Annotated in this window: 198 protein-coding genes and 2 pseudogenes (2 of these 200 cut by a window edge); 87 read left to right on the forward strand and 113 right to left on the reverse strand. The window is 44.1% G+C overall.

What is annotated here, in order from left to right; genetic code table 11:
• Both VEJY3_RS20040 and VEJY3_RS20045 read left to right on the forward strand, forming a co-directional pair.
• Positions 1-441 carry the end of an EAL domain-containing protein gene (locus tag VEJY3_RS20040; RefSeq protein ID WP_014234245.1) on the forward strand. The gene continues 1,482 nt to the left of window position 1, outside the view, so the window shows 441 of its 1,923 coding nt (coding positions 1,483-1,923); the start codon falls outside the window, past its left edge; it ends in the stop codon at positions 439-441.
• A 123-nt stretch (positions 442-564) separates the two neighbouring features.
• A complete protein-coding gene (locus VEJY3_RS20045; protein ID WP_014234246.1) occupies positions 565-2,220 on the forward strand; it encodes an ABC-ATPase domain-containing protein in 1,656 nt (551 codons plus the stop codon).
• A gap of 43 nt (positions 2,221-2,263) precedes the next feature.
• Here VEJY3_RS20045 and VEJY3_RS20050 read toward each other — a convergent pair whose 3' ends face one another.
• Entirely contained in the window at positions 2,264-2,923 is a 660-nt protein-coding gene (locus VEJY3_RS20050) for a DNA-J related domain-containing protein (protein WP_014234247.1), read from the reverse strand.
• 33 nt (positions 2,924-2,956) lie between these two features.
• On the reverse strand, positions 2,957-3,796 hold the full coding sequence (locus tag VEJY3_RS20055) for an isopenicillin N synthase family oxygenase (protein WP_014234248.1): 840 nt from the start codon (positions 3,794-3,796) through the stop codon (positions 2,957-2,959).
• A gap of 260 nt (positions 3,797-4,056) precedes the next feature.
• Here VEJY3_RS20055 and VEJY3_RS20060 point away from each other — a divergent pair, with 260 nt between their 5' ends.
• A complete protein-coding gene (locus VEJY3_RS20060; RefSeq protein WP_014234249.1) occupies positions 4,057-4,653 on the forward strand; it encodes a DUF2238 domain-containing protein in 597 nt (198 codons plus the stop codon).
• On the opposite strand, the gene cutA is transcribed toward VEJY3_RS20060, so the two are convergent.
• The 5 genes from cutA to VEJY3_RS20085 all read right to left on the reverse strand — a co-directional run bounded on the left by cutA (position 4,615) and on the right by VEJY3_RS20085 (position 7,667).
• Entirely contained in the window at positions 4,615-4,947 is a 333-nt protein-coding gene (gene cutA / locus VEJY3_RS20065) for a divalent-cation tolerance protein CutA (protein ID WP_014234250.1), read from the reverse strand. The two genes, VEJY3_RS20060 and cutA, sit on opposite strands and share 39 nt — an antisense overlap.
• 10 nt (positions 4,948-4,957) lie before the next feature.
• Positions 4,958-5,209, reverse strand: a complete 252-nt coding sequence (locus VEJY3_RS20070; RefSeq protein ID WP_014234251.1) for a hypothetical protein — start codon at positions 5,207-5,209, stop codon at positions 4,958-4,960.
• A 6-nt stretch (positions 5,210-5,215) separates the two neighbouring features.
• Positions 5,216-6,913: an SgrR family transcriptional regulator gene (locus tag VEJY3_RS20075; RefSeq protein ID WP_014234252.1), complete on the reverse strand. Its 1,698-nt coding sequence runs from the start codon at positions 6,911-6,913 to the stop codon at positions 5,216-5,218.
• A gap of 79 nt (positions 6,914-6,992) precedes the next feature.
• On the reverse strand, positions 6,993-7,226 hold the full coding sequence (locus VEJY3_RS20080) for a DUF3389 domain-containing protein (RefSeq protein ID WP_014234253.1): 234 nt from the start codon (positions 7,224-7,226) through the stop codon (positions 6,993-6,995).
• A gap of 12 nt (positions 7,227-7,238) precedes the next feature.
• On the reverse strand, positions 7,239-7,667 hold the full coding sequence (locus VEJY3_RS20085; RefSeq protein WP_014234254.1) for a hotdog fold thioesterase: 429 nt from the start codon (positions 7,665-7,667) through the stop codon (positions 7,239-7,241).
• A gap of 170 nt (positions 7,668-7,837) precedes the next feature.
• On the opposite strand from VEJY3_RS20085, the gene VEJY3_RS20090 reads away from it, so the two are divergent.
• Positions 7,838-8,626 carry a M48 family metallopeptidase gene (locus tag VEJY3_RS20090; RefSeq protein WP_014234255.1) on the forward strand — a complete coding sequence of 263 codons (789 nt, stop codon included), beginning with the start codon at positions 7,838-7,840 and terminating at the stop codon, positions 8,624-8,626.
• Positions 8,627-8,704: 78 nt separating this feature from the next.
• On the opposite strand, the gene VEJY3_RS20095 is transcribed toward VEJY3_RS20090, so the two are convergent.
• Entirely contained in the window at positions 8,705-9,733 is a 1,029-nt protein-coding gene (locus VEJY3_RS20095) for a site-2 protease family protein (RefSeq protein ID WP_020334904.1), read from the reverse strand.
• A gap of 414 nt (positions 9,734-10,147) precedes the next feature.
• Between VEJY3_RS20095 and VEJY3_RS20100 the strand changes: the two genes are divergently transcribed.
• From VEJY3_RS20100 to VEJY3_RS20110, 3 genes are all read left to right on the forward strand, one after another.
• A complete protein-coding gene (locus tag VEJY3_RS20100; protein ID WP_014234257.1) occupies positions 10,148-11,389 on the forward strand; it encodes an outer membrane protein transport protein in 1,242 nt (413 codons plus the stop codon).
• A 21-nt stretch (positions 11,390-11,410) separates the two neighbouring features.
• Complete coding sequence (locus VEJY3_RS20105) at positions 11,411-13,819, forward strand: VolA/Pla-1 family phospholipase (protein WP_014234258.1); 2,409 nt, start codon at positions 11,411-11,413, stop codon at positions 13,817-13,819.
• Positions 13,820-14,115: 296 nt separating this feature from the next.
• On the forward strand, positions 14,116-14,673 hold the full coding sequence (locus VEJY3_RS20110) for a PhnA domain-containing protein (protein WP_014234259.1): 558 nt from the start codon (positions 14,116-14,118) through the stop codon (positions 14,671-14,673).
• A gap of 158 nt (positions 14,674-14,831) precedes the next feature.
• Here the strand turns inward: VEJY3_RS20110 and VEJY3_RS20115 are convergent, their stop codons facing one another.
• From VEJY3_RS20115 to VEJY3_RS20130, 3 genes are all read right to left on the reverse strand, one after another.
• A complete protein-coding gene (locus VEJY3_RS20115; RefSeq protein ID WP_014234260.1) occupies positions 14,832-15,023 on the reverse strand; it encodes a hypothetical protein in 192 nt (63 codons plus the stop codon).
• Between the two features lie 277 nt (positions 15,024-15,300).
• On the reverse strand, positions 15,301-16,320 hold the full coding sequence (locus tag VEJY3_RS20120; protein ID WP_014234261.1) for a TerC/Alx family metal homeostasis membrane protein: 1,020 nt from the start codon (positions 16,318-16,320) through the stop codon (positions 15,301-15,303).
• A 523-nt stretch (positions 16,321-16,843) separates the two neighbouring features.
• The gene (locus VEJY3_RS20130) at positions 16,844-18,586 is read right to left on the reverse strand and encodes a bifunctional UDP-sugar hydrolase/5'-nucleotidase (protein ID WP_014234262.1); all 1,743 of its coding nucleotides are present in this window, start codon (positions 18,584-18,586) and stop codon (positions 16,844-16,846) included.
• 258 nt (positions 18,587-18,844) lie between these two features.
• Between VEJY3_RS20130 and VEJY3_RS20135 the strand changes: the two genes are divergently transcribed.
• On the forward strand, positions 18,845-20,479 hold the full coding sequence (locus tag VEJY3_RS20135) for an ATP-dependent endonuclease (RefSeq protein ID WP_014234263.1): 1,635 nt from the start codon (positions 18,845-18,847) through the stop codon (positions 20,477-20,479).
• A gap of 128 nt (positions 20,480-20,607) precedes the next feature.
• Here VEJY3_RS20135 and VEJY3_RS20140 read toward each other — a convergent pair whose 3' ends face one another.
• Together VEJY3_RS20140 and VEJY3_RS20145 are read right to left on the reverse strand one after the other, a co-directional pair.
• Positions 20,608-21,093, reverse strand: coding sequence for a DUF1097 domain-containing protein (locus VEJY3_RS20140; RefSeq protein WP_014234264.1), 486 nt, complete (start codon positions 21,091-21,093; stop codon positions 20,608-20,610).
• Positions 21,094-21,319: 226 nt separating this feature from the next.
• Complete coding sequence (locus tag VEJY3_RS20145; protein ID WP_014234265.1) at positions 21,320-22,225, reverse strand: LysR substrate-binding domain-containing protein; 906 nt, start codon at positions 22,223-22,225, stop codon at positions 21,320-21,322.
• Positions 22,226-22,482: 257 nt separating this feature from the next.
• Here VEJY3_RS20145 and focA point away from each other — a divergent pair, with 257 nt between their 5' ends.
• Positions 22,483-23,934, forward strand: a complete 1,452-nt coding sequence (focA, locus tag VEJY3_RS20150) for a formate transporter FocA (RefSeq protein ID WP_014234266.1) — start codon at positions 22,483-22,485, stop codon at positions 23,932-23,934.
• An 89-nt stretch (positions 23,935-24,023) separates the two neighbouring features.
• Here focA and VEJY3_RS20155 read toward each other — a convergent pair whose 3' ends face one another.
• The 3 genes from VEJY3_RS20155 to VEJY3_RS20165 form a co-directional block, all read right to left on the reverse strand.
• On the reverse strand, positions 24,024-24,593 hold the full coding sequence (locus tag VEJY3_RS20155) for a YceI family protein (RefSeq protein ID WP_014234267.1): 570 nt from the start codon (positions 24,591-24,593) through the stop codon (positions 24,024-24,026).
• Positions 24,590-25,129 carry a cytochrome b gene (locus VEJY3_RS20160; protein WP_014234268.1) on the reverse strand — a complete coding sequence of 180 codons (540 nt, stop codon included), beginning with the start codon at positions 25,127-25,129 and terminating at the stop codon, positions 24,590-24,592. The genes VEJY3_RS20155 and VEJY3_RS20160 overlap by 4 nt, the downstream gene beginning before the upstream one ends.
• Before the next feature lie 169 nt (positions 25,130-25,298).
• Complete coding sequence (locus VEJY3_RS20165; RefSeq protein WP_014234269.1) at positions 25,299-25,541, reverse strand: DUF2164 domain-containing protein; 243 nt, start codon at positions 25,539-25,541, stop codon at positions 25,299-25,301.
• A 206-nt stretch (positions 25,542-25,747) separates the two neighbouring features.
• On the opposite strand from VEJY3_RS20165, the gene VEJY3_RS20170 reads away from it, so the two are divergent.
• Positions 25,748-26,380 carry a hypothetical protein gene (locus tag VEJY3_RS20170; RefSeq protein ID WP_014234270.1) on the forward strand — a complete coding sequence of 211 codons (633 nt, stop codon included), beginning with the start codon at positions 25,748-25,750 and terminating at the stop codon, positions 26,378-26,380.
• A 180-nt stretch (positions 26,381-26,560) separates the two neighbouring features.
• On the forward strand, positions 26,561-27,349 hold the full coding sequence (locus tag VEJY3_RS20175; protein ID WP_014234271.1) for an EAL domain-containing protein: 789 nt from the start codon (positions 26,561-26,563) through the stop codon (positions 27,347-27,349).
• 87 nt (positions 27,350-27,436) lie between these two features.
• On the opposite strand, the gene VEJY3_RS20180 is transcribed toward VEJY3_RS20175, so the two are convergent.
• Both VEJY3_RS20180 and VEJY3_RS20185 read right to left on the reverse strand, forming a co-directional pair.
• Positions 27,437-28,690: a DEAD/DEAH box helicase gene (locus tag VEJY3_RS20180; RefSeq protein WP_014234272.1), complete on the reverse strand. Its 1,254-nt coding sequence runs from the start codon at positions 28,688-28,690 to the stop codon at positions 27,437-27,439.
• A gap of 67 nt (positions 28,691-28,757) precedes the next feature.
• On the reverse strand, positions 28,758-29,354 hold the full coding sequence (locus VEJY3_RS20185; protein ID WP_014234273.1) for an ACP phosphodiesterase: 597 nt from the start codon (positions 29,352-29,354) through the stop codon (positions 28,758-28,760).
• 550 nt (positions 29,355-29,904) lie between these two features.
• Between VEJY3_RS20185 and VEJY3_RS20190 the strand changes: the two genes are divergently transcribed.
• Positions 29,905-31,335, forward strand: a complete 1,431-nt coding sequence (locus tag VEJY3_RS20190) for a methyl-accepting chemotaxis protein (RefSeq protein ID WP_014234275.1) — start codon at positions 29,905-29,907, stop codon at positions 31,333-31,335.
• A gap of 458 nt (positions 31,336-31,793) precedes the next feature.
• On the opposite strand, the gene VEJY3_RS20195 is transcribed toward VEJY3_RS20190, so the two are convergent.
• Positions 31,794-32,462 (reverse strand): HAD-IA family hydrolase, encoded by a 669-nt coding sequence (locus VEJY3_RS20195; RefSeq protein WP_014234276.1) that lies wholly within the window; start codon positions 32,460-32,462, stop codon positions 31,794-31,796.
• Between the two features lie 356 nt (positions 32,463-32,818).
• Positions 32,819-33,328 carry a hypothetical protein gene (locus VEJY3_RS20200; RefSeq protein WP_014234277.1) on the reverse strand — a complete coding sequence of 170 codons (510 nt, stop codon included), beginning with the start codon at positions 33,326-33,328 and terminating at the stop codon, positions 32,819-32,821.
• Positions 33,329-33,588: 260 nt separating this feature from the next.
• Here VEJY3_RS20200 and VEJY3_RS20205 point away from each other — a divergent pair, with 260 nt between their 5' ends.
• The 4 genes from VEJY3_RS20205 to glgC all read left to right on the forward strand — a co-directional run bounded on the left by VEJY3_RS20205 (position 33,589) and on the right by glgC (position 39,041).
• Complete coding sequence (locus VEJY3_RS20205; RefSeq protein ID WP_014234278.1) at positions 33,589-34,062, forward strand: CreA family protein; 474 nt, start codon at positions 33,589-33,591, stop codon at positions 34,060-34,062.
• A 130-nt stretch (positions 34,063-34,192) separates the two neighbouring features.
• The gene (locus VEJY3_RS20210; RefSeq protein ID WP_014234279.1) at positions 34,193-35,497 is read left to right on the forward strand and encodes an inosine/guanosine kinase; all 1,305 of its coding nucleotides are present in this window, start codon (positions 34,193-34,195) and stop codon (positions 35,495-35,497) included.
• A gap of 221 nt (positions 35,498-35,718) precedes the next feature.
• Positions 35,719-37,467, forward strand: a complete 1,749-nt coding sequence (locus VEJY3_RS20215) for a formate--tetrahydrofolate ligase (RefSeq protein ID WP_014234280.1) — start codon at positions 35,719-35,721, stop codon at positions 37,465-37,467.
• Positions 37,468-37,826: 359 nt separating this feature from the next.
• Complete coding sequence (gene glgC, locus VEJY3_RS20220) at positions 37,827-39,041, forward strand: glucose-1-phosphate adenylyltransferase (protein ID WP_014234281.1); 1,215 nt, start codon at positions 37,827-37,829, stop codon at positions 39,039-39,041.
• Between the two features lie 79 nt (positions 39,042-39,120).
• Here glgC and VEJY3_RS20225 read toward each other — a convergent pair whose 3' ends face one another.
• Together VEJY3_RS20225 and VEJY3_RS20230 are read right to left on the reverse strand one after the other, a co-directional pair.
• Positions 39,121-42,288, reverse strand: a complete 3,168-nt coding sequence (locus VEJY3_RS20225) for a chitinase C-terminal domain-containing protein (protein WP_014234282.1) — start codon at positions 42,286-42,288, stop codon at positions 39,121-39,123.
• A 276-nt stretch (positions 42,289-42,564) separates the two neighbouring features.
• The gene (locus VEJY3_RS20230; RefSeq protein WP_014234283.1) at positions 42,565-43,446 is read right to left on the reverse strand and encodes an AraC family transcriptional regulator; all 882 of its coding nucleotides are present in this window, start codon (positions 43,444-43,446) and stop codon (positions 42,565-42,567) included.
• A 206-nt stretch (positions 43,447-43,652) separates the two neighbouring features.
• Here VEJY3_RS20230 and VEJY3_RS20235 point away from each other — a divergent pair, with 206 nt between their 5' ends.
• The 6 genes from VEJY3_RS20235 (at position 43,653) to VEJY3_RS20260 (ending at position 49,242) form a co-directional block, all read left to right on the forward strand.
• Positions 43,653-44,801 (forward strand): iron-containing alcohol dehydrogenase, encoded by a 1,149-nt coding sequence (locus VEJY3_RS20235; protein WP_014234284.1) that lies wholly within the window; start codon positions 43,653-43,655, stop codon positions 44,799-44,801.
• 293 nt (positions 44,802-45,094) lie between these two features.
• Entirely contained in the window at positions 45,095-45,754 is a 660-nt protein-coding gene (locus tag VEJY3_RS20240; RefSeq protein ID WP_014234285.1) for a lysoplasmalogenase, read from the forward strand.
• A 131-nt stretch (positions 45,755-45,885) separates the two neighbouring features.
• Entirely contained in the window at positions 45,886-46,620 is a 735-nt protein-coding gene (locus VEJY3_RS20245; RefSeq protein WP_014234286.1) for an amino acid ABC transporter ATP-binding protein, read from the forward strand.
• Complete coding sequence (locus VEJY3_RS20250; protein WP_014234287.1) at positions 46,620-47,417, forward strand: amino acid ABC transporter permease; 798 nt, start codon at positions 46,620-46,622, stop codon at positions 47,415-47,417. Before VEJY3_RS20245 ends, VEJY3_RS20250 begins: the two co-directional genes overlap by 1 nt.
• Positions 47,418-47,426: 9 nt before the next feature.
• A complete protein-coding gene (locus tag VEJY3_RS20255) occupies positions 47,427-48,245 on the forward strand; it encodes a transporter substrate-binding domain-containing protein (RefSeq protein ID WP_014234288.1) in 819 nt (272 codons plus the stop codon).
• Between the two features lie 76 nt (positions 48,246-48,321).
• Positions 48,322-49,242 carry an amino acid ABC transporter permease gene (locus tag VEJY3_RS20260; RefSeq protein ID WP_014234289.1) on the forward strand — a complete coding sequence of 307 codons (921 nt, stop codon included), beginning with the start codon at positions 48,322-48,324 and terminating at the stop codon, positions 49,240-49,242.
• A 64-nt stretch (positions 49,243-49,306) separates the two neighbouring features.
• On the opposite strand, the gene VEJY3_RS20265 is transcribed toward VEJY3_RS20260, so the two are convergent.
• Positions 49,307-49,828: an RNA-binding S4 domain-containing protein gene (locus tag VEJY3_RS20265; protein WP_014234290.1), complete on the reverse strand. Its 522-nt coding sequence runs from the start codon at positions 49,826-49,828 to the stop codon at positions 49,307-49,309.
• 192 nt (positions 49,829-50,020) lie between these two features.
• On the opposite strand from VEJY3_RS20265, the gene VEJY3_RS20270 reads away from it, so the two are divergent.
• A complete protein-coding gene (locus VEJY3_RS20270) occupies positions 50,021-50,974 on the forward strand; it encodes an endonuclease/exonuclease/phosphatase family protein (protein ID WP_014234291.1) in 954 nt (317 codons plus the stop codon).
• 17 nt (positions 50,975-50,991) lie between these two features.
• Here VEJY3_RS20270 and cra read toward each other — a convergent pair whose 3' ends face one another.
• Positions 50,992-51,972, reverse strand: coding sequence for a catabolite repressor/activator (cra, locus tag VEJY3_RS20275; RefSeq protein WP_014234292.1), 981 nt, complete (start codon positions 51,970-51,972; stop codon positions 50,992-50,994).
• Between the two features lie 377 nt (positions 51,973-52,349).
• Between cra and fruB the strand changes: the two genes are divergently transcribed.
• The 3 genes from fruB to fruA are packed head-to-tail and all read left to right on the forward strand — an operon-like array spanning position 52,350 to position 56,220.
• Positions 52,350-53,483 carry a fused PTS fructose transporter subunit IIA/HPr protein gene (fruB, locus tag VEJY3_RS20280; protein ID WP_014234293.1) on the forward strand — a complete coding sequence of 378 codons (1,134 nt, stop codon included), beginning with the start codon at positions 52,350-52,352 and terminating at the stop codon, positions 53,481-53,483.
• 9 nt (positions 53,484-53,492) lie between these two features.
• Positions 53,493-54,467: a 1-phosphofructokinase gene (gene pfkB / locus VEJY3_RS20285; protein WP_014234294.1), complete on the forward strand. Its 975-nt coding sequence runs from the start codon at positions 53,493-53,495 to the stop codon at positions 54,465-54,467.
• Between the two features lie 19 nt (positions 54,468-54,486).
• Complete coding sequence (fruA, locus tag VEJY3_RS20290) at positions 54,487-56,220, forward strand: PTS fructose transporter subunit IIBC (protein ID WP_014234295.1); 1,734 nt, start codon at positions 54,487-54,489, stop codon at positions 56,218-56,220.
• A 146-nt stretch (positions 56,221-56,366) separates the two neighbouring features.
• On the opposite strand, the gene VEJY3_RS20295 is transcribed toward fruA, so the two are convergent.
• The 3 genes from VEJY3_RS20295 to VEJY3_RS20305 are packed head-to-tail and all read right to left on the reverse strand — an operon-like array spanning position 56,367 to position 61,560.
• On the reverse strand, positions 56,367-59,426 hold the full coding sequence (locus tag VEJY3_RS20295; protein ID WP_014234296.1) for an efflux RND transporter permease subunit: 3,060 nt from the start codon (positions 59,424-59,426) through the stop codon (positions 56,367-56,369).
• Entirely contained in the window at positions 59,426-60,487 is a 1,062-nt protein-coding gene (locus tag VEJY3_RS20300) for an efflux RND transporter periplasmic adaptor subunit (RefSeq protein WP_014234297.1), read from the reverse strand. The genes VEJY3_RS20295 and VEJY3_RS20300 overlap by 1 nt, the downstream gene beginning before the upstream one ends.
• Positions 60,487-61,560 carry an efflux RND transporter periplasmic adaptor subunit gene (locus VEJY3_RS20305; protein ID WP_014234298.1) on the reverse strand — a complete coding sequence of 358 codons (1,074 nt, stop codon included), beginning with the start codon at positions 61,558-61,560 and terminating at the stop codon, positions 60,487-60,489. The genes VEJY3_RS20300 and VEJY3_RS20305 overlap by 1 nt, the downstream gene beginning before the upstream one ends.
• A 159-nt stretch (positions 61,561-61,719) precedes the next feature.
• Here VEJY3_RS20305 and VEJY3_RS20310 point away from each other — a divergent pair, with 159 nt between their 5' ends.
• The gene (locus tag VEJY3_RS20310) at positions 61,720-62,445 is read left to right on the forward strand and encodes a TetR/AcrR family transcriptional regulator (RefSeq protein WP_014234299.1); all 726 of its coding nucleotides are present in this window, start codon (positions 61,720-61,722) and stop codon (positions 62,443-62,445) included.
• Between the two features lie 115 nt (positions 62,446-62,560).
• Here the strand turns inward: VEJY3_RS20310 and gcvT are convergent, their stop codons facing one another.
• Both gcvT and VEJY3_RS20320 read right to left on the reverse strand, forming a co-directional pair.
• A complete protein-coding gene (gene gcvT, locus VEJY3_RS20315) occupies positions 62,561-63,679 on the reverse strand; it encodes a glycine cleavage system aminomethyltransferase GcvT (protein ID WP_014234300.1) in 1,119 nt (372 codons plus the stop codon).
• A 263-nt stretch (positions 63,680-63,942) separates the two neighbouring features.
• Positions 63,943-64,566, reverse strand: coding sequence for a helix-turn-helix domain-containing protein (locus tag VEJY3_RS20320; protein ID WP_014234301.1), 624 nt, complete (start codon positions 64,564-64,566; stop codon positions 63,943-63,945).
• A 391-nt stretch (positions 64,567-64,957) separates the two neighbouring features.
• Here VEJY3_RS20320 and VEJY3_RS20325 point away from each other — a divergent pair, with 391 nt between their 5' ends.
• The 6 genes from VEJY3_RS20325 (at position 64,958) to VEJY3_RS20350 (ending at position 71,110) form a co-directional block, all read left to right on the forward strand.
• Positions 64,958-66,253 carry a serine hydroxymethyltransferase gene (locus VEJY3_RS20325; protein ID WP_014234302.1) on the forward strand — a complete coding sequence of 432 codons (1,296 nt, stop codon included), beginning with the start codon at positions 64,958-64,960 and terminating at the stop codon, positions 66,251-66,253.
• Between the two features lie 36 nt (positions 66,254-66,289).
• Positions 66,290-66,670 (forward strand): glycine cleavage system protein GcvH, encoded by a 381-nt coding sequence (gcvH, locus tag VEJY3_RS20330; RefSeq protein ID WP_014234303.1) that lies wholly within the window; start codon positions 66,290-66,292, stop codon positions 66,668-66,670.
• 112 nt (positions 66,671-66,782) lie between these two features.
• Positions 66,783-69,647, forward strand: a complete 2,865-nt coding sequence (gene gcvP, locus VEJY3_RS20335; protein WP_014234304.1) for an aminomethyl-transferring glycine dehydrogenase — start codon at positions 66,783-66,785, stop codon at positions 69,645-69,647.
• 364 nt (positions 69,648-70,011) lie between these two features.
• Positions 70,012-70,515, forward strand: coding sequence for a hypothetical protein (locus VEJY3_RS20340; RefSeq protein ID WP_014234305.1), 504 nt, complete (start codon positions 70,012-70,014; stop codon positions 70,513-70,515).
• A gap of 30 nt (positions 70,516-70,545) precedes the next feature.
• Positions 70,546-70,893 (forward strand): Hpt domain-containing protein, encoded by a 348-nt coding sequence (locus tag VEJY3_RS20345; protein WP_014234306.1) that lies wholly within the window; start codon positions 70,546-70,548, stop codon positions 70,891-70,893.
• Positions 70,894-70,918: 25 nt separating this feature from the next.
• On the forward strand, positions 70,919-71,110 hold the full coding sequence (locus tag VEJY3_RS20350) for a hypothetical protein (RefSeq protein WP_014234307.1): 192 nt from the start codon (positions 70,919-70,921) through the stop codon (positions 71,108-71,110).
• 168 nt (positions 71,111-71,278) lie between these two features.
• On the opposite strand, the gene VEJY3_RS20355 is transcribed toward VEJY3_RS20350, so the two are convergent.
• A complete protein-coding gene (locus VEJY3_RS20355) occupies positions 71,279-71,542 on the reverse strand; it encodes a hypothetical protein (protein WP_014234308.1) in 264 nt (87 codons plus the stop codon).
• A gap of 241 nt (positions 71,543-71,783) precedes the next feature.
• Positions 71,784-72,398, reverse strand: coding sequence for a glutathione S-transferase (locus VEJY3_RS20360; protein ID WP_014234309.1), 615 nt, complete (start codon positions 72,396-72,398; stop codon positions 71,784-71,786).
• 142 nt (positions 72,399-72,540) lie between these two features.
• Here VEJY3_RS20360 and VEJY3_RS20365 point away from each other — a divergent pair, with 142 nt between their 5' ends.
• Together VEJY3_RS20365 and VEJY3_RS20370 are read left to right on the forward strand one after the other, a co-directional pair.
• Positions 72,541-73,116 carry a TetR/AcrR family transcriptional regulator gene (locus VEJY3_RS20365; protein ID WP_014234310.1) on the forward strand — a complete coding sequence of 192 codons (576 nt, stop codon included), beginning with the start codon at positions 72,541-72,543 and terminating at the stop codon, positions 73,114-73,116.
• A 1-nt stretch (position 73,117) separates the two neighbouring features.
• A complete protein-coding gene (locus tag VEJY3_RS20370; protein WP_014234311.1) occupies positions 73,118-73,528 on the forward strand; it encodes a PPC domain-containing DNA-binding protein in 411 nt (136 codons plus the stop codon).
• 95 nt (positions 73,529-73,623) lie between these two features.
• Here VEJY3_RS20370 and VEJY3_RS24500 read toward each other — a convergent pair whose 3' ends face one another.
• Both VEJY3_RS24500 and VEJY3_RS20380 read right to left on the reverse strand, forming a co-directional pair.
• Positions 73,624-74,367, reverse strand: coding sequence for a peptidoglycan-binding protein (locus tag VEJY3_RS24500; protein WP_014234312.1), 744 nt, complete (start codon positions 74,365-74,367; stop codon positions 73,624-73,626).
• A 411-nt stretch (positions 74,368-74,778) separates the two neighbouring features.
• Positions 74,779-76,350 carry a DUF2235 domain-containing protein gene (locus VEJY3_RS20380; RefSeq protein WP_014234313.1) on the reverse strand — a complete coding sequence of 524 codons (1,572 nt, stop codon included), beginning with the start codon at positions 76,348-76,350 and terminating at the stop codon, positions 74,779-74,781.
• 455 nt (positions 76,351-76,805) lie between these two features.
• On the opposite strand from VEJY3_RS20380, the gene VEJY3_RS20385 reads away from it, so the two are divergent.
• The gene (locus VEJY3_RS20385) at positions 76,806-77,804 is read left to right on the forward strand and encodes a branched-chain amino acid aminotransferase (protein WP_014234314.1); all 999 of its coding nucleotides are present in this window, start codon (positions 76,806-76,808) and stop codon (positions 77,802-77,804) included.
• Between the two features lie 99 nt (positions 77,805-77,903).
• Here VEJY3_RS20385 and VEJY3_RS20390 read toward each other — a convergent pair whose 3' ends face one another.
• Positions 77,904-78,857: a glycosyl transferase family protein gene (locus tag VEJY3_RS20390; RefSeq protein ID WP_014234315.1), complete on the reverse strand. Its 954-nt coding sequence runs from the start codon at positions 78,855-78,857 to the stop codon at positions 77,904-77,906.
• Positions 78,858-79,675: 818 nt separating this feature from the next.
• Here VEJY3_RS20390 and VEJY3_RS20395 point away from each other — a divergent pair.
• Complete coding sequence (locus tag VEJY3_RS20395) at positions 79,676-80,929, forward strand: aromatic amino acid transport family protein (RefSeq protein WP_014234316.1); 1,254 nt, start codon at positions 79,676-79,678, stop codon at positions 80,927-80,929.
• A gap of 442 nt (positions 80,930-81,371) precedes the next feature.
• Here the strand turns inward: VEJY3_RS20395 and VEJY3_RS20400 are convergent, their stop codons facing one another.
• Positions 81,372-82,301, reverse strand: coding sequence for an SRPBCC family protein (locus VEJY3_RS20400; protein WP_014234318.1), 930 nt, complete (start codon positions 82,299-82,301; stop codon positions 81,372-81,374).
• Positions 82,302-82,459: 158 nt separating this feature from the next.
• Between VEJY3_RS20400 and VEJY3_RS20405 the strand changes: the two genes are divergently transcribed.
• A complete protein-coding gene (locus tag VEJY3_RS20405; protein ID WP_014234319.1) occupies positions 82,460-82,744 on the forward strand; it encodes a hypothetical protein in 285 nt (94 codons plus the stop codon).
• A gap of 66 nt (positions 82,745-82,810) precedes the next feature.
• On the opposite strand, the gene VEJY3_RS20410 is transcribed toward VEJY3_RS20405, so the two are convergent.
• Positions 82,811-83,863, reverse strand: a complete 1,053-nt coding sequence (locus VEJY3_RS20410) for a hypothetical protein (RefSeq protein WP_014234320.1) — start codon at positions 83,861-83,863, stop codon at positions 82,811-82,813.
• A gap of 382 nt (positions 83,864-84,245) precedes the next feature.
• On the opposite strand from VEJY3_RS20410, the gene VEJY3_RS20415 reads away from it, so the two are divergent.
• Complete coding sequence (locus VEJY3_RS20415) at positions 84,246-84,707, forward strand: hypothetical protein (protein ID WP_014234321.1); 462 nt, start codon at positions 84,246-84,248, stop codon at positions 84,705-84,707.
• Between the two features lie 89 nt (positions 84,708-84,796).
• Positions 84,797-85,270, forward strand: coding sequence for a copper chaperone PCu(A)C (locus VEJY3_RS20420; RefSeq protein ID WP_014234322.1), 474 nt, complete (start codon positions 84,797-84,799; stop codon positions 85,268-85,270).
• A gap of 65 nt (positions 85,271-85,335) precedes the next feature.
• Here VEJY3_RS20420 and yegD read toward each other — a convergent pair whose 3' ends face one another.
• The 3 genes from yegD to VEJY3_RS20435 all read right to left on the reverse strand — a co-directional run bounded on the left by yegD (position 85,336) and on the right by VEJY3_RS20435 (position 87,815).
• Positions 85,336-86,688: a molecular chaperone gene (gene yegD / locus VEJY3_RS20425; protein WP_014234323.1), complete on the reverse strand. Its 1,353-nt coding sequence runs from the start codon at positions 86,686-86,688 to the stop codon at positions 85,336-85,338.
• Positions 86,689-86,760: 72 nt separating this feature from the next.
• Positions 86,761-87,387 (reverse strand): hypothetical protein, encoded by a 627-nt coding sequence (locus tag VEJY3_RS20430; protein ID WP_014234324.1) that lies wholly within the window; start codon positions 87,385-87,387, stop codon positions 86,761-86,763.
• Positions 87,388-87,494: 107 nt separating this feature from the next.
• A complete protein-coding gene (locus tag VEJY3_RS20435; protein ID WP_014234325.1) occupies positions 87,495-87,815 on the reverse strand; it encodes a DOPA 4,5-dioxygenase family protein in 321 nt (106 codons plus the stop codon).
• A gap of 669 nt (positions 87,816-88,484) precedes the next feature.
• On the opposite strand from VEJY3_RS20435, the gene pdhA (VEJY3_RS20440) reads away from it, so the two are divergent.
• The 5 genes from pdhA (VEJY3_RS20440) (at position 88,485) to VEJY3_RS20460 (ending at position 96,486) form a co-directional block, all read left to right on the forward strand.
• On the forward strand, positions 88,485-89,579 hold the full coding sequence (gene pdhA / locus VEJY3_RS20440; protein WP_014234326.1) for a pyruvate dehydrogenase (acetyl-transferring) E1 component subunit alpha: 1,095 nt from the start codon (positions 88,485-88,487) through the stop codon (positions 89,577-89,579).
• Positions 89,572-90,555 (forward strand): alpha-ketoacid dehydrogenase subunit beta, encoded by a 984-nt coding sequence (locus VEJY3_RS20445; protein ID WP_014234327.1) that lies wholly within the window; start codon positions 89,572-89,574, stop codon positions 90,553-90,555. The genes pdhA (VEJY3_RS20440) and VEJY3_RS20445 overlap by 8 nt, the downstream gene beginning before the upstream one ends.
• Complete coding sequence (locus VEJY3_RS20450) at positions 90,552-91,700, forward strand: dihydrolipoamide acetyltransferase family protein (protein ID WP_014234328.1); 1,149 nt, start codon at positions 90,552-90,554, stop codon at positions 91,698-91,700. Before VEJY3_RS20445 ends, VEJY3_RS20450 begins: the two co-directional genes overlap by 4 nt.
• Before the next feature lie 202 nt (positions 91,701-91,902).
• On the forward strand, positions 91,903-93,564 hold the full coding sequence (locus tag VEJY3_RS20455; RefSeq protein ID WP_014234329.1) for an electron transfer flavoprotein-ubiquinone oxidoreductase: 1,662 nt from the start codon (positions 91,903-91,905) through the stop codon (positions 93,562-93,564).
• 93 nt (positions 93,565-93,657) lie between these two features.
• A complete protein-coding gene (locus VEJY3_RS20460) occupies positions 93,658-96,486 on the forward strand; it encodes an AMP-binding protein (protein ID WP_014234330.1) in 2,829 nt (942 codons plus the stop codon).
• Positions 96,487-96,578: 92 nt separating this feature from the next.
• Here the strand turns inward: VEJY3_RS20460 and VEJY3_RS20465 are convergent, their stop codons facing one another.
• Entirely contained in the window at positions 96,579-97,358 is a 780-nt protein-coding gene (locus VEJY3_RS20465; protein WP_014234331.1) for a DeoR/GlpR family DNA-binding transcription regulator, read from the reverse strand.
• 330 nt (positions 97,359-97,688) lie between these two features.
• Here VEJY3_RS20465 and VEJY3_RS20470 point away from each other — a divergent pair, with 330 nt between their 5' ends.
• Both VEJY3_RS20470 and VEJY3_RS20475 read left to right on the forward strand, forming a co-directional pair.
• Positions 97,689-98,732 carry an oxidoreductase gene (locus tag VEJY3_RS20470; RefSeq protein WP_014234332.1) on the forward strand — a complete coding sequence of 348 codons (1,044 nt, stop codon included), beginning with the start codon at positions 97,689-97,691 and terminating at the stop codon, positions 98,730-98,732.
• A 10-nt stretch (positions 98,733-98,742) separates the two neighbouring features.
• Positions 98,743-99,216, forward strand: coding sequence for a heme-degrading domain-containing protein (locus tag VEJY3_RS20475; protein WP_014234333.1), 474 nt, complete (start codon positions 98,743-98,745; stop codon positions 99,214-99,216).
• A 63-nt stretch (positions 99,217-99,279) separates the two neighbouring features.
• Here VEJY3_RS20475 and VEJY3_RS20480 read toward each other — a convergent pair whose 3' ends face one another.
• Positions 99,280-100,242 carry a tetratricopeptide repeat protein gene (locus VEJY3_RS20480; protein ID WP_014234334.1) on the reverse strand — a complete coding sequence of 321 codons (963 nt, stop codon included), beginning with the start codon at positions 100,240-100,242 and terminating at the stop codon, positions 99,280-99,282.
• A gap of 4 nt (positions 100,243-100,246) precedes the next feature.
• Positions 100,247-100,936, reverse strand: a complete 690-nt coding sequence (locus VEJY3_RS20485; protein WP_014234335.1) for a phage tail protein — start codon at positions 100,934-100,936, stop codon at positions 100,247-100,249.
• A gap of 304 nt (positions 100,937-101,240) precedes the next feature.
• Between VEJY3_RS20485 and acsA the strand changes: the two genes are divergently transcribed.
• From acsA to ppsA, 5 genes are all read left to right on the forward strand, one after another.
• Positions 101,241-102,977 (forward strand): acetate--CoA ligase, encoded by a 1,737-nt coding sequence (acsA, locus tag VEJY3_RS20490; protein ID WP_014234336.1) that lies wholly within the window; start codon positions 101,241-101,243, stop codon positions 102,975-102,977.
• Positions 102,974-104,980: a pyruvate dehydrogenase (acetyl-transferring) E1 component subunit alpha gene (gene pdhA, locus VEJY3_RS25070; RefSeq protein WP_014234337.1), complete on the forward strand. Its 2,007-nt coding sequence runs from the start codon at positions 102,974-102,976 to the stop codon at positions 104,978-104,980. The genes acsA and pdhA (VEJY3_RS25070) overlap by 4 nt, the downstream gene beginning before the upstream one ends.
• 13 nt (positions 104,981-104,993) lie before the next feature.
• Complete coding sequence (locus VEJY3_RS20500; protein WP_014234338.1) at positions 104,994-106,301, forward strand: dihydrolipoamide acetyltransferase family protein; 1,308 nt, start codon at positions 104,994-104,996, stop codon at positions 106,299-106,301.
• On the forward strand, positions 106,298-106,543 hold the full coding sequence (locus tag VEJY3_RS20505) for an acyl carrier protein (RefSeq protein ID WP_014234339.1): 246 nt from the start codon (positions 106,298-106,300) through the stop codon (positions 106,541-106,543). Before VEJY3_RS20500 ends, VEJY3_RS20505 begins: the two co-directional genes overlap by 4 nt.
• 62 nt (positions 106,544-106,605) lie before the next feature.
• The gene (gene ppsA, locus VEJY3_RS20510; RefSeq protein WP_014234340.1) at positions 106,606-109,020 is read left to right on the forward strand and encodes a phosphoenolpyruvate synthase; all 2,415 of its coding nucleotides are present in this window, start codon (positions 106,606-106,608) and stop codon (positions 109,018-109,020) included.
• Between the two features lie 17 nt (positions 109,021-109,037).
• Here the strand turns inward: ppsA and VEJY3_RS20515 are convergent, their stop codons facing one another.
• Genes VEJY3_RS20515 through fdhF form a run of 3 tightly spaced genes read right to left on the reverse strand, consistent with a single transcriptional unit; the run spans position 109,038 to position 113,093 of the window.
• Complete coding sequence (locus VEJY3_RS20515; protein WP_081469389.1) at positions 109,038-109,862, reverse strand: FAD-binding oxidoreductase; 825 nt, start codon at positions 109,860-109,862, stop codon at positions 109,038-109,040.
• Positions 109,852-110,904 (reverse strand): 4Fe-4S dicluster domain-containing protein, encoded by a 1,053-nt coding sequence (locus tag VEJY3_RS20520; protein WP_014234342.1) that lies wholly within the window; start codon positions 110,902-110,904, stop codon positions 109,852-109,854. The genes VEJY3_RS20515 and VEJY3_RS20520 overlap by 11 nt, the downstream gene beginning before the upstream one ends.
• Positions 110,901-113,093 carry a formate dehydrogenase subunit alpha gene (fdhF, locus tag VEJY3_RS20525; RefSeq protein ID WP_014234343.1) on the reverse strand — a complete coding sequence of 731 codons (2,193 nt, stop codon included), beginning with the start codon at positions 113,091-113,093 and terminating at the stop codon, positions 110,901-110,903. The genes VEJY3_RS20520 and fdhF overlap by 4 nt, the downstream gene beginning before the upstream one ends.
• 260 nt (positions 113,094-113,353) lie before the next feature.
• Between fdhF and VEJY3_RS20530 the strand changes: the two genes are divergently transcribed.
• Positions 113,354-116,071, forward strand: a complete 2,718-nt coding sequence (locus VEJY3_RS20530) for a cation-transporting P-type ATPase (protein WP_014234344.1) — start codon at positions 113,354-113,356, stop codon at positions 116,069-116,071.
• Here VEJY3_RS20530 and VEJY3_RS20535 read toward each other — a convergent pair.
• Complete coding sequence (locus tag VEJY3_RS20535; RefSeq protein ID WP_014234345.1) at positions 116,064-116,636, reverse strand: protocatechuate 3,4-dioxygenase; 573 nt, start codon at positions 116,634-116,636, stop codon at positions 116,064-116,066. The genes VEJY3_RS20530 and VEJY3_RS20535 overlap by 8 nt on opposite strands.
• 352 nt (positions 116,637-116,988) lie before the next feature.
• Between VEJY3_RS20535 and VEJY3_RS20540 the strand changes: the two genes are divergently transcribed.
• Complete coding sequence (locus VEJY3_RS20540) at positions 116,989-118,779, forward strand: S8 family serine peptidase (RefSeq protein WP_014234346.1); 1,791 nt, start codon at positions 116,989-116,991, stop codon at positions 118,777-118,779.
• A gap of 977 nt (positions 118,780-119,756) precedes the next feature.
• Entirely contained in the window at positions 119,757-121,268 is a 1,512-nt protein-coding gene (locus VEJY3_RS20545; protein WP_237708183.1) for a sigma-54-dependent Fis family transcriptional regulator, read from the forward strand.
• A 137-nt stretch (positions 121,269-121,405) separates the two neighbouring features.
• Here the strand turns inward: VEJY3_RS20545 and VEJY3_RS20550 are convergent, their stop codons facing one another.
• The 5 genes from VEJY3_RS20550 to VEJY3_RS20570 form a co-directional block, all read right to left on the reverse strand.
• Complete coding sequence (locus VEJY3_RS20550; protein WP_148263148.1) at positions 121,406-123,535, reverse strand: 3-hydroxybutyrate oligomer hydrolase family protein; 2,130 nt, start codon at positions 123,533-123,535, stop codon at positions 121,406-121,408.
• A gap of 881 nt (positions 123,536-124,416) precedes the next feature.
• Entirely contained in the window at positions 124,417-125,499 is a 1,083-nt protein-coding gene (locus tag VEJY3_RS20555; protein ID WP_014234351.1) for a membrane protein, read from the reverse strand.
• A gap of 942 nt (positions 125,500-126,441) precedes the next feature.
• Positions 126,442-130,218, reverse strand: a complete 3,777-nt coding sequence (locus VEJY3_RS20560) for a S8 family serine peptidase (protein ID WP_014234352.1) — start codon at positions 130,216-130,218, stop codon at positions 126,442-126,444.
• A gap of 1,311 nt (positions 130,219-131,529) precedes the next feature.
• Complete coding sequence (locus VEJY3_RS20565; protein WP_014234353.1) at positions 131,530-132,123, reverse strand: cysteine dioxygenase; 594 nt, start codon at positions 132,121-132,123, stop codon at positions 131,530-131,532.
• Positions 132,124-132,243: 120 nt separating this feature from the next.
• Positions 132,244-132,714 carry a nucleoside deaminase gene (locus VEJY3_RS20570; protein WP_014234354.1) on the reverse strand — a complete coding sequence of 157 codons (471 nt, stop codon included), beginning with the start codon at positions 132,712-132,714 and terminating at the stop codon, positions 132,244-132,246.
• Between the two features lie 143 nt (positions 132,715-132,857).
• Between VEJY3_RS20570 and VEJY3_RS20575 the strand changes: the two genes are divergently transcribed.
• Both VEJY3_RS20575 and thpR read left to right on the forward strand, forming a co-directional pair.
• Positions 132,858-133,748 (forward strand): LysR family transcriptional regulator, encoded by an 891-nt coding sequence (locus VEJY3_RS20575; RefSeq protein ID WP_014234355.1) that lies wholly within the window; start codon positions 132,858-132,860, stop codon positions 133,746-133,748.
• Positions 133,749-133,783: 35 nt separating this feature from the next.
• Complete coding sequence (gene thpR, locus VEJY3_RS20580) at positions 133,784-134,314, forward strand: RNA 2',3'-cyclic phosphodiesterase (protein ID WP_014234356.1); 531 nt, start codon at positions 133,784-133,786, stop codon at positions 134,312-134,314.
• Positions 134,315-134,398: 84 nt separating this feature from the next.
• Here the strand turns inward: thpR and VEJY3_RS20585 are convergent, their stop codons facing one another.
• The 6 genes from VEJY3_RS20585 to VEJY3_RS20610 form a co-directional block, all read right to left on the reverse strand.
• The gene (locus VEJY3_RS20585) at positions 134,399-135,826 is read right to left on the reverse strand and encodes a sodium:alanine symporter family protein (RefSeq protein ID WP_014234357.1); all 1,428 of its coding nucleotides are present in this window, start codon (positions 135,824-135,826) and stop codon (positions 134,399-134,401) included.
• A 314-nt stretch (positions 135,827-136,140) separates the two neighbouring features.
• Positions 136,141-136,809: an arginine ABC transporter permease ArtM gene (gene artM, locus VEJY3_RS20590; protein ID WP_014234358.1), complete on the reverse strand. Its 669-nt coding sequence runs from the start codon at positions 136,807-136,809 to the stop codon at positions 136,141-136,143.
• The gene (gene artQ, locus VEJY3_RS20595) at positions 136,806-137,495 is read right to left on the reverse strand and encodes an arginine ABC transporter permease ArtQ (protein ID WP_014234359.1); all 690 of its coding nucleotides are present in this window, start codon (positions 137,493-137,495) and stop codon (positions 136,806-136,808) included. Before artQ ends, artM begins: the two co-directional genes overlap by 4 nt.
• Before the next feature lies 1 nt (position 137,496).
• Positions 137,497-138,228 (reverse strand): lysine/arginine/ornithine ABC transporter substrate-binding protein, encoded by a 732-nt coding sequence (locus tag VEJY3_RS20600; protein ID WP_014234360.1) that lies wholly within the window; start codon positions 138,226-138,228, stop codon positions 137,497-137,499.
• A 100-nt stretch (positions 138,229-138,328) separates the two neighbouring features.
• Entirely contained in the window at positions 138,329-139,057 is a 729-nt protein-coding gene (artP, locus tag VEJY3_RS20605) for an arginine ABC transporter ATP-binding protein ArtP (RefSeq protein WP_014234361.1), read from the reverse strand.
• Between the two features lie 410 nt (positions 139,058-139,467).
• Positions 139,468-140,853: an FAD-binding oxidoreductase gene (locus VEJY3_RS20610; RefSeq protein WP_014234362.1), complete on the reverse strand. Its 1,386-nt coding sequence runs from the start codon at positions 140,851-140,853 to the stop codon at positions 139,468-139,470.
• A 730-nt stretch (positions 140,854-141,583) separates the two neighbouring features.
• On the opposite strand from VEJY3_RS20610, the gene VEJY3_RS20615 reads away from it, so the two are divergent.
• Positions 141,584-143,098 (forward strand): vanadium-dependent haloperoxidase, encoded by a 1,515-nt coding sequence (locus tag VEJY3_RS20615; RefSeq protein WP_014234363.1) that lies wholly within the window; start codon positions 141,584-141,586, stop codon positions 143,096-143,098.
• Between the two features lie 485 nt (positions 143,099-143,583).
• The gene (katG, locus tag VEJY3_RS20620; protein ID WP_014234364.1) at positions 143,584-145,758 is read left to right on the forward strand and encodes a catalase/peroxidase HPI; all 2,175 of its coding nucleotides are present in this window, start codon (positions 143,584-143,586) and stop codon (positions 145,756-145,758) included.
• Positions 145,759-145,849: 91 nt separating this feature from the next.
• On the opposite strand, the gene VEJY3_RS20625 is transcribed toward katG, so the two are convergent.
• The 4 genes from VEJY3_RS20625 to VEJY3_RS20640 form a co-directional block, all read right to left on the reverse strand.
• The gene (locus VEJY3_RS20625; protein ID WP_014234365.1) at positions 145,850-146,500 is read right to left on the reverse strand and encodes a hypothetical protein; all 651 of its coding nucleotides are present in this window, start codon (positions 146,498-146,500) and stop codon (positions 145,850-145,852) included.
• Between the two features lie 11 nt (positions 146,501-146,511).
• Positions 146,512-147,513, reverse strand: coding sequence for a 5'/3'-nucleotidase SurE (locus VEJY3_RS20630; protein ID WP_041170485.1), 1,002 nt, complete (start codon positions 147,511-147,513; stop codon positions 146,512-146,514).
• A gap of 164 nt (positions 147,514-147,677) precedes the next feature.
• Positions 147,678-148,799: a hypothetical protein gene (locus VEJY3_RS20635; protein ID WP_014234367.1), complete on the reverse strand. Its 1,122-nt coding sequence runs from the start codon at positions 148,797-148,799 to the stop codon at positions 147,678-147,680.
• The gene (locus VEJY3_RS20640) at positions 148,799-149,623 is read right to left on the reverse strand and encodes a hypothetical protein (protein WP_014234368.1); all 825 of its coding nucleotides are present in this window, start codon (positions 149,621-149,623) and stop codon (positions 148,799-148,801) included. Before VEJY3_RS20640 ends, VEJY3_RS20635 begins: the two co-directional genes overlap by 1 nt.
• Before the next feature lie 322 nt (positions 149,624-149,945).
• On the opposite strand from VEJY3_RS20640, the gene VEJY3_RS20645 reads away from it, so the two are divergent.
• Both VEJY3_RS20645 and VEJY3_RS20650 read left to right on the forward strand, forming a co-directional pair.
• Positions 149,946-150,854 carry a homocysteine S-methyltransferase family protein gene (locus tag VEJY3_RS20645; protein WP_014234369.1) on the forward strand — a complete coding sequence of 303 codons (909 nt, stop codon included), beginning with the start codon at positions 149,946-149,948 and terminating at the stop codon, positions 150,852-150,854.
• Positions 150,855-150,861: 7 nt separating this feature from the next.
• Complete coding sequence (locus VEJY3_RS20650; RefSeq protein ID WP_014234370.1) at positions 150,862-152,193, forward strand: basic amino acid/polyamine antiporter; 1,332 nt, start codon at positions 150,862-150,864, stop codon at positions 152,191-152,193.
• Positions 152,194-152,291: 98 nt separating this feature from the next.
• Here VEJY3_RS20650 and VEJY3_RS20655 read toward each other — a convergent pair whose 3' ends face one another.
• Positions 152,292-152,897 carry a TetR/AcrR family transcriptional regulator gene (locus tag VEJY3_RS20655; RefSeq protein WP_014234371.1) on the reverse strand — a complete coding sequence of 202 codons (606 nt, stop codon included), beginning with the start codon at positions 152,895-152,897 and terminating at the stop codon, positions 152,292-152,294.
• Between the two features lie 165 nt (positions 152,898-153,062).
• Here VEJY3_RS20655 and VEJY3_RS20660 point away from each other — a divergent pair, with 165 nt between their 5' ends.
• Positions 153,063-154,106, forward strand: coding sequence for an alkene reductase (locus VEJY3_RS20660; protein WP_014234372.1), 1,044 nt, complete (start codon positions 153,063-153,065; stop codon positions 154,104-154,106).
• Between the two features lie 112 nt (positions 154,107-154,218).
• Here the strand turns inward: VEJY3_RS20660 and cyoE are convergent, their stop codons facing one another.
• From cyoE to VEJY3_RS20720, 12 genes are all read right to left on the reverse strand, one after another.
• Complete coding sequence (cyoE, locus tag VEJY3_RS20665; RefSeq protein WP_202796689.1) at positions 154,219-155,133, reverse strand: heme o synthase; 915 nt, start codon at positions 155,131-155,133, stop codon at positions 154,219-154,221.
• Positions 155,094-155,405: a cytochrome o ubiquinol oxidase subunit IV gene (gene cyoD, locus VEJY3_RS20670; protein WP_014234374.1), complete on the reverse strand. Its 312-nt coding sequence runs from the start codon at positions 155,403-155,405 to the stop codon at positions 155,094-155,096. Before cyoD ends, cyoE begins: the two co-directional genes overlap by 40 nt.
• Positions 155,405-156,007, reverse strand: a complete 603-nt coding sequence (gene cyoC, locus VEJY3_RS20675; RefSeq protein ID WP_014234375.1) for a cytochrome o ubiquinol oxidase subunit III — start codon at positions 156,005-156,007, stop codon at positions 155,405-155,407. Before cyoC ends, cyoD begins: the two co-directional genes overlap by 1 nt.
• The gene (gene cyoB / locus VEJY3_RS20680; protein ID WP_014234376.1) at positions 155,997-158,033 is read right to left on the reverse strand and encodes a cytochrome o ubiquinol oxidase subunit I; all 2,037 of its coding nucleotides are present in this window, start codon (positions 158,031-158,033) and stop codon (positions 155,997-155,999) included. The genes cyoC and cyoB overlap by 11 nt, the downstream gene beginning before the upstream one ends.
• Positions 158,034-158,038: 5 nt before the next feature.
• Positions 158,039-158,920, reverse strand: coding sequence for a ubiquinol oxidase subunit II (cyoA, locus tag VEJY3_RS20685; protein WP_024372973.1), 882 nt, complete (start codon positions 158,918-158,920; stop codon positions 158,039-158,041).
• Positions 158,921-159,504: 584 nt separating this feature from the next.
• On the reverse strand, positions 159,505-160,263 hold the full coding sequence (locus tag VEJY3_RS20690; protein ID WP_014234378.1) for an SDR family oxidoreductase: 759 nt from the start codon (positions 160,261-160,263) through the stop codon (positions 159,505-159,507).
• 198 nt (positions 160,264-160,461) lie between these two features.
• Positions 160,462-161,364, reverse strand: coding sequence for a 3-hydroxyisobutyrate dehydrogenase (gene mmsB / locus VEJY3_RS20695; protein ID WP_014234379.1), 903 nt, complete (start codon positions 161,362-161,364; stop codon positions 160,462-160,464).
• A gap of 29 nt (positions 161,365-161,393) precedes the next feature.
• Positions 161,394-162,539 (reverse strand): enoyl-CoA hydratase/isomerase family protein, encoded by a 1,146-nt coding sequence (locus tag VEJY3_RS20700; RefSeq protein WP_014234380.1) that lies wholly within the window; start codon positions 162,537-162,539, stop codon positions 161,394-161,396.
• 8 nt (positions 162,540-162,547) lie between these two features.
• The gene (locus VEJY3_RS20705) at positions 162,548-163,333 is read right to left on the reverse strand and encodes an enoyl-CoA hydratase (RefSeq protein WP_014234381.1); all 786 of its coding nucleotides are present in this window, start codon (positions 163,331-163,333) and stop codon (positions 162,548-162,550) included.
• 40 nt (positions 163,334-163,373) lie between these two features.
• On the reverse strand, positions 163,374-164,528 hold the full coding sequence (locus tag VEJY3_RS20710) for an acyl-CoA dehydrogenase family protein (RefSeq protein WP_014234382.1): 1,155 nt from the start codon (positions 164,526-164,528) through the stop codon (positions 163,374-163,376).
• Positions 164,529-164,548: 20 nt separating this feature from the next.
• A complete protein-coding gene (locus VEJY3_RS20715; RefSeq protein ID WP_014234383.1) occupies positions 164,549-166,042 on the reverse strand; it encodes a CoA-acylating methylmalonate-semialdehyde dehydrogenase in 1,494 nt (497 codons plus the stop codon).
• A gap of 32 nt (positions 166,043-166,074) precedes the next feature.
• On the reverse strand, positions 166,075-167,286 hold the full coding sequence (locus VEJY3_RS20720; protein ID WP_014234384.1) for a thiolase family protein: 1,212 nt from the start codon (positions 167,284-167,286) through the stop codon (positions 166,075-166,077).
• Positions 167,287-167,556: 270 nt separating this feature from the next.
• Here VEJY3_RS20720 and VEJY3_RS20725 point away from each other — a divergent pair, with 270 nt between their 5' ends.
• The 5 genes from VEJY3_RS20725 to VEJY3_RS20745 are packed head-to-tail and all read left to right on the forward strand — an operon-like array spanning position 167,557 to position 172,575.
• Positions 167,557-167,946 carry a MerR family DNA-binding transcriptional regulator gene (locus VEJY3_RS20725; protein WP_014234385.1) on the forward strand — a complete coding sequence of 130 codons (390 nt, stop codon included), beginning with the start codon at positions 167,557-167,559 and terminating at the stop codon, positions 167,944-167,946.
• A gap of 27 nt (positions 167,947-167,973) precedes the next feature.
• Positions 167,974-169,143, forward strand: a complete 1,170-nt coding sequence (locus tag VEJY3_RS20730; protein WP_014234386.1) for an isovaleryl-CoA dehydrogenase — start codon at positions 167,974-167,976, stop codon at positions 169,141-169,143.
• A 25-nt stretch (positions 169,144-169,168) separates the two neighbouring features.
• Positions 169,169-170,773, forward strand: a complete 1,605-nt coding sequence (locus VEJY3_RS20735) for a carboxyl transferase domain-containing protein (RefSeq protein ID WP_014234387.1) — start codon at positions 169,169-169,171, stop codon at positions 170,771-170,773.
• A gap of 57 nt (positions 170,774-170,830) precedes the next feature.
• Positions 170,831-171,676, forward strand: coding sequence for an enoyl-CoA hydratase-related protein (locus VEJY3_RS20740; protein WP_014234388.1), 846 nt, complete (start codon positions 170,831-170,833; stop codon positions 171,674-171,676).
• Positions 171,673-172,575: a hydroxymethylglutaryl-CoA lyase gene (locus tag VEJY3_RS20745; RefSeq protein ID WP_014234389.1), complete on the forward strand. Its 903-nt coding sequence runs from the start codon at positions 171,673-171,675 to the stop codon at positions 172,573-172,575. The genes VEJY3_RS20740 and VEJY3_RS20745 overlap by 4 nt, the downstream gene beginning before the upstream one ends.
• A 29-nt stretch (positions 172,576-172,604) precedes the next feature.
• On the opposite strand, the gene VEJY3_RS20750 is transcribed toward VEJY3_RS20745, so the two are convergent.
• From VEJY3_RS20750 to VEJY3_RS20760, 3 genes are all read right to left on the reverse strand, one after another.
• Entirely contained in the window at positions 172,605-173,150 is a 546-nt protein-coding gene (locus VEJY3_RS20750; RefSeq protein ID WP_014234390.1) for a DUF2301 domain-containing membrane protein, read from the reverse strand.
• A gap of 37 nt (positions 173,151-173,187) precedes the next feature.
• Positions 173,188-174,066, reverse strand: a complete 879-nt coding sequence (locus tag VEJY3_RS20755; protein WP_014234391.1) for a DMT family transporter — start codon at positions 174,064-174,066, stop codon at positions 173,188-173,190.
• Positions 174,067-174,312: 246 nt separating this feature from the next.
• On the reverse strand, positions 174,313-175,626 hold the full coding sequence (locus VEJY3_RS20760) for a PAS domain-containing methyl-accepting chemotaxis protein (RefSeq protein WP_014234392.1): 1,314 nt from the start codon (positions 175,624-175,626) through the stop codon (positions 174,313-174,315).
• A gap of 739 nt (positions 175,627-176,365) precedes the next feature.
• On the opposite strand from VEJY3_RS20760, the gene VEJY3_RS20765 reads away from it, so the two are divergent.
• The 4 genes from VEJY3_RS20765 to VEJY3_RS20780 all read left to right on the forward strand — a co-directional run bounded on the left by VEJY3_RS20765 (position 176,366) and on the right by VEJY3_RS20780 (position 179,039).
• On the forward strand, positions 176,366-176,950 hold the full coding sequence (locus tag VEJY3_RS20765; RefSeq protein WP_014234393.1) for an NAD(P)H-dependent oxidoreductase: 585 nt from the start codon (positions 176,366-176,368) through the stop codon (positions 176,948-176,950).
• A 95-nt stretch (positions 176,951-177,045) separates the two neighbouring features.
• Entirely contained in the window at positions 177,046-177,525 is a 480-nt protein-coding gene (locus VEJY3_RS20770; RefSeq protein ID WP_014234394.1) for a carboxymuconolactone decarboxylase family protein, read from the forward strand.
• A gap of 78 nt (positions 177,526-177,603) precedes the next feature.
• The gene (locus tag VEJY3_RS20775; protein ID WP_014234395.1) at positions 177,604-178,260 is read left to right on the forward strand and encodes a DsbA family oxidoreductase; all 657 of its coding nucleotides are present in this window, start codon (positions 177,604-177,606) and stop codon (positions 178,258-178,260) included.
• Between the two features lie 239 nt (positions 178,261-178,499).
• Complete coding sequence (locus VEJY3_RS20780; protein ID WP_014234396.1) at positions 178,500-179,039, forward strand: redoxin domain-containing protein; 540 nt, start codon at positions 178,500-178,502, stop codon at positions 179,037-179,039.
• Positions 179,040-179,119: 80 nt separating this feature from the next.
• Here the strand turns inward: VEJY3_RS20780 and VEJY3_RS20785 are convergent, their stop codons facing one another.
• Positions 179,120-179,485 (reverse strand): helix-turn-helix domain-containing protein, encoded by a 366-nt coding sequence (locus VEJY3_RS20785; RefSeq protein ID WP_014234397.1) that lies wholly within the window; start codon positions 179,483-179,485, stop codon positions 179,120-179,122.
• 115 nt (positions 179,486-179,600) lie between these two features.
• Positions 179,601-179,753, reverse strand: a complete 153-nt coding sequence (locus VEJY3_RS25745) for a hypothetical protein (RefSeq protein ID WP_014234398.1) — start codon at positions 179,751-179,753, stop codon at positions 179,601-179,603.
• 427 nt (positions 179,754-180,180) lie between these two features.
• On the opposite strand from VEJY3_RS25745, the gene VEJY3_RS20790 reads away from it, so the two are divergent.
• Complete coding sequence (locus VEJY3_RS20790; RefSeq protein WP_014234399.1) at positions 180,181-181,494, forward strand: HipA domain-containing protein; 1,314 nt, start codon at positions 180,181-180,183, stop codon at positions 181,492-181,494.
• A 240-nt stretch (positions 181,495-181,734) separates the two neighbouring features.
• On the opposite strand, the gene VEJY3_RS20795 is transcribed toward VEJY3_RS20790, so the two are convergent.
• From VEJY3_RS20795 to VEJY3_RS20805, 3 genes are all read right to left on the reverse strand, one after another.
• Positions 181,735-181,923, reverse strand: a complete 189-nt coding sequence (locus tag VEJY3_RS20795; protein WP_014234400.1) for a hypothetical protein — start codon at positions 181,921-181,923, stop codon at positions 181,735-181,737.
• Positions 181,924-182,155: 232 nt separating this feature from the next.
• On the reverse strand, positions 182,156-182,782 hold the full coding sequence (locus VEJY3_RS20800) for a LysE family translocator (RefSeq protein WP_014234401.1): 627 nt from the start codon (positions 182,780-182,782) through the stop codon (positions 182,156-182,158).
• A gap of 88 nt (positions 182,783-182,870) precedes the next feature.
• Positions 182,871-183,581 (reverse strand): type 1 glutamine amidotransferase, encoded by a 711-nt coding sequence (locus VEJY3_RS20805; protein WP_014234402.1) that lies wholly within the window; start codon positions 183,579-183,581, stop codon positions 182,871-182,873.
• Positions 183,582-183,693: 112 nt separating this feature from the next.
• On the opposite strand from VEJY3_RS20805, the gene VEJY3_RS20810 reads away from it, so the two are divergent.
• Complete coding sequence (locus tag VEJY3_RS20810; protein WP_014234403.1) at positions 183,694-184,464, forward strand: AraC family transcriptional regulator; 771 nt, start codon at positions 183,694-183,696, stop codon at positions 184,462-184,464.
• Positions 184,465-184,898: 434 nt separating this feature from the next.
• Here VEJY3_RS20810 and VEJY3_RS20815 read toward each other — a convergent pair whose 3' ends face one another.
• The 12 genes from VEJY3_RS20815 to VEJY3_RS20865 all read right to left on the reverse strand — a co-directional run bounded on the left by VEJY3_RS20815 (position 184,899) and on the right by VEJY3_RS20865 (position 196,321).
• Entirely contained in the window at positions 184,899-186,263 is a 1,365-nt protein-coding gene (locus VEJY3_RS20815; protein ID WP_014234404.1) for a TrkH family potassium uptake protein, read from the reverse strand.
• 1 nt (position 186,264) lies between these two features.
• Complete coding sequence (locus VEJY3_RS20820; RefSeq protein ID WP_014234405.1) at positions 186,265-186,918, reverse strand: TrkA family potassium uptake protein; 654 nt, start codon at positions 186,916-186,918, stop codon at positions 186,265-186,267.
• 13 nt (positions 186,919-186,931) lie between these two features.
• Positions 186,932-188,392: a TrkH family potassium uptake protein gene (locus VEJY3_RS20825; protein ID WP_014234406.1), complete on the reverse strand. Its 1,461-nt coding sequence runs from the start codon at positions 188,390-188,392 to the stop codon at positions 186,932-186,934.
• Positions 188,385-189,083: a response regulator gene (locus VEJY3_RS20830; RefSeq protein ID WP_014234407.1), complete on the reverse strand. Its 699-nt coding sequence runs from the start codon at positions 189,081-189,083 to the stop codon at positions 188,385-188,387. Before VEJY3_RS20830 ends, VEJY3_RS20825 begins: the two co-directional genes overlap by 8 nt.
• Positions 189,083-190,108 (reverse strand): ATP-binding protein, encoded by a 1,026-nt coding sequence (locus VEJY3_RS20835; protein WP_041170486.1) that lies wholly within the window; start codon positions 190,106-190,108, stop codon positions 189,083-189,085. The genes VEJY3_RS20830 and VEJY3_RS20835 overlap by 1 nt, the downstream gene beginning before the upstream one ends.
• A gap of 163 nt (positions 190,109-190,271) precedes the next feature.
• On the reverse strand, positions 190,272-191,111 hold the full coding sequence (locus tag VEJY3_RS20840) for a mechanosensitive ion channel family protein (protein WP_014234409.1): 840 nt from the start codon (positions 191,109-191,111) through the stop codon (positions 190,272-190,274).
• Positions 191,112-191,113: 2 nt separating this feature from the next.
• A complete protein-coding gene (locus tag VEJY3_RS20845; RefSeq protein ID WP_014234410.1) occupies positions 191,114-192,121 on the reverse strand; it encodes an FAD:protein FMN transferase in 1,008 nt (335 codons plus the stop codon).
• Positions 192,121-193,089: a calcium/sodium antiporter gene (locus VEJY3_RS20850; protein WP_014234411.1), complete on the reverse strand. Its 969-nt coding sequence runs from the start codon at positions 193,087-193,089 to the stop codon at positions 192,121-192,123. The genes VEJY3_RS20845 and VEJY3_RS20850 overlap by 1 nt, the downstream gene beginning before the upstream one ends.
• Positions 193,090-193,101: 12 nt before the next feature.
• Entirely contained in the window at positions 193,102-193,278 is a 177-nt protein-coding gene (locus VEJY3_RS26215; protein ID WP_374953219.1) for an undecaprenyl-diphosphate phosphatase, read from the reverse strand.
• Positions 193,279-193,280: 2 nt separating this feature from the next.
• Positions 193,281-193,622, reverse strand: a complete 342-nt coding sequence (locus VEJY3_RS20855; RefSeq protein WP_374953220.1) for an undecaprenyl-diphosphate phosphatase — start codon at positions 193,620-193,622, stop codon at positions 193,281-193,283.
• A gap of 666 nt (positions 193,623-194,288) precedes the next feature.
• Positions 194,289-194,456: a hypothetical protein gene (locus VEJY3_RS26025; protein ID WP_237708184.1), complete on the reverse strand. Its 168-nt coding sequence runs from the start codon at positions 194,454-194,456 to the stop codon at positions 194,289-194,291.
• A 296-nt stretch (positions 194,457-194,752) separates the two neighbouring features.
• The gene (locus VEJY3_RS20865) at positions 194,753-196,321 is read right to left on the reverse strand and encodes an ATP-binding cassette domain-containing protein (protein WP_014234414.1); all 1,569 of its coding nucleotides are present in this window, start codon (positions 196,319-196,321) and stop codon (positions 194,753-194,755) included.
• Between the two features lie 319 nt (positions 196,322-196,640).
• Between VEJY3_RS20865 and VEJY3_RS20870 the strand changes: the two genes are divergently transcribed.
• On the forward strand, positions 196,641-196,955 hold the full coding sequence (locus VEJY3_RS20870) for a hypothetical protein (RefSeq protein WP_014234415.1): 315 nt from the start codon (positions 196,641-196,643) through the stop codon (positions 196,953-196,955).
• Positions 196,956-197,162: 207 nt separating this feature from the next.
• On the opposite strand, the gene VEJY3_RS20875 is transcribed toward VEJY3_RS20870, so the two are convergent.
• The 4 genes from VEJY3_RS20875 to VEJY3_RS20895 form a co-directional block, all read right to left on the reverse strand.
• Entirely contained in the window at positions 197,163-197,996 is an 834-nt protein-coding gene (locus tag VEJY3_RS20875) for a class I SAM-dependent methyltransferase (protein ID WP_014234416.1), read from the reverse strand.
• Positions 197,997-198,155: 159 nt separating this feature from the next.
• Positions 198,156-198,929, reverse strand: coding sequence for an AraC family transcriptional regulator (locus tag VEJY3_RS20880; protein ID WP_014234417.1), 774 nt, complete (start codon positions 198,927-198,929; stop codon positions 198,156-198,158).
• 321 nt (positions 198,930-199,250) lie between these two features.
• Positions 199,251-199,883, reverse strand: coding sequence for a class I SAM-dependent methyltransferase (locus tag VEJY3_RS20885; protein WP_014234418.1), 633 nt, complete (start codon positions 199,881-199,883; stop codon positions 199,251-199,253).
• A 401-nt stretch (positions 199,884-200,284) separates the two neighbouring features.
• Positions 200,285-200,830 (reverse strand): GNAT family N-acetyltransferase, encoded by a 546-nt coding sequence (locus VEJY3_RS20895; protein WP_014234420.1) that lies wholly within the window; start codon positions 200,828-200,830, stop codon positions 200,285-200,287.
• A gap of 227 nt (positions 200,831-201,057) precedes the next feature.
• Between VEJY3_RS20895 and VEJY3_RS20900 the strand changes: the two genes are divergently transcribed.
• Complete coding sequence (locus VEJY3_RS20900; RefSeq protein WP_014234421.1) at positions 201,058-202,101, forward strand: IS110 family transposase; 1,044 nt, start codon at positions 201,058-201,060, stop codon at positions 202,099-202,101.
• A gap of 469 nt (positions 202,102-202,570) precedes the next feature.
• Here VEJY3_RS20900 and VEJY3_RS20905 read toward each other — a convergent pair whose 3' ends face one another.
• From VEJY3_RS20905 to VEJY3_RS20925, 5 genes are all read right to left on the reverse strand, one after another.
• Positions 202,571-203,005, reverse strand: a complete 435-nt coding sequence (locus VEJY3_RS20905; protein WP_014234422.1) for a GNAT family N-acetyltransferase — start codon at positions 203,003-203,005, stop codon at positions 202,571-202,573.
• Positions 203,006-203,642: 637 nt separating this feature from the next.
• Entirely contained in the window at positions 203,643-205,529 is a 1,887-nt protein-coding gene (locus VEJY3_RS20910) for a methyl-accepting chemotaxis protein (protein WP_014234423.1), read from the reverse strand.
• 194 nt (positions 205,530-205,723) lie between these two features.
• Positions 205,724-205,915, reverse strand: a complete 192-nt coding sequence (locus VEJY3_RS20915; RefSeq protein ID WP_014234424.1) for a hypothetical protein — start codon at positions 205,913-205,915, stop codon at positions 205,724-205,726.
• Positions 205,916-205,972: 57 nt separating this feature from the next.
• The gene (locus tag VEJY3_RS20920) at positions 205,973-206,245 is read right to left on the reverse strand and encodes a hypothetical protein (protein WP_014234425.1); all 273 of its coding nucleotides are present in this window, start codon (positions 206,243-206,245) and stop codon (positions 205,973-205,975) included.
• Positions 206,246-206,264: 19 nt separating this feature from the next.
• A complete protein-coding gene (locus tag VEJY3_RS20925) occupies positions 206,265-206,648 on the reverse strand; it encodes a hypothetical protein (RefSeq protein ID WP_014234426.1) in 384 nt (127 codons plus the stop codon).
• Positions 206,649-206,834: 186 nt separating this feature from the next.
• Here VEJY3_RS20925 and VEJY3_RS20930 point away from each other — a divergent pair, with 186 nt between their 5' ends.
• The 10 genes and pseudogenes from VEJY3_RS20930 (at position 206,835) to VEJY3_RS20980 (ending at position 219,749) form a co-directional block, all read left to right on the forward strand.
• Positions 206,835-207,263: a hypothetical protein gene (locus VEJY3_RS20930; protein ID WP_014234427.1), complete on the forward strand. Its 429-nt coding sequence runs from the start codon at positions 206,835-206,837 to the stop codon at positions 207,261-207,263.
• Positions 207,264-208,209: 946 nt separating this feature from the next.
• Positions 208,210-210,645, forward strand: coding sequence for a DEAD/DEAH box helicase family protein (locus tag VEJY3_RS20935; RefSeq protein WP_014234428.1), 2,436 nt, complete (start codon positions 208,210-208,212; stop codon positions 210,643-210,645).
• Positions 210,646-210,665: 20 nt separating this feature from the next.
• On the forward strand, positions 210,666-211,169 hold the full coding sequence (locus tag VEJY3_RS20940; RefSeq protein WP_014234429.1) for a hypothetical protein: 504 nt from the start codon (positions 210,666-210,668) through the stop codon (positions 211,167-211,169).
• A gap of 159 nt (positions 211,170-211,328) precedes the next feature.
• A complete protein-coding gene (locus VEJY3_RS20945; RefSeq protein WP_014234430.1) occupies positions 211,329-211,748 on the forward strand; it encodes a hypothetical protein in 420 nt (139 codons plus the stop codon).
• A 466-nt stretch (positions 211,749-212,214) separates the two neighbouring features.
• Entirely contained in the window at positions 212,215-213,726 is a 1,512-nt protein-coding gene (locus VEJY3_RS20950) for a bifunctional diguanylate cyclase/phosphodiesterase (protein WP_041170412.1), read from the forward strand.
• Between the two features lie 285 nt (positions 213,727-214,011).
• Positions 214,012-215,037, forward strand: coding sequence for a tetratricopeptide repeat protein (locus VEJY3_RS20955; protein ID WP_014234432.1), 1,026 nt, complete (start codon positions 214,012-214,014; stop codon positions 215,035-215,037).
• A gap of 713 nt (positions 215,038-215,750) precedes the next feature.
• Positions 215,751-216,143 carry a hypothetical protein gene (locus VEJY3_RS20960; protein ID WP_014234433.1) on the forward strand — a complete coding sequence of 131 codons (393 nt, stop codon included), beginning with the start codon at positions 215,751-215,753 and terminating at the stop codon, positions 216,141-216,143.
• A gap of 370 nt (positions 216,144-216,513) precedes the next feature.
• Positions 216,514-218,046, forward strand: a pseudogene (istA, locus tag VEJY3_RS20970) (IS21 family transposase).
• Positions 218,047-218,057: 11 nt separating this feature from the next.
• Positions 218,058-218,798 carry an IS21-like element ISVch3 family helper ATPase IstB gene (gene istB, locus VEJY3_RS20975; protein WP_011988345.1) on the forward strand — a complete coding sequence of 247 codons (741 nt, stop codon included), beginning with the start codon at positions 218,058-218,060 and terminating at the stop codon, positions 218,796-218,798.
• A 459-nt stretch (positions 218,799-219,257) separates the two neighbouring features.
• The gene (locus tag VEJY3_RS20980) at positions 219,258-219,749 is read left to right on the forward strand and encodes a DUF4350 domain-containing protein (protein ID WP_014234434.1); all 492 of its coding nucleotides are present in this window, start codon (positions 219,258-219,260) and stop codon (positions 219,747-219,749) included.
• Between the two features lie 107 nt (positions 219,750-219,856).
• Here VEJY3_RS20980 and VEJY3_RS20985 read toward each other — a convergent pair whose 3' ends face one another.
• The 4 genes and pseudogenes from VEJY3_RS20985 to VEJY3_RS21000 all read right to left on the reverse strand — a co-directional run bounded on the left by VEJY3_RS20985 (position 219,857) and on the right by VEJY3_RS21000 (position 223,264).
• Entirely contained in the window at positions 219,857-220,813 is a 957-nt protein-coding gene (locus tag VEJY3_RS20985; RefSeq protein ID WP_014234435.1) for a sensor domain-containing diguanylate cyclase, read from the reverse strand.
• A 326-nt stretch (positions 220,814-221,139) separates the two neighbouring features.
• Positions 221,140-222,018 carry a universal stress protein gene (locus VEJY3_RS20990; protein WP_014234436.1) on the reverse strand — a complete coding sequence of 293 codons (879 nt, stop codon included), beginning with the start codon at positions 222,016-222,018 and terminating at the stop codon, positions 221,140-221,142.
• Positions 222,019-222,415: 397 nt separating this feature from the next.
• A pseudogene (locus VEJY3_RS26030) lies at positions 222,416-222,733 on the reverse strand (transposase); the annotation flags it as partial.
• Between the two features lie 126 nt (positions 222,734-222,859).
• Complete coding sequence (locus VEJY3_RS21000; RefSeq protein ID WP_014234438.1) at positions 222,860-223,264, reverse strand: H-NS family nucleoid-associated regulatory protein; 405 nt, start codon at positions 223,262-223,264, stop codon at positions 222,860-222,862.
• Between the two features lie 606 nt (positions 223,265-223,870).
• Between VEJY3_RS21000 and VEJY3_RS21005 the strand changes: the two genes are divergently transcribed.
• Positions 223,871-224,794, forward strand: coding sequence for a sensor domain-containing diguanylate cyclase (locus VEJY3_RS21005; RefSeq protein ID WP_014234439.1), 924 nt, complete (start codon positions 223,871-223,873; stop codon positions 224,792-224,794).
• Positions 224,795-225,216: 422 nt separating this feature from the next.
• Here VEJY3_RS21005 and VEJY3_RS21015 read toward each other — a convergent pair whose 3' ends face one another.
• The 4 genes from VEJY3_RS21015 to VEJY3_RS21030 all read right to left on the reverse strand — a co-directional run bounded on the left by VEJY3_RS21015 (position 225,217) and on the right by VEJY3_RS21030 (position 228,544).
• The gene (locus VEJY3_RS21015; protein ID WP_014234440.1) at positions 225,217-225,723 is read right to left on the reverse strand and encodes a hypothetical protein; all 507 of its coding nucleotides are present in this window, start codon (positions 225,721-225,723) and stop codon (positions 225,217-225,219) included.
• A gap of 26 nt (positions 225,724-225,749) precedes the next feature.
• Positions 225,750-226,385: a hypothetical protein gene (locus tag VEJY3_RS21020; RefSeq protein ID WP_014234441.1), complete on the reverse strand. Its 636-nt coding sequence runs from the start codon at positions 226,383-226,385 to the stop codon at positions 225,750-225,752.
• Between the two features lie 563 nt (positions 226,386-226,948).
• On the reverse strand, positions 226,949-227,332 hold the full coding sequence (locus tag VEJY3_RS21025; RefSeq protein WP_014234442.1) for a VOC family protein: 384 nt from the start codon (positions 227,330-227,332) through the stop codon (positions 226,949-226,951).
• A 285-nt stretch (positions 227,333-227,617) separates the two neighbouring features.
• Positions 227,618-228,544, reverse strand: coding sequence for a LysR substrate-binding domain-containing protein (locus VEJY3_RS21030; RefSeq protein WP_014234443.1), 927 nt, complete (start codon positions 228,542-228,544; stop codon positions 227,618-227,620).
• 154 nt (positions 228,545-228,698) lie between these two features.
• On the opposite strand from VEJY3_RS21030, the gene VEJY3_RS21035 reads away from it, so the two are divergent.
• Positions 228,699-229,502 (forward strand): alpha/beta fold hydrolase, encoded by an 804-nt coding sequence (locus VEJY3_RS21035; protein ID WP_014234444.1) that lies wholly within the window; start codon positions 228,699-228,701, stop codon positions 229,500-229,502.
• Positions 229,503-229,880: 378 nt separating this feature from the next.
• Here VEJY3_RS21035 and VEJY3_RS21040 read toward each other — a convergent pair whose 3' ends face one another.
• Together VEJY3_RS21040 and VEJY3_RS21045 are read right to left on the reverse strand one after the other, a co-directional pair.
• Positions 229,881-230,507 carry a LysE/ArgO family amino acid transporter gene (locus VEJY3_RS21040; RefSeq protein WP_014234445.1) on the reverse strand — a complete coding sequence of 209 codons (627 nt, stop codon included), beginning with the start codon at positions 230,505-230,507 and terminating at the stop codon, positions 229,881-229,883.
• A gap of 13 nt (positions 230,508-230,520) precedes the next feature.
• On the reverse strand, positions 230,521-230,686 hold the end of the coding sequence (locus VEJY3_RS21045) for a B3/4 domain-containing protein (RefSeq protein WP_014234446.1). The gene runs 527 nt beyond the window's last position; only the last 166 of its 693 coding nucleotides appear in the window; its start codon lies beyond the right edge, outside the window; its stop codon occupies positions 230,521-230,523.

A 230,686-nucleotide genomic window follows, 5' to 3' on the forward strand; every position in this document is an offset into this window, starting at 1 on the left:
GAATTGGAAGTCACTGAAAGTGCCTTAATCGCCGATGAAACACTTGCGGTGACGACACTCAATAAACTTCATCAGCTTGGCGTGACATTGTCACTTGATGACTTTGGCACCGGATTTGCCTCATTTAGTTATCTGAAGAAGTACCCATTTGATGCCATAAAAGTTGATAAAAGCTTTGTACAGCAAATGGATAAATCAGAAAACGACCGAGCAATTATTCGCTCCATTATCCACATTGTCAAAAAGCTTGAGCTTCACGTCGTCGTGGAAGGTGTTGAGTCTACAAGCCAGGAGCAGTTTTTAATTGAAGAAGGCTGCGACGTAGTACAAGGGTTTCTCTATGGTAAACCCATGCCCTGTAATGAATTTGAGCAAGGCCTACTCAGTCAGCATCCATTAGATGAGCGGCCCACCTATTCGTCCGAGTTTGCGCCTAAATAATTTCGCTATGGATTTTCCAGTTTAGCGGTCAGTCTTACCGGTATATTGCCGTATTCTGCTTTACTCTATAGTCGGTGATTCCTATAATCGCCGCCCGCTTCTAATAAAAAGGCCAATATTTTCATGGATCAGTTAACTGCCACGCTTAAGAAAATTGAAAAGCAGAACTACCGTGCTTACCAGCAAATCAAAGGTCAATATGACTTTACTGATTTCACTTTGTTTATCGACCACATTCAAGGTGACCCTTATGCTTCTGCTTCTCGCTTGCGTGCAACTCGCGAATGGTCTCTAACTGGTCTTGAGTGGTTAAGAAATGAATCCGCGGCGTTCCAGCGAGCTGCACGAGATTTTATCGCTCGCAGTTTTGACCTTTTTGCCAAGCAAGAAAACTCCGTGTCCATTGCTTTGAACGGCCAAACGGTACTCGACAATACTGCCGTTCTGTTTACTGAAGAAGGTATTGAACTGCGTTTTCGAGTGAATCTTCCAGCTGAAGGCCGCTCAGTACTTGGTAAGAAGGCCAATAACATTCTGACTTTCCACTTACCTAAATTTATTAGACGTGCAACGCTCGAACGTGAGCTAGATAAAGATGCGCTGATAAAGCATTGTCAGGTTGTGGAAGATCAAGATGCGCTTAGAGAACAATTGGAAGCCAATAATTTAGTTGCATTCGTTGCAAATGGAAGTGTTCTTCCACGCGTAGCTGGTAACTGTGACTTACCGATGAAAGATGCCGTCGAATTTAAGGCTCCGGAATCGCTACAGGTGACTCTGCATGCTCCAAACAAAGGTTATATTACCGGTTTAGGTATCCCAAAAGGCATCTCGCTCATTGTTGGTGGCGGTTTTCATGGTAAATCGACCTTACTGAATGCTATTGAACGTTCTATTTACGATCACATTCCAGAAGATGGTCGTGAGTATGTTGTCACTGACAATAAATCAATGAAGATTCGAGCTGAAGATGGACGCTGTGTTCATCACTTAAATCTGTCGAACTACATTAATCATCTACCAATGGGTAAAGATACCGCTGATTTTGCGACCCAAGATGCTTCAGGTTCAACATCTCAAGCCGCATGGCTGCAAGAGTCCATCGAAGCGGGAGCAACCTCTCTGCTTATCGATGAAGATACCTCGGCAACAAACTTTATGATTCGTGACGAGCGCATGCAGGCATTAGTGGCGAAAGGCGATGAGCCGATTACACCACTGGTCGATCGCATCGGACAACTCAGAGATGAGCTCGATATTTCCACGATCATCGTAATGGGTGGTTCTGGTGATTATCTGGATGTGGCGGATACCGTTATTCAGATGCACGACTACCAAGCGGTCGATGTGACTGAGAAAGCGAAACAGGTCATCGCTCAGCACCCAACTCAGCGTCATAACGAATCGGAAGAAGCATTGAAAACGTTCCGTCCACGAGCGTTAAACCGTGTGGCGTTAATGAATATCCTGACCGATGGTAAGTTCCGCGTGAATGCCAAGGGCAAAGATTCACTTCGCTTCGGTAAGGAATTTACCGATTTAAGTGCTCTGGAACAGTTGGAATCCGCTGACGAAGTGAACACGATTGGTTGGCTGTGGTTCCAGTTGGCACAACTTCCAGGCTGGTGTGACAATCCAGCGAAAGAAATCGAAGAGATGTTATCTGCAGAATGGCATGCATCGTTACCAAAACAAGGTGACTTAGCTAAGCCTCGCACACTGGATGTGATGGCAGCATTAAACCGTATGCGTAAATCTCAATTCAAGCCGTCACACTAACCGACGACATCGCAAATATAAAGGCAGCCGATTTGTGCTGCCTTTATTTCTTGTCTCGAAGGACGTTCCACGCCTTACATAACATTCTAAAACGGTCAGCGTCACCACCTTCACAGTCAGGATGCCAACGAAAAGCCAGTTTACGCCAACGTTTTCGGACCTCTTCCTGCGTTGCCGAACTTTCTAACTCAAACAGTGCCAGCGCCTTGGACTTATCCATATCACTGGTAGAATGCCCGCCGATGTAGCGTTGATAAGTTTGCCAAAATTCTTTGAGTAGGCCGCGAACTTCGCTCTCACTTGCTTCAAAATGAGTCCAACTAAGGTAATACTCGCGCAAAGGATCGAGATGATCAATCGCGTTAAGTGACGAGTCTGCCGCCCCTTCAAGGGTAATATCCATTGCATCGACACAAAGCCATTGTTCCGGATATAAATGTTCTTGAAGCAGATATAACGCGTTCATGATAAGGAAGTTTCTTTTAAACAAGTCCTTATCTGGGGATGGGTCAAACTGGTGAATATATCCAAGTTCACTTAGCTGACTGGCTAAAGTGTGTACTTTCCAACCTGAAGGGTGTTCTCTAAGGATCTCTAATATGGGCCACAGCAACGGATTATCTATCTCACCGTGTTGATTTATCTCGCTTTGTAATGCCAATTTTCCTTCCTTAAAAGTAGAAACAAAAAAGGCCGATAGCATCAAGCCACCAGCCTTAGTCGTCAACGATTAGGTTTAAATTACACCAAGTTCGCGTAAGCGTTCCATCAGGTAACTATGCGCAGTGTAACGCTCTGAAAGTACCACATCTGGTTTCGGGTGTAAGAACAGCGGTAATGAAATACGCGATTTATCCTGACGTCCACCCGTTGGGTTGATAACGCGATGCGTTGTTGATGGGAAGTATCCACCTGATGCTTCTTGAAGCATGTCACCGATATTGATGATCAAGTTACCGAAGTCACATGGTACATCGATCCACTCACCTTCTTTGCTCTTAACCTGTAGACCCGGCTCGTTTGCAGCTGGCAATACAGTAAGTAGGTTGATGTCTTCATGCGCAGCAGCGCGGATCGCGCCCGGCTCTTCTTCACCAGTCATCGGTGGGTAATGTAGAACTCGAAGCAATGTTTTTTGGCTGTTGTTGATCATTTCTGACAGCGCGATTGAAAACCTTTCCTGAACTTCTTCAGGTGCATACTGCTCAACCCAACCCAAAAGTTCTTGAGCAAAAGCATCCGCACGCTGGTAATACTCCAGAATCTCGGCTTTCAGCTGCTCAGGGATCTGACCCCAAGGGTAAACATGAAAATATTCTTTAATATCTTTTACTGAATGCCCTTTCGCTACTTCAGAAACAGAAGGCGGGAAGTAACCATCTTGTGTATCAACGTTAAAGTGAAAATCATTTTTTTGTTCAGAGCTAAAAAAAGCCTGCCAGTTATTGTAAATTGATTCCACCAACTCTTGAGGAATAGGATGGTTCTTTAACACGCCAAACCCAGTTTCGCGTAGAGATGCAACGAACTGTTGAGCAGCATCATCAGCAAGGTAATCGACAGTTTCCAGTTTCATGACTTTACTTCTTTTTTATTTGGTTGAGTCACGGATTCTATGTACGGACATGTTGTAAATCAAACTTTAATGAAATGTGCACGCGCAAACGCTTCAATGTTGCGCGGTCTGTACATTATCCAACAGTTATCGTTATCAATATCACTGAAAACAAACAATTGCACAGCGTTCAATTAAATGTAATTATGACATCGATAAGTTGAGCAGTACTCATTTCGTTTAACTTGTCGTAAAAAACCAAGTGAAGGATCGAATAACTTATGAAAAGCACTTCTACACTGTTGGGACTAACGATTATTTATGCCGTCGTGTTTCTGTTTTCAGCATTGGAGCCCAACTCACGGGCGGTTTGGTTTGCCGAAATTTTTCCGGCAATTGGTATCCTGATTGCGATTTGGATTATTTCAAATCGATATCAATTTAGTAACACTGCCTATGTATTGATGTTTATCTGGCTGTGCCTGCATACTGTCGGAGCAAAATATACGTTCGCTGAAGTTCCGTTTGACTGGTTTAACAATTTGATTGGATCAGAAAGAAACAATTTTGATCGGGTCGCGCACTTCTCGATCGGTTTGTACGCCTACCCGATCGCAGAATATTTGATATATAAAAAGAAGCTCAATGTTAAGTTTTCTTGTTGGTTTGCCTTGTTTGCCATTATGTCTTTAGCAGCAGGCTATGAAATCATTGAGTGGTGGTACGCCGCTATTGCTGGTGGCGATGAAGGCATTGCCTTTCTGGGTTCACAAGGTGATATATGGGATGCCCAGAAAGACATTCTATGTGACACGGTCGGTGCTATCGTCGCGTTAATTCTAATGTCGGCTCAACGTCGACTCACGAAGCCACTCTAAGTACGGATTAAAACCATCAACAATGGGAACTTGTACGATTTGAGCCACTTCATACTCGTGCAAGTTCTCAATTTTTTCTTCGACCAGCTCGTACAACTCACGCCGAGTTTTAATCACTAACAGCCATTCCGTATCGTTACAAATTTCGCCTTTCCAGACATAATGACTCTCAATAGGCATCGTTTGAATACATGCAGCGAGCTTCGCTTCTAACAGACCTTTTATTATTTGATCCCGGTTCTGTTCATTCGCTGTAGTACTTAGCACTATGCAGTAATCATGCTCTGTGGTCATTTTGAACTCCCTACTTCATTGTCACTTTACCACCAATCATTTTATATGCCGGCGTGCCTCTTACCAATGTATCTCTAGCAAACTCTTGTTGGCAGCCAGGGCAAATACATGGTGTTTGTGTAAAATCCTCTACGATACGCTCTTTAAAACATTTTACTAAAGCGCCTTTTCCACCTTTACGGTATTTAAACAGCTGAGCTTTGCATTTTGCGCAATAAATATCGACGGTTTTCGTCGGTTGTTTTTTATTCGGTTTTGCCATCGTTAATTATAAATTATTGGGTATGTGCGGTTTTACCCATACGTTACTAAAATCAAACCAGCCCAAAGCGTTACATTTCGCATTTTGTAATGCGCCGCTGTGGTCCTTATTCACACCCAGCCAGCAATGGAACATCGGAACCACCTGATGACTTTTGACTAGCTGCTTACCGAGTTCACGAGCGGGAAATTCCGCATAGACGCCTGCACGCCATTGATCTACGAGCGCCGCCCAATCGGCAAAGTCGTAACTGGAGCTAAACGTCTCAATGTCACTGTAGTCCAGCAGCCAACCAGCGAGCGCATCATCTCGATTCGTAGCGATACCCATCGCTTTAATCCAAATATCTACTGCGTTTGGCTCCGGCGGTTGGCTATCATATCGAATGAACTCAACCTCGACAGCATGCGGTTTCAAGAGGCTCTTAATCGCTTTAGCAATGACGGGAAACATCGGGTGTTTCTTTTGGTATGCAACTGAAATAACTTTACCTTGCTGAGGTACAGCACCAGCTTGTGTTGGCCTTAAATCAATCCAGCCCGGCTTTATCCCAAAAGCTTGTAACACACCAAGCTCTATGACTTTATCTTGTGGTACATGAGCATATATTTGATGGCTGTTTAACACCTGACTAAAGAACTCGGCCCATCTTGGGTCTTTGGCTATGCCAGTATTCTTGTTGAGTAAGAGAAATGTACAGCCAGGATCCAGCTCGACCTCATCGGTTGAAGCATGCTTGTCCATCTGAGGCTTGGATAAGCTTGGGTAAACCATTGATGAATAAGCTTCGTCAATTACCCACACCTCGACCTGATCCAATAAAGGTCTTAAGCCGAAATATCCATCGAACGCCGTTAAAATAAGGCGTTTATCATCGTTCACTTTGACCTGAAAAGGACCTGTTCCTATCGGTTTTCTATCAAACCCTTCTGAACGTTGTGCCTGAGGTAACAGAATTTTTGCGTGAGATTCACTTAATGCAAGAGGCAGGTAACGGTCTGGACGTACAAGCTCTATATCAACCGTCCAAGGCAAAGGTGATGAGACTTTCGAGATATGCGAAAACAGGTTTAAGCCACTTAGTGCACGAACGCTTTCCAAAACACAATCCGTTGTGAGAAGTTCACCGTTGTGGAATCGTACTCCTCGGCGTAAATAAAAACGCCAGTGTGTATCACTTAACGACTCCCAAGTATGAGCTAAGTCGGGTTTAAGCTGTTCATTTTCATCCAGCCGAGTCAGGCCACTAAAAACTTGTCTTGCGATATGTTGTTCTGAGCGACGCATTGGCTTTTGTGGATTCAGCATCGCCAGTGGACGGTAATAAGGTAAACGGATAACCTGCTCACCTTGGCGGTGCTGAAGTCCCAAATAACCTTGAATGACCTGAGTGAGTCTGGTCGCGTCGTTATCTAACGCCTCCAATGCCTGGCCAATTTTTCCTTCATCCAGATAGCGTCTTGCCAGATTTTCACTTACATCGCTACGACTGCGTTTGAATACCAGCTTAGAGAGCTTTCCTCGACCCGCGGCTGGGTGCCACTCAATCCAACCCTCTTCTTCTAGTTTATTGAGAACAATGCGAGCATTACGACGCGTACAAAACAGCGCTTCAGTAATATCTTCGAGCTGAACTTCTGTATCGTTTCCAGAGAATTTTTCAAATAGTGTTTCAAACTGAACACGTAGGCGCGGACTACTCATAAAGAGGAAAATCTTGTTTAGATGTCAATAAACCAAGTTTCCTCATTTTTATGAAAAAGTGCAAATTTTGATGGGTAATTTATTGAATATCTATACCAATTTCTTTTGAAATCAGAATGAGTTGCTCCTCGTTATCGAGTTTTATCGACCACTTACACTCCGCACCATGACACAACACCACGTTTGCACCGCTTCCGAGAAGTTGAATGGCATCCGTCTGAGCCTGTAGTGTTACCATGGAAGCACCGGATAACTTAATAACGATTTCACGTTGTGTCGCGATGATTTTACCCAGTGAGAATTCAATGACCATCTTAGTCTAGACTCACTTCGATTTTTGCTGTTTCACAGCGATAGTCAAACGACTGGTACAGACTAAGCGATCACGCTCATCGGTAATATTGATCTGCCAAACCTGAGTTGAGACGCCCAAATGCAATGGCTTTGCTGTACCGATAACGTATCCACTGCGCATCGCTCTAACATGGTTGGCATTGATGTCTAAGCCAACACAATAGCTTCCTTCACCCACACAGAAGTTGGCTGCAACCGAACCCAGCGTTTCCGCTAGTACAACAGAAGCGCCTCCATGCAGCAGCCCTAACGGTTGATGCGTAATACTACACACTGGCATGGTTGCGCTAACGGAGTCGTCGGTGAATTCGGTATATTCAATTTGTAAATGCTCCATCATAGTGTTTTTTGACGTTGCATTAAGTATCTCTACACTGATTGGCTTTTTCCAAATGCTCATTTTATGGTCTTATTTTTAAAGTGTTGGTAACTATGGATTAGGAATTGCCTAGCATAGTCTCTATTACGTCTCTACTTCAAGGCATAACTACAACGGCAAGATGCTCTTTTATACTCGATAATTACGTATATACTGTTGATCGAAATAGAAATAAATATGTGGAACCAAATATGAAGGTATGGATTAAAGCTTCTGCTCTTTTGGCCGTCGCAGGTTTAACAGCTTGTAGTGCATCTCCTACTGGTCGTAATCAGCTTCTGATGTTTTCTGATCAAGAGATGTCCTCTCTCGGGGCGAAATCTTTCGACCAAATGAAGAAAGACATCCCAATCAGTAAAGATAAAAAGATGAACGCTTACGTTCAATGTGTTGCTAAACACGTAACAGATGTCATTCCCTCGCAACCAGGGTTCCAAAGCTGGGAGGTTGTTGTATTTGACAGTAAACAGGTCAACGCCTTTGCTCTGCCTGGCGGAAAAATTGGTGTGTATACGGGTTTGCTTGGCGTTGCCAAAAACCAGGATCAGCTGGCAACGGTCATTGGTCACGAAGTCGCGCACGTTCTTGCAGACCACAGTAATGAACGCCTATCTCAAAGCCAGTTAGCAAACACGGGGTTATCGCTTGCTAACGTTGTTATTGGCGCTTCAGAATATAAGCAATATCAAGAAATGACGATGGCAGCATTAGGTGCTGGTGTCCAATACGGTGTGATTTTACCATACGGAAGAACTCAGGAATCCGAAGCCGACATTGTTGGCCTCGATTACATGGCAAAAGCGGGTTTCGATCCAAACCAGAGCATCGATCTATGGAAAAATATGAGTGCAGCATCTGGTGGTGCTCAGCCGCCTGAATTTTTCTCCACTCACCCTTCGCACAGCACGCGTATTAAAGAGCTACAAGCGACAATAAGAAAGCTACCTAATTACAACGTTAAAGCGCCGAAGTGTGGTTAAGTCCCATTTAGAAAACGACGCGTGAAGAAACTTAAAAAGCTCCATTTTGGAGCTTTTTTAACATTCGGAGTTAGGGGTTTAAGTGCCTAAAATCTGCATCGGTAAACTGAGTAAGCTATCTCCCAGGCTCGCGAAATACCAAATAATAGCCACGAAACCACCAACGGATACGACATACCAGGCAAAAGAAAACAATTGCCCATAACGTGTTAGTGGCAATAAATGACTGTGGTGACGGGTTCGCCATTCCATGACCACTTCCAGCATCCCCATGATCAATAAAAAGCCAAGTAGCGTTAAACCAAGTGAGTAACTCAGTACGATACCAAGTATCGCGGTGATTACGCTGCCCGCTAACCCAACCCAGGTATTCATGGAGAAGGTTATGCTCTTCAACACATGCCCGCCGTCTAAAGGCAAAATTGGTAATAAATTGAATAGGTTTAGCAATGCGTTAAATACGGCGAGACCAGCAAACGTTATCTCACCAGTTACCCAATACAGAAGAGTAAAAACAATACTCAATACCAAACCAAAAAACGGTCCCATAATGGAGATAACCACATCTTGCCAGCGAGTGTTGATTTTTTCATCACTTAACGCAAGCCCACCCAGAAATGGAATCAGGTAAATACCCTTGGTTTTCATACCAAAGTACTTCATCGCTTTAATGTGCCCCCATTCGTGAAACACAAGGCAGGCAATCAGTGCGAGGGCAAACTCGATTGAGAACAACCAAGAGTATGCGGCCAAACTAGCGGAAGCTAATGCCACTTTAATGACTTTGGCACTTTTTAAGGCTTTCATACCTAACGATACGATACCAATTAGGCTTAAGCGCTTTTCACTTGGAGGGGCGACTTGTGGTGTCTGACGTTCAATATCTTTCTCATTTCGAGAACCACTAGTCACTAGAGTGTCATTCATTTTGACGTGATATGACAAACTGAAAGGCTGCCACTGAACTGCACAATCTAGCTCACACTGCAATACCTCTTCACCAGCCATAAGTTTAAACTGATGTGAGCTTCGCTCAGACTCGTTCTCACTGGCATCAATCTGAGAGACTAGTGTGTTGTCCCAATACAACTGCTGCCAGCCCGCCATTGATCCTTCCAATCTGAGTGATCGGCCTAAAAATTCAATATGTAGTAATTCCAACGTGCTCTAGCCTAATGACCTAAAAATTCAAAATACCAAGTTTATCAGAGGTTATATGGCTTTCATAAAGCCTAATTGCCAGCCTTTTGAACGCTTTTTATCCATTAGTGTTACGAAATAATTCTGGTCTAACCATTCGTATAAAAAATACAAAGACAATACATAAGCTTACCTACCAACGTTTGACCTATGCATCAAATTTAAAAAACAAATTCACCTCAATCTTTGACAATTAATTAAACATACGTTTAACATTGCATTTACATTGTGAACATAATTCATAACAAACAATGGCCTCATCACTACACAACAATTAAAAGGACTACGGTCTAGCTTAAAGACACCCCAGGAGGGTCAAGGATGAACAAGAAGCGCTGCTCTCTGCTTACAATTTCGATATTGTTTGCGTGTAATGCCCAATCAGCGGGTTTTCAGGTTGTTGAACATTCAGCATCTGGTCTTGGTCGAGCATTTTCAGGCGAAGCCGCTGTCGCAGACAATGCCAGTGTTCTGGCACGAAACCCGGCAGCCATGACACTTTTCGAACAAGCTCAGTTTTCAGGCGCTATAAGCGTGATTGATCCTGAAATAAACATTTATGACACTTTTTATGATGAACACTCTGATGACATAGCACCTTTGGCCGCAGTTCCTGCTGCTTACTATGTCAGTCCTATCAACGATAAGTTTGCTTGGGGCATCGGCATGTTTACAACGTACGGTGTTGCAACGGAGTATCCAACGGATATTTCTGCGGGCGATCTGGCAGGTAACACATCGCTAATGTCGGTCAGCATAAATCCAAACCTTGCATATCGTATCAATGATGCATTTAGTGTTGCTGGCGGCGTGAGTCTGGTTTATGCCGAAGCTGAGTTAACACGACATAAAGGTTCACTAGCACCATTGTTTGGACCAGGAAGCCAAAAGTCTGACAAATTGATCAGCATGGAAGATGAGACGTTTGCCTGGGGTTGGAACCTTGGAGCCCTGTATGAAGTGGATAAGAACAACCGTTTTGGTATCGGCTACCGTTCACAAGTTGACCTTGATTTCGAAGAAGGTGAATTCCGTAGTTACGACTCTGGTATCGCAACCGCAGCCAAAGTCGACGGACGTATAAAGATCACGCTTCCTTCTATCTTTGAGCTATCGGGCTTTCACCAAGTCAATGACCAATGGGCGTTTCACTACAGCTGGATGCTAACCAACTGGAGTCAATTTACTGAACTACGAGCGACCAGTGACCAATGTAACAACGGCGTGTGTTTCTCCAAACAAGAAAAATACGATGATAACAACCGTTATTCAGTTGGTGCTACTTACACGCTGAACCCTAGCTGGACATTCCGTGCGGGTGTTGCATACGACGAGCAGGCTGGTAAGCCAACATTGAGCATCCCAGATACGGATCGCTACTGGTATAGCACTGGTTTAACTTACGCGTGGAACGACAACCTGTCTTTTGATGCTGGTTTCACTTTAGTGCAGAGTGAAGACAGTTCTTTCAAAGAAACTAACGCATCTGGCCAAGAGCTGACATTCGATTCTGACGGTATGGCTTACATCAGTTCAGTACAAATGAATTACACCTTCAACTAGTAGGTTTAACGGAGTAAACCAATGAAACATACTTTTAAATTATCTCTGCTTTGTTCTGCCATCCTACTTGCTGGTTGTGGTGACGAGTCTGCCAGTCGAGGCACCTCGGAACAAATAGGATTTGAACCTGCTGTTCAGGCATTACTTGATCGCCAGACATCAATTCAATTTACCCTTCAAGGTGCGAATGCAGTGGTTCCTGCCCCATCCTACCTACTGATGGATTCGACCGATGGCACTTTAGGGTTGCCGACCGAAGGCGATGACGCATTAACCAATCCAAGAGCCTCGATGAACACTATGGATGGTTGGTCTACATCAATGCCTATCGTATTAAACTTCGACGGTGATGGATTTGCTACAGGTATGGTGACGTCGGGTGTAAAAGTCATCAAAATCAATACGCGCCTGACTGATTGGGATGGCACCAGCAATCCGATCGAAGAAGTTCTGACACTCGGCACAGATTATGTTGTCCAAACCAATGGTAATTCACTCTATATCCAGTTTATGGATGCGCTGGACGAATCGAGCGAGTACATTTTTGCTGTAACGCAAGACATAACTGATGTTAATGGCGACCCGATCGGTACGTCTTCGAACTACGCTATCGCCAAAAGCAAGGAAGTCGTGTACGAAACCGGTGACTTAGCTTCTGTTCAAGCAGTGACAACGGCAGTTGAAGGTATCTTCGGCTTAGCAAGTGTTAGCCCTGATGATATTGTCTACTCATCTTGGTTTAGCACGCAATCTGTGGGTGATACTCTAGCCGCAGTGAAAGGCGTGACGGCAACAGGCTTCGCTACTGGCGTGAACACGCTGAATAACGTGTATAAAGCAGATTCAAATGATAATTCCGTTGATCTCGCGGCCGCTTATACCATGACGTTTGGTACGACCGAGGATTTTGTAACGGCTCTTGATAATGACCAGGATTTCAATCAATACGTTAGTGACCTAGACGCAGCTAAGACGGCGATAAAAGGCCTCTACAACGCTTCTGGCGCTAGCGTGAATGTGACTCAAGGCTCGGTAAAACTCCCTTACTACCTTGAGAAAGGTGCAGATTGGAACATGCAGCCAATGGTTTCTGCAATGCCAAGCCTTGCAAAACTTAGCGCTGCTCTCGCCGATCCAAACGAGCAAGCGAATATGGTTCAGCAGCTTTCTACCGGTGTTTTCGCAGAGAACCCTGTGGATGTAACGAAGCTGGCAAGTGATCCGACGGAACAGCTTAAGCTGGTTGGTTCTACCCTGTATCTGAGCGACGGTAGCCAATTAGACAGTGAACGTATTATTACGCGTTATTCTCCTGTTCCTGCAGTTAAGTCTGTTGAAGATGTAGAGTTTCTTCTATTCACACCGCAGTCAGGTGTTGCAACAGACGTTGTGGTTTATCAACACGGCATCACGTCATCAAAAGAAACTGCCTATGCGTTTGCCTACAACATGGTTAAAGCAGGCGTTGCCGTTATTGCTATCGACTTGCCTATGCATGGCACACGTAGCCTTGATGAACAACGCTCGGCGAATGCGAACGTTCTAGCTTATCTGAACCTGTCGAACTTAGCGGTAGCTCGTGACAATTTACGTCAAAGTGTACTGGACGTTCTGGGCCTTCGTGCAAGCTTGGTCGTATCGGCACAAGGTGGTCTTTTAGCAACTGGGCCTCTTCAGGGTTTCAACCCAATGGCTGGCTCGCAAGTTAAGATGTTGGGTCATTCGCTAGGCGGTATCGTTGGTACATCTGCGGTTGCAGCAGCCAATAATTCTCTAGGTAGCCCAACGGCAGATGCGCTCTATTCGTTTAGCGCGGCTTCTATCCAGAACTCAGGTGGTCAAATTGGTAACTTGCTACTGGGCTCGGCAAACTTCGGGCCTCAGATAAAGCATAATCTGGCTTACGCTGCTTCAACGGGCTACATGTCATTTGCTGATGCACAATGTACCGAATTAGATGCAAAAGCCTGTTATGAGACCTTTGAAGGTCTGGCCACTGCAGCGCAGCTAACTGAATTAGGCTCTGGCTTCTCTCAGTTCATCTACGCTGCTCAGACAACGCTCGATACTGTTGACCCATTCACTAACGCTAGTGATTTGATGTCTTCAGGTACGCTATCAACACCATTCTTTATGACACAAACTGAGGGTGATTCAGTAGTTCCGAATAGCGTTAACAACGCACTATTCGCAGGTACAGAACCACTGGCCAAGAAACTAGGCTTAAAGAAGGTTAATAGTTCAGACCCAGCAGTCTCAGCAACGGCGAGCTTCGTTCAGTTCAACTCGACAGCGACACACAGTACGTTTGCATCACCAAGTGGTACTTTGGCTGACCTCGATCACTACATCGAAATGCAAACCGAGAACACCGATTTCCTAATGGATAATGTGTTAACGGGTGTTTCTAACACGTCAGTTCTGAAATAAACATCAGATATAAAATCTAAGACTGAAACCCTAAGTCCTATTGTTATGCCCTCAATAGTTGATCTTCAATTATTGGGGGCATTTGCATGGCAGGAGCGCAAAAAGATTCATGCCTGTTTATAGTTACAATGAGCTTTTATATTCCGACATCAATTTTATTACCAAATGTTTTACATATTTACATTAATCAAGTTGCAATATTGTAAAAACCAAACCTAAATTCCCTAACACCCTTTTATTTATCAGGATAAAGTGGATAATACCGCCACAAAATAACATTACTAAGGTGAGTCCTTATGTCTATCGAATCTACTTTGCTTGCACGCTGCGAGTCAAAATGTGAACTATGTTCTTCTGAATCTCCATTAACTGCTTACGCTGTTCCACCACACGGTAACGTAACAGTTGATACCGCTATTATGGTTTGTGACAAATGTCTAAGCGAGATCGAAGAACCTAAAGACATTAACCACTGGCGTTGTCTAAATGACAGCATGTGGAGCCAAGTGCCAGCAGTACAAGTTACTGCATGGCGCCAACTGACTCGCCTAAACACTGAAAGCTGGGCTCAAGATGCTCTTGACATGATGTACATGGAAGAAGAGCAAATGAACTGGGCCATGAAGGGTATGTCTGCTGATGATAAAACGGTTGACTGTAACGGCACTGAACTTAAAAAAGGTGACGATGTAACAGTAATTAAAGATCTACCAGTTAAAGGCACAAACCAAGTAATCAAACAAGGTACGGTTATCCGTGGTATCAGTCTTGGCGACGATCCAAAATTGGTTTCTGGTAAGGCAAACGGTGGTCAGTCTATGTATGTGATCGCAGAGTTCTGTCGTAAGAAGTAATAGACGTTACTTTTATCTAAAAACAGGGTTCCAGTCGGAGCCCTGTTTTTGTTTCAGCTCGCTATATGGAGTGGCTAGTCATACCGCCTTGTGGTGACCCTGAAATAGATACAAAAAAGCCAGCGATTAAGCTGGCTTTGTTCATTACTGTCTTCAGATTAACGATACATACCGATGTCTTTCTGAATATGAGCTGACAAATCTTCCGCGTAGTAACCACGTGGTGTTGAGTTATCTACAAAAAGAATGTCTAGTAAGTGTGCAATCAATCCTTTGAAGTTGACCGAGTAGGTCTTCTTATCCATAGAGGTTGGTAAAGCTACATTTGTCATTTGCATTGCTTGTGCCATGATTGCCTCTCTTTAAAGCAGTAATAGGTTTTGTTGGGTGTATAATAGTCACATCGTTTCAGTTTAAAAAGTGACAAAAACTACCCTTTCGAATTACTTTTTCTAATAAAACAAACCCATAACAAACACTGGATATACTAATACTCGCCAGACGAATATTTATTCAATATAGCCCAATAATGCTTGAATAACTTTAAGTTACCTCATTTTTCAACCCGATTTAGCAACATTTTATTAACCAGATAATATTCAATATCAAATTAACACACCAAACACGTCAATATTTTTGATTAGTAATATTAACTCTGGATACTGCATCTTCTTTGTTCTTATAAACCGAAGCGACTACGGCCGAGGTCATCACCAAGATTAGGAATGTGAGAGACCAAATCGTCGGTATTTCATAGTCCGTACCAACCAAAAGCATTTTCACACCAATAAACATCATGATCACAGACAAAGCTGGCTTCAAGTAAACGAACTTATCTAACATTGCTTGTAATACAAAATACAATGAGCGAAGCCCAAGTAACGCAAATACGTTCGCTGCAAGCACCAAGAAGGGTTCACGTGTGACTGCAAAAATCGCGGGAATTGAGTCCAATGCGAACATCACATCCATTACCGCGATCACCGCTACGACGATGAACATCGGTGTCGCCAACCACTTACCCGCCTGCTTCACTATCATGTGGTTATTGTGGTAACCATCAGTTACTGGAATGAGTTTACGGATAAACTTCTCCGGATACGGGTTAACCTCTTCGTTTTCACCACTCCCTTGCGCGAGTTTAATACCGGTCCAAATCAGAAATGCCGCGAATAAGTACAATACCCAGTGATATTGAGCCAATAGCTGCGCCCCGACAGCAATCATGACGGCACGAAGTAACAGAGCACCAATCACACCCCAAAGCAGTGCTCTCGGTCGCAAATGTTCAGGCACGTTGTACTGAGCAAAAATGATTGCGAAAACAAACAGGTTATCAACACTGAGTGATTTCTCCAGCAGATACCCGGTAAGGAACGAAACTGCCGCTTTTGTATTGGTATAGTGGCTATGAGGCGCATAAAAATCCCAGAAAAGGTAGATAGAACCCGCAAACACAAAGGCCAACAAAAACCAAAAGATGCTCCAAGCAATGGCTTTTTTCATCGACACAACGCCACCGCGCGTTTGGTAAATATCAAGCGCGACTAAAACGAGTGTAACTAGCCCGAAAACGGCATACATATTGAGAGATTCTTGAAGCAGAACCGATTGACTAACTTGGGTGGTATTTTCAATAAGAGACATGATTCCTCCTACGCGGAAGAACCACTGGTTTGGTGACCTTCCGCATACAATATAAACCAACAGCCACATGAATCATGTGTCTGCCAATTGTTGAATGCGTTGGTCTCGTTGAAGTGCCAAATTAAATGAATCAATGACACCTTTACTTACCGGATAAGCATACGCTTAACGAGATGACGATAAGTAAACTTGCGCTAACTACTCCCCAAACGGGGCCATCATACGCCTGTCATTTTAATTTTCCAACAAAGAATAGCTATCGATAAGGCAGAGATACTTTATGACATTCAAAGCATTACATTAATGAATGTGATGCCCATAAAAAAGGGAGCACGACTGTGCTCCCTTTTCTTAATATTTTGCTCAGCTCAATATCCCATCACAGGCATAAAATGTGCTAGTAATGACCAAGCGGCAACCCAAGCAACAACTACCGCAACATCACTCCAGTCTTTATTCCACATCCGTTTTACCTTCACCCCATTTATCATGGAAAGATAAGCAAGATGGGTACCCAAAATGGCTAACTACGCTGCTGAGTATAGAATTTGTGATTTTGGTTCAAGCAGTTAGGGTCGTCAGTGAGCAGTTCAATGAAACAATCCGCCATAGACAGATTGCTGACACTTCCCTCACCTTCCATATCCAATAGGGCTTCGTAACCTTCTTTGCCTTTCATTGTATATGCCGATGAGGTACCACGATACCAAACCTCATCTTGTACGTTGATCCAGCGATTCTCGTTGAAGATCTCTAATACGGTAATGCGTTTCCCTTTGGGAAGATGGGCTTTGTACTCAAAGTTCAGGTTGTATGTGTACGGATAACTACCAGATCCGGTGCCTTCGACACCATTGTTCAACGCGTTATTAATTGCGCCTTCTAAAGCTCGGCGAATCACTCTTCCCTGCACGTTATAAAAACCAATAGGAACGGCAAATGGCAATAAACGTCCGGCAACATCGGCAATCGTAAGTTTGCCCGGGTTGAGTGACGTTCTTACGCCACCAGCGTTGTGAATGGCGAACTGAATTTCATGTCCACGTTGATTTAAGCTGTGCAAGAATGAATGCGCCACCGCGGAAGCGAGTTCGCTACCGCCAAATTCATCAGGGATACGTACGTGACGTTTTTTATTTTCGACATTCGCGATAACCTGAGATTGAAGTGCGCGTACGCGTGGTATGTACTTGTCCGTTAAAATCGCCTGCGTCTCAGGGTGTTTTTTACATACGACAACATTTGGCTGACCATGAATAAAGTCACACGCTGTTTCAAATACGCCCTGGTCCAGTTGTTGGTTGAGTGAAGAATCCCAAAATATACGACGGCCAAGTAAAAGCTCATTTTGACCATTTAGCATCGTCGCTCTGCCATCTTCATCAAACTCGAGTACACAGTGTCCAATCGTCAGTGCATGGAAACCAGCTTGAACCACATACGTCCCGTTAACGTTCACCCCGTATTGGTCGTCTTTACCTAAGCCTATCGATGAGAAATCGCCTTGCAGACGATGACTATGGCCCCCAACGATGATCCCAATGCCGTCCACCTGTTCTGCGAGTTCTAAGTCACCTTCGTAACCCAGATGGCTAAGCAATATGATGTTTTTTATTCCAGCCGCGTGAATTTGCTCGACCGTCGCTTTAGCTGTATCAATCGCTGCCACGAAAGGTGTATCTGCGTCGGGATTCGCAATATCACTCATTTTATCGATCGACAGACCAAAAATGGCCACTGGTACGCCATCAAACTCTTTCACCATATATTGCGCGCTTTGAGTTTGATGCTGATAACTCAGCACATTGCCACAATCACTCACTCGATGAGTTTTAGAAACTGATTCGTTGGACAGATCCCAGTTACCAGCAAGTAATGGAAAATTGGTACGCTGACAGAACTGCGCTACGGGTTCATTACCCATATCCAATTCATGGTTGCCTAATGCCATCGCGTCGATTTGTAGCGCGTTTAGCAGGTCAGCATTGGCTTTGCCTTTAAATAAAGAAAAGTACAGAGTGCCCTGAAAGCAATCACCGGCATGTAAAAATAACATTCCGTGCCCTTGGCGTTTCGCATCATCGCGGAGTTGTTCAACGCGTGTAGCAATGCGTGAAAAACCACCAGCACTCACGTAAGGCTCTAGCGTAACTTCTTTGTTGATTTGTAATTTTAGCTGTAATGACGTTGGCTCAAAGTAGGAATGAGTGTCATTGATGTGTGCCAGTTTTATTCTTACTGGCTTATGATTTTTATTCATTTTCATCTTCTCTCTTTTCATTCCTTATAATAATAAGGAGTGGATCATGACAGAATCATGAATTTTATGAAACAGCGAATTTCCATTTCATTTTTCCGTGACCCTGCATAGGTGAACTCACATTTCATAAACGTATCGATCCACTTCCTATGCAGGCTCTCGTAAATTTGTGAACTGAGCTTATAGCAACATTCAAGAATTACTATATGCTTAGAGACAGCAAGATAATTCTCTATAATTCAAATAATTGCGAGGAGGATTGAGATGAGACTAGAACGCATCGAAATCTCCGGGTTTAGAGGCATCAAACGCCTTTCACTCTCTTTTGATGAACTCACCACGCTCATTGGTGAGAATACATGGGGTAAGTCTTCATTACTTGATGCCCTATCCATTGCACTACCAACAGACGGGAATCTATATGAGTTTGACCTGAAAGATTTTCACGTTGATTATTCTATCTCCCACCCTCAATCTCAGCATATCGAGATTATTCTTTGCTTTAAAGCACAAGATAGGCAAGAGGTAAAAGCGGGCCGTTACCGTAGGATTAAGCCTGCTTGGTGTACAAAAGACAATGGAGAGCATGTAATCTACTACAGAATCAGTGGCTCTCGTGTCGATCATGACATCACGACTCAGTATACGTTTCTCGATAATGAAGGGAAAACAATAAAGATCCATCATTCTGAAAAACTTGCTATTGAATTAATGACGCTACATCCTGTCATTCGCTTAAGAGACTCTCGTCGTTTCCCTCACCCATCTCATATCAACGGGGACAATAGAAATTCGCGGATTGAAAAGCGCATCGACAACACTTGTAGACGACTATTAGCCATGCCAGGTCAAGTCAATAAAGGGGAAATTCGCAGTAGCCTTTCTTCTATGCAAACGTTGATCGATCACTATTTCGCGTTCCGAAGTACCAGCAGAGGGAACCCAAGGAAGCCTAGAGACGGCCTGTTTTATAATAGCCACCCTTCCGATAAGGGCCTGAGCCAATATTTAAAAGAAACTAACGATAAGCAGAGTCGCTTGCTTCTAATGGGCTTGCTTAACACGTACCTGCAAGCGAAAGGGCCAACCGAGCTAAGGCGTTGTGCACGGCCAATCTTAATCATTGAAGATCCTGAAGGTCGCTTACACCCTACTCATTTAGCGAGAGCTTGGTCCTTGCTTCAACTACTGCCGATGCAAAAAATTCTGACCACTAACAGTGGGAGTTTGCTCGGTTCCGTTCCGCTTTATTCGATACGGCGTCTGTACCGCCTGTCTGATCGCACCATCGCGAAGAGCCTTAATCCATCTAAATTTGGGCGAGATGAACTAAGGCGTATTGGTTTCCACATACGCTTTCACCGAGCAGGTGCGCTTTTTGCTCGTTGCTGGTTGTTAGTGGAAGGTGAAACCGAAGTCTGGCTTTTTAATGAGTTAGCGCGTCAATGTGGTTATGATTTAGCGGCGGAAGGTGTTCAGATAGTCGAGTTTGCTCAGTCTGGCTTGCGTTCAATAATTAAAGTCGCAAAAGAGTTTGGTATTGACTGGCACGTAGTAACCGACGGCGATGCCGCTGGTAAAAAGTACGCTCATACGGTTCGTTCACAATTAGAGCATGATCAGGAGCGCCACCGTTTAACCGAGTTGCCTGATCGAGATATTGAGCATTTCCTTTACAACCATGGTTTTGAAGTTTTCTTTAAAGACATGATAAAGGTTCCTCACGATCATCAAATTCCCGCGAAAAAAGTGGTCAACCGAGTGCTAAAAAAACATGCCAAGCCTGATTTAGCCCTAGCGATTGTTTCGCATTGTGAAGAGAACGGCGTGGAATGTATCCCTGTTCTATTACGCTGGACCCTAAAACGTATCGTTACTATGGCAAGTGGAAATACTTAGGGCGAAAAAAGTAAAAAAAAAGCACACTATTAAAGTGTGCTTGTATCAAATATCAATAACTTTGATGAATAGCATTGAGAAGAAAAGTACTCTCAGTGCTCAGTGGATACCAATTAGATCGGGGGTCACTACTGCACTTGCTCTGCGAGCGAAGAAGTTGAAGTAGTATTTGATTTCGAGTGTAACCAAAGACCAGTCGCTTTCATTAGATAACCAAATACACCACCTAATACCAGCGACGGTACAACAAGTTGCCAGTTACCATCCGCTGCAAAGGTTGCACATGAGCCGATAAATGTACCAGGAATGTAAGCTAACCAAGCTTGCTTAGCTTGAATACACATAAAGAAAGCCACAATTGCCGTTATTACGTAGCCCAGAATTTCTAACCCTACGTAGGTTGAACCATAGATAATGACCATAGCCCAGAACACGCCGGTTAAATTTGTAATAAGGCTGGTTGCCAATCCTTTCAGGCCACTTGTCGGGGAGGCAAAGTAACTAGTACAACCTAAAAACCCCGCCCAGGATAGTAGGCCTAAAGAGATAGCTATCCATCCCCAAACGCCGGACAAAATCCCAGTAGTAATAGAAATCGCTAATAGTGTCGTCATGGTATTCGTACCTGCTTAGCTAGTATCAGACCCTTCTGGTTTGATAACTGGCGTTAAACATTGAAATCAAGAACCGATACTAGAAGTATTCCCTCAGCTTATCGGTGATTTTGATCACAAATAACTCACTTTTGTTTCATTTATTGCAATATAAATTTGACGTAAACGATAAATCAACAGATTTAGTAAATAACAAATACCGTCATTTATGCGATATTGCCAAGTGCTATAGAATCGTCGGCTTGCCTTTCATCATGCGTAAGCCCTCGCGCTTAATGCAGTCTACTAATGGGTTTTCTGCCATATCCGCTCGCCAGATGAATGAAAGCGTGCGCTCCATTTTGAGCTCTGGAACATCTAAGGCAACCAGCAGACCAGCTTGGATATACCGCTCGACATCCAAATAAGGTAAGCAGGTTAAGTACTGACCATTAGCCACTAAGCTACGAAGTACTGGCACATGTTCGTATTCACGCCAAACATCAAGATCCTCGATAAGTTTACTGATCGAACTATCGAAGGTTTTGCGTGTACCAGAACCATCTTCACGCAATACCCACTTTGCTTGTTCTAACTGGGCTAAACTTACGGTTTGGCGCTTGGCAAAAGGATGATGTGAAGCCGCGACAACCGTCAGATGGTCGCGACACCAGACTTCCTGGTGCAAACGGTTGTCATCGCAACGGCCTTCAATGATTCCCAAGTCGTACTTGTAATCCAATACGCCTTCAAGGACGCTTCTGGTACTTTTCACATTCAACGAGATACGCATCTCAGGAAAGTCATTATCAATAATACTGATAAGATCAGGGACTAGGTGTTCTGCAGGCGTTTGACTCGCACAAATGCGAACCTCCCCACTCAACAAATGTTGCTCATAAAAGCCCATTTCAATCTGTAAAGCATCTTGCAGCAAGCGTTTTGCTTTTGGCCTCAGCCACACTCCCCAATGGGTTAACGCCATTTGCTTGCCCTGCCTTTCAAATAATGGCCGACCAAGCATTTTTTCCAATTGTGAGAGCGACATACTTGTCGCCGATTGTGTTAGAGCCAGCTTGTCTGCAGCCTGGCTTACACTTCCAGAATCGGCAACTGCATTAAAAACCGCTAATTGCTTTAGTGAATAGCGCAATGTGTCCTCCTTTACGAGCGAGTATTCCCATACCCTCACCTGATTAAAAACATAAGCAACGGCATTCATTTTACTCATCTTAGATTAGTTATCAATTGAATTGATGTGAACCTTAAACAATATCAATTTTCCCTGTCGGAATTTTCCTATTAGCCTGATTGTGCGGTTCAGGAATACCGCTGTTCTAAATACAAAAACAATAGTTATGAGTTTATAAATTAAGGAGTTTTTATGGCATCAAAAACTAAGGAGTCAGTATGGCGGTGATCAACTCTGACAATCACCAGTATTTTTCTCCGAAAGAAATGATGGCTGAAGCAGAGAAGTTTGCACTGAGCAAAGCCCAAAAAACGAGCTCGATGACACTCAGTCTTGCCGCAATGGCTGGCGCATTTATCGGTTTGGCATTCTTGTTCTATATCACCGTGACAACGGGTAGCGCAGGTGCAGGTTGGGGATTGAGTCGTCTTGCAGGCGGAATAGCTTTCAGTATGGGTTTGATCCTGATCGTTATCTGTGGAGGCGAACTGTTCACTAGCTCAGTGCTCTCAAGCATATCCTGGGCGAACAAGCAGATATCTTTTGGAAAAATGCTATCAATTTGGGGCAAGGTCTATGTGGGTAACTTTATTGGAGCAATGCTGTTGCTCGCACTGGTTACAGCGGCAGGATTATACCAAATGGACAGCGGTCAATGGGGATTGAATGCGCTTAACATCGCACAGCACAAACTGCATCACACGTTAGTTCAGGCGTTTGCACTCGGTATTCTATGTAACCTTTTGGTGTGTCTAGCAATCTGGCTAACCTTTAGTTCTGCAAATGCGATGACAAAAGCGGCAATGACGATTTTACCTGTCGCTATGTTCGTAAGCAGTGGCTTCGAGCACTGTGTCGCCAATATGTTCATGGTCCCGCTTGGCATTGTTATCGCTAATTTTGCGCCAGAGTCGTTCTGGCTGTCTGTCGGCGTTCCTGCATCCCAATACGCAGACCTCAATGTGTTTCACTTTGTCACTGCAAACTTAATCCCGGTAACACTAGGAAATATAGTAGGCGGCGCTGTATTAGTTGGCTTATCAAACTGGTGTATTTTCCGTCGACCTGAGCTAAAAGCCGCCAACATTCAAACCATCACTAAAACAACACCACTCATGTCAGTTAAGGAATCCAACATGAAAAATAGCTCTTTTGTTAAGGACATTATGAACCCTGCTCCAGTGACTATCAGCGCAGAAACTCCGGTAGTCTCAGCACTTGATACCTTACTTGATCATCACTTAACCAGCGCCCCTGTCGTTGATGTTCATAATCGTTTAGTGGGCTTCCTGTCGGCGCACGATATTATGGTCGATCTTTGGTGCGAGGATTACATTCCGGTTAACGGTCAGAAAGTGGTTGATTTGATGAGCCGTGACATTGTCGCTATTGATGCTGGTGACCGTTTAGTCGATGTGGTGGAGTTTATGTGTATCGACAAAGAAAAGCTCTTCCCTACAAGTAATATGGGCATTGCAACACGCTTAACTTCTCTTTCTTTGGAAGAGCGTGCCAAGAGTATGAACGTCAGTAAACCGCAAGTGCTTCCGGTATTAGAGAATGGACTCTTAGTCGGCGTAGTAACACGTGTCGAAATACTGAACGCATTACGTACCGTTTACGGTGAGCGTTTGAATCTAGTAGAACAAAACGAATTAGAAACCGCATAACAAAAAAACACTAACTTTAGTTAGTTGGCACTAAAAAAGCGCTCTTCGTTTGAAGAGCGCTTTAATATTATTATACGAGTGGCAATGAATTACTTCTTAACGCCTTCGATATGAAGTTCCATATCCACATAGCTAGAAGAACCCATTACAGGGATATCAAAATCTGCTAGCTCTAGACGAGTAGTACCAACGAAACCAGCACGCTCACCACCCCATGGGTCGTTACCTGCGCCAACGAATTCCGCTTCAATAGTGATAGGCTTGGTTACACCGTGAAGTGTCAAATCACCAGTTACATCAAGTTTGCCGTCGCCTTTATCCGTTACTTTTGTACTAGTAAACGTTGCTTGACCAAATTTACCTGCATCGATGAAATCACCGCTACGGATGTGCTTATCACGCTCCGCATGGTTTGAATCCAGACTTGTGGTATCAACAACAACATTCACTTTAGCGTCAGCAACGTTGTTCTCATCAAAAGAAAAGTCACCAGAAAATGTATTAAAACGACCTTTGATGAAGCTGTAACCCAAGTGACTTACTTTGAAGTTAATCGAAGCGTGAGCCCCTTTCGTATCAATAACGTAGTCTGCTGCTTGCGCACCAAACGGAAGTGCCATAGCGATCGCTAATCCTGTAGCAAATAGTGACTTTTTCATTTTGAAGCTCCTAACATTTTTCTTAATGTGTTGTCTTTATCGATAAAGTGATGTTTAAGTGCAGCAACGGCATGTAAACCAGCAATTAGGACGATAGCCCAAGCTGCGTAAAAGTGAATTTCACCCGCCAAATCAGATTGATTTGGGAACAACTCGCCTGCGCCAGGTACGGTAAACCACTCGAATACTTCGATACCTCGACCATCCGAGGTTGAAATCAGGTAACCCGTTACGAAAATGGTAATAAGTAACAAATACATCGCACCATGCGCTAACTTAGCTGCGATGATTTCATGGTTTTTGCCTTCTGGCTTAGGAGATGCGGTAATGTGCTTCCAAACGAATCGGAATAACGTAACTATCGCAAGCAAGATACCAATAGAACGATGGTAATGAGGTGCGGTACGATACCACTCGCTGTAGTAACTCAAATCGACCATCCATAAGCCGACCGCAAATAAGCCAACAATAACGATGGCTGATAACCAGTGCATCGCGCGGGTCAGAAGGTTGTAGTTTTTTACGGATGTATCCATCTCAATTCCCAAGAATTTTCTGTGTTGATATTGAATAAGAAACAACACATTAACCGATTTACTTTATATGAAACAGATTATTTACCATTATTTACATCTAGCCAATTACAGCACATCTACCAACCTGTTCGAATTTTTTGAATAAGTTAAATGTAAGAATTCATGAATTTTAGAGTTTTACTTCCTGTTCTATCTCATAAAGTTCGTCGGAAACTTCTAGCATACGGCGCTCGAATAAGGCTTTAGCATCTTCAACTCCTTTGTTGTAGTACACTGCCCCAAGCTTTTCAGTGATAAAATCAATGAGAAATTCACAATCAAACTGACCGATTTCAATACTTAGTTCGTCTTCCATATAATCTTGAATCGCCGTTGATAATGTCTCTTTTTGTGTTCTGTCTAATTTAATCATTTACTGCTCTCTAAATTTCATCGTCCAATTATCGACCTCACGACAACCTACTCTATCCAACAATCACTAGGACTATCTAAGATATTGATGGATAGAATTCCTAATTTTGATGTTTAGATCAAGAAGTTGCCGATTCAACTTAGTCTATGCTAAAAAGACTATGCTAATTTTTGCTAATCGTTTTTATAACCGTTAAGGGATTTTCTTTGCTACTCGACTTAGTAATACAAAGTGTTAATGATTTTCAGGAAGACTGCCTCAAGATCTGCGAAAAGCACTACCCTGCGGTTCACAACCAAGGGATGAGTGAACATCATTTAGGTCTCGCGTTTTCAAGGCGGATGGAGCATACACTTCGTCACTTTGGCCACAGCAGTGTCATTAAATCACTTGAAGTACTTAATGCTCCCGACCTTCCCCACCATTACCGCATTACTTCAGAGATCGGCACGGTATGGGTTTTGAGTTATCACATGGTCAGTGCGGGTAAACCTTGTCGCGAAAAAATGCTTGCTTCGATAACCGAGTGGCAAAGTGAATATGGCTACGCGTTACAGCCCAACGATTTACTATTCCTGGTTTGTGATCACTGGATAAGTAGAAGTAAAACTAGCAGGGAGCTACTGCATTGGTGGATGGGTGAGTTACCAGACCCAATAAATGAATATACTGAACAAGGTATTACTTTATACACCAGTGAGTCGCAGCTTACGCAATCGCTCAATTCTCGCTTTGATATCAACCCATGCTATATCAAGTTTGGCCACCCATTACGCCGATCAAACAAACAGCAACTTGTTCGAAAATATCTCCAGCTTTACGCCGTATTGCAGTGGTAGCTTAAAGATGGGAATACGTACCTTATCAATCTATCTATACATTTGTTTGATACCGCTCGATAAATCTTATTAACACTAACTAACTAGCTTGCCTCATCAGGTCGCGCGCGCTTAGATTCTTATAATCAATGAAGCTTGATGTACTCGCATCGATGATAAGCATTAATTTAGGTTGTAATAATGATGAGTATCTCGCAGCTTACTTGCTGCATTTCTAAACAGGCAGATGGACAGTACATCGCAAAATATCAAAATTTAACACTGAAAAGCGTATTTCAACCCATTTATCAAAAGGATCATTCTATTGTTGGTCTGGAATCACTGGTAAGAATCACCGACATTGACGGCTCGATGATCCGCCCGGACTATTTTTTCCAGTCAGAAAGCATTCCGGTTTCAGACCAATTTAATGTCGAACGTTTAAGTCGCTTAATACACATAAAGAACTTTGGGCAATCGCGCTACCAACATAAGAAGCTCTTCCTCAATGTGCTTCCTAAAGCAGCAGAAATGATGTTACAGGACATGTCATACTGTCAGGCGCTCAAGCAGACCATCAGTCAATCTCATCTGAAAACAGAGCAGATTGTGCTGGAGTTAATCGAGTTGGATGCGAACGATGAATCCTGTTTTTATCAATCAACGCAAGAACTCAGCAAGTGCGGCTTTAAGCTTGCGATAGACGATTATGGGGTTAATGCATCGACAATAGAGCGAGTTGAATCTGTTCAACCTTACATCATTAAGATGGACCGTTCATTACTGGTTAAATACGAACATGGCGACCTGTCGTCACTGACAAGTGCGCTTTTATTGGCAAAAAACTTACGCGCGAAAACCGTTATCGAAGGAATTGAAACCGAGCATCAACTTAATTTAATGAAGAAACTCGGCTTCGATATGTATCAAGGTTATTACCTTGCACTTCCAGAAACGTTATCCGTTTATGATCAAGCGAAAACAGCCTAGTTCATTTGATATTTACCAAATGAACCAATTACTTAAGTTTATCAACGAATCTAAGTCATCAATAAACTTAACCCACCAAAAACTAAGTTATCGACGGTTTTTACCACGATTTTTATGGATAGCTAACTTGGCTTTAAGTTTTCGTTTTTCTGCCGAGCGACTTTTACGGCCACCACCACCGTGACGTTCAGGCTCGACCTCTTCGATTAAACTAGGTTCAAAACCCGCCAGCCATTCTTGTGGCAATCGCTGATCCAGTAAGTTTTCAATCGCATGCAACAGATACTCTTCGTCTCGGCTCATTAAGGATACGGCAAGTCCAGAATTACCCGCTCGTCCTGTACGACCAATACGGTGTACGTAATCTTCAGCTTTAAACGGCATATCAAAGTTAATTACTTGCTCTAGTTCCTGAATATCAAGCCCTCGGGCTGCAACATCAGTCGCAATCAATGCACGTACTTTACCCTGTTTAAATTCATCCAATGCGCGTTGACGAGCGCCTTGTGATTTATCACCATTAATCGACACTGCTTTTATGCCATCTAGCTTTAACTCTTTCGCCAGTTCGTCACTACCCTGTTTTGTTTTGGTAAACACCAGCACTTGTTGCCAGTTTTTTGAACCAATTAAATAGGCGAGTAATTCACGTTTACGCTTCTTGTCGACGGGATAAACGATCTGTGTAACCGTTTCAGCGGTCGTGTTTGGTGGAGTAACTTCAATTTCAACTGGAGAATCCATCAGCTTATAAGCAATGGTTTTAATGCGCTTTTCAAACGTTGCGGAAAATAGCATGATCTGTTTTTCATCTGGCAAGCGGCGTAAGATTCGTTGCAAATCAGGCCAAAATCCCATATCTAACATACGATCGGCTTCATCGAGTACAAGCGTATTCGTCTTTGAGATGTTTACATTGCCGTTAAACAAATGATCCAACAAGCGTCCAGGGGTCGCAATCAGAATGTCCGCGCCATCCTCAAGCTTTTTCTTCTGAACACCAATACTGGTACCACCGTACACACAAACAATGCGTAATGCCGTCTGCGACGCATACTGAGACAAACTTTCGAAGACTTGTTGAGCGAGTTCACGCGTAGGTACCAAAATTAGAGCTTTTGGCGTTCCGTTCAGTTTTTCTTGCTGTACGCTTTGAATAATAGGCAGTCCAAACGCAGCCGTTTTACCAGTACCCGTTTGTGCAGCAGCGAGCAGGTTTTTTCCTTCCAGAACATGGGGAATCGACTTTTCTTGCACCGGTGTTGGAGTCACGATGTTTAATGTGCTCAGAGTTTCCACCAGATTTTGTTCAATGCCAAGGTCAGCAAAATTAACGGACATGATAAACCTCATAATTTTTGGAGCGCAGAGTTTACCAGAGCACTCCAGACCATACTACCTTTACACTCTATGCATTGATTAATTGCTGGTGGAACTCAAAGGCTTGTCGAAGTACATCGCGGTATAGAAGCGGAAATTTAGCCTCTAAGGTCTCATATTGTTCATCTAATACCGCGAAAGTAGTCGTCAGATCTGACATTCTAGGACTTCTTTGGGACATACGATGCAGAGCAAATTCTATATTTTCTAAATCCTGATAGGACTGGAGCCATCCACCCGTCCACATCCTGCTATGCAGAACAAGAAAACGCTCTGGCAATTGCTCGCCAACGTCTCTGTCAACGCGCTGGTAGGCAGCATTTACAAATTTATCCAGAGAATGGTGGTGAAACGCAGACCACTGTTTAGCTAAACAGTGATCCCAAAACATATCAAGAGCAATGGGAGCGAAGCGTCGCGAAACACCAGTAAAGTGAGGCTTGCACGCTTCAACGATAGGATGATGGTCTGTTATGCGATCGACAAACCGATGGAGTTTGATGCCATTCGAAATATCAGTTTGATACTGTTTGCTTGGATCCCCTTTCACGAAGTCTCCAAGCAAATTCCCCATTAAATGGCTGTTACAGTGATCTGCGATGTGTAGATGGGCAAGAAAGTTCATTAGACGCCATATTGCCGTTAGGCTTGATGTAACATGAACTTAGTATAACGTCTTGAGCACTACGTTGATAATTAAGTGACACTCTACTCAGATTCGTTTTCTGAGCCAAAGTAATCCGACAAGATGATGCCAATTTCCATTGCATCTAGTAGCTCTAGGTTCTCATCGTTTTGGTATTGGTCGCTCATTGTGACCTCCTTTGTTTTAATTTGAAGCGTACTTGCTTCTTCCTACTGACAATCTATGTCAGTGAATCCTTTTTATAATCTTTATATGACACATTCATGACAGCGAAAAGTAAAGATTTAATTTCCTATGAGCAACATCAAAGGTAATCGTTTGCATATCGGTAAGGTCTCAGCTCACTGCTTGTTTTTAACGGACAAATGACTCAAAGCCAATGACCAGTGCCGCTCAACATTTTGACATGTGTCACATATAATTAAATTAACGTTATAGATATTACATTTTTTAATGATTTGGGTCTCATGTTTTTCTCAACACTGACGATAACGAGATGAAATACCTTATATCTCAAACGGAGTGTTAAATGAGAGAAGTTGAGTTTAGAACTATAGATCGACTCTTTATTAAGATGTCTATAAATGACAAAGTCTGGGTTATCTTCCTACTGTTTCTGCTGGCTCTAACTTCGGTTGCAGGGAGCCGTTACTACAACGAAATCAACCAGTTTGAACATCAAGCAATCATTTCTGCACAGGCGAAACTTTCGGGGATCATCGACGCAAAACCAAGCAATATCTATCAAGTCGATGGCATCACAGAAGCAAATAGCCAACAGCAGAGTCTGTTCATAGACGGGGCTATCACTGTTTATTCACACACTGACAACGGGGAAGTGATTAAATTAACCGAAGATAGAAGTACAGAATATCAACAAGTTAAGTCTAATGCCCTAACCTCGCTGCTGCTTAGCTTTATTTGGGTTCTACCATTTGCCTTGTTTTGTTACTGGGTTGCCACTTTCATCGGAGGTGCACTTTGGGTGCTTTACACTACGACTCAAAAAATTGGTGAAGGTGATCTGACGTCTCGCTTAGGCTTTCATCCGGGCCGAGACGAATTTGGTACCATTGGTTGCGCACTCGACAAATCAATGGATACTCTAACGGAGCTAGTCAATAGTGTTAAAAATAACGCGTACACGTTAAGTGAAACGTCTTCAGCTTTCGAAAAAGACATGCAATTGAGCGAAACTCAGATATCTCATCAGTATCAAACGCTCGATTCTGTCGCGACCGCGATGGAAGAAATGACGGCTTCTGCAAAAGAAGTTTCAAGTATTTCGCAACAAGCGACCTCACAATCCGATCAGGATGCGCACAAAATTGAACAAAGTCGTGGCCGCGTACAAAATGTTATTGGTGAGATAGAAACTTTATCTTCTTTCATTGAGCAAGCAGCGAATTCTGTTACCCATTTAAATGAGAACACAACGCAAATTAATGAGGTAATCACAACCATTAATGCGATTTCTGAACAAACTAATCTACTTGCGCTTAATGCAGCCATCGAAGCCGCTCGAGCGGGTGAACAGGGCCGTGGTTTTGCCGTTGTCGCGGATGAAGTACGCACACTAGCCAGCCGCACGCAGCAAGCTACTGTAGAGATTCAGGCAATGATTGAGAAGCTGCATACTGAAAGCCAAAACATCGCATCTATCACTGAACGTACAGTTAAGCAGGCGCGAACCAGTAGCCATCTAATTGATGAAATTGGTCATGACATTGCTTCAATTGCTGATTCAGCGCGTTCATTAATGGACATGAGTATCCAAATTTCTACATCAGCAGAAGAGCAAAGTGCTGTCGCCAACGACATTGCATCGGAGCTCACAGACATTCGCTCACAATCCAGCACGATTAGAGAAGTGGCGCAACAGTCAACTATTGGGGTTGCGAATTTAACCAAAGCGTCTGTTGATTTGGGAGAGGTACTTCTTCGTTATCGTACCAAGTAATAATGACTGGGCTCCTAAAAAGAGCCCAGTGTGTTTATCTGGCTTATTTTCATTTCGATTTTGTTAACCCAACATTTACAAACTGTCGACCTAATTGAAATATTTGAAGTGAATCGAAAGTTCAATTAGTACCTGATGAAAGAATGTTCATCAAGATTGTGTTCCGCTATGCTTGAACATGTAGATTCCATTTGCTGCTGGAAAAACAATATGAATAATTACAAAGATACAAACAATAACGAAAACGAAAACCTTACCTGTCCACTATGCCAATGCGATGAATATTTAATTTCTGCGGATGGCGAAAAGTTCACTTGCGCGGCTTGCGGTTTTCATACGAAAAGCTTTTCTTCAATCCAATGTTTACATCAAACGCCTTACTTACAATCCAAAGTTAAACACATCCACAGCTTAAGTCGCATATGTCACTAACTACTGGTTTGATTACGATGTATGTCTTATATAGAGCAGCCTAACAACTGCTCTTTTAATTCATCAAAATGCTGAATTTTTATTACGCGTTCGTCGTCGACACGGTTAATGTCTTCACCATTAAATAGATGCACTGTTTTGATACCAGCATTTATTCCAGCTTCTACACCTTTAGGCGTGTCATCTATATAGAGACAATCGCTGGGTAAAAATCCCATATTCATTGCTGAGTACATCAGCAAATCAGGCTCAGGCTTCCAGCTATTTGCATCGAACGCGGAAAACACTTTGCCTTTAAAAGAATCCAGTAACCCTGTCAGTTCCAGAGCATATTCTATTTTGTCTTTCGGACCATTAGATGCGACGCAATATTCAATGTTATGCGAATCAAAAAAGCTCAGCAGTTGTTTGGCACCATCCATAGGTTGTAAGTGTCGGACGAAAAGCTTATGTAGTTCCTGGCGATATTCGGGTTCGAGTACGTCAATCGGCACATTAATATTCATTAACGCTTTGGTATCTCTTAAAATGTCGGCGAGTTTGCCACCTTTGAAGTGAGACACGCATTCATCGATAGTGAGTTCAGCACCGTACTGGTTGAATACATGAACTAAAGCCTGACAACACAAACGCTCACTATCGACCAGTGTTCCATCACAATCAAAAATCACGCACTTAACATTATTAATTGCCATTACCTTCCCCCAAACACGTTAAAAATATTGCTGAGCTTATTTTGTTTTGTAGAACAATAATATTTGAGTTTAGGATTGTTTAAACGATGAACTCTGCATTTCGCAAAAATGAATTCGAAGAATTATCTTTTTTTAAATCAAGATCACCGATTTCTAGCTAGTTACCGTTAAAAGTGTGAACTTTTTAATAGGATGTTCGATATATTGCGAGAGCCAATGACCAGAGCTGTAGAAAAGGGGACAAATGTTCGAACGCAGCAGCACGTATAACGTTAGAATTTGGACGCTTGATTGCAAAGTTTCTTCATTTATTAAAGGGTTAGTGATGCTGCGTTATAGAGATGGTGATGAAAGTGTTAGCGCTCGATAATTACTGTTTCACAAAGTTTTGCTTCGTTATCTAATCGCTTCGCTAGATCAGACTCAAATTGGCTTTTCTCTATTACATCAGAAACAGCGACATCTGAAATGAGTGTATTGCCTTCAAAATGGCTAGTGATAGCAGCGCCAATAGGACTTCCGTCTTTAAAACCGACATACAGTTCAAAATCTGGTGTCAAAATGATTTGAGTCAGGTATTCAACCACCATGTCTTTATCGTATTGCTTATCCCAGCGCTGCGATTGAAGAAGTGAAAACATAATGGTCAATCGATGGAAATCTACGAGAAAGATATCGTCAGTTTTGCACTCCGCCTCGCCGGCCAACAACGAGTCTTTATCAACGATTTGGTATTGTTGCTGTTTTAGCGTTTGAAAGTAGATGTCTCGCCCTTTCAAACTTTCGGGTGTAGGAAACTCGACTTCGACCAGATCATGCAGCCACGCGTTCTTGCGTTCTATGCTGGCTAACTGTATTTCATTCATTTACATACCTTAACAATCACAGGCTACAAAGTAGTAGCAAGTCAAAAGCGAAAGCAAATTGCGTCTTGTACCGACAACAAAATCCGTGTGGGATACCTCTGAACTTAAAAGTCGTATCGCGTAGCTTCGTTTTGAGGCTGTACCTTAGCATGAAGCCTATAACAAACCTAGCTAAAGTCCTGAGGTAACGCCAAATTTTGTTTTACTCGCTAACGTCTGATAGATTAAATCCACAAACTTTTCTCATGAAGGCCAAAATAATGAAAAAACGCATACTTGCTTTAAGCTTACTAACCCTGCTTGCCGGCTGTGGTAGTGATGAAGTTGGTGATGTATCACTGGGCATGTTTACTATGAAAGACATCAAACTCAATACGCTTGTCGATCCCGAAGTACCGGGGGTGACTTGTCACGTTGCCAGTATTGAAGCGGATTTCAGTCTTGCTGACCCAAGTGATAGCTCTATCTCTTGTCGCCAAACCGGTGAAATCACACCTGAAATGCTAGCCAGGATTGATAAGAGTAAATCTGGCGATGTCGTCTTTAAGAAGTCAAAGAGTATCTTCTTTAAGTCGATGAAGATTCGACGCATTTATGACCCAGAAAATCAAACGCTGATGTACCTTTCATACTCTACAAAGGAGACGTCAGGGAGCTTCAAACACAGTCTATCAACTGTGCCACTCTGGGGAACAAAAGCTTACGTCGAGCCGACACAAGCAAAAACCAATTAATACCTCCTCAATTATCCTTCGAAAGCCCACCATAATGTGTTGGTGGGCAAGTTTTCTTGCAACAAAACCAGTTTAATTTCATTTTTATGTGATACAATCCCGCCTCTTTTTTTCTCACTCAAGAACAAGCATGAAGTTTCCTGGCCAGCGTAAATCTAAACACTACTTTCCAACTCACGCTCGTGATCCAATCGTTAACCAAATTCGACAAACACCAAAGTTATATCGTCCAACGATTGTCGGTGTAGGCCAAACCATCGTCGATATCGAAGCGCGTGTAGACGATGCGTTTTTAGAGAAGTACAACTTAAGTAAAGGCCACTCTCTCGTTCTTGAAGAGAACAAAGCCGATGCTCTGTACGAAGAGCTGGTTGAACAAGGCCTGATTACGCACCAATATCCTGGAGATACCATTGGTAATACGCTGCACAACTACTCAGTACTTGCAGACAGTAAATCAGTGCTATTGGGTGTCATGTCTAGAAACATTCAAGTAGGTTCATTTGCATACCGATACCTATGTAAGACTTCTTCTCGCATGAACCTTAATCATCTACAAACAGTAGATGGCCCTATTGGTCGTTGCTACACCCTTATTTCTCAAGATGGCGAGCGTACCTTTGCGATAAACGAAGGGCACATGAACCAACTTCTACCAGAAAGTATCCCAGAAGAAGTATTCAGCAAAGCATCCGCTTTGGTCGTCTCTTCTTATCTAATGCGTGGCAAAAAAGAAGATCCAATGCCACAAGCGGTACAGAAAGCGATCGATTTTGCTAAAAAGCACGATGTTCCGGTTGTACTTACTTTAGGGACGAAATACGTGATCGAAGGCAACGCTGAATGGTGGCAGGAATACATTCGTGAGAATGTATCTGTAGTTGCTATGAATGAAGAAGAAGGCGCGGCTCTAACTGGATTAACCGATCCACTAGCAGCAGCCGACAAAACGCTTGATTGGGTCGACCTAGTTCTGTGCACCGCAGGTCCAAATGGATTGTACATGGCGGGCTACACTGACGAAACAGTGAAGCGTGAAACCACGCATGACATTTTGGAAAGCAGCATTGGTGAATTCAATCAATACGAATTTAGCCGAGCAATGCGCAAATCTGACTGTAAAAATGCGATGAAAGTGTACTCTCACATTGGCCCATACTTAGGCGGACCTCTGGAAATTAAGAATACCAATGGTGCTGGCGATGCAGCACTTTCCGCACTTCTGCATGATATGGCAGCAAACTCATTCCACCAGAAAGAAGTGCCAGGTTCAGAAAAGCACGAAGTACGCTGCTTAACATACTCTTCGCTTTCCCAAATTTGTAAATACGCAAACCGAGTGAGCTATGAAGTATTAACACAGCACTCTCCTCGCCTGTCTCGCGCACTTCCTGAACGCGAAGACAGTTTAGAAGAGGCATACTGGGATCGCTAATAGCCTGATTTTCAGTGTAAAAATTCACTTAGGTCACCTTTTGGTGGCCTTTTTGTTTTGATCTAGAGCAGTGTTTGGTTGTTTTTGCTAATATGCACCGCAAAGATTCGCATTAAATTCTTTACAGTTGGTTTTTTACCAGTATTATTCTCGCGCAAACGATTGCGTAACAGCAATGCCTTCGCTTTATGCACTACGGTTTAGTCACTTTGGGAGCATCCATGCAGTCCGACATTGAAATTTGCCGAAACACCCCTCTATCCTCAATCGATACTATTGCCGCGAATGCAGGTTTACAGCCTGATGAATATGATACGCACGGCAAACACAAAGCCAAAGTTCATCCAAGATGTTTAAACCGTCTCAAAGAAAACAAAGACGGTAAATTAGTATTAGTCACGGCCATAACACCAACGCCACTCGGCGAAGGTAAGACGGTCACAACTATCGGCCTTGCACAAGGGTTAGCAAAGTTAAACCAATCCGTTATAGCCTGCATCAGACAGCCTTCAATGGGACCAGTATTTGGAATCAAAGGTGGTGCGGCCGGCGGTGGTTATTCTCAAGTCGCACCGATGGAAGAGTTAAACTTACATTTAACTGGCGATATTCACGCCGTTACCGCTGCTCATAACCTTGCATCAGCCGCGCTAGATGCTCGTCTATACCACGAGCAACGTGAAGGCTACGATGCATTTGAAGCTCGTACTGGTTTAAAAGCGTTAAAAATAGATGTCGACAGTATCACGTGGAAGCGCGTAATGGATCATAATGATCGCGCACTACGCATGGTAAAAATTGGTCTAAACGAGCCAGGTAAAACCATTAATGGCATCGAAAGAAGCGAAGGTTTCGACATTTCTGCCGCATCAGAACTCATGGCAATCATTGCACTCGCCAAAGATTTAGCAGACCTGCGTAAACGAATAGGACGAATTGTTGTTGCTTATGATTTAGATGGCCATCCGGTGACGACTGAAGACCTTCAAGTCGCGGGAGCTATGGCAGTAACGTTGAAAGAAGCCATTGCGCCTACACTAATGCAGACTTTAGAAGGTGTCCCTACTCTTATTCACGCTGGTCCCTTTGCGAATATTGCTCACGGCAACTCTTCTATCATCGCTGATGAAATTGCACTAAAACTTTCTAGTTACACTGTAACTGAAGCCGGTTTTGGCTCGGATATGGGGCTGGAGAAAGCATGCAATATTAAAGCAGCAGCCTCAAACCACGCTCCTGATTGTGTGGTGATTGTTGCCACCTTACGTGGCCTAAAAGCGAATTCGGGGCATTATGATCTTCGTCCGGGTGCTGCTATTCCTGAATCGATATTTAACCCTGACAAGCCAGCGCTAGAAGCCGGATTTGAAAACCTGAAGTGGCATATCAATAACGTTAAGAAATACGGCCTTCCTGCCGTTGTCGCGATCAACCAGTTTCCGCAAGACTGCGAACAGGAACTCTCAGTACTGCGTCAGAAAATTCGTGACTATGACCCAAGTGTCAATGTGGCCATCAGTACCGCTTTTTCAAACGGTGGTGAAGGTACTGTAGAGCTCGCTCAATTTGTGGTAGAAGCATGTAATACTCAAACGGATTTCCGCCCGCTTTATACAAAAGAACAAAAGCTGGAAGAAAAATTAATGTCGGTTTGTGAAGCTGGGTATGGCGCGTCAAATGTCGAATTGAGTGATCTGAGCATTTCACAGCTTAAGAGGTTTGAAGCTTTAGGTTTTAATGACCTCGCAGTGTGTATTGCAAAAACACCACTTTCTATCACTACCGACTCCAGCGTCAAAGGGGCTCCGCGTGGATTTACGGTTCCAATACGTGAATTACGTTTATGCGCTGGCGCAGGGTTCATTTATGCACTATCAGGCAGTGTGATGACGATGCCAGGGCTTCCGGACAAACCTGCTTTTATGAACTTGGATTTAGATGAGGAAGGCAACATTATTGGTTTGTCATAACAACACTACGTCCTGTCATTTAAATTAAACTTCATTATAGAGAGCGTATATCGCTCTCTATCTCGTTGTTTCGGCATTACTTTACATTGTAAATTCTTCATACTTATAAACACTCTTTCCAGCGCATCAATATGGTGCATGCCATTTTCACCCTTCCCTAAAATAGGGCATTATTTGTCTGTGTTTAAATTAATCTTATTGATTTATAAAAATTTATTCTATGGCTCGATTCTTGTACTAAAGTTGCATTAGAACATAAACACACTAATACCTGTCATTCAAAATGCCGTTTGCTTGGAACCACCTCTCCCCGGTTCAGCACTATTTTGGGTCATGTATTACAAGGGAAAGGGAACATTATGCAAGACGCACTCGCCGTAATTTTAGCTGGAGGTGTGGGCTCCAGACTTAGCCCACTGACTGATGACCGTGCCAAGCCGGCTGTACCATTTGGTGGTAAATATCGCATCATCGACTTCACTCTAACTAACTGTCTAAATTCAGGTTTAAGAAAAATCTTAGTCCTAACACAATACAAGTCTCATTCGCTACAGAAGCACCTTCGTGATGGCTGGTCGATCTTTAACCCAGAGCTTGGTGAATACATCACCGCCGTCCCTCCTCAAATGCGCAAAGGTGGTGCATGGTATGAAGGTACCGCAGACGCCATCTATCACAACTTGTGGTTGTTGTCCCGAAATGATGCAAAATACGTCGTTGTATTATCTGGCGACCACATCTACCGAATGGATTACGCGGCCATGCTGGAAGAGCACAAAGAGAAAGGCGCTAAACTTACCGTCGCGTGTATGGATGTACCAGTAGAAGAAGCGACGGCGTTTGGCGTGATTGGTACTGCGGAAAATGGGCTGGTTAAGTCCTTTGTAGAAAAACCATCAAATCCGCCTACTCTGCCTGAAGATCCCTCTAAGAGTCTTGCGTCCATGGGCATTTACATTTTTGATATGGACGTACTTAAAGAAGCGCTTCGCGAAGATGCAAATAATGAAAACTCAAGCCATGACTTTGGTAAAGACATCATTCCGAAATTAATTGATTCAGAATCGGTATACGCTTACAAGTTTTGCGGCAGCAAAGGACGTGTTGATAAGGACTGCTACTGGCGAGATGTTGGTACGATTGACTCGTTCTTTGAAGCCAATATGGACTTATTAGAACCCGTTCCCCCAATGAATTTATACCAGTCGAACTGGGCCATTCGTACTTATGAGCCTCAATTTCCACCAGCACGAACCGTATCATCCGCAACAGGTAACGAAGGCATTTTCATCAACTCTATCATTGCCAATGGTGTGGTGAATTCTGGAGGCTCAGTACAGCACTCCATTATTTCCTCCAACGTTCGCATAAAAGACAGCGCGACCGTCGTAGACAGCATTCTATTTGATGATGTTGAAGTTGGTGAAGGTTGCCAGCTAGTTAACTGCATCATCGACAAGCACGTTCGAATCCCACCGAACACTCAAATTGGACTAAATAAAGTAGAAGACGCTAAAAGGTTCCGAATTTCAGAGAAAGGGATTGTTGTTGTTCCTGAAAGTTATACGTTTTAATTCAACGACTCTTTCTGCTTAATCAAAAAAAGCGCACGATTGATATCGTGCGCTTTTGTGTTAGTGGTCAGATAAAATCTTAGATATTACATACCGTAGACCAGCTACCATCACTACCCGGCACAGAAGACGTCCACCAGTTTGCTTGGTATACCACACCGTCGTAGATCACCTTATCACCTTGATTGGCATGGCTTGGGTTACCAGCCCAATCCGTTTGAGGAAGGTCTGGGTATGTTACCAGACCGGCAGTGTCACAAGTTCCTGGCTCTGTCGTACCGCCATCCCCACCCGTGCCCGAGGTTAAATCACCAATTGGCAAGTCTGGCTGCTCGAATTTAAACGCAAACTCTTTACCGCCGGAAATAACCGTATAGTTCGCTGGCCCCGAAATTGGCAGGTAATAAACCATGTCTAACTCATAGGTTCCACCTGCAGGAAGTTCTTTCCACGTAGGTAGTGAGAAAGAGACACGATGCATTACGCCATCCAAACCACCAATGTTGTTTGCACGAGTATGGCCAGAAGCGATAACTTTCAAACCACCACCAGACTGGTCTTTCGCATTGTCCGGCGCGGATACAGGAATATCAAACTGGAACTCGGTACCTCCGGGAATAGCTTGGCCAGTATTGTTGGTAAAGGTAATTTTAGGGTTAATTGGGTAGTTTTGGTCACCAACTTTAAAGCCGCCAACGCTTACTGTGATATCGACGGCTTCTGTCGGAAGCGCACCCGTAGCAACTTGATTACCGTAAGGTGTTGCGGATTTAAATTTGTCGTAAATGGCTTTTGTCATGGTGTTACCCATGTGATATTCACCATTCCCCGCAGCACACGCCTGTTCGGTTGCATCGACAGAAGTTCGGTTACCGTTTTCATCAAGTAGATAACAGTTGTAGTCACCTGCCAGTTCCCAGAACATAATGCCACCGATCTCTTTGTCGATAACGTAGTCCGCTTTAACTTCGATGGATGCTTTATCTTCCGTAGACAGGAATACACTCTTATCTGCATTCCACAACCACGGGGCTACCGCTACGTCATCATAATGACGAGTGTACGTGCCGACGAGCTGGTCAGTAGGATCATTTACAGGATCAAGACCGTATGCCTCAGCGTAAGAACCCCAGATGCCTTTCTCCAAGTTCTTCGCATGCCACATAGGGTTAGAACCGGCCCCCATTTCGTTTCCGGCTGGGTCTAGATCATGCCACATGTTGTCGATACCCATCGCACCATGACCACAATTGTTGCTTTCACCTTCGCCTGTACCTGCCGCACATTCAGACTGGTTAGGTAGCGCAGCACGACCCCATAAGCCATTTTCACCGCCAGTGACACCTTGCCAGCCACGAGTGTAGTAAGGAACACCAATGTTAATTCGGCCTGCTGGCATAGATCCACGGAAGTAATGGTAAGCCCAATCCGTGTTCAGGTAACCGATGCCACCATAAGCTGCCGTACCATACACATTCCACTGAGCAAGCTCCGAGTCTTTCCCTGTATCAAACAGTGCAGCGTTGTGACCGACATGGTCGTTCCAGGCTCCATGTAAGTCGTACGACATAATGTTTACGTAGTCCAGATACTTAGTTACGTCGAACGTTTCCATGCCGCGCAGTAAGTAACCTGATGACGGTGCGGCAATGGTCAACATGTAATGAACACCATCCTGTGCCGAAGCCGCATCTAACTTCTCGCGCAGTACTTTCATCAACTCTTGGTAAGAGGCCCAAAGGTACGCACGTCTTGGCTCCATAAAATCTGTATCATAAGGGTTGCCAGCGCCAGCCATCGATGTTGGGTACTCGTAATCAATATCCAATCCATCGAATTTATACTTACGCATCATTTCCACAGCAGACGACGCAAACTTTTCAATGCCTGCGTGATTAACTGAGCCGTCAGCATTGGTTGTCATAGTGTAGAAACCACCGTCTGCAACACGCTCACCAGTGGTATCAAAATGGCCACCGGTTTCTGCCCAACCACCGATTGAGATTAACGTCTTAACATCATGTTTTTGCTTATAGGTTGCCAGTGCACCAAAGTGACCTTGGAAACCCAAAGTAGGATCGACTTCTACACCAGGCCACGTTTTTCCGGTTGCAGGGTTGGCTGGATCATTGACATCACCCACATTAACCTTGCCATCAGAGCCAATACTGACGAACGCGTAGTTAATATGAGTTAATTGCCCCCATGGAATGTCTTTTACAAGATACGTAGACTGTGGGTCATCACCACTACGCCAACTGGTGAAGTAGCCAATCACACGACGAGGATGATCTGCGCCCATCTTCTCACGCCCTTCTTCGTCGTAGATCGTACAATAAGGAACGTCGACACCAGAAGTTTGGTATAACCCATCAGGACGACAGTTAGATGCCACAGAGCCACCATCCACATTCAGAGTGAGTAATGAGGAATCTGTAGCGGCACCAGCATCATCTGTCGCTTTTGCATAGACCGCCAGAGAACCCGATTGTGAAGGAGTAACGTCTAAAGAGTATGGTGCACTTGTCACGGTTCCTGCCAATACGCCTGCAATGTAAAAATCGACTTTAGTCACGGTACCATCGGCATCGGCTGCATTGGCAGTCAACGTTACATTACCACCTAGCTCTATTGAGGATGTTGAAAGCGTGAGATCAACGGTTGGCGCTTCGTTACTCGCTTGAGAATTTTGAACAGTGAGGGTGACACTGCTTGCTGAACTCACCGCACCAGCATCATCATATGCCAATGTGGAGAAATTATGTTGCCCTTCTGTGGCAGTCCAAGAGGCTGAGAAAGGCGCTGAATTGGACTGTCCAACAATGACACCATCGACAAGGAATTCTACTTTACTTATTGTGCCGTCTGAGTCTGCCGCATCAGCAGATAAAGTTACAACTTCCCCTACGAAAACGGTGTCTGACGCAGAAGGTGAAGTCAAGGCAATCGTTGGGGCGGTGTTTTGTGGTGGTTCAACCTGGTCTGTATTTTCACAAGCCCCCAAGTTTTCCCATTCCCCCCACTCACCAGACTGTGAAGGGTTATTATTCTGTGTCCAATGGCGCGCTTCGTATCCATTACCTTCGAACTTAACCTGCTCACCACCTGTATAAATTGTTGATGACTCCCAAACCTCCAATGGAGAGCAATCAACGGCAGCATAACTGTTGAAAGCCATGAGACAAGAAGCCGTCAGCGTACTAAGCGTAAAAACACTTTTCACTGCTTTCCCGTTTTTAAGGTGCATTTTCCCTTTTCCTTAAGTTATTGTTAAAAAATAAACAAACGTGCTTGTAGCACGCATTTACACTTTTATTTCGAAGTAAAATAACTTAAGTACAGTTTTTAAAAATCACCTCTCACTGTGATCAATTTTCGGTGTCACTTCTCAACAATCCACTACAATGTTGCAAATATGTATCAATCACTTGGCAGCAATCGCTAATTTTTTAGCTCAAATAAATAAGTCCGTCGCAAATTAATAAAACAGGCGAAAAAAGTTATAATTTTTGACTCAAGATCACTAAGACTTTGTTGCTCTTGGCGTTTCATTGAAGTGGCGCTTGTACTCACGACTGAACTGGGACGGACTGCTGTAACCCACCAGTCGAGCCGCATCATTCACTCTCCGTCCTTCTAATTGAATTAAGTCACGAGCTTTATTAAGTCGCACTTTTTTGATGTATTGCAAAGGAGATTCAAGCGTCACGCTGCGAAATGCCTGATGAAATGCAGAAATACTCATGTTCGCTTCTTCCGCGAGCGTCTGTACGTTGAGTTGTTCATGGTATGCCTGATGAACACGGGTTAGCGCTTTTGCCACCCTTGCATAGGAGCCCTCCTGATGCGCGAGCTCAAATAACACATACCCTTCCTTGCTGACTAAGGTGCGATACACGATTTCCTCGAGTAGAAGATCACCTAAAATTGCCACGTCCAGCTCATTGCAAAGTGCACTCATCAATCTTTTACACGCATCGAGCATACTCGAGTTCATTTTGACGGATTTAAGTCCACATAGAGAGCTATCTGAGCAGGTATTACTGTAATTTTGAGCTTCTAGTTTTTTGACGAGTTTGTTCAGTAGAGCTGGTGAGATGTCAATTGAGATTCCCAACAATGGCTCGTCGTTGGATGCAAACGCTTCACACTCCAATGGCATCGGTACACCAACGACAAGATAGTCATCTGGACCATATTGAACAGGTGTCGAACCTATATGGATGTTTTTGTGTCCTTGGCCTAAAACAATGATCCCAGATTGATAAACAAAAGGCTGCCGGTTGTTTCCCTTACTACTGCGATAAAACCATACCCCTTCAATCGCGGTTTGTTTGATCCCTTCCAGTTCATGTAAATCATGCTGATCAACATACTGCTTCATAATTACTGCTAATGAACTCATCCAAAACCTCCACAAGTAACCATACTTTTCTCATTTTGCGGTGATATTGAGTAATATACACTCACTTAAGCAATATATTCTATCAGGCAACGATTAATTTTGTAGAAATAGGCAAGTTATTTCCAGAAATGAGCCTACTACTTCCCACCACACAGTACTAATATGCACGTATTCAATCTCCTCAACAAAGAAACAAGAGGCCTGTAATGAACTTTTCTTATGTCAACCCGACCAAAATTTACTTTGGTCAGAACCAAATCGCTTCAATTAAAGAAGCCATCCCTGCAGACCAAAAAGTACTGGTCATATACGGTGGTGGTTCTATCAAGAAGAATGGTGTTTATGATCAAGTAGCGGATGCGCTACAAGGCCATGAGTGGTTAGAGTTCTCTGGCGTAGAGCCAAACCCGACCAAAGAAACGCTAGACAAAGCCGTAGAGATTGTAAAAGCACAAAACGTCGACTTTATTCTTGCCGTGGGTGGTGGTTCTGTTATTGATGGTTCGAAGTACGTGGCAGCAGCGTCTAAATATGATGGTGACGGTTGGGATATCCTGATTGGTCAACATCAAGTGGAAGAAGCGCTACCGTTAGCAGCGATTTTAACACTACCTGCAACGGGCTCTGAATCCAACATGGGTGCTGTTATCACCAAAGCAGAAACTCAAGATAAACTTCCGTTCATGTCACCGGCGGTACAACCAAAATTTGCCGTTCTTGACCCAGATGTGATGAGAACACTGCCAGAACGCCAGTTAATCAACGGTATTGTGGATGCTTGGGTACACGTTTGTGAACAGTACTTAACGTTACCAACGGGTGCAATGGTACAAGACGGGTACGCAGAGACCTTGCTAAAAACGCTAAAAGCACTAGGTGAACAATTTGCCGAGCGCGATGATGACAAATGGCGAGCAAACCTTATGTGGTCAGCGAATCAGGCGCTGAACGGTCTCATTGGTAGCGGTGTGCCTCACGATTGGGCGACACACATGATCGGTCACGAATTGACTGCAGTTTGGGGCGTCGATCACGCGCGATCACTTGCGATCATTCAACCATCTCTACTTCGCAACCAAATGAAGTTCAAGCGAGCGAAGCTAGAACAAATGGGCCGAAATGTATTTGCGTTAGAAGCGAGTGATGATCTTGCTGAGCGCACTGTTCAGTTGATTGAAGATTTTTATCACCAATTAGGTGTTTCAACCAAACTTGAAAATTACGGTGATAACCGTCAGCAGGCAATTGATACGGTTATCGAGCAATTAGAAAAACACGGAATGACTGTCCTTGGTGAAAACCAGGCCATTGACCTTGCTACTAGCCGCGAAATTCTTGATTTAGCCATCGCGTAAGAGCGTTTTTCACACCGACTGATATAGCGTTACGGTATTGTGCATACAAAGTCACAATACCGTTTTTTATGCTACGCTTTAAAAATATGAGTTTTGATATCTAGGCTTTTAAGGCTAAATGTAACGTTAATAAAAGCAATACTCCTTAAGAGCTTGAAAATACTAAAAATAATTTAATTTTAAAGCGGCAGCTTAGCGTAAATAAAAATATGAAAGAGTTAGTGTCCTACTTGGATATCTTGCTCGAGCGATAGCACCATGCTGCTTAGTTTGTCTATTCAAGAGAACAATCTATGTGGCTAGTCGTTGTCGTATTGGCGTCCTTGCATATTATGAGTATTCGTAACGGTCCGAAGTGGCTGTTTTACGCATCAAAACCGCTCCCGCTTCTCTTAATGATTGGCATTTTGATCACATCCGAAGCTACCCATCTACCCTACACCCAATGGATTTTATTAGGTCTGTCGCTCTCCCTGTTTGGAGACATTTTGCTTATGTCACACAGAAACAAGTCACTGCTAGGATTCAGTGCATTCTGCTTAGCCCATTTATCCTACTGTTTTAGTTTTGCACTCATCTCCGCTTGGCATATCACACCCTGGTTACCCATCGCCATCTTTGGTTTAGGTGGTTGTATTTATATGTTTTTTAGACCGAGTCTGGGAAAGCAGAAATTACCCGTAGCAATCTATATACTGGTTTTGATGGCGATGAGTTGGATGGCACTGGAATACTATTTAAGTGGTCAGACTCAATCCTCATCCTTTGCTATATTGGGATGTTTACTCTTCGTTATATCCGGAATGGTATTGGCGTTCGGACGCTTTGACGGTCAATCCATTTTTTCCCGTCAGGTAGTCATGGTGACCTATTACTCAGCGCAAACTCTTATTACGATGTCGGTTATAGCCATTGTGATTCGTACCCCTTATCTAACCGTTATCAATGCATAATCGGCATTGTTAGACACAGTGTGTAAAAAGCCCTATCGTTCCATTCTTATTCAAATATGTGTTCACACTAACTGAAATCAAGCTCATGACTTGCTATGTTTAAGTCATCGTTACCCTAAAAGCGTGAACTTTTGAAAGAGACTACTCCTGTCGTTGAGTTTAACAACGTAAACAAGTGGTATGGTGATTACCACGCTCTCAAAGATATCAACTTTTCTGTCCACTCAGGTGAAATCGTTGTTGTGTGTGGACCGTCAGGGTCAGGGAAATCAACGCTTATTCGCTGTATTAACGACTTAGAGTCGATACAAGAGGGTCAGCTTTACGTGTTTGGACAACTCGCACGCAACAAAGGGATCAAGCCAGGAAAAATAGGCATGGTGTTTCAGCACTTTCACCTTTTTCCACATCTGACCGTACTCGAAAACCTTATGCTCGCGCCCATGCGAACACTAAAACTTTCAAAACAACAAGCGGAACAGCGCGCACGTCACTATCTCAAACGTGTCGATATTGAAGAGCAAGCAGAGAAGTACCCAATTCAATTGTCAGGTGGGCAACAACAAAGAGTTGCGATTGCACGCTCCCTTTGTATGGAACCAGACCTGCTATTATTTGATGAGCCAACCTCAGCACTAGATCCCGAAATGATCAACGAGGTGCTTGATGTAATGGTGGAGCTTGCGCAAACCGGCATGACCATGATTTGTGTGACTCACGAAATGGGATTTGCTAAAAAAGTAGCAAACAGAGTCGTGTTTATGGATGAAGGCGAAATCGTAGAAATCAACTCCCCTGCGGCCTTATTTAATAGCCCTCAGCACCCGAGAACGCGTGCGTTTTTAAACCAGATTTTAAGTTATTGATGATAAGACGAGTATTTAAACCAGCATTACAAGCGCTCATGCAAATGGTGATTCTGTTTGTTGCAATTGTCTGGGTACTCGACTCCGGCGCACAAGCCATGGGTTATCAGTGGCAATGGGATCGCGTGCCGGATTACATCGCGTTTTATGAAGACGGTGAATGGTGGTCTGCAGAGCTGATCAGCGGTCTAGTTGTCACACTAAAAATCTCAGCCATCAGTCTGTTTTTCACTTTAGTCTTCGGTTTAGTCACAGCGCTACTCCGGCTAAGTGATTCAAAAATCGGGAATGTCATTGGCAGTGCATACGTTGAGCTAATCCGTAACACACCATTATTAGTTCAAATCTATCTGCTTTACTTTGTATTTGGCCCGGTTATCGGTCTAGACAGATTTAGCACCGCCGTTTTAGCGCTATCACTTTTTCAAGGCGCTTACACCGCAGAGATCTTCCGTGCGGGGTTAAACAGCATTCCCAAAGGCCAGTTTGAAGCAGCAAAGACGCTCGGCCTTTCATCATTCTATAGTTATAAAGACGTTATCTTGCCTCAGGTACTGCAACGTACATTGCCGCCATTAACCAACGAAGTGGTGTCGCTGATAAAAAACTCTTCCATCGTCAGCGTGATGGCTATTTTCGACCTCACAACCGAAGCGAGAAATATTGTCTCAGAGACGGCAATGCCGTTTGAAATTTGGTTTACCGTGGCAGCGATTTACCTTGCTCTCACACTCTCATTATCCGGCCTATCCGCGTTGCTGGAACACAAATTAGGAGCCAGTTGGCGCAAATTATAAGGAGATAACATGAAGTTATTCAAAGCGACCATCACTGCGATATTGGGGCTTGCTCTCTCTTTACCTTCGTTAGCAAGTGAAGAATCTACAACTGCAAATTTAGATCAAATCAAAGAAAGAGGAACACTACGCGTTGGCATGTCGACTTTCGTACCTTGGGCAATGCGCAATAAACAAGGGGAGCTCATCGGCTTTGAAATTGACGTAGCAAAACGACTGGCTGCCGATTCTGATTTGAACGTCGAGTTTGTCCCTACCGCCTGGGATGGCATCATCCCCGCACTTCTTGCTAAAAAGTTTGATGTCATTATCGGTGGTATGTCAATCACACCAGAGCGTTCAAAAAGCGTGTTATTTACTGAACCGTATTCCCACTCTGGCGTACAGGTAGCGGCAAACAAAGAGCTCGCGTCTGGTTTTACTCAGCTGTCTGACTTTGACTCTCGCCGAGTCAATATCGCGGTTCGTCGCGGAGCATTTACCGTTCAAGTTGCACGAGAAAATTTCCCTAAAGCAAAGCTTTTGCAGTTTGATGATGATGCACAGGCGTTTCAGGAAGTACTAAATGGTAACGCTCACGCGGTAATCGCCTCAAGCCCTAAACCTGAGCACGAAACCGTTAAGCACAGCGACAAGTTATTCCTGCCATTTTCTGAGCGTCTTTCAAAAGGAAACGAAGCCTTTGCTGTCCGCTTAGGTGAAGACGATAAGAAAGCCTTCTTTAATAAATGGATAGAAGCACGTACTCAAGATGGTTGGTTGAAAGAACGTTATGAGTACTGGTTCTCAACACTAGATTGGCAGGATCAAGTCGCACAAGGTCAATAACTTTGCATGGCTGAAACGAGGCTCACTATGAAACGAGCCTCGGTCTAACAATAAAAAAGAATTGGAGACAATAAATTTGAGCGGACAAACGAGCACTCGACTGGCACCAAGCAAAACTCGATCAGGTTCGATATTGGCACGCTTTCACTTGCTCGACGTGGTGTTAGTGGCTATTTGTGCAATCGTCGGTTTCTGGCTCTACTATCGCTCAACCATTGGTATCAACTACATTTGGCACTGGTCGGAAGCATTCAATCTACTCTTTACCCCAAGAGCTGATGGCAGTCTCCCTTACTTTTTTCAGGGTTTGATCTCTACATTAAGGCTGAGCCTTTGGGGCCTTACCTTTGCATTAGTGCTGGGAACGCTGCTTGGATTGGCTCGCTTCTCAAATGCTGTTTGGCTACGCACGCCAGCCAACGCGTTTATCCAGCTAGTTAGAAATATTCCACCTTTAGTGTTTGTATTTATCTTCTACTTTTTTATTTCTAACCAATTGATCCCGCTGCTTGGTTTAGATTCGCTATTACGCAACTATCAAGGTGAGCCTAATTCACTCCAACACTTTTTATTTGGTCCCGCACAGCTGTGGGAAAATCTCGCATCTGGCGTACTTTGTGTTGGATTACTCTCATCGGCATACATCGCGGAAGTCGTTCGTGCAGGCTTGCAGAGTATCGAACAAGGTCAATGGGAAGCCGCAGACTCTTTGGGCCTGTCACGCTGGATAAAGTACCGCTTTGTCATCGCCCCGCAAGTGCTTAAAGCGATCACCCCTGCGCTCGCCGGTCAAACCATTTCGTTAGTCAAAGACACCTCGATTGTCTCTCTTATTTCTATCCAGGAGATGACGTTTGTTGGAACTGAGATGGCGAATTCGTCAGGTTATATATTTGAGATTTGGTTGTTCGTAGGGTTCACCTACTTCATCGTCTGCTTTGGGCTTTCGCTGTTTTTTCGCTATGTAGAGAAAAAATCAAAGTCATATTCTTACTAATCAAACACACAACGAAAAAGCGCCGAACGTAATGTCGGCGCTTGTCATCATCATCGAAACCTTATCAGAAGAAATCGATAGAGTTACGTCCGCTTTTCGGATCGCGGCTTGGCTTTGGCTTGTTTTCCGTAGCGGCTTTCTTGCTATTTTTCGGTTTAGTCGCCTTATTGCCTTTATTCTGATTCGATTGATTCGGCTTGCTTGCCGCTTTTGGCTTGTTTGACGAAGGCTGAGGTTTACTTTGCTGCTTTTGCGGAGCTTGCTTGGGCTTTGCTTCTTTCGCTTCAGGTTCCGTGACTGGCGCGTCGCAAACAACAACGTAGTACTCTTGATTGAACTCGAAAAAATCGCCATCGTACATTTTTCGGCGCTTTCTCGTTTCAAGCTCACCGTTGACTGCGACATAACCTTCATCAATGATGTGCTTCGCTTCACCGCCACCACTTACCAAGTTTGCGATTTTGAAAAGCTTATACAACTCGATTGGGTGGGCATCAACTTCGATACCTATCGCTTCGATTTCTATCTCTTCGCCTTCTAACTCTTCGTTATCTAAATAGGCTTCGCGTTCGTAGTCTTGGGTCATGTCGTTTACTCATTTAACTTGTTGATCGGGAGTTTAAACGGATTGCCGGGAAATAGATACCTCAGCGTAATTTTGCAGGAGTCACAGACTAAATTTTAACGTGCTGTTTGTGTTAACTTCGCGGATTAAACCTGCAACAGACAAAGTCTTATGTATATACTGTCCAGATAATTTCTAAAACGAGAACGTATTTTGTCCAGACCAAGCCAGATAACTTTTGTTACGGCGAACCTATTTAATTTTATTGCTCCACCTAATGCCTATTACGACTTTGAGAACATTTATTCTCATGAACAATGGCAAGGAAAGCTTGCCTGGACGCAAAATCAAATTGAAAAACTCGAACCTGACATCATTGGCTTGCAGGAAGTGTTCAGTATCGAAGAAACGAAGTCATTTCTTAAAAGCATTGGGTACCCCTACTTTGCTACTGTCGATACACCTCAAGTAGAAGACGAATACATTTACACCCATCCGGTAGTCGCGATCGCTTCTCGCTTTCCGATAGAACAAGTTCAACCCGTCACGTTTGATCGACGCTCGCTCATCCCATTTGAGATGAATACTTCACCAGAATTCAGCCGTAAGCCAATTTACGCGCAAATTGTGCATCCGACACTTGGCCATATCGCGGTCTACGTTGTTCATTTGAAGTCGCAACGTCCTGCAGATTCAAATAACGCTGAAGACACAAGCCGTGTCCTTGCGCGCTGGTTATCAACGCAGCAACGGGGATGGGAAGCCGCCATGCTTCGAGATTCGATGCAGAATCAATACAAAAACGCACCGATGCCAACGGTTTTAATGGGTGATATGAACCAACCTATCACAAACAATGGCGTAAACAGCGTATTAACTGAAACTTTTAGTGACAGCGTCACTGAATTGCAAATCAGAGATGGGTGGGATTTACAAGTGTCACCGACGCTCAACGATCGCCCTGCAACCCACTATCATTTTTCTAAAGGCAATGTACTCGACTACATACTGCTGTCACAAGAGTTTGATGAACATTCTGATGTCTCAGTCGCCGACGTGGTTGACTATCGAGTGTTAGATCAGCATTTGGTTAATCCCTCTTTTGAGAGGGATAAGTACGCCAGCGACCATGCATTTGTAGCACTGACGGTAGAGGTTAAATTGTAGTGTTAGCAAATCAATTATTACTGGCGCTTCACTATCTTACGAGGAATCAGCTCCACTCCTGGCTTATAACGTTTTGCAGAAGCATTCAATGCGAGTTCCATTGCACTGTCCGCAATGACTTCGAATTGCTGAGGCAAGGAGTTAATTTTTACAGAGAGAAAGTCCAGTAGACGATTATCACCAAACGTCGCTAAACGCACTTTGCTCATTAGATCTGGCTGTTCCAGCATCATGTCTAAAACACCTTCAAGTAAGGTGTAAGACGTGGTGACAATAGCATCAGGAAGATGATCGTCAGCCAACCATTTCTCTAACACCTTTTTACCTTCTTCTCGAGAGAACTGCTGGCCATAGCCGACCTGAACCGTTTTATTTCCTTGCTGGCATGCTGAACGGAAACCTAATTCACGCTCCTTAGAGATTTGTAAATCAGGCAATGCACCGATCAATCCGACAGAGTTTATCTCGTTTGACAGTACCGATTCGGTTAGCTCCAGCGCTGCATCAAAATCTTCACTCAGTATGCAGCAAAAATGCTCGTCATCCATGGGACGGTCGAGTGCAATCACTGGTGTCCCTGAGTTTTGCAATTTGAGATAAAACTCGTTGGCATTTGGCATACCGCTCGCAACAAACAGCGCATCAATCCGACGACTGATCAACGCTTCAGCTACCTTTTGCTCCGTTTCCGGATCATCATCAGAACAGCCGATTAAAATTTGGTACCCCGCTTTACGCGAGTTTTGTTCGATAAGTTTTGCTAAACGAGCGTAACTGGTGTTTTCCAAATCTGGAATGATAAGCCCAAACGAACGTGAGTTACCCGCTCGTAAAGCGGAAGCCGCATGATCTGGCTTGTAGTTGTGTTCATCGACAACCGCCATGACTCGCTTTTGCGTTTTTTCGCTTATTCGGTATTTCTGCGCTTTCCCGTTGATTACATAGCTCGCAGTTGTTTTCGAAACGCCTGCCAGTTTGGCTATTTCATCCAGTGTCATATTGTTAACCTTATTCTGTGCGCGTGATCATATTAATACATCAATGATCCGACGATAAGTTGAATTATATGCTGAACCGATTCAGTATAAAAGCTGAAAGGATTCAGCAAAAACCTAAAAATTGACCTAAATCACCAAAACACGGCAATTGTCAGCCACATGGTCTAGGATTATAAGAACGAAAATTAACGATTGATTTAAATGGTTTTGCTGAAGTTCTTAAAAAATTTAACGCACTGCTGAATCGTTTCAGCTAAACATAAAAACAAATAAATTAGACAAGAAATGTTGGGCGCTAACGCCATCATCTTTAAGACGACGTAAAGCAGCACAACCGAAATGAATTTTAAATTGACACCTTAATGCTGGAGAGCACCATGCTTAAGCTAAGTAAGAACAACATTACCCTATCGCAATCTGCAACAGATAAGTTTGAAGCAATCAAAAGCATTGCCCAGAGCCTGACTGAAAAAGGTTTGGTTGAGCAAGGTTATGTAGAAGGCATGCTTAATCGCGAAAACCAAAACTCTACCTTTTTAGGCAATGGCATTGCGATACCGCACGGAACGACCGACACTCGCTCAATGGTTAAAACCACTGGTGTCGCGGTACATCACTTCCCTGAAGGCGTTGAATGGGGAGACGGTAATACCGTATTCGTTGCCATTGGTATCGCGGCCAAGTCAGACGAACACCTTGGTATCCTTAAACAGCTTACAAAAGTTCTGGGTGCTGATGGTGTTGAAGAACGCCTGCGCACAGCAAAAAGCGAAGATGACATTATTGCCCTACTTCATGGTGATGTTCAGCTAGAAGCCGACTTCGACGCGTCACTTATTCAGCTCAATTTCCCTGCTAGCGATATGGTTCAAATGAGCGCAGTCGCTGGCGGCCTACTTAAAAACACAGGTTGTGCGGACAAAGAATTTGTTGCGGACCTTGTAACTAAAGCGCCAACTCACCTTGGTAATGGCCTATGGCTAGTAGGAAGCAACAAACAAGTAACCCGTACAGGCGTTTCTTTTGTTTCAACGGCGAACGACTGTAACTACGAAGGTCAACCAGTACGAGCATTGGTTGCTTTTGCCGCTTGCAACAACGCTCACCAGCCTATGCTAAACACGCTTTCTCAGCTTGTGTTCAACAAAGAACACGGCAAATTACTCGACGCATCTGCTGAACAGGTTCTTGCTCTGTTTAAAGGTGAGGAAATGGCGCCTGCTGCTTCTGGAGACGGAAACACAGCAGTGTTCAAAATCAAAAACTCTCATGGTCTGCACGCACGTCCAGGTGCAATGCTGGTTGCAGAAGCTAAAAAGTTCGAATCAAAAATTCAAGTGTCTAACCTAGACGGTGACGGTAAAACAGTAAACGCGAAAAGCTTAATGAAAGTTATCGCCTTGGGTGTGAAACACGGCCACCAGCTTCAGTTCTCTGCTGAAGGCCCAGATGCCGCTCAAGCACTTGAATCAATCGGTAACGCAATCGCATCTGGCCTTGGTGAAGGTTGAGGGGCGGTTATGACTAGCACAAAAACAAACAAAGTCGTCACGATTACACTGAATCCAGCGCTTGACCTTACAGGCTCGGTTGAGGCGTTAAAAGTGGGCTCAGTAAGCCTAGTGAAACAAAGCAACCTCCATGCTGCCGGTAAAGGTGTGAACGTGGCGAAAGTGCTGAGTGATTTAGGCGCAGACGTAACCGTAACCGGATTCTTGGGTAAAGATAATCCAGAGCTTTTCCACCAGCTATTTGCAGAGATTGACGTTAAAGACGAGTTTATCGAAGTTGAAGGCTCTACCCGAATCAACGTAAAACTCGTTGAATCAAACGGCGAAGTCAGTGACATCAACTTCCCGGGCGTTCAGGTTACAGCTGAAGACATCGCTCGTTTCGAAGATACGCTTTTCCGACTTGCAGAGACGCACGACTACTTTGTGCTCGCAGGTAGCCTTCCGGGTGGCGTGACTCCTGAACTATGCGCCGCTTGGATCGAAAAACTGCACCAACTAGGCAAGAAGGTTTTGTTTGATAGCAGTAAAGCGGCTTTGAGTGCGGGTATTGATGCGCACCCTTGGCTTATCAAGCCTAACGACGAAGAGCTGAGTGACTTTGTTGGTCAGCACCTCGAAACGCCAGAACAATGTCAACAAGCGGCACAATCCCTGGCTGATAAAGGAATTGAAAACATCGTCGTTTCTATGGGAGCGAATGGTGTGATGTGGCTCAATCAAGGTGAGTGGCTACGCGCACAACCACCGAGAATGAATGTGGTCAGTACCGTAGGCGCAGGTGACACACTTGTTGCTGGGCTGTGTTGGGGCCACATGCAAGTCATGCCAAAGAACGAATTATTACGCTTCGCCACAGCACTTTCTGCTTTAGCAGTGAGTCAGGTGGGCGTTGGACTTACCAGTCAGGAAGAACTGGAGAACATTAAGCTACAAACTCAAGTGAGCGAGCTTAACTCTAATACAAACTTAGACAATAACTAAGGAACAGAAGGTTATCAGTATGAATATTGCCATTATTACAGCCTGTCCAAGTGGTGTTGCAAACAGCATCCTGGCAGCAGGACTACTCGATCAAGCAGCGACTAAACTGGGATGGAATGCAAAGATTGAATGTCAATCGAGCATCATCGAACCTAATTTACTTACAGACGCTGACATTGAACAGGCTGAAGCTATCATCATCGCCGCGAATACGCCGGTAGATACTTCTCGTTTCGTAGGCAAAAAAGTCTATCAAGCCGAGATAGGTGCAGTAGCCAAAGATGCCGAGGCATTTCTGCAAACTGCTGTTGAGAGTGCAAGTTTGCTGGAGCAAGCGACAACCGTTTCAGCGCCAGCAGAAAGCACCGCGTCCTCTGTGAAGAAAATTGTTGCTATCACAGCTTGTCCGACAGGTGTTGCTCATACCTTTATGGCAGCAGAAGCGCTGGATGAAGAAGGCAAACGTCGTGGACATCAAATCAAAGTGGAAACTCGTGGCTCTGTCGGTGCTAAAAACCAGCTAACCGCGCAAGAGATCGAAGAAGCGGATTTAGTAATCATCGCAGCAGATATCGAAGTGCCACTAGATCGCTTTAACGGTAAGAAAATGTACCGTACTAAGACTGGTCCAGCACTTAAGAAAACAGCAGAAGAGATGGACAAAGCCTTTGAACAGGCGACGGTTTACCAGCACTCTGGCTCTTCTAGTGAGTCGGCAACGGAAGAGAAAAAAGGCGTGTACAAACACCTGATGACAGGTGTATCGCACATGCTTCCTGTGGTAGTTGCAGGTGGTTTGATCATTGCACTATCCTTCGTGTTCGGTATCGAAGCCTTTAAAGAAGAAGGTACGATGGCCGCTGCACTGATGAATATCGGTGGTGGTTCTGCGTTCGCGCTTATGATTCCGGTTCTTGCAGGTTTCATTGCCTTCTCAATTGCAGACCGTCCGGGCCTGGCTCCAGGTTTGGTTGGCGGTATGCTGGCTAGTTCTATCGGTTCAGGTTTCTTAGGTGGTATCGCAGCAGGTTTCATTGCCGGTTACTCGGCGAAACTACTGGCTGATAAAGTATCACTGCCACAATCTATGGAAGCACTAAAACCGATTCTTATCATTCCTTTCGTTGCTACCCTGTTTACTGGTTTAGTAATGATCTACATCGTTGGTGGTCCGGTTGCAGGGATCATGAACGGTTTGACTGAATTCCTAAACAACATGGGCTCAGACCGCGCAGTTCTGCTAGGTATTATCCTTGGCGCAATGATGTGTTTCGACTTGGGTGGCCCGGTAAACAAAGCAGCTTATGCATTCGGTGTTGGTCTACTGGCTTCTCAAACTTACGCACCAATGGCGGCAATTATGGCTGCTGGTATGGTTCCGGCTCTGGGTATGGGTCTGGCTACATTCCTGGCTAAGAATAAATTTGAAGAGAGTGAGCGCGAAGCTGGTAAAGCATCATTTGTACTGGGCTTATGCTTCATCTCTGAAGGTGCTATTCCGTTCGCAGCAAAAGATCCAATGCGCGTTATCCCTGCTTGTATGGCAGGTGGTGCGTTAACAGGTGCACTTTCTATGCTGTTTGGTGCAAAACTTATGGCACCACACGGTGGCCTGTTTGTACTGCTTATCCCTAACGCAATCACTCCAGTATTAATGTACCTGGTTGCGATTGCTGCAGGTACTGCGGTAACAGGTTTCACATACGCATTCCTAAAAAACAAAGCAGAAGCAAAGCAAGAAGTTACTGCTTAATATTCTTTTAAAGCCCCCCGGCATCTTACGCCTCTCTCATGTTCCGGTTGAGAGAGGCGTTTTTTTATCTGGCTCTGATACAAAAAAAGCCCTGAGAAAATCTCTCAGGGCTAGGCAGGAGTCTGACTAAATATTAGTCAGGAGCCTTATGCAGCGGTCGAGTTTATCCTAAAAAGAATTGCAAACATCACTGGCACTACGATCAGTGTCAGTACAGTAGCAAAACCAAGCCCTGCCATAATCGTTATCGCCATTGAGCCAAAGAAGGCATCAAAAACGAGGGGAATCATACCTAAAATGGTCGTCACCGCCGCCATGCTTACCGGGCGTACACGGCTAATCGCACTATCTACAATAGCGATATAAGGATCTTTTCCTGATGCCAATTCAAGGTTAATTTGATCGAGTAACACAATACCGTTTTTCAGTATCATCCCGCTCAAACTTAATAAGCCCAAGAAAGCGGTGAAGCTGAAAGGCATATTTGTCGTCAACAAGCCGAATGACACACCAATAATGGATAACGGCACCGTAAACCAAATAACCAGCGGCTTTTTGACCGAGTTAAACAGTAAGATGGTAATGATGAACATCAGCAAGTAACCCATCGGCAATGAACCGAACAAGGCATCTTGTGCATCTTTCGATGACTCGTATTCCCCACCCCATGTAATTTCGTAGCCATCAGGCAGATGTAAAGCCATCACTTTAGGTTGTACACGTGCAAACAAACTTGCCGCGGTATCTTCACTCAGCACATCGTGGTCAGCCAATACCGTCAAAGTACGCTTACGGTCACGACGTTGAATCAATGGCTCATTCCAATCTAACTTCACGCCGTCGATGATTTGGTCAACGGGGATGTAAGTTTGCAGCGATGGGCTCCAAATGTTCACATTTTGCAGAGATTCGAAATCCACACGCTCTTCTTCCGGAAGTCGGGTCAGAATTGGCAGAGTGTGTGTTCCGTCGCGTAAATAACCTAATGCGCGGCCACCAAATGCCATCTGTAATGTGCCTGACAGATCTTCTTTCGAAATACCCAATCGACGCGCCTTCGACTCATTAAATGCCGGAACGAGCTCTTTAGTGCGCTCACGCCAGTCATGACGAATATTTCTCGCACCAGGGTCGGTATGTAAAATATCTTCTACTTTGACCGCCAAATCTCTAAGTACCTGAGGATCTGGACCAGTAATTCTCGCCTCAATTTTAGACGCTGGCGATGGACCAAACTCCATCAACTGAAACTGGAATGTCGGCTCGTTAAACTTCTTGGCTAAGTTGGCATCCAACGTATCCAAAAGCTTGAACATATTCTCGCGATCCGTTGCCCTAACCTGGAACTGAGCATAAGCTTCGTAGCTTCTCTCGGGCTGGTAAGTCAACACAAAGCGCTGCATACCTTGACCAATTGATACCGACACAAAATCTATATCGTCTTGTTCTCGAATGTAACTTTCAACTATTTCTGCTTTTTTCGTTGTTTCGCGAATATCAGTGCCTTCAGGCATCCACATATCCACGTAAAACATCGGCGTGTTAGATGGCGGGAAGAATTGCTGTTTAACATTGCCAAACGCCACAACTGCACCAACGAGTAATGCCACCATAGCGGCTACGGTCAACCACCTAAAACGCAGAGCAACTTTGAGTAACGCTCCGAATGCGACAAACAACCAACCTTTGTAAGGGTCTTGGTCTTCATCACCGACTTCTTTATCTTCTTCTTTTAATAAAAGGTTGGCTAAAAACGGAGTCAGCGTCATAGCCGTTACCCAGCTCAGGAACAACGAGAAGCAAAGCACCCAAAACAACGAGCCCATGAACTCACCCGTCGCATCTTGCGAAAGCCCGATTGGTGCGAATGCCGTAATGGCGATTACGGTTGCCCCTAACAGCGGCCACTGAGTCTGCTTTACAATATCTACGGAGGACTGAACCTTTGAGCGCCCTTTCTTTAGACCAACGAGAATACCTTCAACAACAACAATCGCATTATCAACCAGCATACCCAACGCAATGATCAAAGCACCGAGAGAAATCCGATGAAGCTCGATGTTGTAGTAATTCATAAGGATAAACGTACCAAACACCGTCAATAGAAGTACGGCACCGATGATGACACCGCTACGTAACCCCATGGTAAACAGCAGAACGATGATGACGATCGCAACCGCTTCGGCCAAACTAATGACGAAAGCTTTAACCGACTGATCCACCTCTTGTGCCTGATTGTAGAAGTAGCTCAAATCAATGCCAGCCGGCTTAATGGTCTCCAGGTTGCTTAGCTCAGCATCAATACGTTCACCGACTTCGACCACATTGACACCGGACGCAAAAGAGATAGCGATGTTGATCGCTTTCTTCCCGTTAAACAAGATCACGTTGCTTGGTTTTTCCTGAATGCCACGTGATATCGTCGCGACATCCTTTAAGCGGATCAGGTTGCCAGTATCTCGGCCATGAATGATCAGATTTCCCAGAGCTTCTACGGTATTTAGTGCACCGCTCGGACGGATAATAAGGCTTTCGCCATTAACCATCACCTCACCTGCAGACACCACACTATTTTGCTGGTTCAGCAAGTTCGCGACCACGTTCATATCAATGTTTAAAGACGCAAGGCGATCTAACGAAATCTCGACAAAAAACATCTCCTGTTGGTCGCCACTAATATCAACTTTACCGACCCCTTCGATCAACTCTAATTCACGGGTTAGGTGGTCAGCATAGCGTTTGAGTTCGACATAGTTATAGTCGTCACCCGTTAACATCAGCATCACACCGTACACGTCACCGAAATCATCAATGATCTGAAGAGATTGCACCCCTTGCGGTAAATTTGGTTGAAGATCGTTAATCTTACGGCGCATTTCGTCCCAAATTTGTGGCAGCTCGTCTGGACCATAGTCCATCTTCATGCTGACCATTATTTGTGACATGCCATCCGACGACGTTGAGGTAATAAAGTCGATATACGGGAGTTTGCGAATCTCTTTTTCCAGCGGATAAGTGAGTTCCTCTTCCACTTCCTTCGATGTTGCCCCTGGATAAGTGGAGATGATCATCGCTTCTTTGATGGTGAACGCCGGATCTTCCAGCCGGCCAAGCTCAAGGAATGAGGTGATACCACCAATGGCGAGAATAACAATGAACAGCCAACTGATGACTTTATTTTTTATGGAATACTCAGCAATGTTCATTATTGTCCCTTCTCCACCACTTCCACATGTTTGCCTTCACGTAATTTACGTAAGTTTGAGTTAACCAATACATCACCGCTGCTGACACCGGATGAGACAATGGCTCCTTGACCGTTTACTTGTGAAACAGCAACAGGCACCTTAGTGACGTTGCCATCCTTCATTTTCCACACAAAAAACTCATTGCTGTGACTGCCTGCTTGCAGCGCCGTAACGGGAATACTGTAACCATCAATCGACGTGATTCCCGCTTCGACCATATCAACCATTACGCTAACGCTTGTACCTGGTAAGATTTCTTTTTCAGGTTGAGGCATCGTGAGATACATTTCATAAGTCTGAGTATTGGCGTTCGGCTCACTCGTGTACTCCAGGTAATCCAACAAGTAAGATTTCGTATCGCCAGAGAATGTCGCACTAGGTTTGTAATTCACATTCTCAGTGTTCGGATTTACAAGCGCCAGAACGTTGTCAGAGAGTTCTATGCGTACATACACCATGTTGTTTTGATAAAGATTAAGTACTGTTTCTCCCGCACCAACTTGCTCGAAACGTTCTTTATAAACGTCAGATACCTTGCCCGAAAACGGCGCAAAAAGACGTGTGTAGTTCAACTGGTTGGTCGCACTATAGAAATTGGCTTCTGCTAATTCTTTATTCGCGGTCAGTTCGTCCAGTTCCGCTTTTGAAATCATTTGGCGATCATATAAATCTGTACCACGCTTCAATTGGCGAATGGCCAACGTGTATTGAGCTTCCGCATCGTTGATTGCTTGCTTTTCTTGACTGTCATCGAGCTTGGCGAGCATTTGGCCTTGTTTAACCACATCACCCGCTTTTACGAGAACATGCTGAATTTCACCCGCGAGCCGGAACGCGATTGGAGTCTGTTCAGCCGGAACCACAATCCCTTTAAAAGCTCTGAACTGGCTTTTCACTGGCGCACCAACTGATACGGATGAAACATACAGTGAATGTTCAGAAGCCTTTTGGGTATCGCCTTGGCAACCAGTCAGGACCGCAAGCGCGATAGCAGAAACCGTAAACAACTTACCTTTCATTAAATACCTCCCTCTCGAACCCAAGCTTTAACTACCTGACCTTCGACTAAGTGTTCAACACCAGCAATAACAACGTAATCATCACTTTTTAGTCCGGATTCAACGCTACCACTGTCGCCAAGTGACAATGTCACCTTACTTACTTGTTGTGTTTCACCGTCCATTACCCAAACCTCACCTTGGTCAATGCCCTTACTCACCCATGCTGACTGAGGTAATATCACTGAGTCAGAGACATTCTGTTTCGCGATATGCACTTGGCCTGTCATACCTGTAAGCAAGTTGCGCTCAGAAGGACGAGCGATGGTCACAATCGCTTCATAGCTATTGGTATCGGAATTAGGTTGCGTTGAAATTTCTTTGAATTTACCCGGAATGCGTTTGTTCGGTTCGCTATCCATCGTCACCCACATGTGTGCTTCCTTTAAAGAAGCAAGCGATACAGACTCTGCGTAAGTTACCGGTAATGTAAAAGAGACATCCAAGGTACTGTTGTCAATCAGATTCAGAATTTCCTGTTTCTCACCTACAACCTGAAAAGGTTTCACATACGTATAAGAGACAACACCATCGAAAGGTGCATGGATCTTTGTGTAGCTTAAATCGGTTTTTGCCTGTTCGAAGTTCGCTAAAGCCGCTTTATATTGCGTTTCTTTTTGGTCGTACTCGTCAGTACTGATCAGCTTTTTCTTGTATAGACTCTTAGCGCGTTGCCACTGCGTTTGTGCAAGTGAGAATTGTGCTTGGGCGGAATTCAGCGCCAATTGAAGGTCTTTCGGATCCAACGTTGCTAACACGTCGCCCTTTTTGACATCGTGACCCATTCTGACTAGCAACTGTTCAACTTCACCACCGACCTGAAACGACAACTGTGCACGATGTGTTGCATCTATTTGAGCGAGAAAAGCATCGGAATCAGCCACAGTCAAATCCTTAACCGCGAGCAACTTCACGGGTTTAATCAAAGGTTCTGACGGCTCTGATATGGCTTTATTGCATCCAGTCAGCAGTCCAGAAAGACTTATTGTCATTACTGCGCCAACCAAAATGCGTTTTAGATATTGTTTACGCACCCGTTATCTCCAAATTCAAATTTACTACACAGTTGTGCAGTATATTCTCATTTAGATATAGATCAACATATTTTCCATTTGTGCAGTAAATAAATTAGTCAAATAGGCAAGTTTCTGGTAAAAGTAACGCGTTGATTATTATTCGGGAAATGTCGAACTATGAATGAGAGAAAGCAAGGCAGACGAAGTGCTGAAGCAGCGGAACACACGAAATGTGTCATTCTGAAGGTTGCAGCAGATATGTTTTGCGAACTTGGTTACTCGCGAGTTTCGCTAAGAAACATCAGTGAAAAAGCGGGGGTCTCACATAGCTTGATCCGACATCATTTCGGCAGTAAAGAAAAAATCTGGCAAGCAGTTAGTGATGCGATGGATGAGTACTTGCAAGACTACATGGCCGAACTGCTCAACCAAATGCCCGAAGATACGCCTTCTAACAAAAAGATTTACCTATTTACGGTGCGTATGTTGGCGTTTACGTTAATCAACCCACATCCTATACAAATGATCGCAGATGCTATCCGTCAAGATGACAATGCGCTGTTTGATTATTTCTTGCGATCAAAAGAAGAGTTTGGCGCGATTTTCTCTGGCATTTTTGAAGAGTGCAACCGCGAATACCCTGACGCGCAGGTCGATCACTGGGAATCTAAATGGCAAATGCTCTTGTTTGCTCATGGTGCAACTTCACTAGCACCAATGATGCAGCAAACATGGCCAGAAATTGCTGATGACAGAGAAAAAATGGTGTTAAAGCACTGGGAACTATTCAACACGATCATCGCAAGCCAGTTCAGCATTAAGAAAGAAGACATGCTTCACCCGACTAGATTGGAAGATATCGTTATCGACATGTGTTGTAACATTGATGAAGCCGCGAGCTAAACTATTTGCTGACGGATAAGAATGAATTCAGCCCTGGCTGGCGATTAAACTCAAACCTTCGTTAATAGTAAAAAAATGCCGGACTAAACAGCCCGGCATTTTTTATCTAATCTAATTAGCCACGGTAGTAACGCTGTGGAACAAACGGCATTTTTTCTACCGTCATCGGTAGCATTTTGCCACGAACTTCAGCGAACAACTCTGTACCAATAGCAGCTAAATCTGCACGCACATAGCCCATTGAAACTGGTTTACCCGCGTTAGGGCCAGCAGTACCGCTGGTTACGACGCCAATTTGATTTCCATCAGCATCAAATAGCTCCGCGCCTTCACGAACTGGAGCTTTAGTTTGACCAACTAGGCCAACACGTTTGCGCGCGACATCTTTGGTCTCAATTTGTTTAAGAATGATATCTGCGCCAGGGAAACCACCTTCACGTTCACCACCAGTGCGACGAACTTTTTGAATACCCCAAAGTAGGCTTGCTTCTACAGGAGTTGTCGTTGTATCTAGGTCGTGACCGTACAGGCATAGACCACATTCCAAACGCAGTGAATCACGTGCGCCAAGACCAATCCACTCAACTTCAGCTTCCGCTGTAAGTTTACGAGCTAGCTCTTCAGCGTGAGAGTTTGGTACTGAGATTTCATAACCATCTTCGCCCGTGTAACCGCTACGGCTTACGATACATTCAACGCCAAGAATTTCGAGTTTCTTCACGTCCATAAACAGCATGTCTGCTACTTCAGCATTAAAGCGTTTAAGTACTTCAGCCGCTTTTGGACCTTGAAGTGCTAGTAGAGCGCGATCTTCGATGATTTCAAGTTCAACATCAGCAGGAAGGTGAGCTTTAAGGTGAGCAATATCTTGCTCTTTACAAGCAGCGTTAACCACAACGAACAGATGATCACCCTGGTTTGCTACCATCAGGTCATCCATGATTCCGCCTTGCTCATTGGTAAAGAAAGCATAGCGTTGGTTACCTTGCGGCAAGTCAATGATATCTACAGGAACCAATGTCTCTAGGAATGCTGCTGCACCCTCACCAATCAAACGAAGTTGTCCCATGTGAGAAACATCAAACAGACCCGCGGCATCACGCGTATGTAAGTGTTCCTTCTTAACGCCTAGTGGGTACTGGACAGGCATATCGTAACCCGCGAACGGGACCATTTTTGCGCCAACTTCAATATGAAGTGCATGCAGTGGTGTTTTCAGAAGTTCTTGAGTCATTTTCGTCTCCATTTAGATAGACCCGAGAATGCTGTCAGCATTCGCTTTCTATGTTTCCAATAATAAACACGCTTGATCCAATTTTGCACGAACAAGACGACTGTTGGCTTTCAAAAGTGTGACTTTTAACATTTTAATCACAACAAAAGGCTAAAAAAGGCGCTCAATTGAGTGATAGATCATCAACTGAGCGCCATTTTAACGAATTTACAACCGATAGCAATCGTTTGCTTTCACTATAGGAAATTTACAATTTTTTATCACTACTTAGCGGTGACCCACAATATTTGTGCATCTTCTTCGCTAACACTGGTCAACATGTGTCCCATGTTCGCATCATAGTAAACACTGTCGCCTTCACACAGAACCACAGGTTCATAGAACTCAGAGTAGAACTTTACTTCGCCAGATAAGATAAGCAGGAACTCTTCACCGTCATGACGAACCCAGTCTTTGTACTCATCAAAGTGTCGGGCACGGATCTGGCTTTTGAAGGGCATCATTTTCTTATTGGAAAGTTGAGTAGCAAGTAGTTCGTGCTCGTAGGTTTGAGTCGGGTGAGGTTTACCTTCATTCTTACGAGTAACATCCCTACGCCCTGTTGCGACTTTTTTTCTTGGTGGTTCAAACAGTTGAGGCATATCTATTTGCAAACCAAGCGCCAATTTTTGCATCGCCTGAAAGGTAGGAGAAATCTGCTCGTTCTCTATTTTACTAAGTGTAGAACGTGCCAGACCGGTTCTTTGGCTCGCCTCTTCAAGTGTAATACCCAGCTTGGAGCGAATATCTTTAATACGCTGCCCAAGCTTTAAAGGCTCGATACTCTCATCATGATTGTCTTTCGCAAGCGTCATCGATGGGTACTCATCATAAATACTTCCTGCCATAATTCCCTCTGTAATTGTTCTTATCTCTCTCCCTATATGCATTGTGCATGAACCGTATAATGGATAAAAGTCCACCAGGTTAATTAAAGTGTGCTCTCGTTAACAAAAATCGCAAACGTGTTTCCTATAGGAAATTTTTTGTTGATTGTTCCCGTCCCAAGCGTTATGTTACAGCCTTGTTAGATGTAGAGATGCACTTTTCCGTAAACGATCAGGCGTGAGAGATTGGATTAGTAACGCACGATTCGACGGAGTTTTTGCCCACTTTTAGGGCTGGATGTTCGCTCTGTTCTGCTATGCAGTTCAGCTGTTTTGAGGACAAATGAACCTAACCGCAAACCAATAATACAATCTATGCGGGTTCATTTTCAGATTTGGAAGGTCAACTACCATGAACAAGAGTTACCCTAACCACAGCTTGGAAAACTTTTTCTCTACCAACCTCTCTGCGACAGATGATGCTGTCTTTGCTGGAATTCAGGCGGAATTCGCTCGCCAAAACGAACAAATCGAACTTATCGCTTCTGAGAACATTGTGTCTAAAGCGGTAATGCAAGCTCAAGGCACTTGCCTAACAAATAAATACGCTGAAGGTTACCCTGGCCGTCGTTACTACGGTGGTTGTGAACACGTTGATACGGTTGAGGCAATCGCTATCGAACGTGCGAAAAAACTTTTTAGTTGCGAATACGCAAACGTTCAACCTCACTCAGGTGCTCAGGCGAACGGCGCAGTAAAACTGGCTCTTCTTCAGCCAGGCGACACCATTTTAGGTATGTCATTAGACGCGGGTGGCCACCTTACTCACGGCGCACGCCCTGCTCTCTCAGGTAAATGGTTCAATGCCGTTCAGTACGGTGTTGACCGCGAAACACTAGAAATTAATTACGAAGATGTTCGTGCTCTTGCGCTTGAGCACAAACCAAAAATGATCATTGCTGGTGGCAGTGCTATTCCACGTACTATCGACTTCGCTAAGTTCCGCGAAATTGCAGACGAAGTTGAAGCTATTCTAATGGTTGATATGGCGCACATCGCAGGTCTTATCGCGACTGGTGCTCACCCAAGCCCACTACCACACGCACACGTTGTAACGACAACAACGCACAAAACATTGCGTGGTCCACGTGGCGGCATGATCTTAACCAACCACGAAGACATTATTAAGAAAATCAACTCAGCGGTATTCCCTGGCCTTCAAGGTGGCCCGCTAATGCACGTTATTGCTGCAAAAGCCGTTGCATTTGGTGAAGCGCTTGGCCCTGAGTTCAAAACTTATATCAATTCAGTGATCAATAACGCAAAAGTATTAGCTGAAGTATTGCAGACTCGCGGTTGCGACATTGTGACTGGCGGAACCGATACTCACCTAATGCTGGTTGACCTTCGTCCTAAGGGTTTGAAAGGTAACAAAGCAGAAGAAGCGCTCGAGCGTGCGGGAATCACATGTAATAAAAATGGCATCCCATTTGACTCAGAGAAGCCTATGATTACATCGGGTATCCGTTTGGGTACACCAGCTGGCACAAGCCGCGGCTTTGGCGCAGAAGAATTCAAGCTCATCGGTAATTGGATTGGCGATGTATTGGATGGGTTAGTAGAAAGCCCTGAAGGTAACGAAGAAGTAGAACAGCGCGTTCGCAAAGAAGTGAAAGCACTGTGCGGCCGATTCCCTCTTTACCAATAAACAATTTAAACGCAGTTATTTTTTGGAGATTAAGCAATGGACAACACATTGAAGTTTGCAGATAGCCACGAGTGGGTACGTGATAATGGCGATGGCACAGTAACTATCGGTATTTCTGAGCACGCACAAGAAATGCTTGGTGACGTAGTATTCGTTGACCTACCAGACGTGGAAGACGAAATTGAAGCTGGCGATAGCTTCTCTCTTGTTGAGTCTGTAAAAGCAGCTTCAGATATCTACGCACCTATCAGCGGTGAAGTTGTAGAAATCAACGAAGAGCTTGAAGATAGCCCAGAGCTAATCAACGAAGAACCATATGAAGGCGGCTGGATTGTTAAAGTTAAGATGTCTGACCCATCTGAACTAGACAACCTAAAAGACGCAGAAGAATACCTAAACTCAATTGAAGAAGAGTAATTAGGAAGATTTGCAAAGCTGCCCCCGCCTGGAAGGCAGCTTTTTTTCAATGTTCGGACCATATCAGTAACGACCCGATACGTTACCCGAACGATGGAGTAGGTAAAGGACAATGACTGAATTACTTCAAAGCCTCAGCACACAAAATGAGTTCGTTGCTCGCCACAACGGCCCAAACAAATCTGACCAACAAAAAATGTTGGATGCGATCAATGTTGCTAACCTTGACGCACTTATCGAAGAAACGGTTCCAGCACAAATTCGCCTAGAAAAGCCACTAGCACTAGCAGAAGCGAAAAGCGAAGCAGACATGCTGGTTGCGATGCGTAAATTCGCTGACCAAAACCAAATTAAACGTACGTTCATCGGCCAAGGTTACTACAACACCTTCACGCCAAATGTCATTCTACGTAACGTACTAGAAAACCCAGGCTGGTACACAGCTTACACTCCTTACCAACCAGAGATCTCTCAAGGTCGTCTGGAAGCGCTTCTTAACTACCAACAAATGGTCATGGACCTAACTGGTATGGAAATCGCGAACGCTTCTCTTCTTGACGAAGCAACAGCAGCAGCTGAAGCGATGACGCTATGTAAGCGTGCAGGTAAGAGCAAAAGTAACGTATTCTTCGTGGCTGACGATGTTCACCCACAAACTCTAGAAGTTGTAAAAACTCGTGCTAAATACATTGGCTTTGAAGTACTCGTTGGTTCACTTGAATCACTACCAGAACAAGACGTATTTGGTGCGCTAGTTCAGTACCCAGGTACAACAGGTGAAGTACGAGATCTAACGGACATCATCGCGAAAGCACAAGCTAACAAAACATTAGTAACGGTTGCTACTGACCTACTTGCTTCTACTCTGCTGAAACCAGCAGGTGAAATGGGTGCAGACGTGGTTATTGGTTCAGCTCAGCGTTTCGGCGTACCTATGGGTTACGGCGGTCCACACGCAGCATTCATGGCAACTCGTGACAAGCATAAGCGTACAATGCCTGGTCGTGTAATCGGTGTTTCTATCGATGTAAACGGCAACCAGGCATTGCGTATGGCGATGCAAACGCGTGAACAACACATCCGCCGTGAAAAAGCGACATCAAACATCTGTACTGCGCAAGCACTACTAGCGAACATGGCTTCTTTCTACGCGGTATTCCACGGCGCAGAAGGTCTACGCACTATCGCTCGTCGCACTCACCACATGACTGCGATTCTGGCTGCTGGTCTGACTAAGTCTGGCTACGAGCTTGCTCACAATAGCTTCTTCGATACCATCACTATCAATACTGATGGCAAAACTGAAGAGCTTTACGCGAAAGCACAAGCGGCAGACATCAACCTACGTAAGCTTGACGGCAAACTAGGTATCAGCTTCGACGAAACAACAACTACTGACGACATCAACGCTCTATTTGAAGTGTTTGGTGTCCAACAAGATGTTAACGCTCTGTCTTCTGAAATCGCAACCAACGAGTTTGCTGCTATTCCTGAAGCGCTACGTCGTACGTCTAAGTTCCTGACTCACCCAGTATTCAACACGCACCACAGCGAAACGCAAATGATGCGTTACCTGAAACAGCTAGAGAACAAAGACTTCTCACTGACTCACGGTATGATCCCGCTGGGCAGCTGTACGATGAAACTGAACGCAGCAGCAGAGATGATCCCTGTTACTTGGCCTGAGTTTGGTTCTATCCACCCATTCGCTCCTCTAGAGCAAGCGGCAGGTTACTCTGCGCTAGCGAAAGATCTGAAAGAGAAGCTATGTGAAATCACTGGTTACGATGATTTCTCTCTACAGCCAAACTCTGGTGCGTCTGGTGAATACGCTGGCCTTATCGCGATTCAACGCTACCACGACAGCCGTGGCGAAGGTCACCGTAACGTATGTTTGATCCCAAGCTCTGCGCACGGTACTAACCCAGCGACAGCGTCAATGGTATCAATGAAAGTGGTTGTGGTTAAATGTGATGAAGATGGCAACATCGACATGACTGACCTAGCAGCGAAAATCGAGAAACACAAAGACAACCTATCAAGCATCATGATCACTTACCCTTCTACGCACGGCGTATACGAAGAGCACGTGAAAGAAGTATGTGAAATGGTTCATGCAGCAGGTGGTCAGGTTTACCTGGACGGCGCAAACATGAACGCACAGGTTGCCCTAACCTCTCCAGGTTTCATCGGCTCTGACGTTTCTCACTTGAACCTACACAAAACCTTCTGTATCCCTCACGGTGGTGGTGGTCCAGGTATGGGTCCTATCGGTGTTAAATCTCACCTGGCACCTTTCCTACCAGGTCACATCGAGAACGGTGTTGAAGGTAAAGAGCTAGCGGTTTCTGCAGCAGACATGGGTAGCGCATCTATCCTGCCTATCTCATGGGCTTACATCGCGATGATGGGTGAAGCTGGCCTACAAGAAGCGACTAAAGTTGCGATTCTTAACGCCAACTACGTGATGGAGCGTTTGCGTCCACACTACCCAATTCTTTACCGTGGTAAAAATGGCCGCGTAGCGCACGAATGTATCGTTGATATTCGTCCGCTTAAAGAAGAAACAGGTATCAGCGAAGAAGACATCGCGAAGCGTCTAATGGACTACGGTTTCCACGCGCCTACAATGTCATTCCCAGTTGCTGGTACACTGATGGTTGAACCAACTGAATCAGAAGATTTGGAAGAGCTAGACCGCTTCTGTGAGGCAATGATCGCAATCCGCGAAGAGATGACAAAAGTGAAAAACGGTGAGTGGCCACTAGAGAACAACCCTCTAGTTAACGCTCCACACACTCAAGTTGATCTTTCAGCAGCAGAATGGGATCGCCCTTACTCTCGTGAGCTAGGCTGTTTCCCATCGAAAGCGACTAAGTCTTGGAAATACTGGCCAACAGTGAACCGCGTAGATAACGTTTACGGCGACCGTAACCTAATCTGCTCGTGCCCAAGCATTGAGAACTACGAAGATTAATTTCGTTGTATCTCTGAGTTAAAACTTGGAAAAAACTACAAAATAGACAAACTTCGGTTTGTCTATTTTTTTGTGTTTCGAAACGACGTTGCTGTTCGAAATGTTTTAAAAGCGCTCCGACTAACCTTTCTGATCTACGCCTTCCACCCCATTTAACGACCGACGACTTATCACCTCAGATCTGCTTGTTGCGTCGAATATTCAAACCAAATCTAGAATTTTCCATTAGATCACATTAAGCAACGACGCTTAACCATACGAAAGACCTTAAAGTTTGGGCGATATCTTGTTTTACCCTTGCCACCTTGAATTTATCTATTCGGGTTACTAGTTTAAAAGTAATACTCTGCAAGGAAAACGTACATTGACTGAGGGTGAAGTCGCACTTGATGAGATGAATGTGTTAGTCGTTGATCAATGTTTAACGACTTCAATTTTGATGGTTAACCAACTCATCCCATTAGGTGGAAAGGCATCAAATCCAACTTGTGAAATAAGTGCACAAGCGAGCTTCGTTTTCTTCACTTTTCATCTCGACTCTGCATTACCCTGTTTATACTGTATTTTATTCCAATCTTCTGACGCTAAGATACTTGAACACCCCTCAGTTAAACTGGCTCAAAGCATTCCACAACAACAATCAGCATCGTGGAATCGGCGTCAGAAACTTCTTTTTACTCTGAAAAAGCACACGTATTCAGTTAGGCAAACACCCAAACTGAGTTCAATTGATACCGCCGAAGTAACAAACGCATCAAACGATCATAGAGTCAAACACTTAGTACAACGAGCAATACCTCCTAACTGTTCTCATTGGTTAGAAAGCTATCTCGCGGATTTTTACACCAATCGACTGCCTGCATCATAGAACCAACGTATTCTTTACAGGGATTAATAAATGATCAATTTTGACGTGTTAAACAAAGCTATGGATAACGATGTAGAGATCATTATCACCGTGTTTTCGACCTACTTAGAAGAACACGTTAATGGGTTGGAACGCATTAATGAGTTATATGCCAATGAAAATTGGCCGGAACTACACTTGTTAGCGCAAAGCTTAAAAGGAGTACTAGAAAGCTTCGGCGAAGACACCGCCGTCACAGCATTACAAGAAATTGAAGAGGATACACGCAACAATATTGCACCAGATGTGTCAGATATCACTATAGTTAATAGGGAGCTATTAACGATTAATCAGCAGATTTTTGCTTACTTAGACAATATGAATGGCAAATCTGTATAGGCTTAAAGCGGGGGGATATATGGCAATGAACAGCAGCAACTTTAGAGAGCTAATTGATTCGCTCAAAGATTTAACGCCAACTCAGAAAAGGTACCTCATTAGCCGAACAAAAATGTCGTTAGATGACGAAAACGGTATGTTCAGAACTGATGATTTACTTACGCAAGAAGAGTTGGCAGCTTTGCTTACTCCAACACAAACAACAGAATCAAAATAGTGACAGCTCGTCAGCGCTAGGAACCAGGTAGAGCAGAAACGCTTTACTTGGTTTTTAGATTTTTTATCAGGTTAGACATGTTTGTGAGAAACAATAGAACGAGTTAAGTGTTATACGCTCCCACAGCAATCCAAAGTGATTCCCCTTCCCCTCAATAGAACCTTTGGTTTACTGACTTAACACGTTACTCATTGATTGCTCATCTCTATAGCGATTGTAATCTTCTGCTAATAATTGATGCTGGTAACGCGTATACGATAACGCTTCGTTAGAGACAACTATCTGATTTTCTTTCTCTATCAGTTGACCACGCAGCTGTTCAATCTCCTGATTCTGTTGGGTATTGTTGTTATACATTGCAATCAATCCGAAGATAGAAATCATCAACATTGCAATCAGGACATTATTGATGGTTTTAGGTTGAATATGCATAAACCTCTCCTTGTCTCTATCGCACTTTACCAATTAAAGCCCATGCTCAACGCCCCCTGAACAAGGGATTCTATACGTTCAGAAAGCGAATCTAGCAGTGACACATTTAATTATAGGTGAGTGACTACAAAAGAAGAGAAATACTCAACAATTTGAAAGTGTTTCATACCATAGAAGTCAAAAGCAGCAAGATTCACTTTATCCTTACTGCTTTCTATGACCCGATGAAGATCAGCGTATTTTAGCTTTGAAAGGCTTCTCGAGCTGAGATTTTCTCAAACCAACGAGCGATATTTGGAGCCGTTGAAAGCACATCAATCTGAAGTGCATTAATTGCAAATCCAACGAACAGGTAACCAGTAATATCTACAATAGTAAATCGATCAGTCGCGATAAACTCACTTTCCGCTAAACGTTTATCCAAAACCGGTAAAAATTCCAATACGCGAGATTTTGACTCCTCGCCCCACTCTTTTACGCAGTTTTCGCGATCCTTATAGATAGCGCTGATGTTACGGAATGCCTGAAATGCGGCGTATAGCCCCTGAAACTCAACAACACGATGCCACATTTCAACCTGAGCACGTTCACGTTGATTTCCACCAAATAAGTTGAGATCGTTACTGAACTCTTCATCGAAATAGCGACAAATCGCCACACTTTCACAAATTGTGGTGCCGTCATCGAACTCTAAAACCGGAACTTTTCCATTCACACTCTTTTGTTTGAAAGAATCCGTAAGGTTATCGCCGTCACGTACATTTATTGCGACTCGTTCGACATCTCCACCGATTTCTTTAAGAAAAATGTTAACGCGCTTGCAACTTGGCGTCATCGCGGTTTCATATAGCTTCATGTAACACCCTATTCCTTTATCTAACTGTTCGGTTAGGTTATACTGTAGCCAGTTTATAAACGATCAGTCAAGAATATAATCACTCGTCACTTCATAAGATTGAAAAATCTATCAAAGCAACGATTTTTAAGTGGGTACCTATATGGCAAGAAAAGCTAACTTTGACCGAGATGAGAAGCTCTTGGTCGCCATGAACCTGTTCTGGCGCAAAGGTTTTTCAAATACCTCTATCTCCGATCTCACAGACGAGCTGAACATTAACCGTTTCAGCCTTTACAATACCTATGGCGACAAACAGCAGCTTTATTACGAGGCGTTAGACGCATACCTGAAAAAAGTCTCGTTACCCTCTCTGGAGAATTTGAGTAAAGATGACGCTTCCCTGCGTGAAATCGAAACGTTTTTGACGTCTTTTGCCCAACTACAGCGCAAAAGTAGCTACGGATGTTTTGTTCAAAATGCGTTAGTAGAACACGCTGGTGAAGATAACGATGTATTACGTATGGGGCACTTTTTGTTTGACCATCTCATCGAAATCATGAGTGAAGCAATAAAAAACGCACAGAGGGAAACATTAATTCCTAAAACGCTCAAACCAAAAGAACTAGCCTGTTTTATTCTCAACAATATGCAAGGAATGCGGGTACTTGGTAAGGCCAAGCGTTATGACGATTTAGACACAGCGTTATCGTGTTTACTCACCTTAATAAGGAAATAATATGTCATTAAACGTCATCGTAGTTAGGCTAACCAAAGGTATGGATCTTAAACAAAGCCTCGCGCAGATTGTGCTGGAACAAGGCATTAAAGCAGGCTCAATCGCTTCTTGCGTCGGCTGTGTGTCACAACTCCAGCTTCGTCTCGCGGGTGCCAAATCAACTTTAATCAAACAAGAACCTTTAGAAATCGTATCGGTAATGGGTACGTTGACACCCGAGCATCAACATGTACATATTTCGCTTTCCGATGAGCACGGGCACGTTTGGGGTGGACACTTAATGGAAGGCACAATCATTGATACGACAGCCGAGTTAATCATCCATAGTTACCCTAAACTCACCTTTAGCCGTGAGATGGATGAAAGCACCGGATATACAGAATTACAGGTAAACACTACTTCAACTAATTAAGTAATATACCTGACAAAGTAAGTGTAATTGGGCGATAATATTTATTTTAATAATTTCATCGCCCAATCAATAAGTTGCCGATTTGATTTGTTTAATTAAAACTTCCTTAGAAATCCCTTTGCAATCTCGGATATTTCATGAGCTCTATCAGAGCCATTAATACACCGTCTTGCACCAATAAAGTCCGTATTATTATCATTAATATAATCAGATATTCTTCTACCAGTGAAGGTGCCGGTTTTAAAACCATGTATAAGAACAAATAAAGCAATATTAGGCTGCATGGCAATATCCGGTTGATTAGTCATATCTATATCCAGTAACTGTGAATACTTCTCGTAGTTATTCTTCCAAGTAAGTTGTACAAATCCCCTACCGTAGAACGGAAAATATCTGAGATTTTTCTTTCGCCAGTTTTCGCTAAGCCAATAGGCTTCACGAACAGGCATGAACGTTTGATTGGTTTCCCACTGAGTTGTCGCGAGTACGTATGCTTTCTGTGTGTCGAGTACTAAGCCTTGCTCTTTACACTCATGTTTGATTGCGTCTATCACGCCTTCTCTACAAGTAAAGTCATAAGTATCATTTGCGGTAATACCATCTAACCTCACTTGTAAACGCTCAATCGACTCCTTGCCGATTAGGCCAGGGTTTCCTGGTAGTTCATCGGTTTTGAACTCGGCCCATGCGTTGCGAGTTTTAGGCCCTATGAGTCCATCGACTGTACCTACCGGGTAGCCGAGAATACATAGCGCCTTTTGTAACTCTTCTACTTGTTTTTCAACTAATTCACTGACGGGAAGTGGCGTTTTAATGGTTAACAACTCTGTAATTTTCATTGTATTAACCCTCTAGTACCTAACTAGAAATGTATTTAAAAGTAAACAGCTTAAATATATTTAACTAAGTAATAAGGAAATGGTATCTACTATTCTAGACCAATTGTTGATATTTATATAAATAAAAATGCATATAAATAACGCATTGACCAATGATGATTAATTTCTCATTTAAGAAAAATACCTGACCTGGTAGTACACATTGTAATTGTACGGCTATGTAATTAGCATGAAATAAGCAACAACATACTGATAAATAAAGAGGGGTGAAAGATTTAAAAAATTAATGTTAATGTTAACTGTTCAAACTTGAATACTTTGATCTAAAAAATCAGCAATAGGGCTCATTTACCACCAATCAAATATAAACAACTGAGCCCTATAGCGTTTTCGCGTACAAATTCAGATAATTTATTTAATTCTTTCTATTCGAACTCGAAGGCTGCCACTGTTATTGCCGTACTTAAACTTCAGGTCGTTTGCAAAGAACTGCAACTCCCCTGTTTTGGTAACTCGATAAACGCCCCTTTGTCCAACCGCTCTTGCGCTATCGTCATCACTATCAACCACTGCACAAAGCGTAAACCAGTCAGAACTCGGCACTCGACGTAACCCTTTCATCGCTCGAATCGGCAGCTCAGCTAATCCCAGTTGTACATGGTTTAAGTTCCAACCATCTCCGTCACAACTGATCTCTTTTCCATCATGCCAGCTATCTCCTTCTCGAACCGAAATCTCGTACTCCTCTCCTTGTTTAACCACTATGCCGGTAAAGTTGTAAAATCGGTCAGCGTCGATCATACGCTCAACCGATTGAGAGACGCTCAACTCTTCCCAGTTCACCGCTGCATAATGAATGTGCTGTGTATAGCTAGGGCAGTCCACAGGAGGATTGATAAAGTCATACCAAAGATAATGGCGTTTATTCATTAGAGACTTAGGACGGTAGTCATCATCCCGATGTAAGCGCTCCGCCACAGCGTAATGAATGACAGGATACAAATCATCATTGATTTTATCTCTATCGATCACGCAACAACGTCGATCATCTAAAGTCACCCAATCAATGATTGGCCACCTATCTTGCTGGTGGTTTTTTCCTAAAGAATTTGGATTTCGCTGTAAATCATCAAGTCCGATCATCCCTTTTAGTCTCTTTGGACAAGCCCTGTCGATATCGGCTTGGCTCGGAAATTTAAACTGAATTGCAGGGAGAGAATGATATCTGGTCATATACTCAAGCCATTTCATCGCGTGACTTAGCGTAATGTCCGACAGACCGTCGCGGTAATAGCCGCCACCAACGTCCGAATGCGCACCAGCAAACCAAATTTCATGGATCCTGTTCGGATCGTGGTTCATTAAAGTTGGCTGAAATGCCCGACGTTTATCATCCAGGCTAACCATATGGATCGCTTGTTTGACGATGTGTGATAAGGTGCATCCATATTCAAATACAACATCATAGTCAGGTCTGCTTGCGGTACTCAAGTTTGGTAACCCAATGCTTGCGACCGTATCAAACACGCAGAGAAAAACGAATGGTTTGGTGTTATCGGTCACGCTAGGATGCTCTTTCGCTATCAGACCAACGAAACGGCGTGCCAATGCCGCCCCGCGAGAAAACCCAGTGGCTAGCACAATATCGCCTTGTTTATAGTGTTTATTAAAATCGGCTTTGGCTTTGTTAAGTATCGAAGCCACATCGCAGCTCTCCAACGCTAACCCTTGATTTATTGCGCGTTTGACCCAACTACCATTTGTACCAACACCCTGATAATAAAAGCAATGATCGACGGTGTTTTGATCACATTGTCCATATTGCTCTCCGCTCAGGAAAAGATTACCTCCCATCATCAAATGAAGCTTGAGAACATTACTGATGTTGTCATCTTCTTGTTTCGCTTTATATTTTACCTCTTGCTTCGCATCTTCCGGTTCATTGCCTGTTCCGTCGAAATTAAAAATGAGAAACGATCCCATAAGCCTTCTCCTTACTTTTTATAGGGGAACCGACTTAACTATAGATCTATTAATAAGCTTATCTTGCGACGAGGAATTCAATCACTCAAAAATCACCTGAATGGGTGATAAGGAAGCAATACCAGAGTATGAATATTGGGTGGTTCAGCTTTGATTAACCCGAGATCGAGGTAATTTAATATCTATCCGTATCGCATGCGACATTCTGCTTGCTGTTATCACATTTTCCATTCATCATGGTTTTACAAACTAACTTTGTGCGATACAGATAACATTCTGATTGAAACTATCTTTATGCTAATTTATGCCACTCTGCTCTAAGTCTTAGCACTCCAGAACGCATACAATCGTTACTTGTTTGTTAACGCACAAAGTTGAAAAACATATAATGCAAACACGCATATTGAACAAGGCAGAGCTATCTGCTTGATAATTTGAATAAGAAAGGAGTCATAATGGCGGCTTTTGGTACTGAGTTTATGCCTAGGATGGCATTAGCAACATTTGAAAATAATCAATGGTCTGACACACAGATCGTTACATCAGACAGTATTTCACTTCATCCCGGCGCTCACGTATTGCATTACTCAAGCACTTGCTTTGAAGGTCTGAAAGCATTCCGTCACGAAGATGGCAGCGTACACGTTTTTCGAATGGATCAAAACGTCGAGCGTTTTGCTCAAAGTAGTCAGCTACTCTCGCTACCTGAGATTGATAAAGAACAAGTATCAAAAATGATTGTTGATATTGTGTCTGAGTTCTCATCTGAAGTGCCTTTGCCTCCAGGCTCAATGTACATTCGTCCAACTCACATTGGTACAGAGGCAGCCGTTGGTAAAGCGGCAGCACCTTCAATCTCATCAATGCTATATATCCTACTTTCTCCAGTAGGTGACTATTTCTCTGGCGGTGCTCACGCCTTACGTCTACTGCTAGACGAAACCGGCCAACGTTGCGCGCCACACATGGGTATGATCAAAAGTGGTGGTAACTACGCGAGTGCATTAGCACCAACGTTAGAAGCAAAATCAAAATACCAGGCAGACCAAGTACTTTTCTGTCCAAACGGCTACATTACAGAAACAGGTGCTGCAAACTTCTTGTTGGTTGATGGTAACGAGATCATTACTAAAGCCCTAGATTCAAGCTTCTTACACGGTGTAACACGCTCTAGTATCCTAACGATTGCTAAAGATCTAGGTATGACCGTTACAGAACGCGAAGTCTCTGTGGAAGAGCTACTTGAGCGCGCCGCTAAACCGGGCGTTGAAGCAATGCTTTCAGGCACTGCAGCGGTACTAACTTCTGTCGGTACGCTTATCCACAACGGTCAAGATTTTAAAGTTGGCACTGGCGAAGCTGGCCCAGCGGCGAAAAAATTGCGCCAAGCACTGAACGATATCCAATGGGGTAAAGCGCCAGATACTCATAACTGGTTAACTAAGATTGCCTGATGGTAGATTCGCTGTAAGCCAATAACGCAATAATGAAGATGCGCTATGAAAATAGCGCATCTTTGTATCAGCTTAATCTATCTGGCAAAACGTTATCCGTTACGCTTGTTGAACATAACTCTCCCACATCGAAAATGCTCGTTCGTAAGCTTTTTCTCGGTCTTGCATTTCAGCGAATAGTACAACCGCCATTGTTGCAATCACCGTATTTGCCATTTGTGTTAAATCTTGCTCTGATGTCTCAAACAGGCAAGAAGAAGGCAGAGGCACTTCAGAAATCATTTGCTCAGTCCAGTAGTGCGAAGTAACGCCACTGGTTTGGCTCAACCAAACGGTTTGGCTGACTTTAGGGTTATATTCCGATTCACCAGATTGACCTTTGAACGAAACAACTGCATGACGCGTCTGTCCAATTTCATGCTCGACTTCTGCATGAAGCTGCTGGAAACCAGGGTGAAAACTGCCGCGAATTCCAATTGTCGCTTGACCAGGGTTTAATGCGCGAACAACCGTGTTAATCGGCGTTCTCAATCCATAACGATTTTTCCAGCCAATCATCTTTTCAGCTCGAGGTGCAAAGACGCTTAAAGGAAGGTAGACAATATTTTCTGTCTCCAGGATTCGTTTCGCTTCTTCCGTTGATTGCGCTTTTTGAATGTTAAGCTTGTTTAGGTAATCTTCTGCATGACGACGTCCAGACTGGCGATCATGATAGCCATGCATCAAAACTTTATAGCCGTTATTTGAAAGGATTTTTGCTGATAGAAGGTGCCATGGCTGCCCTGCTGCTTGACGTTTGCCTGCATAGCAAGGCCAATCAATATCTGCGCCTATTGCAGGCATACGAGACTGAAATGCTTTCACAAAGCCTGCGATTTCTTGCTGAGTTTCGTTTTGTACTCGGATGAGCATCAAAAGCATCGCCATCTGGTCATCGTCAAACTCACCATTTAAGTACTCATCCATTACTTGGAAGGCCTGATCAAAGTTCAGAGGTTTTCTGCCTCGCTCTCCGCGTCCTACCGTGCGGATACATTCCAAAATACTGCTCATATTCCCTCTTATTATCGGCTTTTAATGTCTTAGAAATAATAAACGTAGTTGTACCACGTTTCTCATTACAATCAATGCTAGACGTATACCTTAGGGTTTGTTGACCTTTCGAGCTGACTCAGCAACTTCGCCAAATATATGATTGTTTCACTCACAAATTAGATGCGGATAACAATGTCAGCAATGATACCGAACGATGCGACAAGCAAAAAAAAACCTCTCTCGAACCGAGAGAGGCTGCACTGCCTTAAACGCTGTTAGTACATTTAACAAAAGTAATACCCTATCCCGCATCTCCGCCTGCTAAGGAGAGCGGTGCATCGAGTTAACGATGAACATTTATAGTATTGCAATCTAAGTGCCAACTTTTAAAAACCTTAAATAACAACACGTTGAAGATTTTCTTATAAGTATCCTTTAAATTACTGCGCACTGATTGAGTGCAAATGGCACTCATTATCGTGCAGAATTGCTCATACGCTCACAACCTGGTCTACTTCTCGGGTTTTAGACGGAGGTGCTGTTGTAGATTAGCCGTCACGCTCATCCTCTAAATGAAGGCATTACCACAGATCATCCCTTGATGTTCAAAATTAAAGCACAAAATCAAATTCCAAAAATACGAACAAAAAAGGTGTTTATATCTAATTACAAAACTTCAAACCTATATAAAAAACTGCATTTTTAAAATATTCATGGTTTGATAATTTATGAATTTGCCTTTTTTACAGTATGATTCACCACCTTTCCAATGTGATAACAATCACTAAAAAATATACCATCTGCCACATTATTATTTATACGAAGGCAATTCCTCAGTGAAAGAGTCTCAAAAAACCTTAGGTTATAGTGAGTTAAACACAACATCATGGTCCAAACACGATACACATTGGGTGCTTAGCCTATTTGGCACTGCTGTCGGTGCTGGTATTTTATTCCTTCCAATCAACTTAGGTATTGGTGGCTTTTGGCCTCTAGTAAGTATGGCGATACTCGCCTTTCCTATGACTTATCTTGCCCATCGAGGGTTGGCTCGATTTGTCTTATCTTCAAAAATTAAAAATGCCGACTTTACGGATGTGGTAGAAGAGCACTTTGGCGCAAAAGCGGGACGTGCGATTTCATTGCTGTATTTTCTGTCTATTTTTCCAATTCTACTGATCTATGGCGTAGGCATTACCAATACCGTTGATAGTTTTATGGTGAATCAGGCTGGCATGGCGTCCATTCCCCGTCCTCTTCTTTCTGGTGTTCTCGTTTTTGGCTTGATTGCGATTATGATGGCTGGAGAGAAAGTAATGTTGCGTGCTTTTGCGGTTATGGTTTACCCGTTAGTCGCTATCCTTGCTTTCCTATCATTCTATTTGATGCCCAACTGGACGATGCCAATGTTAAACGCGCCAGAAATGGGGTCGTTTGCAAACACCATGTGGTTAGCCGTACCTGTGGTCATTTTCTCTTTTAGCCACGCAGCAGCGATATCAAGCTTCGCCAACGTGCAACGACGCCACTACGGAAAAGACGCCGACTTCAAATCCGAGCTCATTCTCCGCCGCACAAGCGTCATGCTGATCGCGTTTGTACTGCTGTTTGTCTTCTCATGCGTTTTGTCCCTTTCTCCACAACAATTGACGGAAGCGAAAGCGCAAAACGTATCCGTGTTGTCTTATTTGGCCAATGCGACTGATAACCCATTCATTGCAACGCTGGGGCCTTTGGTCGCTTTTGTTGCGATCACTTCCTCTTTCCTAGGTCATTTTTTGGGCGCAAGGGAAAGCCTGAATGGATTACTGACGAAAAATTCAAACCTACCTCAACGCCGAGCAGATAAGGTTAGTGTGGTTGTGCTGTTTATTTCGATTTGGATAGCAGCGATCATGAACCCGAGCATTCTTGGTATGATGGAAGCCCTTTCCGGCCCAGTTATCGCAATGATTTTGTTCATTATGCCAATGATGGCTGTGTATAAGATTGAATCATTGAAGGATTTTCGCGGTAAGCTATCTACTTACTTTGTCTTAGTGACAGGTATTGTCGCGGTGAGTGCTTTGATTTTTAGCTTGGTGGGCTAACAGAAGTTGAGCTAGATGGGAGTTCAGGGGAATACCTTGTAAACATCTAAGGTAATTCCCTGAATTTTGCGTCGTTTTCTATGTAGAAGTTTAGAATCTACAGCTCTGTTAAAGAAGAGTGAAAACACCTGCAATCATGATGATTGAGGCAATGCAAGTACGGCCGATAATGCCGAAGTGTGAAGGTTGAATCATTTCGTTGTGCATAGGCAAGCTCCTTTTTGCGGTTTAAAGCCGTTTCTTAACGACTTAATAACACTATGTCTAAACTAAAGTTTTTTTACAACTCATACCTATATTAAATATTTATTACAGTAAGTTGTAACTTTGGTAATAGAGTTTTTCTTTGTGCTTTGGATCACATTAAACGACGAAGCAAACATTGCCTACGGATAACAATAAAAGACATCTTCACTCTATCTATCAAAGTGTTACTAAAACCTCACCTTTCGAAAAGTATCACCTCAGTTTTTAAATTCGCTTGCTCAACCTCATCAGGGCTATTTAAGTAACGCTCGATTCCAAGGGGTTTACTTTTCACTTTAACCCCGCTGCTGCGCGTTAAGTTCATTGCCATCGCCCAGGCATTACCCAGTAGTCGATATTCTCCCCAGTGCTCAACGACAAACGTATCACACTCTGGAATTGTCCCTGAAACAAACCCTTCTGGTACTGAAGTTGGATTGTCGACAGGTAAACAGGTGACAAACTCGAATCGGCCAAGCTTCATATCCATGGAGAGGTAATAACAAAACATGGCACCGTTCACGGACACATTTTCAACGGCGACCATTTCTTTCAATCGACTCATGTGATCGCTGATGATTTCGCCCAACTCGGGGATCGTTCCAGAACCTGATATGCCAACGTAATGAATGGCTGGTTGTTTGCGATTAGCTATTTCAACAAGTTCTGACAACACTTTCCCAGTTTCTAATTGGCTTTTGAGCATTTTTAGCCCGCGGTCAAAATCCATTTCGAGCATCGACTTAAATACACTTTTGAGGAAAAATCGATTCCACGGAGTTGAAGAATGCAATTGCCATTCAACCAAACACCCTTTTTGTGACGGCGTCACTATCAGAGTGACCTTACCGTGACTTTTCATCGGTCGGAAAAAGTGCAACTCCATATCCAATCGGTGCTCTTGGGTACTTTCTAACACAATAGAGCCAGAACCTATGCGCTGCCCATTCCACTCGTACGCCGCTCCTACATGCCCTTGGTCCCCAAGATAAGTGAGTTCACAGCTCGGTTCGAGAATGACCCATGGAGACCATTCTGGCCAGTTCTTAAAATCCTTCAGATAGTCGATTATTTCCTTTTGAGACTTTTCGATTTCAATACTTCTGCTGACCAAATATGAAAGCATACTGACTCCTTGAGTTTCTATTTCGCTCTATTCAGTCTACTTCAAATTCTGGTTTTTACTGATTTCACTGCATGTTAGAAGCAGAACGATTTTCCAGACTAACAAACTCACATAACTCAATTACACTTTAAGTATGTTTAACCCCTACGGTGACAATGATGAAGAAATGTAATTTAGCTCTGCTGATCCTTCTGTTCGGTTCAACAGCGACCTATGCGGGCGTCCTTGACCCAGATTGTGACGCTGGTAAGGCAGCAAAAGCCGCAGCGACGAAAGCAGTGGTTGGTGTTGGTGGGCGCTGTACACCTAAAGAAGCATTAAAAGATACAGCAGCTGATAAGGTTCCGGATGACGGGATTGCAGGAAAAGCCGTTGATGCGGTCACACCAGAAAAAGAAAAGACAACGGTAAAAGACGTGACTAAAAAGCTGACTAAAGATTAGTTCTCTCGAGTATAGATAGCAAAAGAGCGTCAATTGACGCTCTTTTTTTACCATTCAGATTGCGCGCTATGCCGCTTCTTTTTCACCAATCCAATGGTAATGGTGGTTTGCCTTTTTACCGACAAGCCCCTGCTCTGCAAGTGTTTCAAACACCTTGTCTACTTCTTCAGCAGAAAGCCTAAATTCCTTAGCCACCGCTTTTTTAGTGCAAGTAATCTGATGCGATCGGAGTGCATCACTCACTTGCTCTATCAAAGGTTTAGGCTCCTCTGGTGCTTTTGGTTCAACCTTTTCTTCTTGCACCACTGGCTCTTGTTCTTCTTTAATGTGAGGAAGGTAGCCCGCAGGCTCTGGTTCGATATCTCGAATACGTTCTAGCCTAATCCCATCGTAACGACGGTAGAAGTAACGAAAACGTTGTTCTTCACCAATTAAGCCTACAAAGAACGCGGCAAAAAAGTCGAGAAGGATGGATAAGAATACTACCAGCCCAAGCTGAGCATGCTGAGAGCTCGTACCAAACGCTTTCGCGAGACTGTCGATCAACCCGATGACTGAACCTTGAGTTACTGGCGGTAAGCTGTCACGCTCCATAGCCAGCTTTTGCTGCTCTTCGCGCAGTGTTTTGTTTTGCTCCTGAATTCGCGTAACACCTGTGGCAATACGTTCCATCTCGATATATTTCTGAGCAGCAATATTGTTAAGCTCGATCTGTTTATCAATAGCTTCAATCTGGCGGTTGAAGGCGTCTACTTTTGCTTGTTCAACTGATATATGACTTTGTGCACTATTGGTCGCACTGTTTATGCCACCGATACTGCCGCCAATAGAGATAGCAGCGAGCACAGAGTAAAACACCAATGCGGTAATCGCACCGGGATAGTTTCTGTGAGCGCGACGTTCACCGTACTCATACCAGGCATAGAACTTACCGGCTTCGAATATGATAGCCAGACCACCAAACAAGGTCTGCATCATCGGGTTTTCGTCTATAGACAAAAACAGCAAAAGAGAAAAAATGGTCGATGCTAATATCGCCGCTCCCGTGAATGCGTAAACACTCACCATGGCAAAACGACCTTTAGGGTATCGAAACTCGATCTGTTGTTCGTATTTCATTGGAGAAATTTCTTAAGATTGCGCGGCCAATAATTTACTAAGACACGCTCAGGGATATAACAAAGGTGGGAGAGAATACCGTATCCTGTATTAAATTACTGTCATATTTGCGTTAATGGCAAACAAGTGCAGAATAGATGCTCATTTTGAATTGATATCCCGCAAATCCAGCACGCTAATTCACCAGCCGTTTATCGCAAGCCCTGTACTGACAATGGATTAAATACAGATTTAGGCTAATGGCAAAGCTCATTCACACCCTCGCCCCACCAGCGAGACACAAATAAAATACAGTTGAATCACCTTTTATCTATCTTACCATTACATTTTCAGGGATATTTGTTAGTATCCTGCGCCAAAAGACAACAATTAAAAAAGCCACATGGAAATGACTCAGACATCGCAGAGAACGCAACGCGTAGCCGCTTTGACGGTCATCTTCGCTGTGCTGTTTCAACTCTATCTCGCTTCGACTGCGGTACTTAACCCAAGAAATGTGCATAACACAAACTGGTTAAGCGAAGTTCAAAACGAAAAAGTACTGCTTTGTACTGCGGACGGTTTTAAATGGGTCGACATCGACACGCTGATTGCGGCTAATAAGCAAGACGCTTCACCAGTTATCCATGACCTTAACTTACACGAAGGTTTTCAGTTTGAGTGTCCTTTGCTTCAAGCCGTACAGTTTTTCATGCTGTGCGCGATTGGGCTTTACTTCGGCACTATCCATTGGTTCCGACGTGTTAAACACGCACTGATTCCCTATCATTTTACGCTTTCCGGAAGATTGGTTTACAAGCATCTCGCCCCAAAACAATCTCCACCTTGTATTTTTCCAGCCTGAATTCCTAAAAAGTAATCAGGTTAAAAACAACAAAATCCCTCACCTACGTTTGGTCAGGGCAGTCATTATATTCAAAAGGAAAAATACCCATGCTTAAACAAATTAAAACCCTTGCTATTACTTTTGCAGCTCTCATTATGAGCCCAGTCAGCCTTGCTCACGAATATGAAGCGGGTCAGATTCATATTGATCACCCATGGAGCCGTGAAGCGCCACCTAATGCTCCTGTTATTGGCGGGGTCTTACAACTCAACAACCACGGTGAAAAAGAAGACGCATTGATCGCGGCAGAAAGCCCAATTGCGGCACGCATCGAACTTCATAACCACATTATGGAAGATGGCGTGATGAAGATGGTGAAGGTTAGCGAGATTAGCGTACCAGCAAAAGGTACGGTCGCACTGGAACCAGGAAGCTTTCACCTGATGATTTTTAACCCGAATCAGACGCTAAAAGAAGGTGACCGCTTCCCGATGACGTTAACGTTTAAAAACGCAGGTAAAGTAGACGTAGAGATAGCTGTCGAAAATAAAGGTCATATGGAAAAGCATATGAACCATTAATCGCTAACTGGTTTATAAATACAAAGAGCCCGACCAATTGGTCGGGCTTTTTTTCGGATTGTCGATTACTTAAAGCACACTTCGGCCCAACGAGCCAGACCAGCAGTGACCGAACCAAAGTAATTACCACTAACCACTGGAATATTCGTCAGTACCGACTGCACGGCATCGCGTAAAATAGGTGAACGTGCAGAACCACCCGTCATAAAGATCGCGTCCGGTTTAACACCAGCTTGCTCGACGGCTTCGTTGACCAATGCGGTCATCTTATTTTTTGGTGACTGAATAGCATCAATCATTTCTTCACGTTTTACGTCCACTTCGATAAGCTCGGACAACAAGTTAATGCCTGCGCGATACGAAGCATCATCAGAAAGCGCGACTTTAGCCTCTTCAGCACGACGAACAATGTTATAGCCCAAAGACTCATGATAAACCTCAAGCAGACGCTTAAGCTTTTCCGGTTCCTGCGCCTGCTTATGAAGCAGCTTTAACGCTCCAAGGTTGTCACGGGAATAAAAGTCATTCTGCGCTTCCACGTTATTAATCGCGATTGGGTTCCAGAACTGAGTCGTCGGCATCACGATGCCCGATTCCATTTTGCTTTCCATGCCAAACGGGAACATCAGTTGCTTAAACGCAATCGCAATATCCAAATCATTACCGCCAACACGCTGACCGCTGTGTGCCAGTAAGCTCGCGGTTCTGTCTGCTTTACCAGACCATGACGGACCCATTTGAATCAGTGAACAGTCGGTGGTACCACCACCGATATCGACCACCAAGATCGTCTTATCTTCGGTAAGTGTCGCTTCGTATTCTAAGCCCGCTGCGACAGGCTCAAATTGAAACTCTACATTGTTAAATCCAGCACGTTTCGCTGCCTTTAAAAGAATGCCTTCCGCCTGAGTATTGGCCTTTTCACCGCCACGGCCATGAAAGTTAATCGGACGGCCAATCACTGCATCCGTAATCGTTTGTTGAGCGTCATTTTCTGCCTGCGATTTGATGTTATCCATCATGGCGCAAACCAAGTCTTCAAAAAAGGCAAGTTGCACGTCGCGTAGACCTGACGCCCCAAGAAATGACTTTGGCGATTTAACATAGTAAATGTCACGAGGATCTTCTAAATAGCGATTCAGTGCCGCTTGGCCAAAATCGATATCCTCGGGTTCCAGTTCAATGCTCTCTTCGCGATTTAAGTTGATTGCACGGCGAAGTACTTGCTCTCCGACCTGATCGAACGGTTTAATATTTCGATGTCGAAATAGATGCTCAGAGACCGATTCACGCGTCGGAGCCGCTAGCGTGGAAGGAATGTAATAATTACTCTCTTCAAGCTTGAGCAATACTGGCTCACCTGATTCCATTTTTGCCACTGAACAGTTTGCAGTGCCATAGTCAAAGCCGATAAACATGGATCCTCCCACTGACTAAAAAAGGTCGGCAATGCTAACTCAACACTGAATGAATTGCTACTGTACAGCGTGTTATTGTTTTTGTTCAGGATCTTTTTTCGCAGATGGCAGAGCGACAACGACAATGAAAGTTAACAATAAGAAGACCGGAGTCAGCTTTAACCCATGCCAAATGGAATAGCTATCATGGAAAAGCCAAAAAATGCCCACGGTGAGCAGATAAGCAAAGTAGCTACAGAACACCAAACTTACCGCCACAAAGCGGGCTCGATTGATGATCAGAATACGAACCAGGTATTGGCTGAGAATGCCTGCGCAATGCATCGCAAGTTGCCAGTTAATCACAAAGACGGCCAGCGCCACAAACCCAGCCACCAGTAACGAGTCATAGGTATTAATAGCAAAGTAGCTGCCAAATCGGCTGATGATGAAGGGGTATTCCCCCTCATACACGGTTGACCAGGAAATCGCGTTAGCCGCTGCAACGAAGTTAGCGAAATAGGCGATAGCGTAAAAGGAGGTTTGGGAGCTGAATGGCTGGAAAACTTCGTTACGGTAACCTTGCCACTCTTCGGCGTTGTCTGTCGGGCCAACCCAACTTCGCTCTCTGGCAGGAACTGGCTCGTCAAATGCAGGGCCATTACGAAACAATAACCAAAAAATATACAGTGCAAGTGCGACCAGGAGTATTGTCAGCATACCCTTCCCCTTTTCATTTTGTCGATTTCACTGCTTTTAGCGTTGGAACGTAAACTGCACTTCCTTGTTATTATTTACTCATCAATGAACAACAGTTTGCTTTGTCACTATTGATTCAATTTTTCTTCGAATACACCTAACTCTCGACCAAGCCAAATAGCATGCTCCGTGTAATCGAGCAGCTCTCGCTCACTCACCGGACGGATCAGTACAGAGAAATCACCGCGAATCACATCTAGCCAAGCGATAAATTCTTCGCTCAGCGTTTCTAGGTGTATCTCGAACATCGGCATTTTATGTGGGCCTTGTAATCGACCGACTAAAGGACAAACTCTGAGAACATCCTGACGTTCCTGGCGAATGATCTCATTTAACGCTTGAGCTTTATCTTGCTGTCGCAATGGAAAATAAACGTGGGCGCGATACATAACTTCTCCATGATGCACTCTACCTTAAGTTTAGGTAATGCTGTCTTAGTAATCGTCTCACTTACTTACGCAAGTGGTTGGAATAGAAACGGCTTCAATGTGCCGCAACACTACCTTGATTCCATTCTATAGGGAAGAAATTATCTTTTTCCCATCATCTTAACCGTCGAGATTCAATAATAATGGCCCAGTTTGTTAAATTTTACAGCCTAATTTTGTTGCAAATAGTTCCCAATAACTAGTGATTAGATTCAAGTTTCGACGTTACAGAACGAAAAAACTAGCATATTACTCTACATATCAGGGGTGTAAGCAAAACTTTACTGTTGAATAATTGTTAAAATAAAGCATTTTTTAACAATTTGTTTACACTTATGGTGTCTGGTTATACCAAGATGAATTACCAAACCCAGTGATTAGACAATTACTCGGATTGGTATGACTAAAAGGGTTAGGCGTTACGTAGCAGTATTAACAATGCCTTGTGTTTTACCCAAACACGACATTGTTAATCAATAAATGACTGAAAGGATTATAACGGTCATAAACAAACGCAGCCTGAGGCATAACCTTTTACGCTGATGCCAAAGTTTGAGTACCCATACAAACTTTGGTTTGATAATGAACAGCTGCAGTCCAAAAGACCCGCAGCGTCAAAAGGAGCTTGAGATGAACGTTCAGGCATTACCCATGCATCGGTTTATCGACCATCATGGGAACCTAGTCGGCCAACTACCCAACTGGGCTGACGTAGAAACATTGGTCGGTTTTTACCGTGATATGGTATTAACGCGTACCTATGATAATAAAGCTGTTGCTTTGCAACGCACAGGGAAATTAGGGACCTACCCTTCGCATCTTGGCTCTGAAGCTATTGGGATCGCTGTCGGTCGTGCACTAAAAGCCGATGACGTCTTCGTTCCTTACTATCGCGACATGCCTGCTATGTGGTGTCGTGGTATTGGTATGGAAAAGAACCTGCAATACTGGGGCGGTGATGAACGCGGTAGCGATTTCGCACCAGAAGGTAGCCCGATACCAAGTCGGGCCCTGCCATTTTGTGTCCCAATTGCCACACAGTGTACCCACGCCGTTGGGGTCGCTTCGGCACTGAAAATTCAGGGCAACCATGAGGCAGCCCTTGTCATGTGTGGTGACGGTGGTACTTCCAAAGGCGATTTCCTTGAGTCAATTAACTGTGCTGGTGCTTGGAACATTCCTCTCGTGTTTGTTGTTAACAATAACCAATGGGCGATTTCCGTACCTCGCAGCCTTCAATGTGCCGCTGAGTTTTTATCTGAAAAAGCAAAAGGGGCTGGTATTCCGGGCGTTACCGTCGATGGTAATGACGTAGTCGCAGTCTTCGACGCCACTATGACCGCGCTAGAAAGAGCCCGCAAAGGTAAAGGTGCAACACTTATAGAAGCGGTAAGCTATCGCCTCAGCGACCATACAACCGCCGACGATGCAACCCGCTATCGTAACGAAGATGATGTTCAGACTGCATGGCAATTTGAGCCTGTTCGTCGACTCAAAGCTTTCTTGATCAACCAAGATACCTGGAGCGAAGAACAAGATAAACAATGGCTCGAAGAGTGCAAACAACAAGTTGAATTAGCAGTGAAACGTTACCTGAATATGCCTAGTCAAGCGCCTGAATCAGGGTTTGATTACCTTTATGAGTCTCTTCCTCAAGAACTTCATACTCAAAGAGATGAACTCATCAATAAAGCAATGCGCATGCAGGGAGGCAAACATGGCTGAATTAACTTTAGTTGAAGCAGTAAACCTCGCGCTGCATCATGAAATGGAACATGATCCAAACGTGGTCGTGCTGGGAGAAGACGTCGGCGAAAACGGCGGCGTATTCCGAGCTACGGTAAACCTCAAACAGAAATTCGGTTTGAAGCGTGTGATTGATACGCCATTAGCCGAAGCCTTGATTGGTGGCGTTGCAGTCGGGATGGCAACACAAGGGTTGCGCCCGGTCGCAGAGTTTCAATTCCAGGGATTTGTCTTCCCGGCGATGGAACATTTAATGTGCCATGCCGCTCGAATGAGAAACCGAACTCGCGGTCGACTCACCTGCCCAGCCGTATTCCGTGCCCCATTTGGTGGTGGTATTCACGCGCCCGAGCATCACTCAGAAAGTGTGGAAGCATTGTTTGCCCATACACCTGGGCTGAAAGTCATCGTCCCATCATCACCTCAACGCGCCTACGGATTATTACTTGCTGCTATCCGCAGTAATGACCCGGTCATGTTCTTTGAACCAAAAAGAATCTACCGCACCGTAAAATCCGAAGTGGTCGATAATGGTGAAGCATTACCTCTTGACACTTGTTTTACGTTACGCAAAGGTCGAGACATCACCTTAGTCACGTGGGGCGCTTGTGTTGTTGAGTCATTGCAAGCAGCTCAAACATTGTCGAAACAGGGTATCGAAGTCGAAGTACTGGATTTAGCCAGCATCAAACCAATTGATACCACTACCATCTTCCGCTCATTGGAGAAAACTGGTCGCCTGCTTGTGGTTCACGAAGCAAGTAAAACTTGTGGTGTTGGTTCTGAGCTTTTAGCTCGCACCGCCGAACACGCCATGTGCTTATTAAAAGCGCCACCGAAACGAGTTACCGGAATGGATACCATCATGCCTTACTATCGTAACGAAGATTATTTTATGGTTCAGGAAGAAGACATTGTGAACGCAGCGCGTGAACTCGTGGAGGATTGGAAATGAAGACGTTTAACTTACCCGATCTCGGCGAGGGCCTCGCTGAGTCAGAAATTGTAAAATGGCACGTAAATGTGGGTGACATGGTCGAAGTTGATCAGGTGATCCTTACTGTCGAAACAGCCAAAGCAACAGTCGATGTTCCGGCGCCTTATTCCGGCAGAGTGGTCAGTCGCCACGGTGAAGAAGGCGATATCGTCAACATTGGTGCCTTACTTCTCGAAATCGATGAGAGCGGCGCTGAGCATCATGTCTCCGCTGAGAAGAGGCAAACTGCAGACGCGGCTACTGTGGTCGGTAATGTGTCGCACCAAACTCAAAACGTGAATGTCGATGACTTTTGGGTAGGCAGTAGCGACGGTACATCCAACAATAATTTGATCACCGCCCTGCCTTCTGCTCGACTACTAGCGAAGAAACTCGGTGTGGATTTAAACGCGGTTTCTGGCAGTGGTCCGAACGGATTGATAATCGATTCTGATATCTACGATGAAGCTGGCAAGCAACGTCCGGGTACCGAGGTGCTGAAAGGCGCGCGCCGAACCATGGTTTCCGCCATGGCAGAGTCACACAAAAATGTTGCAGCCGTTACTATCACCGAAGAAGCCTTGTTGGAAAACTGGGCTTCAGGTGAAGACATCAGTATTCGTCTTGTTCAGGCTATCGTTCATGCTTGCCAGGAAGAGCCAGCCCTAAACGCTTGGTTCGACGAAGAAACCATGACGCGTTGTGTTCATACAACCGTAAACCTCGGCGTTGCTGTAGATAGTCGCCATGGCCTGTACGTACCCGTTCTTCGCCATGCCGATGAGTATGAGTCAAAAGACGTCCGTCGCTGGCTCGACCAAACTGTAGAAGGCATTCGCGAAAGAAAGATCAATCGTGAAGATTTACAACACGCCACGATTACTTTGTCTAACTTTGGCGCAATCGGCGGTATTTTTGCTACGCCTGTCGTTTCTCCGCCACAAGTCGCGATTGTCGGCGCTGGCCGTATCATCGAGCGCGTTGTGATAAGAAACGGAAAAGCGGTCGCGGTTAAAGTTATGCCGTTATCCATCACTTTTGACCACCGTGCATGTACTGGTGGTGAAGCGGCAAGGTTTACCAAAGTGCTTGCGGAGCATTTGCAAAGGCCAAGTGGAAACTAGCTTTGATATGATCTCAAAGGCTTCCTTGATGGAAGCCTTTTTTGTTTTTGCTTTTGATAAACAACTCACTAACCCGCCCCCGGTCTTTCCTGTCACGTTCGTTCTGACATAAGCAAACACGTTCAATCACGTTTACGTTAACTGAGCTATAGTTCTTTATATGACAATAACATAGTTCAGCTTGATCAAAGGACAGAGAGATATGGAACGAGAAATTATGGAGTTTGACGTCGTGATCGTAGGTGCCGGTCCTGCTGGTTTAAGTACCGCTTGTCGTTTGGCTCAGATGAATCAGCAGCGCCAAGACAATCCGCTATCTATTTGTGTGGTAGAAAAAGGATCCGAAGTTGGAGCCCATATTCTCTCAGGGGCCGTATTTGAAACTCGTGCTCTGGATGAACTTTTTCCAGATTGGCAAACTATGGAAGCGCCACTGTCCACGTCCGTGACAAGTGATGATTTTCTCTATCTAACGACATCACTAAACCATGTCAAAGTACCTAATGCTCTTACTCCGAAGCCGATGCACAACGATGAAAACAACTACATTATTAGCCTCGCTAACCTTTGCCGTTGGTTGGCAAAACAGGCTGAAGAGCTTGGGGTTGAAATTTTTCCGGGTTTTGCAGCAGCGAGCATCAATTACGACCAATCCGGTGCTGTTACAGGCATTACGACTGGTGATATGGGACTGGATAAAAACGGGAAACAAAAAGCTAGCTTTGAAGAGGGCATCGAATTAAAAGCAAAATACACAGTGTTCTCCGAAGGCTGTCGCGGACATTTAGGTAAAGAGCTCATCAGTCGGTTTGGCTTGGACTCAGGAAAACAGCCACAGCATTACGCGTTGGGTATAAAGGAAATTTGGCAATTACCTGATGGCGATGCGGAACGATCAGGGAAAGTTATTCACTCCGTTGGCTGGCCTTTGAGTGAAACGAAAACGACCGGTGGCGGATTTGTTTATCACATGGAAGACAATCAAATTGCTGTCGGGCTTATCGTTGACCTTAACTATGACAATACCTACTTAAGTCCATTTGATGAGTTCCAGCGCTTTAAACACCATCCAGCGATTAAGAAGCAACTCAAAGATGCTCAGCGTGTTGCCTACGGAGCCAGAGCACTGGCGAAAGGCGGCTTTTCTTCGCTTCCTAAACAACAATTTCCCGGCGGACTTTTGATTGGCTGTGATGCTGGTACATTGAACGTCGCCAAGATCAAAGGCAGTCATACGGCGATGAAATCTGGCTTGTTGGCAGCAGAAGCAATCGACAAAGCGATACAAAAGGCTTCAGTTGAGCCTGATTACCAAACGCTATTTGAAGGGTCATGGTTGTATGATGAGCTTGTCGAGACACGCAACTTCGGCGCAAATATTCACAAGTTTGGCAGTCTGCTAGGAGGTGCGCTTTCTACCTTTGAGCATAATGTTTGGCGACCACTGTTTAGCAAGCCATTGCCATGGAAAGTTCGAGATAATTCACATGATCACGAACAACTGAAACCAACCAGTGAATGTCATCCGATTCACTACCCTAAACCGGACGGAAAAATCAGTTTTGATAAGCCCTCTTCCGTTTTTTTGTCGGGGACGCAACACGAAGAAAATCAGCCATGTCATCTCGTTCTCACATTCCCACACATTCCGATAGATGTGAACCTTGGGATGTTTGATGAACCAAGTCAGCGATACTGTCCCGCTGGGGTTTACGAAGTGATTGAAGTCGATGGAAAAACCACATTTCAGATCAACTCGTCAAACTGTGTTCACTGTAAAACCTGCGATATTAAGGATCCATTCCAAAATATTACTTGGAAAACGCCAGAAGGCGGAGGCGGCCCGAATTATCAGAATATGTAACCTCATCTGATGAGTGGTCTAAGCTTTAAGCACGGAAAACGTTTATAACAGAGTAAAACGAGCAGCACTCTTCTTCGATCAGGAAGCTTCAGCATGTCTGACCAAAATGACACTACAAGTAGAGACTCTGAAAACATCGCGCAAACTGTATTAGAGATCGTTCGGGATCTAAAACTTGAACTAGACCCCGAAGGTCTCTCATCCGTTTCTATTCACTTAAAAAGTGACCTCGACCATGACCTTTGTTTGGATAGCCTAACGCGTGCTGAGCTAATCACACGTATAGAAAGTCGTTTCGACGTGTCACTTCCTGATCACGCATTGTCCAGCATATCGACACCAGAAGATATTATCGGCGAGATTTTAACGGCAGGATCATCAAATAAAACAGCCTACTTAGATGAGTCGGCGAAAGCGATCAAACTCGACTCAGTCCATCAGTTACCAACTGAGGTCAAAACGCTACAAGCGCTACTCGACTGGCATGTGGAACATCACCCGGATCGCCCTCATCTTTACGTTTATCAAAACGCTGATGAAGTGGTAGAAGTCAGCTATAAACAACTAAAACAACAAGCTCTCAAAATCTCCGCTGGGCTAATTGACGCGGGAGTTGAAGCTGGGGACTGCGTCGCAATCATGTTGCCAACCTGTACCGACTACTTCTACAGCTTTTTTGCAATACTTTACGCCAGAGCAGTGCCTGTTCCCATTTATCCACCAGCCCGAATTGAACATGTCGAAGATCATTTGAATCGTCACGCCAGTATTCTCAACAATGCTCAGGCAAAACTATTGATTACGGTGCCAGAGGCAAAACCTGTGGCCCACTTACTTAAATTACAAGTACCGTCTGTTGATGCCGTCGTTACCGCGAATGATTTGCAAAAAGACACCAGCTTCCCCGATATGGGTGAAGCTAAAACCGACGATATTGCTTTTTTGCAATACACATCCGGAAGTACGGGTGTACCTAAGGGCGTGACCCTTACCCATGCGAACTTACTCGCTAATATCCGCGCAATGGGTAGAGTCATTAACGCCAAGTCGGACGATGTGTTTGTGAGTTGGCTGCCTGTCTACCACGATATGGGACTCATTGGAGCATGGCTTGGTAGCTTGTATCATGCGATCCCACTGGTGATCATGTCGCCCTTGCTCTTCTTAACTAAACCTCAGCGATGGCTATGGGCGATTCATCATCATCGAGGCACCCTTTCTCCCGCACCAAACTTCGCCTATGAGCTTTGTGTTTCTCGAGTGAAGGAAAGCGATCTTGAAGGGCTCGATTTAAGCAGTTGGCGGCTTTCCTGGAACGGCGCAGAGCCCGTGAGTCCACAATCGATCCAAAACTTCTCTGAAAAATACGCCAAGTATGGATTTAAGCCAGAAACCATGTCGCCTGTGTATGGGCTAGCGGAATCCTCGGTCGGACTGACATTCCCAGTGACCGTCCGCGAACCACGTATTGAGTATTTCCAACGAGCATCGTTAAGCCAGTTTGGTCGTGCTGTACTCGCCCAACAGGAAGATGAAGATACCATTCCGTTTATTGGCTTAGGCTACCCACTTCCCGAGCATCAAATTCGTATCGTTGATGATCTGGGCAAAGAATTACCCGATGGAGAAGAAGGCGCACTTGAGTTTCAGGGCCCGTCCGCCACCCAGGGTTACTATCGAAACCCAGAAAAAACCAAAGCGCTATATCATGATGGTTGGCTGGTAACAGGGGACCGCGCGTTTACATTAGGCGGCGAGCTTTTTATCACCGGACGTAGCAAAGATATCATTATCAAAGCCGGGCGTAATATCTATCCTCATGAGCTGGAACAAGCGGTAGGGAGTATTGATGGTATTCGCAAAGGTTGTGTGGCCGCGTTTGGTAGCCACGACGCGCACTCCGGTACGGAGAAACTGATCGTGTTGGCGGAAAGCCGAGAAACCAGTAAAGACAAAGTCAAACAGCTAAAGCGTAAAATTAACCAACTCTCTCTAAAACTACTTGGTAACCCCGTCGATGATGTCATTATCGGCCCGCCTCACTCCATTCCAAAAACGTCCAGTGGGAAAATTCGTCGCAGTGCGTGTAAAGATCTGCATGAACGTGGATCCTTTGCGAAGCAGCATCGGGCTTTGTGGTTACAAACCCTGAATCTCGCCTTAGCGGGCATCATGCCGCAACTGCGTAAATACATGCGAATCCTTTTAGACATCGCCTACGCGGCCTATTCGTGGTTAGTGTTGGGAATACTTGCTCCTATCGTCTGGTTACTTGTTGCCGTCTTACCCAACAAAGTCATGTGCTGGAAGATAGCCCAGTTTGGTGCCAAAGCACTTATGGGACTTACTGGCACCAAGTGCACCATCGAAGGAAAGGAACACTTACCAGCAGCAAATGCCCCCTGTATTTTTGTCGTTAATCATTGTAGTTATCTTGATGGGCTGGTGATCGTCGCAGTTTCAGAATTGCCTTGTCGGTTTGTGGCAAAAAGTGAGTTACTCAATAATCCATTTACCCGAATCTTCTTAAGCAAACTCGGTACGGAGTTTGTTGACCGGTTTGATGTAGAAAAAAGCGTGGTGGACGCTAAGAGGCTGGCTTTTGAAGCTGAAGACTGTCAGCCAATGGTCGTATTTCCTGAAGGAACATTATATCGAATGTCTGGCCTTCATCCGTTTCATATGGGCGCCTTTATTGCTGCCGCAAGCTCACAAGTGCCAGTCAGCCCGATTACCTTACGTGGTACGCGCTCTAAACTCAGAGGTAACTCTCTTTTCCCACGTAGAGGCGACATCAGTGTAACCATTGGTGAACCACTCTTCCCCAATGGTAATGACTGGAACGCAGCGCTTGAACTTCGCAATAAAGCCCGATCAGAGATCCTCACCCACTGTGGTGAGCCAGATATGGCACGCAGTTAGCCAATACACGCAGAAAAAGTTGTGAATTGCGACGTGCCTGAGCAGGCTCACTGATTGCCTTAAGCTGCTCTAACTGATTGTTTTTTTTTAAACTAGAGGCTAACAGATTTAGATTCTGATTCTATATCCAGCACTATAAGTTCGACATCGTGGTCTTGCATTTTCTTCGCAATATTCTCTGGAGGTCGACAATTAGTCACGACAAAGTCGATATCTGACCACAAACAGGATTGGAACATCAGTTGGGTATTGAACTTACTGTCTTCCGCAATACAGATAACCTGAGTAGATTGATCTGCCATCGCCAGCTTTAGGTTGGCATCCGTCTCTAAGTCGGTTGTAATTCCCGATTCAGATAAAGCACTCACACCAATAAACGCTTTGTTTGCCTGATATTTTCTGATCTGTTGAATGGTCATATCGCCGAGTATGGCGTGAGAAAAGTCATCAAACGTTCCACCAAGCACACACTTTTTGATACCAGCCTTATCCTGAAGTTCACTAAGCGCCTCAAGTGAATTTGTTATCACACTGCAAGGCTCATTGAGATGATACGCCAGCGCGGCACAAGTGGTGCCAGCGTCCAAAAATACGATGTCATGCTCTTTGACAAGTGATGCTCCAAATGCAGCCAGATTTTGTTTAATCGGGTTGGATTTCGATCTCTGATTAAAGGAAATCGTCACCTTTTTATCATCCAGAATTGCGCCGCCTCTGATGCGCAATATTCCCGGATGGTCAGCCAGTTTAACCAGATCTCTTCGGGCTGAATCGTAAGAAATGTCATACTTAAGGCAAATCTCTTCTATCGTGACTTTACCTGTGCTTTTTATATGAGCTTCTATCTCTATCAAACGTTCTTCTTGCGTCATTCACAATCACACTTTACTTAGTTTTGTATAAGTGTAACGTATTCACGCGAAGTTAAACACTTGAATACGCGTAAAATCACTTACATTTATACGTGGTTCCATGCGATTGATACGCAGGACATCGCTTTTAACGCTTGAATGTGCGTAAGTATACGTGCAGTATTTGTGTTTTACATACGCGTTTTACATGCGCATTGATACGTGAATATAAGCATTAGCGCGTAGTGTACATGTGATGTTGTAGCCAAAGGTAGATAGATCATCCGAGTGATGTAATTTCGAAATAACGGCTCGGACGTCATGTAATCCACCAATTGAGAGTTTGAATTTATGACTTTATTACCAATCAAAACTGCGGTTATCGGCTACGGATTTTCAGCCAAAACTTTCCATATTCCATTTGTGAGCGCGTTAGCTGAATTCGATCTCGTTGCCATCAGTACTAGTAATGGCGAGGCGGTAGCCAAAGACTGGCCTACCGCACAGCATTATGCTTCGGCGTCAGATTTACTCTCAAGTTCGGATGCAGAACTGGTCATCATTACCGCACCAAACGATGTGCACTTCGATCTCGCTAAGCAAGCCCTTGAAAACGGCAAACACGTGATCATTGAAAAGCCATTCGTGACCAATGTGTCGGATGGTGAAGAACTTATCGCGCTCGCAAAAGAAAAAGGCCTCATTCTAAGTGTTTATCATAACCGTCGTTGGGATGGTGACTTCTTAACCGTTAAGAAATTAATTGAAGAAAAACGCATTGGTGAGCTCCGACATTTTGAGTCACACTTTGACCGCTTCCGACCTGAAGTGCGTCAACGCTGGCGTGAACAGGCTACAGACGGCGGTGGCATTTTGTTTGATTTAGGCTCGCATTTAATTGATCAGGCACTTGAGCTTTTCGGACTTCCTGATGCCATCAGCGCAGAATGTAAGATGATGCGTGAAGGCTCGACAAATGTTGATTATTTTGATGTTGTCATGCACTACCCTAATCACTTAGCTATTGTCCATGGTGACCTCTTTAGTGCCGGACCAAATAAGCGTTTTACCCTGAAAGGGACTGAAGGTAGCTACGAAAAGCTAGGCTTAGACCCTCAGGAACCACGTCTGATAGAAGGTGTTGAGCCAACCAGCCCTGACTGGGCAGATGAATCTCCTGATAATTATGGCTACTTTTATAATGCCGATAACAGTGCGCCTGTGATAACCGAACAGGGTGGCTATCAGCACTACTTCTTACAAATGGCGGACGCAATTCGTAATAAAACGGCTCCACCAGTGAGTGCTGAAGATGCGCTATGGAACATCAAGCTGATTGAACTAGCGATGGAAAGCAGCCGTTTGGGTCAAAAATTACCAATTAAGAATGTGTGAGAACAAGGAAATGAGTAAAGGCATTTTATCAGAGCTACTAGAGCAAGAAGCGGAATTACAGTTAAATCATTTTAATCATGGCACTGCATGGGAACTCGGCTGCGCATTGAAATCGGCAGCGGAGGAAAGATCTGCTACCGTTTTTATCGAAGTGTACGCGTTCGAACAAGTGCTGTTTAGTTACGCAATGGAAGGCAGCACCAAAGACAAGCAAGACTGGGCAAAGCGCAAGCGTCAATCTGTTCTGCGCTTTGGTCACAGCTCTCATTATCTTGGTCATTACAATGCATCTAAGCAACGTGACTTTGACAGTCAGCCTCATATCGATGCGAGAGAATACTGTGCCCATGGAGGTGCCTTTCCTGTCCGCATCAAAGGAAGTGGACTTGTTGGTGTGATCACTGTATCTGGATTACCGTCAGAAGAAGACCATAACATGGTGATTGAGGTACTGAGAGCACATTTAGATCATTCTCAGCCATAAAGATCCTGATGGTTCGATTGGCCAAATAGTCGGTGACATAACGTCGCCGGCTCTTCGCCGTTTCTACTTAAATTGCGGAACATTTTCATTAAACTGTTCAACTTGAAAATCTAACTCCTCCTTCCATTGTCTTGGTAACTCCTTTTCAATTTCACCCAAGAAACGGGCCGTGTCAGTCGTTGGATTAACTTGGTGTGCCGCTTTTGCCCATACATAGCTTTTAGCCAACAGTTTAGAGCTATCATGGGAGCTATTTTGCAACTTCTTCCAATACATCTTTGCAGTCGGTTCATACGCTTTTTCGATGTGACGAGATGAGGCGAGTTCCATCAAATAAAGGGCTTTATTATTGGCGTGGTCATCGCCACCTTTTTGACCGACAACTCTAAGATAGAGAGTTCCAAGTTTATAAGCAGCCTCCCCAGAGCCGTTGTTTATTGCCTGCGTATACCAAAACTCTACCCGCTCTAAATTGAAAACTTCCGAATAAGAGATGTAAATATCACCCAGTGTTACCTGAGCTTTGACTGCACTTCTCTCCGCTGCACGCAGACACCATTCTATTGCTTGTGACAAATTTTGCTCTTGCCAGCTAGTGCCCAAATATAGACGACCAATATCACAGGCAGCTTCGTATACACCATTTTCATACGCGAGCTTAAACCAATCGTCAGGCCGTTCACTTGAACTGTCTGAGGCGTTATTCATCGCACAATAACCATACTCTTGCTGAGCGACAGGTATTCCTTTTTCAGCAGCATACAAAAACAACTCACAAGCTTTACCAGGGTCTTGCTCTACCTTTCCCCACCCATGCTTATAAAACAAGGCTGAGACAAAATGTGCCTCAGCGGAGTTTTCTTTTACCAGGCGAGTAAAAATTTCAAACGACTCTGTATAGTCTCCATTGGCGAGTGCCTGATACGCTTGTGCCAATTCCTTATCTTGCTTTTCTGCAACGCAAAACGACGGATAAGCCAAGCTTAGGGTAAACAGAGCAAGTCGTATCAGGGTGACGTTTAGCATGTCTTTAATTTCTCGATGGATAAATGCCCTGAAGCGCAATGACCCAGGTTATTGCGATATATGGCATGCGATTTTCGTGAGACTGACTCCCACCAGCACTCGATACTGTTGTCGAAGCCGTCAGGTTATTCTCCGCGACAAAACTAAAAGAAATCGAATCCGGGCTCATCGCGACATCCGGAGTCTCAGTCGCGTATTTTGCTCCAGCAAGCGCATTACCAGCCGGACTTTTTGTGTTTGACTTGCCACTAAATGCGTGAAGATCGATCACACCGTCAATATCTATATCACCAGACATCAACGTCGATGCTGTATGAGAGTGAGATGGCATTTGAGCCTCGGAAAGGATGACTGACTCAGTACCTCCTCGGGAGCCAAGTGGATAGTTAGTCAATCCTGGACCATTTCCCCATCCGATGAGTGTACGGCCACGAGTATCAGGTAAACCAAACGTTGAGCGTCCGTCACCGCCATAGGTCGTACCCAAAATAGAGAACAGCGCTGTATTTTGTGCGATCGACAAAATCTGACCATGGGCTAAGGTGTAACCGCGCGGAGCAAAATTACCTGCGAACGCACACATACTGCCAAGGAGTTGGTTGCCATCGCCGCTGCAAGCTAGCGCATTAGAACCGAACATTAATGATGGTAATACACACGCAGTAACCAGCAGCTTTCTTGTGAACTTTTTCATAATCCGAATCCTTTAATAAAAAGGTGAGGAAGCAAAAATCATTGGAATGATGGATAGCGTCATGAGTTCATGAATTGTTATTGATGTTTTTGTTATTAATGAATCCTCACAGTATAGATTAAATTTGGAATTGGCATGCCAACTGGCCCAGTTTTATACACCTATTACGCAGAGAATTGGGCTAGCTCAAAACATTAGTAAAAACTTAATTACTCGGTGGCAAACTTACTGCGATAAACCATACTTTTAGCAGGTTTATTTCCCTAATCAGGAAATCGTTCACTTTTGTGCGGGATGCCAAATTATGGTTAAAACAATTTTTCACCAAACGCTAGCGGACAATGCCAACCTGCAATTAGATCCACGCAACGCTGTGCTCTCTCCTCCTTTACTGAAAGGTTTGAGCGAAGGCGGTTTAAACATAGGTTTCGAGGCATTAGATAGACACCTTATCCAACCGGAACATAATAAACTGGCGATTCGTTGGATCAGTAAAGACAACGAGGTCATTGACTTCAGTTACCGCGACCTGAGCGAGCAAACTAACCGCTTTGCAGATCTACTATCTACACTCGATTTACCGCGTGGTAGCAGAGTGTTCAGCCTTGCGGGTCGCAGACCGGAACTCTACATTGCGGCGTTAGGAACCCTCAAAGCCGGTTGTGTGTTTACTCCACTCTTTTCAGCATTTGGCCCCGAGCCTATCCGCTCCAGAATGGAGATTGGTTCGGCGAATGTCGTCATTACAACTCGCAGCTTATACCGGAAAAAACTCAAAGGCTGGTGGCGGGAATTGGATCATATTAAAGCGGTATTGCTGATTGATGGTGGCGCTGATGGGGAACCCGGATGCTACAACTATCACGAGATGATGGCTGATACGAACCCTGAACGCCCATGCGAATCTACACAGCCTGAAGATATGGCGCTACTTCACTTTACCAGCGGCACCACTGGAAAACCTAAGGGTGTCATCCATGTTCATCAGGCCGTACAGCATCATATTAATTCAGCCTTTTACGCGTTAGATCTAAAACCTGATGACATCTATTGGTGTACTGCCGATCCAGGTTGGGTAACGGGCACCACTTACGGCATTATCGCCCCACTCTGTTTGGGCGTAAGCATGATTATTGACGAAGCCGAGTTTGATGCTGAACGTTGGTATCAGATCTTACAGGATCAACATGTCACCGTTTGGTATACCGCCCCTACTGCGATTCGTATGTTGATGAAAATAGGTGAAGCGCTGCCTAGGCAATTCGATTTGTCTCGTTTACGTTTTATGGCCAGCGTTGGCGAACCACTGAATCCTGAAGCGGTTGAATGGGGTGAAAAAGTCTTTGGTATGCCATTTCATGACAACTGGTGGCAGACGGAAACTGGCGGGATCATGATTGCCAATGTTCCTTCGAGGCCGGTCAAACCGGGTTCAATGGGCAAACCACTTCCCGATATTGAAGCTGGCATTGTGAATCAAAACGATGACGGTTCCCTACGTGAAGAAACAGAGCCAATGCAAGTCGGAGAGCTCGCGCTCAAATCCGGCTGGCCTTCTATGTTTCGCGGCTATTTAAATCAAGAAGAAAAATATCAGTCCTGCTTTAAAGGCGATTGGTACCTCAGTGGCGATCTGGCGATGAAAGATGCAGACGGCTATTTCTGGTTCGTCGGGCGTAAAGATGACCTTATTAAATCTTCTGGCCACTTGATTGGACCTTTCGAGGTAGAAAGTGTCCTCATGGAGCACCCAGCAGTCGCCGAGGCTGGTGTGATTGGCGTACCCGATCCCGTTGCAGGTCAAATCGTCAAAGCCTTTGTCGCACTTAAACCAAACGTGACCGCTGACGAAGAACTTCAGCAATCGCTGCTTGGTTTAGCTCGCAAACGCCTTGGCGCCGCAGTCGCACCGAAAGAAATCGTCTTTCGTAACAACCTGCCAAAAACACGCAGTGGCAAAATCATGCGTCGCTTACTTAAAGCACGAGAGCTGGGCTTGCCTGAAGGTGATATTTCGACTTTGGAGAGTGATGAACAATGAACAAAAGACTCCATATCAATCGAGAACATTTGCTCAAACAGCTAGAGCAGATGCTACGAATTCGTCGATTTGAAGAAAAATGCGCGGAGCTTTATGCACTAGAGAAAATTCGCGGCTTTTTGCACCTGTATATTGGCGAAGAGGCCATCGCTGTCGGTGTCATGTCTGCACTTAATGAAGATGACCAGATCGTCGCTACCTATCGCGAACACGGGCACGCCTTAGCCAGAGGCATGAGCATGGGTAGTGTTTTAGCAGAAATGTATGGTCGAACGAATGGTTGTAGCCGTGGCCGCGGTGGTTCGATGCATCTGTTTGATAAAAATCACAACTTTTACGGAGGCAACGCCATCGTGGGTGGTGGTCTGCCTCTTGCAACTGGCCTCGCGCTTGCGAATAAAAAAATGCAGAGAAATGCGATTGCGGTGTGTTTTTTTGGTGAAGGGGCTGTTGCTGAAGGCGAATTCCATGAAAGTCTTAACCTCGCAGCTCTATGGGATCTTCCGGTTTTGTTTATTTGTGAGAACAATCGTTATGCTATGGGCACGGCTTTGGCGCTCTCAGAGTCAAACACCAATATTTCACAAAAAGCCAGAAGTTATGGCATTGAATCTACTCAAGTTGATGGCATGAATGTGGTTGATGTAGAAGCCGCAGCCTGTGAAGCGGTTGATTACGTCCGCGAGCAGAAAAAACCGTATTTTATCGAGTGTCAGACCTACCGATTCCGCGGCCACTCTAGTTTCGATACGCAATTGTATCGGGATAAAAGTGAAGTCGCCCTTTGGGAAGAAAAAGGCCCAGTGAAGCAACTCATCCATTGGCTGCAAAAAAACAGCCACTTTCAGGATCAAGAGCTGTCTGATATTGAAGCTAAAATTGCCGAAGAAATCAGTGAAGCCATCACTTTCTCAGAAAATGGTGAGTTAGAACCCACCGAACAACTTACCCGTTTTGTGCACAGTCCAGGAGGCGAGCCACCACCAGAACCTCTACCTTGTAGCCAAGCGCCTGACAAAATGACCTACCGAGAAGCACTTCGTGCTGGGATCAATGACGTTCTAATGAGTGAACCACGCTCGTTCCTAATGGGTGAGGACGTCGGTCGTTATGGTGGTTGCTACGCCGTCAGCAAAGGATTACTTGAACAATTTGGCCCTGACCGAATCATTGATACCCCACTTTGTGAGTCGGGATTTGTCGGTGTCGGTGTCGGTGCCGCACTGGGTGGTATGCGCCCTATCATAGAAGTCATGACCGTTAACTTTAGCTTGCTCGCCATGGATCAGATCATTAATACCGCCGCGACTTTGCAACATATGTCCGGAGGTCAGTTTAATGTTCCTATCGTCATTCGTATGGCCTGCGGCGCAGGTAAACAGCTTGCTGCACAACACTCACACAGCTGGGAGAATTTCTATGCGCATGTTCCCGGTTTAAAAGTGTTAAGCCCAGCCACCCACAATGATGCTTGTTACATGCTCAATCAGGCAATTGCTGACCCTGATCCGGTGATCATTTTTGAACATGTCATGCTGCTCAATGAAGAAGGTCAAATTACGGAAGCGCCTGATGGGCCAATGGATAAAGCGCTGGTTCGTCGGGAAGGTAAAGACGTCACACTCATTACCTATGGCGGCAATCTTGGTAAAACCTTACAAGCCGCCTATCAGCTAGAAACCGAAGGCATCGACGCCGAAGTGATTGATTTGCGTTCTCTCCGCCCTTTGGATACCGACACCATCATTGCCAGTGTTTCGAAGACTCATCGAGCTGTCATCATTGATGAAGGTTGGTATACCGGAAGTCTGGCTGGTGAAGTCAGCGCAATCATTATGGAAAACGCCTTTTGGCAACTCGATGCCCCGGTCGGCCGGGTTTGTACACAAGAAGTTCCAATACCTTACCCTCACCATTTAGAACAGGCCGCCATTCCGAAAGTGGAAAAAATCGTAAGCGCAGCAAAGGCAACCTTAATGTCGCCCGATTGGCAGAGTAAATGAGGAGTATTAGCTCATGGAAAACAATACGCGCGATGGCTCCTTAATTGATATCACCATGCCTGCACTTGGTGCCGACATGCGCGATGGTACGCTGATGGAGTGGCAAATAGAGCCGGGCGATCATGTAGAAAAAGGTGACATCATTGCGATAATTGAGACCAGTAAAGGCGCGATAGACATGGAGTCTTACTATACGGGTACCATCACTGAGCTTCTGATAGAGCCGGACATCAAACTGCCGGTTGGTAGTGTTATAGCTCGAATGGCAAGCGACACCCCTGTTTCCAATGATATTAAGCACACACAACCAGTATCAACAACAGCAGATACATCACAGCCTGTAGCCGAAGCAGAAGAATTGCCACCTTACATTGCGCCTAAAACAGCCCGAACTTCAGTTAATGAGCCAAAACCAATACGTGACACCGTAACTGATACCGAACTATCAAAACACATTTCAGAGACCTCGCCTTCTGAAAGCCAACAACGGCAATACGCATCGCCAGTCGCAAGAAAAACGGCGTATCTATCAGGCATTGAACTTTCGACATTAACTGGCAGTGGTCCATATGGTGCCGTTCTCTTACGAGACTTACCTAAAGACGCCGATTTACAAACACCGCCACCAACTGACAAAACAAAAGCAGTACGACAAGACGTATCACCAATGCGGCAAGCAATTAGTGAAGCCATGAGTCGCTCGAAAAAAGAGATTCCCCACTATTATCTCGCGTTGGACATTGACCTGACTAAAGTACAAACCTGGCTGGCGGAACAGAATCAACAGCGCGAACCAGAGCAACGGCTTTTGCTACCCGCTGTCATTCTCAACGCCATCGCCCGTCAGTTGGTAAAATTCCCTGATCTCAATGGATTTTATCAAGACGGTCGCTTCACCCCCTCTGAGGAGGTGAATATCGGTAATACCATCAGTCTGCGAGAAGGCGGTTTGGTTATTCCGGGTATTCTCAATGCGGACCAGTTATCCGTGGATCAAACCATGGATGCACTACGCGATTTGGCAGAGCGTAGCCGACGCGGGCGACTTCGCAGCTCCGAGATTAGCCAGACCACCATAACGGTAACCAGTATCGGAGAACGTGGAGCCGACAGTATTACCGGTGTCATTTACCCACCCCAGGTGGCGATCATTGGACTTGGCCGCCAGCGTCAGGCTCCGGTCATAAGAGAGAATCAAATAGAAGTCGGAGAAATCATGACCGTCACATTAGCCGCTGACCACCGTGTAAGTGACGGCGTCACAGGAGCTCGTTTTCTGCAAGCACTGGCGAAGCAACTTCAACATCCGGAGGCTTTATGAGCAATATCAATATACCAACCACGATTGCCGACGCGATAAAACACATCGCACCGGAAATTGAAATGGACGAAATAGACCTTGATGAAGATTTGCGCGAAGAGTGCGATCTGGATTCGATGGATTTTCTTAATCTCCTCGCGTCTCTGAAAAAGAGTACCGGCGTTAGTATCCCGGAAGGAGACTACACCCAAGTACGCAGTTACAACCAATTAAAAAGCTATCTGCAAGAAAGGTGTCAGTAGGTGCAGCACTATCGCGCCAATGACGGCAGACAGCCCTTTAAAGAGAATAAAGGACGCTGACTATGTCTACACAAAACGCGCAACCGTTGATATATCGCTATCAACAGCTTCATAAAACAGATGTCAGCCTCGTCGGAGGCAAAAATGCCAGTTTAGGTGAAATGCTCAGCCAACTTAGTGAGAGCGGTATTCGGGTACCAGACGGCTTTGCCACCAGCGCGCAGTTCTTCCGCGACTTTCTCGCGCAAAATGAACTGAACGATCCAATTGGCGAATTTCTCAACCGGATGAATCGCGAAGAGATCAGCCTTGCGGAAGCCGGTAGGAACATACGCACCCTAATCAGTCAGGCAAGCTTTACCCCAGAGCAAGAGAACGCGATCTTAGATGCATACCACGCTTTATGCGAACAAATTGGCGTGCCTTCAGCTTCCGTTGCCGTTCGTAGCTCCGCCACAGCAGAAGACCTCCCTGAAGCCAGTTTTGCTGGTCAGCAAGAAAGCTATCTTAATATTCGTGGTGATCAACAAGTCCTTGAAGCTTGCAAACAATGTTTCGCTTCACTTTATACCGACCGCGCCATTGTTTATCGTCAAGAGCAAGGATTCGAGCACCAACAAGTTGCTTTATCCGTTGGTGTGCAACAGATGATCGAATCACAGTGCGCAGGGGTTATGTTCAGTTTGGATACTGAAAACGGCTTCCCGGATGTGGTCATGATTAATGGTAGTTGGGGTTTAGGTGAAACCATTGTTAAAGGCTCGGTCACACCGGATCGCTTTATGGTTTATAAACCTCTGCTTGAGCAATCAGACCAACGCCCTATCATTGAAAAACAGCTCGGTAACAAACTGGAAAAAATGCAGTTCAATGAGTCAGGAAACTTCACTCAGCCAACCATTACCCTGCCAACCAGTAGCGAAGAGCGCAGTCAGTTGGTACTGAGTGATGACGAAATATTGCAACTGAGCAAGTGGGCGGTGATCATCGAACGTCATTATGGCTGCCCTATGGACATGGAGTGGGCAAAAGATACCCAAACCCAGCAATTGTATATGGTTCAGGCAAGGCCTGAGACTGTGGAATCCCATAGAGATGCCGCTCTGTTGGTCAACTATAAGCTGGAAAAAACCTCCGCACCGGTGTTGCTTGAAGGCGCCAGTGTCGGCGGTGCCATCGCAATCGGCCAAACCTACACAGTGCTGTCTCCTGATGATATCGACTCATTTCCAGAGGGAGCCATTCTGGTGACTGAGCGCACCGATCCGGACTGGGTGCCGTTAATGCGTAAAGCGGCTGGTATCATCACCGACTCAGGTGGGCCAACCAGTCACGCGGCGATTGTTAGCCGCGAGCTTAAAGTTCCTGCGATTGTCGGCACCGAACACGCGACACAGAAACTCCAATCAGGACAACTGGTGACATTGAGTTGTGCTCAAGGTGCGGTTGGTCAGGTTTATGAAGGCGAAGTCAGTTACACCACGCAAGAGATTGATCTCAAAGCATTGCCTTCGACTAAAACGAAAATCATGATCAACGCCGCCATGCCGGATGGTATTTTCCACTGGTGGCAACTACCTACTGCTGGGATTGGTTTAACCCGTATCGAATTTATTATCTCCAGCCATATAGGGCTGCACCCGATGGCACTGTTACACCCAGAGCAAATCACCGATCCTGAGGTCGAAAACCAAATCAGAACACGGTGTGAAGGGTTTGATACACTGGCGGATTATTTTGTCGATAACCTCGCCCTTGGCGTCAGTAAAATAGCCGCAAGCCAATACCCTAGGCCAGTCATTGTGCGCATGTCTGATTTCAAATCAAATGAATATCGTGGCCTGCTCGGTGGGGATTTCTTTGAACTACATGAAGAGAATCCGATGCTCGGTTTACGCGGAGCCTCACGTTACTACCATCCTCGTTACAAAGAAGCATTTCAACTTGAATGTAAGGCGATTTTAAAAGCCAGAGAAGAGATAGGATTTGATAACATCATCGTGATGATCCCATTCTGTCGTACCGTCAGTGAAGCCGACAAAGTGCTGGAAGTAATGGCGGAAGCGGGGCTTAAACGAGGAGAAAATGGGCTGCAAGTCTATGTAATGTGCGAGATACCATCCAATGTCATTCTTGCCGACCGATTTGCAGAGCGATTTGATGGCTTCTCTATCGGTAGTAACGACTTAACTCAACTAGTGCTCGGCATTGACCGCGACTCAGCAGAACTGAAACCGATGTTTGATGCCCGAGATGACGCGGTTAAAAGCCTGATTGAGCAAGTCATTCATGTCGCACACAGCAAAGGATGCAAAGTCGGTATCTGTGGGCAAGCACCTTCTGATCACCCGGAATTTGCTGAGTTTCTTGTCTCTTGTGGCATTGATTCAATTTCACTCAACCCAGACTCGTTCGCCAAAGGCTGTACAGTGGTAGCCAAAGCGGAACAGGAAATTTCTCAAGCCAACAAATCGTAACGTCAACTTAAACAGCACTATACAGTTAATAATTCACCCACCTCGGCCCAACGTAATGTTGGGCCATGGGTGCAAACATAATGATTTTTCAGGTAACAATGTCCGCACAACCCCACCGCACAGTGCATTCTTCGCTCGACGGACAGGTAAATGTCTTTCGCATCGATACCGTAAGAAACTAAATATTCGCTCACCACACTCATCATCGCTTCAGGCCCGGCAACCAGCACACAATCTGGCTGCTCACCAAATGAATGCAGAACTTTCGGTAAAACGCCGATTGCGGTACCGGGATAATAATCTTGCTCATCCAGCCCAGTGAGATCTTCAACAACGTTGAACATAGGAATGCAGTGCTTCCAACGCTCTCGCTCTGGTTTCAGTAACAAAGTTTGCTTGTTACGCGCAGCATAAACCACTTCCAACTGAGTATAACTTTGCTGATCGATAAGTTGTTCAACAACGCTAACCAAAGGCGCTAGGCCACACCCACCACCTATGACTAAAACCTTCTTATCCACCAGTTCACTGACTTGCCACCCATGACCAAAAGGCCCCCTAGCGCCCAATATTTCCCCACGTTCTTTGCTGAACAGAGCCGTTGTGACAGTGCCCATTTTGCGTACCAGTGCTCTAAAATTTCCCTTATCGTCAGGTAGCTGAGTAAAGGTAAACGGTGCTTCACCACTCCCCGGTACGCAAAGCATGAAAAACTGACCACTTTGGGTTTTCATCCATTTTGTGTCCAAATCGAGTAGCCGAAAATGGTAATGGCGCGTGTCTTCGCCATCATCATAAAAATCAATAATTTCGATACTATCCGGCGTGAGGTTAAACATCATCGGCTATCCTTTTCATTAGTGAATGTACGCCAATAACTCCAGGGCATGTCTGTTCACATCGTCCGCAGCCCACACAGCCATAACGTCCAAACTCAGGTACAAAATCAATGCTGAATTTGTGATACCAGAACCGCTCTACCCTTTTCCCAGCTTCCTTAGAGGGATTGTGAAAGCTGGCTTCACGCTGGAATCCCTCATATAAACAGGAGTCCCAAAACCTGACTTGAGAAACATTGTTACCTTGAGAAGCATGAAGGTCTTCAGAACCATTTTTTTCTGTAATTGAACGAGTACCGAAGCACGAACACGTTGGACAAAGAGTCGTACACCCAGAACACCCTAAACATTGGATGCCCACGTGTTGCCAAAACTCTTCTGTCACTATGCCTTCACTTATTTTTTCGATACCTTTGATAAGATAACGATCGTCGGGGAAAGCCTGCTCACAATGGGCGATATTTTCCCAGCGCTTGCTCCGATGATGAGTCGACGCCACTTTAAGATCGAGTCCTTGTATTGCCTCTTCGCCCAACTTTGACAATACCACCAATAGCCATGATTCCTCGTCTAAAGGATGAATAACTAAATCCGCGGTTTCGTCTCGCACACTCGGACCCGCATTAACGGTAGGACAGAAGCCGTGCTTACATGGGTGAGTACAATCCACACCGACCAACAACGCTTGTTTGCGGCGAGCTTGATAGTATGGGTCTTGCTCAAAGAACTCGTCTTGATAACGAATCGCGACCAAATCACAACTTTGCACACCAAACAAAACAAACGGTTCCACGTTTGGCAGTGTCTCTTTAAACAACTTCCCGTCAAATACGTACAGTGGCTCGTTTTCAGTGAAGAAGAACCCCTTAGCCGAATGGGTCGGTAATTGATTGATCAAAGGCGGTAGGTCTTGTGCAAGCACTTGTTGCCAAAAATAATCTTCTGTCCCATTCTCACTATTCGCAACGACCTGATTCAGAGTACGACTCTGTAGTAAATGCATTCGGAGTTCATCTAAAGAATCTAACAGGTAAGTCTTTGTCATTTTCCTTCTCCCGGTTTTTCCCAAGGAGCGAGCGGCTTATGCCCAACAGGCAATAGCTCCACCTCAACAGCACAGGCTTTTAATTCTGGCATTTTGGTGACGGGATCTTGCGCCGTATTGGTGAGCTGATTCGATGGTGCCTCTTTAAAATGGTAAGGCATGCTCACCACTCCAGGCGCAACATCATCGGTGATCACCGCCCGTGTTTCGATATAGCCGCGTCTTGATCGAACACTGACCGGGCTATACAAAGAAATCCCGAGGAGATCAGCATCTTTAGGGTTAATGAACAAAATTCCAGGAGGGATTTCTCGCTCCAACAGCGGTGATTTTCGCGTCATGGAACCACAGCCATAGTGAAAATGCAGCCGATTGGTGGTTAATAGCAGTGGAAAGTCAGAGTCGGTGGATTCATCAATCGGTATGTACTTAACCGGTGTCAAACGAGCCCGTCCGATGGGAAACTCTTTTTCATGAAGCACCGCGGTACCTTCGGGCGCATCGTCGTTGCAAGGCCACTGTAGACCGTAGTTCTTATCCAGCTTGGCGTAGCTCATCCCTTGGTAAGCAGGGGTAATCGCTGCCATCTCATCGAACAGTTCTTCACTGTTACTCCAATTTAAAGCGTCACTCCCCATTTTCTTTGCCAGTGCTTGCAACCACTGCCAGTCCGCCATGGCTTCGCCAATAGGTGTCATCGCGGGGTTAATATGCTGTACACGACGTTCACAATTGGTAAAAGTACCCGATTTCTCAGCAAACGAAGCAGCAGGAAGAACATAGTCAGCCAGTTTTGCTGTTTCAGTCATGGTCAATTCCGCAACCACCAGCAAGTCCAAAGATTTGTAAGCTTGTCGAACGTGGTTTTGGTCCGGATCGGTTACCACGGGGTCTTCACCAAAAAGAATCTGAGCCCGAAAGTGCCCCGCTAACGCCGCTTTGGTCATGCCCAATGATGTTAAACCCAGTGTTGATGCCACATCGCAATCCCAGTAATCAGAAAAGCGCAGCTGAATAATACTGTCTTCCACGGACTGATACCCCGGGTAGACGTTAGGTAAACAGCCCATATCACAAGCGCCCTGAACATTATTTTGTCCGCGTAACGGATTAATGCCCGTGCCCGGTTTGCCAATATGTCCGCAAATCAGAGCCAAATCCGCCAACGCAATCACACTGGAAGTACCACTAACAAACTGAGTGATACCCATCCCATACAGAATCATCGCCCGCTCGGATTGGCTATAATATTGGGCGGCCTGCCGAATCAGATTAGCCTCGACGCCAGTAACACTCTCCACGGATTCAGGCGTTATTCCTTCAACGTGTTTCTCTAAAGATTCAAATCCCTCACAACGGCCAGCGATGAATTCCTCATCATGCCAGTGATTACTTAAAATAACGTGAATCATGGCATTAATGAGCGCAATATTACTGCCCGGTGTAAGCTGCAAGTGCAAATCCGCCAACTTAGCCAAACGCGTCACTCGGGGATCGATAACGATTAACTTGGCTCCGGCCAGCTTGGCACGCATCACCTGCCCTCCGAGAACGCTGTGGTTTTCCGTAGGGTCTGCACCGATCACCACGATCACTTCCGCCTCGAATATATCTTTGATGCTGTTGGTCATAGCGCCTGAGCCAAGAACTTGCTGTAAGCCTGCGACAGTCGGGCTATGACAAATACGGGCGCAATGATCGATGTTATTGGTACCTAGTACCGTACGAGCAAATTTCTGAGCCGCGTAGTTATCTTCATTGGTCGCTCGAGCACTACTGATCACGCCAGTCGCGTCAGAACCAAACTCATCGATAATACTAAGAAGAGATGAACTGATTTCCTCTAGCGCCTCGTCCCAACTGATGGGGGTAAATTTATCCTTAATGCGCTTTAATGGCTGAGTTATTCTGTTTTCAGGTGAAATGGCATAGAGACTACTCCATCCTTTTTCACACAGCTTCCCCTCGCTGATAGGATGGCTTTCTAACGGGCTAATACCAGAAACTTTTCCATGTTCGTTACACGAAAGCAGCATCCCACACCCTACACCGCAAAATGGGCACACGGTTTGCGTCGGTTTGGGGCAAACAGCAATATGATTGAGAAGTGGAATTGAAGGCATGGAATGGCCCACACCAGATGCCGGAGCCTTAGAAGCTTTTGACGAGTTTTTCGGCTGAGAGCTCATAGCCTTAACCTTGCTACGTGAACCTAGATAAATTATAGCAGTCCACAGTTACCCGTTGCGTTCTGACACCAAAAGTAGCGCGCGAGGCGTTACTTCAATAGGGTTCTCTTTATGCTCCAGTAGATTGAGATAAGGTGAATCAGAATCACTGGCATAAGTCACTATACTCCCCCTGTTTTCTCATCTCATCATCTAGCCGATATTCTATAATTATAAAACGAAGAGCATATTCTTAAGTGCCACTAGTAAGAGGCAGGTTCATGGATAAAATTAGCGACCTTTGGCACAATAAATCCATCGAAGATACCTTTGCTACACTCTCAAGCCAAACAGGCGGCCTAGCGCCTCAAGAGGCATCTCAACGCCTAGCTAAGTTTGGAGCTAACAAGCTTCCGACTTCTCATGGTCGATCGATTTTCCAACGCTTACTCGGCCAGTTTAACAATGTCCTGATTCATGTGTTGTTAGTGGTTATGGTCGTCACCGCTGCGCTTGGTCATTGGGTGGATGCAGCAGTAATCGGAGGCGTAGTGATCATTAATGCCATTATTGGATTCCTACAGGAAGGCAAAGCGGAAAATGCGCTCAATGCTATTCAATCCATGCTTGCTCCAACCGCGTTAGTGCTGCGAAACGGCCATCAAGCGACTATCAATGCCGAAGATCTCGTTATTGGTGACGTTGTGATTCTCCAATCAGGTGACCGAGTTCCCGCCGATCTTCGCTTGGTTCGCACCAAAGGCTTACAAGTGGCTGAAGCGATACTCACTGGTGAGTCAATGACAATAGAGAAAACCACTCATCCCGTCAGTCCCGAAAGTGAATTAGCAGACCGTTATTGCATGGCTTATTCAGGAACGATGATTACTCACGGACAAGGCTCAGGTGTCGTTGTGGCAACTGGCATAGACACCGAACTGGGAAAAATCAGTTCTCTGGTTTCTCGAGTAAAACCCACCACTACCCCACTCCTTAAGCAAATTGCTCAGTTCAGTCGCCTTTTAACCGCTGGGATTTTAATTGTGGCTCTTGCTACCTTCATTTATGGCTTGCTGATTCAAGGTTACCCGATCACAGATATGTTTCTTGCGGCTGTCAGCCTAGCCGTTGCGGCGATTCCAGAAGGGTTACCCGCAATTATGACCATCACGCTTGCTATTGGCGTAGAAAGGATGGCCAAACGTAATGCCATTATTCGCCGTTTACCTGCCGTAGAAACGCTAGGGGCGGTTTCAGTTATCTGCACCGATAAGACTGGAACCCTTACGCGAAATGAAATGACCGTACAACAAGTCATTACTACAAATAACGAGTTCGGAATCGGCGGCACAGGGTTCGACCCTCATGGTGAAGTGACTATTGATAACACATCGATTTACCCTGAGCAGCATCCTTTTCTTATTCAGGCGATGAGAGCTGCGGTGTTGTGTAATGATGCCAACATTCAACTGCATGATGGAAAGTGGCAGATACAAGGTGACCCGATGGAGGGAGCACTGCTTATCGCCGGAATGAAAGCGGGCATAGATATTGAGACAGAGACGAAAAACTTTCCAAGAACTGATCTTATCCCTTTCGAGTCGGAACACCGCTTTATGGCAACACTTCATCATAATCATGAAGGACAAGCGTTTATTTTCATAAAAGGTGCGCCAGAACGAGTTATTGAAATCTGTAATCAACAACATATCGATATAGATACGAACAATTCGATAGATGAAATTGACCGTAATTACTGGCACGCGCAGATTGAAATGATGGCCAAACAAGGGATGCGGGTTTTGGCAATTGCATATCGGCCAACTCATTATACTCAGCTTGAACTTACCTTTGATGACGTCAAAGATGGGCTCATCATGCTTGGGCTTTTTGGCCTTATAGATCCGCCCAGACAAGAAGCCATCAATGCAATTAATGTGTGTAAGAATGCTGGAATACGCGTAAAGATGATGACTGGCGATCATGCGCTTACGGCACAAGCAATCGCGAGCCAGATTGGACTTATCAATTCACATAACACGCTGACCGGCCAGCAAATCGATGCGCTGACAGACGATGAGCTTTTTGCCGTTGCCAAAGACATTGATGTTTATGCTCGCGTTAGCCCAGAACATAAAATGCGACTGGTCGACACGCTACAAAAACATCAACAGATAGTTGCGATGACTGGAGATGGCGTGAATGATGCCCCAGCACTCAAACGATCTGACATAGGGACAGCCATGGGTATTACAGGCACAGACTCCGCCAAAGAAGCCGCCGAAATGGTGCTCACCGATGACAATTTCGCGTCGATTACAGCCGCGGTAGAAGAAGGACGCGCTGTCTACGATAACCTGAAAAAAACGATTCTGTTTATTCTGCCAACCAACGGCGGAGAAGCGTTGATTATTCTCGCAGCGGTAGTTTGGGGGTTCAAAGACCTACCCCTCACACCCATTCAAATTCTTTGGGTCAACATGATCACGGCCGTTACACTTGCCTTAGCCTTGGCTTTTGAACCCAAAGAACCAAATCTAATGCAACGTAAACCTCGCTCATCGAAATCACCACTCTTAACTTCACACCTGATCTGGCGAGTAGTATTTGTTTCCCTGATATTAATGCTTGGCACTCTCAGCATGTTTGTTTGGGAAATGGAACAGCAAGAAAACATTAGTAGAGCGCGTACCGTTGCAGTAAACACATTGGTTATGTTTGAAATATTTTATTTGTTCAATACTCGATTTATTCTCGACACCGCTTTTTGTCGACAAGGGTTAATAGGCAATGTCTACGTATTAATTGCGATCGCGGTGCTGATCGTCTTTCAAGCTTGCTTCACCTATCTACCTTTCATGCAGGTATTGTTTGGAACGACAGCTCTGGAGTTTGATGTATGGCTGCGAATAGTGATCGTTGCCTCTTCAGTGCTATTTCTAGTCGAATTAGAAAAGTATTGCCTAAGTAAAATAAAAAGCAGTCGGCTATCTATGTAATCACAAAGGTAAACTCTCCCGTTAAGCGATTGTCGATTTTTATTGGCTCAAATTGCAAATAGTCGCGCGCTTTGCCGCCCCACCACTCGTTACCAGTATTGCCTTTCAGATAGAGTTGTGTAGTTAACAGTTCTTGATCTCCTCGCCACAGTTTTACATGTATATGAGGAGGACGCGAACCGTATGCAACGGGATATAAGGTTTGGAAGAGGTAACGCCCGTTTTTGTCCGTAATAGCGGCACCAAAGCCAGCAAAGTGAGGATCAAACTTCTCGTTGCTCGATTGATTGGGATGGTCATAAATGCCCTGACCGTCACACTGCCAGATCTCAACCTTAATACCAAAGACTGGATTACCAGACGTATCCACGACCTTGCCCTGTAATACAATGGGCTCACCCAATAATCCATCAGGCTGCAAAATCAAGTTTTCACGAAGCGGTATTCGCTTAACGGGATAAAACGGCCCCTCTGTTTGCGCTGGTGTAGGTTTCATTGGACTCATCGCTTTGAGCGATGGAGCAAACAGTAGTGTCCATAAAGCTAGAAAATGCCTTCGTTCCATGATGCCCCCCTAATTTTTGACTACTTTAATTGTGGTGTACACAGAGCAATTCTCCACTTAAGTGTAAACGTCCTAGCGGTATGCTCCTCGGCAGTTAGTCAAATAACAAAGTCGATGGAGATTATAAACTTCACTTTTAGCGTCTAGGCTGTTATCGGACAGAAACGCGTAGAATATCTCACCTTTAATCACAATTACTCTAACCAGAAAGCTAACTATTTGAAGTTATATATCTCAAATTGGATGGTTTCTGAGTTTATTTATAACGCTATCAGCTACTACGCTTAAATTGAAGATCATCCGGACAGCTAATTACCACTGGAAAAGATTAACCTAGTTTGGAGCACTTACGATGAAACCAATTTTAGTTACTTTGCTACTCTCGCTGACAGCGTTGATTGGCGTTATACCAATCACGATAGCAGCGCCTCCTTCCGGAGGATATATTGTCGTTTTTCATGACCATATCGATAACCCAGCGGCTACAGCCAACGAAATATCACGTCAGGTTGGCGGCAATATTGGCTTTATCTACCAGCACGCCCTGAAAGGCTTTTCTATCACAGTACCGCCCCAAACGGTTGCGGCTATAGAAAGAAACCCTAAGGTCAAATATGTCGCCACAGATGATCTACGCTATATTTCAGCTCAGATCCCTCCAACAGGTATCCAAAGAATTTTCGCTGATACGAATACGAGCATTGATATTGATAGTAACGATGATTATCGAGTAGATGTGGATGTTGCTGTACTTGATACCGGCATCGATTTTGAGCACCCGGATCTGAATGTCGTTGGAGGCGTTAATTGTGCAACTGGAGGGCCATTTAACACAACCTGTGGTAGTGGTGGTGATGATGACCACTATCATGGTACTCATGTAGCCGGAACCATAGCGGCTCTGGATAACGATATTGGTGTGGTTGGGGTTGCCCCCGGTGCCCGTCTGTGGTCAGTGAAGGTGCTAAATTCCAGAGGCAGCGGTTATGCCTCATGGATCGTTGCTGGGATCGATTGGATAGCAGCTAACGGAAATATTGAAGTGGCCAATATGAGTCTGGGCGGCCCTGGTTTCAACCAGGCCGAATACGATGCCATTCAAGGAGCCGTTGACGCTGGTGTCGCTTTTGTTGTTGCGGCAGGTAATGATGGCGATGATGCAAATAATTATAGCCCCGCAGCATTCGATAACGTATTAACGGTAAGTGCCCTGGCAGACTTTGATGGTGCGCCTGGAGGTTTTGGCTCTCAGACCTGTCGCCCAGATCAAGATGACACTCTGGCTGATTTCAGTAACTGGGGTAGTGCTGTTGGTATTGCAGCTCCGGGCGTCTGTATTCGATCTACCTATCCACTGGAGCAGGGAGAGTACGGCACAATTAGTGGTACATCCATGGCTTCTCCGCATGTGGCCGGTGCCTTGGCATTATTGGCGAGCTCTAATCCACCTTCGAATGCAGCAGATGTGTATGATTTATATGATGCAGTTATAGCTGCAGGTAATGATATTTGGACCGATGATTCGGGTGACGGATATCCAGAGCCGCTACTGGATGTTAGTAACTTGTTCCCTAATCTAGTTCAAGTTGATCAAGGCTCTAATCAAGCACCTACGGCAGAATTCACCCATTCGATTGATAGTGATGATGTCAACGGGCTAACCGTTAACTTTACTGACGTCTCTGATGATAGCGATGGTTATATTGAAAGTTGGTTGTGGAACTTTGGTGATGGTAATTCGTCGACTATTCAGAATCCAAGTTACTCCTATCAAGACTATGGTACCTACACTGTTACGTTAACGGTAACTGATGACGGTGGAGTAACAGGTACTTATTCACAAAACATTCCGGTTGACGATCCTAACGCAGGTGGTGGATCAGACTATGGTATTGATCTCACCGTTATCCCTCGCAAAGTCAGAGGAACCATGTACGCTGATCTTGTATGGACTGCAACAGATGACGGCAAAGGAATAGATATATACCGGGATGGTAGCCCACTCATCGAAAATGTGGTTGATAACGGAGAATATACTGACGCCAATCTTGGTAAAGGTGGGGGCACATTCACGTATCACGTATGTAACGCTGGCAGCATTGGAAATAGTGACTGTTCTGATACAGTGACAGTTGAGTTTTAGCCACACAGTTTTAATGACTAACGTCCCTTTCAGCATATAGTGCGCTGAAAGGGATTGTTCCTTTCATCACTACGTAAACATTAAGTTATAAATCAGAACTTAGAACTACTTCTAGCGGTCGTCTTGCGAGGTCAATTCAAAGGCGATTACTTTCCGCGCTTCAACCTTACACAAACCGATTAACCTCAATTATAGAACGCGCCTTTTGCACCTAATGGAGTTAAAGGACAAGTTCGTGCTCAGATCACTAGTATGTTGCTTTACGCGATGAAGCAAGGTTCAATCGAAGCTGTTATCTGTCATGCGCCTGAATTTGATGGTCCGGGTAAAAGACGCAAAGCATCACGAACTCGACCATTATCGATGCTCTTGTTGCAGGTAAAGTGAAGAGACAAAAACTTATGTATGGGGAGAAGCAACAAATGCAGAGGGAATGAAGAAAACCGTACGTATCCTTACAACGAATGGTTACGACCTGACCGTTACAGGCTCGCTCGCCATTGCTGAACACCTATTAATATCTCATTCAGTAGCAGGAGTATACACGCCGTCAAAGTTGATGGGCGCTGACTTCGTTACTCAATTGCCAGGGAGCTCAACTTTTCAATTCGAAAAGTGAGAGTCAATTGCATTCACCGGAAGAATCCTAATGGCACCTGCAATAAAACGCAGTAATACCACTTTTACGATTTTGAGTCATGACCCCAAAATAATATAAATTCTGTTACCTGTGACAAAGAAAGTTGTTACAAATATATAAAATAATTTATTTATAATTGTAACTATAATGTTATATTTTTTATTCAGTTACTTTTGAGTTTTATACTCAAAAATCTAGAGTAAGAGGGATTATGAATAACGATACTCCGAAGATACCATTCACCAGGGCGATTCTGCCGGTCATTCTCATGGATCTCTCTCATGGTCGGGGCCATGATATAAATTAGAGAGTGCCTCTAAAAAATAATAAGCTGATTATGACAGAACTAAATGCAACAGCGACACTCAAGGACTCCTCCTTCAAAACCCTGGCGGATTCCTTTGCCACCTTTTATAGCAATACCATCGCTATTGACCAACAGCACCGCATCACTTGGATAAGTAAGGGCTATCGTCAGTTTCTAGGGCTGAGCCATAACCCTGTAGGTGAGCCGATCACCCGTTATATTCATAATAGTTTTCTACCCAGAGTCTCCGACAGTGGAGAACCGGTACTGCTGGAACTGTTATGGGTCAAACAACAGTGGACACTGGTGAGCGTGATTCCTCTACAATCGGATCAGGGAGAGGTGATCGGAGCCTTTGGTTTTGTTGCTTTGGAGCAACGCAAAGGTTTTCACTCCCTGGCCAACCGCTTCAACCAAATGCAACAACAACTGGACAATGTCACCCAGGAGTTAAATCAGGCACGACAAAATAAATACCGCTTATATCAGATTACGGGCCGCAGCGAACAACTGCAGAATGTCAAACATCAGATACGACAAGCGGCACGATTTGATATCTCTGTTCTACTGACCGGCGAAACGGGCACCGGCAAGGAGATGTTTGCCCACGCCCTGCATGAACTCTCAGCCCGCTCCCATAACGCCTTTGTCTCACTTAATGTTGCCGCAATTCCCAATAACCTGATCGAAGCAGAGTTCTTTGGTGTCGCCCCCGGAGCCTATACCGGCGCATCCAACAAGGGGCGTAAAGGTAAACTGGAGCTGGCCGATGGCGGCACCCTGTTTCTTGATGAAATTGGCGATATGCCACTGGAGCTGCAAAGTAAATTGCTGCGCGCCCTCCAGGAGCAAGAGTTTGAGCCATTGGGTTCCAATAAGGTAAAAAAAGTCAATATTCGCATCGTTGCCGCCACCAGTCGTAATCTGCCAAAAATGGTGGAAAACGGCGAGTTTCGCGCAGACCTTTACTACCGCCTTAATGCCATGCCGATCCATCTTCCCCCTCTTCGTGAACGTCAGGCAGACATTGACCTGATTGCAGAACGTCTACTGGATGAGCTCTGTATCAGACTGCATCTGCCAGTTAAGTACCTGACACCGGATGCCATTAACCTACTGTGTCAGCACTCTTGGCCGGGTAATGTACGGGAACTGCAAAACCTGCTGGAACGAGCGGTGATTATGGCAGAGGAACACACCGAGATTGATGTCCAACTGATTCAGTCACTGTTAGTTCCAACAGCACAGTTTCAACAGACTGCTCAGACGCAACCAATATCACCGAGAATAGATCCGAACACGGGATTGCCTATATACACTATCTCATCAGCTAACCGACTTTCTCCCAATCTGCCTCAGGTCAACACTCCACCACAACCACTGCATGAACAGATTGCCCGAGCAGAGCGTAAAGCTATTGAAACCGCACTTGCTTACACTCAAGGGCATAAGGTACAAACAGCTAAGCTGCTGGGTATATCCCGTGCAAGTTTGTATGAAAAGATGCGTAAGCTGGATATTCAGTACATAAAGAACTCATGAACAGCAAACACTCATTGCCACTCATACCTATCAGTCGGTGAAAAGGCGTATTAAGCTGTAGACATAAAAAGCCCCGACCAGCACAAGAGAACTGATCGGGGCAGCCGATAATAGAACTGTTTTTTAAAGGAAGTGGCTTAATGAGGAATCACCAACGTATTATCCTGCCAGCGGACAACATCTTCACCCGGCATAGCCAGCACTTCACCAAACATGTCATCTGTAATCTGCTCTTCACCGCTTTCCTGCATCGACGTCGTGCGAACCACCTGACTCGGAGCCAGCGCCTCGCCTGAGCTCAGATGAGCAAACATCTGATTCAGCGCCTGTTCAAAGTAAGGATGAATATAGGCATAACGGTGCTGCATATTAGGTGGTGTGGAATAGAAACCCAGATTCGGGGCTAACAGATAGGCAAACATCTCCAGGTGATGGCCATTTTCGATTTCCCAGTACACGACATCATCGCGGGCATCGACCTGACGGTTACGGGCGTAGTAGGCGCGACCACCATGATTTGGTGCAACCACCTGATCGGCACGACCATGCATAATTATGGCTGGTTTACCCTGTAGATCACCACTCATTATCGCTTCCTGAATACCCGCCTGAACCCGGTCAAAATCACCGTTGCCTTTGTAAGTATCCAGAATCCCCAACTCAGTTAGCTTGGCCTTTCCGTAGTGGGACATCGCAAAGAAACACAGATCTGCATCCAGATTTTTATCCGCTGTGGAGTTAAACGCCGTCGCCCCATAAGGATCATACGAATTCATATTGACCGGTTGAATCCAGCGGCTACCACCAGCGATCATATTCTGTCCCAGGAAGCGCAGCGCCTTATCTTCATCACTCAGCACCTCAAACTGTTTCGTCCCACCGTTATAGCTGGCGAAGCTGATACCACACAGCTGGTCTGAGATACTGTAACGACCGTAGGAGTTAGCATAAGTATTGGTGATTTCAGAAAACATATTAGTAAACGCTGGCATACCCAGATTCTGCTCAGGCAGGAACCCCGCGACAGTATTCATCAGATCCTGTGCTTCCTGAGCCAGCACCTGCAAATCAGCAGAATAGGACGTTAACAGCCCTAATTGTTGCAGGCGGGTACAACGTTCAGGAGACTTAGCAGAGTTAACCAGATCGGCACTGTCGTTTTCGGTCAGGTTATTAGCACAGGGCTGATACACCGCACCAAAGGCATGCATATCGTATAAACTCCAGCCTACCGATTCAGGCCCCCAGCTGCGCTCCCCCTGAGTAATGGTAAAATCATGCTGATCCATTGCCGTACTCGGCTCAACAGCAACCACACCATCAATCAGCCCTTGCGTATCCTGCTCTGCAGCCATCAGTACAGAACGCCCGCCATTGGACCAACTGGCTGCAATCACTGTGGTATTGTCAGGATTAAAAGCCAGATCAGGATAAGCCTGGTGTAAGGCATAGAAAGCAAACTCAATGGATTGCAAGGTATTCAAGCCCCAGTCTTTACTAGGATTCTGCTGAGAGTGAGCGTGTTTGGTTGTTGCAGTACGCGGATCAGCAGCATCCGCAAAGCCTTCTGCAAACTCAGCGGTAAATGCTGAAGAAGAGCCTGCACTGATAGCATCAACAACCTTTCCATCCAGATTAATCACCTGCTGACTGCCAATAAAGTGTACGCCATCACCGGTCCCTTTATCGGTATAGGCTACGGCACAACCCCGTTTTAACGCCGCATCACCTGCCGTACCTGCCGCCCCATAAACACCACGGGAACCGGATGATGGCCCAGCAATAATACAAGGGCTCTCGGTAGAGAAACTACTCGGGACCTGCACCACCAGTTTGACATTGGTTTTACCAGAGCCATCATCCACAATGGCTTGATATTCCGTACCTGACACCTGGCCGGTAAACGCCTCTACTGTATGAGAACTAATCCCTCCTGTAACCAAAGGCCCCCAATGAATACCCCAGCCTCCAGGCGTTACCGGGTCCATCATACTGTTATAGCTGGCTCCTAACTGATAGCGACGTATCTGTTCCGGGCTAGAACCTATCCCCACCGTTTCCGGTGTTACTGCACCAGTATTGCTATTCAGAGCCATACCTGTGAGCAAATCATCACTTATACCATCTACCTGAATGACATCAACCGAACCAGAAAGATAACTGGGCAGTACGCTGTAATCCGTGGTTTCTTCTGAGCTGTCGGAAGAGCCTAAGCAACCCGATAGCACCAGTGAGCTGGCAGTCGTTAAAATAACAGTCCTTTGCATATCAACCTCGTCTTGTTGTTTTTCTAAGTTGTTCAGAATGGATAAAAGTCGAACCAATCCAACGTAACTCAACCTAATCCAAGATATATGCCAAACACTTAACCAGCTGATAAGCAATGATTTACTATCTTCCCTGCTAACTAATATCCAGAAATCTGGACAGAAGACCGTCTAAAAAACTGGACACTATCCTGAATTTAAGACAATGAGAGAAAGACCTATAAAACGGTATACATGAATAACCGTTTCCAACAAAAGTGAACTTATGAAATTCTTGAATTGAAACTCAGGCACATGAGATTTATAAGAGCGGGTTCTATAACCCAACAATATGAATAAAAAAGAAATGAAACAGTAGATAGCGATAACCTACGCATTGGCGCCAGATTCGGGATTTTTGTAAGGCTAAAGGCGTAACTCTAGCTGAGATGGCCGAGCGTATTCAGCGTTCAATGAGATATGTCAGTCAGGTTGAGCGTGGGGTTTCCTCTCTCCTCTCTGTCCATTCCAACACTTCAATCCACCAGTGATGTATTGAGGGTCCAAATCCGCTGTTTTTACACTCTGACCGGGAAGCACCTGCAGAAGAATTGAACTGTATTGTGCGTAAATCAGCTCGGCGTAGCTTAAGTTTTCCAATTCATTACTTTTTGTATAACAACGCTAGCGGTTCATCTTAGTTCGCACATCGAGGCATAACACGTGTTTGGGTATATATGGACGAAGATACTGCCCTACTTATAGTGAACGACATGTTTAGAATATTGTTCAAGCTGAAGAGTTATAGTTGGGTTAGATAGGCAATGTACTGACTCTTATAAAAAACGGCATCCCGATTGGTCCGGTCTGCCGTTTTTACTATTAGTCAATGTTAATCAACATTATTCGGCAGCAAAAGCGGGTTGCTGAAGTTGTGCTTCGTCTTTTCTTAGTTTAATTGGAGCATAGATAAGGGCACCAACAAGGAACAGACCTAAATAACCGATCAGCGGGTAGAATACAGCAACTAACTGAGTGAAACCGGCAAAGCTAGCCACAAAGCCAACAATCAAGGTAGCAAAAATAAACTTGTTCGCTTTAGCCGTTTTCATTGGTACAAAGCGAGCTGCAAATGCGTAGAACATGCTCACTGCGGTATTGAAGATCATACCTAACAAAATGAATGTCATGAAGGTTGACAGTGCTGGTGAAATCATATCGATGATTTTTAGTAGCGGCATTGGGTATTCTGCGACCACTTCAATCTTAGAAAATAGTGCTAAGTGGCTAAGTACGATTAGTACACCGACTCCAGCACCACCAAGAAGTCCACCCAGTTTTGCAACTTTAGGGTTTGATTCCGCACCGCCCATAACCAGTGCCATGGCCGCGCCCACCGCTAGGTTGAAAGATACGTAGTTGATTGCTGAGATAAACCAGTTAGGTAGTGTTGATTCAACACTTTCAGCAATTGGCGCTAAGGTATCAAAAGATTGATCCATTGTGATGATGCTGTAGGCACAAATAACGACCAGAGCAACAATCAAAAATGGTGTAATACTACCAATAACCGCGACAACACGATTTACATTCATCATTGCGGTCAGGCCGATTAGGACCGTTAGAAGAGCGCTTCCGACGTATCCTGGCAGGTCAAATTGTTGTGTTAGAAGGGAACCAGCTCCGGCAATCATTACTACGCCTACACCAAACAAGGTGAAGATAATCACATAGTCTACGATAACGCCAACCCAACGGCCGCTAATTTGGTAGATGACTTTTTTGTGTGACATGGTCTTGGTTTGAGAGCCAAGCATTGTCAGCATCATACCTAGGTATGCAAATAGGGCCGTTGCCAGCACCGCGGCTGCTGTGCCCCAATGTCCAAAGCTTGTGAAGTACTGCAATACTTCCTGTCCGGAGGCAAATCCGGCCCCGACAATAATTCCGATAAACGCACTCGCGATTTTAAGAATGTTCCACATGGTAGGCAAATCTCCTTGTCGACTATTAATCAACTTATGTAATTGTATTTGTAGTTGTAGTTCTTTTGGTTACTTGTTGTTAATTGATGTAACAACAGCGGGGGCAATAAGTATCACATCTGTTAACAGAACTGCATAGTGTGTTGTTTTATATGTGATCAAAAGTGGAAGTTTGCTAATTTTTTGTTAAAACTCTTGAAAGTTTAACTCTTAGAGTATAGTGCGATTATTGACGTTTATTTAATCTAAACAATATGGAAGAGATATGAGGAATTTTAATTATTTTTCTATATATATCATATATTTAAATTAACAAAAATAACCTCTCCTATCATTGATTATAGTTTTACTATAACCTACTTCTCATTTAACTATTCACTACGATCTATTTTTCCATGGGAATGTTTCTTATTTTTGTGATGATATTGTGTACATTTAAGCATTTCACTACTGAGTGATGTTAAATATTCGATATTACACAATCTTCGTGACACACCGACTAAGAACCTCAGCATTCAAAGGTGAAATTTCCATAAATTAGAATAAGATAAATAATAAAGATAAGAAAATATTGCGCTGAGGAATCAGAGTTTTTTTACAAGTTATCTATTTTTTAGACATGTGATATGTGTGTTCAAATGTGTTGATATGTTCATTCATTGAGCAGCAGCTCTGTCTTGCTAGATCAGTCGGATAAGAAGTTATGACAAAGTAGACATTCGTTAAATCAGTACCATTTAAGAGGCGTTGTAGATTAATTCGGCCTAAAGTATTTATCTCTGATCTTTAATGCCGAGTTTTCACCTGAAAGTGCTGCTGTAGTTATCTTAGACTTTGCCTAATACGGAAATGCGAACAATAAAAAAGCCCCTTTCGGGGCTTTTACTTTTTAGAAAACCACACTGTGCCAAAGATTGTCACTGTGGCTGTAATAAGCGAGCTTTATTTGAGCATGTAAGCACGTAATGTTGTAACTTGCGCAGAGCTTGAGTCTGTATCGCTCATTACTACACGTAAGTGAACAAATTCACCTGCTTCAGCGTCATTTGGCACGGTCGCAACCCACTGGCCATCTTCATAAGCCACTTGAGCGTTGACCCAATCTGATTCATTCAGTTTGTCATAAACCGGACAGTACGAGTAAGCAGAAACATAGCTCACTACACATTCCTGACCATAAGCGTATTGCAGGGTCACTTCTGCCAGAGTCACATCTTCATTGCTGTCCATTTCACCCGACAGGACAACTTTCGCAGGCTCGCCTGCAGGATGGCTGTTGTGCATATCGACTGGAACATCAATTTTCGGTACCAAAATAGGTTGCGCACCTTGCATGCTTTGGTCAGTCATAAAGGTAAAGATACCCTGATAAAACGAACCTAGCTTGTCGTCAATCGGTGAACGCTCAGCAACACCACGGTTATAATTACGTAGCTCCAGGCGCACTTCCGCACTTTCTACAGGCATGGTTAAAGTGCCAGTGTCCATGTACGTGCTCTCACCATTTACCCATAAACCATAGGCTGCTCGACCATTGTAACCTGCAATAGCATCGTGACCTGACGCATCCCCAAACTGCGGGAAGTTCCAACGAATCAAATTGGTATCACGGTAACCAACAGAATGAGAACTCGTGTTCAAGCTCGCGCCTTTTGGTCCTCTTAGCCAGGTAGTCTCTTCTTTAGCGCCAGCTTCCATAATTCGTGGGCCATCAAAATACGCGCCATCCGATTGAATGCGGCTGCCTTGCATTACAATGTTGGTCCAGGTGTTTTTGCTGGTTGCGGTGTAATATTCATCACGCACAACCGGTGCCACTAACATTTGTGGACTGCCCGTTGAATAGAACTCACCAGTGCTGTTGGTTTGAGCCATCATGTCGCGGAAAACTGGACGTTCCTCACCTTGAGCATGGTACGCTGCACTAATGTGATACATGTCTTTATCATGCACACGAATTAAGCCACCTTTGTTGTGACCTTCAGTGATGTGATGTAGTTGGTAAGTATAAGGCGTCTTATCAACCGCAGTACCTGACCAACTCACCTTGTTGCGACCACTTTGGATTTCTGCAAACAACATTTCACCTTCTTCAGCACTTAAGCCAACAATCGGCTTAGTCGAAATACCAGTAAAGGCTGTTTTATAACGACCATTAGTGCCTGGACGATAGAAAAGTACACCAATTGCACCTTGTTCCAGCGCACCTTTCACCATGTAAGAAGTGACATTGTAAGGGTTTTGGATCAAAGCAATTTTGTCAGCCAAATCAAATTGGCTCCAATCTGTGCTGTAACCACCTTCACCAACAGGTACTACTTCAGCGCTACCTTCACCATCAAAACCAACAGCAAGACCTTGTGCGACGGCATGTAACTGCTGACCATTTTCCATGCTTAGCACAGTTTCAGGAGCGGTTGCATGAGTAGATAAAAATGCACGGAAACGGCTGTCGTAACCTTGTGACCACAGATACATGTTTTCAACATAATCCGGCATCAAATCAATCGCAGCGAGTTTAGCTACTTTATTGTCATCCAGAGCGTAGGTGAAACCAAACGAGAAGCCCTGTGTATCAATTGGCTTGTCCGCTTTAAACTCCACTTTTTCTGCCACACCAGCATCAAAAGTCAGTACCGTATCTGAAGTGACTTTGTGATCAAGGTAGGCCATCTGCGCTGCGGACTCTGGTAGTCCACCAAAATCAGAATCATTGTCGTAAGTTACAATGTGTGAAATAACACTGTAGTTACCTTTAGGCAGGCTAATGCTGGCTTGACCATTGGTAAAGGAAAGAGCATGCCCCCAGTCATCTTCTTCATTAATGATATAGGCTTTAGAGAAACTGTTTGCAGGCTTGCCGCGGTTATCGTACGCGTTTAATGTCAGCTCGACTTCTGGCGGCTGGATCAAAAACGAAACAGGCACAATAATTTGATCATCCGATTGACCAGTACCCTCGCCTTTAATACGTCCAGTTATGGTGCCATAAGCGCCATCGCGCAGCGCCACTTGTGGCTCAATCCAAACTGGCACGTCCACTGAACCATTCGCTGGTACCGTTACTGATTTAACGCCTAAACCAGCCAGAGTCGCAGGCAATTGCGTTATACCGTCTTCGCCGATCAGATCCATGCTCAGTTTATAAGTTACATCACTGTTGCTGATATTGGTCAGCGTCACATGCGCATCGACACTGACAGCAGATGACACGTCAACAAAGCGACCTAGTTCTACGTTTGGCGCGGCAATAACTGGTTGAGTAATAGCGCGGTTCACATCCATTGGGCCTGCGCCTTGCTCTAACACATGAGCGTTATTATCAAAGACTGAAGAAGTTAAAACGCGTTTGAGTTGTACTGGAGATAGATCTGGACGAGCCTGTAATACAATCGCCGCACCACCTGCAACATGAGGTGCCGACATTGATGTACCCGACAAAGAGCGGTAAGCGTTGCTACCCACGCCTCCAGATGCAGCAGCCACGACATCGACACCTTGTGAGCCGATATCTGGTTTCGCTGAGTGACCATCTGGTGATGGACCACGCGAAGAGAACACAGCCGTCTGATTTTCACGATCCAATGCAGCTACAGTCAAGGCGCTTGGCGCACAGCCCGGCGAACCCACCGTTTCACGGGTAAAGCTGTTACCGGCTGAAATAACAAACAGAGCTTGATCTCTAAAAGCTTCAACCACATCAACCATCGGGCCTTCACAGGCTGTGGCTGAACCACCTAGTGACATATTGACGATGTCTGCGCCATTTTCGACGGCCCAGATCATGCCATTAATAATACCGTAAGTACTGCCACCACCGCTGTTGCTCAGAACTTTACCAACGAGAAGATCAGCACCAGGCGCCATGCCTGCCCAATACCCATTCGATTCTGACCCCGTACCAGCAATGGTTGAAGCCGTGTGAGTGCCGTGACCATTTAAATCATCAACACCGTTTGCTGAATATGAAAAGTCTTTTGAGCCAATCACCTGCCCTCTCAAGTCACTATGCTCAACATCGTAGCCAGTATCCAATACCGCTACTGTGACGCCTTCACCATTAAACGTGACGGCTGAAGGGCCCAACGCGCCTGTCAAAGGTACGGTAGGTGTTAACGTGGTGCCAACAGATTGCTTATGACCATGAATCACAGCATCAAGCCAAACTCCTTCAATGCGTCCATCCTGTGTCAGGCTTTCCCAGACAGCCTCGGCTTTCTCTTTTTCGATGCCAAATGCGGCACTGTCGATTAATTCGATTTCACCGGTCAGCGAAGTACCTTCGATTACAGTGGGCGTTGCTGCACCTGCAAGTGATCCATCTGCGTATTCGATTATCACCGGAAGATTGTCTGTGCTCGCGTCATCATACTTTGACTGATAGAGCTTATTGATATTAAACAACTCTAAGTCAATGGCGCGTGAGTCTACAAAAGGCTGTGCTTTGGCTGGCACCAAGTAGGTGTCGTTACCACGTTTGAATACAGAAGTAACAATTTCCACACCGTCTTTATTCAACAGGCGAATACCTCCAAGTTCACCGGCATTATTCACAACTGCACTGACTTTGTCGCCAGTAATCAACGTGAATTCAAGCCCTTTAGCTCCCCCTTGTACGGCAGCCAATTCCGTTTCAGCTTGCGTACATAGTGACATACTTGCACCTAATAACGCTAAACAATGCACAGCAATCTTGCTGCGCTTAAAGCGACTACTCATATATTCCCTTATATCTAAACTTTTATATTTATACAGTTTGTTATCGTTTGATTTTACAGACTGCAAACCAAATCTCTTTTATTTCAAACACAGTACACACAGCCCCTGAGTATGAGAAATATGACTACCACATTATTTACACCAGATAATCACTATGTGTTTTTTACCGTCAACTTTCGTTTTTATGAGGATAAAATTTATATTTAAACGTACTAGCGTACGGTTTAAAAATCTTATCACCTCCTTAAAACAGAGAGTAGTTATATTAAATAAACCCTCTAAAACCAATATTAATGGATACAAGAAACACTATACATGCGGATAAGATCACGCCAGATAATGCAAAGTGCTTTCAATAAAATCGTCGTTTTAAAAATATAATCGATAACATTTAGCTTCAAATATCATCGAAATCTAAGTTAAAATCAAAATAAAAGCCTAGCCGCATCAAAAATATTAAAATGTTTTTAATATTTATATTTTCATTCATTTACCGCACAAAATGTGATTCTAATTCAAAGGTGTTATTTTAAAATATAATACTCCGCTAAATTAATGACGTGATGAGTTAAATGGATAAAGTCACTAATGGGATACTAGTGATTTTCCTACACGTACGTTGCATCATTTTCATAAGAGATTCATTGGCAATCCGTTCATGACAAATGGCTGCATAGAACAACAAAATACCAGACTTTCATTCAATAGGCTCATGATGCACACGCAAATCGACGTCCGTTAATCGCTTCATCCAAGCTTTTGAGCACCATGCGCAGAGATTAATTTTTAAACATATTTCAGCAACCTTTATTAGTGCGTAACGATTACCGTTCTTTGCAATTTTAATTAATGCGTATGAGATACCGAGTTAGGAAGATTTTATTACCCTAGGCGCTAGTGCAGAGATAATGGTTGGAAGATCGTACACAATTCCCGCTGTTATTGAAGACAATATTTATACTATTTGCCCATAGTAATTATAATGATATACGAGTTCTTAGTTTCTGTATTATTTCAGGACCAACTACTCTATATAAACACTCACTTCCATAAACTGCATGATTTTTAAATAACTTACGTGTTCGTTTTAAACGACGACTACTTATTTTTATGAGTATTGGGTAAATATTAATCGCTATTGCACAAAATAACGAATGAAGTGAGCCAATATATTAAGGGATATTTTCGTGGTACAAGTAAAATGTTCTTCGTGCTAAAGCTTGAGCTTGAAATTGACCGTTGAAGAAGACAGCTGCTTCGGCGTAGCACCTTTCTAGTCTCATTGGTCATTACTCATCAACAGACCGTTCATTACTCCGTTGAACGGTCCCATATATTCGGCAGCACTTTGTTTGAATATCCAGAAATAAAACGCTTTACCTCCCCTGTCTGTAAGTCATAGAGATGTCGACTCACAGACCCAATGTTGGCACCGTAGATGTGGATGCTGATCGAGGTACGATCTGAGTGAGCGTTTGATACCTTATGAATATCTCCGATACGAGGTGATAGTAGGTCAATGTCACCACATTGGAGTTGATGTTTCCCATTCGGTTGTAATCTATTCGATTTTGGATCCAGATAAAACTCTTCACAACACTCAGCACCTCGCATTACTCCGACCATACCCCACACGGTGTGATCATGCACTGGCGTCTGCTGACCAGGTCCCCAAACAAAACTCACCACGGAAAAGCGCTCCAATGGGTCGCAATACAATAAGTATTGCTGATACGATTCTGGATTTGGTTGGGCGAACTCATCAGGTAACCAATCATCGCAGCTGACAAGTTCGGAGAGAAGCAGTTTGCCGTCCATCATAATACGCGCTTCATCTTGGCCCGCTTTATCGACCAAATGTGTGAAGGCGTGAATAAAGTCCCTTAACCTGGATGTGTTACTCATTGCTGACTTTCCGTCTCGTTAGATAAAACGTTTTAACTATAGCAGGTCGTGTAGTCGGCCTTGGATTTCCGCTTGAGCTATGCAGAGAACTGAGAGGTAGAAGCCTCTTGATGCTCCTCCTTACCAAAAACCAATATGGTCAGCAGCAATCTCTTCCTCTAGCTGAACGTATGGCCCACGGACTTCAACTTTGCGCTGTCCTGCCATGAATACATCCCGGCAGGCTAAATCTAACGTTAAGTTTTCAGGGTTGTCGCCGGTTAATTCAGCGAGACGCTTTTCTGTAAGCCCGAACACCACGCTACCAATACCTGCCCAGTAAATCGAACCGGCACACATGCAACAAGGCTCGACTGATGTCACTAACGTACACTTCTCTAGAAATTCCGGTTGATATTGACGAGAGGCAAGGCGAGCGACATTAGACTCAGCATGACCGACTCCTTTATCATGCTGATAAGTGTTACCAGAACGAATCAGTATTTCTCCATCTGGACCAATCAACATTGCGCCAAAAGGATGATTCCCACTTTCCACACTCAATTTTGCTAACTCAATGGTGAGTTTCAGATTTTCAATGTCGTGTTTCATCACTAACTCCATATATTGATGTTTTTAAGTCCCTTATTGAATCTGAAAACACTATAAGAGAGCGTAACCGTTATTCAAACTAGAACGTTTAGAAAGCTGCGTGCTAATATTTAGAACAGTATTTTTATTCTCGGATATTAGTCATGTCTGCATTAACAAAAGAAGTTCGATCGTTTGTCGTCATCGCACACGAAAAATCTGTACGTAAAGCCGCAGAAAAGCTGCATATTGCCGCGTCAGCGCTGAGCCGTCAGATGAATATTCTTGAAGAAGATTTCGGTACTCAATTACTTGTGAGACTCCCAAAAGGGATTGAGCTAACGGAGCAAGGTCAGGCGCTTTATAAACATGCGCAACAATGGATTACTGAAGAAAACCGCTTTCGAAGGAGCTTAAAGGAAGAGGCTCAGCAAAACTTAATTCAACTACGTATCGGCGCAGTTGACTGCCTAAGCCACAGTGTTCTGCCTAAACTTTACAATTTGCTTTCCTCTCAATTCGACAATTTACGTGTTCACTTTACAACCGGAGACACACAAACACTGACAAACTTGCTTTTGGACAATCAATTGGATTTCATTATCGCGTTTAACGTCGCCAGACATGAAAAAATCCAATTTTCAGCGCGGCACAGGACTAAGATTGGGCTGGTCCACCTCCCAAAACTATTCGATGAAAAAACGAAATCCATAGAATTGCACGAGTGCCTCAAATGGCCACTTTGCTTTCCTGACAGAAACTTATCAGTGCATACGCGTCTTTATTCGGAGATCCTGAGACAGAACAGTAGCTTTGATATTTCTGCCACAAGCAATTCGTTTAATTTGCTTGCTAGCCTGGTTCGTGAAGGTGCCGGAGTCAGTTTTATGACTTGGTATGACATTGAAAAACAAGTGATGAATGGTGAATTGGCGTTTACGCCACTGAAAGACAAACGACTAGAAGAAGAACTCTGCGTGTGCTTGCCGTCTACTGTAAAAATGAACGAACAGACCCAAAGTATAATCAATAGTATTCTTAAAGTAATCCAGTGACCACAAACACCGATTCTGGTTTGAGAGGGCGTTTTATGCGGTTATTTTTTGCACTGACCTTTGATGATGATACAAAGCGCAACTTAATGACGTACCAAAATTTATTGCGTTCACGCGGTATAAATGGCCGACATACTCGTACAGCGAACCTCCATCTCACGTTGGCTTTTGTCGGTGAAGCGACGCAAGAGCAGAAGCAAAAGTTAATCCGTATCTTGCGTCAGTTGAAATCAAAATGTGATGGTTTAGAGATCGATCATTTAGGTGCGTTTCACCAAAAACGAAGTCGGTTGGTTTGGATGGGAATAGCAAGAAATCGCGCATTAATGAATTTACAAAGAGAATTAACGACAGCACTGAAAGCACAAGGCTTTGCTACTGAAGCAAAAAAGTATATGCCCCATATTACGCTTTTTCGTCATGATACTGGCGATACACAGCTAAAGTACGTCGATGTTAAGGCGCAACACGTTGATGTTTATTCAATTGCGCTAATGGAAAGTATATACGTTGACAATAAGCTAACTTATCGAGTTATCGATGAGGTGTTTCAGAGTCAGGGATAGGCTCCCTGACTCGTGACTGTAACAAACGCGATGAACGCTCTCTCCCCTTCTAAGTAATCTCAACAGGATTGAAAAGCAGGTTTGCTATTTTTTATTTTTCGGTACCCAAGCCGTGCGGTCAATATCCAAATCAGGGAACTCATCGGGATTGAATTCCGGATGCTCAGCACCAGCAGCAAGCTTCTTCCTGTAATCCTTTAACAAACGCATTGCGGTTGGGAACAGCATGATCAATGCCAGCAAGTTTACGATGGCGAGAATTCCCATCATCGGGTCAGAGAAGAAAAATACTGAAGTCGCGCCTGGTGCAACCGCGCCAACAAATACGATAGCTATAACGGCAATTCGTAAAATGTGCAGCGACAATTTGCGCTGAGACATAAAGGTTAGTGCGTTTTCACCCAGATAGTAGTTGTAGATAACCGAACTAAACGAGAACAACAAAATAGCACCGGTTAGATAGTACTGAGACCACTGACCGAGGTGAGACACCAAAGACTGTTGGGTAAGGACAACGCCATCAACACCTTCGGCTCCCGGCACATAGACATCTCCGAGTAGAATCACGAAGGCGGTACAGCTACATACAACAATCGTATCGATAAATACAGATAGTGACTGAGTAATACCCTGACTTATCGGATGAGATACATCTGCCGTTGCCGCGACATTAGGCGCTGAACCTAAACCCGCTTCATTTGAGAACAAGCCTCGTCGTAGACCGTTAGCCAACGCAGCACCCATACCACCGCCCACGACTTCCTCAATACCGAAAGCATTTTTAACGATAGTCATAATAACGCCTGGGAGCTCCGCAATGTTGATAATGATGACAAGCAGCGCTAAGGCAACATACGCAACCGCCATGATTGGAACGATAACATCGGCCGCTTTCGCAATACGATGGATACCACCATAGATAATGAATCCAACAGCAATAGAAAGAAACACACCAGTGTACAAACGGTCAATACCAAGGCTGTCTGAAGCGGCACCTGCAACGGTATTGCCCTGAAATGCATTAAATCCGATAGCGAAAGAAGCGATCAGACAAACCGCATAAACGTAGGCGAGCCAACGATAGTCCTCACCAAGACCATGAATAATCGTACGCGCAGCACCGCCACGAAAATCATTGCCTTCCTTTCGTTTATAAAGCTGAGCGAGAGAACATTCGACCAAACTGGTCGCCATACCAACCAATGCCACCGCCCACATCCAGAAGACGGCTCCCGGCCCACCAAGCGTGATTGCAACAGCAACACCAGCGATGTTACCGCCACCTACACGTCCACCAATAGAAAGTAAAAGTGCTTCACGACCAGAAATGGCTTTTGCATCGGTAGTCTGGTTTTTTGTCAGCAATACGCGAAACATTCGCTTGAAGAACCGGAATTGAACAAAGTCAGTTACGATCGTAAAGAACAGACCAAAGATCACGAGGAACGGGACAAGAGCCCAACCCCATGTGAGGTCTCCGATAATACCAAAAAAGGATTCAAGTAATTGCATCATTATTCCTCAAATTAATTAAAGGCTTTCTGATTTATTAACTATACATTTGATAAATAAGTATAAAATTTTTCAGTCCATGATAATCGGCACATCAGTTTTGTTTTTTCGATAAAACATCATGTAACTATTATGATAGTCAGTGAATTTGGGGATAGGAATAAAGATTGCCCAGCTAAAGATCATTGGAAAGCGATCGCTTTAAATTGCATGTAGCATTTGTTTTTCTACAGGATTAGAAACAAAAAAATGCCCCTATTCGAGAGTCCGTGAATAGAGGCATTTAAAATTGAATGGCGTTTTGCAATAGCGTGTTATGCAGCTTCGAATGCCAAAGCTTTCTTCTCTACCTGACGGAAAATCAGCGTCAGAATGCCGTTGACCGTTAAGTAGAATGCACCCGCAACACCAAATACGGTAAGCGTATCGTAAGTTTGAGCGTTGATACGCTGCGCGTACCCCATAAGATCCATGATGGTGATGGTGCTCGCCAGAGAAGTCCCCTTGAAGACCAAGATCACTTCATTGGAATATGCCGGAACCGCGCGGCGAATCGCATACGGAAGCAATACTTTTAACGTAGTCGACTTACTCATGCCGAGCGCACGACAAGCTTGCCACTGGCCTGATGGAATTGCGTTGAAAGCACCTTTAAACAACTGAGTACTATATGACGCGGTATTCAACGCTAAAGCGAACATGGCACAGAACCATGGCTGGCTTAGCCATGACCACAAGAAGCTCTCCCTGATGACATCAAATTGCCCTGGGCCGTAGTAGACCAGAAAAATCTGTACCAACAGTGGTGTTCCCGTAAACAAGGTAATGATGCCTCGACTCAACCAATGCAAGCCTGGCGTACGCAGAATCAACGTTAGTGTCATCAACAAAGCAAGGATACAGCCGACAACCAACGACGCAGCGGTCAGTTGGATGCTGGTGCCGAGACCTTCAAGCAATTGCCAAACGTGTTGTTCGTTCATGCGGTAGCCTCCTGACCTATGCTGATTCCTTTAACCGAAAACTTCTTATCGATTAGCTTCACCGCTCGTTGTGTTATCAAAGTAATCACCAAATAAACGGCAGCCGCTGTCGCGTACCAAGTAAACGCCTCGTGTGTCGCAGCAGATGTAAGCTGAGCTTGCTTAAGAAGGTCAGTCACGCCAATCAGAGAAACCAATGCGGTATCTTTGAGCAACACCAACCATTGGTTAGTGAGTCCTGGTAGCGCGTGCCTTACCGCTTGGGGCAAAACAATGCGTACAAAGGCGTGAATCGGACCGATCCCCAGCGCGCTCGCTGCTTCTCTCTGCCCTTTTCCGACCGCTTTGAGAGCGCCACGCAGCGTCTGAGAAGCGTAAGAAGCAAAGATCAATGACAGCGCAATCACACCAGACAAAAACGGGCTAACTTCAATAAAGTCACCGGTGATCAAAAACAGAACCTGTGTTGAGCCAAAATAGATGAACAACACAACAAGAAGCTCTGGCAATCCGCGAATCACCGTGACAAAGGCTGTTGTTGGCCATTTCACGAATAAACGACGAGACATTTCACCGCTGGCGAATAACACCGCCAGAATCAAACCGACTAACAGACTTGTAAAAGCTAACTGGACTGTCATCCAACTAGCTTGCACAAGCGATAAAGAGTAACCCGTTAACACCATATTAGTTACCGAAGTACTTGTTGAAGATCACGTCATATTGACCGTTTGCTTTTACGGTTTTAAGCGCAGTATTCAGTTTATTTACAAGTTCTTCATTGTCTTTGTTTACCGCGATACCAAAACCGTTACCGAAGTACTTCGCATTCGTTACACGTTCGCCAACGTAAGTCAGGTTATCTTCTTTCTTAAACCATTCAGCGACAACGGCTGTATCACCGAAAACAGAATCAATACGTCCGTTTTTCATATCGATGAATGCGTCTTGGTAGCTTGCATAAGGAACCGCAGTCACACCAGGAAGCTGCTCAAGCAGGTATGTTTGGTGAGTTGTACCATTTTGTACACCGACACGCTTGCCTTCTAACTGAGTTTTATCGGCAACTTTGCCTTTCACAGAAACGAATGCAGCTGAGTTGTCGTAGTACGAATCAGAAAAGTTTACTTGCTCTAAACGCGCATCAGTGATGTCCATCGCTGAGATAGCCGCATCGTAACGTTTGAATTTTAATGCAGGAATCAAGCTGTCAAAAGCTTGGTTGTAGAAGCTACATTTTGTTTCCATTTCTTTACAAAGTGCGTTCGCAAGATCCACATCGAAGCCTTGGATTTGGTTATTTTCATCCATGTATTCGAATGGAGCGTACGTCGCTTCCATCGCGAATTTGATTTCTTCTTGAGCTGCTGCATTTGCAGACATAAGGCCGATTAGTGAAGCTAGTAAAATCTTTTTCATTGCAATACTCCGTGTGTACGTCTTGGGCTGACACTCGCAATGACAGCCGGTCATCTGTGATGGTTGTTTATAGCTACACCCTTTGATGGGTATACATTTTTTAGTGTTTTAAGTAATCAGCAAACTGAGTCGTCTGCGGATTGGTAAACGCATCGTTTGTGCCATGCTCAACAATATGCCCTTTCTCAAGGTACAAAACATGGCTGGCAATCTTTTTGGCAAAATCCACTTCGTGTGTCACCACAACCTGAGTAATGCCCGTGCCACTTAAATCTTTAATGATCTTAACTACTTGGTTCGTAATCTCAGGATCAAGCGCAGCCGTTGGCTCATCAAACAAAAGAACTTCTGGTTTCATCATCAAAGCACGTGCTATCGCAACTCGTTGCTGTTGACCACCGGATAGCTGCATTGGCCAAGCATCCGCTTTATCGGCCAAATGTAAGGTCGCTAAAATCTGCATCGCCTGTTGTTTGGCTTCATCTTTTGCCATGCCAGAGACTTTGACTGGTGCTTCAATCAAGTTCTCCATCACCGTCATATGAGGCCAAAGGTTGTATTGCTGGAACACCATACCGACTTTACGGCGAAGCGCTAAACCATGCTTTTCTTTAATTTCAGTTGAAAAGTCGAAAGCGTCATTCGCGATGTTTAACTGGCCATTATCTGCACCTTCTAAAAGGTTGAGAACGCGCAGCAGAGAGCTTTTCCCTGCGCCGCTCGGGCCTAATAACACCAATGTTTCACCGCTTTCACAATTAAAACTGACATCGTGAAGAACTTGTGTATCACCGTAGGATTTGTTGATCCCGCAAACCTGAATACTCATGCTGTCATACCGCATTAATTGTCATCGGGCGTTAATATTACCAATAAGTGTGTTTTATGCAATATATATGTATAAAAATATATTTTGTTAAATTTTTGTATGTGTAAATTACAGCATCACAGAGCATATGACTGGTTTGATGAGTAAACAAATTACAGAGTCGAGTAAATAAGAAAGTGCATCAAAAACGATGAGTTGAGACGTGATTAAGTGCAGGAGGTAACCTGTGGATTGGATTGCGATTTACTCGCCGTGGTGTCCCCCACCACTTGGATAAATTCATAATCAGTAATGGGGGAACCTTTAGTAATGCGACGTGCCGCTGTAATCAGCCAACGTTCTAATAGCGCAACTCCTTGAGCTATCAGGGCATTGAATCAGAACGAGTTAGACATATCCGAAACTAAATATTATTGCGGAGGAATATTCTGATTCATTCTGAATAAGTTATTCGGATCATACTTTTTCTTTATTTCCTGAAGACGTGCGTACGTTGGGCCATAAGCAGACTCGGTGCGTTCCGACTCGTCCTGAGTCAGGAAGTTGATGTAAGCACCGCCACTGGCAAAAGGTCTGGTTTTCGCGAAGAAATCACGTGCCCAAGTAATGCATTTTTCATCATCTTCCGCGGCATCCCAACGCCCGTGGACATTAAGAACGTACTCAGCATCACGACAAGAATACGCCATCGATTCAGGCGCAGGGCGGGAAGCGGCACAGCCTAGAGAAGCGATAAAAATCTCACATTGAGGTGACGGTAATTTCCCTGCGTATTCGATAGCAGCGTCTATCACCCCTTCGCTGAGCGCGGTAAAGTTATGCGATTTCCAATAATTACGTGCACCCGGCGTTAAAAGTGGATCAAAGGCTTGCTGCCATGCGGCAAAAGGTTGTACACCAATGTGCTCACCATGAGCATCACCAAACGACCGAAGCGGTTCGATCAGCTTTTCACCCTCGGAAGGATCTCCCGCATAACAAATGGCAAGAACGACGACCTCTTTACCATGAACCTCTTCAGGCAAAAAAGGTAAAGGTGGCGCTTTACGGCTAACCATCCAAACACTGAGTTCTTCTGGAGCGGTTTTCGTGAATTGGGCGAATTGACTAATGACGGACTTCGCTTGACTAAATGGGAATACGATCAGGCCGCTAAGTACATCAGGACCAACAGGGTGAAGCTGGAACTCAAACTGAGTAACGATGCCAAAGTTACCACCGCCCCCCCGAAGTGCCCAGAATAAGTCTTGATTTTCTGTCTCACTAGCCAGCAACTGACGCCCATCTGCTGTCACCACGTTGGCAGATACCAAGCTATCAATCGTCATACCATATTTACGACTTAGCCAGCCAAAGCCGCCACCTAGCGTTAAACCAGCAATACCCGTCGTAGAATTAATACCTACAGGAGTGGCCAGACCATAATTTTGTGTCTTCGCATCGATGTCACCAAGGGTACAACCGGGTCCGACAATCGCCTTTTGTGCTGACGGATAGACCTGAACCTCGTTAAGAAGAGTTAAGTCTATCATCAAACCATCATCACACACGGCATTACCAGCAATGTTGTGCCCTCCTCCTCGAACAGAGACGAGCAAGTTGTTTTCTCTAGCGAAATTCACTGACAACACAACATCTTCCGCCGATTTACAGCGAGCGATCATACCGGGCTTGCGGTCTATCATGCCGTTCCAAATTTTACGAACCTCATCATAAGACGCATCATCAGGTAAAATAGCCTCACCACCGAAATGTTTTATAAAGTCTTCGACCTTAGCGCTTTCGATACTTTTCATACAAGTTGCCTCATACGTTTTGCATGAGCACTTGTGAGTATTGAATAAGACACCCAAGCTCCTCATACTTAAACGTTTATTTAGAGTAGCTATTATCCAGTTACAATAATCTGCTTCTTAAACCTCAATATATTGCTAAAAAGTAGATCGTCCATTTTCTAAAGTAGGCAAGATAAGGAAAACAGTATTTTCGAGTTTAATCAGGTCACTGTAATTAGGTTTAATCGTCTAATTTACTTGTCTACCTTGGAACCCGAGCTCCAACAATAGATTCGGGGTGATACAGTTTTTAAAACGCTTAAAGTGTATGAGCAATTCATTGAGATAGTTATGAAAAAGCGTCTCATTACTGATATTTAAATCAATAAAATGAAAATATATCGCTTATACAATCACTTAACAAAAGAAAATCACTAAATAATTATTAAGATTGATATCAGTTTTATTGCTTATCCAATTCCACAAAAAGAGCCAGAAACCCTTTCAAGATTGGTGATAACCCTCCCATAAATAAAATTAAACGGATGAAATCGAGGCGTCCATATTACGATTTAACTGCTTAGCCATAAGACATTCATAGATTTTATATTATCCAAACGGAGGATTAAATCGCATATAAATTAGAACAATAAACCTAATTTATATTAAGAAAATAATGATTGGATTTTAGTTCGCAGTATTAACCCGATGTTTTAAGCATCCAATACTTGGATTAGATAGGATATCAAGCATGAAACTTAAACCACTTTCTTTAAAGTTAGCCACCGGCACCCTCTTGCTTTCAGTCTCTGGCGTTTCTTATGCCTTTGACTGCCCGGAGAATTTTCCTATATGCGCACCCGCAACGGTTATAGAAGCGGCAGTGCCAAGATTGTTGTCAACGGTATCTCCCGGTGATGCTCCACTAATATTAAGAACGACCACACTAATAACTGCGGCTTGGTTTGACGCTATTGCACCTTATAGTGATACCGCGATTGGTGTACATTCCGACTTAGGTCGACTTAACGCAGGAGACAGTGATTCAGCAAGAAACATCGCAATCATGTACGCCAGCCATAAAGTGCTCAATAGCTTAATGCCACAATTTGCTTCGGACTGGGATGCCATGCTACTCACTGTGGGGCTCGACCCAAATGACAATACACTTGATGCGAACACGGCGATAGGCGTGGGTAACCTTGCAGGTAACGCCGTTGTGGCAGCTCGTGTAGATGATGGCATGAACCAGTTAGGAACCGACTGTAACCAATACTATCCAAAACCGTACGCTGATTGCACAGGCTATCGACCAGTTAACACCGCAGAAAAATTAACCGACCCTAGACGATGGCAGCCAGATACACTCACATCTGGTAGTGGCATCTTTTTCTCCCAACAATTTGTCACCCCTCAATTAGGCAGCACCCAACCTTTTAGTTACGACAAACCAACCATAACTGTGCCTAAACCAACAAGATCTTATGCCATAAATCCAAGTGGCAAAGCATTTCCGGACTATATCGAGCAAGCCAATGAAGTATTAGAAGCACAAGCAGACTTAACTGATGAACAAAAGTTATTTTCGGAGTTTTATGACAATAAAATCATTAGCTTGGGTTATTCAACGCTAGCCGCGACTTTCTATCACCACCTATCACTAGAACAATTTGTTCAGCTTGATTACCTGGTGAACGTCGCAGCCTTCGATGCAGGGATAACAGTTTGGGACAATAAGCGTAAATACGACGCCGTCAGGCCATTTTCAGCGATTGGCTATCTGTATAAGAACGACAACCTTACCGCTTGGGGTGGCCCTGGAATGGGTACAGTAAGCGATCTTAAAGGCAGTGAATGGCGACCATATTTACAATCCGCAAATCACCCAGAATACCCTTCAGCCAGTGCCAGTTTTTGCCGCGCTCATGCCACTTCGACCAAGCGCTACTTACAAGAAGAGTTAGGCCTTCCTTACGAAGCTGCTAACGATCTAAGTTTCTGGCAACCTGGATTCTTGCCTGAACAGTTTGAAGTCCTAGATAAGCAATCGGGAACATCTCTAATTGAACCAGGGGTAACTCCGCAATCGCACACCGTTTTGGGTTGGAGTACTTGGGACGAATTCTCTGATAAGTGTGGGTTAAGTCGTTTATGGGCTGGGGTCCACTTTTATGACTCCATTCCGGCTGGTCAATCGATCGGAGATCCTATTGGTTCAGCAGCCTACGATTGGTTAAAAACTTACATAAATGGTACGGCACAATAATATAAGTTTAGACACTGATAATATCTAGTAATCACAAAAAACGTCTACACTCGCCTTTTATATATGACTTAAGTTCATTTTTAAAAGGCGAGTTTATTGATTTACGAGTACTATTACTAACATTTCAAATACCCACTATTACTTTTCTATTTCCGATTAAACACCTCTTCTTTCAAGACTAATATCCTGCTGTAGAGCATGACCTACACTCCCTTTTAAGCATCTAATCTAAATAAGGTTTTATCTAAAAATAAAGGTTCAGAACGTCCAGCTGAGCTAAAAACTCCTGCGAGAGATTGATAGGCTTAGCTTATTAAATTAATCGGTCTAAGTGATATGATAAATCTCAGGTTCCTTACTATTATCAATTACAAGTTACTGAGATGTATAAACATTAACTTCTAAACAGATAATCAAACAGTGATAAAACACTTACATTTTCTGTTTTAAGAAAAAATAATATTTCACTGCTAAAAGGACACCCTATGAACAACAGCGATAATAACTCAGCAGGAAAGTGCCCGGTAATGCATGGTGGCATGACTTCCACCGGTTCGACCGTGATGGAATGGTGGCCGAACGCGCTTAACTTAGACATTCTCCATCAGCACGACAAAAAAACAAACCCACTTGGAGAAGACTTCGACTACCGTGAAGCACTTAAATCACTTGACGTTGAAGCCTTAAAAAATGATTTGAAAGCGCTAATGACGGACAGTCAAGAGTGGTGGCCAGCAGACTGGGGACACTACGGCGGCTTAATGATTCGTATGGCGTGGCACTCCGCTGGTAGCTACCGCACCACTGATGGTCGCGGGGGTGGTTCAACCGGTAATCAACGCTTTGCGCCACTTAACTCTTGGCCAGACAACGGCAACTTAGATAAGGCTCGTCGCTTGTTATGGCCAATTAAGAAAAAATACGGCAACAAAATAAGCTGGGCGGATTTAATGCTTCTTGCGGGTAACATGGCATATGAATCTATGGGTCTTAAAACCTTTGGATTTGCCTTTGGCCGAGAAGACATCTGGCATCCGGAAAAAGACATTTACTGGGGTTCAGAAAAAGAATGGTTAGCGACAAGTGGTGGCGAAGGTACCCGATACTCTGGCGAACGTGACCTTGAAAACCCTCTGGCAGCAGTGATGATGGGTTTGATCTATGTGAACCCAGAAGGTGTAGACGGTAATCCAGACCCTCTTAAAACCGCTGCCGACATGCGTGTCACCTTTGCACGTATGGCGATGAATGATGAAGAGACCGTCGCTTTAACGGCAGGTGGTCACACGGTTGGTAAAGCTCACGGTAATGGCGACGCGGCAAACTTAGGTCCAGACCCTGAAGGTGCCGACATTGAAGAGCAAGGTCTTGGTTGGAATAACCACAAATCTCGCGGCATTGGCCGTGACACCGTAACCAGCGGCGTTGAAGGCGCTTGGACAAGCCATCCGACTCAATGGGACAACGGCTATTTCAAAATGCTACTAGAACATGAGTGGCAACTAACCAAAAGCCCTGCAGGCGCTTGGCAATACGAGCCTGTAGATATCGCAGAAGAAGATAAGCCGGTCGATGTTGAAGATCCGTCAATTCGTTACAACCCAATGATGACCGATGCCGATATGGCGCTTAAAGTTGACCCTGAATATCGTAAGATTTCTGAACGCTTCTACCAAGATCAAGAGTACTTTAACGAAGTATTCGCGAGAGCCTGGTTTAAGCTGACACACCGCGATTTAGGCCCTAAAGCGCGTTACATTGGCCCAGATGTACCAGCCGAAGATCTTATTTGGCAAGATCCGATCCCTGCTGGCACGACCAACTACGATGTAGACGCAGTAAAGGCAAAAATTGCAGCAACGGACTTAAGCGTTTCTGATTTGGTTTCAACCGCTTGGGACAGTGCACGTACATTCCGACACTCGGATCTTCGAGGTGGTGCTAACGGCGCACGCATACGCTTAGCTCCACAAAACGCATGGGAAGGCAACGAACCACAACGTCTGGCTCGCGTACTTGATGTACTAACTAAGATTGCAGATGAATCTGGTGTCAGCGTGGCGGATACTATCGTGCTTGCTGGTAATGTCGGGCTTGAACAAGCAATTAAAGCGGCAGGTTTTGACGTTACAGTGCCATTTACACCTGGTCGCGGCGATGCTACGGCTGAGCAAACCGATGTTGAGTCATTCGATGTCCTTGAACCAGTGGCTGACGGATTCCGAAACTGGCAGAAACAGCATTATGCCGTTAAACCAGAGGAAATGCTGCTAGACCGTGCACAGCTGCTTGGCCTGACCGGTCCAGAAATGACGGTACTACTAGGTGGTATGCGTGTACTTGGTACTAATCACGGCGGTACTCAACATGGTGTGTTTACTGACCGTGTAGGTGCGCTGACCAATGACTTCTTCGTAAACCTAACGGACATGTCGTACACATGGAAACCAACTGGCCGCAACTCTTACGATATTTGTGACCGTAAAACAGGTGAAGCGAAATGGACAGCAACGCGCGTAGACTTAGTCTTTGGGTCAAACTCCATCTTGCGTTCTTATGCTGAAGTGTACGCTCAAGATGACAATCAAGAGAAGTTCGTAAAAGACTTTATCTCGGCTTGGACGAAAGTCATGAACGCAGACCGATTCGATTTGGTTTAATAACGAGCCACATACACTGGAAATGCACTTTGGTGCGTATTAAATCAAAAGCCGCTATTTTTAGCGGCTTTTTGTTTACACTGTAAATCTATTACAGTTTAACCCAGACTTGTGGGAACTGATCACTGTCTGTTTGAACGTTGATACTAACCAAAGAATCATTATCCACTTCAAGCGTCGCAATATTTACATTTCCAATCTGAATGCATTGCGCATCAAGCAGTTCCATCATGATTACGCTTTCTAATACTGCCGAAGTAAAAAGCGAACCTTCACTGCTACACGCAGATCCAGTTAACGCGATTGCCCCCGACTGATCAATCGACATTTGATACAGTCCGTCAGAGTATCTTGCCTGATAAGTGCCCGCATAATTGCTCAGGTCAGTGCTCTCTTGGGTGATGGGCAATAAAACGGAAGAACCATTAGCGTTATTACAAGTCAAGTTAGTACCGCTCATTTCACAGTTAACGGAAGCGGCAGAAAACGTGATTTGATCATTGCTTAGAGCCCCTAGGTACGAAGTTTGATGTTCTCTCGCATCCCAAAGCGTAAGTTGTGGCTCCACTCCCTCTTGTATAACGACCTGCGCACCATCTGGAGAGGCGTCATCCGCCCAAATAACGCCTGAGTAAACACCACTTTGCACATGCGCTTGCCTGTTGTCATCACTGTCGCTATTACATCCCCACAGAGCGGAAACCGATAATAAAGTAACAAACAAAGTATTGTGTCGATTCATTCTTGTCGCTCCTATTCCAAGCCAACAAGACGTTGTTTTACCAATGCCACTTTACCGCGCGCAGCTTGAACGTTACCGTCAATGGTACTGATAGTAATGTATCCTTGGTTTACAGCAACACCCTCAGAGTTCTGATTAGTATCGCCGGCATTACCCATGTTAAATGCGAGTCCTTTTTTGTCTTTTAGTAAAGCCACCGCTTCAACTTGCGCTTCGCTAGAGTCCATTCCCTCTTCCATTAGGCGTTTCATCATGTAGTAGACTGCGGTGCCTTGCTGCGAAAGATCTTCACTAAATGCAAACTCTGCCCCCGCGTTCCAACCTACGTCGGTAAACTTGTATCCCAGGTGGTTGTTCATGTCTTCTGGCGTGTTCACGTTTAATCCCGTATAGGCAGGTAAAAGTGGTGCTCCCGATGACTGGCTCGCAACGAGCTGAGCCACAATATCAACGACAACATTAGCTACAAGCTGAGACTGTTCGGCGTCACTTGAAGTATTATGATGAGCACTAATTGCAATCGCAGGAATACCTCGGCTCAAGGCTGCCATTGTTGCACCTAGCGTTCCAGAGTTGTTGTTCATGAAGCCCAAGTTGTTACCTTCATTAGGACCTGAGATGACAAGATCTGGATCTTGTCCCCAGACATTCTTCGCCGCGATATCGATACCGTAAATCGCCGCCATGACTGGAGTCCCTTCGACATAATCTTTAAATGCAACACTCGTATCTGTATCACCGACACAAAATTCCTGCTCTCCAGCCTGGGATTCATCAATCGACACTGGGCGGTAGTGACTCATTGCGCCACCTTTACCACTTTGCCCCGTACAAGGTGCAGACATGATCACATCGTGGCCTGCTTCCTCTAATGCTGATTTCAACAGTTGGATGTTGGTTGTTTCCCAGCTATCGTCGTTGGTTAAAACGATATTCAACGCAAGTGCATTTGCTGAAATAGCACATGAAGAGCCCACCGCCATCGCAAGGCAAAGTTTTGATAATTTGTTCATAATATTTCCGTTTATTTCACTGCTTTTAGTTTCCATTCAGACACCTTGTCCGAACTCAGTGGCAGCTACTTTGACGAAAAATGATGAAGCTTCTGTTACAAATATATCTGATTACAGTTTAGAGACATCTATAAAATATTATCCATTAATTTCAATAATATAAATCAACTTTCATTTATTGAAATATCATTTGGAGATATCTTCAAACGATAAATTGATTGCGTATTGTCTTCTTGTTTATCACTTTCAAAGCCAAATTGTTCAATAAAGCTTTCTCCTAAACTATTAACCAATGCATCTTTAATTTTATTGCGATTTTGGTCGAGCGTTTTTGCCTTTAATCCGTTCTGCTTGAGTTCACTGATTGCTCTTCCGTGACCACCATAATTTTCCATCAATGTAATCAGCTCTGAAGCCAGTGACTGAGAAGGTCGGTTACTTGGCGGATTCAATACCCAACCGTAATTAGAATGCGTCATGCGCTTTTTCGCGTACCATAGCCAGTAAATTGCCGGTGTAGTAGACATTGGGATCATGACATCATTGACACGCACTTCGACATTTCCACTATTAACTAAAAACGACAACGTGAGTGGCTTAGATGCCTGTTCAAGCAACCTGAATCTCTCTTCTACAGATTGAAACTTTTCCGCTTTGGTCTCGAGAACTCGTCTGAGGTAATCTTCATTAATGCCCTTGTCTGGATTTGTTGCACGAAATTTCTCAATAGCTTGCTTCCAACGCTTTTGATCAACACTGGTTCCGCCAATTTGCAGTAATCGCTTAAGCAGTTTCAGGTCATCTGTATTAAGTGGACGAGGCTGAAAAGAGATAAATAGGACCGACAAAGCGGCGCACAAAATAGAGGTAAAAAGCCAGTTCTCGCCTTGCAATTGACAGTTTATATCGATTAAGTCGCCAGTTTGGTCTGCAGATAAATCGAGAGAAAATGTTAATGGTAGTCTCAGAGAGTAGTTGTCTTCAGGAGACAAAGACGGCGCGGCAGTATGACACTGGCTAAAAATTTGTATTGGGTTGTACCAACTAACCTGATCCAACAACAGCTGGCTTTTCAATTTGAAAATACGTTGTGTTTCTGGACGCTCACCCATTTCCGCACCATCAAGCCAAATATGACTGCGCGCAGACATTAAGTCTTGATTCACAAATTTCGAATAACGGTATTGGGTAAAAAACGCACCACTGACTAAGGACACCATCAAATAAAATAACGTCAGCCCGGCCAACAATTTCCAGTTGTCCTGCGCTATCACTTTCAAAGTCATTATCCTATCTCTCCTAACGCTTGAGCTAACCGTTGACGGAGCATCTCATCTGACAAACGCACCCACGAATGAGAAACAAACCATCCACCTGCAGAAACACCATTGGCAATCACCGATGTATGTACCTCCAGTTCTGATTGGTTTATCGGGCTATGATTGGTCCCAGAAATCACGTCAACCTCTCCTTTCTTGAAGGCGTCAATCATTGCTTTACGCGTTGGATATAAAGTCACCAGGGAAGAGCGCACATCAATAGAGAGCGACGTTAACTGTTTTACCGGAAGCTGGTAGCCCGAACGGCTAAAGGTATCGTTCAGTAAACCAATTCGATGGGTCTTTAGAAACTGATCACCAATCGGTTGATTAGCAAACCACAACACATCATAACCAGACAGGCTGAGCAGTTTGTCGTAATAATTGGTGTAGTCGGGGCTCAAGCCGGAAAGTTGGTATTCCCTCGCCCACATCACATCAAATTTTTGACTATAAATGGTTTGCGGCGTCACCTGTCTGCGAGGAAGCCAATGCACCACGATATCCGAATACTGACCATTAAACTCCGGGGCTTCACATAATTTTGATAGCAACGGTAATGCCATAGCGTGAGCAGGAATGAGTATATCCAATTGGTATCGATCAGAAACAGGTTGATAGTTCTGATCGAGTTCCGAACAGGATAACTGGTTAAATGATGTAACTGGCGGTAATTCAGCACGGGGCGATTGAATAACCAAGAGAAGTGAGGTTATTAATAAAAGACAACCTGTTTTAAAGATCCATGGTGCGTGATTGTGGTTCCATAGCCGCGTTAGCACGTCGTTCATAACGATGATTCGTTCCTTCATTTTTGTGAAGAATTTACTTAATTGTTATTACGCCGATATGACAAAGAGCACGGCTCTATGGAATAGCTGTTCACGCAATATTCGATTCACCTAATGCACACGAATATACAAGAAGTAAATCAACGCAACTACTCACCGACAAGCATCGCCTCTATAGATTATGTACAACTTGAGCTGTTCAAAACCTAATCACTTAATAGCGAATATGAACAAACTGACAATTAACGGTTGAAATTGGTAACGTTCTCATTTAATTTTAGCCATCCAAACGTCTAGATTTCCATTTAAAGGTGTAAGAAAAATGAAAACAAATACGATGTTGATTCTTGATGGTGGTATGGGACGAGAATTAAATCGTCGTGGTGCGCCTTTTCGTCAGCCGGAGTGGTCTGCGCTTGCTATGATCGAAGCGCCTGAAATCGTTAAAGATGTACACACTGACTACATTCAAAGCGGTGCTCAGGTAATTACAACTAACAGCTACGCATTGGTGCCATTTCATATCGGAGAAGCGCGCTTCAAAGAAGCAGGACAATCACTCGCTGCGCTTTCTGGCCAAGTAGCAAAGGAAGCGGCGCAAGGGACTGGGGCTAAAGTCGCCGGTTCACTTCCTCCTCTATTCGGCTCATACCGACCAGATCTGTACGATCAGGAACACGTACGTGACTTAGCGACTCCGTTAATTCTAGGTTTGTCAGATTCGGTCGATTTCTGGCTCGCGGAAACTCAAAGCTTAATTGCCGAATCAGTGGCAGTGAAGGCACTGGTAGACGAGTTAACTTCAGAAGCGAAACCATTTTGGGTCTCGTTTACACTTGAAGATTCTGAGCCTACAGACGAGCCATGTCTGCGCTCCGGTGAGACGGTACAACAGGCGGTGACAACCATGGCACAAGCTGGGGTAAGCGCCATTTTGTTTAACTGTTGCCAACCAGAAATCGTAGAAGAAGCATTACAAGTCTCAGTGCGTACATTAGAGGAACTCGGTTTATCTCACATCCGCCTTGGTGTTTACGCGAATGCGTTTCCTCCACAGCCAAAAGATGCAACGGCTAACGATGGTCTCGATGAAATCCGTGACGACTTAAGCCCTGATGCTTACCTGATTTGGGCAGAAAAATGGCGTCAATCTGGCGCGTCTATCATCGGTGGTTGCTGTGGTATCGGGCCCGAACACATTGCTAAGCTAAGTCAGCATTTCAAAGGTTAGGTTAAATATGTCGCAAGGAAATCGAATTGGCTTAACCGCATTGACAGCGTTAGTCTTTAGTTCAATGGTTGGTGCAGGAATATTCAGCCTACCGCAAAACATGGCAGAGGTAGCCGGACTCAATGCGATGATCGTCGGCTGGACGATTACTGGTGTCGGCATTCTACTTCTGGCAGGTTGCTTTCTTCATCTATCTCGCCTTAAGCCAGATTTGGACGGCGGCATCCATGCCTATGCCAGAGAAGGGTTTGGTGATCTCGCAGGTTTCCTTTCTGCATGGGGCTATTGGTTGTGTGCAACTATCGGTGTTGTTGGCTACCTTGTCGTTGCGTTTGCTGCGCTTGGTGCTTTTGTAGATACTCCAGACTTCACGTTATTTGGTGACGGTACAACCATCTATGCCTTCATCTGCGAGTCCCTCGTGCTGTGGTCAGTTCACAGTTTGATCCTAAGAGGAGTCACGCAAGCCGCCTTCATCAATTTGCTGGCAACGTTGGCTAAAAGCGTACCGTTAATCCTCTTTGTCTGCGCCGCTTACTACTTCTTTGATACCGATACTTTTCATATCGATCCACAAGGAGAAACACTACAACAACCTTTTATAGAGCAAGTGAAAGGTACGATGCTAATTACACTGTGGGTGTTTACTGGTATTGAAGGTGCTGTAATTTTGTCGGGACGAGCAAAAAACCGCAAAGACATAGGCCGCGCAACTTACCTTGGTGTTATCGCCGCCTTAATCTTGTACGTTTTGATTTCTCTTATGTCACTCGGAATTGCTTCACGAGCAGAGATCGCCACAATATCTAATCCTTCGATGGCTGGGCTGATGGCAGCTATGACTGGATCGTGGGGTAAAGCGGTGATCAGTATTGGTTTAATTGTATCGGTTCTGGCGTCGTACTTAAGCTGGATTTTGTATTCTGCCGAAGTCCCTTACACAGCGGCTAAATACGGTGCGTTTCCTAAGTTCTTTGCGAAATCTAACGATAACGACACCCCGAAAAACTCGCTGTTCCTCACTAGTTTAACGGTGCAACTGTGTTTAATACTCGTAATGCTTACAGGTGAAGGTTATAACACACTCGTTTTGATTTCGACGTCAATGATTTTGATACCCTATTTCTTGGTTGGCGCGTATCTGCTTAAGTTATCCATCCAGACTAACGCTCGCTTGCAGTTAAAATTGATTGGCTTTGGAGCCAGTATTTATGGCATTTGGCTAGTCTATGCGGCGGGTGTCGATACCCTGTTGCTTTCAGCGATTCTTTATATTCCAGGAATTGCGTTGTACGTGTACAGCCGACGTCAACATCGATTGAACCCGGCATCGGCATAAAAACGATATTTACGATAAAAACGTCGCTCGCTATAAAAGCTCGCTATAAAAAAGGATGGCATCACAGCCATCCTTTCTCGAATCTCGAACCGCAATACTTAGGCCACTGCTTTTCCATCCACACAGCTGCTCTTCAGACTCCGCATGATTTTGTCGACGAGTTGGCCCAGACGTGCTTCAGTCGGTCTCGTACTGGCAAATGCCCGCAACCCGTAAATATTCATCACCAGAAAATCACTTAACAACTCGCAATCGGTCCCTGGTGCAATTTCTTCATTCTCTTTTGCTAACTCTAGCTTGGATTGAATACTGAGTTTCCATTGCTCAAGCATGTTACAAATGATGGCTTCGATCTCTTCATCTTGCTGATCAAGCTCACTCAGCGCCTTTTGCAATAAACAGCCTTTACCGCTTTCACATTCGCTGAACTCGATAATGTCATGAAGATAACGTTCAAAGCCGGACAGAATCTGTTTAGGGTCGTTGAAGAACTGCTCAAAAGCCTGAGATTTCGTCGTCGTGTAATGGTCAAGAGAAGCGAGCAATAGGCCTCTTTTGTTCTCAAATGCGCAATAAATAGAGCCCGGATGCAGCCCAGTCGCACGCTTCAAATCTTGCATGCTGGTTTTATTGTAGCCCTTAGCAATGAACTCATTCATCGCTGAGCTTAAAACATATTCTCGGTCGAATTCGGCATTTCTCATCTGACATTTCTCAACTAGCTGGGCTCTATAACCTTACAAACACCCTAAGTTTACTGGGGTTAACAAGGTTTAACAAGCTATTTGAATGAGCGTTCAAAAAACATCTTGAATGATCATTCAAAAAAGGGTTAGCATATTACCCTAGCGTTCATTAGGAGCATGCTCATGACAAAAACATTATTCGAAGCGTATAAACTCAACGACAAAATTACACTGAAAAACAAAATTGCAATGGCGCCACTCACGCGCTGTATGGCAGACGATGATCTGGTGCCTACTGATGCAATGGTGGATTACTACGCGAAACGTGCAGATGCAGGTTTGATCATTTCCGAAGCAACCATTATTCGTGCAGATGGTCAGGGTTACCCGAATACGCCGGGGCTTTTTACCCAAGCACAAATTGAAGGTTGGAAAAAAGTCACCGACGCAGTGCACGCGAACGGCGGTAAGATCTTTGCCCAGCTTTGGCATACTGGCCGTGTCGCTCATCCGCACTTCTTTGGTGGAGAGTACGTATTAGCGCCTTCTGCGGTCGCATTTGATGGCACCGTTCCTCGTATGCGCGAACTCGTTTATACCGTGCCAAAACCAGCCACTCACGAAGAGATTGCTCAGTTAGTAGAAGACTACGCACAGGCAGCACAAAACGCGATTGACGCAGGATTTGATGGCGTTGAGATCCACGCTGCTAATGGTTACCTGCTGGATCAGTTCCTACACTTCGATACAAACCATCGAACAGATGAATACGGTGAAACGCCAGAAAACATGTCCCGTTTTCCACTTGAAGTGATAGATGCCGTTGTTGCCCGTATCGGTTCAGAACTTGTTGGCTTGCGCGTGTCCCCTGCGGGTTACATGCATATAGAAGCTGACCCTCGCGACCGTCAGGTGTTTGATTACTTCCTGCCAGAAGTAGAAAAGCGCAACTTGGCTTACTTGCACGAAGGTATGTTTGATGACAGCGTAGAATTTGACTTCCTTGGTGGCCGCGTATCGCAATACCTGCGTGAGACTTACTCAAAGACGTTGATGGGTGTGGGTGGCTATACCGCAGAAACTGGCGCAGAAGCTATCCAAGCGAATAAATTTGATTTGGTTGCCATTGGTCGTCAATTCATCGCAAACCCAGACTACGTAAACCGAGTTCAGGAAAACAAAGAACTTGTCGAATACGATGCAGCGATGCTGGAAACGCTGGTTTAGTGCTTTAAATTAAGACAGATATTAAAAACGGCTCCTTGTGAGCCGTTTTTTTGATGGAGCCAAAAGATAGCCGAAGTACGGATTTCTTCCTATGCGAATTGGCGTCTAACGTCTAAATCGCCAACGGAAGTAACTCTACCCCTAGCACTCCACTGATTCCCATTACCACCAGCAAAGAGACTTTAAACACCGACTTCGACCACGCTACGTAGTTTTCATCGTCAATGCTGCGGAAAGTCACTTTTGTCCACATAAAGCAAACAACAGCTGCGACAGCCAGGTATTCATACCCTGCTTCACCAAGCAAAAAGAGTCCCAATGAAACAGCACCGAAGGCCACCACGTACGCTTTCATATGACGATGGGCTTTATGGATGCCTTCTTTAACAGGCAGTACAGGAATGCCCGCTTCTCGGTAGTCTTGCATGCGGAACATGGCAATCGCGTACGAGTGCGGCATTTGCCACAGGCAGAACATAGTGAACAGCAAAATGGCTTCTAAGCTAATGAAGTTTGTCACTGCCAGATAGCCAACTAATGGCGGAACCGCGCCAGAAATACTGCCGACTAATGTGCCATATACCGAGTTACGCTTGTACCACATGGTGTAAAAGAACACGTAGTACACGTAACCAAGCAGGACGACCACCGCAGAAAGCGGATTCGCAAGTTGAAACAGTAACCCGGTTCCAACCAAAAGCAGAACCAAAGCATAGACAAACGCGACATCAATATTGATGTTACCTTTGGCTAGCTCTCGGTTCTGAGTACGCGCCATCTTTTGATCGATATCGCGGTCAAAAATATTGTTCACCACACAACCTGAAGCAATCACAAGCCCCACACCAGCCAGCGTTGTCAGAAACAACGTCAGACTAGCAGGTTCTGTTTTTGCGGCGAGGAAAAAACCCGCCGCAACAGAAATCAGGTTGCCGAAAATAATGCCCGGTTTGGTGATAGACAAATAACTTTTCAGCATACCTTGGCCTACAATTTCATGTTGACGTTCATGTTGTAGATAATCCAGATCGAACCTGCGATCAGAATAAGCACAACAATGGCAGTAAACATTAGTGAAACCAGATTCCAGCGACCATCATCTGTCTTCGCTTCCATATGCAGGAAGTATTTGAAGTGCACAAAGATCTGAACCAATGCACAGCCAAACAGAACCGCGTATGTCGTTGCCTGTGGCAGAGATTGCGCCCAAACAAAGTAGAATGGAATCACCGTTAGAATAAGCGACGCAACGAAGCCTTTAACGTAATCAGACGCACTTGTTTCAATATGTTGTCCCATTACATTACCCCCAGTAAGTAAACGATGGTAAAGACACAGATCCAAACAATATCCAGGAAGTGCCAGAACAGGCTCAAGCAGTTAAAACGCATCGCCATGTTATCGTTCAGGCCTTTGGTAGACAGTTGGTGATAAGCCACTGCCAACCAAATTAGACCAAATGACACGTGCAAGCCGTGCGTACCTACCAATGTAAAGAACGCAGAAAGAAACGCACTTTCCTGAGGGCCGTAACCTTCAGCAATCAAGTGATGGAACTCGTAAACTTCCATGCAGATGAAGCCAAGACCCAGCGCAAAAGTAATTTGCAGCCAGCGCTTAAGGCCAGCAACATCATTACGTTTCATCGCAATCATGCCAAAACCAAACGTGATACTACTGAATAGCAGCAACATAGTTTCAACGAACACGAAAGGCAATTCGAAAATGTCTTTACCTGTTGGGCCAGCAATCGAGTTGCTGGAAAGTACTGCGTACGTTGCAAACAAAGTTGCGAACAATACACAGTCGCTCATCAGGTAAACCCAGAAACCAAACAGCTTATTGCCATTCGTGTCATGGTGGTGATCATGGTCATGATGAGCAGCGACATTAGTTTGCATACGTCACCTCCAGATCATCTTTGCTTTCGTTATCTTTCACTGAACCTTTCTTCGCTTCTTCAAGCTGTGCACGTCGTGCTGCTTCAATCGCTTTGATTTCTTCAACTTCAACGTAGTAGTCCACATCTTCGTTGTAGCTGTGTTTGATACAAGTTACGACGATAGCTACCAGACTCAAGCCAGCTAACCACCAGATGTACCAAATCATGCCAAAGCCGAATAGTAGTGACCAAGCTGACACATAAATGCCTGTTGGCGTGTTCTTAGGCATGTGAATACGCTCGTATTCCACTTCCTTAGTTGGATCAAACTCACCACTTTGTTTCTCGTACCAGAATGAATCCAGCACATCACCTTTTGGAAGGTGTGCAAAGTTGTAGAACGGTGGTGGTGAAGACGTTGCCCACTCAAGAGTACGGCCATCCCACGGGTCACCAGTAAGATCACGGTTTTGCTCGCGGTCACGAATACTGACGTAAATTTGGATGAATTGAGACAATACGCCCAGAGCAATGACGACTGTACCAGCGGCAGCAACCGCCAATAGTGGGAAGAATTCTGGGTTGATTTCTTGGCTGATACGACGAGTCATACCCATAAAGCCCAACGCGTATAGCGGTAGGAACGCCATCAAGAAACCAATGATCCAAAGATAGAACGCACGTTTGCCCCAAGCTTCATTCATGGTGAAACCTGTCGCTTTCGGGAACCAGTAAGTGATTGCGGCGAAACAACCAAATACCACACCACCGATAATTACGTTGTGGAAGTGTGCAATCAGGAATACTGAGTTATGCAGAACGAAGTCCGCACCCGGTACCGCCATCAATACACCCGTCATACCACCAACGGTAAAGGTGATCAGGAAGCCAACCGTCCACAACATTGGCGTTGTAAAGCGAATACGCCCTTTGTACATGGTGAATAGCCAGTTGAAGATCTTAACCCCGGTCGGGATAGAAATGATCATCGTGGCGATACCAAAGAAGGCATTTACGTTTGCACCAGAACCCATTGTGAAGAAGTGGTGTAGCCAAACAACAAAAGCGAGAATTGTAATTACAATCGTTGCCCATACCAGCGAGGTGTAACCAAACAGCTTCTTGCGAGAGAATGTCGCTGTCACTTCTGAGAACACACCGAAGATCGGCAGGATCAAAATGTACACTTCTGGGTGACCCCATGCCCAAATCAGGTTGACGTACATCATTACGTTGCCGCCAAGATCATTGGTAAAGAAGTGCATGCCCAGATATCTATCCAGCGTTAGTAGCGCGATAGTTACCGTCAGGATTGGGAATGAAATGATGATTAGGATGTTTGCACACAGAGATGCCCAAGTGAAAACAGGCATTTTCATCATTGGCATTGAAGGCGTACGCATGCGCAGGATTGTCGCGAAGAAGTTCACACCTGTTAGCGTTGTACCAACACCTGAAATTTGCAGCGCCCAAATCCAGTAATCAACGCCGACTCCAGGACTTGCTTCGATACCTGATAATGGCGGATAAGCCAACCAACCAGTACGGCCAAACTCACCAAGACCTAGCGACATGTTCGTCAGGATAACACCAACGATAAACAGCCAGAAGCTTAGGTTATTTAGGTACGGGAAAGCCACGTCACGTGCGCCAATTTGCAGCGGAACGATGATGTTCATCAGACCAATAACCAATGGCATTGCGACGAAGAAAATCATGATCACGCCGTGAGCCGTAAAAATTTGGTCATAGTGTTCTGGTGGCAGGTAACCCGCCTCACCAGCAGACGAAAGTAGCTGCTGACTACGCATCATTACCGCGTCAGCGAAACCACGAATAAGCATTACCATCGCAACCGCGATGTACATAAAGCCTAGTTTTTTGTGGTCTACCGAAGTAAACCATTCATTCCACAAATACTGCCACTTTCCAGCTTTAGTCACCGCGTAAACCACGGCTAAACCGACTAAAGCCACTACCGCTAGGGTGATGACGATAATAGGTTCATGGAATGGAATTGAATCCAGAGTTAATCTTCCAAACATTGCGATTATCCTTGGTTTTCAGGCAAACAGTTCATAGAACCAGGATGCTGAGTCACGACGTTGCTGAACAGGAACGGAGGTACACTTGAGAACAAGGTCACCGGCTCAGCGATACTAGGTTCAGCTAGCGTGCTGTACTGTACCCAGTCTTCGATGCGGTCTGGACTCGCTTTAACTTTCTGCACCCAATTCAGGAATGCAGCGCGATCAGGCATAGCTGACGCAGTGAACTTCATTTGTGAGAAGCCTTCCCCACTGAAGTTCGACGCAAAGCCCTTGAAGTCACCTTCGTGGTTAGCAATCAGGTTTAGCTTGGTTACCATTCCTGGCATGGCGTAAATCTGACTACCTAAACGAGGAATGAAGAACGCGTTCATGATGTTGTCGGACGTCAATTTGAACTGAACTGGCACATCTTTTGGAAACGCTACGTAGTTAACCGTCGCGATATTTTCTTCCGGGTAGATGAACAGCCATTTCCAATCTAGCGCAACGACTTCTATCGTTATCGGTTTTACGTCACTTTCCAGAGGCTTAGATGGCTCCAGTTCGTGAGTAGAACGCCATGTGATAGCGGCTAGAATCGCAATAATGATGATTGGAATAGTCCATACCACCACTTCGATTTTGGTCGAGTGCGACCACTCAGGGGCGTACTCTTCATGAGTGTTACTTGCGCGGTATCGATAGGCGAAGTAAATCGTCATAAGAATCACGGGGATCACGACGATCAACATCAGCAAAAGAGCAGTGATGATCAGCTCTTTTTCCTGGACACCAATAGCACCTTTGGGGTCAAGCAAAGCAGAATTACATCCTGAGAGCAAAAGTATGACGGACGCCAGACTCCCTCTCGATAAGATGCGTGTGTATCTTGAGGCTTCCATTAACTTTCTCGATGGTTGTCTGGTTTCTAAGCAAATGCCCAGAACCAGTTGTTATAGTCATTAGAATGTTTATGTGTTGAGCGTATGCGACATTGGACGTCAAAACGCAATTAAAACCCCACAACCAGTGTGAGTTTATTGTTACACTTTGAAATACAATGTTACATTCGGCCGCATTATGAGGACTTCGCAGTTAAAGCTCACGAGCCATATCTGGAAACTAACATTTCATTTATCAACAGAAAGTAAAGAAAGGGAATTCTCAGCGAAGCAGCTTAAATAAGAATTAGAAGCCTTTATGCCTGAAGGGCTGTAGCTTAAATGGAAATAATAAACGTTGGCTATTGACGAGTTAATCACTCAAAACTCACATCATAATCACTAAAAACCTAGGACACAAAATGTGACATAGATCAATTTACTGATTTCACACATTTTTTACATGGTATTTGCTCAAAAACTATCTAATACACATAGCATTCAGTTGGTTTATGAATCGTTGGTTACATACCCAGTTACACTCAAAATGGAAAGAAAATATCTTTAAAATTAGTTAGTTAAAACCCTAAAATTTATTCGTTCGGTTACATCCTCAGACCACCATCAATTTCTAGCACTCTCCCTGTAAAGTACTCATTTTCAAAGATATACTTCACTGACTGTGCGATTTCTTCCGCCTTTGCCATTCTTCCGACTGGAATTATTTTTTCCAGACGTTCTATTACTTCCGGTTTCATATTCCCAGCCATAGGGGTGTGTACGACACCCGGCGCAATTGCCGCCGCACGGATACCATATTTGGCTAACTCGCGTGACCAGGTGGTGGCCATCGTTGCGACCGCCGCTTTGGAAGCAGAATAATTGGTTTGACCGATGTTTCCCGCACGCGCAACACTTGAAATATTGATGATCACACCACTAGATTCAGTTTCTATCATTTTCACTGCCGCCTCTCGACCACAAAGGAAAGTACCAGTTACATTTACATTCATGACCAGATTGAACTGTTCTAATGGCATCTTGGAGATAGCACCCTCTTTCATTTTGACCAGCAAGCCATCTTTTAATACGCCTGCATTGTTAACGAGCCCGTTAAGCCGACCAAAATCTTGAATAATGTCACTGAACGTCTGTTCAACGTCCTGTTCATTGGTGACATCTAATTGGTAAGTGAGCGCCTTAGCACTCAACATCTGGCATTGCTGTTGAGTGTCTCGCAATCCAGCTTCATTGATATCAAGCAGAGCCAAGTCAGCGCCCGCACGAGCAAGAACAATCGCCGTCATCTGTCCGAGCCCCTGCCCCGCGCCAGTAATAGCGATAACACTGTTTCTTAAATCCATGACGATACTCCAACGTTTTGTAACTTTTCCGAGAAGCGTCGTGACAATGTCACAAATAGAAAGTCTCTATAGGTAATAGTCCGTTAGGGTTTTGCCGGAATGACGAGTGACATGAATAGTAGTCGGTTATCGAACATCGTCATTCCCTACCGCGAAGAACGAGCGAGAAAATGAATCTCTCACATTCATTAATTACACTTATTTTTGATTTTTATAGAACTCAAACAAACTTGAGAAATCGAGCTCCCCATATCCGCTTGAGTTATGGAACGCATACAAATTACGAGCAAGCGACCCCATAGGTACAGAAGAATGCGTTTGTAAAGCGGCATCCAACCCTAAGCCCAAATCTTTCAGCATCAATTTGCTCATAAAGCCCGGTTGATATTGATGACTTGCCGGCGCACTTTCCATCACACCAGGACAAGGATTGTAGAGCTCTAATGCCCAGTTGCGTCCTGAGCTTTGCAGCATGATATTCGAGAGAACCTTAGGATCGAGACCATGATCAATGCCGAGATTGAGCGCTTCACACGTTCCGGACATTAAAATACCGAGCATCAAGTTATTGCAGATCTTAGCCATCTGACCATCGCCGGCTTTACCTGCATGGAACACATTTCTGCCCATGTATTGCAAAATAGCGTTGGCTTTTGAGAAAGCTTGATCTGAGCCCCCAACGATAAACGTCAAAGTCGCCGCTTTTGCTCCAGTTACCCCTCCTGATACAGGTGAATCCACGAACAATAGCTGCTTATTTCCCGCTTCGTTCGCAACCAATCGTGACGAATCTGGATCAATGGTAGAACAATCGATGAGTAAGGTATTTGGTGCCACGAGGTTCAGTACCCCAACCCCACCGTGTAAGTCGCCAAGGTAAACACTTCTCACGTGTGATGCAGCAGGTAACATCGTAATCACCGTACCTGCACCATCCACCACTTCCGGCAAAGAACTCGCCACGATAGCGCCAAATGGTTCTAACTTTCTGGCGGCTTCGGTGTCCAAATCAAACACTTGTACATTGAACCCCGACGCTAACAGGTTCTGCGCCATTGGGCTGCCCATATTGCCTAAACCTATGAATGCAATGGTACTCATGATAAATCTCCTTCGTTTGTACGGTCTGTTTAGCTTTCGTTTAGTCGCTCAACAGACCCTAACTCTGCCAGAGGATGTTCATCTTTTGCCCACAACGAGGTAAAGAGCGTATCAACGAGATCCTCATCAACTTCAGTAACACTGTTAAACATCCAGTTTGGTTCGCCATCGCGATCAATCAGCCTGGCGCGCACACCTTCTTTAAACTCACCTAATAAAGCACAACGGACAGAGAGTGTGAGTTCCAATCGGAAGCAGTCTGCCAGTGGTAAACTATGAAACTCTTTGACTTGCCTGAAGCAAATATGCGCTGTGATAGGACTGCCAGCGGCGAACGTTTGTTTTGCATTTTCTAGCCACGGATTAGTGTTCTCCATGGCCATCACTCGCTGGGCAATAAGGTTGAGATCAAAACCTTTGCATGCTTGCTTGATTTGCTCCAGACATGGACAAATTTGTGTGGTTGGTTTACTGTCGATGACACTTTCTTCCATCAGAGCTAACAGCGCATTCACCAATTCTTTCGCGTTATTGCTCCCCCACGGCAAGCTCTGAAGCTCTTGCAATAAAGTTGGATAATGCTCTTCTAATAACAGCCAAGCCGCGAAGCCAATTGTGACAGCGTCACTCGAATTTACTAACGCGCCGGTCAAACCAAGAAATAAGCCAACCTCAGGGTCAATTTGACTTAAGAACCAAGTCCCTCCCACATCGGGGTAAAGCCCGATACTAATTTCCGGCATGGAAAGACGCGATGTAGGTGTGACCACTCTGTGGCTTGCTCCCATAAAAAGCCCCATGCCTCCGCCCATCACAATACCTTCGCCCCAAGCAATAACGGGTTTGTTATAGGTATGGATGAGGTAGTCGCACTCATACTCCAACGTAAAGTAGCGGGTACAAAACTCGGCAGTGGAGTCTTTCCCTTCGTCATGCATGACATGATAAATAGCCCTGACATCACCACCCGCACAAAATGCTTTTTCTCCGGCACCGCTAAGAACCACACACACCAAATGGGGGTCGTCTTTCCATTTCAGCAACTGATCATGGAGTTGAACTAACATGTCGTAAGTAAGCGCATTTAATGATGAGACATTGTCTAAAGTCGCAACGCCAATTCGATGAATAGCGTCTGCACACTCCAATTCAGTGATCGTTACCTTTCCTGCCATTTGGCCTCCTATTGGTTTTTCCACTTAGGCTCGCGTTTCTCAAGAAAGGCTCGTACACCTTCCGTTTGATCTTCGGTATCAAAGAGGTTAAGAAACAGCTCTCGCTCTTTGATAAGTCCATGCTTTAATGGTGCTGAGCGCATGTTTTGAATCAGTAATTTGCATGCCGCCACAGAGGATGGCGACTGATTTGCCACCGACAATGCCAACGCCATCGCTTTGGTTAGTGCTTCGCCTTTTGGCACAAGCTCCTCTGCTAAGCCTAGTTCGTTTGCTTGAGTTGCGCTGAGTTGTTCACCACAAAGAATCATACGCTTAGCCCAGCCTTCACCAACTAAAGCCGTTAGGTTCTGCGTTCCACCTGCACATGGCAGCAGACCCACTTTTGCTTCTGGTAATGCCAGCACCGCTTGTTCTTCCACTACTCGGAGATCACACGCCAACGCGACTTCTAATCCTCCGCCCATGGCGTAGCCGTTTATTGCTGCAATGGAAACCCCACGAAAATCGGCGAGGGTTTCAAACGCTTCCCCAAACGCTCGAGCCATACCGAGTGCCACCGCTTTGTCTCCGTCAGCAAAAAGTTTGAGGTCTGCGCCTGCTGAAAAAAACTTCTCTCCATTCCCTGTTATGACGAGCGCATACACGCCTTTATTTTGGTTCAGCTCAAGGACGAGGGTTTTTAACGCGTTGAGACTGTCCGCCGTCCAGGTATTTGCCGGCGGGTTGTTCATCGTAATCACAGCGATATGATCATTAATAGTGTGTTGAATAGCGTCTTGAGGTGATGACATAGTTCGAATCCTTTCCTGATGAAATTGTTCGAATGCAGATTTACAGTAATGATGATTCTGCTGACAACAAACGGCGTGCGATGATCAAACGCATGATCTCGTTGGTACCTTCAAGGATCTGATGCACACGAACGTCGCGGAAATAACGTTCCATCGGGTATTCTTTGATGTAACCATAACCACCGTAAAGCTGTAAGGCTTGGTCACAGACTTGAAACCCGACATCCGTTGCAAAACGTTTTGCCATGGCACAATAGGTCGATGCGTTTGGATCACCGTTATCGAGTTTACTTGCGGCGTAACGAACCAGTTGTCTTGCTGCAACCAGCTCTGTTGCCATGTCCGCTAATTTAAACTGCAACGCCTGAAATTGCGCTAACGTTTTGCCGAACTGCTTACGTTCCTGCATATATTGAGTTGCGTGGTTAAGAGCCTGTTGCGCCGTCCCGACTGAGCAGGTTGCGATATTAATTCGCCCGCCGTCTAACCCTTTCATCGCAAAGACAAATCCTTGCCCTTCTTCACCTAACAGCTGATTGGCTGGAACGGTGACGTTTTCGAATGTGACGGCACGAGTCGGTTGACTGTTCCACCCCATTTTCGGCTCTTTACGCCCATAGCTGATGCCTTTCGCATTTGCCTCAACCACAAAAGCGGAAACACCTTTCGCTCCTTGCTCTCCGGTTCGGGCCATAACGATCAACACATCAGTATCGCCAGCTCCAGAAATAAATGTTTTGCTGCCATTAAGAATGTATTGATCGCCTTTTTTCGTGGCGGAAGTGGTCAGTGAAGCCGCATCAGACCCCGCATTTGGCTCTGTTAAACAATAAGATCCTAGCCAGTCTCCCGTTACTAATTTGGGACAAAACTGCGCTTTAACCACGTCACTGGCAAAACTAGCTATCATCCAACTCACCATATTGTGGATGGTCATAAACGCCGTTGTCGAAGTACAGCCCATGGATAATTGTTCAAAAATGATCGACGAGTCTAAACGGCTCAGGCCCAATCCGCCTTGCTCTTCCGGTGTGTAAAGGCTCAAAAAACCTAACTCGCCCGCTTCTCGCAGCACCTCTTTCGGGAAGATCTGTTTTTCATCCCATTCCGCTGCCGTGGGAGCCAAACGCTCGGCGGCAAACTGCTGCGCTGTATCGGAAAATGCACGTTGATCTTCGTTGAGTTCAAAGTCCATAAAAGCTCCTTGCTATCGGTTTAGCGCAGGTGGATCGTGAGGTTTGGCCCGCTTGGAATATCATCATCGAACCAACGCGACGTGACGGTTTTGGTTTCGGTGTAGAATCGGACAGCCTGCTTACCATAAGCATGAAGGTCGCCATAAAAACTGCCACGCCAACCCGTGAAGGAGAAAAATGGCAAAGGCACCGGAATCGGTACATTAATGCCGACTTGTCCCACCATAATTTCGTGCTGATACTTTCGTGCCGCCGCGCCATTCGCTGTGAAAATTGACGTACCGTTGCCATACGGGTTGCGATTAACCAACTCAATGGCTTCTTGCAGCGTATCCACTTCCATACACACTAAGACAGGACCAAAGATCTCCTGCGTGTACACCGACATGTCTGTCGTCACTCCCCGGAACAATGTCGGTCCGACCCAGTTGCCGTCAGGAAACCCCTCTACTTCGCATTGGCTGCCATCAAGCACACACTCTGCACCTTGTTGTTTGCCCAACTCAATCAAACCCAATACGCGCTGTTTTGCCTGCTCGCTAATAAGCGGACCATATGCGGCATCTTCATCATCCCACGCCCCCGGATGTACGTTTTCCATCTCCCGTTTAATGTCGTCTATCCACTCTTTTGAGTCACCGACAAACCCCGCCACTGAGATTGCCATGCAGCGCTGCCCCGCTGCTCCCACTGAAGAGCCGACTAAATTACTCACCACGTGATCTTTGTTCGCATCTGGCATGATCACCATGTGGTTTTTAGCACCTGCAAACGCCTGCACTCGCTTAAAGTGTTTTGTCCCTGTCGTATAAATATCTTGCGCCACCGGAACGGAACCGACAAAAGAGATCGCGCGAATATCGTTATGTGTGAGTAGAAAATCCACTTGCTCTTTACGTCCGTGAACGATCTGCAATACGCCTTTTGGAGCGCCTGCTTCTTCAAACAATTCAGCAAGACGAATCGACGTTAAAGGCACCTGCTCTGAAGGCTTGAGAACGAATGTGTTACCGCTGGCAATCGCAATTGGAAACATCCATAACGGGATCATGGCTGGAAAGTTAAACGGGGTGATCCCGCAACACACGCCCAAAGGTTGAATCAGCGAGTAACTGTCGATATCAGTCGCGACGTTTTCTACCGTTTCACCCATCAGGTTACTGGCAATATTCGCTGCTTGTTCAACCACTTCAATTCCGCGCCAAACGTCTCCTTTGGCATCAGCCAAAATCTTGCCCGTTTCATGAGAAAGCAATACCGCGATTTCTTCGTGATGCTCTTTTAACAAGTGTTGATAACGAAGCATGAGTCGCGCGCGCTCGGAGACAGCCACCTCTTTCCAGGTTTGGAATGTCGCCTTGGCACTATCGATCGCAGCATGCAACTCGTCATTCGTTGAGCACGGAACGTACGCAATCACATCGTTTGTGGCAGGGTTGGTGACTTCTATCCAATCTGCTGTTTGAGATTCACGAAATTCACCACCAATAAATGAGGGGACCAAACGAGTCATCATTGACTACTCCTTTACTGATATTGCTGGAATTAAAGTGGTACCTCGATACTAATCGCGGTTGCTTCTCCACCACCGATACAAATCGCCGCAATCCCTCGCATAACCTTCTTATTGCTTGAATCGCCATCCACACCTAACGCCTGTAGCTGACGCAAACTGTGGGTCAACGTCACCAGTATTCGTGCACCGCTGGCACCAATAGGATGGCCAAGTGCACACGCCCCGCCTTTAATGTTGACTTTGTCAGGGTCGAGACCCAATTCAGCGATAGCGATTTGCGTGACAACCGCAAACGCTTCGTTGATCTCCCAAAGATCAATTTCATCTATCGTCCAATCGAGCTCTGATAACAATTGCTCGATCGCATAAACTGGGGCGAGAGTAAATTCTGCAGGTTCTCTGGCGTGTGTGGTGTGGCCTCTTATAATGGCCAGTGGTGAGAGATGATGGTGCTGCGCGGTTTCTTCATCCATCAAGACAAGTGCTGCGGCACCATCTGAAATTGCACTCGAATTAGCAGCTGTCACAGAACCATGGATATCAAAGGCTGGTTTCAGCTGGGCAATTTTTTCGAAGTTAATCGAACGCGGATGTTCGTCGTAATCCAGAAGAGCAGAAGTCGATTTAGTTCGAATGTCTATCGGGGAGATTTCCTCTTCAAACAAGCCTTGTTCTTGCGCATCTAAAGCCCGCGTGGCTGACATGGCTGCCCACTCGTCCATTTTTTCACGGCTGAAGTGGAGTCTGTCGGCGATTTGCTGAGCGTACACGCCCATCAAAAGCCCTTCGTAGGCGTCCTCTAATCCGTCAAGAAACATATGATCATAAACGGACTGATGCCCCATTCTCATGCCACTTCTCGCCTCTTTCATCAGGTAAGGCGCATTAGTCATACTTTCCATGCCACCAGCGACAGCTGTACGTATAGTGCCCGCTTTAATCAGGTCGTGCGCTAACATCACGCTCTTCATGCCGGAACCGCACACCTTGTTGATGGTGGTACAGCCAGTAGAAATTGGTAATTCGGCTTCGAGAGCTGCTTGCCGAGCAGGTGCCTGACCGCAACCTGCTGGTAACACGCAGCCCATAAACACTTCATCGACGGCTGTGAGTTCCGCTTGCTGGAGCGCACTTTTTATTGCGATTGCCCCTAATGATGGAGCAGAAAATGTTTGCAGTTGCCCCTGAAAGCGACCGATTGGTGTTCTTTTCGCACTGACAATCCAGATGTCATTTCCCATGATTCCACACCCTTTACGATGTATCACAGCATACGAACTTACCCATCACACTCGCTATCAAAAACTTTCATACCCGCTTAAGTTTCAAATCAAACGATGAATCTTTCGCACTGTGATTTCTTGACGTTTACGTAAGCATAGCACTAGCCTTTACAGTGAGGTAAAGAAACAAGTTGATAAAAGAATAAATTTCCTCCGACCTTTCACCACAGGGTCCGACTTCGAGAAGCTAGTTTTTATTCGAGGTAAGTAATTTGAGGTAAGTGTGTGATGGAAAAATATAAAATTAGTGAGCTAGCAAAAGAGTTCGATATTACGACTCGAAGCATCCGGTTTTATGAAGATGTCGGCCTGATAGAGCCAGAGCGTAAAGGCAATATGCGTGTTTATCAGCGCAGAGACAAAATCCGTCTCAAGTTGATATTAAGAGGTAAGCGGTTGGGCTTTTCACTCGCCGAAATTCGTGAGCTCTTTGAACTTTATGATCTTCAACAAACCGATGAGCAACTCCTGAAAATGCTCAATATCATTGAAGAAAAGCAAGCGTTACTCCAACAACAGATGAACGACATCGGAGTTGTGATGGGCGAGCTAAACGCCGCGAAAGAACGTTGCTTACAGACGTTACAGAAACACAATAAAATATCCACGCATCCCTGACTTTAATCCTGCTACAGGGGAAATGTTATGAAATCCGCTTATACCCCACTCAATTTTGGTCTCGGTGAAACCATTGATATGCTCCGGGATCATGTGAATGCCTTTGCTAGCGAACACATCGCTCCGATCGCTGCCCATATCGATCATAATAACCAATTCCCCGACTATTTATGGCCGCTGTTTGGCGAGATGGGATTACTCGGCGTAACGGTAGACGAGCAATATGGTGGAGCAGAAATGGGCTATCTTGCCCATGTCATCGCCATGGAAGAGGTCAGTCGCGCTTCAGCCTCTGTTGGGCTTAGCTATGGCGCACATTCCAACCTTTGCGTTAATCAAATTTTCCGCAATGGCACCGCAGAGCAACGCAAAAAATATCTACCTAATCTAATTGACGGTTCGCATATCGGTGCACTCGCAATGAGTGAACCAAACTCCGGTTCGGATGTGGTCAGCATGCAGCTCAAAGCAGAAGACAAAGGTGACCATTTTTTGCTTAACGGCAATAAAATGTGGGTGACGAATGGACCAGATGCCGACGTGTTGGTGGTGTACGCGAAAACCGACCCTGGAGCAGGTTCGAGAGGAATCACCGCATTTATTATCGAGCGAACGTTTGAAGGATTCGGCGACGCACAGAAGCTTGATAAGTTGGGAATGCGCGGTTCCAACACTTGCGAACTTGTTTTTACCGATTGTGCGGTACCTAAGAAAAACGTTCTCGGCGAAATAAACCGAGGTGTCGAAGTCCTGATGAGTGGCCTTGATTACGAGCGTGTGGTCCTTGCTGGCGGGCCATTAGGGATCATGCAAGCTTGTATGGATATCGTGGTGCCCTACGTGCACGAGCGTAAGCAGTTCGGCAAATCCATCGGTGAGTTCCAGTTGGTTCAGGGCAAGCTTGCCGACATGTACTCGCGCATGAGTGCTGCTAAAGCCTATGTTTACACCGTCGCGTCGGCCTGTGATCGCGGTGAATGTACCCGTAAAGACGCGGCAGGTGTCATCTTATACAGCGCTGAGCTCGCGACGCAAATTTCACTTGATGCTATCCAGCTGCTTGGCGGTAATGGCTACGTTAATGAATACGCAACCGGACGGCTGCTACGCGATGCCAAACTGTACGAGATTGGAGCGGGTACCTCGGAAATTCGGCGAATGTTAATAGGACGAGAGCTGTTCGAGGAATCACGTTAATCCAAGCGTTGAAAAGGAAGTCTCTATGGCCATCATAAAAAGTAGAACCAAGCCAACTGAAGAGCTGTTTCTTTCAAACAAAGCCGCAATGGAAAAGTTGGTGGACAAGCTGCATACGGATACCGAAGTCATCAAGCAAGGTGGTGGTAAAAAAGCAATATTGCATCAACAAAACAAAGGAAAGCTCCCCGTACGATCGCGTATAACCAGACTACTCGACGATGAGAGTGATTTTCTTGAAATCGGCCAGTTTGCCGCTTGGGAAGTGTACGACGAGCCCATTCCCTGCGCGGGTGTCGTCGCTGGTATTGGAACGATCAATGGCGTCCAATGCATGGTGGTCGCTAACGATCCTTCGGTAAAAGGTGGCACCTACTACCCTCTGACGGTAAAAAAGCATCTGCGAGCACAAGAAATCGCTCAACGCTGTCGGCTTCCCTGCGTGTACTTAGTCGATTCTGGCGGTGCCAACCTCCCTCATCAGGCTGAAGTCTTTCCTGATAGAGACCACTTCGGACGGATTTTCTTTAACCAAGCAAAAATGTCAGCCAAAGGCATACCTCAAATCGCCGTGGTGATGGGACTGTGTACCGCAGGTGGCGCATACGTACCCGCCATGGCAGACGTATCCATCATGGTTAAAGAGCAAGGCACGATATTTCTCGCCGGACCACCGTTGGTAAAAGCCGCAACTGGGGAAGTCGTCACAGGGGAAGAGCTCGGTGGCGCTGATGTCCACTGCCGAAAATCAGGGGTGGCGGATTACTACGCAGAGAACGATGAACATGCGTTGATGCTCGCACGCGAGGCGATTGCCAACGCCAATCAACCCAAAGTACGAAAAACCGAGCACTCCATCTTACCGCCCCGTTACAACGCAGAAGAATTGTACGGCATCGTCAATGCTAACCTTCGTTTGTCCTTTGACGTAAGAGAAGTCATTGCCCGCATTGTCGATGATTCTGACTTTGACGAGTTTAAGGCGCTGTATGGCAAAACTCTGGTTTGTGGATTTGCACGAATAGAAGGGCATTTGATCGGTATTGTCGCCAACAACGGCATTCTATTTTCTGACTCTTCACAAAAAGGCGCGCACTTTATTGAGCTGTGTGCCAAACGCAAAACGCCCCTACTCTTTTTACAAAACATCACCGGTTTTATGGTCGGTAAGAAAGTAGAGGAAGAAGGCATCGCCAAACACGGAGCTAAGCTGGTGATGGCGGTGGCTTGTGCCGAAGTGCCTAAGTTTACCATCATTATTGGGGGCTCTTACGGCGCAGGGAATTACGGCATGTGCGGCAGAGCTTATGATCCGACGATGATGTGGATGTGGCCAAATGCACGTATTTCTGTAATGGGCGGTGAACAAGCCGCTGGCGTGCTAACTCAGGTTCGTAAAGACATAAAAGAACGCCGGGGTGAAAACTGGTCAGAACAAGAAGAGCACACATTTCGAGAATCGATCATAGACTTATATGAGACACAGGGACATCCGTATTACGCCAGCGCAAGGTTGTGGGATGACGGGATTATTGACCCGAAAAACACGCGCCAAGTCTTGGCACAAGCGCTCAATGCCGCACTAAACGCGCCGATTCAAGACAGTGAGTTTGGTGTTTTTCGTATGTAAAAAAGCAGAATGAGAAAAACAGAACGTAAATTTGGAAAAGATCGAAAGGACACATATATGCACGAACTTCAACCGAGCATTATTCCAAACGCGAAAAGGCAAGATGATGTGCTTTGGCAAGTTGACCGATATGGCGTCGCAACCATCACGCTTAACAGGACAAAGAAACACAACGCGTTCGACGCCTGTATGATCGATTTGCTAATACACAGGCTCGATTATCTGGCGTTGAGAAACGACGTTCGGTGTCTGGTTCTACGGAGTAACGGGGAGCATTTTTCTTCTGGTGCTGATTTAAATTGGATGAAATCCATGGCCAACAGTACACGCAAGGAGAACATCATTGATGCGCAAAACCTCGCCCGTTTAATGGAAACTCTGGACACATTCCCACAACCAACCATCGCCGTTGTCCAAGGGTCTGCATTTGGCGGCGCTTTGGGTTTAATTTGTTGTAGCGACATAGCTATCGCGAGCAAAAGCGCCAATTTTTGTTTAAGTGAAGTAAAGCTGGGACTCGTTCCAGCGACGATCGCTCCCTATGTCATGCGGGCTATGGGAAATCGACAGGCTCGCCGCTTCATATTAAGTGGTGAAGTGATATCTTCAGATGACGCAGAACGATTTGGGATCGTGCATGAAGTCAGGGAAGAGAGCGACATTGACAACACTCTGAATGAGTTGATTGAGACGCTGCTGGTAAACAGCCCTGATGCGATGCGTCAGGCAAAAACCCTGTGTCACCAATGTCATCAAAACCCGATTGACTCTCATCTAATCCAGTACACGAGCAGATTAATTGCCGATATCCGCGTATCGCCGCAGGGGCAAGATGGCTTACAAGCGTTTCTCGAAAAACGTCTTCCGCGCTGGATAAATAAAGCGGATTCGGAGGAAACATGACACTCCCTTCAAAGGTAAAGATAGTTGAAGTGGGTGCACGAGATGGGCTGCAAAACGAGTCACCCGTCTCGACAAGCACCAAAGTCAGACTGATCAACTTGTTGTCGGACACAGGCTTAACTCATATCGAAGCCGGGTCTTTCGTTTCACCCAAATGGGTGCCACAGATGGCCGACTCTAAAGCGGTGATGCAGGCTATCTCCCGACGCAGCGACATTACTTACTCTGCACTTGTGCCTAACGTGAGAGGTTTTGAGCAAGCGCTAGAAGCTGGAGCAAATCAAATTGCCATTTTCACCTCGTGCTCGGAAGGATTCTGCGAGCACAACATTAACTGCTCTATCGCGGAAAGTCTGTCTCGATTCGAATCGGTGATGGAACAAGCTGCTAAACATAACATTCCGGTGCGTGGTTATTTGTCATGCGTCATCGACTGCCCTTATGACGGAGCGACAGCCCCCAAACAAGTGAGGAATGTTGCTACCAATCTCATTGATATGGGCTGCTATGAAGTATCGCTCGGAGACACAATAGGCACTGGCACACCAAATCGTGTGGAAGCAATGCTGCAATCTGTTTTAAAGAATATACCGAGCCAGAAATTGGCCGTTCACTTTCACGATACCTGGGGCCAAGCACTTGCCAATATTTATCAGGCATTCATCATGGGCATTGAAACCGTTGATAGCAGTGTTGCGGGTCTGGGTGGCTGCCCATACGCGCACGGTGCGCAAGGGAATGTGGCCACCGAGGATGTTCTATACCTTTGTCGAGGGCTGGGAATAGAAACAGGTGTTGATTTAGAGCTATTAGCAAAGGCAGGCTGGATGATCAGTGAAGAGTTACATCGGAAGCCCACATCTAAAGTGTCAGTCGCGTTGAGTCATCGTTATGAGTAATGAGCCGTCATCGCTGGTTGCTCTTCTCACTACACTTCATATTTGGCTTTATTACCGATATCAAAATGCAGTGGCATTCGCCATTTAGCAATCGATAAGTAGCCCATGATGACACCCGCTAAGAAAATCCCGACAGAGGCAATAACCAAATTGTTAAAGCAGAGTGAGAAGGTAGCCACGAAAAGGAGTAAAGGGACGAGTTTTAATCCGGGCACTTTGAAGCAAAACGACTCTTTGAGCGCAATGCCTGAGAACGTAACAAAAACAAACCCTAGCGACAGCCATACTCGGCTCAGGTCATAATCACTGAACATGAGTACTAAACCAATCCAGCTCGACCAGCTGATGGCTAACCGAACCCTCTTACTGTAAACATGAATATTAGCGGCTGAAAACGCGGCTGCGATTCCAATAAAGACCAACACACTGTGGTAGTGGCTAGCTAGGTCGCTGAACCAAACAAGTAAAGAAAAGCCGACAAGTGACACTGAAAATAGGCTGATGCCCGAACGATACAAACAAACACTCGCCTTATCTAAAAAGTCTAACGTTTCTTGATGGTCAATATCAGCCATAAGCCATTACCCTCGCCGCGAATGCGCTAAGACAAAGTTAAAGACGTTTTGGGAAGCGAAATCTGCCGCCAGTTCGATAGATAACCAAAGAAAACAGAATGAGCATACAGCCAATGAGTTTGTTGGTCGTCAGTACTTCGCCATACCAAAGAATACTCAATACTACTGTCCATACCGGCTCCAAAATCATAATCAATGCAGCATTGCCCGCTTGCACAAACTTCTGTCCCATTGTTTGCATCACGTAGCGTAAACTGGTCGCAAGCAAGGTACTGAGTGCAAACCACCACCAAATTGATGCATCAACTTCGCCAGGAAGTGACTCCATAAAATAGGAGACCACTAAACCAAGACAGCCCGCAGAGAATAACTGCAAACAAGTCAGCAATAATACAGGTAGCTTCTGCGAGAACTTACTGTTTACATTAAAGTGTAATGCCAACAAAAGCGCCGCGCCAAGAAACCAAAGCTGACTGGCAGACTGCTTCCATCCGTCGGCCAGAGACAGACACGCCAAACCTATTACTGCAATTGGCAGTGAAATCCAAAATATCCGTTGTGGTCGTTGACGGAACATAATCCAAGCGACAATAGGAACAAACAACATCGACAGGCTCATGATGAATGCGCCCTCGCCTAACGTATCACTTATTGAAATCGCGTAGATCCACGTCATGACCGCACTACCCAACAGTAAGCCGACGCCACTTGCTGACAACACATCACTCATCTTCGCGGATAAAAGAGGTCGGTAACACAGAGGCAGCAAACAAAGCGCTGCGATAGTAAATCGCGAACCAATAAAGCCAAAAGGAGGTAAGCCTTGTATGGTCTCTTTAGAGAAAATCCAGCCAAGTGCCGCAATCATGGTAGTTGCAATAAGAATGATGGTCGCTTTATGTTCTGAGTTAAGCATAATTACCCACAAAAATACTCGGTAACGAGTTCGACAGACGAGCTTTTGACGTCGAGAAAATCGATGAAAGTTATTGTTTAAGCGTCACAAATACAGGCAAGGAATGAATAAGAATGGAACATGCTGACGTTTGCGAGACACAATTACTATACATGAAACTAACAATTTCAAAAGCGTTAATCCGCGCCAGATCACATTGCGTGTCTGGCGAGGAAACATCACTCATTTTTGAATAGTAAGGCGTTACTAGAGCGTTCGATTGAACTGAGCAACCGCCTCAACAACACGGCTTGCGCCCTCTTGAATATCATTCATGACGTTGCCTGCTTTCTCAGACAACTCAAGGGTATTCAGGGCATCTTTTTGGCATTGAGAAATCAACTCGACAGCGTTATTGGTGCGCTCAAGATTTTCTTTCACCATCGTGACAATATCATCGGTCGTCGTATTGGTACGAAGTGAAAGTTGCCTTACTTCATCCGCAACAACCGCAAAGCCTCGTCCATGCTCTCCTGCTCGAGCGGCTTCAATCGCAGCGTTCAACGCAAGCAGATTGGTTTGATCGGCAATACCACTGATATTCCTTACTAATTCGCTAATTTTCGCTGAGTGACCTTTGAGTTCCTCAATCGCGGCATTGGCTTGTTCCATTTGTTTTGAGAGCATCTGCATATTCTCAACCGTTGCACCGATCACTTGCTGGCCCTGAATTGTCTGCGTTCCGGTCTCTTTGGAGACTTCATTCGCTAAATGAGCAGCTTGCGCCATCGACTGCTCTTGAAGAACTTGTTCGGTAATATCAGTAGCAAACTTCACTACCTTATAGAGCTCTGCCCTATCGTTATGGATTGGATTATAAGACGCTTCCAACCATACGAATTCACCATAGCGATTTAACCTTTTAAAACGATCAGAGACAAACTGACCACTCGCCAGTTTATGCCAAAACTCCTGATAGGCCTGGGAATTCGCTTCTTCTTGATCACAGAACATTCGGTGATGCTTACCCGTGACTTGTTCCGACGTATAACCCATTGTTTTGAGGAAATTATCATTCGCTTTGAGAACTACACCATCCAAACTAAACTCAATGACCGCCATAGAGCGATTCAATGCGTTGAGCATATCTTCTTGCTCACGAGAGGCTTTGATCGTTCGAGTCAGTTCTGACGCGCACACGGCAAAGCGGATAACTTTTCCCGTGAAATCAAAAATAGGTTGAACCATTGAGCGCAACCATGCTTCTTCACCATCCCCTTTAGAAACCTGCATAGCGCCATTCCAAAAGGTTTGGGTTAATACGCACTGTTTCATCCGTTGAAAGTGCTCTGTATTTCTCGCTTTAACTGGAACGAGTTCAGTGATGTGCTTTGCCAATACCTCTTGCTCAGTTAGATTCATCTGTTGCAAAAAGTTCTGGTTAACAGACGTAACGTTACCTTCAGTATTAAGGGAGAGCAGTAACATGTCCTGATCAAGGCTTTGCTGCACTTGGGTAAGACTGTAGAGCTCTTGCTTTAATTGCTGATTTTCTTTTTGAAGCGACTTACTAAAAAACATGACTTCCCTTATAAGACCGATTTTGATTGTCAAAAGCTCAGTAATTTAATGACGTTAAGTAGTGTTTGAGGTTGATTACAAACAAACCACGAAATTATACATTCATCACATATACATCACAAAACAATGCAATCACTTAATAAATATGTGAGTTAAACAACTTAAAGGTGCCATCGGCTGCTACTCACTTATTTGTTGGCAGCAGAAATGAAAAAGCCCTTTCCACATAGGAAAGGGCTTTAAGGGAAAACACAAATTTAAAATAGCGCTATTTTACAGTAGCTCTACCGACTGTTGAGCGATAACCCACTCTTCGTTGGTTGGGTTTCTATTAGTATCGCATCAACTAACAGAGATACGGATAGAACTGAGCTTCGAAAAATATAACATTAGCAATTCAGCAATTACTACAGATATGCAAAGCGTAATCGTTTGTGGCGAAATCCATCATTTACGTCCTGTACATTATTAGTACGCACGTCCTTTCGTTTAGCTTAGTAGGTAACCAGTCAAGTAATTTCAGTGATACCTTGATTGCCCTATTCGCTTATTCATCCACCTCAATGAAAAAATAAAAGTAATATTAAACAATCAGTTAATTGCAATTCGATTGACATTCATGGTGGTTACCAAAAGTTAACTAATTGAACTAGAAATGTAGGTAACCATAATAAACCGCAAGAGAGAGACATCATTGGTCGCTCCGTAAAACAGTCAAATCATCGAAGGGTTAATTATCATGACTAACGTTCTAATCATAAACGCACACGAACCATCTCCATTTTCTGAAGGCAAACTAAATGCGGCTTTGGTCGAGAAAGCTCGCGCCCAGTTAGAGTCAAAGGGCCACGAAGTTCGCGTGGTGACGATGCAAGATGACATCGTGGTTGATGAACAACTAGCGCATTTTGAGTGGGCAGACCGCGTCATTCTTCAGTCACCAGTCAACTGGATGACGATCCCTTGGTCTTTTAAGAAATACATGGATGATGTATTTACCGCTGGTATGGGTGGCGCGTTATGTGCGTTTGATGGTCGGACACCAGAGGAACCAAAGAAAAATTACGGCACTGGCGGCACTCGTACAAATACAAAATACATGCTGTCTTTCACATTCAATGCACCAGAAGAGTCATTTAATGATGATAGCGAGTACCTATTCCAAGGTCGTAGTGTTGATGACTTGATGTTCCACATGCATGCCAACTTCCGCTTCTTTGGCATGTCTGCATTGCCTACTTTCGCTTGCTATGACGTCATGAAAAACGCGGACATTGAGAACGACTTCGCTCGCTTTGAAGCCCACCTAGACGCCAACTTCTAAGGAAATTGTCATGAGCACTGAATTTACTTACTACAATGCAGAAACGGCCCCTGAAGAGTCTAAAGCTCTGGTAGAACTCACAAAAAGGCTTCGGTATGCTGCCAAACCTGCACGCCGTTCTCGCTGAAGCGCCGGCAACCTACGAAGCATACAACACAGCCTTCGACCTGTTTATGAAAAACACAACGTTCAGTCCATTGGAGCAGCAAGTGGTCTTTATGACCGCAAACTTTGAAAATAACTGTCACTACTGCGTTCCTGGTCATACTTGGATGATGAAAGCGGGCAAAATGCCAGATGAAGTGATTGAAGCGTTGCGTGAAGGCACTGCTATTCCTGATGCCAAGCTGCAAGCACTGCACGATTTTACCAAAGCGCTGCTTGATAACCGTGGTCATATCGGTGATGAAAAACTGCAAGCATTTCTGGGCGCTGGCTTTACCAAACGCCAAGCTCTGGAAGTTCTGACTGGGTTGTCTGCAAAGCTTATTTCAAACTTCACCAACGCATTGGCACACACTGAACCAGATGCGCCGTTCCAAAAATTTGCGTGGACGCACCCTAGCGAGCGTTAACCTGAATAAGTAGTAATCAAAAGCCAGTCAAAGCACTGTTTGACCACGTGGTTACAGTGCTTTGCGTAAGGAGCCATTATGAACAACACAGTTAAAATCGACATCATTAGTGATGTCGTCTGCCCTTGGTGTATCATTGGCTACAACCATTTAAAAGCTGCGATTAACGAGCTTGGAATTGAAGATCGCATCGATATCGAGTGGCAACCGTTTGAATTGAATCCTGACATGCCTGCTGAAGGTGAAAATCTTCGTGAACACGTTACACGCAAATATGGCAGCACAGCAGAAGAAAGTAAGAATGCGCGTATTCGTATCGCTGGCATCGGCGCTGAACATGGCTTCGAGTTTAACTACTTTGATGACATGAAGATGGTGAACACGTTTGACGCACACATTCTACTTGATTACGCCAAAGGCTTTGGCAAGCAAACTGAACTAAAGATACGTCTGTTTACGGCTTTTTTCAGTGAACAGAAAGACATCTCTGACCGTGAAGTTCTAAAGCAAGAACTTATCTCTGTGGGTCTTGATGCTGAAGAAGGCATGCGTTGGTTAGATGATGTGCAGCGACGCGGTGCGATACGTATTACTGAGAAGCAATGGCAGACAATGGGCATTTCAAGCGTACCAACGGTGATTTTTAACCGTGAATCTGGCGTTTCTGGTGCGCATCCCGTTGAAGGTTATAAACAGATCTTGGCTGAGCTGATAGCTAAAGCAGATGCAGAATAGGTCATTTCCCTTTGTTCTCAGAATGTATTTATTCTCACACCACTGTTCACGAGAAATTGGATGAGCGGTGTGAGAAAAAACCGAAAGCAAATTCAAAATAGTGGAACGCTCGTTCCCAGTTGTTACTTATCAGGTGCTTAGTTTCTAAACTAGGTTACTAAAAGTATACTAATTGCAACTCTCCTCATCCTGTCTTACTTTTTAACGACTTAGTCGTGAGATCAATCCAAGGAGCTGAGATGGCATACTCACAAAAACTCAAAGCGGGTAACACTTTCCCTACATTAGAGGCAACAATACTGGATGGGACCAAAGTCAGGCTAGGCCAACCTCAAGGCGATGCAACATGGCAAGCGGTGTTTGTCTATCGTGGTAAACATTGCCCACTTTGCACCAAATATCTCAATGAAATAGAGACTTATAAACAGGCCTTTAGTGATGCAGGCGTGGATATTCTAGCTGTCTCTGGGGATTCGAAACAACAGTTAGAGCAACACCTGGAAAAGCTCGATATCAGTTTTCCAATCGCCTATGGTCTTACTGAGCAACAAATGAAGACCCTGGGACTTTATATATCGCTACCACGCTCTGGAGCCGAAACCGACCATAACTTTGCAGAGCCAGGACTATTTGTCGTCAATGAACACGGTGATTTGCATGTGGTTGACCTATCAAACAACCCATTTGTAAGACCAGAGTTAGGGGCACTGACACGTGGTTTAGCATGGATTCGTAATCCAGAGAACCACTACCCTATCCGCGGGACACTAGACTACTGAGTCTCCAGACCAAAATATGAACAGGGCAACCACGGTATGGTTGCCCTGTCACACAGTTCGAATAAAGATTGTTACTCAAACTATTTAAGCTGTACATTGTTGCTTTCAGACCATTTTCTCAATTCTTCAAGAATCGTTAGAGCACTTTTGCCAAACTCAGTCAGTTCGTAACTTACTGCTAGTGGCTTATCATTGAGCACGCGGCGTATCACCATATTTTCACTTTCTAGCTCTTTTAAGCGCTGGTCTACCATCTTCTTACTTGCACCGCCCAACATTCTTGAAAGATCATTAAATCTCACAGGGCCATCTTTCAAATGGTAGATGATTGAGCCTTTCCATTTTGACCCCAAGATCCGCATACCTTTTTCTATCGCACAAGGCTCCGTACAGGCATCAACAACACTTTTACGTCCTTTTACGTCAACTTCAACTTTTGCTTTCATACAGCCTCGCCTATCCAGAAACTAGATAGCTGCGGTTTAACTCGATGACATGAAACCACAGTGCTTTGATCTATGTATCACGTCATAGTAACACTAGAGATCAATCGAATTAAATTCACCTTAGCCATCCATCTTGCATTGTCACTACGAGAACTAAGTAACCTTTGGGTTCTATAAGTATCGCCGCTTTATCTACCAAAGACGTACTTAGCTTTCCTTCTGATAATAATGGTAACCCATAAGCACTGATGATAGGAGCGTTACTCATTATTAGTTACTCCGCAAATAGAGTGGATATACAAGTGAACTCTACGCCGCTGGTGCTTCACGGTATATGTTAGCTACCTAAAGGTTGAATGCAACTAGTATACTTTTAGTAACCTAGTTCAGGCATGGGCTGGCGTAACTAAAAAATTATGCCTCCATAAATAGGCTTTATTATTAGTTTTTCTGAGGCCATTTCGGCTTACTTTTTACATCACAATACATGACTTTAAGCTGTCTCAGGGCATAAACAAGCCAACAAAAAATCAAAAAGTCGAGTACGAAGGTCGCATCTAAATGACGAAATCTATCTACTAAATTTCAGCTTCACCTTGATTATTGGCAAGGCAAAAAGAACCGTACAAACAACTTTTAGTACGATAATATGATATCAGAGTAATTGTTGTTCCAATCGAGAGTCAAAGCCGCCAATGCCTTCATTGATAGCATACATCAACAACACCAAAGTTGGCCATCTAACCAGACTTAACGACGGCAGTCTGCAATTTTGCTACGACAATAATTGGTTAGAACAGCCTAATCCCTACCCGATCTCGCTATCTCTTGCACTTCAAAGCCATCCACACAAAGGAGACCCTGTAACAAATTACTTTGAGAATCTATTGCCTGATTTAACGTCAATACGACAAAACCTCCAGAATCGCTATCAGACCACTTCAACACACGTGTTTAACTTATTACATGCAATCGGTCGAGACTGTGTAGGCTCATTATCATTGGTGCCTGAACCTGAGATTGTGGATAGTTTAGCTCCAAGCAAGTTGGAGCCACTTTCAATTGATTGCTTACATGAAATATTATCTGCGCATAAGCACGACATCCCACTTGGCATGCTCAATGAGCTAAGTAATTTTCGTGTCACAGTATCTGGCGCTCAAGAGAAAACCACACTGTTGAAGATTAAGAATAATTGGTATTTACCCAACTGTAATTATCCCAGCACTCATATTTTCAAATTTCCGATTGGCGTTATTCATCAACCATTCGCGACACTAGACATGACTGAGAGCGTTGAAAATGAGTACTTCTGTATCAAACTAGCAGAATCAATGGGCTTTAAAGTGCCTCGCGTGGAGATATTAGACTTTAATAATGTGAAATCTTTAGCTGTTGAACGATTTGACCGAGTTTGTTCTACAAGTGAAAGTGCGCCTATAAGATTAACTCAAGAGGATATGAGCCAGGCAATGTCTTTACCCACTAAATTGAAATATCAGAGTGATGGAGGAATCGGTATTGCAGAAATAATGCAGCTGTTAAACGGCTCAATAAACGCCCCAAAAGACCGTGATGACTTCATGCGCTTTCAAGTTTTTCAGTGGTTGATTGGTGCTACCGACGGCCATGCAAAAAACTTTTCAATTTTTATTGAGGCCAATGGAGCTTATAGACTAACCCCCTTCTACGATATTATGTCAGCCTACCCCGCATCAAATGGCAAAGGTCTAAACACGCGTAAACTAAAGTTAGCTATGTCTCTCAAATCCACTTCAAGCGGCAATAAGTGGCATCTAGAAAAGATTTATCCCCGTCATTTTATTGCAACAGCAGAAACCGTTGGTTTCTGCACAATTCGAATGCAAGAGATACTTGATGAGTTTGTTGACACATTTCCTAACGCCATAGAACAAGTAGTTAACCAGCTACCCAAAGGCTTTCCTGCTCATATCATAGATTCCATTGTCAGCAACTCGCTTAGAATCCTTGGCAAGATAAAGCTCTAGCCGATCAGTTTGTTGAAAGTTATTGGATAGTAACGACTAGAAGTCGAAGGGGGTTTTCGAGATTACATATAATGTGGTCGAATTTTCTGACGCATGTCGCGTATAATCGACATTCTGAAACCAACACTATTCTCTATGGCAAACCTTTTGAATCGCCACGGAGTCTACGGCAATTCGAGATTAGAAACGAATGCTCGTATGTTTTGCAACGAGATTAACTGGGCGGCTAAAGTAGGTTTTCTAGAACTCTCCGCCGAGATCAATTTTGTAATCACCGATGATCTCCTCCAGTTCCAGCTCAAGTGCAGGCGTTACGAATGATAGGTTCTGGCTGTTTTCTTCAACATCTTTATGCAGTAAGGTTAGAAATTCGCGCTCATACTGAGTTTCTAATACATCATAGTTGGCTTTTTCTGATTGATGTTTCATAACACAATCCTCGGGTGAATACGGCTTAGGTAAAGCATTATGCGTAAGTCCCTAGAAAATTACGATGAGAAAGAATCGTTTGTTGATCTCAAGTTTACTATGAGCAGTCGAACTGCAGCACGAACTGCTGGTATTGCAACTAACAATTGGACAAAAGTTTGCCAGTGACTTTGCTAAATTAGTATTTCATGCATTACTTAAAGTATAGCAAAGTGCTCATCAGTGACATTTGTTAGAGACTGATGATTAATTTCAACCCTAAACCTCCCATCACTGACCCAGACAAATAATCAATAAATTTTAAGTACGCTTGACGAGGACGTGAAGCGGATAAGACTAATGCAACGATTAGATACCATCCTGCATTACTCAAAAATGTGCAGATTGGTACCGCAATATATAAATACGTAGGTATGTTTTGTGGAAGGAGTGTTGTAAACACGCTGGCAAATACGATGGCCGTTTTAGGGTTGCTGAGTTGGGTTCCTAAACCTAATAAGTATGAAAGAAATAAGGGTATGTCTTGGCATCTAGTGAAATCTATAGTCTGTAACGGAACTCGAGCTGATCTCACAATTCCAAATGCCAAAAACAGAAGGTAGCACCCTCCTGCAATTTTAAATATTAAATAGCTTACCGGCATCAGGTTAAAAATCGTTTGTAATCCAAGTAAGGCAGCAACCGATAGAATTAAAGCTCCCGTCCCCATACCTAACGCGGTAAAAATCCCATGCTGCCTTGAAAGTGAAATCGCTCGTCTGGCAACAAAAATAAAGCTGGGACCCGGACTCATAGCGCCGAGAGTAATCGCTCCAGTAATTGCCAATATTGGTATGTATGTTTGAAAATCAATATCCATGAGTTTCCTCAATAACTATCTATCAAAAAAACCAGAAAACCGGTTCAATGAGCCGCTGATAAAATCAAAAGCAACCAGAAGCTTAACTTTATGCTTGATACGATTTCGCTAGTCTATCCAAAAATTCGTGTAGCTTTTGGTTCATCTCATCATAGTCATGATTCATTAGTACTTCTGGCTCATCAACGAAACGATAGTTTGCTGCCTCACTGAGATCCTCATTTTCGATGAGCAACGCTACAACTTCTTTAGTCAATTCCATATGACACTGAAAACCAAACACCAAATCGCTATAAGCAACAATTTGTCGAGGACAGCCTTCACTGTACGCAATGATTTTTGCGTCTGGAGTCAGTCCCGGCATGTCGTTGTGCCAATGGCCCACTTCCAGAACGGTGCCAAAATGGTCAAACAGTGGATGGGTAATGCCGTCTTTGGTTAGCGTGATAGGGAACTTACCAATTTCGCGTTCAGGGCTATGCTCATAGTGAGCACCTAATGCTTCACCAATGAGTTGAGATCCCAAACAAATACCAAGTACGACTTTTCCTGCATCAATCGCTTTTGTAATTACCGCCAGTTCACCTTTGGCATCGAAGTGAGCACATTGCTCGATAGTGGTCACAGGATCTTGTGGGCCACCCATGACAATCAGAAAATCGATATCATCTACTTTTTCCGGAAGAGAGTCACCGTCATAAACCCGAGAGTAAGTCGTGGTGTAACCGCGAGTTTTAGCCCAGGACTCATAAGCTCCCGGAGCTTCAAAATTTTCATGGATGATAAAGTGAATACGCATCTTTTGGCCTTTTACCTTTTTGCTTCTTCTAACGATTGGCCTACGATGTTATACCAAATCCAAGTGGCGTAATTTATAATAACTGACAACTAATATAGATAAGCCGCCAATTATGCAAGCTAACGACTTAATCAGAGATTTTCCGGATAAACAATTTATAACTAAAACAACCACCATGACCTCTGGTTATATTGATGATTTCCATTCACATCCATGGCACCAAATAATCTTTCCACGTCAAGGGTTGTTACAATCAGATATTAGTGATAAAAGTGGAATAGTCCCTCACAATGGTATGCTCTTTATTCCCGCCAATACCATTCATAAATCTGTTGCAATTACAGACACACAATTTTTAGCGATTTACCTCAACCCTAACAAACATGTTCAGTATGGAAGTGAGCCTAAATCCTGTCAGGTAAGCACCTTCCTCAAAGAGTTGATACAACTTTTATTTGAAAGCGATACGCTCTCACAGTCGGAATACAATTTGGCACATTTGTTAACGGTCTTACGAGATCAAATCGAGGTAGCAAAAAGTTATGAAATACCACTTCTCATCCCTACGGACAAACGCCTTTTATCTATTTTTCTACAGCTTAAACAGCAACCTGATTTACCGTTTACGTTAAAAGAATGGGCAAAAAAAGTCGGAGCATCTGAGCGCACATTATCCAGATTATGTGCGAAAGAGTTCTCTCAATCATTTGCTCTGTGGCGACAAAATATAAGACTGGTTTTATCTCTGCCATTATTAAGCTCGAAAATGAGCATACAGGAAATTGCCATGGAGTTGGGGTACGCATCTGATTCATCCTATGTACAGGCTTTTAAAAAGCTGTTCAATCAGACACCAAGAAAATACCGCACTGCAAACCTATAAACGAGTACAGACTCTCTAATACATTGGAATACACCACTTTGGGATTATTTTTAGTAAGGCAAACACACGCAAATAAGCAATGTTCAACTTGGGCTAGAAATGATAAAGGGGCAAAAGTGAGTTACGCTGAATTCCCAATATTTGAATTCCCAATATTTATATCAAACTGTATTGTTCCTACGTTTACGACTTAAGCCGATATGTGAGATATCTTTTTACCACAGTAAGAACAGTACCGTGCGTTACCATCAGGATCATGGTGCAGTCCTCTTGAACAATTGAATTTAACCCAAAACGTCCTTCTTAAAATACGCCAGTAATAATACATAGTCATACCCTAGTCATCGTAAATAAGGCTTATTATTGTTGATGACATTGCTTTAGCTATTAGTTCGTTAAACCTGCATTCACTTCCTTGTGTTAACCTTGAAAACTCATCCAATGGCTAATTTTGTCTCCGCAAAACGTAGTTTTTTCTGGCGTGGGCTGGCTAAAAAGTACGCCAAGGTTAATGGTCCCAATCTCCCCATATACATCATAAAGATGATAATGAGTTCACCCGATGCGGAAAGCTGACCTGTTAAGCCACGAGATAACCCCACAGTACCTAATGCAGAAACCGCTTCAAACACGACATCTATCATCGGGGCATTTTCCGTCAAGAGTAATGCAAAGATGGCTAACCACGTCACTACAACCGAAATCATCGTCAGTGCAAGAGCTTTGCTGATCGTATCTTTCGCGATTTCACGTTTAAACACATGGATTTGCTCATCACGACGTAAGTAAGCGTAAGTCGATAAAATCAACACCATAAAGGTCACGACTTTGATACCGCTTGCGGTACTTAAAGAGCCGCCACCAATGAACATCAACACCAGAATAATCGCGGTGGTGGCATCTTCTAGTTGGTCAATCGCGAGTGTATTAAAGCCTGCGGTTCTTGGGGTTACCGCCTGAAACCAAGAAGCCAGCCACTTACCGAGTTCGCTGAGTGGCGCTAAGGTGTTGGGGTTATCACGCTCGATTAGGTAGATGGCTATCACTGTCATGGCATTGATAAGCACGGTTCCCGTTATCATCATGCGGCTATAAACCGTCAGCTTTGACCACCGACGGTTTCGCTTTAAATCCATCCAAACCGAAAAGCCTACCCCGCCAATGATAAATAGTCCTGTAATCGTCAGGTTAACGACGGGGTCATCCACATAAGGCATTAAGCTATCAGCACTTAAGGCAAACCCTGCATTATTAAACGCACTGATGGTATAGAAAAAACCGTGAAATAAACTGGTTGCCCAGCCAAGCTCATCGTTCCAATACCAGGTCAGTATGGTCATCCCAACCAGTTCGACGGTCAGAGCAAACATAAGCACGGATTTAGCGGTCGCAACAAGCGTTGAGGAGTCGGTTTGATTAAATGCTTCTCTTGCGACGGTACGCTCTAAAAAGCCGATTTTCCCTCCCAAAGCAATCAAGGTCACAATGGCAAAGGTCATGAGTCCGAGGCCACCACACTGAATGAGTAAAGCAATGACAACTTGCCCAAATAAGGTGAACTGAGTGCCTGTATCAACCACCACTAGCCCTGTCACCGTTACGGCTGAGGTAGCCGTGAACAAACTCTGTATCCAAGTGATAGGCTCATGAGCCGCGATAGGCAGTTTGAGTAATGCCGTACCCAGCAGGATGAGCAGTAAAAAGCTGCCACTTAAAATTAGTGGCGGCGCACCAACTATTTTTTTTCCTGACTTGGGCTTACGTTCTATCGGCGTGATAGAGGGGTGCCACAATACCATGTCACACCAACCTTGGAGCGAGGTATTTTAGCTCAGCGCGAGTGCCGCACAACAGAATGATATCATTCGCTTTCAAGACAAAATCATGATCAATCTGATTGAGCACGTCTTGTTCACGTTTGATGAGAACCGTTTGCACACTGCCTTTGGCATCACCAAGAATTTGTCCAATCGGTGTGTTGTGTAACGATGCTCTGATATGAATTTCAACCACATACAAGCCATGACCTAAGGACAAGTAGTTATTCACCATAGGGTAGTTTAGTGCCTGAGCGACACGCACGCCCATTTCCTCTTCTGGATGGATAATACGTTGAACGCCAAGTTTCGACACTATGGTGTGATGTGCTTTGGTACTGGCCTTAACCCAAATCTCTTTAACACCGAGATTTTTCAATGCCAAAGTGCAAAGCAAACTTGACTGCATATCTTCCCCAATCGCGATCAATACCGCTTCACTGTTGCCAAGATCTAATTCACGCAGCGCATTCTCATCGGTGGAGTCGCAAATTATGGCTTGCGTTAACTCCTCGACATATTTCTCAACAATTTTTGGGTCGCGATCAACGCCCGTCACGGTGTGTCCGAGATGGATCAGTTCAAGACTGGCCGCGATACCAAAACGCCCAAGTCCAATGACAGTAAAATGTGCCATGACAATACCTTTACTATTTTTTCCAAAAGTGTGGCAATAACATGGCTAACACCGTGAAATATTCCAGTCGGCCAAGGATCATTGCCAGATTTAATATCCAGATGCCTGTATCAGAAACAGGTTGAAAATTGCTTGCTACCACGCCAAAACCAGGTCCAAGCACATTGATACACGCCACCACTGCGGTAAAGGACGACCAAAAGTCCAGTCCTGTTGCCATCATCAGCAAAGTGAACACTACGGAGGTCAGCGCTGCCAGAGACATAAAAGCCATCACTGCATTGGTCACATCGGAGGCCACAACGCGCCCTTGATAACGGATCGGCAAAATGGCTCTGGGATGGGCAATCTGGCGAATTTCTCGTCGAATTACTTTGAACGTAATGATATCGCGCACAAATTTATTGCCCCCTGCTGTTGAACCTGAGCAACCACCAAGATAGGCACAAAACACCAAAAAGAGTGCGCTTGCCGCAGGCCAACTGCCCAAATCCGCCGCCCCAAATCCTGTACTGGTCATAAATGAGACGACACTGAACATGGCAAAACTCAGTGAGGTAAGAAAATCGTCATAGGCAGAATGGCTAAAAATGTACCAGCCCAAAACAAAGGAGAGAGCAATCGCTGTAAGAATAAATACTCTTGACTCTTCATCAGAGGCATACAGTCGCAGCCCTGAAAAACCACTTCGAAACACACGAAAATGAAGACCAAAGCTGATCGCGCCCAACATCATGAAAATGTTGGATAACATAAGGATAAGGTGACTTTCAAAATGCCACATACTGGCGTCATGCGTCGAAAAACCGCCTGTTGAAACCGTGGTAAAACTGTGCGCAATGGCATCGTAAGCCGACATCCCCGCAAAATAGTAAGCCAACGCACACGCGACGGTAATCGCTAAATAGACACCCCAGAGATAATGCGCTGTCTTATTGATACGAGGCGAAAGCTTGTCATCCTTAATCGGCCCAGGCGTTTCTGCCTTAAGCAGTCGCATTCCTCCAACATTGAGCATGGGCAATACCGCGACGACAAAAATCACCACGCCTAACCCACCCATCCACTGAAGAAATTGACGATACAAGAGAAAAGATTTCGGCATATCGTCCAAGCCAGCCAGGATGGTGGCACCTGTGGTGGTTAAGGCGCTGATAGACTCAAATACCGCATCAGTCATGCTCACATCTGTGACGAAATGAATCGGTAACGCCCCTAAAAAACCCGTTAAAACCCAGGTTAAGCTGGCAAACATTAACGCATCTCGAAAGGTGACTTTATGCAGCTCACTTTTTCGCAATAGAACGGATAACAAAAAAGCAGAGAGCATCATTACCGCCGAAGGAGAGAAGAAGTCACCTGAAATATGATCTTGAAATATAAACAGCGACAATAAACCAAATGAACCTTGCACAATCCCCATCCAAAGCATGGGCATGACCAAGAGTCGAACGGTATTCTTGAGATTAATCACGAGGTGGCTCCATCGAAACTAAACGGTAGCCAATCCCTGATTCGGTTTTAATGAGCTGTTGTTCGTCTGCACTATCGTTGAGTTTTTTGCGCAACTGGCTAACCAGTACGCGCAGATAATGAGTATCTTCGGTATGACTTTCGCCCCACACCTCTCTCAACAAGTCTGTCTGTTTCACAAGTTGCCCTGGTGTAATCATGAGCATTTCAAGAAACGCAAACTCCTTTTTGGTCAGAATGACTTCAGTATCGTACAGCCAGCATTGATGGGTACTTTTTTGTAACTTGATCCCACTAAAAGTAACGATATCCTCGCTAAAATGGTCACTGACCAAATCTCGCAGCAGTACCTTAATCCGAACAATAAGTTCTTTAATGCCAAACGGCTTACTGAGGTAGTCGTTAGCTCCCGCTTCAAGCAAGCGGATCTTCTCTTCTTCTTGATCGCGTGCCGTTAGGATGAGCACAGGCGTTTTACTTGACTGACGGATCATCGATAGGAACTCAATACCATCACCATCAGGCAATCCCAAGTCGAGCACCACCACATGCGGCTGAACACGCTCAAATTGCACTTTTGCCGTGGCTAACGAGTCTGCTCCCACGTAATCAAAGCCTTCAGCCGCCAAAGAAATTCGCATAAATGTTTGGATTTGAGGCTCATCATCCACCACCAGTATTTTGTAGTTCACTACTGCTCTCCTTGTTGACTGCTTGGCAGCGAAATCCGAATCAAACAACCTTGTTGTACTTCTACGCATTCGATATGGCCTTGATGGGCTGAGACCACGCCTTTTGCCACACTCAATCCAAGGCCTGAGCCAGAATCGTCACTTCTTTTCTCCTTGCCTGAATAAAACAGCTCGAACATTCTTTCTGCTTCATCGGGTTGCAGTGATTGGCCTTGGTTGTAGACATCAATCACCACATTTTGCTGATTCTGATAAATTGTCACACTGACCTGTTTATCTTTAGGGGAATAGCGCAACGCATTGTCCAAGACATTAAATAACGCCTGCTCTAATAAAGCCCGACTGACTTCAACCGATGAAACCGCCCCATTGACGACAACCTCAATACTTGTGGTGGATGAAGAGAAACGGCCAATGACGCTTTTTACAATGTGCACTATGGATTCTTGTTGCTTCTGGATGTGAACCACGCCGTGCTGCAATTTCGTCGCTTGCAAAAGGTTCTCTATGTATTGGTGTAAGCGATGGCTTTCTTTGATGGCACTGTCGAGCAGTTCATCCTTTTCTTTGGCTTGAAGTTGCGTCTGATATTCTTTGAAAGTGGTGAGATTACCGATAATCCCCGCGAGCGGGGTTCTCAAATCATGAGATACGGAAAGCAAAATTTGGTGGCGCAGTTGAACTTGTTCTAGCGCATTTTGTTGGCGTCGATATCGCTCAGCGAGCTGACTGGTAGTAAAGGCAACCACAATAAAAACAAGTAAGTTGATGATGTCATCTAAGTGGAACATCTGAAGCGAATATCGAGGCGTGGTAAAGAGGAAGTTAAAACTGACCGCTTCGGCAATCGCAGCCACATAAGCTATTCGTGAGTGACATTGAAGGGCAATCACAACGATAGAAAGCTGGAGTATCAGCAACACCGCAATGGTTGAGCCTAACCAGTGATCAAGTCCTAAAGATACGACAAGTGCAAGAACAAACACCGATGCCGATAAGAGATAACGCTTCTGTAGCCAACTCATTGCCATATAAGTCATTTGAAAGAAAATCTTAACAGCGACTCTATCAGATGCGCAGTCAGGGTTCGCGTAAAAAAAGCGTAAAAAAATGGCGAAATCTAGAGGCGTTATATCCAATCAGAGGAAGTCACAGACAGCATCATAACTTCCTCGACTTATGTATTGGTTAAGGTTTTGCAGAGCCTTCATCAACCCACTTCATGTTCAGATCTCTCTGCGGGAAAGGGATGGTTAGCCCCGCCGCTTCGATATTCGGTTTCACTTGCTTCTGCACCGCCCAATAGGTTTCCCAGTATTTGTCCGTCGGACACCAGGCGCGAAGTTGGAGGTTCACTGAACTATCGGCCAGCATGTGAACAATCACTTGAGGCTCAGGATCTTTAAGGATATGTGGCTGGGACAACGCCAACTCTTTAAGCACATTCAATCCGATTTCTACTGAATCTTGGTAAGAGATGCCAACCGTGATATCCATACGACGTTTGTTGTTTCGGCTAAAATTACGAATGGTTGAATTCCAAACCGCACTGTTCGGACTAGAGATGTAGAGACCGTCCGCTGTCTCGAACACAGAAGTGAATAGACCAATATCGACCACGCTACCAGAGTAGCTTCCGAATTCCACAAACTCGCCTTTTTTGATTGGCTTCAGAAATAAAATCATGATACCTGCGGCAATGTTGCTCAGTGTATCTTTCAGAGCTAGGCCAATCGCTAAACCTGCTGCACCGACTAAGGCAACCAAGCTGGCGGTATTCACACCAAAGAGGTCTAGAACAATGACCAACGCGACTAAATAAACCGCATAAGACGCCACTTGAGAAAGCAAGCGAGCGATAATTTCATCCCCACCGCTGACTTTCTCTGTTGCTTTAAATACCCCGCGCTTGACGAGCTTGGATACCACAGAAGCCAAGATAAAAATAAAAATCGTCAAGAGCGCATTTTGCAAGATCTGCATAATGAATGCCTGATGAGTATCGTAAAAACCAGCGATATGCTCCATGGTTACTCCTCTATCTCTTTTTGTACGGATTGGTAATGTTTACTGCGTGACTCAACCAGTTCACCGTTCAATTCATCAATAAATAACGCTTTAATTTGATTTTTATTCGCGACTTCAAGACCTTGTGTGGTTCCTAGACAAAGCAGAGCAGTAGACAAGGCATCCGCTTGAGTTGGGTCGTCGTGAAGAACGGTTACCGACACTGTATGGTGCTTAACGGGCGTTCCTGTTCTGGCATCAATGATATGGGTATAGCGCTGTCCATCTTGATCGAAATAGTGCCGATAAGTACCTGATGTCATAATTGCTTGAGGGAAGTCGAAAGCCAACACTTTCTGTAGCGTTCGTTCTCCAGGCAAGGGCTTTTCAATCGCGATTTTCCACGGCTCGCCATTCGGTTTTACGCCACTCACCACCATTTCTCCCCCGATTTCAACCAGGTAGTTGGTAATTTGGTATTGTTTAAGTACCTCTGCCAATCGGCCAACGCTGTATCCCTGAGCAATGGAGGATAAATCGACGTGAACTTGTGCAGATGCTTTCGTCATCATGGCGTCGTCAACCTGAATTTTATCCATGCCCACCGACATCATGACGTTATCAAGCTCTTGTTGTGATGGAATGGATAGCTTATTTTGTGTAAATCCCCAGAGGTCAAACAAAGGTCTGATGGTCAAGTCATAACACCCTCGGGACTTTAGAGAAACGCCTTTCGCGACCTGTATCAGATGAGTAATGTTGTTCCCCACCTGACCAGACAAACTCGCTCCCGAGTTGAATGCAGAGATGGTTGAATCGGGACGATAGTTCGACATCTCTTTATCAATTTCGGCGAGTACCACTTCCAGCTCAACATCTAACTTATTGCTATCAACGGTTTCTTGACTCCAATAGCTCACATGCCATGTTGTCCCTTGAGCCATTCCCGATAGTTTTTCTACCTTCGGAGACGCGCTTTCGCATCCAGAGAGGAAAACAAGACCAACAACAATCCAGCCTAATTTAGACATTACAGCGCTCCATAGATGAGATAACCGTTGTACCCCAAATAACACACCAACAGCACCGCGCCTTCACTGCGAGAGATCGTCTGCGATTTACCAAAACGAGCGGCGGTCAACAGCAGTAATCCCGTGACAAAAAGCATCGATGTCCAGTCACGCCAGAAGACTTCAGCACCAATATTGGCAATAGGTTCAATGGTGCCAGCAATACCGATGACGGCTAAGGAGTTAAACATATTTGAGCCGACCACATTACCCACAGCTATATCATGCTCGCCTTTACGCGCTGCCACGATGGATGCTGCTAATTCGGGTAAGGACGTTCCTAAGGCCACAATAGTTAGACCAATCAATAAATCGCTGACACCGAGTTGTTGTGCGATTTCCACCGCTCCCCACACCAAAATACGCGAGCTGATAATCAGTAACACTAACCCTGTAATCAGCCAGAAAATGGATGACTTCAGTGACATACTTTGGCTAGACAGTTCGTCGTCCATCTCTTGTTCTAAGTGGTCTCCCTTTGAGCGTAATGCGCTCCAGATTGACCAACCAATCAAAAGCATGAATCCACCAATCAACGCCCAGGCTTCTAATGTGCTGATATGGTGATTCCACAACATTGCGCCAATGACAAGCGTGACGAGTAAAAGAATGGGAAGTTCTTTACGGATGATGCTTGAATGCACAGCAATCGGTGCAATGATCGCGGTCACACCGAGTATTAAGGTAATGTTGACAATATTCGAACCGACGGCATTTCCAAGCGCCAGAGCAGGATTGCTATCCATAGCCGCCATAGCCGAAACCACCATTTCGGGAGCCGATGTACCGAATCCGACGACCAACATACCAATCAATAAAGGCGGCATTCCTGCGTAGTTGGCACTAGCGGCTGCGCCTTCAACAAATTTATCTGCACTCCAGACAAGCAGTGCAAAGCCAGCGATAATCGCGAGTGAAGCTAATAGCATGTTTAATCCCTATTAAATAACGTAAAAGTATAGAATAACGGCCAAAATTAATCGGTAGATGACATAAGGCATCATCCCAAATTGATTCAGGAATTTGAGGAAGTAGTGGATCGCAAGTATTGCGGTGAGAAAAGAGGTAACGCTACCAATTAAAAGTGCCAGCCAATCTACGGTTACCGAACTATCCATCGCTACTTCAGCGATTTTGGCTGCTGCCGCGAGAGCAGTAATCCTGCAAGTGCTGCGGGAAAGGTTCCCCACAAAATCGCCCAAGCTAAACGACTGTGTGATGTCGAATATTGACGATGAGTGATTGACTTACTCCACTCCGTGAGCAGCAGAACGATATCTTGACGAAAATAGATAAGCACCGCGAACAGCGTACCAATATGGGTGGCGAGATCGAAGCTGATACCCTGATCGGCTTCACCGAGCAAGGTGGGCATTAAGATCAAATGAGCAGAGCTAGAAATGGGAAGAAACTCGGTGATCCCTTGAACTATCCCTAAAAACAAAGCGTACCATGCATCCAAAGCAGGTTTCCTTTTGTCATCTCGGGCAGGCAACAACAAAAGCAAAATAGCAATCCTGCCCGCATCGCTATTTTGTTTAAGTCTTGCCAGAACATGTTGAACGTGAATACCACAAGCATAAGGCTTGGAGACTGTTGATATTCACTCCACTACTAATCAGTAGTGGAAGGCTACTCCCTTAAACGAGCTGAATTGTAACTAACAAATACGATTTATATCAAATGTTAAATAAATAAGTTGAAATAAGAAAAAATTGGGCTGAGAGTTTGTGTGCGAGTTTTTGCTCTAACTAACAATACACAGTTTCACAATCCATCAGAGATAAGTTTTGTGAGGGTTACGCATAGTACAGTTGACAGTAATGCTCTTTGCCGCAAAGAAGGAATGGGGCATTTTTGATTCAGACGGATTTGTGCAGCAGTGTGATTTGTGCAGCAGGCTGTTGCACAATTTGGCCAGATGGAAGTTATTGCAACAGTCCAACTTCCGAGAATTCGGTAGTTGATTGATAAGCAAAGTACATATTTTGCACACTAGTTAGTGCTATGAGAGCAATCTACACCAAAGTTTTCATCTGGAAGGTCTTGCTCATCATCGAACATTACAATGCTTCGACGATGCTCCTTTAGAGCAGATAACGCAACTTGAAAACAACTTTCACACATATCAAGGTGGTGAGTAATGCCGTCCATTTTTGACCCCCCCCCAGTTGGCAGTCAGTTCACCAACCTCTTCTAACTGAACGCCATTTGAATCGACCATCACGCTAACACCACAAATATCACAATGTCGATCAACAACGACCTCTATCGTTTTTTGTCCATAAACTTTCATTGTGAACTCCTGTCGCTGATAAGATTAATCATTACTTGGATGTTAGCCAGTACCAAATAACGACTAAGTAGTAGCTGAAAATTATAGCTGTCCTAAAGGCAACTGAACAACAATTACCAAAGTCACTGAATAAACATCGTGACTCAACGAAGTAGCCGCTTATGTAGCCACGTTAAACGTACTAGCAAAACTAAGTCATATGACAGAGCATCAGGGAACAGGCTCAATTGACGCTGGCACACAATGGGGCAACTTCACGTTACCCCATTTATGTTCCGCTAAGTATTCAAGGAAAGTTACAAAGTGACTTGTACCTGAATTCCTGAGTCTCGGGCAAAATCATAATCATGGCTTACAAGAATAAAACCACCACGGTAATTACATAGAGCCTGTGCCAGCATCATTTTAGAGTCTAGGTCGAGATGATTATCAGGCTCATCGAGTAATAAAAAAGGTTGTTCTGGTTGGTGACTGACAATAAGCATGGCTAGCTTCATCTTCTCTCCGCCACTCAACATACTGCCAAAACGAAATACACTATCACGACGAAACCCGATACCTGCCAGCAAGGTTCTGCCATCGCTCTCTTTGATTCCACTGCACTGCTGTATCAAATTGTCCAGTATCGACAACTCGGGTCGAATAACACCAAAATGCTGATCAAGATAATACAAAGGCGTATTTAATTGCAGTTCCCCTTTTTGCAGCGACAACTCACCCAACAGAGTTTTTAACAGTGTTGATTTACCGCAACCATTTTTACCTACAAGGTGCACCTTGTCATTGGCATAGACTTGCAGCGAGATAGTCTTACTACTGCCAAAAGGCAACACCCCTTCAAGTATCGAAATCACTTTACGTAACCGGCTTGGGGTATCCTCCAGATAGAGCGTTTGCCCTTTCAGTTGTTCTTTTCTCGCCTTTAACGAATGTTCTTTATCTTTTAGGTGAGCTTGACGAAGTTGCTCATTTTTATTGCGACTCGATGCTCGTGCTGTGGCTTTGTCTTTTTTAAAATCAAGTAAGCTTGTTCCATGACTACCTTCTTTGCGTAATTTGATACCTTGTGCAGCTCTTTGAGCTGCCTTTTCTCGGTTTCGCTGTGCTTGCATTTCCAGCTTTTTTCTCTGCTTATCAACGCTCGCAAGTTGTCGCTCTACCGCTTGTAACTCAGTACTTTTCTGTTTGGCGTAAACATCACAATTCCCACCAAATACTTGTAATCCAAGCCCAGAAAGCTCCCAAATTTCGTTCATTTCGCGCAATAACATCCGGTCATGACTGACAAGTAAAATCGCACCTTTGAACGCACGCATCGATTCCAGTAACCAGCGCTTTGCTTGCGCATCAAGATGGTTAGATGGTTCATCAAGGATAAGTAATTCAACGTTGCTTTCAAACAACTGCCAAAGCTGTAATCGTGCTAATTGTCCTCCACTGAGTTGAGCGCAAGGTAAATCAGTGTCTTGTGGTAAGCCTAGCTCTTTAAGTTGCAAAGGAAGTTGCAAGGGTAAATCCCATTGATCCTTAATCACATCAAACCAATGCTGTGAACAATCACCTGATTCAACATGCTTTATCGCTTTAAGCACCTCATCTTTACCCAAGAACTGGGCAATAGAAAGTTCGCCAGATAACAACTGAGATGGCTGCTGACGATACACCGCAAGTGACTTAGGTAACGTGACCGTTCCACTTGACGGCTGCTGTTCGCCACTTAAGACTGAAGCGAATATCGATTTCCCAACACCGTTACGGCCAACTAAGCCGACACGATTTTTAGTCATAGAACATGACAATTGTTGAAACAGCATCTCGCCGTTATCAAATTGATGACTTATGTTGTAAGCCTGTAATACTGGCATAATTTGCCTCCTGTATGACAGGGACAACAGCCGCAGCTAGATAATTCAGAGATGAGATCAATACAAATACACGCTCTTACCTAAGCGCAAAACTATACAAATGTACTTGCAGAGAAATGTCGGAAAGTGAGCTACGCCTACTAACCCTGTAAATCCAAAAAAAATGAAAAATGGATGACAGGTTTAGTTGTTCATATCGGCGTAATCTCCTTAAGAAGTGATAGACAAAGAGTACTGTATTCACTCTTCTCTAGTCAAGGTACATAGCACTGACAAAACTATCCTTCGGACAACTTTTGGTAGGAGAAATGAACGTAAATTGGCTGGCTTTACCACTAAGTTAGAGTTTAACTCTGAAACCTCCGCCACTCTGACAGGCTCTATCGCTACGATTGATTTACCTTCATTTGGTGCATCTCTAGAAACGACGAAAGAATCAGTAAGCCTCACAGCGAACTCTTCAGTAGCCTCAAATGGTGCAGCGACGATAACCGTTACTGATAATGACCGGACGTTCACGATGACTGGGTATTTTAATGAGTCAGCCAGTCTGGGAATTTTTACCACTACTTCAGCTAATACTGACTCCGACCCAGATGGTCTAGGATTGGCTGTTTTAGTAGAAATTGACTAGAGCTGGTTAATTTTCTTAAAGCTCCTTAGTTCACCTAAGGAGCTTTACGCTTTGGGGTACTTCCGTTTAAAGAAAGACTCACAGACACATTTATGGTTGAGTCCATATTAAATGACTAGATATTAACTACAGGCATGGAAAAGTCCGTTAGTCAGGAGTCCTGTTTTACTGGTTCATATCACTCAACACTGAGCTAAGCAACTATGACTATGACTTAAGTTTAGCTATTATGCCGAATGAGCAGTTATTTGATTCATCTGTATCAAATCCATTTACGATTTCTAGTACCTCAAAGCCGCTATCTACTAACTCCGCACGAATAGCCTCTCGTGTAAAATACTGCATCCAATTATAGATATGCCATGTGTGATGTTCTTCAACAATCGTGTAGTGATCTAAAGAAACTCTATCATCTTCGTAGCGAAATGCATTGTGGAAAGCATAATATTGGTTACTCGACCAAAAGTGATGCATGTAATCTGGCGCATATGAGCATTGTTCTTCAAACGAATCAAAAGCATCGATTGAAAAAACATCGAACACAAATTTACCATTCGGTTTAAGGCATTCTCGTACTTGACTATAGAGCTTCTGACGTTGGGTTGGCGAAAGAGCACATAAATCACAATAGATTAACGTCACCAAGTCTTGTTCTGGAGGTAGTATGACCTCAAGATAGTTTCCCACATCGTATTTAATGTCTAACTGATGTTTGGACGCAGAGCCTTTGGCATATTGAATTGAACTTTCAGAAAAATCTAAGCCATAAACCTTTGCTCCTAGCTGAGCATACTTTTCTGTATATAGTCCAGGCCCACATCCAAGGTCACAGATCGACTTTCCATTTAAGTCAAATTTTTCATCCAACCATGTAACAACTCTATCTATTGCCATCATAGGGCGAGACGCCATTGGTGTATCTTGACTTAAGTGGGCATTTAGCATTTGTTTGGCAAGATATGGTTCTGTCCATAATTTGTCGGCCGTATAAACAGAGAAGACTTCTGGCTTTTGATGTATGTCGGTTAATTCTTTGAACATGTATTAAATTCCATTATTGATTAATATTTAGACCGTTTGTTGGTTTCAGTACATGCTAAAGGAATGAGGCTATGCCGTATTGAATAAATCAGCCAAAATGGAATGCTTTACGTTCATTTATATATGCTGAACAACTAAAGCGATATGAGTCGCTGCCTACTAGAGAAGTATGCTGATATCTAGACTTCTTTGTATTAAGGCAGGCGTTTGGCCTATATGGTTTTTCATCTCTCTTGTCATATGAGCTTGATCTGAAAAACCACAATCCATTGCTATAGTTGAAATGGTATAGTCTGGATCAGCTAGGCAGTGAATTGCCCGTCTTAGCCTTACTATGTTCGAAAACTGCTTGGGAGATAATCCCACAGCATAGGTGAATTTTCTATTTAGAGTTCGTTCTGATACCTTCAACTGGTGTGCAATATGCTTAATTTGCGTTATTCCTTTATCTTCATCGATTAATCTTAGAATGTCTGAAATCATCGAAGACTCTACTTGAGATGAAATTGCACAAACCTGTTGGTTAATATCTGTGATTAGATTACTTATATTGATTTTGTCTTTACCAATATTATTAAACCATGGCACATGTTTTATTGCACATTTGCCATATTGCAGATTACCAGTGATATTAGACAGTGGTGTTTTAAGGAAAGCACCTGCGGTGCCAGCTCTCAATCTAAGTCCGACGAAACCTTGATGAGCACCAATCCTTATAGAGTGAGCTTTAATAAATGGAGGCGATATTAATGGAATTATATTACTTAACTGCCCGTCCTTATTAACATCGAATGTAAAGATGAGGTCTGTCCTACCATCCGGAACTATATGATGGTGCTGATCTTGAACATTGTAATAAGTCCAAACGGCTTCGACGTTATTGTTTTCTAGCGCATCAATCTCGATTTGATTGAAACCAATTTGAAAGTCCATATCGCTCTATCATTGTAAAAGAGGATAATATTGTATCATTACATTTCGTTGTCTAAAAATGAAAACTGTGGATTGGTGTTGGACGATTTTCCAAGAAACGGCTGATATGTTAATAGGGAGAGTAATTCACTATATGGTTATATAACGGTGTTGTTTTCAATGAAGCTGGACTTGCCAAGTCTTTCTATCAGAAACAAAATTAGCCAATGGCAGTTTAAGTATCCATGAAAATGTTAGCAACTACTGCCCTCCACTATTCTTGATTGCCACGTGTTACAAATCGCTCGTGAACGTTTTGTTAGCCGTATTTTCTACACCAGTTTATGGTTTTATTGTATACACCGTTATGTGGTTTGAAGTATCACGTTCGTAGACTCTGATATTGAGCACTTGAAAACCCGCTTGCTCTAATTCGATGACTAAACCACTTTGAGAGGCAATGTGACGATATGGACTGCTATCCCTATAAGTTCCATAGCTATTTTCATCTTTAGAACACAAACTACTGACAAAAAACACACCACTTTCAAATAAATTACGGTAAACATGACCCAAGAATATGGCTCGATCTGCGCCGATAATGCAATGTAAGCAATTGTCATCAATCACTACATCATAACGTCCTGGAAGTTGAACAGGCTCTACCGTTAGGTCGGCAGTGTAATATTTACCCTGAGTTGCTGTTGCTTTAGCCTTTTCCTTTGCCCACACAATTGCTGTTGGCGAGTTATCAATACCTGTTACCTCAAAACCCAACTTCTGAAAAGCTCGGCAATGATGCCCTTCACCACATCCTAATTCGAGCAGCTTACCTTGTTTTGGTCGATCACATAGATCTAGAAAACGCTCCACTAAAACTGCTTTAGACATTCGCTCGTTACCACCCCAACCTTCCCAGCCAGCTTGGCGAGCTTCAACATACATGGATTCATGCACTTGATAGTTTGGTTTCATATTCATCCTTGACTACTAACGCCCAATTCAGGTATGACGCACTCAATATAAAAACCGCCGCATTTCCACCTTAATCACTAAAACCGACGCATAGTGAAAATACCACGCGTTGCGAAATCCTATTAAACAGTTTGTTAGTTGCGAATTTTATAGTCATTCAAATGCGTGCCCGGCAACAGAACTTTTAGCCATAAGAAATGCTGGTCTTGATCTGGACGCAAAGTGATTTTGTATTGCAAATCTTCAGCTTCATTAGCATTAAGAGTTAGTTTACCACTGTACAGCTCTAAGCTTATGAGGCTAATGTTTGGTATGCTATCACCTAAAATATTCATTGGTAAAACTCAATATCTATTGGAAATTGATATCAAGCCCTATCTGTTGCCGCTATGAACAGCTTGTTATGCGCTGTCCATAGGCTTAGCTATTAACCCATAAATTGCGGAATCTGATACCATCCCGTTGACTTCCCACCGCTGCCTTAGAAAGCCTTCTTTAACAAAGCCTAAACGTTCCAATGCCTTACCTGAAGCAATATTGTCTGGGTCTATCTCAGCTTCGATTCGACGTAAATGCAAATATTCAATTGCGTGTTCAATTAAAGCAGCTCCCGCCTCAAGTACAATACCTTGCCCCCAGAAATTGCGGTTGATGCCAAAACCAATTTCCGCTCGCCTAGACTCTTTAACATAGTTAAATAACATTATCTTACCCAGAAGTTGTTCAGTACTCTTTAGGTAAATTCCTAGTGTCACTTCTGTATTGCTATTCATAGCCTGTACGCTATTAGCTATAAAAACTCTAGCCTCATCAATTGAAACCCAGGGACTAGAGTTCCAATATTTCATGACTTCATGGTCTGAGAATATGCCAAACAAGTCGCTTGCATCATCTTCGACTAAAGCTCTTAGTATTAGTCGTTCCGTTTCAATTTTTGTTGTTAACATTTAGATACTAGCCTTTTGTTTTATTGGAGAATAACGTCCGATTCAGTGGTGAGAAACGCTGATAACTAACTTAAACCATTACACCGTGAACACAAAACCTAGCCTGAACAAAAAATGCCGAGCGTTGCAAATCACTCTTAAATTGTTTGATACTCATTGAGCCTTCTCCTCCAACTTAGCCTCTCGACTAAGCTGGAAGGCGACAAAACCAAAACGGAGAAGACTCTATGAGATTCTATAACCAACAGCATAACTATTACTGTGGCATTGATCAGCATGCGCGGATCCTTTACGTCTGTATTCTCGACTCATTTGGCAATAAAGTCCTTCACAAGAAGATTGATGCAGACCCTGATGCCTTGCTGGAAATCCTAACGCCCTACCAAGATAACATCATTGTTGGCGTTGAGTGCATGCATTGCTGGTATTGGGTCAGTGATCTTTGCCTCGATTACGCATTGGATTTTGTTCTTGGCCATGCTCTCTATATGAAAGCGATTCATGGCGGTAAAACCAAGAACGATCGCATCGACTCTTATAAAATCGCTTCACTACTTCGTGGCGGCAACTTTCCTGTTGCTTATGTCTATCCCAAAGCTATGCGGGCTACCCGTGATTTACTCAGACGCCGAACTAAGATCATGCGCCATGGTGCTGACCTCAAAGCCCATGTCTCCAACACATTCAGCCAGTACAATCTCCAAAGCCCCAATGTTCAGTTACGCTACCCTTGCGCTCGGGAGCAAGTCCGTAACCAGTTCGATGAGTCCGCCATCAATCGCAACATTGATATGGACTTAAACGTCATCGCCTTTTACACCAAAGAGTTAGCCAGCGTTGAACACTTTATTGAACAGACGGCCAAGCAGCACAATGCTCAGGATTATCAGCTCATCCAAACTGTCCCTGGCATAGGGCGTATCTTAGCGCTGACCATCTTGTACGAAATCGGCAATATCGAGCGTTTCCCTTCGGTTCAAAACTTCGCCTCTTACTCTCGACTCATAAAATGCAAAGCCGAGTCGGCGGGCAAACAAAAAGGGACCAACGGCAATAAAATTGGCAATGCTTACTTAAAATGGGCGTTCTCCGAAGCAGCAGTACTTTATCTTCGCGGCAACGAACCTGCAAAAAAGTACATTCAGCGATTACAAAAACGCATGAGCAAAGCCAAAGCTCTCTCCGCGCTCGCCCATAAACTTGGGCGCTGTGTCTACTTCATGCTGAGGAACAAAACCGTGTTTGATGCAAAACGATTTTTACCCGAATAAGTCGCACAATGAAGTGAGCTGAACGCATAACTGGTGCTGAGTGAGAGCACGTTACTGACTGAAGTTCACTGGGATTAAAGCCCGATACGGTCAGTTGTGTCAGGCAGTCCAAGCCCTTTTGCTTTGATTAGCCGCTTCATTGGTGCGCATCTACAACGAACAGCAAAGTTGCTTACACCTTGGCTGAGCCTGAAGATAACTGGAAAACGACTGTTTAGCCTTCTTTTTGAATAGTGCCAGCAAGGGTTAACCGATAAATGTCTAATGGCCCTGTGGAGAACTACAGGCAGCGGTGAGACCGCAGTAAGAGACCTTCTATATGTGTTTGTCGTAAGCAATGCTTGATGACCGAAATGACAAAGCGAAGTAGATAACTTTGTTGTTCGAGAGAGATTGGCTGCTGACGCAGCCAAAGAGTTGTTATTGCCTATTGACAGGCTGAAGGCTCATATGTGTTATACGCCGTGCGCTAAACGTTATTGTTACTAGAACTATTATATGAGTACATTCGAACTTCGTCCCTCGGGAACCAGCCAAGCTTTTCGTAAAACTGCTGGGCGTTTACGTTTTCGTTGTACACAAACAAATGAGTTTTTGGAACCCCAACATTTGCTAACGCACTGATAGCTTGGCTGACCAGTTCACGACCTAAATTCTTACCACGAAAGTTCGCAGATACAGCTAGGTGTTGCAGATAACCTCGACGACCGTCAGTGCCGACTAGTACCGCGCCGACAATTTCGTTGGCTGACACTGCAACGAAACTTAAATTTGGGTTGCGAGTTAGGTAGTTATTGATGCTTTCTTTAGAGTCTGCATCTCGAAGGCTCATACCCTCAGTTTGCCCCCAAAGCTTGATCACGTCATCATAGTCCGCAATGTCCATTTCACGAATTTTTACCACATATCTCTCCTTGCGTATAACTCTTTCTATACGGATTTTAGCCGCTTTTCCTACTCCTATCATGCAGCCTTTCCAATTACAGTTCAATTGATCATCAAAAGGTTAATGAGAGGTAATGGATATTAGATTGCAAGATGACGCATAATTTTAAAAAAGCTTACGACGACACTCCCTCGGATAACTACAGCTAAGGGAAACTTTCATCCAATAGAAGTTAATTAACGTCAGTGATAACAAACAAAGGGGTAAAGGTAAGTTTGACAAAGGAAGCTCAGGTATAGCCCTGGACTTAAGTGGGCATGCATTAGTCGCCCTAACTAAGAAGGTAGGATTAGCCTTAAGGCTTTATATCAAAACTCGGTAAATAAAGCCTTAGATGCCCACTACAACCCTAATTAACGTTCATTGATGGCAGCACTAACTCTTTTGCTGTGTATCTTAACTGATACACCCCTACCTTATTGAACGCCTTTTGGATAGTTGTTGAGACTTGCTGGCGACCATTTTCAACTATCAAACCCAAGTTATGCATGATTGTTCTGTTACGGGCTTGTCATACACATCAGGAGCAACGCCTCTTTTAAAAACGGCGAGGCTCTATGCCTCGCCGTTTTTAATTTTTTAATACTGATTATCACTACGAAAGTTTAAACGTTGCCACCTTGTCCGTTAGTTCTTGCGCTTGCAGTTTCAGCTTGGTTGACTCTTGCGAGCTTTCTTGAGTACTGATGACAAGCTCATCGGCCACATCTTTAATAGAAGTGATATTTTGCGTGATCTCACCCGTTACATGTGTCTGCTCTTCCGCTGCTGTCGCAATTTGTGTTGCCATATCGCTGATCAACGAAACCGCTTCATGAATTTCACTCAACGCATTCGTTGCTTGGTCTGCGTCTGATACCGACGTGTTTGCCAAGTTAGAGCTGCTATCCATTAAGCTAACCGCTCGTGTGGTAGTTTGCTGAAGTGTATCAATCGTCGCTTTGATCTCTTCGGTGGACGCTTGAGTACGTTGTGACAGTACTCGAACTTCATCCGCTACCACGGCAAAACCGCGACCTTGCTCACCAGCGCGTGCTGCTTCGATTGCCGCGTTAAGGGCCAGTAGGTTTGTTTGCTCTGCAATGCCTTGAATGGTCGAAAGGACGGTAGAAATCTCTTGCGCGTGGCGGTCCAACTCACTGATAACGGAACTTGCTTCGCCAAGCTCCGTCGCAAGACTGTTGATAGAACCCATAGTGCGTTGAACCAAAGACTGACCGTTGTTCGTACTCACGGTTGAATCCTGCGCCGCGTTGGCAGTTTGTTCTGCATTGGAGGCGATTTCGCGGGTAGCACTCGCTAACTCTGTTACCGCTGTTGCAACCATTGTGATCTCTTGCTGCTGCTGATGGATCTCAGAAACGGCGTTGTTCGAACGATGGGTGTTGTTGTCTGACTGCTCATTGATGAGGTGTGCTTGCTCACGAATATGACCAATCAATTTTTGCAGACTACCCACAAAGGTATTGAAGTTGTTCGCCAGGCGGCCTACTTCATCGCCACTCTCCACTTCAATACGCTGAGTAAGATCACCACTACCATTGGCGATCTGCTCCAGCGCTTGAGAAACGTTATTTAACGGTCTAAACAGGATGCTACAGAGCAAGTTGAACAGCAGAGTACAAATGACAACCACGATTGCTGTTGCTAACACTTGGCTCCATACCGCATCAAATAGAGGCGCAACCAAAGAACCGTAGTTGATAATGGTTACTGTTGTTAGTGCTGTTCCATCAATTTTCTGAGCATACAAAACATACTCTTCACCTGCGATTGAAATAGACTCATCATTACCACTGCGTGAAGCATTTTGGATGGTCTTGAATTCCAACCCTATCTGACTAACGGGTTGATTGAGAAGCTTAGTCTCTTTATGGGTAAAAATATTGCCCTTATCATTTGCAATGAACATGTAGCCGTCACCTGGAAGGATCACTTTGTCCATGCTGTTAAGAATATCGGTAATCTCTACATCCGCACCAAGCACCACTTGCTGACCATGTAGATTGAGCGCCTTACCCAGTGAAACAACGTTTGCTCCAGTAGCAGCGGCAACTGTTGGGTTATCCATAAAGACTTTGTTTGGGTCTGCGACAGCATTGATGTACCAACCCCATTTACGCGGATCATCATTCCCTGGCGGTAGTACAACGCCATTCGCATTTACTTGACTACCGTCTGGATATGCCAAGAATACGTTGTCGAAAGCAGCCGAGTGACTAATTTGTTTTAGGTGCGTAACGATTGCGGCTTTATCTACCTCTTGAGACAGCGAGGTCAACGCACGCTCTTTTGACAGTAACCAGTCAGCCACGTATTGATTATAAGATGCTGTTGTACTCTCAAGGCGCTGCTCAACCTCTTCATCCATGCGACTTATCGAAGCGTTAAATGAAAGTGCTTCAACCAGTAGTCCCCCGACTATAATGGCAGTACTCGCTGAAATCGCGAGTTTGTTTTTAAGTGACAGTTTCTTAAACATTGGAAACCTTTTTATAGTGTCATGTTCAGTTCCAATTGGAACAAGCGAAAAGAAACGTAAATATAATTTCAAAGCGTGAATTAAATAATGAGCGAAGTCTAGTTTTTTAAAGTTATACCGCTCAATTACTCATGAAAAAGTAACCAACTATAATCCAATTCCCAATATTTATGTCGTTGTGCAATCTTATAGACTTAACGTTGCTCTTGCTTGATGAACTCTATAGCATATTTAGACTTAGCATTAATTTTACCCAACGGTTCGACAGTCAAAGATTGCGTTAGCCAGCCAATAGGCATACTGAGTGGCTGTGGTGATGGGTATTGCTCAACCGTCACTTCCTCAAAGCCGACACTGTTGCCACGGTTCGGGTAACCATAATTCATTGACTCAGAAGCACTCAAGTCCTGCTTATAAGCAGGACAACATCGATTACTAATAGGCTAAAGAAGCTTATAGTTAACGGCCTTGTGAAAATGTCCGATGGTTTGTTGTGTGGTTTCTAGCTGTAGTCCACAATAAGGACAATGAATGATGTTAAACGCGGTTTGCCAAAGCAATTCATCGACTTCATTAATTTCATGGCTTAGTTCTAGATCCATCTCTTTTGCTCTCTCTGAGATAAACAAAAACCATTTCTTATCCGCCGTGTAATGATCTGTGCAATACACTTGAACTTCTTGCGGCATATGCTCGCATTGATGCTGTTTATTCATCCCCTTTCCCTACTTCATTTTAAAAAAAGCAAAAACTTTCAGTGTCTTTTACTTGTTGGATTCTCTTTGATTTATAGCGATTACAACCAAAGAGACCAGGAACCCGAGACTCTTTATCAGTTTGTTTTGGGAAAGTTGATTGATACTCGCTGGTTCTAGCGTTACGTTGACCAAAAGACCTGTGGCCAGAAAAACAGTTGCTGGGGTTTGATGATCTTGATTTAAAAATCTGACGTTGATCTTCTACAGTTAAACTGTTTGCTTTTTGTAAAGTTTCGCTATCTGAGATTAGAACGCTCTCTCCTCTTAAATCCTCAATGAGATTTAAATCATCGTTTAAAGGTTTTTTAATAACTTTCAAATTAGGATTGTTATACACGTATTTACGTCGTTTTAAACTCATAACTTTTAAACTCCAGGCAGTGTTTTAATATGGTTTTAATAAACCACATTAAAAACCCATTGTAAATATAAAATTAAAAATATAAATTAAGAAAAAATTTTTAATTATTAAAAGCTAACACACTTTTTTAGTTTCGTTTAAAATTAGGTTTCTATCCATTGCAAATTTAATAGGAATAAAAACCTAATGACACTTACTGAAAAGCAAGAAGCAGCAATAGAAATATTTAGTAATCGCAATAATATCAGAGGGTTGCAGCTATCTCTTGGCGATCTAGAAGCTATCTGTGATAGAGTTGGATACATCATAGAAGAACTAAAATCTGCTGAAGAGATTAAAAAAGTTGAGACGGCCATACAAGCCTTGATAGCCGTTGGTATTGAGATCCCTGAGGAACTCTCCCACAAGCAAAAGAGTTTGTCTGGCTCGAAATCTTCTGCCACCACTCAGCGTAAGCGAGCGCCACTCGTCAAATTTAAAGTAGGAGACGAGATTTTTAAAGAAAGGTCTCAAGGTAAAGCGTCACGCGAGCTGGCGGCAGCAATAGAAAAGTACAATAGTGACTATGGCACCAGTCTTACTAAGAAAGATTTTAAAACGGATGAAGTTGTTTAGGATAGAAATCTTGAGCCTAAGGAAACTAAGGCTAAATACCATTAAGACTTCATCGGCGTTGACTAGCACAACTATTTTAAACGAATTTAGTTGACCACGAGTTCATTGTCGGAACAACTAAAATCTGTTTATTGACAAGTAACCATCCAATTGAACTTCTCGCTCGAAGAGCGAGTATATCGACAAGAGCATAGTGGCTTTGAGGTGGGATATTGATTGAACGCTTGATGTTGAGTGTCCACTTCTCCATTTATATTATTATATATACTTAAGAGAAGTGGACACATTCGCGGTTTACCTTGTAACAGTGAATTGACGTTCAATTGAATCACCAATACGTTTAACATGCTAACGCATGCAGCGTTCGATGTTGAGGTTCCGCTTCAGACTCTTTAGTTAGGACTTGTCACTCAGTGTCCACTTCCCCATTTATATTATTATATATACTTAAGAGAAGTGGACACATTCGCGGTTTACATTGTAACAGTGAATTGACGTTCAATTGAATCACCAATACGTTTAGCATGCTAACGCATGCAGCATTCGATGTTGAGATGTTACGTTAGACTCTCAGGTTAGGACTGTTGACTCAGTGCCCACACATTCATTTATTTTACATACTAAATGAGAAGTGGACCCATTTTTATAACCCCATACCACTTAAGTCACCTCTCCTTCTTGAAGCGAACTTAGCTACAGGTTCAGTCTTATTACCCATGAGATGGATATTTCAAAATAAATATCTTACACACATCTAAATTATTTTCATTTTCTATTTATATTTAAATACTCTGAGATATTAAAAATTAAATATAAAAACCAAACCATTTAAACAACTGAAATATAAACCATAAATCAATATCGATAAAAAACTTAAAAAATTGATTGATCTTACCATTATTTGTTAATTAGAATTTTATAAAACTAATTAATTGAGAATAAAACAGTGGAATATTTTTATAAAAATATTAATGGCGCAACGGAATTTAAAAAAATCAAACTACATGTCACTAAGAATGAAAATGATATTATAACAAGTACTAATACCCGTGATGATTTAGCCATGAAGCTTCCAAGTGAAGTACTCTCTACTATCCCTGTTTACCAAAACTGGGTCAGTTCGATAGCGATTTATGCGTCTACTAGCGTACAAGATATGGTTGATGCTATAGCCACTTCCATTCATTTTAAAAAGGAATTGTTAATTGCAGGTCATTCCATCGATTCACTTAACATGACACCTTTGCTTCAAGAGGTGTACCTTATTTCTCATGCATGCCGATTAACCGATAATAATAGGGAGTTAATAGAACATGCTCTAAAACAACTCAGACAGGCAGTTCACAGCGCATTTGTATCGATTGATTTCGTAATATTCTTCGCTTCAACACTCTTCAACATCAGTAGTCATGAAATTGTCCGTCAGTTAACGTCGATCAGTGAACAAGAGGTGGAAGCAATCAAACTCTCCCTGGATTTTTCAAGCGCTAAGCAAGTTTCCTGTTTAAACCAAATCGAGTTAGCGTTAAACCGCGTTAATGTTATCTCTGCTGAAACTGGTGTTGGAAAAACCACCTACGTCATTGACCATTATCTTCGCCAACGGCTTAAGACCAATCCAAACTTAAAAATTGCTACCATTTCCCATAAGGATGCCATCAATAGTAACATGAACAATAAGATTTCAAAGCTTTTACCATATGCGAAGCAAGCAAGCCACAATACCCAATCGCTAGAGAAGCTTGAGAATGCACAGATCATCGTTTCAACGACTAACTCACTACCAAAAATGCTTCAGTATGTACTCCGCTGCGATTTAGTTATCTTCGATGAAAGTGAAAAAGGACTCATATCCATTGACGGCAGTCATTACAATAGTGATTTACTGAAAGCAAAGTCCTTTGATGCAATAAGAACGGTCATTACTGATGCTAAACATGTCATCATGATGGATGCAGACAGCACTAACTGCATCACAGGCCAATTGATTGCATCTACAGGAATTAAAGATTATCAGTTGTATAAAGTAGAAGGCGGAAGATACTCCGACATCAATATCACAATCACGAATAGAGACGAAGTACTGAACGAAATCGGGGGTGGACACAATCCTTATAAAGTGATGGCTTTCGATAAGAAAGAAGCGTTGTACCAATATTTGTTTTCGATGGGTTATCAATCTTCAGGTAAAGGCTGCGCTGAAAAAGCGTTAGAAGCTGGGTACCTCGTGATTACGAGTGATACCCGTAATAAAGATGCCGTGAAGGAATTTTTAGCTAACCCAAACGATTCGTGCTTCTTGTACAAAAAAATCTTGTACTCGCCTTATATTGATTCAGCAGTCAGTATCGAAGCGAATTACACCGACAAGGTTTTGGTGGTATCACATAGCATACTCATGCCGCAAGAACTCATACAGATGGGACGCAGGTTTCGCCAAGCCAAAGAAATTATTTTTGCTGTACAGAAAGACCATGTGACTTGCTATCAGAACAAAAACATGAATACCAATGGTGAGCCACTCAACAAGTCCTTTTCTTTTGAGTATATGCAGCACCTTATCCATCATATTTCCACACATACTCGTCACAATATGCCGTTATCTCTACAACGTACTGCTGAAGGTTTAGGTTTTCGAGTTAAAATTAAAGAGTGTTCTCCAGCACAACGTTACCGTGAATCCTTGTTGCAAAAGCAAATTACAGAAGCTTACAAAGCCTCTGTCAATGAATCTATATACAAAGCACCTGAGCACGTTAGTGACCTGAATGAAGCAAATCAAGTCATTCATTCAGGCCAAGCGAATAACTTACAACTCTGTGCAGCAGAAAAAAGAGTGATTTCTGAAAGGCTGCGCATCCCAATTGATTCTCTAACGAATGAGGCGATTTCATTTTCTAGAGACCAAGCATCTTTACTCGAACATTTACAGAAATATATGGAATGGCGCACGACGAAAACGCCCTACAACGAACTTTATGAACTGATAGATATTATTTTTAAAACGTTAGAAATCTCTATTGACAATATCAACCAGAATCAATCGATAACTAAGTCAAATTATTATCATGCTTATGATGTCATTAATCAGATATTAAATAGCAATTCTAAACTCTGTAAAAAACTAAGTAGCATGAAAACAATGTTAAAGCCCATCACTTCCGAATCACAGTGTAAAAGTTATCGAACACGAGCGATAAACGACTTTCTGTCTAAACTTGGTTTTGATTGCCAGAGGGATTATAAAACGAACAATAAATATAGAAAGTATAACATCAGTCTAAACCCAAATGCGTATCCATCTGTACTTTATATTTATCATCGTGATGTTACGTCACTTGATTCACTGCAAACTAATATGCAATCATTCAGAACAGTTTAAATCATTGTGACTTTTAATCTATGAAAATGATTTTCGAAATGCAGTATCGACGTACTGAAAAGTTTATCTATAAACGTGAAGAGATCTGCTCAATCTTTAGAAGTAATGATATCGAGCAGATCATCGCAAAGCATGACTACATCATCAACATCGATTATGAACGATTTGTTTACTTACGTTCGACGCTGCCCCCTGAGTTTTTTGACCAACTGGCCTTATCCTTACGTGAAGGTGAGCTGTGTTACATCTCGTTCGAAGATGCCCTATCAAGGTGGAGTGTGATCTCTCAGGTGCCAATGGTTTTGATTCTGGCAACAACAGGTACATCAGGCTTTTATAAAACGAGATTTGGAAGCATTGAGTTTGTCCACGTTCCTCACAGCAAAGACACCATCTTGGCAAATACCAGCGAACCTTACGATACACTTAGGCTTGCTAAAAAGCTTTTTGCTTTTGAAGATTTAAAACGGATTGATAGAAACATGCATCTTGTCGATTATGAAGAACTCGATGCGGATGATTAAATAATTAAAATTTCATTATTTTTCTTTGTTGCAAAAAATCCATTGACTTTTAAAACCGTCGATTATAATTTGATTGCAGACACGTTAAACACCCCGACGTGTCATAAAATAAATCTACAATAAACGAGTTCGGTGGGGTAAGTTTATTGAGGATTTATCATGGAAAGCATTAAAACCAACCAAAAACAGTTTAGCTCTCATTTCTATTCATTCAATCATGCTGGTTCAAATACGCCAAACCTCCGTTTAAACGGAAGAAATTTACATGTGAATACCCCACTCGATCTTTGTCTTGCGTTCGCTCAGTCTATGAACCTTGTGCTTCTATCGCATCAAAAACTGAGTGATGGTTTCGCAATCAAAGCAACTTTTTCAAAAGTGTTCGTAAGTCAAATTGAAAGTGATGACGATATTCTAAATGTCGTTTTTGCTGTACATAAGTCTAGCTTTAAGACGGTTACCGAAGACGTATCGTTAATGCTTTATCTTTTTGATGATGGCGTTAACGACTCCCAAGAGAATGAGTTTTGGTGTTCTTTTTCGCTCCACGACTGGCTACATCACGTGCAAGTAAATTGACGCTCATAAAGTTCAGGCTTTCTCTCTACGTTAATCTTTCCCCATATTGACTAATGCCAGCGTGAAAACGCTGGCTGTGTTTCTCTACTAGATTAATAAAGACATGAGTAAAGTCCCATTATCCACAATACCTCTCATATCGTCAGATACTTGGATAACTCCGCTAGTAAATATCAATTTGTCCTAGCGCACTCTTAATATATCAAGCCATGATGATTCATCTTGTATGGTAGCGGCCAAGAGCAGACTATAACCAGTGGCAGTATGACTTACTAACGCTACTTACCATTGCAAAGCACCGACACGTTAGACCTCAACCAATGTTTTACGCCCCTTCTAAGAGTTAACATTATGAAAAACTTACCCTTTACATTGATAAATATTATCCTTCATGTTAAGAGTTTATGAATAATGGTTATTTGTCATTTCACGCAATAACTACTGACTTGATACTACCGTGATAGATATGAAAAAAAACTTACACTCTTCCGAAAAATTAGTTCTTCACTACTTTGTATTTGCCTCACTCTGGATTTTATTCTCCGATAAAGCGATAGAACTGTTACCAGGAAGTCTAGGTGTGTATTCGTTAGTTCAATCACTAAAGGGAATACTATTTATCGTTGTAACCTCTCTATTGCTGTGGGTGCTAATAAAACGGAACAACCGAGAGCTACAGCAGGCCTATGATGTCGATTATGTGACTGGTCTTCATAGCCCACTCGTCTTTTTTCGCTATTTAGAGCAAAAAATCAGTAGTGTGAGTGAGCGCGAGCGTTATGTACTCTTTCTTCTTGATATTGACAACTTCAAGCCTGTTGCCGATCAACTGGGCTTTGAAAAAAGCAGTCAGTTTTTAAAAGACATCGCACAAACTATCGACTCTCCGAGTGCCTTCCCACTTTTATCATCGCGTATTCACACTGATGGGTTCGCGTGTTTGATTCGCATGCGTGACAAAAACCAGATTGATACACATTTAGCTCGTGTTCAAAGACAATTCAAGGAACACTCACAACATCATGGTATTGATGTCACATGTTCTATTGGCGTTGCACTCTATCCCGTTGATGGAAGAAGTGTTAAACAGCTCATGTCTTCGGCCAAATATGCCCTAACCCAAGCGAAAAAGACAAAAAATACGATTCGCTACCACGATAAAAAACTCGCTGAGCAGGATTTCAAAAAACAAGAAATGATTAATGACCTTCGCAACGCAATACGAGAGGAGCAAATACAGATCGTTTTTCAACCTAAGTATGCGCTTAAAGACAAAAGGGTTACGGGAGTGGAAGTGCTCTCACGATGGAAACATCATCAATACGGAGATATTTCACCAGCACTATTTATCAAGTTAGCTGAAGAAAATAATCTGTGTAGTGCTTTGACAGAACTGGTTATGAGGAAAGCATCAAAACAACTTAAAGAAGCTCAGCTCCTAGGGTGTGCAGTTCAGAGCGTATCAGTAAACATTTCTGCTACCGAGATAAATAGTGTAGAAGACATGGAGAAAATCGAAGCTTATCTAAGACAAGATACTGATTTTACTCGACACCTCTGTTTCGAGATTACAGAAACGGCCATGCTAAACAATATTGAACAATGTGCAAATCTAGTGAAAAAGTTTAAGCAATCTGGCGTAGCATTCTCGATTGACGACTTTGGGGTTGGCTATACCTCCTTCGAAATATTTAATAAGTTAGAAATAGATGAAATCAAGATAGATCAAAGCTTCATCAAAGACATCACGGTTAACTATCGTTCAAGAGCGATTACTTCAGGCATTATTGATATAGCGAAAGGATTCGGTATTCAAGTCGTTGCCGAGGGTATAGAAACGCCTCAACAGCTACGTATTCTAGAAGAGTTAGAGTGCGGACAAGCTCAAGGTTTTTTTCTAAGCCGCCCTATACCTATCTCAAAGTTGAAAGAAAAACTCTTAAATATGGAGCAATCAGGCAAACGACCAAGTATGTGACTGTTCTCAGCCAATAGTTTGAGTGCGAAGTTAACTCAGTGTAGTAGCTATTTAGTTTAAGTATCCGAATTAAACAGGCAATGGTGAGACCTAATCGTAAAATTGCAACTCGAACCCACAGAACTAACTTATGGACAATTGTGAGTTACGATCCATAGAGCATTCTGGCTTTTCGAATTACTTCTAGTATTTCAACCATACGACTAGCCCACATGTGGCAGGCCAAATTCCCTTACCCACTACAGGGTCTATAATCTGCTTAAGGCATTTTTTAGGTCAGATCTTATGTTTAAGATGATAATACCCTGTCTCATATTAATTACGATTTTTCCACATAGAGTAACTGCTATGACAGACCTTGAACTCGGAATAAAGGCTTATAATAAAGGTGATTACACCAAAGCAAATTCAATCCTTGAGCCTCTTGCTGATAACAACAAAGATGCAATGGCGTTGTTGGGGTATATGTATGAAATGGGCCAGGGAGTTCCTAAAGATTACAATGCAGCAGCAACTCTGTATTTGAAAGCAGCAAAACTTGGACAGGCTAAAGCTCAATTTAATGTGGGTAACCACTATCGAGATGGCAGAGGGGGGAAGCAAGACTATCAGGCGGCTATTGCGTGGTACAAAAAAGCAGCACATCAAGGCTTGTCGATCGCTTCATCAGAAATAGGTGCGCTGTATTATACTGGCACTGGCGTATCTCAAAATTACGAGGAAGCTTTCTATTGGATGCAAAAAGCTGCTAATGGAGGATTGGCAAAGGCGCAATTGGATCTTTGCATGATGTATATACATGGCCATGGCGTTAATATAAATCGTAAAGAGGCTTTCCAATGGTGCCTTAAATCGGCAATGCAGGGGAATGCGCTGGCTATGGTGCAAGTTGGAGTAATGTATTTAGCAGGTAAGGATATAGAGCAAAGCGATGAAAAGGCATTTACTTGGTTGATGAATGCGGCTAACAAAGGTGTTGCACAAGCTCAATACAATATTGGGAACTACTACCTTGAAGGTATTTACCTAGAGCAAGATTACGAAAAAGCATTTTCGTGGTTTAGAAAAGCAGCTTTACAAGGCGACCCCTACGCTCAGTATAATCTCGGGCTAATGTATATTGAAGGGTTGTATGCTAAACAAAATCTTCCTGAAGGGTATGCGTGGTGGGCAATCTCATCTGATGCTCTCGACTTGGCTAAAACAAACTCGCAAGATTTATGGGGTAAATTATCCATAATGAACAGATTGAAAGCCATGTGGCGCATTAGGAAATTAAAAGAGCAACTTGCTAAGTCCCAACTTCCTTAAACACATAACAGGTATAAGGAAATGTAAGTCACAGACCTACTTTGATAAAGTGCCGACCAAACTAGCTAGAACACATTTCGGGGCAAAGAGTCGTTTCAAATTCTCAGGCCCTAGTGTGCCCGCAGTGAAGGTAATAAGATGGTACGCTCCTCCATTCCACTAAACTCGATAGATCGAGCAAGGGAAAGGTGGCAGTCCAACTCACTTAACTCGGAGTCCAATACTGATGGTTCGAATCACTTGTTAGTACATTCGCCTCTTCTATTTACGCGCTCCAAGATATTGAAAACTGGCATGATATGAAAGGCTTTGAGCATTAAAGTAAGACGGGCGGCTACAAAACGTGCCCCCGATTGAGAGACAAAAGCTGGCTAGATAAAAACGCATGAAATTGCCCCACTTTCGCAAGCTTCAAATTAGAAGAGGATTCGCTCCTCGGAGTTCGACTACCACACCAAACGAAATAAATTCTGGCTTTGTAAATAACCGATAAAATGAAGAAACACCAAAGAAATAGCCTAAGAGCTAGAGCCGTATACAGAGAAATCAGAGCGAACACTCCCGCATATGTTGAAACCAGAAAGAAACTAAAAGACATATACTTGCAGTGCGTTATGACACAGAGCAAGATATGGCTAGCGAAAGGCTTTATACTCAAAACCGACTATCGAGCTTACCACTGAGCTGGTAATCATTTTTTGAGGATTTTTAGGATGAGCAGAGCTGTTCTTATATTTGAAGAAGATTCAGATTTCTTTAAATTGTTGGATACAAACATTAAACGTGGAAACATAGTTACTATTCGCTTTGAGAATCATAAGCCAGAGCACAACTCAAAGCTATGGAAACGGCTTCGAAATACCAAGAGCTGGGATCTTGTTGAGGCAGAGCTTGAGAAAGTTGAGAATAATCAGCCAACACCTATCGCATCTATCATCTCCAGCAATATGAAATCAATGCTAACTGGAGGAGAATTAATGCTTATTGCGTGGATTGCTACCTTATTAACTGGGTTGTTTGCCTATGCAATTTACAAGGGTCGCAAAGTTCGATTTAAAGCGAGCGGAGACGGCCAAGGTGGTAGTGGAGAGATAATCATTGAGTGAGTTAAATTATAGATGCCAAAGCAGATTACCTTTGATTCCAAGCCCGTACTAACGCTCTATACGGCTTTTAGCCGTCTTTTATCGTTCTATAATGCGTTCGTCTTTCTTATCGTAGTTCAATTGATAATCAGTATGTTAGCTGCATATTTCGGAGCATTCCGATCAGTCATTTCGGGATTATCCGATCACCCATTTCGGTTTAAACCGATCACTGATTCCGCGATTATCCGATCACTTTTAGCCTAACTCCGAAATCGGTGATCGGAATAGCGAAAACCGCGATCGGAACGCCCGAAATCCTTCCTTTTTCTCTTTTAAATCAATAGCTCGCTATTCTTTACTTCTTAAACAAGAACGTAAGGAAGCGACAATGGCCAAAAAGAGAACTCCAATGAACAAAATCAAAGAGGTATTACGCCTTAAGTACGACTGCGGTCTCTCCAATCGTGGTATCGCTTCTTGCCTGAAACTCGGCCCGTCCACCATATCGGAACTCCTTACTCGCTTTAAACAAAGCCAACTTGGCTGGCCTCTACCCGAAAGTTGCAGCGATGCTGATCTCACGCAAGCGCTGTATCACGGCAAGAAAGCCAGTCGCGATAAAGTCATGCCAAACTTCACTCAATACGCAGTCGAACTCAGACGTAAAGGCATGACAAAGATGTTGTTGTGGCAGGAATACCATTAGCAATATCAAGAACAAGCTTACGCTTACACTCAGTTCTGCGAGCACTTCACTCGTTGGTTCAAAACCTAAAAGCGCAGCATGCGCCAGCTCCATGTGGCAGGTGACAAGCTGTTTATCGATTACTGTGGGCCTCGGCTTCAAGTGGTCAACCCTGATACAGGTGAAGTGCGCGAAGCAGAAGTGTTCGTGGCGACCTTAGGTGCGTCCAATTACACCTATGTTGAAGCCTTCCCGAGTCAAGGTAAGTCTTACTGGTTAGAGGCGCATGCCAATGCGTTCGAGCACTTCGGTGGTGTACTACAGCTCTTGGTTCCCGATAATCTACGTAGCGCGGTCACCAAAGCCAATCGTTATGAGCCGAGACTTAACGACAGTTATCAAAAACTGGCGAATCACTATCAAACCGCAGTGATGCCAGCTCGCCCTTACAAACCGAAAGACAAAGCCAAGGCAGAGAATGCCGTGCTCCTAGTGGAACGCTGGATCATGATGCGACTACGACATCAAACCTTCCATACCTTCAAAGAGCTGAACCTTGCCATCCGTGAGCTTATGAATGACTTAAACGAACGTGAGATGAAACAGTATGGTGCGAGCCGCAAAGCGCTGTTCGACAAACTCGATAAGCCAGCGTTAAAGCCGCTACCTAAGCAGCGATACCTCTATACCGAAACCAAGCGAGCCAAGGTTGGGCCTGATTATCACATCGAATATCGCCGCCACTACTACTCGGTGCCACATCAACTTGTTGGTCACCATGTCGAACTGGAAGCCTCCAACCGTCTGGTGCAGATCTACCATCAAGGTAACTTGGTAGCCCAGCATCCACGCAGCCAAAGAGAGCGCGGAAACAGCACCCAACCAGAGCACATGCCGAGTAATCATCAACATCAGAAGTGGTCGCCTGGACGCCTGCTCAACTGGGGAGCCAATATCGGCCCAGCCACACGAGAAGTCTTCAATAAGATGCTCTACTCCAAGCCTCATCCAGAGCAGTCGTATCGCTCCTGTCTTGGGCTGCTCAATCTGAGTAAAGCGCATGGCGAGTCGCGCTTAGAGCAAGCCTGTAAAGATGCGCTGATGCTGACAAAACCGAACTACACCTTCATCAACAATCTGCTGAAGAACAATCGTGAAGGACAACTGAGCAAAGACAACACGAACACGCCGAACCTTGTTCATAGCAATGTCCGTGGCCCGAACTGTTATCACTAGGAGAAATACAAATGAACGCACTGAACGACCAACTCAAAACCCTCCGCTTGAGCCATGCAGTGAAAGCGTTAGAGCAGCAACAAGAACAACTGAGCACCTACGCAGAGCTGGACTTCGAGGAAAGGCTAAGCCTACTTCTGGAAAGTGAAATCTTGAATCGCAATCAGACAAAAATCCAACGCTTAAAACGACAAGCCAAACTGAGAGTGGATGCTCAGCCGAGCCAACTCATCTACAAGGAGGGACGAAATCTCAATCGTAAACAGATGAGCGAACTTCTAACGGGCAGTTATCTACATAAGCACCAGAATATCTTGATCACAGGCCCAACAGGTGCTGGCAAAACGTATCTTGGCTGCGCACTGGCAACCAGTGCCTGCGACCAACAACACACGGTCAGATACTACCGATTAACTCGCCTGCTTGATGACCTGACCGCAGGTCGTCTGGATGGTAGCTATCAAAAGCAACTTCAATCGTTGGCTAAGAAAGCTCTACTAATCCTCGACGACTGGGGCATGGAAAAGCTAACCCAAGAGCATGCAGGTCACTTATTAGAAGTGCTTGAAGATCGTTACCAAAACAGCAGCACGATCGTCATCAGTCAGTTACCTGTAAAGGAGTGGTACAACATGATCGGTAACGCCACTGTCGCAGACGCTCTAATGGATCGGCTGGTACACAATAGTCATCGAATAGAACTAGGAGGTGAGTCGATGAGAAAACTGGCGCAATCCGATCACTTAGAGTAAAAATAGGAAGAGAGAAAAACGGCAGGATCAAGTGATCGGAATAAACCGAAACGAGCGCTCGCAATCACCGAAATACGCAGTTAGCTAGAAGTATGGGAGATTAGACTGCAAAATGGCGCATAATTTTAGAAAGTCTAACATTCAGACTTCGTCGTATAAACTTTAGTAAGCCAAACGCACATTGGCAAAATGTATACTGGATTCGGAGATACAACAGAAAGGGGCATAAACGCTTCAGCTAGGTGAGACTGAGAAGAAGTCGAACAAAAACTACTAAGAACTTTTAATCAAAGAAACTATCCATGAATTAAACTGAGTACTGTAGCGTCACTTCGTTCAGTGTTAAGTTTAGCTGTAGTAGATCAATACACGTGTTCCTCCCAAATTTTACTAAATTAATAATGTAGTAAAAATTGTCAGGCACGACTCTATCCAATAATAAAACCAATAGGTAATCAGATGTCAGAAAGAAAGATAACAGCCAGTAGCACTAGTGCCATTTACCATGTAGGCCCATTAAACCCAACGGAAGAAATTATAGATTTTGCCGATCACGTAAAGGTATTGAGCCATGTTCTGGCTGACATGATTTACAACCATAAACCCAAGCTGATTGCAATCGAAGGGGAAACTGGGACTGGAAAGTCGGGGTTGGCTTCCGTATTAGAGGCTGATGGTATAAATGTTGTGGTTATTAATTGCTCCCAAATGGTTGCCCCTACCAATCCCGAACCCGTAGATATTTCAGATCAGATAACTGACACAATCTGTACTTATGTGATTGACGATGTTAACAATATTAGCGTGAATAGCATAACTGCAATCAATCGACTGGTTGAAGCAGGTGGAACAGTAGTCATACTTTGCCAACATCGTGATGATTTGAGAGCACCAATTACCAATGCGGTTTGGTTAAAACTTGATAAAAATGGACTAAAAATACAGGATTAGAGGTGCGAAACAACAGTAACTTATCTACAACATTACCATCTCTGTTTGGAATCCAACATACCTACATCGATATGATTGCGACATAGTCGCTGCACTATGTTTTTTATTTAGCGCGTACGCTTCTCCTTATACATTTCATTATCAGCTTCTTCTATCCTTTTTTCTATAGATAGCGGGCTATCATAGCTGTAATGACTGACACCACAGCTATATTCAATACTATAAGGTTTGTTAATTTCTTGGTTTAATTTTACTATCTTATCGCTAAACCTGGCCAGAATGCGCTTTACTGAGTCTGCTTCTGTATCAGTAAGAAATACCACAAATTCATCACCTCCCCATCGGCCTATGACATCACACTCTCTGAATGTTTCAAGAAGCGCCATCGCAAATTCTTTTAGTACATAGTCGCCTTCATGGTGACCGTAGGTATCATTGATCGGCTTAAACTTGTTCAAATCGAACACGAGGATAGAGCTTTTGAGCCTTTTGCGCTTACACATCTTTAGGGTATGGTCTGCCAATAACAAAAAGCCACGACGATTTGAAATCATAGTAAGTTCATCTAAGGTTGCCATTTGAACCGACTGTATTTCTTGCTCAATCATTGCCCCCAAATCTTGCAGAAGTAAACGATCTTCTTCGTCCATCTCTCTTGGCACACTATCAATTAAACATAGAGTACCAATATTGATCCCTTGTCTCAGTTTAAGGGGGTATCCTGCGTAAAAACGAATATTAGGATCATCAGTCACCAGAGGGTTATCACAGAACCTTTTATCATCAATCGCATTGGGAATGATAAATAGTCCGTCATTATTTATTGCATGCCCACAAAAAGAAATTGCTCTTGGAGTTTCAGTTATCTCCAAGCCTTGAGCGGATTTAAACCACTGACGGTTTTTATCTATAAGGCTAACCAATGAGATAGGAACACCAAACATACGTTTGGCCATTCTAGTAACACGATCGAAGCGTTCTTCATGTGTGGTATCTAATATCTCAAGCGCTCTTAATGCATGTAAGCGTTCTGCTTCGTTGTCAGGTATCTTTGGAGGTTGCATATGTTCTCCCTCAATGAGTCTATGGCTTACAAAGCCACTGCTTTTTACAACATTAATATGTAGAAGTGTTATAACTATGCGACTAGGTTGTCTTTAATTAAAGGGTTAGAGCCGAATTTTTCAAGAGAGATCTTATCACTTGCTTATTTATTCATCAGCGTTACTTCTCCCGATTTAGATATACTTCGACACCTAGTTCACCTCTCCTAATATGAGTAACTAGCTACTGATACTTAACTCTAGCAACGATTGGGCAACGACATAATGGCGTTCAGTATTGCTGATGATAAACAACTTCACGCTCCTCTGCGAACCGTGACATCCATTTAAGTCAAAGAGCGAGTTCTATTGACTAACAATAAATCACATGGGGGCTGCTCTAACAAAAGATTCACAGTGCTACCAGACCAAAATCGAGATACGGCGCTGCGCTTACACGCGCCAATAACCAATACATTGGCTTTTAGTGTTCGTACTGCCTTAGGCAAGCTTACTTCAGGGTTTCCATCAAAGAGCCGCAGAGAAAAATGATTTAAGTGATGTTCATACATAAATTCCTGTATGTGAAGTTTTTGCTCTTGCAGGATTTGTGACTTGTATTTTACTAGGTAGGGAGCAACATGACGGCAATACACCAAAGTGACACGAGCACCCAATTTATCCTGCCATTGCTTACCTCTCTCCACAATAGACAAATCAACCGATGCCTGTTTGTCTCCCTGATGTAATGGATCAATAGCACAAACAACATTAAGCGGAGCCGACCAAAAAGATTTCTGTAGCATAAGAACATCAACATCCAGTGTGGCCAATTTTTCTAACAATCTTTCATCTATCGGTTTGGCAATATGATCGACTAGCAGTAACTCCGTAGCGCCCTTCTCTAAATTAGAAACAAGGGACTTTATCCAATGCGATCCCTCCAGTGGTGCAAATTCGATAGCGGGAATTTCAATCTCTTCGTTTGTACAATACTCTGATATTTTTCTGCCCACTTCTTCAGTCCAGTTTTGGAGTTCTACTATGCGGTCTTCAATATGCTTGGGATCAGAGCGTAAAAAGTTAGTAAAAACGTGTTCATCACCGCGCCGATAATCTTCTATAAAGATGACCACCTTACGACCCCTCGCCAAATTGACCACTTTAGACAAAATTTTTAACGAAGGAACTTTACATAGGTAGGCAAGAAAGAATACTTTGTCCATAAAATACCTTTTGCGAGAATGAGTTCTTAATTAAGTCCAAACTTTGCGAGTTATACTTAGAAAGTATAAGCCAGTATTAGAAAGTCGAGATAAAACCCTGATCTTATCTACACAAAGTTGCTCACAAAAAAGAGCAACTATGCCATATCTCCACTCGTTTGCCTGCCACCTGATAATAAAGGTATTTCCATGACGATCCGACATGTTTACTTCATACTAATTTAGCAAAATAGTACCGTTTTGGGTGTAGGTTATTCCCAAACTACAGGCAAAAAAAGAGCCGCATAATGCGGCTCTCAATTGAGCAACTCCGAGGTGAGAGCGAGAGATAAGACATCGAGATACTTACTAGTGTTTCCTGATGCTTTGGCTATTAGAAGACCTTACTGGCTACATCGCTTATGATCTCCCTAGATGTCATGCCTTTAGCGTACAGGCTTAAGATCTTGTCATCCATGGACTGGAATCGAGTCTAGTGCTTACGAACCAAACTGGGTTCCAAACTCTCATCTCGGTCGCGAGGCACATCAATCGGAACCTCGCTATCATCAGTGACGATCGACTTAGATAAGTATTCATTACGGGAGTTAGAGTTGGGTTTAGTGGCGTGCTTTTCATAACCAAGGTGATCATCAAGCTCAGCATTGCGCGCGGTTTCAACGGTCTCCTTGGTTAACATTTTGCGGAAGTCATCAAGATCGGATTCTGTCTTGATTGATTTGGCAGCTTAACGAGCAAAAGCTTCAAGTGCTTTCTTATCCATGTTGTCTATCCTTAGCCTTTTAAGGCTTAAGCTGAGACAATTACACAGAAATCAGGACAGTCTCCTGTAAAGCGACATTTATATAGCAAAATCATCCAATATTTTACCACCATCAAGTGCTTTCTGAATAACAGATGGCGTGCGACCTTGGCCAGTCCATGTCTTTTCTACGCCATTGACATCAACGTATTTATATTTAGCCGCTCGAGCCTGACGCTTTCCCTTACTCTTGACCTTTTTCGATGAAAGTGCCGAGACAAGTTCATTAACATCAATACCCTGCTCTTTAATCTGTTTTGCTATTGCAGCGAGCTTTGCTTCTCTCTCTGCTTGCTCGGCTCTTAAAACTTCTTCTTCTTCACGTCGTTCTTCAACAATTGTTGTTAACTTATTGTGAGCCTCTTCAAGCTGATCTAACGTGAGATCTCGAGAAAATACCCTTAGATTGCGGATGTTTAATAATATTTTTTCTAATTCGTTCATATTGGCGCCTAGTATTCCTTATATAACGTAAGAGATGAAAGCTTCACTTATTGAAAATGTAATCTATAACAGTTCACAAATTATGAAATAAAATCGCTTCATATTCTATAAATGATTTTTTAAATTGTAAATCGATACAATACACTTATAGTTCTAACAAGAAAGAAGTGCCATCCCTTTATTAATGTCAATGAAATTTTATTTATCCATAGTACTAACACCAATCAAACACCAGGTTAAGTCATTTGTTAGCAATTATTCGAGTTAGTTAAATGAAACTCGATAGAACCAACATCAACTAACTTTCATTAATATTGGTAATTGAAAAAAATAAACTCACTCACTTACATACGGACTAGCCTTGAAGTGGATAATTATGCAATAAAAACAACTAAATTGCATTAATGTTCCATAACCCCACTACTAACATGATGGTCTTACCTTTACAGTTTTCACTAGCAACTCATTGTATTATTAGGCCTAATAGCTTAAACTCCTCACGAAAACCATACATATAGTGATGCTTTTGTAAAAGTTCAACATGCATACGCATATTTGAAGTTTAACAAGCTAAATTAATCCAGAGCGATATGGAAAAAAGTAATAATGCAACAACCAACACAAATCTATCAGTTCTTGGATTTTCTGGTAGACGCTATTTTAATCGTCGATCAGAACTCTAATATTTTATTCGCCAATCAGTCATGTAATCAACTATTTGGGTATGAGTCAGAGGGAATGGAAAACCTTAGCTTAGAAAAGCTTCTACCAGCCACTCATAGTGAAATGCATAAAGAAAAAGTTAAGCATTTCATAGAACATCAGTCCCCAGCTAGAACCATGATGTCACGAAATATGTTGTCTTGTATCAAGTCAAATGGCGACTCTTTTGCAGCAAGAATTTCAATTGCGAGTATCACACTGAATGGCGAGCGCTGTGGCATAGCAACCATTCACGACTTCTCTACCATACAGGAATTTGTCGAGGACCTCCGCAGTAAGGTAATTACTGATCCGTTAACAAATTTATTCAATAGGCGACATCTTAATATTTTACTAGAAAAGCGGTCTCAAGCGATTTTTAACTCAAATTGCATGGGGATCGCTTACTTAGATTTAAACAAGTTTAAAGCCATAAATGATTCATTTGGACATGGTACTGGTGATCTACTTTTGAAAGAGGTTTCCAGACGATTAACTGAAAGCCTGCGCAGCGATGATATTTGTTTTCGGTTAGGGGGAGATGAATTTCTCGTATTGTTTAATTTGACTAAACACTATGACAAAACTTCGGAAGCAAAATCGATAGCGAATAAGCTTAATCAGCTAATTTCAACCCCAGTGTACGTAAGTACACTCGGTCATGAAATAGCCATTAGAGCTAGCATCGGTATCGGTATATATCCAGACGATTCAAGTAGTTTATCTACACTAATAGAGTTAGCGGATAAGGCGATGTATAGAGCCAAAATTGCAAATGTGCCATACATGTTTGTTTCCGAAAAGAGAACAGCTCCAACAGTTCTGTAAGCTGAGTGGACCATGTACAAAATTGGTTCGCCTCCGCCAAACTGAAGACCCTGTAAATAATTTTGTGTAACTGCCAGGGTTACAGACTGCAATTATCTTGGTACTTAGGTGTGTTCTTGAAAGAAGATATTGTCATCACGATACGATATATTTACTTCATACTAATTCGGCTTTAATGTGATTAAACTGGCCGAAAATCATGAGAAACCGAATGTGTTGAATAATAGCGTTGAAGACAACACTACCATACAAATGAGCAAAAAGGAGAAAGGCACATTTTATATCACAAATGATGGTGGGTTAATTTTTGGTGGCCAAGGAAAGGCTGGATTGTACAAGGTAAAACTTGATCTAACTAAAGATGCAAGCAACGTCTAGATTTTAAGGGGGGTTGCTTGCATTCTAACTATTAAGCTGAGTAATTAGCAAACACTCATTGCGATATCTAACCAGTAGTAGTAGTGCTCATCTGATTCAAATGCATTTGGTGAGGTATGACGGTCAATTTCTTGTCCATTCTGGAAGACTAGAAATCCACAATCACAACCAAAATCACATTGATCAGCAAACCTTACCTTAAAGCGGATCTGATGAAACTTCTCTGATAATGCAATGAATATTGGGTATGGAATATTATTAAAGGAAATAAAGCTAATTCTACCGTAAACATGTTCATATTTTTCCTCAAGCTTGAATTCACTGTGCCAAGCGTTCCATTTTGAGTACCAATTTTTATAATTCCAATCACTGTCTTGCTCAACATGACAAGAACTATTCTTTTCTTCCAACACCTTCAGATACTCAGGGCTAGGAATTAACCTATTAAAATCTAGCTCATTATTACCATTACTAATGCACTCAATAATGGAATTTGCATGAGCAAAATCTTCAGTTTTAAATTCGATAATATTTATTATGCGACTTGACATTATTTTTACTCCTATTTATGAATTATTTATATGGTTTTAACTTGAAATTTTTTGTCTTCATAAATATTGAGTAAATCCTCTGGGATCTTTAGCCTTAAAGTCGCGCCTTCACTCAAGACGGTTGTCCATCGGTTTTTTGAGCCACCTGAAGTGGCATAGCCCGATAGCAATGCAATCCCAGTTTCAATTCGAGCACCTGAATCACGACTAAATGCTTTACAAACAGGATACCCAAGAAACTCTATCGCCTTGCCCTGCTCTTGTATTTCCTCGATAGCTTCAATTTCAACAATAACAGGAGCGCTGTTAAAGATCTCATCGAGTTCTTCAACTTCTTTTTCTACAATACTTGAAAATATCCAAGCGCCCTGAGATTTATCCCAAGTCCCGCCAAGTTTGCGGCATTTTTCAATCAACAGTGTGTTATATTCTGATTTTAAAGAACAAATGCCTAATTTAGTTTGTTCTTCTACGTTTGCTGTTAACTTGTAAATCAGGTCAGTTCCATACTTCGATCGTACTGAGATATCTTTAACAGCAAGAAAATGCTCACCTAACTCTAAGTCTTTTGAGCACTCGTCGATCAAAATCTTACAAGACTTATTATTGTCTGTTGTCGCAGCAAAGTACTTTCTGTTCTTTTTAATTACATTGAAATTCATAATATTTACTCCATTTATTGACTAGACATACCCTCCTTCTCACCGCTAGGGTGATGAATGTTTTTAATATAGTTTCATTTATTTAACTCAATCTTTACGCAAGTAGAGATAGAGAGTTTTCAGGTATATTAAAACCAATAAAATCTTCTTGGTCAATGGTTAATTTCAATAAAAACAATAGGTTAAACTTTACTTTTGAGCTTATTTATACCTAATAAGAAACATGGAATCATGGGAGGAGACATCTTTACCCCCTATCGGGGGTAAACTACGACTTACCCTCTACAAGGGGTAAATCCCATTGTAGAGCCTTAGTTGATTATAAAGATAGATTTGTGAACTATTGATAATGCACTGCGTGAGCAGTGTTGAGTGGTCGAAGAGTATACACACTTTTACTACCGTACTATTAGCTATCCGTAATGTAGTAGTACACTATCCCTTTAACTCTGTGATGATAGGTAGAAAAACCATAATCGGTGGGATTCAACTTTGCTCTTTGATTGAGTAAAAATTGGTTTGAATCGTGGTTTCTTGACGTACCATTGTGGCTCTTCACAGTGTTAAGGCTCATAGACTGAGCACTCAATCAGATTTCCATCAGGATCTCGAAAGTAGAAGGAAGTGATCGGCCCCAGCGCTCCAGTACGATTGACAGGGCCTTCTATAATAGAGACGTTTTGAGCCTGAACATGTTGCATTGCGCTTTCTAGTTCGCCGTCAATGATAAAACAGAGATCTGCACTACCAGCTTGTACATGTCGTGCCTTAGGCTCAAACTCACTGCCTAGCTGGTGCAAATTGATCTTTTGCTGACCATATTCCAAAGCAACTCGCCCTTCTCCGAAGGTGACAGCATTCATACCCATAACCGATTGAAAGAAAGCCACCGATGTTGGAATATCGGCCACGGTTAAAACAAAATGGTCAAGGCGCTTAATGTTCAAATTCCTTTCTCCTTTAAAGTTATGACGTGATTAAACGGATGAACTCCATACTAAGTAGACAGCCAACAATATAAACAAGATAGCATTGATCTTATTCAACCAGTGTCGATGTGCGCCCAGGAAGAGTGTTTTGGCCTTATAGGCGAGGTGCCTGGGCCAGGCATATATACGACGGCTAATGCAATAGCAGCAAAACTGAAATAGGTATCCAAAATGACACTCGTTATAGTAAAGAAAGAAGTACTATTGTCAGTCGTTCTTGAATGGGTGAAAAATACTATTTAACTAATAGTTTGATACGTTTTTCTTATCAGTGACATGTTCTTCCAACCACTTAACACCGTATTCGACTAAAGGATGCCCTCGCTTAGGATCCCATACTAACGCGGCGGTCACGATGGATATCAGCTCTTCAAGCGGGACAAGCTTTACATTACTGGGGATCATGCTGACCATGCTCATAGGTACTAAAGCAACCCCCTGGCCACAACTCACATAGGCAATCTGAGCAGTAACCGAACGAACTTCGTAGAGTATGCGTGGGTTAAACCCATGGTTTCTACAGGCTGAAGTTAATAGATCGAAATACGTTGGATTGACCCGCCTGGAAGACATAACAAATGCTTCCTCTTTCAGATCTCTCAACGAGATACACATCGCTTCCCCCATTGGATGATTCAGTGGTAACGCAACGCCGAGTTTATCTTCTGTTAAAGGAAACGTGCTTAACCCCATACCGACCTCACCTTCCACCCGAACAAACGCCAGATCCAATTCACCAGAAGATAACGATGTGATGGCTTCAGCGCTGTCAATTTCATCCACAAAAACCGTGACATTTGGGTAACGTTGTTTGAAATGTTCTAGAAAGACTGGCACAACTTCAAACATAGCAGACGTGATGGCACCAATATGAATGACACCAGATTGTCCATGCGCCACCTCTCGAACGATCTTTTCCAGAGATGACATTTGAACAACAAACTTTTGCACATGAGGAAGAATAGCTTTTCCCGACGCGCTCAGTTTAGTACCGCGTCGAGAGCGTTCAAACAAAGTGAGCTTCAACGACTGCTCAAGTATTTTGATTTGCTCCGTTAAAGGAGGCTGAGACATTCCCAGTCGCTTTGCCGCACGACCAAAGTTCTCTTCTTCGGCAACCGCCAGAAAAAGATAAAGCTGTTTTATCAACCTGTAATCGATTTTACTCATCAATAGTCCCTAACGACGCAATAATGAAGTACGTTAAAATGCCCAATGCTATACTGCTAATTCTATTTTCGTATCACAGAGATACTAACATTAGAATTTAACTATCAATCAAAAGCTGTACATTGGCAACATCAACAACAGATGTGAGTATTGTATGGAACTATTTTCAAGCCAACGTTTCCCTTTATTAATCGAAGGTATACACCTTAGCGTTTCCGCGATAACCAGATCGGGCGAAAAAGCTCCGATTGTCTTTCTCCATGGATTTGGTTCCACCAAAGAAGATTACGCCGACATCGTTCACTATGCAGAGTTTAACGGTCATCCTATTCTTGCCTACGACGCACCGGGATGCGGCGAAACACAATGCAGCGACCCCACATCCGTTACGATCCCTTTTCTGCTGAAAACAGCCATTGCGATACTGGATCAAGTTGGGTTCAAACAGTTTCACCTTGTGGGACATTCCATGGGAGGATTAACCGCGTTAATACTGGCACATCAGTACCCAGACCGTGTTCTCAGCTTCACCGATATTGAAGGGAACATAGCACCAGAAGATTGTTTTCTGAGCCGCCAAATTATCAATTATCCATCGGATAACGCAGCAGATTTTTTTGATGAATTTATTATGCGAACTCGCCATGCACCACACTACGCAAGTGCCTTGTATTCCGCTAGTTTGCGTCACAAAGTACGAGCAGATGCGGTTAAACCTATCTTTACGTCTATGGTGAAACTGTCAGATGATGGTGATCTGATGGATAAGTTTCTTAACTTACCTTGTCCTAAGATGTTCATGTATGGGGAGCAGAATCAACATCTGTCCTACTTATCTCATATTGAGAGCCAAGGCGTAAAACTGGCAGAAATACCGCACTGCGGACATTTTCCTATGTACTCAAACCCTGTCAGTATGTGGAACCATATTGCGCAAAACATTATACGTTCATCTTAACGTATTCTTTTGGTGTCACTCCCATGATTCGTTTCAACATAGCGATAAACGCAGACGAACTTGAATAACCAAGTTCAAGCTCTAGCTGGGTGTTAAGAAGAATTCACCGCTTGCAACAAGCTAAAGAATGCAACTGAATTGATTGATTTTGGCATACTAAAGAGTATGCCTTTAGTTTTAAGTATACAGAACCAACGCAGAAAGACGGATATCTGAAGACTGACCTTTTAAAAACAGAAAAGATACAAGGTCAGTCATTCTCCCTCATACTGACGTCTCATCGGACAGCAAAAAGAGCGAGATTTATTGTCTCTAATTCACGAAAAGACATTTATTGGCAAAACAAAGTAGATATCTGTCTCTTTCCAACAGATGAGCCTATAGATATAGAACTATCATTGGGTGAGCCAAACTTATAGCAATGCCAAACATAATACATGCGATCACGGAGTCTAAAATGATCCAGGTCTTCTGTTTACTAAACACTGGTATCAGTTTCTTTGCTAGAAAAACCAGACCATAAAACCACGCAGCCGAAGCCGCTAATGCTCCAACCAAAAACCACAATTTTTCACTAGATGGCATCGATGCCGTTACGCCGCCAAGTATCACAACGGTATCTAGATAGACATGTGGGTTTAAAAATGTCATTGCCATCGCCATAAGCACAACTTGGATCCAGCTATGATTTATCGAAGAATCTTCCAGTTCTAAATGACTCGCTCCCGCCCAAGCGGATTTTGCCGACTGATACCCATACCAAAGTAAAAATAAGACACCGAACAATGTCAGAGCATCTTTCCATAGCGGTTCACTATAGAGAAGTGTTCCCACACCTAAAACACCAGTACTAATGAGCAATATATCGCCAATGAAACAAACGGTTGCCACAGAGAGAGCGTATTGTTTCTTTAACCCGCACTTCAAAAGAAAAGCATTCTGGCTACCTATAGCGACAATCAGGCTACCAGAGACCACTGCACCAGTGAGTATTGTATTAACCACGTATGACTCCAACCTATTCTTCTGCAAACACGGTACTTTGTTCTATCAGGGCATCAGGCATTAGTATCTGTAGATGCTTAACCATATCCAGCCCAGCTTGATGTAAGCTTTCTAAAGGCATTTCAGGTAAACTTTCCAGAATAAACCACATGTTCCGAGTGTCAGACTCAATACGAGTT

Source organism: Vibrio sp. EJY3 (assembly GCF_000241385.1).
Lineage (GTDB): Bacteria > Pseudomonadota > Gammaproteobacteria > Enterobacterales > Vibrionaceae > Vibrio > Vibrio natriegens.

Bases quoted from the DNA above. Each gene is read 5' to 3' on its own strand.
- VEJY3_RS20045 (WP_014234246.1), top strand. From the start codon at position 565: ATGGATCAGTTAACTGCCACGCTTAAGAAAATTGAAAAGCAGAACTAC.
- VEJY3_RS20050 (WP_014234247.1), bottom strand. From the start codon at position 2,923: ATGCTATCGGCCTTTTTTGTTTCTACTTTTAAGGAAGGAAAATTGGCA.
- VEJY3_RS20055 (WP_014234248.1), bottom strand. From the start codon at position 3,796: ATGAAACTGGAAACTGTCGATTACCTTGCTGATGATGCTGCTCAACAG.
- VEJY3_RS20060 (WP_014234249.1), top strand. From the start codon at position 4,057: ATGAAAAGCACTTCTACACTGTTGGGACTAACGATTATTTATGCCGTC.
- cutA (WP_014234250.1), bottom strand. From the start codon at position 4,947: ATGACCACAGAGCATGATTACTGCATAGTGCTAAGTACTACAGCGAAT.
- VEJY3_RS20070 (WP_014234251.1), bottom strand. From the start codon at position 5,209: ATGGCAAAACCGAATAAAAAACAACCGACGAAAACCGTCGATATTTAT.
- VEJY3_RS20075 (WP_014234252.1), bottom strand. From the start codon at position 6,913: ATGAGTAGTCCGCGCCTACGTGTTCAGTTTGAAACACTATTTGAAAAA.
- VEJY3_RS20080 (WP_014234253.1), bottom strand. From the start codon at position 7,226: ATGGTCATTGAATTCTCACTGGGTAAAATCATCGCGACACAACGTGAA.
- VEJY3_RS20085 (WP_014234254.1), bottom strand. From the start codon at position 7,667: ATGAGCATTTGGAAAAAGCCAATCAGTGTAGAGATACTTAATGCAACG.
- VEJY3_RS20090 (WP_014234255.1), top strand. From the start codon at position 7,838: ATGAAGGTATGGATTAAAGCTTCTGCTCTTTTGGCCGTCGCAGGTTTA.
- VEJY3_RS20095 (WP_020334904.1), bottom strand. From the start codon at position 9,733: ATGGCGGGCTGGCAGCAGTTGTATTGGGACAACACACTAGTCTCTCAG.
- VEJY3_RS20100 (WP_014234257.1), top strand. From the start codon at position 10,148: ATGAACAAGAAGCGCTGCTCTCTGCTTACAATTTCGATATTGTTTGCG.
- VEJY3_RS20105 (WP_014234258.1), top strand. From the start codon at position 11,411: ATGAAACATACTTTTAAATTATCTCTGCTTTGTTCTGCCATCCTACTT.
- VEJY3_RS20110 (WP_014234259.1), top strand. From the start codon at position 14,116: ATGTCTATCGAATCTACTTTGCTTGCACGCTGCGAGTCAAAATGTGAA.
- VEJY3_RS20115 (WP_014234260.1), bottom strand. From the start codon at position 15,023: ATGGCACAAGCAATGCAAATGACAAATGTAGCTTTACCAACCTCTATG.
- VEJY3_RS20120 (WP_014234261.1), bottom strand. From the start codon at position 16,320: ATGTCTCTTATTGAAAATACCACCCAAGTTAGTCAATCGGTTCTGCTT.
- VEJY3_RS20130 (WP_014234262.1), bottom strand. From the start codon at position 18,586: ATGAAAATGAATAAAAATCATAAGCCAGTAAGAATAAAACTGGCACAC.
- VEJY3_RS20135 (WP_014234263.1), top strand. From the start codon at position 18,845: ATGAGACTAGAACGCATCGAAATCTCCGGGTTTAGAGGCATCAAACGC.
- VEJY3_RS20140 (WP_014234264.1), bottom strand. From the start codon at position 21,093: ATGACGACACTATTAGCGATTTCTATTACTACTGGGATTTTGTCCGGC.
- focA (WP_014234266.1), top strand. From the start codon at position 22,483: ATGGCGGTGATCAACTCTGACAATCACCAGTATTTTTCTCCGAAAGAA.
- VEJY3_RS20155 (WP_014234267.1), bottom strand. From the start codon at position 24,593: ATGAAAAAGTCACTATTTGCTACAGGATTAGCGATCGCTATGGCACTT.
- VEJY3_RS20160 (WP_014234268.1), bottom strand. From the start codon at position 25,129: ATGGATACATCCGTAAAAAACTACAACCTTCTGACCCGCGCGATGCAC.
- VEJY3_RS20165 (WP_014234269.1), bottom strand. From the start codon at position 25,541: ATGATTAAATTAGACAGAACACAAAAAGAGACATTATCAACGGCGATT.
- VEJY3_RS20175 (WP_014234271.1), top strand. From the start codon at position 26,561: ATGATGAGTATCTCGCAGCTTACTTGCTGCATTTCTAAACAGGCAGAT.
- VEJY3_RS20180 (WP_014234272.1), bottom strand. From the start codon at position 28,690: ATGTCCGTTAATTTTGCTGACCTTGGCATTGAACAAAATCTGGTGGAA.
- VEJY3_RS20185 (WP_014234273.1), bottom strand. From the start codon at position 29,354: ATGAACTTTCTTGCCCATCTACACATCGCAGATCACTGTAACAGCCAT.
- VEJY3_RS20190 (WP_014234275.1), top strand. From the start codon at position 29,905: ATGAGAGAAGTTGAGTTTAGAACTATAGATCGACTCTTTATTAAGATG.
- VEJY3_RS20195 (WP_014234276.1), bottom strand. From the start codon at position 32,462: ATGGCAATTAATAATGTTAAGTGCGTGATTTTTGATTGTGATGGAACA.
- VEJY3_RS20200 (WP_014234277.1), bottom strand. From the start codon at position 33,328: ATGAATGAAATACAGTTAGCCAGCATAGAACGCAAGAACGCGTGGCTG.
- VEJY3_RS20205 (WP_014234278.1), top strand. From the start codon at position 33,589: ATGAAAAAACGCATACTTGCTTTAAGCTTACTAACCCTGCTTGCCGGC.
- VEJY3_RS20210 (WP_014234279.1), top strand. From the start codon at position 34,193: ATGAAGTTTCCTGGCCAGCGTAAATCTAAACACTACTTTCCAACTCAC.
- VEJY3_RS20215 (WP_014234280.1), top strand. From the start codon at position 35,719: ATGCAGTCCGACATTGAAATTTGCCGAAACACCCCTCTATCCTCAATC.
- glgC (WP_014234281.1), top strand. From the start codon at position 37,827: ATGCAAGACGCACTCGCCGTAATTTTAGCTGGAGGTGTGGGCTCCAGA.
- VEJY3_RS20225 (WP_014234282.1), bottom strand. From the start codon at position 42,288: ATGCACCTTAAAAACGGGAAAGCAGTGAAAAGTGTTTTTACGCTTAGT.
- VEJY3_RS20230 (WP_014234283.1), bottom strand. From the start codon at position 43,446: ATGAGTTCATTAGCAGTAATTATGAAGCAGTATGTTGATCAGCATGAT.
- VEJY3_RS20235 (WP_014234284.1), top strand. From the start codon at position 43,653: ATGAACTTTTCTTATGTCAACCCGACCAAAATTTACTTTGGTCAGAAC.
- VEJY3_RS20240 (WP_014234285.1), top strand. From the start codon at position 45,095: ATGTGGCTAGTCGTTGTCGTATTGGCGTCCTTGCATATTATGAGTATT.
- VEJY3_RS20250 (WP_014234287.1), top strand. From the start codon at position 46,620: ATGATAAGACGAGTATTTAAACCAGCATTACAAGCGCTCATGCAAATG.
- VEJY3_RS20255 (WP_014234288.1), top strand. From the start codon at position 47,427: ATGAAGTTATTCAAAGCGACCATCACTGCGATATTGGGGCTTGCTCTC.
- VEJY3_RS20265 (WP_014234290.1), bottom strand. From the start codon at position 49,828: ATGACCCAAGACTACGAACGCGAAGCCTATTTAGATAACGAAGAGTTA.
- cra (WP_014234292.1), bottom strand. From the start codon at position 51,972: ATGACACTGGATGAAATAGCCAAACTGGCAGGCGTTTCGAAAACAACT.
- fruB (WP_014234293.1), top strand. From the start codon at position 52,350: ATGCTTAAGCTAAGTAAGAACAACATTACCCTATCGCAATCTGCAACA.
- pfkB (WP_014234294.1), top strand. From the start codon at position 53,493: ATGACTAGCACAAAAACAAACAAAGTCGTCACGATTACACTGAATCCA.
- fruA (WP_014234295.1), top strand. From the start codon at position 54,487: ATGAATATTGCCATTATTACAGCCTGTCCAAGTGGTGTTGCAAACAGC.
- VEJY3_RS20295 (WP_014234296.1), bottom strand. From the start codon at position 59,426: ATGAACATTGCTGAGTATTCCATAAAAAATAAAGTCATCAGTTGGCTG.
- VEJY3_RS20300 (WP_014234297.1), bottom strand. From the start codon at position 60,487: ATGAAAGGTAAGTTGTTTACGGTTTCTGCTATCGCGCTTGCGGTCCTG.
- VEJY3_RS20310 (WP_014234299.1), top strand. From the start codon at position 61,720: ATGAATGAGAGAAAGCAAGGCAGACGAAGTGCTGAAGCAGCGGAACAC.
- gcvT (WP_014234300.1), bottom strand. From the start codon at position 63,679: ATGACTCAAGAACTTCTGAAAACACCACTGCATGCACTTCATATTGAA.
- VEJY3_RS20320 (WP_014234301.1), bottom strand. From the start codon at position 64,566: ATGGCAGGAAGTATTTATGATGAGTACCCATCGATGACGCTTGCGAAA.
- VEJY3_RS20325 (WP_014234302.1), top strand. From the start codon at position 64,958: ATGAACAAGAGTTACCCTAACCACAGCTTGGAAAACTTTTTCTCTACC.
- gcvH (WP_014234303.1), top strand. From the start codon at position 66,290: ATGGACAACACATTGAAGTTTGCAGATAGCCACGAGTGGGTACGTGAT.
- gcvP (WP_014234304.1), top strand. From the start codon at position 66,783: ATGACTGAATTACTTCAAAGCCTCAGCACACAAAATGAGTTCGTTGCT.
- VEJY3_RS20345 (WP_014234306.1), top strand. From the start codon at position 70,546: ATGATCAATTTTGACGTGTTAAACAAAGCTATGGATAACGATGTAGAG.
- VEJY3_RS20350 (WP_014234307.1), top strand. From the start codon at position 70,919: ATGAACAGCAGCAACTTTAGAGAGCTAATTGATTCGCTCAAAGATTTA.
- VEJY3_RS20355 (WP_014234308.1), bottom strand. From the start codon at position 71,542: ATGCATATTCAACCTAAAACCATCAATAATGTCCTGATTGCAATGTTG.
- VEJY3_RS20360 (WP_014234309.1), bottom strand. From the start codon at position 72,398: ATGAAGCTATATGAAACCGCGATGACGCCAAGTTGCAAGCGCGTTAAC.
- VEJY3_RS20365 (WP_014234310.1), top strand. From the start codon at position 72,541: ATGGCAAGAAAAGCTAACTTTGACCGAGATGAGAAGCTCTTGGTCGCC.
- VEJY3_RS20370 (WP_014234311.1), top strand. From the start codon at position 73,118: ATGTCATTAAACGTCATCGTAGTTAGGCTAACCAAAGGTATGGATCTT.
- VEJY3_RS24500 (WP_014234312.1), bottom strand. From the start codon at position 74,367: ATGAAAATTACAGAGTTGTTAACCATTAAAACGCCACTTCCCGTCAGT.
- VEJY3_RS20380 (WP_014234313.1), bottom strand. From the start codon at position 76,350: ATGGGATCGTTTCTCATTTTTAATTTCGACGGAACAGGCAATGAACCG.
- VEJY3_RS20385 (WP_014234314.1), top strand. From the start codon at position 76,806: ATGGCGGCTTTTGGTACTGAGTTTATGCCTAGGATGGCATTAGCAACA.
- VEJY3_RS20390 (WP_014234315.1), bottom strand. From the start codon at position 78,857: ATGAGCAGTATTTTGGAATGTATCCGCACGGTAGGACGCGGAGAGCGA.
- VEJY3_RS20400 (WP_014234318.1), bottom strand. From the start codon at position 82,301: ATGCTTTCATATTTGGTCAGCAGAAGTATTGAAATCGAAAAGTCTCAA.
- VEJY3_RS20405 (WP_014234319.1), top strand. From the start codon at position 82,460: ATGAAGAAATGTAATTTAGCTCTGCTGATCCTTCTGTTCGGTTCAACA.
- VEJY3_RS20410 (WP_014234320.1), bottom strand. From the start codon at position 83,863: ATGAAATACGAACAACAGATCGAGTTTCGATACCCTAAAGGTCGTTTT.
- VEJY3_RS20415 (WP_014234321.1), top strand. From the start codon at position 84,246: ATGGAAATGACTCAGACATCGCAGAGAACGCAACGCGTAGCCGCTTTG.
- VEJY3_RS20420 (WP_014234322.1), top strand. From the start codon at position 84,797: ATGCTTAAACAAATTAAAACCCTTGCTATTACTTTTGCAGCTCTCATT.
- yegD (WP_014234323.1), bottom strand. From the start codon at position 86,688: ATGTTTATCGGCTTTGACTATGGCACTGCAAACTGTTCAGTGGCAAAA.
- VEJY3_RS20430 (WP_014234324.1), bottom strand. From the start codon at position 87,387: ATGCTGACAATACTCCTGGTCGCACTTGCACTGTATATTTTTTGGTTA.
- VEJY3_RS20435 (WP_014234325.1), bottom strand. From the start codon at position 87,815: ATGTATCGCGCCCACGTTTATTTTCCATTGCGACAGCAAGATAAAGCT.
- pdhA (WP_014234326.1), top strand. From the start codon at position 88,485: ATGAACGTTCAGGCATTACCCATGCATCGGTTTATCGACCATCATGGG.
- VEJY3_RS20445 (WP_014234327.1), top strand. From the start codon at position 89,572: ATGGCTGAATTAACTTTAGTTGAAGCAGTAAACCTCGCGCTGCATCAT.
- VEJY3_RS20450 (WP_014234328.1), top strand. From the start codon at position 90,552: ATGAAGACGTTTAACTTACCCGATCTCGGCGAGGGCCTCGCTGAGTCA.
- VEJY3_RS20455 (WP_014234329.1), top strand. From the start codon at position 91,903: ATGGAACGAGAAATTATGGAGTTTGACGTCGTGATCGTAGGTGCCGGT.
- VEJY3_RS20460 (WP_014234330.1), top strand. From the start codon at position 93,658: ATGTCTGACCAAAATGACACTACAAGTAGAGACTCTGAAAACATCGCG.
- VEJY3_RS20465 (WP_014234331.1), bottom strand. From the start codon at position 97,358: ATGACGCAAGAAGAACGTTTGATAGAGATAGAAGCTCATATAAAAAGC.
- VEJY3_RS20470 (WP_014234332.1), top strand. From the start codon at position 97,689: ATGACTTTATTACCAATCAAAACTGCGGTTATCGGCTACGGATTTTCA.
- VEJY3_RS20475 (WP_014234333.1), top strand. From the start codon at position 98,743: ATGAGTAAAGGCATTTTATCAGAGCTACTAGAGCAAGAAGCGGAATTA.
- VEJY3_RS20480 (WP_014234334.1), bottom strand. From the start codon at position 100,242: ATGCTAAACGTCACCCTGATACGACTTGCTCTGTTTACCCTAAGCTTG.
- VEJY3_RS20485 (WP_014234335.1), bottom strand. From the start codon at position 100,936: ATGAAAAAGTTCACAAGAAAGCTGCTGGTTACTGCGTGTGTATTACCA.
- acsA (WP_014234336.1), top strand. From the start codon at position 101,241: ATGGTTAAAACAATTTTTCACCAAACGCTAGCGGACAATGCCAACCTG.
- pdhA (WP_014234337.1), top strand. From the start codon at position 102,974: ATGAACAAAAGACTCCATATCAATCGAGAACATTTGCTCAAACAGCTA.
- VEJY3_RS20500 (WP_014234338.1), top strand. From the start codon at position 104,994: ATGGAAAACAATACGCGCGATGGCTCCTTAATTGATATCACCATGCCT.
- VEJY3_RS20505 (WP_014234339.1), top strand. From the start codon at position 106,298: ATGAGCAATATCAATATACCAACCACGATTGCCGACGCGATAAAACAC.
- ppsA (WP_014234340.1), top strand. From the start codon at position 106,606: ATGTCTACACAAAACGCGCAACCGTTGATATATCGCTATCAACAGCTT.
- VEJY3_RS20515 (WP_081469389.1), bottom strand. From the start codon at position 109,862: ATGATGTTTAACCTCACGCCGGATAGTATCGAAATTATTGATTTTTAT.
- VEJY3_RS20520 (WP_014234342.1), bottom strand. From the start codon at position 110,904: ATGACAAAGACTTACCTGTTAGATTCTTTAGATGAACTCCGAATGCAT.
- fdhF (WP_014234343.1), bottom strand. From the start codon at position 113,093: ATGAGCTCTCAGCCGAAAAACTCGTCAAAAGCTTCTAAGGCTCCGGCA.
- VEJY3_RS20530 (WP_014234344.1), top strand. From the start codon at position 113,354: ATGGATAAAATTAGCGACCTTTGGCACAATAAATCCATCGAAGATACC.
- VEJY3_RS20535 (WP_014234345.1), bottom strand. From the start codon at position 116,636: ATGGAACGAAGGCATTTTCTAGCTTTATGGACACTACTGTTTGCTCCA.
- VEJY3_RS20540 (WP_014234346.1), top strand. From the start codon at position 116,989: ATGAAACCAATTTTAGTTACTTTGCTACTCTCGCTGACAGCGTTGATT.
- VEJY3_RS20545 (WP_237708183.1), top strand. From the start codon at position 119,757: ATGACAGAACTAAATGCAACAGCGACACTCAAGGACTCCTCCTTCAAA.
- VEJY3_RS20550 (WP_148263148.1), bottom strand. From the start codon at position 123,535: ATGCAAAGGACTGTTATTTTAACGACTGCCAGCTCACTGGTGCTATCG.
- VEJY3_RS20555 (WP_014234351.1), bottom strand. From the start codon at position 125,499: ATGTGGAACATTCTTAAAATCGCGAGTGCGTTTATCGGAATTATTGTC.
- VEJY3_RS20560 (WP_014234352.1), bottom strand. From the start codon at position 130,218: ATGAGTAGTCGCTTTAAGCGCAGCAAGATTGCTGTGCATTGTTTAGCG.
- VEJY3_RS20565 (WP_014234353.1), bottom strand. From the start codon at position 132,123: ATGAGTAACACATCCAGGTTAAGGGACTTTATTCACGCCTTCACACAT.
- VEJY3_RS20570 (WP_014234354.1), bottom strand. From the start codon at position 132,714: ATGAAACACGACATTGAAAATCTGAAACTCACCATTGAGTTAGCAAAA.
- VEJY3_RS20575 (WP_014234355.1), top strand. From the start codon at position 132,858: ATGTCTGCATTAACAAAAGAAGTTCGATCGTTTGTCGTCATCGCACAC.
- thpR (WP_014234356.1), top strand. From the start codon at position 133,784: ATGCGGTTATTTTTTGCACTGACCTTTGATGATGATACAAAGCGCAAC.
- VEJY3_RS20585 (WP_014234357.1), bottom strand. From the start codon at position 135,826: ATGCAATTACTTGAATCCTTTTTTGGTATTATCGGAGACCTCACATGG.
- artM (WP_014234358.1), bottom strand. From the start codon at position 136,809: ATGAACGAACAACACGTTTGGCAATTGCTTGAAGGTCTCGGCACCAGC.
- artQ (WP_014234359.1), bottom strand. From the start codon at position 137,495: ATGGTGTTAACGGGTTACTCTTTATCGCTTGTGCAAGCTAGTTGGATG.
- VEJY3_RS20600 (WP_014234360.1), bottom strand. From the start codon at position 138,228: ATGAAAAAGATTTTACTAGCTTCACTAATCGGCCTTATGTCTGCAAAT.
- artP (WP_014234361.1), bottom strand. From the start codon at position 139,057: ATGAGTATTCAGGTTTGCGGGATCAACAAATCCTACGGTGATACACAA.
- VEJY3_RS20610 (WP_014234362.1), bottom strand. From the start codon at position 140,853: ATGAAAAGTATCGAAAGCGCTAAGGTCGAAGACTTTATAAAACATTTC.
- VEJY3_RS20615 (WP_014234363.1), top strand. From the start codon at position 141,584: ATGAAACTTAAACCACTTTCTTTAAAGTTAGCCACCGGCACCCTCTTG.
- katG (WP_014234364.1), top strand. From the start codon at position 143,584: ATGAACAACAGCGATAATAACTCAGCAGGAAAGTGCCCGGTAATGCAT.
- VEJY3_RS20625 (WP_014234365.1), bottom strand. From the start codon at position 146,500: ATGAATCGACACAATACTTTGTTTGTTACTTTATTATCGGTTTCCGCT.
- VEJY3_RS20630 (WP_041170485.1), bottom strand. From the start codon at position 147,513: ATGAACAAATTATCAAAACTTTGCCTTGCGATGGCGGTGGGCTCTTCA.
- VEJY3_RS20635 (WP_014234367.1), bottom strand. From the start codon at position 148,799: ATGACTTTGAAAGTGATAGCGCAGGACAACTGGAAATTGTTGGCCGGG.
- VEJY3_RS20640 (WP_014234368.1), bottom strand. From the start codon at position 149,623: ATGAACGACGTGCTAACGCGGCTATGGAACCACAATCACGCACCATGG.
- VEJY3_RS20645 (WP_014234369.1), top strand. From the start codon at position 149,946: ATGAAAACAAATACGATGTTGATTCTTGATGGTGGTATGGGACGAGAA.
- VEJY3_RS20650 (WP_014234370.1), top strand. From the start codon at position 150,862: ATGTCGCAAGGAAATCGAATTGGCTTAACCGCATTGACAGCGTTAGTC.
- VEJY3_RS20655 (WP_014234371.1), bottom strand. From the start codon at position 152,897: ATGAGAAATGCCGAATTCGACCGAGAATATGTTTTAAGCTCAGCGATG.
- VEJY3_RS20660 (WP_014234372.1), top strand. From the start codon at position 153,063: ATGACAAAAACATTATTCGAAGCGTATAAACTCAACGACAAAATTACA.
- cyoD (WP_014234374.1), bottom strand. From the start codon at position 155,405: ATGGGACAACATATTGAAACAAGTGCGTCTGATTACGTTAAAGGCTTC.
- cyoC (WP_014234375.1), bottom strand. From the start codon at position 156,007: ATGCAAACTAATGTCGCTGCTCATCATGACCATGATCACCACCATGAC.
- cyoB (WP_014234376.1), bottom strand. From the start codon at position 158,033: ATGTTTGGAAGATTAACTCTGGATTCAATTCCATTCCATGAACCTATT.
- cyoA (WP_024372973.1), bottom strand. From the start codon at position 158,920: ATGGAAGCCTCAAGATACACACGCATCTTATCGAGAGGGAGTCTGGCG.
- VEJY3_RS20690 (WP_014234378.1), bottom strand. From the start codon at position 160,263: ATGGATTTAAGAAACAGTGTTATCGCTATTACTGGCGCGGGGCAGGGG.
- mmsB (WP_014234379.1), bottom strand. From the start codon at position 161,364: ATGAGTACCATTGCATTCATAGGTTTAGGCAATATGGGCAGCCCAATG.
- VEJY3_RS20700 (WP_014234380.1), bottom strand. From the start codon at position 162,539: ATGGCAGGAAAGGTAACGATCACTGAATTGGAGTGTGCAGACGCTATT.
- VEJY3_RS20705 (WP_014234381.1), bottom strand. From the start codon at position 163,333: ATGTCATCACCTCAAGACGCTATTCAACACACTATTAATGATCATATC.
- VEJY3_RS20710 (WP_014234382.1), bottom strand. From the start codon at position 164,528: ATGGACTTTGAACTCAACGAAGATCAACGTGCATTTTCCGATACAGCG.
- VEJY3_RS20715 (WP_014234383.1), bottom strand. From the start codon at position 166,042: ATGACTCGTTTGGTCCCCTCATTTATTGGTGGTGAATTTCGTGAATCT.
- VEJY3_RS20720 (WP_014234384.1), bottom strand. From the start codon at position 167,286: ATGGGAAATGACATCTGGATTGTCAGTGCGAAAAGAACACCAATCGGT.
- VEJY3_RS20725 (WP_014234385.1), top strand. From the start codon at position 167,557: ATGGAAAAATATAAAATTAGTGAGCTAGCAAAAGAGTTCGATATTACG.
- VEJY3_RS20730 (WP_014234386.1), top strand. From the start codon at position 167,974: ATGAAATCCGCTTATACCCCACTCAATTTTGGTCTCGGTGAAACCATT.
- VEJY3_RS20735 (WP_014234387.1), top strand. From the start codon at position 169,169: ATGGCCATCATAAAAAGTAGAACCAAGCCAACTGAAGAGCTGTTTCTT.
- VEJY3_RS20740 (WP_014234388.1), top strand. From the start codon at position 170,831: ATGCACGAACTTCAACCGAGCATTATTCCAAACGCGAAAAGGCAAGAT.
- VEJY3_RS20745 (WP_014234389.1), top strand. From the start codon at position 171,673: ATGACACTCCCTTCAAAGGTAAAGATAGTTGAAGTGGGTGCACGAGAT.
- VEJY3_RS20750 (WP_014234390.1), bottom strand. From the start codon at position 173,150: ATGGCTGATATTGACCATCAAGAAACGTTAGACTTTTTAGATAAGGCG.
- VEJY3_RS20755 (WP_014234391.1), bottom strand. From the start codon at position 174,066: ATGCTTAACTCAGAACATAAAGCGACCATCATTCTTATTGCAACTACC.
- VEJY3_RS20760 (WP_014234392.1), bottom strand. From the start codon at position 175,626: ATGTTTTTTAGTAAGTCGCTTCAAAAAGAAAATCAGCAATTAAAGCAA.
- VEJY3_RS20765 (WP_014234393.1), top strand. From the start codon at position 176,366: ATGACTAACGTTCTAATCATAAACGCACACGAACCATCTCCATTTTCT.
- VEJY3_RS20770 (WP_014234394.1), top strand. From the start codon at position 177,046: ATGCTGCCAAACCTGCACGCCGTTCTCGCTGAAGCGCCGGCAACCTAC.
- VEJY3_RS20775 (WP_014234395.1), top strand. From the start codon at position 177,604: ATGAACAACACAGTTAAAATCGACATCATTAGTGATGTCGTCTGCCCT.
- VEJY3_RS20780 (WP_014234396.1), top strand. From the start codon at position 178,500: ATGGCATACTCACAAAAACTCAAAGCGGGTAACACTTTCCCTACATTA.
- VEJY3_RS20785 (WP_014234397.1), bottom strand. From the start codon at position 179,485: ATGAAAGCAAAAGTTGAAGTTGACGTAAAAGGACGTAAAAGTGTTGTT.
- VEJY3_RS25745 (WP_014234398.1), bottom strand. From the start codon at position 179,753: ATGAGTAACGCTCCTATCATCAGTGCTTATGGGTTACCATTATTATCA.
- VEJY3_RS20790 (WP_014234399.1), top strand. From the start codon at position 180,181: ATGCCTTCATTGATAGCATACATCAACAACACCAAAGTTGGCCATCTA.
- VEJY3_RS20795 (WP_014234400.1), bottom strand. From the start codon at position 181,923: ATGAAACATCAATCAGAAAAAGCCAACTATGATGTATTAGAAACTCAG.
- VEJY3_RS20800 (WP_014234401.1), bottom strand. From the start codon at position 182,782: ATGGATATTGATTTTCAAACATACATACCAATATTGGCAATTACTGGA.
- VEJY3_RS20805 (WP_014234402.1), bottom strand. From the start codon at position 183,581: ATGCGTATTCACTTTATCATCCATGAAAATTTTGAAGCTCCGGGAGCT.
- VEJY3_RS20810 (WP_014234403.1), top strand. From the start codon at position 183,694: ATGCAAGCTAACGACTTAATCAGAGATTTTCCGGATAAACAATTTATA.
- VEJY3_RS20815 (WP_014234404.1), bottom strand. From the start codon at position 186,263: ATGGTATTGTGGCACCCCTCTATCACGCCGATAGAACGTAAGCCCAAG.
- VEJY3_RS20820 (WP_014234405.1), bottom strand. From the start codon at position 186,918: ATGGCACATTTTACTGTCATTGGACTTGGGCGTTTTGGTATCGCGGCC.
- VEJY3_RS20835 (WP_041170486.1), bottom strand. From the start codon at position 190,108: ATGAGTTGGCTACAGAAGCGTTATCTCTTATCGGCATCGGTGTTTGTT.
- VEJY3_RS20840 (WP_014234409.1), bottom strand. From the start codon at position 191,111: ATGGAGCATATCGCTGGTTTTTACGATACTCATCAGGCATTCATTATG.
- VEJY3_RS20845 (WP_014234410.1), bottom strand. From the start codon at position 192,121: ATGTCTAAATTAGGCTGGATTGTTGTTGGTCTTGTTTTCCTCTCTGGA.
- VEJY3_RS20850 (WP_014234411.1), bottom strand. From the start codon at position 193,089: ATGCTATTAGCTTCACTCGCGATTATCGCTGGCTTTGCACTGCTTGTC.
- VEJY3_RS26215 (WP_374953219.1), bottom strand. From the start codon at position 193,278: ATGGATAGTTCGGTAACCGTAGATTGGCTGGCACTTTTAATTGGTAGC.
- VEJY3_RS26025 (WP_237708184.1), bottom strand. From the start codon at position 194,456: ATGAAAGTTTATGGACAAAAAACGATAGAGGTCGTTGTTGATCGACAT.
- VEJY3_RS20865 (WP_014234414.1), bottom strand. From the start codon at position 196,321: ATGCCAGTATTACAGGCTTACAACATAAGTCATCAATTTGATAACGGC.
- VEJY3_RS20875 (WP_014234416.1), bottom strand. From the start codon at position 197,996: ATGTTCAAAGAATTAACCGACATACATCAAAAGCCAGAAGTCTTCTCT.
- VEJY3_RS20880 (WP_014234417.1), bottom strand. From the start codon at position 198,929: ATGGACTTTCAAATTGGTTTCAATCAAATCGAGATTGATGCGCTAGAA.
- VEJY3_RS20885 (WP_014234418.1), bottom strand. From the start codon at position 199,883: ATGAAACCAAACTATCAAGTGCATGAATCCATGTATGTTGAAGCTCGC.
- VEJY3_RS20895 (WP_014234420.1), bottom strand. From the start codon at position 200,830: ATGTTAACAACAAAAATTGAAACGGAACGACTAATACTAAGAGCTTTA.
- VEJY3_RS20900 (WP_014234421.1), top strand. From the start codon at position 201,058: ATGAGATTCTATAACCAACAGCATAACTATTACTGTGGCATTGATCAG.
- VEJY3_RS20910 (WP_014234423.1), bottom strand. From the start codon at position 205,529: ATGTTTAAGAAACTGTCACTTAAAAACAAACTCGCGATTTCAGCGAGT.
- VEJY3_RS20915 (WP_014234424.1), bottom strand. From the start codon at position 205,915: ATGAATTATGGTTACCCGAACCGTGGCAACAGTGTCGGCTTTGAGGAA.
- VEJY3_RS20920 (WP_014234425.1), bottom strand. From the start codon at position 206,245: ATGAATAAACAGCATCAATGCGAGCATATGCCGCAAGAAGTTCAAGTG.
- VEJY3_RS20925 (WP_014234426.1), bottom strand. From the start codon at position 206,648: ATGAGTTTAAAACGACGTAAATACGTGTATAACAATCCTAATTTGAAA.
- VEJY3_RS20930 (WP_014234427.1), top strand. From the start codon at position 206,835: ATGACACTTACTGAAAAGCAAGAAGCAGCAATAGAAATATTTAGTAAT.
- VEJY3_RS20940 (WP_014234429.1), top strand. From the start codon at position 210,666: ATGAAAATGATTTTCGAAATGCAGTATCGACGTACTGAAAAGTTTATC.
- VEJY3_RS20945 (WP_014234430.1), top strand. From the start codon at position 211,329: ATGGAAAGCATTAAAACCAACCAAAAACAGTTTAGCTCTCATTTCTAT.
- VEJY3_RS20950 (WP_041170412.1), top strand. From the start codon at position 212,215: ATGAAAAAAAACTTACACTCTTCCGAAAAATTAGTTCTTCACTACTTT.
- VEJY3_RS20955 (WP_014234432.1), top strand. From the start codon at position 214,012: ATGTTTAAGATGATAATACCCTGTCTCATATTAATTACGATTTTTCCA.
- VEJY3_RS20960 (WP_014234433.1), top strand. From the start codon at position 215,751: ATGAGCAGAGCTGTTCTTATATTTGAAGAAGATTCAGATTTCTTTAAA.
- istB (WP_011988345.1), top strand. From the start codon at position 218,058: ATGAACGCACTGAACGACCAACTCAAAACCCTCCGCTTGAGCCATGCA.
- VEJY3_RS20980 (WP_014234434.1), top strand. From the start codon at position 219,258: ATGTCAGAAAGAAAGATAACAGCCAGTAGCACTAGTGCCATTTACCAT.
- VEJY3_RS20985 (WP_014234435.1), bottom strand. From the start codon at position 220,813: ATGCAACCTCCAAAGATACCTGACAACGAAGCAGAACGCTTACATGCA.
- VEJY3_RS20990 (WP_014234436.1), bottom strand. From the start codon at position 222,018: ATGGACAAAGTATTCTTTCTTGCCTACCTATGTAAAGTTCCTTCGTTA.
- VEJY3_RS21000 (WP_014234438.1), bottom strand. From the start codon at position 223,264: ATGAACGAATTAGAAAAAATATTATTAAACATCCGCAATCTAAGGGTA.
- VEJY3_RS21005 (WP_014234439.1), top strand. From the start codon at position 223,871: ATGCAACAACCAACACAAATCTATCAGTTCTTGGATTTTCTGGTAGAC.
- VEJY3_RS21015 (WP_014234440.1), bottom strand. From the start codon at position 225,723: ATGTCAAGTCGCATAATAAATATTATCGAATTTAAAACTGAAGATTTT.
- VEJY3_RS21020 (WP_014234441.1), bottom strand. From the start codon at position 226,385: ATGAATTTCAATGTAATTAAAAAGAACAGAAAGTACTTTGCTGCGACA.
- VEJY3_RS21030 (WP_014234443.1), bottom strand. From the start codon at position 228,544: ATGAGTAAAATCGATTACAGGTTGATAAAACAGCTTTATCTTTTTCTG.
- VEJY3_RS21035 (WP_014234444.1), top strand. From the start codon at position 228,699: ATGGAACTATTTTCAAGCCAACGTTTCCCTTTATTAATCGAAGGTATA.